We start from the raw sequence: 222771 nt of genomic DNA, 5'->3' as shown, positions 1-222771 counted from the left end.
AGCGCTTCGAGCTTGGCGCGGGTCAGCTTGATGTTGAGGTGCTTCGGACCCGAGGCATCGGCCGTGACGTACGGCAGATTCACTTCGGTCTGGTGGCTGGAGGACAGCTCGATCTTGGCGCGCTCGGCGGCGTCCTTCAGGCGCTGCAGGGCCAGCGGATCCTTGCGCAGGTCCATGCCCTGGTCCTTCTTGAACTCTTCCACCAGGTAGTCGATGACGCGCAGGTCGAAGTCTTCGCCGCCCAGGAAGGTGTCGCCGTTGGTGGCCAGCACCTCGAACTGCTTCTCGCCGTCGACGTCGGCGATCTCGATGATCGACACGTCGAAGGTGCCGCCGCCCAGGTCGTACACCGCGATCTTGCGGTCGCCGCCCTTCTTGTCCAGGCCGTAGGCCAGGGCCGCCGCGGTCGGCTCGTTGATGATGCGCTTCACTTCCAGGCCGGCGATCTTGCCGGCGTCCTTGGTGGCCTGGCGCTGGCTGTCGTTGAAGTAGGCCGGCACGGTGATCACCGCTTCGGTGACCGGCTCGCCGAGATAGTCCTCGGCGGTCTTCTTCATCTTCATCAGCACCTTCGCCGAGATCTCCTGCGGCGCCATCTTCTTGCCATCGGCGGTGCTGACCCAGGCGTCGCCGTTGTCGTGCGCGACGATGCCGTACGGCACGATGTGCAGGTCTTTCTGCACTTCGGCGTCGGTGAACTTGCGGCCGATCAGGCGCTTCACCGCGTAGAAGGTGTTCTTCGGGTTGGTCACGCTCTGGCGCTTGGCGGGCGCGCCCACCAGCACTTCGCCGTCCTTGGTGAAAGCGACGATCGAAGGCGTGGTGCGATCGCCTTCCGAGTTCTCGATGACCTTGGCCGTGCTGCCGTCCATGATGGCGACGCAGGAGTTGGTCGTACCCAGGTCGATGCCGATGATCTTGCCCATGTCTGTATGCTCCGAATCTCGATGCGGCCCCGCGGCCGCGATGTCTGGTCAAATGGGGCCCGGCTCAGGCGATTCAACGCGCCGGCGGACCCTTCTCTGGTGTTTTGAAGCTGTCGGCGTGGCCGCGTTCAGGCGGCCAAACCCAGGTCAGTCCTTGGCGACCGCGACCAGCGCGGGACGCAGCAGGCGGTCGTTCAGCACGTAGCCCTTCTGCAGCACGCTGACCACCGTGTTCGGCGCCTTGCCCGGCGCTTCCACCATGCTCACCGCGTGATGGCGCTCCGGATCCAGCGGCTGGCCGACCGGGTCGACCTGCACGAGGCCGTTGTTCTCGGCGATCTTCAGCAGCGACTTGAGCGTGAGCGCGATGCCCTCGCGCACGCTGGCCACGTCGCCGCCTTCCACCGTCAGGCCCATTTCCAGGCCGTCGTACACCGGCAGCAGCTCGTTGAGCAGCTTTTCGTTGGCGAAGCGGCGGGCCTGCTCCACGTCGCGGTGCAGGCGGCGGCGCTGGTTCTCGATCTCGGCCTTCTCGCGCAGCACGGTGTCGCGCAGCTCCGTGTTGGCGGCTTCGAGTTCGGCGACCCGGGCCTTCAAGGCCTCGAGTTCGGCGTGGGCCTGCGCGTCCGGCGCGTTGGCCTCGGGCGCCCCGCTGGGCACCTGCTGGTCGTTGTTCTGCATGAAAGACTCCAAAACCCAAACATGGCCGGCACGGCGTGCCGACCTCCCTACATTGCGCGGGTAACCCCGCCTCCCGTGGCGGTTATAAGGCCGTGGCGGCGCGATTCAAGGCGTCGCTCAGCACGCCGGCCGTGGCCTGCACGACCGGGATCACCCGCTCGTAGGCCATGCGGGTGGGGCCGATCACCCCGACCGCCCCCAGCACGCGCCCCTGGGTGCCGTAGGTGGCGGTGACCACGCTGCAGCCGTCCAGTGCCGCGAAGCCCGATTCCTCGCCGATGAACAGCCGCACGCCCGGCGCCCGGGCGCACACTTCCATCAGCTGCAGCAGCTCGTTTTTCTTCTGGAACGCCTCGAACAGCTCGCGCAGGCGCTCCAGGTTGGCCAGTTCGGCGTAGCCCATGAGGTTGGTCTGGCCGCTGACCAGCACGTCGTCGCTCTCGCTCTGCGGCGCGAACGAGGCGGCGGCGAGCTCCACCGTGCTGGACATCATCCGGTTCAGTTCGCTGCTGGCCTCGCGCAGCTCGCGCAGCAGGTGGGCGCGGATGTCGTCCAGGCGCAGCCCGGCGAAATGCGCATTGAGGTAATTGGCGGCCTGTTCCAGCTCGCCCGGGTCCAGCGGCTTGGCCAGCTGGATCACGCGGTTCTGCACCTGGTTGTCCGAGAACACCAGGATCACCAGCACGCGCGCCTCCGGCAGGGCCACGAAGTCGATATGGCGCAGCGGGAAATCCACCTGCCGCGGCACCGTGACCACGCCGGCGAAATGGGTCATGGCCGAGAGCAGGCTGGACACGTTGCCCAGCAGGTCGCGCGTGGTGGTGGGGCCGGCCGGCAGCTCGCGCTGCAGGCGGGCCATTTCCTCGTGCGGCAGCGGCTGCAGCTCGATCAGGCTGTCCACGAACAGGCGCAGGCCGCGCGGCGTCGGCACGCGGCCGGCCGAAGTGTGCGGCGAGGCGACCAGGCCGGCGTCTTCCAGGTCGGCCATGATGTTGCGGATGGTGGCGGGGCTGACGTCCAGCCCGGAGGAGCGCGACAGGGTGCGCGATCCCACCGGCTCGCCGTCGGCCAGGTACTGCGCGATCAGCGTGCGCAGCAGCCGCCGGGCGCGGATATCCAGGTCGTGGGCGAGAGGTCGTGACATGCGCGCTGTGGCAATCCGTGAGACGGCTAAGAAATAAGGTTTGGTCCGCTAGTTTGCAAGAAAACCGGACAGGCGGGGGCTGGTACCGGGGGCGTTCAGGCCCGCTCCTCCCCGCCGGGGTCTGCCTTTACAATCCTCCGACTCACCGACGCGATACCCCATGCTTACCTCGCTCTACGTCCGCCATTTCGCAGTAGTAGAAGAAGCCGAGATCGCCTTCGGCCCAGGCCTTACCGTGGTCAGCGGCGAGACCGGCGCCGGCAAGTCCCTGCAGGTCGACGCCCTGCTGCTGCTGGCCGGCGGCCGCGCCGACAGCGGCATGGTCCGCGCCGGCAGCGACCGCGCGGAACTGGCCGCCGAATTCGACCTGGCCGCCCTGCCCGAGGCGCGCGAATGGCTGCGCAGCGAGGAACTGGACGAAGAGGACGGCAGCTGCCGCCTGCGCCGGGTGATCCGCGCCGAGGGCAGCTCGCGCGCCTGGATCAACGGCCGTCCGGCCAGCGCCAGCCAGCTCGGCGAGCTGGCCACCCTGCTGGTGGAAATCCACGGCCAGCACGAGCACCAGGCCCTGCTCTCCCGCGCCCACCAGATGGCACTGCTGGACGCCTACGCCGGCCACGACGAACTGCTGGCCCAGGCCCGCGACAGCGCCGTGCAGTGGCGCGAGGCCGGCGCGCGCATCCGCAAGCTCAGCGGCGGCGAAGACCGCGAGCAGCGCCTGGAACTGCTGCGCCACGAGGCGGCGGAACTGGAGCAATGGGTGCTGGCCCCGGCCGAACTGGCGGAGCTGGAAGCCAGCCACAAGCGCCTGGCCAATGCCGGCCGGCTGGCCGAAGGCGCCTCCGGCGTGGCCGAGCTGATCGACGGCGACAGCGAGCTGGCGCTCAGCCGCGCCCTGGCCCGCGCCCACGCCGACCTGGACAAGCTGGCCGCCCTGGACGACCGCCTCGCCCCGCTGCTGCAGCTACTGGACGACGCCGCCATCCAGCTGGGCGAAGCCGCCGACGGCCTCAATCGCTACGCCCAGGACGTGGACCTGGACCCGGAGCGCTACACCGAGGTCGACACCCACCTCACCCGCCTGCACGAGCTCTCGCGCAAGCACCGCACGCCGGTGTCCGACCTGCACGAGAAAACCGCCGCCCTGCGCGCGGAACTCACCGAACTGGAAGGCGCCGGCGAAGCGCTGGAACAACTCGCCGCCCAGCGCGACCAGCTGCGCCGCGACTACGACGCCGCCGCCACCAGGCTGAGCAAGGCCCGCGCCGCGGCCGCCGCCAAACTGGGCAAGGAAGTCGGCGCGCTGATGTCGGAACTGGGCATGGCCGGCGGCCAGCTGGTGATCGAGCTGGAACCAGCCGGCAGCGACGAACCGGACCCGCAGGGCCGCGAACGCTGCGAGCTGCTGGTCAGCGCCAACCCCGGCCAGCCGCCGCGCCCGCTGCGCAAGGTGGCATCCGGCGGCGAACTGGCGCGCATCAGCCTGGCCATCGAAGTGGCCACGCTGGGCAAGGACACGGTCGGCACCATGGTGTTCGACGAAGTGGACACCGGCATCGGCGGCGCCGTCGCCGAAGTGGTCGGCCAGAAGCTGCGCGCCCTGGGCGGCCAGCGGCAGGTGCTGTGCGTCACCCATCTGCCGCAGGTGGCGGCGCAGGGCCATGCGCACCTGCGCGTGAGCAAGCACAGCGACGGCAGTTCGACGCAGACGCGGATCGAGAAGCTGGATGCGAACGGACGTCGCGACGAGCTGGCGCGGATGCTGGGCGGGGTGGAGATCACCAAGGAGACGCGGGCGCACGCGAAGCAGATGCTGGATAGGGCGCAGACGGCCTGAGCTTTTGCTCGTCATTCCTGCGCAGGCAGGAATCCAGTGACGTCAGCGTCGGATTATCGCGAAAAGCACAAAGGCCATGCCTTTGAACGCCCACGCATTTATCAGGCGCCCCGCTACTGGATTCCGGCCTACGCCGGAATGACGGGAAAGGTTGCGGCCAGCTTTGAACGCTGAAGCCTCAGCCCTTCCCCTCGCGCCGCGGCAACAACCCCCGCTCGCTCGCCATACGGTAAAGATCCAGTTCCGACCCCGCCCCCAGCTTCCCCATCAGGCTGGCGCGGTGGATGTAGACGGTCTTCTGCCCGATCCCCAGCTCACCCGCCACCTGCTTCGGCGCGCGCCCTTCCGCCAGCAGCAGAAACACCTCGCGCTCGCGGCTGGTGAGGCGGTTGATCGGATCCAGCGCCTCGCTCGGCCGTTCGGCGCGGCGCTGGCGCAAATCGGAGCTCAGGAAACACTCGCCCTGCATCACCGCGCGCAGGCCGGCCACCAGCTCCTCCGGCGCCACGCCCTTGGTGACGTAGCCGCTGGCGCCGCGGCGCAGCGCTTCGGAAACATAGGGCTCGCCGTCGTGCATGCTCAGCACCACGATGCGGGTCTGGTCGGCCACGCTGCGCAGGTGCTCGATCAGCGGCAGGCCGCTGCCATCGGGCAGGGAGAGGTCCAGGGCGACCAGGTCGGGGCGGCGCTGGCTCACGGCTTCCACCGCGTCGTCGGCGCTGCGGCACTCGGCCACCACCTCGAGGTCCGGCTCCAATTCGATCAGCCGCTTGAAGCCTTCGCGGACTATGGCGTGGTCATCGACCAGGACAATGCTGTACATGGGTCCGCACTGTATAGCAGCCCCCCGCCCTTTGCCCACGGGCCCACCTCAGCCCCCACGCTGGAATCCTTCTCCCTCCGGCGACCCGAAGGTAGTCCCCGTGGGAGAGAAGGTGGCGGCAGCCGGATGAGGGTCCGGCCGGAGCGACGCACCTCACTCTTGCTCCCCCGCCCCTCGCTCCCCCGTTGGCCGCATGTACCATCGCCGCCATGCTTTCGAGACCCCTGTTCCTGCCCTGGGCCGGCATCTTCGCCTGCGTCGGCTATTTCCTGCTGTGGCTGCTGCTGTGGCCGACCGAGCAGCCATACTGGATGCTGCCCTACGGCCTGCGCTTCGGCGCCCTGCTGCTGTCGCCCACGCGGATGTGGCCGTGGCTGCTGTTCGCCGAATTCGGCGCCACCACCCTGCTGGCGCTGACCCAGGGCATGCCGCTGGGCTGGCAGGGGCTGATCCTGGGCGAGCTGCCGGAACCGGTCGTGGTGACGCTGTGCCTGTGGCTGATGCGCCGCGCGCAGCTGCACGTGAGCATGCGCGACCCGGAAGACGTCTCGCGCCTGCTGCTGTCGGCGGCGTTCACCGTGGCGGCGACCACGGTGGTGGATGCGGCGATCCTCACCGCCGTGCACGCCGTGCCTTCCTCGCAGCTGCTGATGCGCGCGCTGGGCCAGGACCTGCTGGGCAATTACGTCGGCACCTTGCTGGTGGTGCCGCTGCTGATCATGCTGTTCCGCGCGCATCTGGAGCATCGCGCGCTGGCCAACCTCACCATGGACGGCCTGCTGGTGATGCTGCCGGCGCTGGCGATTCTGCTGCTGCTTTCTTCGCACCCCGCGCCGCAACCGCAGTTCGCGCGCATTCTGTCGCTGGCGCCGGTGCTGTTCTTCGCGTTCCGCCACGGCTGGCGCGGCGCCAGCCTGGCCATGCTCATTTCCAGCCTGGGCATGACGGTGGTCGACCATTTCGCCGGCCGCCCCGCGCCGGAAGCCCCCGCGCAGCTGTTCCTCGCCGTCGCCGGCACCGGCGCGCTGATGCTGGGCGCGGCCACCGACGCGCTACGCCGCAGCAGCGAGCGCGTGGCCGAGCAGAACGTGTACCTGGCCGCGGTGAATCGCCGCCTGGACCAGCTCGCCCGCCAGCTGCGCGACGCCGCGCGCGGCAACCTGCAGGCCGAGGAAAACCAGCGCCGCCACATGGCCGCCGAACTGCACGACGAACTCGGCCAGAACCTCACCGCGATCTCCACCCACCTGAAGCTGGCGCAGGCGCGCCTGGCGCAAGCGGGCATGGACGATATCGGCCTGTCGATCAACGGCATCCTGGGCCATATGCGCCGCGCGCTGCATCGCCTGCTGGACGACCTGCGCCCCGCCGTGCTCGACGAATTCGGCCTGTTGCGCGCGCTGGACGAAGGCCCCATCCGCGATCTGCTCGCCACCGCCGGCGTCATCTACCGCACCGACCTGCACGGCGACCCGCGCCTGCTGGACGAAGACACCCGCACCGCCATCTACCGCCTGGTGCAGGAGAGCGCGACGAATGCGGTGAAGCATGCGCAGGCCTCCACTTTCCAGCTGCGTTTGCGCATCGGCGAGCGCCAGGGCGGCGCGCTGGCGCTGTTGGATATCCGCGACGACGGCGTGGGCCTGCCCACCCGCATGCCGCGCGGCGGCCGCGGCCTGCAGGGCATGCGCGACCGCGTGACCTCGCTGGGCGGCGTATTCCGCCTGCGCCCGGAATCGCAGGGCGTGCACCTGCGCATACTGCTGCGCAGCAGCAATGCGAACGGCTTCACACAGCGTTTGTAAACCGTTCCAGAAAGTTCCCACTTCTAGGAAATTTTCCAATACCGGGCTCGTGAACAGCTCGTTAGCATCCTTCCCATCGATGTGGGGGAGCCACCATCGCAAGATGGTGAGCCATGCCAACCGTGGGGACGGTGGGCATGAAGAACGGCAGGAAGCCGTTCCTCCGCTACCGGAGGGCATAGCCTGACAAACTGGCGAGCAATTCGCCCCGTCAGGAAGCCGATCGGTAGCGGATCAGCCGCCGGGTGGACAGGAGTCCTCCCGCGGCTTTTTTTATGGGCGAAGGTTTTTCCGCCGCCCCCCTCCAGGAATGAGTCCCTTCTCCCCTCCGGGGAGAAGGTGGCGGCAGCCGGATGAGGGGCCGCTCTAGCCACGGGCTTTCTACGAAGCGAGGAAAAGCTCTTCAGGGCTTTTCTCGACCCTCAGCGCCCCGCTCCGCCCGCCCCCTCACCCCAGCCCTCTCCCCGGAGGGGAGAGGGGGCAAAAGAAAAGCCGGTGGCTATGCCACCGGCCTTTTCCAATCCCACCGAACCTCAACGCGCCCGCGGCTTCGGCCTCACATACAGCACCAAGCTGTGATCCTCGATCACATACCCATGCCGCGCCGCGATTTCATGCTGGAGGCGTTCGATCTCCTCGCTGACGAACTCGATCACTTTTCCGCTGTCCACGTCGATCATGTGATCGTGATGCTTGCCGCGATCCAGTTCGTAGACGGCCTGGCCGCCTTCGAAATTGTGCTTCACCACGATGCCGGCGGCCTCGAACTGGGTCAGCACCCGGTACACGGTGGCCAGGCCGATGTCTTCCTGGTGGGCGAGCAGCTTCTTGTAGATGTCCTCGGCGGTGAGGTGGTGAGCCTCCTCCTCCTCAAGAATCTGCAGGATGCGCATGCGGGGGTGGGTCACTTTCAGCCCGGCTTTGCGCAGTTCCTTGGTTTCCTGTTCCATCGCTCGACCTCCAGGCACACGGTGCCATCAACTCGATAGTGTATCATCCGCCACCTTCACGATCCGGACGCAACACGCATGCACAAGCTGATCCGCACGCTGGGTTTCGCCTTGCTGGGCCTGTCCCTGGCCAGCTGCCGACTCGTCTATACCCCCGACGTGCAGCAGGGCAACCTGCTCGACAAGAAGAACGTGGATCAGCTCAAGCCCGGCATGACCAAGCGCCAGGTGCTGGTGCTGATGGGCTCGCCCTCGGTGGCCACCCCGTTCGACCAGAACCGTTGGGACTACGTGTCCACCCAGCAGCACCGCGGCGGCCCGATCAAGGTGCGCACGCTGAGCCTGAGCTTCAATAACGACAGCCTGGTGCGCACCGAAGGCGATTTCTTCGCCGAGGACGCCAAGAAGCTGGTCGAGGAGCAGAAGAAGTTCCGCGCCGGCTACCCGGTGGACGAGACCTCGGGCGACAAGACCAAGACGCCGGAAGAGCAGAAGAAGGACGGCAACACCTTCCCGACCGGCAACAACGGCGGCAACTAAGCCTTACGGGTTCTGGGCGCGCCGCCGGCGCGCCTCTTTCGGATCGAGGCTGAGCGGCCGGTAGATTTCCACCCGGTCGCCGTCTTCCAGCAGCTGGTCCGGCGCTGCCTTGCGGGAAAACACACCCAGCCGCGCCGGGTCGACCTGCAGCCCCGGCACTTGCGCCATCAAGCCGGACGCCTCGATCGCCTGCATTACCGTGGCGCCGGCCGGCAGCTCCACCGGCAACACCCACTGGCGGCCCGCTTCGGCATAGGCCACTTCCACCGCGATGCGCTCAGCCATAGGCGCGCTCTGCCTCGCGGACGAAATCCTCCACCATGCGGCTGGCCAGCGCCTGGAAACCCATCTTCAGCGCGGCGCCGGCCAATCCGCCGGCATAGTCGAAATCGAGGGCGAAGTTGATCTTGCAGCCGGCATCGCCCAGGGCCAGAAAGTCCCACACGCCGTCCAGGCTGCGGAACGGCCCTTCCACCAGGCTCATGTGCAGCCGGTGCGGACGCTCGGTGGTATTGCGGGTGGTGAAACTCTGGCGCAGGCCGGCGAACTTGAGATCCAGCCGCGCCACCAGCATGTTCTCCCCGCGCTCCAGCACGTCGGCGCCGGCACACCAGGGGAAACGCTTTGGGTATGCTTCGACATCGTTGACCAGGTCGAACATCTGCGCCGGGGAATACTTCACCAGCGCGCTGCGGCGGATCTCGATCACATCAGCCTCTTCTTCGAATCACTCGGTGCGGCCCCCGGCCGCATCGCCAGCGGGGTCGTCGGCCCCGAAGTTTAGCGGACATGGCCAAGGCTAAGGACAAAGACAACAAAGGCAGCGGCACCATCGCGCTCAACAAGCGCGCGCGCCACGAGTACTACATCGACCAGCGCTACGAGGCGGGCATCGCCCTGCAGGGCTGGGAGCTGAAGGCGCTGCGCGCCGGCCGCATCAATTTCGGCGACAGCTACGCCATCGTGCTGAGGGGCGAGATCTTCCTGGTGGGCACCTCGATCCCGCCGCTGATCAGCGCCTCCACCCACGTGGTGGCCGAGGACCGCCGCACGCGCAAGCTGCTGCTGCACCGCGAGGAGATCGACCAGCTCGTCGGCGCGGTGGAACGCAAGGGCTACACCCTGGTGCCCATGGCCATGTACTGGAAGGGCAACAAGGTGAAGGTCGAAGTGGGCGTGGCCCGCGGCAAGCAGGCGCACGACAAGCGCGAGACCGAGAAGGAACGCGACTGGCAGCGCGAGAAGCAGCGCACCATGCGCGCCCACAACCGCGCCTGAGGCCTGGCCTTAAAGCTGCGGCCTCAGGCGAGGCCCAGCTTCATCGCATCGTTCGACGATTTGAACCCGTGGCGCTCGTACAGCGCCCTGGCCCGCGCATTGGCATGCAGGGTCAGCGCATCTACGCCCTGCTCCCGCGCCGCCGAGCCCACCGCCGCCAGCAGCGCCGTACCGATGCCGCCCTGCCGCTGCGCCGGCTTCACGTAGACATTGAGCAGGTACCAGCCCTGCCCCGTCGGATAATTCGCCGAAGGCATGTGCGGATAAGGATTGACCGCCGCACTGCCCACCACCCGCCCCTCGTGCTCCGCCAGCCAGGCATGCAGCCGGCCGGCCTGCAGCGCGGTTTCGATCCAGTCGCGCAGATGATCGGAGAAGCCATCCGGCAGCCGCTGCCCCATTTCCTCAAGAAAGGCGCAGCGCAATTCCGTCAGCGCGCCCGCATCGCTCTGTACCGCCAGCCGAACCCTGGTCATGCGCTTTCCCCTGTCGTCTGCGTGGGCCAACGATAGCGGCAGAGTGCGGTGCATCCGCAAGCTTGAAGTGAGCCCGTGCGGCTCCATATACTGTCGCGTTCCAGCAATCTTTTCCCCGGGGGTGTCCTGGCTTCGACGGGGGTAGTGAGATAGCTTGGTGCATGCCGAGGGGGCGACTTTCCTCGTAAATCCAGTTGCAAACTTATAGTTGCCAACGACGACAACTACGCTCTGGCCGCTTAAGGCCTAGCCCCGAACCCACTTGTGCTCGTGCTCGTGGATGTAGGGTCACTATCACGAGATCGCCCAAAGCTGCCGCCTGTCGGTAAGGGTTAAATCAAGCAGGCTGGTCCTTCGATGCGCTTCGCACACTGTGCTGTCGCGGGATGAGATCTAACGGTGAGCTAAGCATGTAGTACCGGGCGTCAAACGCCTTCGGACGCGGGTTCGACTCCCGCCACCTCCACCAAAACCTGTCGGCCGATCAGCTTAAACCACTGATCGGCCGATGCTTTTTTGGAACTCAACGATCCTCGAAACGACCTTCTCTAGGTATCGTTTGAGGTATCGCGTCATGCCAAAGCCGCTCCTCTTCCGCCGACCCTCGGGCTGGTATGTCCGCTTCTTGGTGCCCGTGCATGCACGCACCGCACTGGGGTCGCGCTTCATTGTTCGGGCCCTGGGCAACGTGAGTGGAGACCATGCCCGATTGGCCGCCGCGCATCTCGGTTAAGAGGCGGCCCTCCTGTGAAGAGCTATTGCAGTGCCCACTTCGCTGATTGGCCGTGATTGGCTAGGCGGCCTTGTTCGCTTCACGCATCGAGATGGCATCTTCCGTGCCACGTGCTGCACGCTCGCGACGTCCACCAAGCCCTTCGACCTTGGGCAGCAGCATGATGGCCGGCAAAGCCGCAAACACCGCCAGGGTGAAGAACACCGCATACGCTGAAGTACCTCCCTGCCCGTGCGCCGCGCCTTGGACGAGCCAGCCTGACAAGCCACTGAGCACGCGGCCGAACAATGAGTAGGCGCATGTCAGCGCTGCGTACTGGGCGCCGGCATGACCCGATGAGACAAAACGCGACATATAGGCGACCAGCGCCACGCCAGTGAAACTCGCAGCGAAGTTTTCAGCCACACCCGTCCAGGCCGCCAGGCTTCCTCCCCCCGAAAAGCAGGAGGCTGACCGCCACGTTGAAATCATGACCCTGCGTTCTCTGCAAGGCTTGGGTGACCGGGAAGTCAGACGTTCGCCGATGCACCGTGCACCCGGAGGCCACCTCTTCGTGGGTGTAGGCGCGCGCCCGTATTGCGTATGCAATAAATCCGATAAGGATTAATCCTTCCGATTATTCTGCCTTTAAGGCATCACGCAGCCGGCAACGATGCTTGCGCGCGTGCGTAACGCGCCGGCGGCACACCGACATGCCGCGTAAACGCCACGCTGAACGTACTCGCCGAGCTATACCCCACCCGCTCGGCCACATCCGCGATGCCGAGCTCTTTATCGCCCAACCACTTCTTGGCGAGCGCCATGCGCCAGGCCAGCAGGTATTCCATCGGCGCCACGCCCACCGTGCGGCTGAAACGCTCGAAGAACGCCGAGCGCGACAGCGCCGCCTCCTTCGCCAGTTGCGCCACTGTCCAAGCCTGCGCCGGCAGCTCGTGCATGCGCCGCAACGCCACCGCAACGCGCGTATCGGCCAGGCCGCGCAGCAGGCCCGGCGAAGTGGCGGCGCCCGCCGTGGAGCGCAAGGCTTCGATCAACAGCACTTCCAGCAGGCGCGTCAGCACGGCATCGCGCCCCGCCCGCTCCGCACGCGATTCCTCATTGACCAGCCGCACCAGGGTGCCGAGGCGCTTTTCGTCGCGCACGTGGACCAGTTGCGGCAGCAGCGACACCAGCATGGCCGCATCCGGCGAAGCGAAGGTGCAATAGCCGACCATCATGCGCACTTGCGCCGGGTGCTCCGGCGCGCCGAGCCGGAATTCGCCGCTGGGCAGCAGCGTGGGCAGCAGGTCCACCAGATCGTCCGGCGGATCGAGGCTGGAGGTGCTGAAGTTCTGCGCGGCGGGGATCAGCACGAAATCGTTAGCCTGCAGTACCTGCGGCTCGCGCCCCTCCACCGCGAGCCGAAGCGAGCCCTCCAGTACCGCGCAGTAGAACGGCCGCCCGACCTCGGTGCGGCGCACTCGCCAGCGGCCAGCGGCGCTGACGAGCTTGGAAAACCCGGCCGAGGGCTGCAGCAAGGTGACGACTTCCGAGAGTGGGTCGGCCACGTCTGGACTGTTGCCAATGAAATATGGACTTCCGATGGTAGCCCGTCCGGCTCGCGCTGCCTATCGTGGGTGCATCGCCTCCGCCCCACAGGAACCCGCATGAAAACCGTCCTGATCACCGGCTGCTCGTCCGGCTTCGGCCTCGAAACCGCCCGCCATTTCCTCCACCGCGGCTGGAACGTCATCGCCACCATGCGCACGCCGCGCGAGGACTTGCTGCCACCCTCGCCGCAACTGCGCGTACTGCCGCTCGACGTGACCGACCCGCACAGCATTCGCCAGCTCATCGATGCCGCCGGCCCCATCGATGCCCTCGTCAACAACGCCGGCATCGGCTTGCTCAACGCGCTGGAAGGGATTCCGATGGACGCCGCGCGCGAACTGTTCGAGACCAACACCCTCGGCACCATCGCCGTGACCCAGGCCGTGCTGCCGCAGTTCCGCCAGCGCCAGGGTGGCGTTATCGTCAACGTCACCTCCAGCGTCACGCTCAAGCCGCTGCATCTGCTGTCCGTCTACACCGCCAGCAAGGCGGCCGTGAATGCGTTCACCGAATCGCTGGCGCTGGAGCTGGAACCGTTCCATATCCGCGTGCGGCTGGTGTTGCCGGGGCGCGCGCCGGAAACGCGTTTCGGCGAGAACGCACGGTCGCGCATGCAGGACGGCGTCCACGAGGCCTACGCCGAGCTGGCCAGGAAGATCTTCGATGACTGGGCGCAGTCCACCGCTCCGGTAACGCACTCGTCCGACGTCGCCGAGGCGGTATGGCGCGCCGTCAACGAACCGGACAGCCCGATGCGCCTGCCGGCCGGAGCGGATGCGGTGGCCTTGGCTGGCGCGTAAGGACAACCATGCATCAACCCGGCCATGCATCGCTCATGCGCCATCAGCCAAGCCCACCAGCCCATGTCAGCGTTCCCCTACGACGCACGCACGAAGGCCGCATAGCACCACTGATGGATGCGGCCCCGCTTTCGCCAGGCGCACAGTAGCCGCCGCTCCGCCCTCGCGGAGCCACTACCGATGAATCTGGAGAACGTCATGTCCAATAAACGCGCTGCCGAGTTCCGGCTCGAACATACCAATGGCCAGCCGGTGCTCAAGCTGTACCTGCCGAAGGGCGCCTCGTTTGCCGAAGCGTCCAAGTACGAAAAGCTGCGCCAGGAAATCATCCGCGGCCTGACCGGGTGCCCGGCCTGCACCTCGGGTGTCCCGTACCACATCTCGGATGACCCGGTGATCCTGGTCGCGTCCGAAGCCGCCCACGTCGTCGAACGCGCCAACGCGCAGATCGGCGCGCGGACCGCAGCCGCCTGATCCGACGGTTACCGCCACATGTTCAAGCGTCACTCGATCGGCGTCGGGGTGTTGTTCAACCCGTCTCTCGCGCATTTCGTCGAGCACTGCTCCGACGCCGTCGATTTCTATTCGGTGATTCCCGAGCGCTTCTGGAACGACCACGGCCGCGGCGCCAGCCAGCGCTTCGTGCCGCTGCCCAACGAGATCGATCTGCTCGATCGCATCGCGGCGAAGAAACCCGTGGTGGCGCACGGCGTGGGGCTGTCCATCGCCAGCGCATCGTTGTTCGATCTGGACTACGTTCACCAGCTCAAGGACTGGCAAGCGCGCTACGGTTTCGCCTGGATCAGCGAGCATCTCGCCGCTGTGCGCATCGCGCAGGCGGCGGGCAGCGATCACCATGCGGGTCTCGCCCTGCCCTTGCCGTGGGACGAGGAATTGCTCGACCTGCTCGGCACGCGCATCCAGCAAGCACAGGACGTGCTCGGCCAGCCTATGCTGTTCGAGAACGGCGTGGAATATACGCCCGTGCCGTTTTCGGAGATGAGCGAGCCGGCCTTCCTCAATGCGCTGGTCGCGCGCACCGGCTGCGGCGTGCTGCTGGACCTGCACAATCTGCATGTGAACGCGAAGAACCTGGGCCGCTCGCCGCTCGACTTTATCGACGCGCTGAATCTCGATGCGGTGCAGGAGATCCATATCGCCGGCGGCTCGACCATGCACGGCATCTACCTGGATTCCCACTCGGGGCCATGCCCGCCGGAAGTATTCGAGCTGCTGGCCCTGGTGGCGCCGCGCTGTCCGAATCTGCGCGGCGTGACGTTCGAATTCCTCGAATCGTATTTTCCCCTGATGGGCGACCACGGCGTACTCGCGCAGATCGCACTCGCGCGCCAGGCGCTGCAACCCTCCGCGAGCACCGTGCCATGTCCCTTGCCGAGTTCCAGCGCGCGCTTGGCGATCTGATCGCCTCGCCGCTGCACAGCGCCGAGGTCGCCGCGCAACCGCAGCGGGCGTTGCACGATTACGCCTTGACGCAACGCGAGCGGCGGCGCCTGTGGGTCATGGCGCGCAGCTCCGGCATGCGCATGAACTGCACGCTCTATCGCATCAATCGCATCATCCCCATCCATTCCGTCTTGCCGCGCACTTGCCACCGACTCGGCGAGGTTCTTGGCGGCGTGCTCGACGCCTATTTCGCCGACGAGCCGGAAAGCACCCTGCAATACCTGCTCGAAGCCCATCGCTTCGCGCACTGGCTGCTCGCCCATCCGCCGGCCATTCATTGGCCGGTGGATGCCTTGCGCGATCTGCTCACCTTCGAACTGGCCTGCCATCACGTGATGAGCGCGCCGCGCCAGCCGCCCGAAGAGAGCGAGGACGATCCGCGCCTGTGCCTGGTCACGCTGCGCCACGACATCGGCAGCCTGCTCGGCGAGCAGGCATCCGCACCCACGCCGCTGCCCGACCCCGTGACGCTGCTGCTGGATGCGCGTGGGGATACGCTCGGCGTGATGCCGGTGGATGCAGCGCCCGCGTCTCAGTAGGATCGCCGTGGGCGAGCCCAACCTGGCTTGCAGCGAGACAAGCCATGCACCCTTCTGCCGCCACTGCCCACGCCAGAATCTCGCGCTACAGCTCCGCCCCGATGGCCGTCCACAGCCACGCCACACCCAGCCTCACCCTGGTATTGAACGGCCGCTACGAAGAAACCATCCGCGGCCGCTCCGCCTGGCACGGCGCGGGCGCGCTGCTGTTCTATCCGCCGGGCGAACCGCATGCGCAGCTGTTCGCTCCGGGCGGCGCGGTGAAGCTCAGCCTTGCGCCCGCGGCGGCCATGCTGGAATACCTGGAGGAGCGCCTGCCGCTGGCCGAAGCGCCCGTCGCCACCGCGCCGGAACTGATACGCCTGGGCCAGCGCATGGCCCAGGAACTGCGTGTGGCCGACACGCATTCGCCCGCCGCATTGGAAGGCCTCTCGTGGGAACTCGTCGCCCTGTTCGGCCGCCATGCCGGGCACCGCAGCACGCAGGACACCGCCAGTGTCGCCAGGGCGCGCGAATGCATCGCCGCCCATCTGGACCAGCCGTTATCGATCGCTCGCCTGGCGTCGCTCTGCGGCATCCACCCCGCGCGCCTGGCCCGCGCCTTCCGCCGCGAGCTGGGCCTGGGGCCGGGCGAGTACCAGCGCAGGCTGCGGCTGGAGCAGGCGCTGCGCCTGGTCAGCGAAACGCAGGTGCCGCTCGGCGAGGTGGCGCTGGCCTGCGGGTTCTGCGACCAGTCGCATCTGTCCCGCGCGTTCAAGGCGGCCTATGGCTGCGCGCCGACCGCGTTGCGGCGCTGTTCGTAGCATCCCAATCGTCGCGGCGATCCAAGACGGCGGCGGCGCCCGCGGCCTAAGCTCCGCGGCGGAACCGGATGCAGGATGGCAACGATGACCCCCTTACTGAGCGCAGCCTTGATGGCCACCGCCCTGGCGAGCGCGCCCGCGCCTTACGACGCCCACGCGTGGCGCGCGGACTTCGCGCAGCTGAAGACGGCGCTGCAGGTGCGCTACGTCAACCTGGCCTGGATGGGCTCCTACGAGAGCGGCATCGACGTACCCGCCCTCGCCCACCGCGCCGAACTCGCCCTCGACGCCGCCCATAGCGACGCCGAGGCGCGCGATGTCTTGCGCGCCTTCGTCGCGGGCTTCCACGACGGTCATCTCTCCGAGCTGGCCACCCAGCTGCCGGCGCAAGGCGATGCGCCGGAACCTGAGAAAGCGACGCTGGATCCCGCCGATCCGGCCTCCGGCTGCGCGGCCATGGGCTACGCCTCGACCGCCAGCGTCGCCTTCAGCCAGCCATTCGAAAGCCTGCCCGGTGTGCATCTGCTGGGCGACGGGCAGAGCAGCGTGTTGCGCATCGGCATGGCCGACGTCGACGGCCGGCGCATCGGCCTGGTGCGCCTGCAGGTGTTCCGCGCGCGCGGCTTCCCGCAGGCCTGTCTGCGCGCATGGGCGCAGGCGCGCCGGGCGGCGACGCCGATCACCCGCGCCGCCATCGGCGAAGCGGCGCGCTATCTATGGCTGAAGGAACTGGCCGAGCAACTGAAAGCGCTGCGCAGCGCGGGCGCGCAGGCGGTGATCGTCGACGTCGGCAACAACGGCGGCGGCGACGACAGCGGCGACTGGATTCCGCGGCTGTTCGGCACGCGGCCGGTCGCTTCGTCGCGCCTGCTGGTGGTGGATGCGCCCGAGGGCAAAGGTTATCTCGACGAAGAGATCGACGGCCTGACCGAAGCGCTGGCAGCCAGGCCCGGCGGCAAGGCCAAGGCGGATCTGGAAAAAGCGCTGGCCGCGTTCAAGGCGCGCAAGGCCAGCCTCGGCGCGGCGCCGTGCGATCTCTCCTGGGTGTGGCAGGAACGGCGTGCTTGGCGCGAGGTCGCCTGCCGCCGCGTCATCGACGCGGGTTATGCCGACGGCCCGCTGCCCGGCCTTCCCGCGCATGCCTATGGCGACGAGACTACCGAGCAGGCCTTGGCGTGGTCGACCATCGTGCAGGATCTCTATGGCGCCTGGCCCGGCCCCGCTTATGTGCTCACCGACGGCAAGACCTTTTCCTCGGCCGAAATGTTCGCGGCCACGATGAAGGACAACGGCGCGGCGAAAACCATCGGCGTGCGTACCGGCGGCGATGGCTGCGGTTTTATGGGCGACGTTCCGCCCTTGGTGCTTGCGCATTCGCGCCTGCGCTTCCGCGTGCCGAACTGCATGCGATTGCGCGCAGATGGCAGCGACGAAGTAGCGGGCATCGCGCCGGACCTGCCCATCGCCCCCACCGAAGGCGAAAGCGACCGCGCCCGTGCGGCGCGCCTGTTGCGGACGGTGGCGGCGGAACTGGAGCCGGGCCGCTAGCAGGCTGTAGCCTTCGGTTTTCCCCAAGGCAGTACCGGCATGCGCTCCGTTCAAAACGTCCCGTTGTTTTACCCCGTGGTTTTCCTGGGCCTGGCGGCGTCTTCGATCGCCAGCTCGTTCGCCGCGACGCCTGCCGAGAAGCCGGCCGCGTCGCTCGACCTCACGCTGTCCACCACGCAGGCCAGCGGCGGCGGCGCCGACGGGATCGCCGTCAGCTATGCCTACACGCCGGCAACGCCGGCCGCCGCGCCGGTGACGCTGCAACTGGACACGCTGGAACCCGGGCTCGAACGCAGCACGGACCAGGTCGCGGACCTTGTCCTTAGCGACGATCGCGGCGCGCTCCCCACCGGCCCCGCGCTTGTGCGCAAGGACGGGCCGCGAAGCCTCCAGACCTGGACGACGACGCGCGCCGCGACGGGCGTGGTGCACGTGTCCTACCGCATGCACGTCGCCCCCAGCCGGCCGAAGAAGCGTGGCCCGCAGGTCGACCTGCAGGCGGCGGGCGGCGGCATTTCCGGCGGCTACGTCGGCGTGCTGGCCTTGCCCGATATCGGCGAGGCCAGTTTCAAGACCCGGGTGCACTGGAAGCTCGCGCCGGGCGCCATGGGCGTGAGCTCGTACGGCGAAGGCGATTACGCGGGCAGCTTCACCGCCGACAAGCTACTGGGCACGCTGTTCCTGGCGGGGCCGGTCAAGACCTTCCGGCCGCAGGGCCAGGCCAAGGATGCGGGGCTTCAGATCTACGGCCTGGGCGTGACGCAGGAGCAGGTGCAGGCGGCGGGCGGTTGGGCTGCCAAGGCTTACGCCGCGGAACTCAAGGGGTTCAAGCTCGAAGGCAACCGCGCGTATCGCTACATGATCCGCTCCTTCGACGGCGTGGCGAACCCCAGCGGCCGCGCCGCCGAGCATTCCTTCATGCTCTACGTGCCGCCGGGCCAGAGCCCCGACACTACGGAACTGCACTACACGGTGGCGCACGAAATGGTGCACAGCCTTGCGCGCAATCTGGCGAAAGAAGACATCGAAGGCGACTGGTACACCGAAGGCCTGGCCAATTACATCGCGCTGACCGTGCCCGATGCGGCGGGGCTGTACACGCCGGCCGAATATCTTGAGCTGGTCAGCGGCCAGAGCGCCGGCTATTACACCAATGCGAAACGCTCGCTGCCCAATAGCGCGCTTCCCGCCGTCGTGTGGTCGGGCCGCAATGCGTGGATGCTTCCGTACAACCGCGGCACCCTGTATCTGGCCGACCTGGATGCCAAGCTCAAGGCGCACGGTGCCGGCGTCAGCGTGCTCGATCTGGCCAACGAGATGAGTGCGCGGATGAATGCCGGCGCGCCGGAAGACCACAGCACCTGGCTGGCGGTGCTTTCCAAGCGGGTTGGCTCCTGGGCGGTGCAGGACTGGAACGACATGATGGAAGGGAAGCTTATCGTGCCGGCGGCTGGCGCTTTCGGGCCGTGCATGCATGCCGCGAAGGAAGACGTGCGTATTTTCGATCTCGGCTTTGCGTCGCCGGTGCGGCTGACGGCGGGGGCGAGTATCGGTGGGTTGGTTAAAGGGTCTCCGGCGGAACGTGCGGGGCTGCGCGATGGCGACGTGCTGGAGGCCAGCGTCGACATCAATCCCATGGCGGAAAGCCTCGACAAACCGGTGGTGCTGAAGGTCACTCGTGGGGGCAAGGCGGAGACGATCAGCTTTGATCCGCGCGGTGGTTCGCAGCCGGGGGTGAGGTGGAGTTCGTCGTGTGTGCGGTGAGGGCTTGGGATTTGCGGTGTTGAGCGGGTGCTTGGTGCGCTCGAAGAAGACGCGCCGGTGATGTGAATAGCGGCGTCCCAACCGTCATTCCGGCGTAGGCCGGAATCCAGTAACGATAACGTTCGATTGTCGCGAGGACATTCAAAAGCGACATCTTGGAGCGACACGCTCCATACAGCGCCCCGCTACTGGATTCCGGCCTGCGCCGGAATGACGGTGTCGTGGCGCTCATGCATCACTGACGCATTCAGCCGCTTCAATCGCCGAAAGCCACAAGCGCCAAGCCTTCGCCAAGGTAACGGGATCGCAACATCAAGGTCCGGCGAGTATCGCATCATGGCAACACGCCCCTTCGCCACTGCCCCAATCGCCGTGACGCTAAGATGCTGACTGCATAGCCAGGCCGTCCCGACTGCGCCCATCGCCCATCACTCTCCGAAGGACCGGACCGATCATGACCGCACTCTCAGCGATCCTTTATTTCCTCACCCAGCATCCGTTCCTGGCCTGGCCCGTGCTCATATTTATCGGCGTGGTGCTGTCCCGGTGGCTGGCCAAGCGGACGGGCAAGGATCGCTGGTATGGGCTGATCCTGGCGTTCTTCATCTATGGCGTGATGAATCTCTTTGTCGCGCATATCTTCAATGCGCTGTTCCTGCAGGCGTTCGGTGTCGAAGGAACGGCGATCATCACCCATGCCGAGGAAACCAACTCCACCCTCAACGACCAGAACATCTGGGAGTTCGACGGCGTGCTGAAAACGGCGGACGGCCAGGACGTGGTGGTGAAGTTCGACACCATGTCCGCCAGCATCTATCCCATTACCAACGCCATCATGATCCCGCCGCAGGGCGAGATGTTCGTGGTGAGGTATATCCCGGGGTTTCCGCGCAACTTTGTCGTCATGCGCGAGCAGTCGAGCTATGGAAAAAGATATCAGCTCGCCGAAGATCGCGGGCCCGTCGAAAAGGCCGCCGCGCAATTTGCCGTGAGCCCTGGGAACAAGGCGTTTATCGCCGAATATCGCAGCGCCCTGGCCGCCTTCATCGACAAGCATCGCCACGACGCGGACCCTGGCCTGATCATGGAATATCAGGCGAGGCTCGATGCACTGCCGCACGCGGATTAACAGCGGCCTCTCAGGTCGATGCCGCCACCAGGGCGATCTGGCTGGCCGGGTTGCAATAATCGCCCGGCGCATCGCGGGGGCCGAGCATTCTGACTTCCAGCGGCAGATGCAGCCGCGGCACCAGTTTCAGCAGCAGGCGTTCGCAGGCGGAGCGCTGCCTGTCCTTTTCGCCGGTGAGCGCACCCACGGCGCGCAGCAGCGGCGCATCGAAAGCCTGCACGAACAATATCCACGGGGTTTGCTCGTCGTTGTCCGCCGACGCCTGGCGGCATAGCCACAGCGCGCGGGCATGGACGAAGACCGGCGCCAGCTGGCGGCACAGCAAGCCGATTTCGGCGGCATCCAGGCCATGCGGCTGCGGGGCGTCCGATGGGCCGACGTCCGCGTCCTGCCATAAGGCGTCGGCCGTGATGCGTTCCTGTTGCGCACGAGCATGGTCGCCGACACGCAGATGGAGCTCGGAAAGCCGGCGATGCACCTGATGACGCGAACGCCACGGACCCTCGGCTATCGACGTCCATAGCGCTATCGCCCCAACAAGATCGCCCCGCTCCGCCAGCCGATCGCCCTGCATCGCCAGCAGGCGCGGATGCTCGGGATCGATCTCCCATCCACGGCGCAGGAAATCGTCCTGGATGGATGGGTCTTCCTCGAACTCGCGGGCGAGCGAAGCCAGGCGGCACCAGTCGGAGGCGTCGAATACCTGGCTTTGCTCGCGCTGAAGCAGATCGCGGTAGAACGCGGCCTTTTCGAGATGGCGCGCCGCCGCCGCCGCCCAATCGGACTGCGCGTTCGGTTGCCAACGGTGATCCAGCCACTCGGCTATCCCGGCCGCCGCATCGCCAAGCCATGTTTCCGCAGCCGAGCGGTCCGGGTGGCGCCAAGGCAATGCCGGCAGGTCGCGCAAGGGATCCACACCCGTGGCGGCAACGCGTTCGGCAAACGCCGGATGCGTATCGTCCGGCGACGTCTTGTGGCAGAGCAGCTCGTGCACCCATACCGTCGCTTCGGCGCTATCGCGCGGCCTGGCGTCTGCATCGCCCGACAGAAGGCGCTCGAACGGCCGCACCGCCTCGATATCGTCTTGCCCGGCCCGACCGAAGAGCTCCGGCCAGAACCTGCCGTCCAAGGCTTTCTCGCGCAACGCCAAGGCGACCTCGGCTTCGCAGGCCATACGCGAACCACAGACCGCCACCGCAAGCGCATCCGCCACCTGTTCGCAGCGCCGCGAAAACGCCAGCGTCTCGCGCAGCATCCGCGGCACATACCACGCCAGGAACAGCCGCAGTGGCGCGGTCACCAGCCGGTGATTGCGCTCATGCAGGCTTTCCAGCGCCTGCCAGCGCAACCGCGCCCGATACACCCAGCGCGCCAGCCGCCCATGGCTGCGCGAGATATGCGCGTACTCATGGACCAGGACCGCCGCGCACTGCGCGGGCGACAGCAGCGCCAGCAAAGGCAGACCGACGATCAGCACATGCCTGGAGCGGCCGGTCTGGTAGATCGCGGCATTCAAGCGCCCGTCGATATAGACCTCGTCGAACGCCGGCGCATCGCACGCAGCCTGCAGCCGTTTCAGCTCGGCGAATAATGCTGGCGCTTCGCCTTCGGAAAGCAGAACACCCTGCGCGGCCGGCGCCGGCAAGGCAACCGCGCAGGCCCGCAACACCGCCACGCCATAAACCACCCACGACAGCACCGGCAGCGCGAGCAGCAGCAACACCAGCGGCGAACGGACAATATGCGCCAGCCACCACGGCGAAAGCACCAGCGCGCCGCCCGCCGCGAACAGCAGCAGCTCGCCCAGCAGCAGCCAGCTGCACGCTCGCCATCGCCCGTCGCGCCGCGGTATCCGATCCATGGTCCGCTCCTTGAGGCTTAGCGCGGCGGCAAGTGCTCGGCCGAGGGCTTGGCGCCGAAGAACGCACGCAGCGCCCTGCCCGCCATCTGCCAGCCGCTGTCACCGTAGACCTGCGATTCCAGCCATTCGAGGCTGGAATGCTCCGGATGCAGTTCCTTGAAACGGTCGAACCACTGCATGGCGATGTATTCGCTGCGGGGCACGCCGTCGCCGTACTTATAGGCCAGCACGATCTCGCCGTAGGCCTCGCCGGCAATAAGGTCGTCGTAGTCCTCGTCCGCGATGACCGCTTTCATATCGGCCACGGCCTGCTGTTTTTCCTGCTCCGTGCCGAAGCGCCGCAGCAGGCTGGTGCGGCGGATCAAGGCCATGGCCAGGCCCTGCTCCAGCGCCTGCTGATAGAGCTCGCGCACCCGTTCGAAATTCGCGCGCTGGCTCAGGTCCATGCCGTCCATTTTCTCGAGCCGATAAGCCTGGTTGTACAGCGCGGTGGAAATGCCTTCTTCCGCCGCGCGCTCCAGCCAATGCAGCGACTGGGCCTCGTCGACATGATGCGGCTCGGTATCCGGCAGCCAGCCGCGGCGCACGTCGTACATGAAGGCGCTGGCCTCGTAGACGCGGCGCTCCGCCAGCTCGCTGGCGAGATAGACCGAGGCCTCGTGGCGGTCGCCGTCCCACAGCATGCGGCAGACGGCCAGCGGGGTGAAGGAACTGGGCTGCTGGATCGGCGCGAGTTCGGCCGTGCGTTCGATCAGCGACGCCGCCAGCGCATGATCCGGCGCGATATCCCACAGGCCGAAACGATAGGCGACGGCCGCAATCGCCAGCATGGTCGGCTCGTCGAACCAGCGCACGGCGCGCTCCAGCACCTGCTTGAATGCGCCATCCTGGTCGGCGAAGCCGAACATCAGCATCAGGCGCGCGTAATCGCGGAAGGTTCCTTCCGCATCCGTATACACATAAGGAGCGTGGCAATACCGCAGGGAGGCGACATGCCGCTGCAGCGCCTTATCGCGGTCGCCCAGCGAATAGGTGGTGAAGTTGGCGAGGCTGCCCATCGCGATAAAGCGCACGTAATCCGGCATCTGGCCGGCCAGCCAGCGCTCCATCGCCTTTTCGTGAGCGGCGATGGCCCGGGTATTGCCCTGCTCGGGAAATTCGCTCAGCGCGTCGTTGACGCCCGGCCACCGCACCACGCTGAGCTGCGCCTCCGTCAAGGACGCGCACAGCGGCCCCTTGGCGAATTTCTCCACTTCGCCGGGCTCGCCGCCCCAGCGCGGGGTGAGGTAATTGGCGTAGCTGGCCAGCAAGCCGGGCCATGCGGGCTTGACCTGCGCGGCAAAACGAAGCCAGTAATCCGCGGGCCGCGCCGCTTCGCCCGCAACGCGGGCCGGCAAGCCGGCGGGCAAGCTCGCGGGGAAATGCTCCGGCGGCACGATGGCGTAGTGCTTGAGCAAGGCCAGCGCGGCGTCGTAGAGCTGCGGCCCTATGTCCTCGCGGCTGGGCGGCGCTTCCGGTGTTTCGCCGCGGAACAGCGCATCCACGAATGCCGGTTCGTCGAAATGCCGCGACATTTCCATCAGGTCTTTAGCGGCAATAGCCGGCCGTGCGGAAAGCGCGATGGCTTCGAGCAGATATTCGGCGGCACGCGCACAGGCCATGGCCGCGGCGAGCCACTGCGCCTGGCTGACCTGGGACGCCCACGCGGCGGTGCGAATATCCCCGGCGCGGCCGTAGTAATAACGGCCCAGCACCAGCCGTGCGTGATACGACTTGGGAAACGCGGCATTCCATGCCTGCAGGCATTCGACGCGCACGTCCGCGGGCACGGTGGCGAAATCGAACAGGGCCGGCGCGCGCACCAGATATTCGTACGCCACCGCGGCTTCGTCGGGCGCCTGCCACCATTCGTGTTCCAGCGCGCCGAGTATCTCCTCGACTTCTTCGAAGCGCCGTTCGAGCATGGCCAGGCGCAGTGCATGCTGTTGGCGAAGCAGATTCCATTCGGGGCCGTCGAGGGAAAGCGGCGACGTCGGCAGACGCGGTGCGGCAGGGCTCATGGCATATCCAGTGGATGGAGGGCGATCGGATCCGTGATCGAATCGAGCCGGGCCATGATACGGGGATCGCAAGAAGATTCGAGGCTTTTCAGCCACGCCGCTTCACCGCTCTGCGGAAAGCCTGCGAATTGCTGACCGTCCCGATGCCGGCGCAGCCGGCTACTGCCCCGCCGGCGTAACGAAGGACAGCAGGCCAAGCCCGATGCATAGCAGGCTGAGCAACTTCGCCGCGAACGACATGCGCACGCCGCTGCGCAAGCGGTCCCGGTAGATCTCCGGCAAGGTCTTGGTCAACTCACCCTGCCCCCGGTTCAACATCCGCGCACCGAGGGCGCCGATCAGGCAGGCCAGCGTCAACAGATTCCTGTGCCAGGACGGCGTGCCCCATTCGGCCGTCAGCAGGCATGCGGCAATGCCCAGCATCGCCAATGAAAATACCCATCGGCTGCGCGTGTCGGTCAGCCCAAGCCATTGAGCGATGCTTTCCATGATGCGCCAGCCTCAGATCGCGCCGGTCTTGCCGCCATCCATCGGGATGACCGCGCCGGTGACGTAGCTGGCCAGCGGCGACGCGAGAAACAACGCCACGTTCGCGATCTCCTCCGGCTCGGCGATGCGGCCCAGCGGAATCTCCTCCACCTGCGCGGCGAGCAGTTCGTCCTTCGACTTGCCGGTCGCGCGCGACGACGCTTCCAAGCCTTCCTGCACGCGTCCCGTGCGCGTCATGCCGGGGTTGATCACATTCACCCGCACGCCCTTGCCCGCATACGCCGTCGCATACCCCACCGAGGCCAGCATCAAGGCTGCATTCGCCGCGCCGCCGCCGATATGCACGGGATTGGCTTGCCGCCCGCCCTGCCCGACCACGTTCACGATCGCCCCGCGCCCGCGCGCCGCCATGCGGCGGATCACCGGATCGATGGCATGCATATAGGTGAAGTACTTCGCCTGCATCGAGGCATGCAGGGCCTGGGCGTCCAGCTCCGCGGGCGGCGTGCGCCTGGCGGCGCCGGCGCAGTTGACCAGGACGTCGATCGGGCCGTGGTCGTCCTCGATGCGCTCCATCACCACCTGGGCGGCCACGCTGTCGGCGAGGTCGGCCGGTTCCACGTGCAGCGCCAGGCCCTGTTCCTGCATCTGCCGGCGCGCGGCCTGTAGATGCTCCACCGAGCGCGACACGCCCACCACCGTGGCCCCTTCGCGCAGGAAGGCGGCGGCACAGGCCAGCCCGATGCCCTTGCTTGCGCCCGTAATGACGACGACGCGCCCGGTAAGGCCCAGATCCATGCGCAAACTCCTGTGCTGGTGTCCGCTCATTGAAGCAGATGGCGCCGCCTGCGCCTTGTGACGGGCCTGATGTCTGTCATGTGCGATGGCTGATGGCCGCCGCTGCCGCCGGCTAAACCCCGGCGAGACCATAGGCATCGAAGGCAGGACCGCCCGCGGCGCGCACTCCGCGGCGGTCCAGCCAGCCCGGCCCGCCTTATAGGCCATCAGTCATGTTGCGATTTCAGCGATCGCCTATTGACGGGTCCAAATGTGGTGTTATAGTTCACTACAACACCGGTCCACGAGGTCACTAAAGGAGACCTGCCATGAAAGCGCCGAACCTGCTCGCCCTGACCGCCGCCGTCCTGCTGACCACCGCCGGCCTGGCCGCCGTGAACAACAACGTCAAGGTCCTGCCCGTCACCGAAATCAACGGGGTCAAGGTCATCAACCTGGCTCCGGTCGAAGTCCGCCCCACCGCCGAAGACATGCGCGCCGCCGCCCTGCTGGCCGACGCCGGCCTGGCCACCGCGACGGCCACCGTGGCGCCGGTCGCGGCCCATGCCGCCGAAAGCGGCGTCGCCCTGCTCGGGGCCCAGCTGGCCATGCCCTACTATTCGTTTGGCACCACGTTCGGCCGCATCACGAAGGATTAATCCATGACCATCACCTGGAACGACAGCGTCCCGATCTACCGCCAGCTGCGCGAACGCGTCGTGGCGATGATCCTGGACGGCGCCTTGAACGAGGGCGACCCGCTGCCGTCAGTGCGCCAGGTGGCCGCGGATTTTCAGATCAATCCGCTTACGGTCTCCAAGGCGTACCAGGAACTGGTCGACGATCAACTAGTGGAAAAAAGGAGGGGACTGGGAATGTTCGTGATCGATGGAGCCCGCGAGGCACTGCTTAAGTCCGAGCGCGAGCGGTTCCTGCGCGAAGAATGGCCCGCGCTGTTCGAACGCCTGCAGCGGCTGGGGCTGGATCTCAAGACCCTGATGACCGCGGCGGAGGCCAAGCAGTCATGAACGCCATCGTCTCCGCCAGCGGACTGCGCAAGCGCTACAAGAACACCACCGCCCTGGACGGCGTGGACTTCCGCATCGAGTCCGGCCGCATCGTCGGCCTGATCGGCCCCAACGGCGCCGGCAAGACCACCGCGCTGAAGGCCATCCTCGGGCTGACCGATTTCGAAGGAAAGCTCGATGTGCTCGGCTTCGACCCGCGCACCCAGCGCGACCGCCTGATGGAACAGGTGTGCTTCATCGCCGACGTGGCGGTGCTGCCGCGCTGGATCCGGGTGAGCGAGGCGGTGGATTTCGTCGCCAACGTGCACCCGCGCTTCGACCGCGCCAAGTGCGAAGCCTTCCTGGCGCGCACCAAGCTCACCCCGAATCAGCGCGTCAAGCAGATGTCCAAGGGCATGATCGTGCAGCTGCACCTGGCCCTGGTGATGGCGATCGACGCCCGCCTGCTGGTGCTGGACGAACCCACCCTCGGCCTGGACATCCTCTACCGCAAGCAGTTCTACCAGAGCCTGCTGGAGGATTACTTCGACGAGAACAAGACGATCATCGTCACCACCCACCAGGTGGAAGAGATCGAGCACATCCTCACCGACCTGATGTTCATCCGCGACGGCAAGATCGTGCTCGATGCCGACATGGATTCGGTCGGCGAGCGCTTCGCCGAAGTGATGGTCGGCGCGGACAAAGCCGACGCCGCCCGCCGCATGAAGCCGCTGGACGAGCGCCAGGTGTTCGGCAAAAGCATCTTCCTGTTCGACGGCGCGGACCGCGCCACGCTGGAAGCCATGGGCGAGGTACGCCGCCCGTCGGTCAGCGACCTGTTCGTCGCCACGATGAAAGGGACCTACGCATGAAAACCTTCTACTGGCAGGTGAAGCGCGAATTCTGGGAGAACCGCGGCGGCTTCCTGTGGGCCCCGATCGTGACGGGCGTGGTCTTCCTGGTGCTCAACGTGATGGCCATCGTCGCCGCCGAGGTGATGAGCGCCCGCCACGGTATCCAGATCGGCGGCAACAACTTCCGCGAGCTGATCGAAAAGGCCAGCGACGGCGACCTGGCCCAGGTGGGCGCGGCGCTGGACATGACCATGCTGTCCTCGATGGGGCTGATCACCATCGTGCTGGGCTTCGTGGTGTTCTTCTACTGCCTGGGTTCGCTGTACGACGACCGCCGCGACCGCAGCGTGCTGTTCTGGAAGTCGCTGCCGCTGTCCAACACCGGCACGGTGCTCTCGAAAGTGGCCAGCGCCGTGGTGCTCGCACCGGCCATCGCGGTCGTCGTCGGCATCGCGGTCGGGCTGCTGCAGCTGGTGATCTTCTCGCTGGTGCTGTCCTTCCACGGCATCAACATGTGGGAGCTGCTGACCCTGGCCCACCCGCTGCGCGCCGTCGCCTCGCTGCTCAGCTCCATCCCGGTGTATGCCCTGTGGGCGGCTCCCGCGGTGGGCTGGCTGATGCTCTGCTCGGCCTGGGCACGCAGCAAGCCCTTCCTGTGGGCGGTGGCCGCGCCGGTGGTGGCCGGCCTGATGGTGACCTGGTTCGGCATCATGGGCGTGTTCAACGAGACGGCCGTGTGGTTCTGGTCCAACATCGTGGCCCGCTCGCTGCTGAGCGTGTTCCCGGGTTCCCACTTCGCCCTGGATCGGCACTCCTTCCGCAGCATGTCCGGGGACCTGGGCGACGCCCACAACCCGCTGGCCCTGCTCTCGCCGGCGCAGACCTACGCCGTGCTGGGCTCGCCCAACCTGTGGATCGGTGTCGCGGCTGCGGTCGCCATGATCGCCGCGGCCATCTGGTTCCGCCGGGTCCGCGACGACAGCTGACCCAAGCTCCGCGGCGGCGGCGCCCAAGCCGCCGCCGCTCTCTTCCGCGCCATTCCATCCAGCTTCGACAGGAGTCACGCCATGAAGTACCGCTCGATCACCGCCGGCCTGCTCGCCGCCTCGCTCAGCCTCTCGCTGGCGGCCTGCGGCCAGGACGACCAGGCCGGCCAGGCCGACACCGGCGCGTCCAAGGGCGTGGCCGACGCGGCGAAGGAAGTGCAGCAGGCCACCTCGCCCTCGTTCATTGCCGCGCAGGTGCAGAAAGGCATCGACCAGGCCAAGCGCGAGCTGGCCACCAAGGACATCAACGTCAGCAGCGTGCATGTCGGCAAGGACAACGACCGCCACCAAGACGACACCAGCGGCCTGCCCCGCGCGGTGATCACCCCGCAGGGCGACTTCGTCATCGCCGGCAAGACGGTGACCACCACGCCCGAGCAGCACACCCTGGTGGCCGATTACCGCCAGCACATCATCAGCATCGCCGAAGCCGGCATGGATATCGGCGCCAGCGGCGCGAGCCTGGGCACCAGCGCGGCCAAGGAAGCGATTTTCGGCGCGCTCACCGGCAAGAGCGACAAGGAAATCGAGGACCGCATCAAGCCGCAGACCGAACAGATCAAGGCCGCCGCGGCCAAGCTGTGCCTGCGCATGCCCGACCTGCTCGCTTCGCAGCAGAAGCTGGCCGCGGCGCTGCCGGAGTTTCGGCCGTACGCCACGATGACGCAGAAGGATGTGGAGGATTGCGGGAAGGACGACGACAAGAATTGAGCGAGGTGAGCCCCTCTCCCCGTTTACCAATTTGTGCACGGGGAGAGGGGTTGGGGTGAGGGTACGGGCGGAGCGCAAGGGTGATGTGCACAGCTCCGCCCGAACCCTCATCCGGCTGCCGCCACCTTCTCCCGAAGGGAGAAGGGTTCGCTCTTGGGGACTGAGTCAGTAAGGGGGATTGCATGGATCGGTCAAGGAAGTCGTCGTTTGCTTCGGCGCTGCTGGCCGCCTGCCTGCTCGCCACTACCGCCCACGCCGACCCCACCCGCCTCCGCGGCCCCGCCCTGGACCAGGAAGTCGCCCGCCTCATGCAGGCCGCCCACGTGCCGGGCCTGGCGCTGGCGGTGATCGAGAACGGCAAGGTGGTGCATCTGAAGGCCTACGGCCAGCGCGACCTCGAACAGCAGCTGCCGCTCACCGTCGATACCGTGATGTACGCCGCCTCCATCACCAAGGCCGCGTTTACCTACGCCACGCTGAGCCTGGTCGACCAGGGCAAGCTCGATCTGGACACGCCGATCGACAAGCTGCTGCCCAAGCCCCTGCCCGACTACGACAAATACGCGGATCTGGCCGACGATCCGCGCTGGCGCAAGATCACCCCGCGCATGCTGCTCACCCATCGCGCCGGCTTTCCCAACTTCCGCAACTTCCCGCCGGGCGCCACCAGCTACGACCCGAACGGCAAGCTCAAGATCTACGCCGAACCCGGCAGCCGCTACGCCTATTCCGGCGAAGGCATCAACCTGATGCAGTTCGTGCTGGAACACGGCCAGGACGTCGACGTCGCCACGCTGATGCAGAAGCAATTGTTCGACCGTTTCGGCATGCGCCATACCTCCATGACCTGGCGCGCCGACTTCGCCGGCAACCTCGCCATCGGCTACGACGAGAACGGCAAGCCGCTGGGCCACAGGCAGCGCGGCAGCGTGCGCGCCGCCGGCTCCATGGACACCACCCCGCGCGACTACGCCCAGCTGCTGGCCGGCATGGTGCGCGCCGACGGCCTGGGTGCCAAGGCGCGCGCCGAGTGGCTGAAGCCGGTGCAGCGCATCCGGTCCGTCACCCAGTTCCCCACGCTGGACACCGCCACCACGCACGACAACGACGGCATCCGCCTGTCCACCGCGCTGGGCGTCACCGTGTACCAGTCGCCGCGCGGCACCGCCTGGTTCAAGACCGGCCACGACGACGGCACCAACAACCTTGCCTTCTGCCTGCAAAACTCGCGCGACTGCGTGCTGATCATGAGCAACAGCTCGAATGCCGAAGGCCTGTATCTGTATCTGCTCGATGCCGCGCTGGGCCCCACCTGCTATCCGTGGTTCTGGGAAAGCGACGTGCCCTACGACCATCCGCAATGGCGCACGCCCGAGGCGCGCACGCAGCCGCATCCGCCGTGCGCGCCGGTAGGACGGGCGTCCTGAACACCCTCACTCAAGGAGCCAGGAAATCCACATGCTCAAGCGTCAACTGATCCCCGTGCTCGCCCTGTGCGTCCTCGCCGCCGGCTGCGAAAGCGGCAGCTATACCTCGACCGACCATGGCCGCATCACCCAGCGCCATGGCCTGATCCTGCTCAACGCGCAGGGGGCGCCGGAAGCCACCATCGACCAGGCCGGCGCGCTGAGCATCGACGGCAAGGACATCGGCATCGACGACCGCCAGCGCGAGCTGCTGCGCCGCTATTACATCAGCGCCACGGCTATCCGCCAGCACGGCATCGAGACCGGCAAGGCCGGCGCTGCCATGGCCGGCGAAGCGCTCAAGGGCGTGGCCGAATCCGTCGCCGGCGACAAGGACAGCGTGGACAAGCGCGTGGAAGCGCAGACGCAGAAGATCACCGCCCAGGTGATGAAGATCTGCGACGACCTGGCGGACATCAAGGTCGCCCAGGACCAGCTGGCCACCAGCCTGCCGGCGTTCAAGCCGTATGCGGGGATCGTGGACGAGAAGTCCGTGACCGATTGCAGGAATGACGAAAAAACCGAGCGCAAGGACTGACACCCCGCCGCAACGACGTAGGTTGGGGTGAGCCAAAGGCGAACCCCAACATCGCCACGTTCGAACGTATCGAGATGTTGGGGTTCGCCTATGGCTCACCCCAACCTACGCCGCATGTATTGGCAGCGGCGCTCAGCCGCCGCCGCCTCCACCGCCGTGGATGCCGCCCTTGGTCAGCGCCATCGGATCGAGCAGCTTCTTCAGCTCTTCCTTCGGCAGCCCCGTGGTCTCCAGCGCCACGTCCAGAATCGGCCGCTTCTGCTTGTAAGCCTGCTTTGCCGTCGCCGCGCCCTTCTCATACCCGATCACCGGATTGAGCGCGGTCACCAGGATGGGGTTCTTGTCGAGCGCTTCCTTCACCCGCGGCGCATTCACCTTGAAGCCCGCAATGGCTTTATCCGCCAGCAGCACGCTCACGTTCGCCAGCAGGCCGATCGACTGCAGCAGGTTGTGCGCGATCAGCGGCAGCATCACGTTGAGCTGGAAATTGCCGGACTGGCCGCCGATGGTGATGGCCGCGTCGTTGCCGATCACCTGCGCCGCCACCATCGCGGTGGCTTCGGGAATCACCGGATTGACCTTGCCCGGCATGATCGACGACCCCGGCTGCAGCGCCGGCAGCTCGATCTCGCCCAGGCCGGCCAGCGGGCCGGAATTCATCCAGCGCAGGTCGTTGGCGATCTTCATCAGCGCCACCGCCAAGGCCTTCAACTGGCCGGACAGCTCCACCGCCGCGTCCTGCCCCGCCATGCCTTCGAAGTAATTGTCCGCCGCATCGAAGCGCACGCCGGTGAGCTTCTTCAGCTCGCGCGCGACTGCGGGGCCGAACTTCGGGTCCGCATTGATGCCGGTGCCTACCGCGGTGCCGCCCTGCGGCAGGCGGCGCATGCGCTTGATGCTGTCTTCGATGCGCTCGATGGCGCTGGCGATCTGCGCGGCCCAGCCGGAGAGTTCCTGGCCGAAGGTGACCGGCATGGCGTCCATCAGATGGGTGCGGCCGGTCTTGGGCACGTTGCGCAGTTCGCGCGCGCGGCGCTCGATCGCCTTCTTCAGGTGCTTGAGCGCCGGCAGCAACTGCTCGCTGGCGGTGAGCGTGGCGCTGACGTGGATGGCGGTGGGGATCACGTCGTTGGAGCTCTGCCCGTAGTTGACGTGGTCGTTCGGGTGCACCTTGGCGCCGGCCTTGCCGGCGACGTGGGCGATCACCTCGTTGGCATTCATATTGGTGCTGGTGCCCGAGCCGGTCTGGAACACGTCGATCGGGAACTGGTCGTCGTACTGCCCGTCCGCCACCGCCAGCGCGGCCTTGCGGATGGCCGCGGCCTGGTTCTTGCGCAGATGGCCCAGCCCCAGGTTCGCCTCGGCCGCGGCGGCCTTGATCAGGCCCAGCGCGCGGATGAAGGCGCGCGGCAGGCGCAGGCCGGAGATGGGGAAATTGTCCACGGCGCGCTGGGTCTGCGCGCCGTACAGCGCATCGGCGGGGACTTTGAGCTCCCCCATGCTGTCGTGTTCGATGCGGTACTGGCTCATGCCCTGGTTTCCTTCACGCTGGAGTGATCGAGCCACTATAGGCCCGCCCCCGTTAGGGCGGTGCCAAGCGGCGCCGGGGGCGGGACAGGCCCGGCCCGTTGTAAAATGCCGTTTTTCCTCTGCCGGATCGCCTCGATGTCTGCCCATGCCCTGACCGCCCTGTCCCCGCTGGACGGCCGCTACGCCAGCAAGGCGCAAGCCCTGCGCCCGATCTTCAGCGAGTACGGCCTGATGCACCGGCGCGTCCACGTCGAGATCGAATGGCTGCTGGCGCTGGCCGCCGATCCCGGCATCGCCGAGCTGCCGGCCTTCTCCGCCGCGCAGGTCGCCCAGCTGAAGGAGATTGCCGCGAAGTTCGGCGTCGAGGACGGCGAGCGCGTCAAGGCCATCGAAGCCACCACCAACCATGACGTGAAGGCGATCGAGTACTTCATCAAGGAGCGCATCGGCAACGACGCCGCCCTGGCCCAGGCCAAGGAGTTCGTGCACTTCGCCTGCACCAGCGAAGACATCAACAATCTTTCCTACGCCCTGATGCTGCGCGACGCCCGGCAGCAGGTGCTGCTGCCGGCCTTCGACGCGGTCAGCGCCAAGCTGCGCGAACTGGCCCATGCCAACGCCGCGCTGCCGATGCTCTCGCGCACCCACGGCCAGACCGCCTCGCCCAGCACGCTCGGCAAGGAACTGGCCAACGTGGTGGCGCGCCTGGAGCGCCAGCGCGCGCAGCTGGCCGCGGTGGCCATCCCCGGCAAGATCAACGGCGCGGTGGGCAACTACAACGCGCACGCCATCGCCTATCCGGAACTGGACTGGCGCGCCTTCTCGCAGCGTTTCGTGCAGGGCCTGGGGCTGGACTACAACGCCTACACCACCCAGATCGAGCCGCACGACGGCGTGGCCGAATACTGCGACGCCGTGCGCCGCGCCAACATCATCCTGATCGACCTGGCGCGCGACGTGTGGGGCTATATCTCGCTGGGCTATTTCAAGCAGGCGCTGAAGGCCGGCGAGGTGGGCTCGTCCACCATGCCGCACAAGGTCAACCCGATCGACTTCGAAAACGCCGAAGGCAATTTCGGCCTGGCCAATGCCTTGCTCGGCCACTTCGCCGAGAAACTGCCGATCAGCCGCTGGCAGCGCGACCTCACCGACTCCACCGTGCTGCGCGCCCTGGGCACCGCCTTCGGCCACACCCTGGTGGCGCTGGAATCGCTGCAGAAGGGCCTGGGCAAGCTCAACGTCAACGCCGACCGCATCGCCTCGGACCTGGACGCCGCCTGGGAAGTGCTGGCCGAAGCCGTGCAGACCGTGATGCGCCGCTACGGCCTGCCGGAGCCGTACGAGCAGCTGAAGGCGCTGACCCGCGGCCAGGGCATCACCAAGGAGTCGATGCGCGCATTCATCGCCGGGCTGGACCTGCCGGCGGAGGCGAAGCAGCGTTTGATGGAGCTGACGCCGGGCGGCTATATCGGCCTGGCGGAGCCGCTCGCTCGCGAGATCTGAGCGGGTTCGTTTTCCGCATGAAGAAAAAGGGGCGCGTGATCCGCGCCCCTTTTTCATGGCCTCAGGCCGCTTTCTTCAGGCCTTCGGCTTCCAGCGCCGTCTGCACCGCGGGGCGCTCCGCCACGCGCTTCTGGAAATCCAGCAGCGCCGGGAATTCCGACAGGTCCAGCGCCACGTGCCTGGCCCAGTTGGTGACCGTGAACAGGTAGGCATCCGCCACGGTGAAGCGGTCGCCCACCAGCCACGGGTGCTGGGCCAGGCGCTCTTCCAGCAGGCGGTAGCGCTTGCGCAGGTATTCCTTGCGCTCTTCGCGCACCACGTCCGGCGTTTCCGGCTTGAACAGCGGCGAGTAGGTCTTGTGCAGCTCGGAGTTGATGTAGCCGAGCATTTCCTGCAGGCGGTAGCGCGCGGTGGTGCCGTTGGCCGGGGCCAGGCCGCTTTCCGGCTTGAGGTCCGCCAGGTACTGCACGATGGCCGGGCCTTCGGTGAGCAGCTCGCCGTCGTCCAGCGTCAGCGCCGGCACATAGCCCTTGGGGTTGATCAGCCAGTAGTCCTGGTCGCTGGCCGTGCGCTTGGCCTTGGTGTCGACCTTCACCAGCTCGACCGGAATCCCGGCTTCCAGCGCGACGATATGCGGCGACAGCGAACAGGCACCGGCGGCGTAGTAGAGCTTCATGGCGATCCTCCTTGGATGGAACGGGTGGGGTAAGACGGCCATCGTAGCCAGCCATGGTTACTGTTGGATACCACCTGGCCGGGGGCAGCCCCTAAAATCCGGTATCTCGCCAGTTACCGGTACCGCGCCATGGGCCTGCCCGTCCGCAAGAACAAAGTGATGCCGCCGCCGGCGTGTCCGCTCAGCGAAGTGCTGGGACTGCTGCGCGGGGCGTGGGCGCCGAATGTGGTGTGGTTGCTGAGCGGGGAGCCGCGGAGGTTCGGGGAACTGCGGCATGACATGCCGAAGATTTCGGCGCGGGTGTTGAGTGCGCGGTTGCGGGAGCTGGAGTCGCGCGGCCTGGTGATGCGCACCGTGCTGGAGACGTCGCCACCGTCGGCTGAGTATGCGTTGACGCCGTTGGGCAGGGAGTTGCTGCCGGCGATCGATGCGTTGGCGGATGTGGGAAAAAAGCTGATCGCTGAGTGGGGCGGGCCTCATCGTAGGTTGGGGTGAGCCAGAGGCGAACCCCAACGTTGCGGCACCGTGCGGGTTTGTTGGGGTTCGCCTTCGGCTCACCCCAACCTACGTCGCTCGACCCTCCGCTCACCGCTCCGACCGGCCCCTCAACCCCAGCCCTCTCCCCGGAGGGGAGAGGGGGTAGGTTGTCGGGGCGTGGAGTTATTCGACCTCGTCCGAACCCTCATTGACGCCCTCGAACAGGAACGTCGACAGATACCGCTCGCCCGTATCCGGCAGCATTGCCAGCAGCACCGAGCCTTCCGGCGCATCCTTCGCCACCTGCAGCGCCGCGGCCAGCGTGGCGCCGGAGGAAATGCCCACGAAGATGCCTTCCTGCTGCGCCAGCGCGCGCGCGGTGTCGCGCGCCACCACGTCGTCCACCGGCAGGATCTGCTGCGCCACCTCGCGGTTGAGCACCTTCGGCACGAAGTCCGGCGTCCAGCCCTGGATCTTGTGCGGCTGCCATTCCTTGCCGCTCAGCAGCGAGGCGCCGGCCGGTTCGCTGGCGATCACCTTCACTTCCGGACGCGCCACCTTCAGCACCTCGCCCACGCCGGTGAGCGTGCCGCCAGTGCCCCAGCCGGTGACGAAGTAATCCAGCCGGCGGCCGGCGAAATCGCGCAGGATTTCCGCGGCCGTGGTGCTGCGGTGATAGGCCGGATTGGCGGGATTCTCGAACTGGCTGGCCAGGAACCAGCCGTGCTTGTCCGCCAGCTCCCTGGCCTTGCGCACCATGCCGCTGCCGCGCTCGGCCGCGGGGGTCAGCAGCACCTTGCCGCCGTAGGCGCGGATCAGCTTGCGCCGCTCGATCGAGAAGGTCTCGGTCATCACCGCCACGAACGGATAGCCGCGCGCCGCGCACACCGCCGCCAGCGCCACGCCGGTATTGCCGGAGGTGGCCTCGATCACCGTCTGCCCGGGCTTGATGGTGCCGCGCGCCTCGGCGTCCAGGATGATGGCCAGGGCCAGGCGGTCCTTCACCGAACCTGCCGGATTGAACGCTTCCACCTTTACGTAAAGCTCGACGTGCTTCGGCGCCAGCCGGTGCAGTTTCACGACCGGGGTCTTGCCGATGGTGTCGAGGATGCTGTCGTAGATCATGAAAGGCTCCAGGCGAGGATGGAAAGGACATGGGCGGGTCGGCGCATAGTGCGCCCTTCGCGGTGAAATTTTGCGTCAGGCGCGCCGGGCCAGGGGCGTTTCGGCCACCGACGATGCATCAATTTCGGAACAGTCGCCGACAGGAGGCGCGCCGAACCAGGCCAGCTCCCGGGCCAGCGCCGCTACCTCGCCCAGGATCAGCAAGGCCGGCGAGCGCACCTCATGCGCTGTCGCCAGCTGCTGCAACCGGGCCAGCGTGCCGGTGACCACGCGCTGCTTCATGCGCGAGCCGTTCTCCACCAAGGCGAACGGCGTGCTTGCCGCGCGTCCATGGGCGAGCAGCTGTTCCTGCACGGTACCGAGTTCGCTGACACCCATGTACACCGCCAGCGTCTGCCGTTCGCGCGCCAGCGCGGGCCAGTCCAGCGTGTCGTGGGAACCGCGGCAATGCGCGGTGAGGAAACGCACCGACTGCGCATGCTCGCGATGGGTCAGCGGCACGCCCGCATAGGCGGCGCAGGCCAGCGCGGCGGTGATGCCGGGTACCACTTCGTAAGGCACGCCGTGGGCGCGCAGATGTTCCAGTTCCTCGCCGCCGCGGCCGAACACGAAGGGATCGCCGCCTTTCAGGCGCACCACGCGGCGGCCTTGCTGCGCGTGTTCGAGCAGCAAGGCGTGGATGCGTTCCTGGGTGACGTGGTGGTTGCCGGCTTCCTTGCCCACTTCGATGCGCTCGGCATCGCGGCGTGCCAAGGCCAGCACTTCGGCGGCGACGAGGCGGTCGTAGAGGATCACGTCCGCTTCCTGCAATGCGCGCAGGCCACGCAGCGTCAGCAGGCCCGGATCGCCCGGGCCGGCACCGACCAGCACGACGCTGCCGACGCTTTGCGTCACGGCGCCGGCGAGCGCGCGCTCCGCTTCGGCCTCCGCCTGCTCCGGCTGCGCGCGGCGCAGCAGCTGCAGCACGGGGCCGGCGAACAGCTGCTCGTAGAAGCGGCGGCGCGCGCCGAGATCCGGCAGGCGTGCGCGGATTTTCCCGCGCAGGCGTGCGGCCAGCGCGGCGAGCGGACCCAGCGCGGGATCCAGCAGGCTTTCCAGCCCTTCGCGCAGCAGCCGCGCCAGCACCGGCGCGGTGCCGCCGCTGGAAATCGCGATGGTCACCGGATCGCGGTCGATCACCGCGGGCACGTGGAAGCTGCATAGCTCCGCATCGTCCACCACGTTGACGAACAGCCGGCGCTTTTCCGCCAGTGTGGCGATGCGGCGGTTGAGCAAGGGTTCGCCGGTGGCCGCGATCACCAGCCAGCACCCGTCGAGCCAGGCCTGTTCGAAGCCATCCAGGCGCAGCTCGATCCGGCCCGCCGCCGCCCAGGCCTGCAGGTTTTCCGTCGCCGCCAGCGCACCCACGGTCACCGCCGCGCCGGCTTCGAGCAGCGCCGCCGCCTTGCGCTCGGCCACTGCGCCCCCGCCGACCACCAGCACGCGGCGGCCGGCGAGATCGGCAAACAGCGGGTACAGCTTCATGGGCATCGCACCATCGACAAGGGAATAACGACGCTAGGCGGGGCCACGCAGCCGGGCAAATGATTTGTCCTTGGCCGCTCATGCCGCGCGGTTATGTGGCAGCTCCCGTTTTCGGCATAAGACCCCGACCGCGCATTGACGCCATCATTAAACGGATGTATAGACGTCTAAATGACGACCGCGAGCCACGCCACCGACGCCCTGCCCTCCGGCCTCCCGGCCGGCGCCGGTCCGTGCCGCCCCGCCATCACGCGATGTACCCCTGCAGCGCCCGCAAGCCAGTCCACCCGACCTGCCCGCTCCAGGATGCCCTCGCATGACCCTCACGCAACTGCGCTATCTCGTCGCCATCGCCGACGCCGGCCTCAACATCACGCTCGCCGCCGAGCGCGTGCACGCCACCCAGCCCGGACTCAGCAAGCTGCTCAAGCAGCTTGAGGACGAACTCGGCTTCCAGCTGTTCCACCGCAAGGGCCGCAGCCTCGATTCCATCACCCACGCCGGCAGCCACGTGCTGGAACGCGCGCGCACGATCCTGGCCGAAGCCACCAATATCCGCTCCATCGCCGCCAACCTGCGCAATGAATCGCGCGGCACGCTGCGCGTAGCCACCACCCATACCCAGGCGCGCTTCGCCCTGCCCGGCGCGGTGGCCGCGCTCACCCGCCAATACCCGCAGGTCAGCGTGCATCTGCTGCCGTCCACCGATGCCGACGTGATCGGCCTGCTCGAAGGCGGCCACGTGGACCTGGCCATCGTCAGCAGCTCGGGCGGCGCGCCCTCCGGCAGCGGCATCGCCCTGCCCGCCTATCGCTGGAACCGCGTGGCGATGGTGCCGCACCGGCATGCGCTGGCGAGGCTGGAACGGCCGCCGACGCTGGACGAACTGGCGGCGTATCCGCTGGTGAGCTACGACTCCTCCTTGAAGCCCGGCTCCTCGCTGGCGCGCGCCTTCCACGCGGCCAACCTGCATCCGCAGATCGCCATGACGGCGAGCGATGCGGACCTGATCAAGACCTATGTGCGCGCCGGCGTCGGCATCGGCGTGCTGGCGGAGATGGCGGTGCAGCCGGACGACCAGGATCTGCGCGCCCTGCCGGCGGACCATCTGTTCGCGCCATGCACGACGTGGATCGTGCTGCGGAAGGAAAGCGTGCTGCGGGAGTTCGCGCTGGAATTTATCGGGTTGTTTGCGCCGCAGCTGGAGCGCCGGGCGGTGAGCCGCGCGCTGGCGAGCGGCGGGGCGACGCATTGGCCGGCGGTGCCGCACTGGCGGGAGCGCGCGGCGGACTGACCCCGGCGTAGGACGTAGGTTGGGGTGAGCCGAAGGCGAACCCCAACATCGTCGCACCGATGCGCATCGCAATGTTGGGGTTCGCCTTCGGCTCACCCCAACCTACGCCGTCGTTGCAGCCGCATCAGGCGGACAACAAGCCCCGATCCCTCAACAACCCCAGGATGTGCCCCGCCAGCACCGCCGGCTCGGCACCGCTTCCATCCACCCGCACCTCCGGCTGCTCCGGCGCCTCGTACGGGTCGCTGATCCCGGTGAACTGCGCGATCTTCCCCGCGCGCGCCTGCGCATACAGCCCCTTGCGGTCGCGCGCCTCGCACACTTCCAGCGGCGTCGACACGTGGATCTCGATGAAGTCGCCATGCGCCTCCACCAGGCCGCGCGCCTCGGCACGCGTATTCGCATACGGCGCGATCGGCGCGCATACCGCCACGCCGCCGTGGCGCACGATCTCGCTCGCCACGTAGGCGATGCGCGTGACGTTGGCATCGCGATCCTCGCGCGAGAAGCCCAGGCCGCGCGACAGATGCTTGCGCACCTCGTCGCCGTCCAGCACGGTCACCGCGCGGCTGGTGTGCTCCAGCAGCTGCGATACCACCGCCTGCGCGATGGTCGACTTGCCCGCACCCGACAGCCCGGTAAAGAACAGCGCGAAGCCGCGCGGCGCCTGCGCCGGATGGCGTTCGCGCAGGATCTTCACCACCTCGGGAAAGGTGAACCACGCAGGGATGTCCGTGCCCTCGTGCAGATGCCGCCGCAGCTGCGTGCCGGAGATGTCGCGCACCTCGTCGTCCGCCGCCACTTCGGTCGCCGGCACGTAGGCATCGCGGTTGGCCGCATAGACCATCGCCGGGAACGCCACCACCTGGATGCCCAGTTCGTCCTGGTAGCGCTCCAGCAGATGCTGCGCATCGAACGGCCCATAGAACGGCTGGCCGTTCGAATCCTGGCCCGGGCCGGCATGGTCGCGCCCCACGATGAAATGCGTGGCGCCGTAATTCTTGCGGATGATTGCGTGCCAGATCGCCTCGCGCGGCCCGCCCATGCGCATGGCCAGCGGCAGCAGCGAGAGCTTGGCGCTGTCGGCCGGGTACTGCGGCAACAGGGCGCGGTAGCAGCGCACGCGGGTGTAGTGGTCGACGTCGCCGGGCTTGGTGCGGCCCACCGAGGGCTGGATCAGCAGCTTGGCGCCCACCTTCTGCGCGGCGCGCAGGGTCAGCTCGCGGTGCGCGCGGTGCATCGGGTTGCGCGTCTGGAACGCCACAACGCGGCGCCAGCCGTTCGCTTCGAACCAGGCGCGCAAGGTGCGCGGGCTGTCGCGCAGCTCGGTGAAGTCGTAGTGCACCGGCTGCTGGATGCCGCGCAGGCGGCCGCCGAGATACACCGGCCGGGTGCGTTCGAGCAGTTCGGCCACGCCGGGATGCAAATGATCCTGCGTGCCGAACACCTGCTGCGCTTCGTGCGCGCGGTCCGGGCGATAGATGTCCTGCAGTTCCAGCACGGCCAGCGGCACGCTCTGCGCATCGCGCAGCACGATCTCCGCTCCGGGCGCGAGCGTGGCGGCAAACGCTTCGCTCACGTCCAGCGTGACCGGGATCGGCCACAGCGTGCCGTCGGCCAGCCGCAGCTCGTTCACCACGCGCAGATAATCGCGTTCGGTGAGAAAGCCTTCCAGCGGCGAGAAGGCGCCGTTGAGCAGCAGCTCCAGATCGCACAGCTGCCGCGTGTTGAGGTCCAGTGCCGGCAGCCCCGCGCTGCGCTGTTTCAGCGCCTGCGCCTCGGCATACGGCAGGTAGAGGTCCTTGAGCGTGCCGCCATGCGGCGCGATCAACGGCTCCAGTTCGGTTTCGACGGGAAGTGCAGCGAGTGCGCTCTGGCTCATGATGGCGTTCTTTATTTGGATATCGGGGGCGGAAGGGTCAGGTGAGGTCGTGCAGGCCGCACTCGCGCTTGAGGCCGAAGAAACGCGTCTCTTCGGGGTCCATGCCCGGCTCCCATGGCCGGGTCGTGTGGGTGTCGCCGATCGACACGTAGCCCTGCTCCCACAGCGGGTGGTAAGGCAGGCCATGGCGCTGCAGGTAGCGGCCGACGTCGCGGTCGCTCCAGTCGGCGATCGGATGGAATTTCCAGCGGCCCTGGCTCAGCCGCAGGAAGGGAATGCGTTCGCGGCTGCGCGACTGGCCGCGGCGCAGGCCGGCGAACCAGCTGCCGATGCCCAGCTCCTCCAGCGCGCGCCGCATCGGCTCCACCTTGCGCAGCTCGTTGTAGCGCCCCAGCCCTTCCACACCCTGCTCCCACAGCCGGCCATGGCGCGATTCCATCCAGGCGGTGCCCAGCGGAGAGCGGTACACGTGCAGGTTCAGCGCGAGGCGTTCGCGCAGCTCGTCGACGAAGCGGTAGGTCTCGGGAAACAGATAGCCGGTATCGACCAGGATGATGGGCAAGTCCGGTTGCTGCCGCGTCAGCAGATGCAGCGACACCGCGGCCTGCGCGCCGAAACTGGACGACAGCGCATGCGCGCCCGGCGCGTGCTCCAGCGCCCAGGCCACGCGGTGTCCGGCATCCAGCGTGCCGAGCCAGTGATCGAGTTCCGCCCATGCATCCGCATCCTGCCGCGCCGCTTCCAGCGTCGCGCCGTTCATGCCCTGACCTCCAACGGGATGCGCCGGTCCGGCGGCGCCGCCAGTACCTGCGCACGAAGCAGGAAATCGCCGAAGCCCTCGTTCGGTTGACGTTGCTTTTTGTAAAGCCCGAACAGCGGATCGAGCGCGGCGAGGATGGCCGCCTCGTCCACGTTCTCCCGGTAGGCGCGGTTGAGCCGCTGCCCGCTGAAGTCCGCGCCCAGGCGCAGGTCGTAGCGTCCGGGGCCGCGGCCGACCAGGGCGATCTCGCCCAGGTAAGGACGCGAGCAGCCGTTCGGGCAGCCGGAGACGCGCAGCACGATCGGCGCATCGGCCAGGCCATGGCCGGCCAACAGCGCCTCGACCTTGTCCAGCAGTTCCGGCAGATAGCGCTCCGCCTCGGCCATGGCCAGGCCGCAGGTGGGCAGCGCCACGCAGGACACCGCGTGGCGGCGGATCGGGCTGATGCGCCGGTAATCGTCCAGGCCGTGCGCGGCGACGATGGCGTCGATGCGCGCGCGCTCGTGCGCCGGCACGTTGGCCACGATCACGTTCTGGTTGCAGGTAAGGCGGAAATCGCCCTGGTGCACCCGCGCCAGCTCGCGCAGGCCGCTCAGCCAGCGGCGCTCGCCGCGGTCGGCGAGGCGGCCCGATTCGATATGCAGGGTGAGATGCCAGCGGCCGTCGTGGCCTTCGATCCAGCCGTAGCGGTCGCCGTTATGGTCGAAGCGAAAGGGACGCGCGGGTTCCAGCGCGAAACCGAGGCGGCGTTCCAGCTCGGCCTTGAAAACGTCGACGCCGCGATGATCGAGCGTGTACTTCAGCCGCGCATGCTTGCGCTCCACGCGGTTGCCCCAGTCGCGCTGCAGCGCCACCACGGCCTCGGAGGCGGCATACAACTGCTCCGGCGTGACGAAGCCGAGCACCGTCGCCAGCCGCGGATAGGTCGACGCATCGCCGTGCGTGGCGCCCATGCCGCCGCCCACCGCGAGGTTGAAACCCTTCAGTTCGCCGTCCTCGGCAATCGCGATCAGGCCGAGGTCCTGCGAGAACACGTCCACGTCGTTCAACGGCGGAATGGCCAGCCCGATCTTGAATTTGCGCGGCAGATAGGTGGCGCCGTACAGCGGCTCCACCTCCGGTTCGCCCACCAGCGGCTCGCCGTCCAGCCAGATCTCGTGATACGCACTCGTGCGCGGCGCCAGATCATCCGACAGCTTCGCCGCCCACGCATAGGCCGCGCCGTGCGCCTTCGTCTCCACCGGGTTGGCGGTGCTCACCACGTTGCGCACCACGTCGCCGCAGGCCGCGATGGTGCTGGCCAGGCTGGCGTGGATGGCGGCGATGGTGGGCTTGAGCTTGCGCTTGATGATGCCGTGCCACTGGAAGGTCTGCCGCGTGGTGATGCGCAGCGTGCCGTTGGCGTGCTCGCGCGCCAGGCGGTCGAATTCCAGCCACTGCGCGGGCGTGACCACGCCGCCCGGCAGGCGCGCGCGCAGCATGAAGCTGTAGGCCGGCTCCAGTTTCTGGCGGCGGCGTTCCTCGCGCAGGTCGCGGTCGTCCTGCTGGTAACTGCCGTGGAACTTGAGCAGCTTGCCGTCGTCCTCGCTGATGCCGCCGGTGACGGGATCGGCCAGGCCCGCGGCGATGCCGCCGCGCAGCTGGCGGCTGGCGGCCTTGACGCGTTCGAAATCGGAAAGTGCTGCGCTCATATCAATACACGTCGCGCGCGTAGCGCCCTTGCTGCAGGAGGTCGGCCAGCCAGGCGCCGGCGTCTTCGTGGGAGAGGCCGCCGTGCTCGGCGGCGATGTCGACCAGGGCCGCGTGCACGTCCCTGGCCATCTGCGTCGCGTCGCCGCAGACATACAGATGCGCGCCGCCGCTGAGCCAGGCGTACAGCTCCTTGCCGTGTTCGCGCAGGCGGTGCTGCACGTAGACCTTGCCGGCGCCGTCGCGCGAGAAGGCCAGGTCCAGCCGGTGCAGCGCGCCCTGCTTCAGCGCTTCCTGCCATTCCAGCTGGTAGAGGAAGTCGTCGGCGAAATGGCGGTTGCCGAAGAACAGCCAGTTGCGGCCGCTGGCGCCGGTCTCGTGGCGCTCCTGCACGAAGCCGCGGAACGGCGCCACGCCGGTGCCGGGACCGACCATGATCACGTCGCGCGCGCTGTCGGCCGGCAGGCGGAAGCGCTCGTTCGCTTCGATGAACACCGGCACGCGCGCGTCTTCGCCGCTGGCGGCGAGAAAGGCCGAGGCGGCGCCCCAGTGGCGTTCGCCGAAGGCTTCGTAGTCGACCGTGGACACGGTGAGGTGCACTTCGTCGCCGACCACGGCGGAGCTGGAGGCGATCGAATACAGCCGCGGCGTGAGCGGGCGCAGCGCGGCGACCAGCGCGGCGGCTTCCCACGGGGCCGGATAGCGGCGCAGCAGGTCGATCGGCTGGTGCGTGTCGAGCAGCGCGGTCAGCGCCACCGGATCTTCCAGCGCCCGCGCCAGGCCGGCATCGCCGCTGGTCCTGGCATGGGCCAGCGCGAAGCCGCGAGCGAGGCGGGTCAGCTCGCGCTCCTCGGTGAGCCAGCGCAGCAGCGGCAGCGTGCGGCCGTTGTGGGTCACGTCCGCGTCGCCGTCCAACTGCAGCAGTGCCAGCCACTGCCGGACCAGCGCCGGCGGATTGCGCGGCCACACGCCCAGCGCATCGCCGGGCCGGTAGCTCAGGCCGGAGCCTTCCAGCGACAGCTCCACATGCAGCACTTCGCGCTCGCTGTCGCGCGACACGATGCGCTGGTTCGCCAGCACGGTGGCGGCGAACGGGTGGTCGCGGTCGTGCACGGCATGCGTGGGCACCGCCTGCAGCAGCGGCGCGCGCACCGCGGCCGCCGGCGCCTTCAGCAGTTCGCGGGCGCGCTCCAGCGCGGCGGCGGTCCAGGGCGCGGCCACTTCGTCCAGGTCGACGTCGGCCTCGGCCAGCGGATCCAGCCGCGCGGCGCCGAGTTCCTCCAGCCGCGCGTCGAGCTGGCGGCCGATCGCGCAGAACTGCGGATAGCTGGAATCGCCCAGGCCCAGCACCGCATAGCGCAGCGCCGGCAGCCGCGGCGCGCGGCGGCTGGCGATGAAGTCGATCAGGCCGCGCGCATCGTCCGGCGGCTCGCCCTCGCCCTGGGTGCTGATCACCAGGAACAGCTGGCGCTCCTGCGCCAGTTCGCGCTGCACGTAGGCGTCGGCGCGCACCAGCCGCGCCGGCAGGCCGGCCGCTTCCAGCTTCTTGAGCAGCTGCTCGGCCACGCGCTTGGCATTGCCGGTCTGGCTGCCGTAGAGCACGGTGACCCGTTCCGTCGCCGCGGCCGCAGCCTGCACCTGCGCCGGCTGCGGCCCGCGCGCCGCCAGCGCCGCGCTGCGTGCGGCCACCCAGTACAGCTCGTGGGGCGCCAGGCCCTCCAGCAGGCGCTGGAGTTGCGCGGCCTTGTCGGCGGCGAGCGGCGAAGCGAGGGATTCCTGCGAAACGACGGCGTTCAAGGCTGGACCTTCTTTGGACGTCTATACGTCTATTCGTCGAAGGTAGACCTCGGAGTGCTTATGCCGGAAAGGATGTATCGACATATGCACATGCCGTTTCCATTATTTCCTCGTTAAGCCCGACCACCCACGTAGGTTGGGGTGAGCCGCAGGCGAACCCCAACGCGGCGGTGCGCCTCGCATTGTTGGGGTTCGCCTGCGGCTCACCCCAACCTACGCCGGCCGCGCCGCGCCCCGTACAATCTCCCGATGACCAAGCCCACCCTCCCCCTCGAAGTCCGCGGCAGCGCCCGCCAGCCCCTCGGCATGACCCCGGCGCAGTTCCTGCGCGACTACTGGCAGAAGCGCCCCCTGCTGATCCGCAACGCCTTCCCGGACTTCACGCCCCCGCTGCAGCCGGACGACCTGGCCGGCCTGGCGCTGGAAGAGGAAGCCCTGTCGCGCCTGATCGTCCACGACGCGCGCCGCGACCGCTGGTCGGTCAAGACCGGCCCGCTCAGCGAGGACGACTTCGCCACGACCCCGCCCGCCAACTGGACCCTGCTGGTGCAGGACGTGGACAAGTGGGACGCCGACGTGGCGGCCTTGCTGGAGTCGTTCCGCTTCCTGCCGAACTGGCGCGTGGACGACATCATGATTTCCTATGCCGAGCCCGGCGGCGGCGTCGGCGCCCACGTCGACCAGTACGACGTGTTCCTGCTGCAGGGCCTGGGCCAGCGGCACTGGGCGATCAGCGACGATCCGCAGGCCTCCACCGAGTTCCGCGACGACGTGGAACTGAAGCAGCTCAAGCACTTCGAGCCCACCCACGAATGGCTGCTGGAACCGGGCGACATGCTCTACCTGCCGCCGGGCGTGCCGCACGACGGCGTGGCCTTCGGCGGCCCCTGCATGACCCTCTCGGTGGGCATGCGCGCGCCCTCGCGCGCGGAACTGGCCAGCGACCTGGCCGACTACCTGGTCGAGCGCCTGCCCGACGAGCAGCGCTACCGCGACCCGGACCTGGCCCCGGCCAGACATGCCGGCGAGATCGACCGCGCCGCCCTGGCCCGCGTGCGCGAGGCCCTGCCGTTCGCCGCGCTGGACGACGCCACCCTGGTCGACTGGTTCGGCCGCTACATCACCCGCTACCGCGTGGCGCGCGCGCCGGCCGCGCCGGACAAGGCCAGCACCGAGGCCGCCCTGGCCAAGCTGCTGGGCGACGGCGCGCAGCTGCTGCGCCATCCGTGGTCGCGCATGGCCTGGGCCCGGGTCAAGGGCGGCGCCACCCTGTTCGCCAACGGCCAGGCCTACCCCGCGCCGGCCGAGCTGGCCGAGCGCCTGTGCGCCGAACGCACGCTGGCGTTCGGCCGCGCGCCGGCCGGCGCCGAGCGGGCGCTGCTGCTGGCGCTGGTCAACGACGGCCACCTGGTGCCGCGCAAGGCGCGCCGCCGGTGAAGCCATCGGATCGCCCCGCCCCGGAAACGCTCGTCGTCGACGGCGGCGAGGCGCTGGCAGCCATGCGCCTGCAGCTGCTGCGCGGCGCGCGCCGCCGCGTGGCGATCTACCAGCCCGCGCTGCCCACCGACGCTTATAACCATGCCGCCGAGCTGGACGAGCTGCGCCGCATCGCCACCGCCGGCCGCGGCGCCGAGATCCGCCTGATCCTGCACGACCCCGCCGCGGCCCTGCGCGACAGCCACCGGCTGATCGCCCTGGCCCAGCGCCTGCCCAGCACGGTGCTGGTGCGCGAGCCGGTGGAGGAGTCCGACCGCACGTATGGCTCGGCCTACCTGCTCACCGACGCCGGCGGCTATCTGTTCCTGCCGGAAGCGGCGCGCCCGCGCGGCCGCGGCGCGATGGAAGACCGCGCCAGCCAGGCGCCGCTGCAGCAGCACTTCCAGGAAGCGTGGGAGCGTGCGGCCCGCGCCACCGCGCTGCAGCCGCTCGATCTCTAGCGCCCGGCTGAACGGCAACCCGCTTGCGCCTGCGGGCGGCCGCCGCGCGCGAAACCGGCGAAAACCCGTGCCTACGACGATGGTCGGTAGCCTCCGGCCTCGAAATAACGCCTTCCGACCCCACCTGGAACCCGTTTCCCGGGTTGCCGCTGTGCAGCAGCCGGGGCCATAATTAACAGGATTTTTCCCCGCCATCCGCCAGGTCGACGGATGGCCTGAGGCCTCCCTTCCCTCACCGGTGGTGACGTGAGCACAAATCTGATTCGCGAGTTCTTCGATTCGTCCCAGCTCGCCGGCGGCAACGCCGATTACGTAGAGCAGTTGTATGAGTCCTGGCTGGCCGACCCCGCGTCGGTCCCCGCCGAATGGAACCAGTATTTCGGGACCTTCAAAGGCCGCGAATCCGGTGACGTTCCGCACTCCGCGGCGATCGCCCGCATCGAAGCCGCGCAGAAGCAGCGCGCCGTGGGCGTCGCCGCCCCCGTCGACGACGAGCACGCGCGCAAGCAGGCCGCGGTGCTGCGCATCCTTACCGCCTACCGCTCGCGCGGCCACCTGGCCGCCGACCTCGATCCGCTGGGCCTGGCCGAGAAGCTGCCGGCGCCGGACCTGGGCCTGGCCTTCCACGGCCTGAGCGACGCCGACCTCGACACCGAATTCGACTGCGGCAACTTCGCCGGCGGCGGCCAGCGCATGAAGCTGCGCGAGCTGCTGGCGCGCCTGAAGAAGGTGTATGCCGGCACCATCGGCGCCGAGTTCATGCACATCAGCAACCATGAGCAGCGCAACTGGATCTACACCCGCCTGGAAAAGGCCGGCGGCAGCGCCGGGCTGGACCCGGCCGGCAAGCGGCGCGTGCTGGCGGGCCTCACTGCCGCCGAGGGCCTGGAGCGCTACCTGCACACCAAGTACGTGGGCCAGAAGCGCTTCTCGCTGGAAGGCGGCGACAGCCTGATCCCGATGGTGGACGAGGTGGTGCGCACGGCCGGCGACAACGGCATCAAGGAAGTCGTGGTCGGCATGGCCCACCGCGGCCGCCTGAACATGCTGGTCAATATCCTGGGCAAGCCGCCGAAGACGCTGTTCAACGAGTTCGAAGGCAAGTTCGAGCACCCGGACGACCCGGCCCACTCCGGCGACGTGAAGTACCACATGGGCTTCTCCGCCGACGTCAAGACGCCCAACGGCGGCGTGCACGTGGCGCTGGCGTTCAATCCGTCGCACCTGGAGATCGTCAACCCGGTGGTGGCCGGCTCGGTGCATTCGCGCCAGATCCGCCGCCGCGACAGCGAGCGCCAGCAGTCCATGGCCGTGCTGATCCACGGCGACGCCGCCCTGGCCGGCCAGGGCGTGAACATGGAACTGTTCAACATGTCGCAGGCGCGCGGCTTCCGCATCGGCGGCACGCTGCACATCGTGGTGAACAACCAGGTGGGCTTCACCACCTCCAATCCGCAGGACGCGCGCTCCACGCTGTACTGCACCGACCTGGCCAAGATGGTCAACGCGCCGGTGCTGCACGTGAACGGCGACGACCCGGAAGCGGTGATCCAGGCCACCCGCCTGGTCTACGACTTCCGCAAGCAGTTCCGCAAGGACGTGGTGATCGACCTGGTCTGCTACCGCCGCCACGGCCATAACGAGGCCGACGAGCCGGCCGCGACCCAGCCGGTGATGTACCAGATCATCCGCGCCCGCCCGACCACGCGCGACCTGTACGCGCAGGCCCTGGTCAAGGAAGGCGTGATCGCCGACGGCGACGCCCAGAAGATGGTCGACGAGTACCGCTCGCGCCTGGAAGCCGGCGACCCGATGACCGAGCTGACCAGCGCCCTGGTCAAGGACATCGAGGTGGACTGGAACCAGTTCATCGGCGGCAAGCTGTCCACCCAGGCCGACACCGGCGTGCCGAAGGCAAAGCTGGTCGAGCTGGCCAACAAGATTCTCGAAGTGCCCTCGGACACCACGCTGCAGTCGCGCGTGGCCAAGATCTACGACGACCGCCGCAAGATGGCCGCGGGCGAGCTGCCGGGCGACTGGGGCTTCGCCGAGAACCTGGCCTACGCCACCCTGGTGGACCAGAACTACAACCTGCGCCTGGTCGGCCAGGACGTGGGCCGCGGCACGTTCTTCCACCGCCACGCGGTGTTGCACGACCAGAAGGACGGCCACACCTACATGCCGCTGGCCACGCTGCGCGACAACGCCAGCGTCGAGGTGATCGACTCGCTGCTCAGCGAAGAGGCGGTGATGGCCTTCGAATACGGCCACGCCACCACCGACCCGTACACCCTGCACATCTGGGAAGGCCAGTTCGGCGACTTCGCCAACGGCGCCCAGGTGGTGATCGACCAGTTCATCAGCTCGGGCGAATCGAAGTGGAACCGCCTGTGCGGCCTGGCGCTGTTCCTGCCGCACGGTTACGAAGGCCAGGGTCCGGAGCATTCCTCCGCGCGCCTGGAGCGCTTCCTGCAGCTGTGCGCGCTGGACAACATGCAGGTCTGCGTGCCGACCACGCCGGCCCAGGCTTTCCACATGATCCGCCGCCAGATGGTGCGCCCGACGCGCAAGCCGCTGATCGTGATGACGCCGAAGTCGCTGCTGCGCCACAAGCTGGCGATCTCCAGCCTGGACGAACTGGCCAACGGCGAATTCCAGCTGGTGATCGGCGAGCACCGCGAGCTGCCGGCCAAGAAGGTCAGGCGCGTGGTGCTGTGCTCGGGCAAGGTCTACTACGACCTGCTGGAAGACGCCGAGAAGCGCGGCCTCGCCGACGTCGCCATCGTGCGCGTCGAGCAGCTGTATCCGTTCCCGCGTCCGCAGGTCGTGGCCGAACTGGAAAAGTACGCTTCCGCCAAGGAAGTGATCTGGTGCCAGGAAGAACCCATGAACCAGGGCGCCTGGTTCCAGATCCGCCACCACCTGCAGGCCTGCGTCAACGCCAAGCAGAGCCTCTCCTACGCCGGCCGCGCCCGCTCGCCGGCGCCGGCTGCCGGCCACCTCAATACCCACGTCGCCGAACAGGCGGCACTCGTCGAGCAGGCGCTGGTCGCGCCGATCGGCACCGACCACGCTGCGGAGTAAGACCCGATGTCCATTGAAGTCAAAGTGCCCGTTCTGCCCGAGTCTGTCTCCGACGCCACCATCGCCACCTGGCACAAGAAAGTCGGCGACGCGATCAAGCGCGACGAGAACCTGGTCGACCTCGAGACCGACAAGGTGGTGCTCGAAGTGCCAGCTCCGGTCGACGGCGTGATCAAGGAACTGAAGTTCCAGTCCGGCGACACCGTGACCAGCCAGCAGGTCATCGCGGTGATCGAGGAAGGTGCCGTGGCCGCCGCGCCGGCGCCCGCCGCCGCTGCGCCGGCTGCCGCCCCCCGCCCCGGCCGCCGCGGCTCCCGCCGCCGCCAAGGGCAGCGCGGACCTGTCCCCGGCCGGCCTGCGCGTGGCCACCGAGCAGAACATCGACGCGTCGAAGGTCGCCGGCACCGGCCGCGACGGCCGCGTGACCAAGGAAGACCTGGTCAACTACGGCAAGGGCGGCGCCGCTGCCGCGCCGGCCGCCGCAGCCCCGGCCGCGAAGCCGACCCCGGGCGCGCGTCCGGAAGAGCGCGTGCCGATGACGCGCATCCGCGCGCGCATCGCCGAGCGCCTGATGCAGTCGAAGAACTCGATCGCCATGCTCACCTCGTTCAACGAAGTGAACCTGGCCGAGGTGGTGAAGATGCGCAAGACGCTGGGCGAGCAGTTCGAGAAGTCGAACGGCGTGAAGCTCGGCTTCATGAGCTTCTTCGTCAAGGCCGCCGCCGAGGCGCTGAAGCGCCACCCGGTGATCAATGCCTCGGTCGACGGCAACGACATCGTCTACCACGGCTACCAGGACATCTCGATCGCCGTGTCCACCGACAAGGGCCTGGTCACCCCGGTGCTGCGCGACGTGCAGGACAAGAGCTTCGCCGACATCGAGAAGGGCATCCTGGAGTACGCCAAGAAGGCGCGCGACGGCAAGCTGGGCCTGGACGACCTGCAGGGCGGCACCTTCACCATCACCAACGGCGGCACCTTCGGCTCGCTGCTGTCGACCCCGATCGTGAACCCGCCGCAGAGCGCGATCCTGGGCATGCACACCATCAAGGACCGCGCCATCGTCGAGAACGGGCAGGTGATCGCCGCGCCGATGATGTACCTGGCGCTGAGCTACGACCACCGCATCATCGACGGCAAGGACGCGGTGCTGTTCCTGGTCGACATCAAGAACCAGCTCGAGAATCCGCAGCGGATGCTGCTCGGTCTTTGATCGCCTTTGCGATCAAAGACCGGGGAATCGGGAATCGTGGATAGGGAATAGTAAAAACCCCTCCCACGATTCCCGCTCTTCGCTGCCTTGATTGGTTGATGGAATAGCGGGTCGCCCTCATAGCATCCTGGCTTTTCCGATTCCCTATTCCCCCTTCCCTATTCCCGCGAGCGAATAACATGAGCGAGCAACAATTCGACGTCATCGTCATCGGCGCCGGCCCGGCCGGCTACGTGGCCGCGATCCGCGCCGCGCAGCTGGGCCTGAAGACCGCCTGCATCGACGCCTTCACCGGCAAGGACGGCAAGCAGGCGCTCGGCGGCACCTGCCTCAACGTGGGCTGCATTCCGTCCAAGGCGCTGCTGGATTCGTCCAAGCAGTTCCACAACCTGACGCACAACTTCGCCGTGCACGGCATCACCGCCGACAACGCGAAGATCGACGTGGCCACCTTCGTCGGCCGCAAGGACAAGATCGTCAAGCAGTTCACCGGCGGCATCGGCCAGCTGTTCAAGGCCAACAAGGTCACCGCCTTCTACGGCACCGGCAAGCTGCTCAAAGGCAACAACGTCGAGATCACCGCGAACGACGGCAGCAAGCAGACCATCAGCGCGACCAATGTGATCCTGGCTTCGGGCTCGGTGCCGATCGAGCTGCCGTTCGCCAGGTTCGACAACAAGTTCATCGTCGACAACGCCGGCGCGCTGGATTTTCCGGAAGTTCCGAAGCGCCTGGGCGTGATCGGCGCCGGCGTGATCGGCCTGGAACTGGGCAGCGTGTGGGGCCGCCTCGGCGCCGACGTGACCATCCTCGAAGCGCTGCCGGACTTCCTCTCGGTGGCCGACGCCGACGTGGCCAAGATCGCCGCCAAGGAATTCGCCAAGCAGGGCCTGAAGATCAAGCTCGGCGCCAAGCTGACCAAGGCCGAGGTCAAGGGCAACGAGGTTGCGCTCACCTATGAAGACAAGGACGGCGCGCACGAGCTGGTGGTGGACAAGCTGCTGGTGGCGGTGGGCCGCCGCGCCTACACCGCCGGCCTGCTGGCCGACGACACCGGCGTGAAGCTGGACGAGCGCGGCCGCATCGTGGTCGACAACCACAACCACACCGGCGTGGACGGCGTGTGGGCCATCGGCGACGCCGTGCGCGGCCCGATGCTGGCGCACAAGGGTTCCGAGGAAGGCGTGGCGGTGGCCGAGTGGATCGCCGGCAAGGCCGGCCACGTCAACTTCGACACCATTCCGTGGGTGATCTACACCGAACCGGAAATCGCCTGGGCCGGCAAGACCGAGAAGGAACTGAAGGACGCCGGCATCCCCTACAAGGTGGGCACTTTCCCGTTCGCCGCCATCGGCCGCGCCGTGGCGATGAACGAGGCCGTCGGCCAGGTGAAGATGCTGGCCCATGCCGAGACCGACCGCCTGCTCGGCGTGCACATGGTCGGCCCGGGCGTGTCCGAGCTGATCGCCGAAGCCGTGGTGACGATGGAGTTCAAGGGCTCCGCCGAAGACCTGGCCCGCATCGTCCACGCCCACCCGACGCTGTCGGAAGCCGTGCACGAAGCCGCGCTGTCGGTGGACAAGCGCGCGATCCACAAGGGCAACTGAGGTCAGGACGACCTCATCCCGGACAGCGCGGGCTGCGCGTCGAGCCGGGATCCAGGCATCACCGGCGCGGCCCGTCCATGGCGACATGGGCGGGCCGTCCGTTTTCGGGGACAGCTCCGAAAAGCCGGCTTCCTTCACATCCCCGCGACCTGCCGTCGCCCCCTAATTCCTTTTCCCCGGAGACCCCCATGCCCCAGCCCACCGCCATCTGCGTCTATTGCGGCTCGAGCCCGGGCGGCTCGCCGGAATACACCGAGCAGGCGCGCGCCTTCGGCGCCGAGATGGCGCGGCGCGGTATCGCCCTGGTCTACGGCGGCGGCAAGGTCGGCCTGATGGGCACGGTGGCCGACGCGGTGCTGGCCGGCGGCGGCAAGGTGATCGGGGTGATCCCGCGCCAGCTGGTGGAGCGCGAAGTGGCGCACGCGGGCCTGAGCGAACTGGAAGTGGTCGAGACCATGCACCAGCGCAAGACCCGCATGTTCGAGCGCTCCGACGCCTTCGTCGCCCTGCCCGGCGGCTTCGGCACCATGGACGAGATGTTCGAGATGCTGACCTGGGCGCAGCTGGGCCTGCACAGCTTCCCTTGCGCCTTTCTCGACGTGCGCGGCTACTATCGCCAGCTGCGCGGCATGCTCGACCACATGGTGGACGAGCGCTTCGTGCGCGCCGAGCAGCGCGACAGCGTGTGGTTCGGCGACAGCATGGAAAAACTGTTCCACTGGATGGAGCACTACCAGGGCCACTACAGCCCCAAGTGGATCGACCGCAGCAGCGTCGAAGCCTGACCCATCCTTCCGGACGCCACGCCATGAGCGACATCGAGTTCCGCGCCTTCCGCATCCACAACGACGGCTCCGGCTATCGCGGCGGCATCGAAACCATGAGCACCGCCGTGCTCAGCGCCGGCCAGGTGCTGGTGAAGACGGCCTGGTCCTCGGTCAACTTCAAGGATGCATTGGCCGGCGCCGGCAAGGGCAAGATCCTGCGCCAGTACCCGCTCAACGGCGGCATCGATGCGGCCGGCATCGTGGTGGCTTCCACCGACCCCAAGTTCAAGGAAGGCGATGCGGTGCTGTGCACCGGCAGCGGCCTTTCCGAAGTGCGCGACGGCGGCTACGGCGAATACGCGCGCTTCGACGCGCACTGGACCATCCCCCTGCCCGCCGGCCTCAGCTTGCGCGAAAGCATGGTGCTGGGCACCGCCGGCTTCACCGCCGCGCTGGCCCTGCTGCAGATGGAAGACAACCGCCAGACGCCGGCGCTGGGTCCGATCGCCGTCACCGGCGCCTCCGGCGGCGTGGGCATGCTGGCGATCGACATGTTCAGCCGCGCCGGCTACGACGTGCATGCGATCAGCGGCAAGGCCGACCATTTCGACTTCCTGCGCAGCCTCGGCGCCAGCGCCTGCATCGATCGCCACGAGCTGGTGTTCAGCGGCAAGCCGATGGATTCGGCGCGCTTCGGCGGCGCCCTGGACAACGTCGGCGGCGCCATGCTGGCCGGCCTGCTGCCGCTGGTGGCGCCCTACGGCAACGTGGCGATCTGCGGCAATGCGGGCGGCATCGCGTTCGACAGCACGGTGATGCCTTTCATCATCCGCGGCGTCAACCTGCTGGGCGTGGCCTCGGCCGGCACCGCGCGGGAGCAGCGCGAGCGCGTATGGGAAAAGCTGGCGGGCGAGTGGAAACCGCGGCACCTCGACCGGATCGCCACTCGCGAAGTGAGCCTGGATGAGCTGCCGGGCGTTTTCGAGCGCATGCTGGCAGGCGACTCGTTCGGGCGCACAGTTGTGAGACTTGAAGTGTAAAGCCCAAGCTGAACCGACTTGGAAGAGCCGCTAGCGCGGCTTAGAATCCTTCGAAACACGAAACAACAAGGGGACTCCCACCTTATGGCACGTATTCTGATCGTCGACGATTCGCCGTCGCAGTTGCTGGGCATCAAGCGCATCGTCGAGAAGCTGGGGCACGAGACCCTGACTGCGGAAGACGGCGCCGCCGGCGTGGAGGTGGCCAAGCGCGAGAAGCCCGACCTCATCCTGATGGACGTGGTCATGCCCAATCTCAACGGCTTCCAGGCCACGCGCACCATCAGCAAGGATCCGGAAACGCAGCACATCCCGGTGATCCTGGTGACCACCAAGGACCAGGAAACCGACAAGGTGTGGGGCCTGCGCCAGGGTGCGAAGGCCTATGTGACCAAGCCGATCAAGGAAGAAGAGCTGGTGGAGACGCTGAAGGGTCTGCTGCCGGCCTGAACTGGCGAGGCGAAGCAGTACAGAAAAACGGCGCCCTGGGGCGCCGTTTTTTTATTGATGATTGCCTCGGTACTTAAATCCTGATTCCTTCTCCCACCGGGAGAAGGTGCCGGCAGGCGGATGAGGGTTCGGCCGGAGCCGTGCGCATCACTCTTGCGCTCCGCCCGTACCCTCACCCCAACCCCTCTCCCGGTGGGAGAGGGGCTTTAATCAACGCCGCGGATCGAATCCTTCGAACTCATCGCGCAACGCCTCATAGGCTTTTTTCTGCGCCTCCGACTCCGCCACCGGCGCACGGATCGACAACTCCACCAGCTGGTCGCCCGGATGCGCTCCCGGCAGCCCGCGCCCCTTCAGGCGCAGCTTGCGGCCCGACTGCGAGCCGGCGGGGATGCGCAGGTCCACGGTGCCGGCCAGGGTCGGCACCGGCACGGTGGCGCCCAGGGCGGCTTCCCAGGGGGCGATGGGCAGCACGTGGAGCACATTGCGGCCGTCCAGGCGGAAGCGCGCGTCGTCGCGGAACTGCACTTCCAGCAGCAGGTCGCCGCTGGGGCCGCCGCCGCGGCCGGGGTGGCCCTGGCCGGACAGGCGGATCACCTGGCCGGGCTGGATGCCGGCGGGGATCTTCACTTCCAGCACGCGCTCGTTGCCGCTGCCGTCGTGCAGGGCCACGCGCGTGCGGCCGCCGTCGAAAGCGGTCTGCAGCTCGATCTGCACCTGCGCCTGGATGTCGCTGCCGCGGCTGGCGCGGGCCTGGCCGTGCGCGCCGCCGGCCGCGCGGCCGAACAGGCTTTCGAAGAAGTCGCTGAAATCGCCCCCGCCACCGCCGCCGAAATCGAAGTTCTGGCCCTGGCCCCAGCCCGGCGGCGGACGGAACTGTTCGCCGCCGCGGTAGCCGCCGGCGCGCAGGTTGTCGTAGGCGCGGCGCTTTTCCGGATCGCGCAGCACTTCGTTGGCCTCGTTGATGGCCTTGAACTTCTCCTCGGCGCCCGCTTCCTTGTTCTTGTCCGGATGGTATTTGCGGGCGAGCTTGCGATAGGCCGCCTTGATCTCGGCCTCGCTGGCGTCCGCTTTCACGCCCAGGGTGTCGTAATAGTCTTTGAATTCCACTGCCACTCCCGCCAATGGCTGCTGCAAGTCCAAACAACGCGGACGGCCCGCCACGGATCATGGTCCGTGGCGGGCCGTAGCCGCAACACGCAAGCGTCTGATGTGCGCGCTTAGTGCGTGGTTTCGATGGTGATGCGGCGCGGCGCGCTCTCGGCCCGCTTGGGGATCGACACTTCCAGCACGCCGTGGCGGCCGTGCGCGGTGATGCCTTCCGCATCGGCGCTGTCCGGCAGCGCGAAGCGGCGCAGGAAGGCGCCGTGCGCGCGCTCCACGCGGGTGTGGCGCTCGCCCTCGGCCGGGGCCTCCTGCTTGCGCTCGCCCTTGATGGTGAGCACGCCCTTGTCCATGCTCACTTCGATGCCGGCCGGGTCGATGCCCGGGATGTCGGCCAGAATCACGAAGCGCTTGTCGTCTTCCTTGATGTCCACGCGCGGCGCCCACTGCGCCTCGCCGGTGTTGGCGTTGACGGGCTGCTCCACTTGGAACAGATGGTCGCCCAGGCGCTGCCGGGGCCAGGAAAGCGTACGTCCCAGATACATGGTGAATCCTCGAACAGGTTTGCGGTGCCATCACCGCCTGCCCGGATAGATAGGTGCGCGCCGCGACGATTCAAGATGACCAGCCAAGACGACAGCCGCGGCCCCGAGGCGCTAGCATCCCCGCGTTTACCCATTCTGCAGAGTGCGTTCCCATGACCACGATCCAGCCCGGCCAGGCCCTGCCCGACCTCGAGATCAAAGCCATCGTCGACGGCCAGATCGAAACCCGCCAGACCGCCGCGCTGTTCGGCCAGCACAAAGTGGTGCTGTTCGCCGTGCCCGGCGCGTTCACGCCGACCTGCTCCAACAAGCATCTGCCCGGCTACGTGCAGCGCTTCGCGGAGTTCCAGCAGCGCGGCGTCGACGTGATCTGCATGGCGGTCAACGATGCCTATGTGATGCAGGCCTGGGCGCGCGACCAGAAGGTGCCGCCCGGCATGCTGATGCTGGCCGACGGCAATGGCAGTTTCACGCGCGCGCTGGGGCTGGAACTCGACGGCGCTTCGTATGGCATGGGCCTGCGTTCGCGCCGCTTCGCGCTGTATGCGGAGAACGGCGTGGTGCGGCAGCTGCAGGTGGAAGCGCCGGGCGAATTTCGCGTGTCCAGTGCCGAGGCGATGCTGGCCGCAGTCGACGCTTAGCACCCTCTCGGTACCGACCGGCGTAGGTTGGGGTGAGCCGCAGGCGAACCCCAACACCGTGGGGCGCCCGCCATTGGTCATGGTGTGTGGGCACTAGCGCGCCGCTTCGTGGTCTCCCACATTGGCCGGCATCGCCATCGGGGGACTCATGAAATCCGCTTCGACGTTCGGCCAGCTCCTTCCCTTCGCCATCGCGCTTCTCGGCATGTCGCTATCCCCCGCCTTCGCGCAGCGCGCCCCCGTCGTGCAGACCTTCGACCTGCGCGTGCCGTGGCAGCCTCAGCCGGTCAAGGTCAACGGCCAATGGCAGCTGCTGTACGAGCTGCACCTGGACAACTACGCCGCCGACCCGCTGCAGCCGAAGCAGCTGCGCGTGCTCGATGCCGACAACGGCCACGTGCTGCGCGACTACGACGAAACCGCACTGCGCGCGCTGCTCGGCGGGCCGGGCATGTCCGGCAAGAAAGGCGATACGACGATCGCGCCGGGCGCGCATGCCGTGGTGTATCTCAACCTGAGCTTCGACGAAGCGCCGGCGGACCTGCATCTCACCCACGAACTCAGCGCAGCACGCGACGACGGTACGGCGGTGCAGGCGCAAGGCGGCCAGCTCACGCTGCGGCATGGGCCCGCACCCGTGGTGTTCTCGCCGCCGCTGCGCGGCGGCTACTGGGTCGCCATCTACGACAGCGCCTGGCCGCGCGGCCATCGCCGCACGCTGTACGCGGTGAACGGCGCGGTGCACGTGCCCGGACGCTTCGCCGTCGACTGGATCAAGGTCGACGCGCAGGGCCGCTACACCCAGGGCGATCCCACCGACAAGAACCACTGGCTCGGCTACGGCGAAGAAGTGCTGGCTGTAGCGGACGGCAGGATCGCCGCCGCGCTGGACGGCATGCCGGAGCCGGCCAAAGTCGACCCCGGCAAACCCACCCGCGTGCCGCTGCAGGACGCCACCGGCAACTACGTGAGCCTGGACCTGGGCGGTGGGCACTATGTGTTCTACGAGCACCTGAAGACCGGCAGCATCACGGTGAAAGCGGGCCAGGCAGTGCATCGCGGCGACGTGATCGGACGGCTCGGCTACACCGGCGAAACCACCGGCCCGCATCTGCATATGCATGTCGCCGACGCGAACGTGCCGCTGGATGCGGAGGGCCTGCCTTATGCGTTCGACCAGTTCGGCTGGGTCGGCAGCTATGCCTCGATCGGCGATTTCGGCGAGCAGAAACACTGGCTGCCGTCGGCCAGCGTCGTGGTGCGCCGAGGAGAACTGCCGGCGCCGCTGTCGGTGCTGAGCTTTACGCCGCCGTATGTCTTCAAAGCAGTATCCCCGACGACGAAATCGCCTTGATCGGGAAATACCTCAAGGAATAGTCCTAGGTGACCGGATACATCTACGGTCACCTTCACTATTCGAATGCTTATCCATGGATCTTCGTCACACCGGCCGCACGCGGCCCTCCTTCGGTTTCGCCATCGCCACCCTGCTGCTGTCGCCCGCTGCCGCGCAAGCCGAGCAAGGGCGGATTCAATTCACCGGAAGACTGGTGGCGCTTGCGGCGCCGTTGAGCGTTGCTGGTGTGCATGTGTTGCCGGATGGGAATTCCGCGAGCGCGCGGAAGCAGCTATTGAGTACCGCGCTGGCCGGCGGCGATACACCCGAGCTGTTGCGGTATTTCGTCGGCTATGCCGGGAGTGATGCGCGGTTGACTGTCACCACTTACGAATAAGTGTGGCGTGGTGGGTGTGCCCGTTATTCCGGCGCAGGCCGGGATCCTTTTGCGGTATCGCCTGGTTTTTGCGCTGACGCGATTGGGCCGCTTATGCAGCGGGCATTTCGGACGCCTGCCGGCGCCCGAGTCACTTTCTCTTTGCTGGCCCAAAGAGAAAGTAACCAAAGAGAGAATGGCCTGAGAGCCAAGGCTCGCGACGCGACTAGAAGGAGCAGTGGGCGGCTGCGGTAGCCTGATTAACCTGGGTCTACACGAAACCACAGTGCGTTTACGTAACGCGTGCTTCAACGTGCCGTCGCCGAGAGGATGTTCAATGACCGAGGCCAGCTTTTAGGCTTAGCCCTGTTCGTCGCGTAAGCGCACGGCGTAGGTTGGGGTGAGCCATAGGCGAACCCCAACATGGCGAGGCGCGTGAAGGTGCGGGTGTTGGGGTTCGCCTGCGGCTCACCCCAACCTGCGCCGGCAAGATTTGACGTTGCGCTCCGCCCGGCCCCTCACCCTGCCCTCTCCCCGGAGGGGAGAGGGGTGGCATCGTGAGGTAGGCAGGAACGAAGAGCCAAAGCTGGCCCCGGTTCTTGAACGTCCTCTCGGCCACGGCACGTTGAAGAAGCCGCTACGTAAACGCAAAGTCGTTTCGTGTAGACCCAGGTTAATCAGGTTACCGCAGCCGCCCACCGCTCCTTCTAGTCGCGTCGCGAGCCGTTGCTCTTAGGCCATTCTCTCTTTGGTTACTTTCTCTTTGGGCCAGCAAAGAGAAAGTGACCCGGGCGCCGGCAGGCGCACGGAATGCCCGCTGCATAAGCGGCCAAGTCGCGACAACCCCACCTAGTCGCTACTGGATCCCGGCCTACGCCGAAATGACGAGCAAAAAAATCCCCCGCCGCGGTGCGGCGAGGGATCTCATCAATCAGCGCTGAGCAATCAGCCGCCGATCACTCCTCCGGCGTCGGCTCGCCGGCATCGCCCGCATCGCCGGCATCCGGCGCCGCAACGTCACCACCCTGCTCCACGCCGCCGCTCCCGCCATCGGGTGCATCCGCACCCTCAACCTCCTCCTCCGCATCCAGCCGCACCACGCTGACCAGCGCCTCATCGGCCGGCAGCTTGATCAGGGTGACGCCCTGGGTGTTGCGGCTGAGCTGCGAGACTTCCGCCACGCGGGTGCGCACCAGGGTGCCCTGGTTGGAGATCAGCATCAGCTCGTGCGCCTCGGTGACCTGCACCGCGGAGACCAGGCCGCCGTTGCGCTCGGAGCACTGGATGCCGATCACGCCCTGGGTGCCGCGGCCCTTCTTGGGGAATTCCTCCAGCTGGGTGCGCTTGCCGTAGCCGCGTTCGGTGGCGGTGAGAATGTCGCCTTCCGGTTCGGCCACGATCAGCGACACCACTTCGGCGCCGTCGGCCAGCTTCATGCCGCGCACGCCGGTGGCGGTGCGGCCCATCGAGCGCACCTCGCCCTCGTCGAAGCGCACCGTCTTGCCGTTGGAAGCGAACAGCAGCACGTCGCTGTTGCCGTTGGTGAGCGCCACGTTGACCAGGGCGTCGCCCTCGTCGAGGTTGATGGCGATCTTGCCCTTCTGCAGCTGGAAGGCGAACTCGTTGAGCGGCGTCTTCTTCACCGTGCCCTGGCGGGTGGCGAAGAACACGTAGCAGTCGTCGCTGTATTCGCGCACCGGCAGCACCGCCTGCACCTTCTCGCCGGCGGCGAGCGGCAGCAGGTTGACCATCGGCTTGCCGCGGGCGTTGGGGCCCGATTCCGGCATCTGGTACACGTTGAGCCAGTACACGCGGCCGGTGCTGGTGAAGGTGAGCAGGGTGTCGTGGGTATTGACCACCCACAGCTGCTCGACGAAATCCTCGTCCTTCAGCGCCGAGGCCGAGCGGCCCTTGCCGCCGCGCCGTTGGGCACGATAAGTGCTGGCCGGCTGGCGCTTGACGTAGCCGGTGTGCGACAGCGTGACCACGACGTCTTCCGGCGCGATCAGGTCGAGGACGTTGAGGTCTTCCTGCGAATGCTGGATCTCGGTGCGGCGCTTGTCGCCGAATTCTTCCTTGACCACTTCGAGCTCGGCGCGGATCACCGCCAGCAGGCGGGCCGGGTCTTCCAGGATCTCGATCAGGCCGCGGATGGTGGCCAGGATCTCGCGGTACTCGTCGGAGAGTTTTTCCTGCTCCAGGCCGGTCAGGCGGTGCAGGCGCATGGCCAGGATTTCCTGGGCCTGCACGTCCGAAAGCTGGTAGCCGTCGGCCTTGAGGCCGTCGCGCGGGTCGAGGTCTTCCGGACGCGAGGCATCGGCGCCGGACGCGCCCAGCAGGGCCGAGACCATGCCCGGCTCCCACTTGCGCGCCAGCATGCGCTCGCGCGCTTCCTGCGGCGAGGCGGAGCTGCGGATCAGCTCGATCATCGCGTCGATATTGGCCAGCGCGACGGTGAGGCCTTCGAGGATGTGGGCGCGGGCGCGGGCCTTGCGCAGTTCGAAGATGGTGCGGCGGGTGACCACCTCGCGGCGGTGGCGGATGAAGGCCTCGAGGATATCCTTGAGGTTCAGCAGGCGCGGCTGGCCGTCCAGCAGGGCCACCATGTTGATGCCGAAGGTGACCTGCAACTGGGTCTGCTGGAACAGGTTGTTGAGCACCACGTCGGCCATCGAGTCGCGGCGGATCTCGATCACCACGCGCATGCCGTCCTTGTCGGACTCGTCGCGCAGCTCGCTGATGCCTTCGAGCTTCTTTTCCTTGACCAGCTCGGCGATCTTCTCGATCAGGCGCGCCTTGTTCACCTGGTACGGCAGCTCGCTGACGATGATCGTCTCGCGGCCGTTGGATTCGGTCTCGATCTCGGTCCGGGCGCGCACCAGGATGCGGCCGCGGCCGGTGCGGTAGGCCTCGACGATGCCGGAGGAGCCGTTGATGATGCCGGCGGTGGGGAAATCCGGGCCGGGGATGTACTGCATCAGGTCGTCGACCGACAGCGACGGGTCGTCGATCAGGCCGATGGTGGCGGCCACCACCTCGTTGAGGTTGTGCGGCGGCACGTTGGTGGCCATGCCCACCGCGATGCCGGCGGAGCCGTTGACGAGCAGGTTCGGCACGCGGGTGGGCAGCACCAGCGGCTCGCTTTCGCTCTCGTCGTAGTTGGGGCCGAAGTCGACGGTTTCCTTGTCGATGTCGGCCAGCAGCTCGTGGGTGAGGCGCGACATGCGCACCTCGGTGTAGCGCATGGCCGCGGCGTTGTCGCCGTCGACCGAACCGAAGTTGCCCTGGCCGTCGACCAGCATGTAGCGCAGCGAGAACGGCTGGGCCATGCGCACGATGGCGTCGTAGACCGAGGCATCGCCGTGCGGATGGTATTTACCGATCACGTCGCCGACCACGCGGGCCGACTTCTTGTAGGGCTTGTTCCAGGCGTTGCTCAGTTCGTTCATCGCGTACAGCACGCGGCGATGCACGGGCTTGAGGCCATCGCGCACGTCCGGCAGGGCGCGGCCCACGATCACGCTCATGGCGTAGTCGAGGTAGCTCTGGCGCATCTCGTCTTCGATGTTGACGCGGATGATTTCTTTGGCGAGTTCTGCCATCAATCGGCTTCCCTGGATGAAGAAAAAGGGCCGTGGCGCGCGAGCTTCAGCCGCGCGTGCAGCGGTCCCGGATATAGCCTTTGAAGTATAGCAGAAATACTATCGAAACGACAGTATTTTGATGAATGGAATCAATGGCTTACGCAGAGCTTTTGGAGCCTTTGAAAAGCACCCCGCGCGCTGTCGAGAAATTGACCAGCGCAGCCACCGCCGAACCGGCCAGCACGGCTACCGCCGGCCAGCGGTGCAGGGCCGGAAAACCGACCAGCATCAGCGCGTAGGTGGCGTAGTTGATCAGCGCGCCGGCGGTCATCAGGCCCATCCAGCGCAGCCATTCCAGGTGCAGCGGCTGCCCGCTGGCGCGGTGGGCGAAGGTGTAGCGGCGGTTCCACCACCAGGTCGCCGTGGCCGCGAGCAGGAAGGACGGCACGCGCGCCACATAGGCGTTGGCGCCGGCCAGCGAGACCAGGGCCTGCACGCCGCCGGCATCGACGATGAAGCCGATCACGCCGCCGACGAAGAACAGGCCCGCTTCGCGGCGCAGCCTCATGGGCCGGCCCCGTATGAGCCGTGCCTCATGAACCGAACATCGCCTGCATGGCCAGCGCGTTCGGGTGCTCGATCACCCCGCGCTCGGTGACGATGGCGTCGATCAGCCCGGCCGGCGTCACGTCGAACACCGGGTTCCACGCCTGCGCGCCCTCGACCACGGTGCGCTGCCCGGCCACGGCCAGCAGTTCCGCCGGATCGCGCAGCTCGATCTCGATCGCCTCGCCCGAGGGCGTGGCCATGTCGACGGTGGACGACGGCGCCACCACCATGAACTTCACGCCGTGATGGCGCGCGGCGATGGCCAGCTGGTAGGTGCCGATCTTGTTGGCGGTGTCGCCGTTGGCGGCGATGCGGTCGGCGCCTACGATCACCCACTGCACCGCGCCGGAGCGCATCAGATGCGCGGCGGCGGAGTCGGCGATCAGGCGCGCGGGCACGCCGTCGCGCACCAGCTCCCACATGGTCAGGCGCGCGCCCTGCTGCCACGGCCGCGTCTCGCCGGCATAGACCTCGTCGATACGGCCGGCGCTGACGCCGGCGCGGATCACGCCCAGCGCGGTGCCGAAACCCGCGGTGGCGAGCGAGCCGGTATTGCAATGGGTGAGCACACCGGAACCCGGTGCAATGAGCGCGGCGCCGAGCTCGCCCATATGGCGGTTGGCGGCCAGATCCTCGTCCTGGATCGCCTGCGCTTCGCGCTCCAGCGCGGCGGCGTCGGCACCGGCCGTGATGCGCGCCTTCATGCGGTCCAGCGCCCACATCAGGTTCACCGCGGTCGGGCGGGCGGCGCGCAGCATGGCCAGGGCCGGCTCGAGCGGCGCGCCCTGCTGCGCCGCCAGCACCACGCCCCAGGCGGCGGCGATACCGATGGCCGGCGCGCCGCGTACGGCCAGGTCGCGGATGGCCTGGGTCACCTGCGCGGCGTCGCGGCAGTCGATCCACTCCTCCGCGCGCGGCAGCAGGCGCTGGTCGAGCAGGCGCAGATGGTCGCCCTGCCATTGCACGGCACGGATGCGGTCGTAACGGTCGTAGTCGATGCTCATGGATTCGCTCAAACGATGCGGCATGCGCGGCTTGCGCATGCCGGCGGCTTCGGGGTTCGGCCGCTTAGACGTCCTGCGGCATCACCAGCCACAGGATCAGATAGATAAGGATACCGGAGCCGCCGGCCAGGGTCAGGACGATCCATAGCAGGCGCACGATGGTGACGTCCCAGCCCAGGTATTGGGCGACGCCGCCGCACACGCCGGCGATCATCTTCTGGCTGCTGGAACGGACGAGGCGCTTGTCGGTATTCATGGTGTTCTCCTTGTGCTGGAACTCAATCCCTGGAACGCAGCCACTGGTGGATGGCCGGCGGCACTTCGCGCTGCGCGCGTCCGGAAACGTAGATGCCGATATGCCCACCCTTGAAGGCGAGCTGGGTGTAGTCGGTGGTGCCCACGTGCTTGCCCAGCGCGCGCGAGGCGTCCGGCGGCACGAGGTGGTCCTGCTCGGCGAAGATGTTCAGCACCGGCTGGGTGACCATGCCCAGATCCACCGGCTTGTCGCCGATGGTGAGCGTGCCCTTGACCAGCTTGTTGCCCTGGTAGAAATCCTTGATGAACTGCCGGAACGCTTCGCCGGCCTGGTCGGGCGAGTCGAAGATCCAGCGTTCCATGCGCAGGAAATTTTCCATCTCCTTGCGGTTGTCCAGCAGGTCGACCATCGACACGTATTTCTGCTGGTTGAGCCGCACGGGCTTGAGCGTGAGGTAGACGTAGTTCATCAGCTCGGCGGGGATATTGCCCAGTGTGTCGACGAACAGGTCCACGTCCAGGTTCTGCACCCAGTGCGACAGCATGTTGTCCGGCGTGTGGTAGTCCACCGGCGTGACCATGGTCACGAGGTTCCGCACTTTCTCCGGATGCATCGCCGTGTAGCACAGCGAGAACGCGCCGCCCTGGCAGATGCCGAGCAGATTGACCGCATCCAGGCCGTGGCGCGCGCGCACCGCGTCGACGCAGCGGTCGAGATAGCCGTTGAGGTAGTCGTCCAGGGTGAGCCAGCGATCGGCGCCGTCCGGATAGCCCCAGTCGATCAGGTACACGTCTTCGCCCTGCTCCAGCAGATTGCGCACCAGCGAGCGGTCGGCCTGCAGGTCGGTCATCCACACCGTGTTGACCAGGGCGTAGACGATCAGCAGCGGCGTCTTCGAGGTGGGCTTGCCGTTGCCCTTCATATGCCAGACCGTGAGCTTGTCCTCGCGATAGACGGCTTCGCGCGGCGTGTTGGCGTATTCGGGTTCGTGCATGCCGCGCAGGCTTTCCACGCCCGCGGCGAGCTTGCGCTGGAAGGCGGCGACTTCGCCGAGGAGCTTGGCCGGATCGATGCGTAGAGGGGTGAACATGCGTCAGTCCTTCACTTGCGCGTGCGTTGCGTGCCGCGCGCGGGCGCGGTCTTGGCGGTGCGGCGGGCGGCAGGCGGCTTGCGTTTGCTTTCCGCCTCGGCGCCCAGCGATTCGGACAGCACTTTCTTCGGCGCGTGGCCGGCTTCGGGGCGGCCGGCGAGCTTGCGCTTCAGTGCGGCTACTTCGTTGCGCAGCGCGTCCAGTTCCGCGTCCGGCGCGGCGGCGCGCGGCGCCTTGCCAGCGGAGCTTGCGCGCAGTTCGCGGCGCAGTTCCTGCACGCGCTTGCCCAGCGAATCGACTTCGCCGCGCGTGGGCATGCCCAGTTCGCGGCACCAGGCGTCGGTCTGGCGCTGCTGGCGCTGGCGCACCTGCATCTGCGTGTTGACCATGGCGCCGTAGGCTTCGCGGAATTCGTCCGACAGCGCGATCTGCGCATAGGCTTCTTCGGCGGCGTCGACCCACAGGTCGTACAGCGCCTTGAGCGAATCGACCTGGCGCGCCGGCTCGGTCATCTGCGTGAGCTTTTCGCGCAGGCGTTCGAAGCCGTCGGCGTTGGCGCGCAGGATCAGCGTGTTGTAGCGCGACGAAGCCTCGGCGTATTCGCGCATGGCTTCGAGCAGCGCCTGCTGCTGCATCTGGCGTTCGCGCGTATAGCCAAACGCCGGCGTGTCGCCCAGGCCCGCGCCCCAGGCGCCGGCCTGCGGCTGCGCGGCCTGCAGCCAGCTCTGCCATTGCTGGGCGAAACCGTGCGCGGCGGCATTGTCGATGCCGGCGAAAGCCTGCGCGAACGGCTGGTTGATGCCGGCGAACGGATTGCCCATGAAGCCCTGCCCCATGGCGGCCGCACCCGCCACCGGCTGCCCCATGAACAGCTGGCGCAGCGCCTGCTGCCAGTCGTCCGGCCCCTGCCCCGCGATGCCGCTGGTGGCGGCCGCCTGCATCCAGTCGGCATAGCTTTTCAGGCCACCCATGGCGCGCGACAGCAGGTCGTCGGAAGCCGCGGGCACCGGCGCGAACGGCGACGCGGGCCGCTGCAGCGATTGCATCCATGCGTCCCAGGATTGCTGCGCCCAGGCCTGGTATTGCTTCATCACATCGTTGGCGTGATCGCTCATGCCCGCATCCTCGTTTGCGCTCTGGGCATCGTAGCAAAAGCCACCTCACGCCACTGTTGCGCAAAAAAGTGGAGGGCGCTGGATGAGCGTTTTGGCGGAATGGTGCGCATCACTCTTGCGCTCCGCCCGCCCCCTCACCCCGGCCCTCTCCCCGGAGGGGAGAGGGGGATGCAGGGTGGCGCGAAAATCGAGCGAAGAGCATGCGGCGCAGCCGCAGCGTTCCGCTTGCACGCTTTGGCTCTTGATCTACCGGGTCCCCTTGGCGCCGGCGGTGAGGGCTGGACGAAAAGGCCCCCGCAAGGGGGGCGGGGACAGGACGTCCCCGCCTTTTTGATCAGGGCATGGATGCCCTGTCAAAAAGCCCGGCCAGCCCTCACGGACCCTCAGCAGCGCAGCTGCTGAGGGCGCCAAGCAGGGTGCCCTCTCTTTTTGGTTACTTTTTCTCTGGGCACGCAGAGAAAAAGTAACTCGCCCCGCGGCAGCGGGGCGAAACCCTCGCCAAAGGCGAGACCCATACGCGTCAACGCAACAACCAAGCGATATCGCCACTGGATCCCGGCCTACGCCGGGATGACGAGCAAAAAAAAGCCCGGCGATAAGCCGGGCTTTCTTCAACCTGCCTGCAGAGAGCGCCTCAGGCGCCCTCTTCCTCAGTCACCGCCTTCATGGACAGGCGAATACGCCCCTGCTTGTCCACTTCCAGCACCTTGACCTTGACGATGTCGCCTTCCTTCAGCTTGTCGGAGACCTTCTCCACGCGCTCGTTGGAGATCTGCGAAACGTGGACGAGGCCGTCCTTGCCCGGCAGGATCGTGACGAATGCGCCGAAGTCCATCAGCTTGGCGACCTTGCCCTCGTAGATGCGGCCCGGCTCGACGTCGGAGACGATCTGCTCGATGCGCTTCTTCGCTTCGTCGGCCGCCAGGCGGTTGACCGAGGCGATGATGACGGTGCCGTCGTCGCTGATGTCGATGGTGGTGCCGGTCTCTTCGGTGATCGAGCGGATGGTGGCGCCGCCCTTGCCGATGACTTCGCGGATCTTGTCAGGATGGATCTTGATGGTGAGCAGGCGCGGGGCGTACTCGCTCATCTCCGAACGCGGCTCGCTGATCACCTTGGCCATTTCGCCCAGGATGTGCAGGCGGCCACGCTTGGCCTGCTCCAGCGCCACCTTCATGATCTCTTCGGTGATGCCGTCGATCTTGATGTCCATCTGCAGCGCGGACACGCCGTTGGCGCTGCCGGCCACCTTGAAGTCCATGTCGCCGAGGTGGTCTTCGTCGCCCAGGATGTCGGACAGCACGACGTAGTCGTTGCCTTCCTTCACCAGGCCCATGGCGATGCCCGCCACCGGAGCCTTGAGCGGCACGCCGGCGTCCATCATGGCCAGCGAGGAACCGCACACCGAGGCCATCGAGGAGGAACCGTTCGACTCGGTGATCTCGGAGACCACGCGCAGCACGTACGGGAATTCCTCGATCGAGGGCTTGACCGCCTGCACGCCGCGCTTGGCGAGGCGGCCGTGGCCGATCTCGCGGCGCTTCGGCGCGCCGAAGCGGCCGGCCTCGCCCACCGAGAACGGCGGGAAGTTGTAGTGGAACAGGAACGGATCCTTCGACTCGCCTTCCGGCGCGTCGATGATCTGCGCGTCGCGGGTGGTGCCCAGCGTGGCCACGACCAGGGCCTGCGTCTCGCCGCGGGTGAACAGCGCCGAGCCGTGGGTGCGCGGCAGCACGCCGACGCGGACGGTGATCGGGCGCACGTCGTCCAGCTGGCGGCCGTCGATGCGGACCTTGGTCTTCAGCACGCTGTCGCGCATGGTGCGGTATTCGAGCTCGCCGAATTCCTTCGCCAGCTCGGCGGCCGGCCAGGCGTGCTCTTCGGCCTGGGCCTTGAGCGAGGCGATCACGTCCGCCTTGATGGCGGCGATAGCGTCGCGGCGCTGCAGCTTGTCCTTGACCTGGAAGGCCTCGTCCAGCTTGCTGCCGACGGCGCCGCGCACGGCGGCGGCCAGGGCCTCGTTACGGGCCGGCGGCTGCCAGTCCATCGACGGGCGGGCGGCCTCGGTGGCCAGTTCCGCAATGGCGCGGATCGCGGTCTGCATCTGCTGGTGGCCGAACACCACGGCGCCCAGCATGACTTCTTCGCTGAGCAGCTTGGCTTCGGATTCCACCATCAGCACGGCGTTGGTGGTGCCGGCCACGACCAGGTCCAGGTCCGAGCTCTTCAGCTCGGTGGCGGTCGGGTTCAGCACGTACTGGCCGTTGGTGTAGCCGACGCGGGCGGCGGCGATCGGACCCTTGAAGGGGATGCCGGCGAGGCTCAGCGCGGCGGACGCGCCCAGCATGGCCGGGATGTCGCCGTCGACTTCCGGATTGAGCGAGACCACCTGCGCGATGATCTGCACTTCGTTCTTGAACTCTTCCGGGAACAGCGGGCGCACCGGACGGTCGATGAGGCGCGAGGTCAGCGTCTCCTTCTCGGTCGGGCGGCCTTCGCGCTTGAAGAAGCCACCGGGGATGCGGCCGGCCGAGTAGAACTTCTCGACGTAATCCACGGTGAGCGGGAAGAAGTCCTGACCTTCCTTCGCCTTGGCCGCGGCCACCGCGGTGACCAGCACCACGGTGCCGTCCATGCTGACCATGACGGCGCCGGACGCCTGGCGGGCGATTTCGCCCGTCTCCAGTGTGACCGTGTGATTACCGTACTGGAATGACTTGGTTACTTTCGCCACGTCGTTAGTCCTTGGAGTCGATTAACGGCGGAGGCCGAGGCGTTCGATCAGGCTCTGGTAGCGGGTCACGTCGCTGGCCTGGAGGTAGCTCAGCAGGCGCTTGCGCTGGTTGACCAGCTTGAGCAGGCCGCGACGCGAGTGGTGGTCCTGCTTGTGGGTCTTGAAGTGGTCGGTCAGGTGGGCGATGCGGGCCGACAGCAGGGCCACCTGGACTTCCGGCGAACCGGTGTCGTTCGGCACGCGGCCGTATTCAGCAATGATCTTGCCGGTCTGTTCTGCAGTAAGGGACATGGGTCTCTCTTCCTCAAAAGCGGGTGCGAAGCTTGCGCAACGTCACCGTCGATGACGTTGCGCAAGCTTCGGATGGATGGATAAAGCTCTGGAACAAGCGGGATATTCTAGCCGGCCGATGCTCATTACAACAAGAGCATGACAAGTGCGCCGATGGCGCTCTCATGCCGTTTGCGCCGCCGGCGGCAGATTGAAGCCGCGCTGGATGCGCAACAGGCCGTCCGCGTCCAGCTCGCACAGCGCCACCGGGCGCCCGTCCGGGGCGAACGCGGCATAGGCGCCGGCCGCATGGCCGGCAAGCTGAATGCGCTGGCCGCGGGTCACGGCATGGCTCTGCGCCTCGTCCAGGGCCAGCGCCGGCCAGCCGGCCAGGCCGGCGGCGACCGGCAGCAGCAGGGCGTCCATGGCGGCCTCGCCCTGCTCCGCCGCGGCGTCGAGCTGATCCAGGCCGACCATGGCCGGCGCCCGGAACGGTTCGACCCACAGCCGGCGCAGCGCCGTGAGATGGGCGCCGCAGCCCAGCGCCTCGCCCAGGTCCACGGCGAGGCTGCGGATATAGGTGCCGGAGCCGCATTCCACTTCCAGCTCCAGCGTGTCGGCGGTGCGTGACAGCAGCTCCAGCCTGAAGATGTCCACTTCGCGGGGCGGCGCCTGCACGTCCTCGCCGCGGCGCGCCTTCACATACAGCGGCTCGCCGCCCTGTTTCAGCGCCGAGTACACCGGCGGAATCTGCACGATGCGCCCGCGCAGGCCGGCCAGGGCCGCTTCCAGCATGGCTTCGTCCAGCGGCGGCACGGGGCGTTCCCGCACCACCGCGCCTTCCAGGTCGGCCGTGGCGGTGGTGGCGCCCAGGCGCACCTGGGCGCGATAGGCCTTGCGCGAGCCGAGCAGGCTGCCGGCGATCTTGGTGGCCTCGCCGAAGCACAGCGGCAGCAGGCCGGTGGCCAGCGGGTCCAATGCCCCGGTGTGGCCGCCCTTCTCGGCGCGCAGCCGGTGGCGGACCTTCTGCAGGGCCTGGTTGGAACTCAGGCCCAGCGGCTTGTCCAGCAGCAGCAGGCCGTGCAGGTCGCGGAAGCGGCTGCGGCGCATCAGTCCTCGCCGTCGGCCTTGGCGGCGTCGTCCTTGGCCGGGGCCAGGTCGCGGGCCTGCTCGCGCAGCAGCGCCTCGATGCGCTCGCCCTTGTCCACCGAATCGTCGTACTTGAAGCGCAGCTCCGGCACGCGGCGGATGCGCATGCTGCGCGAGAGCGAACGGCGGAATTCCACCGCCAGCTCGTTCAGCGCCTTCACGGCGTCCTTGGACTGTTCCGGCAGCAGCGCGGTCACCCACACCGAGGCCCAATCCAGGTCGCGGGTCACTTCCACGTCCGAGACGCTCACCGAGGGCAGGCCGTGGTCGCGCACGGCGGCGTGGACCAGCAGGCCCAGTTCACGGCGCAGCTCGGCGCCGACGCGGTCGGTACGCTTGAAATCGCGCGAGGGCATATAGCCTCCTTGAGACGGCCGCCATTCGCGGCCGATGGCGCGCCGCCCGGATGCCGGACAGCGCCGATACGAAAAACGCCGAAGCCCGGACAGGACTGTCCGGGCTCCGATTCCGTCGGAACGGGGAGCGTACGCCCCCTGCCCGGCTTACAGCGTGCGGGCCACTTCGATGCGCTCGAAGCACTCGATCTGGTCGCCGACCTTCACGTCGTTGTACTGCTTCACGGCGATACCGCATTCCATGCCGTTGCGCACTTCGTCGACCAGGTCCTTGAAGCGGCGCAGCGATTCCAGTTCGCCCTGGAACACCACCGTGTTGTCGCGCAGCACGCGGATCGGCTTGCTGCGCTTGACCGTGCCCTCGGTGACCATGCAGCCGGCGACCGCGCCGAACTTGGAGCTGCGGAACACCTCGCGCACCTGGGCGATGCCGATGATCTCCTCGCGCACTTCCTTGCCCAGCAGGCCCGAAGCGGCCTGTTTCACCTGGTCGATCACGTCGTAGATGATCGAGAAGTAGCGCACGTCCAGGCCGGCGGTATCGATCACCTTGCGGGCCGAGGCATCGGCACGCACGTTGAAGCCGATCACCAGCGCCTTGGACGCCGCCGCGAGGGTGGCGTCGGACTCGGTGATGCCGCCGACGCCGGCCGCGATCACGTTGACCTTCACATTCTCGTTGCCGATCGAGCTGAGCGATTCGCGCAGCGCCTGCACCGAACCCTGCACATCGGCCTTGACCAGGATGTTGAGGGTCTGCTGCTCGGCGCCCTGGCCCATCTGGGCCATGATGTCCTCGAGGCGGTTGGCCTTGCTGACCATGCGCGTTTCGCGGCGCTTGAGCTGGCGCTCGGCAGCCACTTCGCGGGCCAGGCGCTCGTCCGCCACCACCACGAAGTCGTCGCCGGATTCCGGCACGCCGGACAGGCCCAGCACCTGCACCGGAATCGACGGGCCGGCTTCCTGCACGGTCTTGCCGTTCTCGTCGATCAGCGCGCGCATGCGGCCGTACTCGATGCCGCAGACCACGAAGTCGCCGCGCTTGAGCGTGCCCTGCTGCACCAGCACCGTCGCCACCGGGCCGCGGCCGCGGTCGAGGCTGGATTCGATCACCACGCCCGACGCCGGGCCGTCTTCCACGGCCGTCAGCTCCATCACTTCGGCCTGCACCAGGATCGCGTCGAGCAGGTCGTCGATGCCCATGCCGGTCTTGGCCGAGATCGGCACGAACGGGGTGTCGCCACCCCACTCTTCCGGAATGACTTCCAGGTTGCCGAGGCCTTGCTTGACGTGGTCGGGGTTGGCGTCCGACTTGTCCATCTTGTTGAGCGCCACGATCAGCGGCACCTTCGCCGCACGCGCGTGCTGAACGGCTTCGGCCGTCTGCGGCATGACGCCGTCGTCGGCCGCCACCACCAGCACCACGATGTCGGTGGACTGGGCGCCGCGGGCGCGCATCGAGGTGAACGCCGCGTGGCCCGGGGTATCCAGGAAGGTGATCACGCCCTTGGGCGTTTCCACGTGGTACGCGCCGATGTGCTGGGTGATGCCGCCGGCTTCGCCCGAGGCGACCTTGGTGCGGCGGATGTAGTCCAGCGTCGAGGTCTTGCCGTGGTCGACGTGGCCCATGATGGTGACCACCGGCGGACGCGGCTTCTTCTCGCCCTCGAGCTCGGCGTTCTGGGTGTGCGCGGCCAGCGCGGCCTCGGCGTTGTTCTCGCTCGCGGCCACGGCCGTGTGGCCGAGCTCCTCGATCACCAGCACGGCGGTGTCGTGGTCGATGGTCTGGTTGATGGTGGCCATCACGCCCATCTTGAAGAGCGCCTTGACCACTTCCGAACCCTTGACCGCCATCTTCTGGGCCAGGTCGGCGACCACGTTGGCGTCGCCCACCACCACTTCGCGCACCACCGGTGCGGTCGGGCGGGAGAAGCCGTGCGGACCGGAGCTGGAGGCCGACGAGCCGCCACGCACGGGCTCGTTGCGGCCCGGCCGGCCCGGCTTGCCGCGCTTGTTGCGGCGGGCGCGGTCGGCTTCGGACAGATGCAATTCGCCGGCGGCGAAACGCTTGCCGCCCGGGCCTTCGTCGCGGTCGCGGCCGCCCGGACGCGCCTTGTTGCGCGCGTCGGTGGCGCCAGCCGGCGCGGGAGCGGCGCCAGCCGCCGGAGGACGGCCCGCGGCCGGAGCCGAGGGGCGGCCGGGAGCGGCAGCGGGCGCCGGTGCCGGCGCAGCCACGGGAGGAGCCACCGGCTTCTCGCGACGGCGCGGTTCGTGAATGCGCGGCAGGATCATGCCCAGCGCCTTCGGATCGATCTTCTGCACGGACGACACAGCCGGCGCGGCGGCCGTCTTTTCCTGCGCCTGCACCTGCGGCTCGGGAACGGCCTGCGGCGGCTCCTGCACCTGCACCTCTTCGCGCTCGACGGCGGCCGCAGCGGCGGCTTCGCGTGCGGCTTCGGCTTCCGCCTCGGCCTGCAGGCGGCGCTGCTCGGCTTCTTCCTGGCGGCGCAGCTCGGCTTCCTCGCGCTCGCGCACTTCGTCCTGGCGGCGGCGCTCGGCGTCGACGCGCTCGGTTTCCTCGTGCTCGCGCTGCTGCGCGGACTCCTGCAGCTTGCGCAGGGCGTCCTCGCGCTCGTGGTCGGCGCTGGCTTCTTCAGCGATGACGCTGCGCTTGACGTAGGTGCGCTTGGCGCGCACTTCCACGTTCACCGTCTTGGCGCCGCCGGCACCGCGGGCACCGGGCGTGGAGACCTTCAGCTCGCTCACCTTGCGGCGCTTGAGCGTGATCTGGCGCGGCGAGCTGTCTTCCGCTTCCGCGGTCTCCTCGCTCTTGCCGTGCGTGCGGCGCAGGAATCCGAGCAGCTTCACCTTCTCGGTGCTGCTGATGACCTGCTCCGGATCGGAGAATTTCATGCCGGCTTCGGCAAGCTGCCCGAGCAGCCTGTCCACCGGTAGGCCAAGTACCTTGGCAAGTTGTTTGATCGTTACGTCCGACATCGTGTTCTTTCTCCGCCGTTCCCGCGCATACCCCGTGCGACCGAAGGCCGCCCGGATACCGCCATCCGTGGTGGAAGCCATTCAAGGCTTCCCTCGGCGCGCCCATCCCGGGCGCGGCCGTCCGCGGTTAGCCGCCCCTCTCCAGCCGCTCGATCATGGGCTTGCGCGCTTCCATGATCAGCTTGGCGGCGAGGTCTTCGTCCACGCCTTCGATATCGATCAGGTCGTCGACCGCGAGGTCGGCCAGATCGTCCAGCGACACCACTTCGCGCTCGGCCAGCGCATAGGCGATCGACTCGCTCATGCCCGGCAGCGCCAGCAGCTCTTCCGAAGGCTCGTTCACGCCCTCTTCCACCGCCAGCGCCTCGGTCAGCAGGGCGTCGCGGGCGCGGGCGCGCAGTTCCTCGACGATGTCCTCGTCGAAGCCTTCCACCGCCAGCAGCTCGGCGCTGGGCACGTAGGCGATTTCCTCGACCGTGGAGAAGCCTTCCTGCACCAGGATGTTGGCGATCTCCTGGTCCACCTCGAGCTTTTCCATGAACAGCTGGCGCGCGGCCTCCTGTTCGGCCTCGCTCTTGGCGGCGACCTGGTCCTGCGTCATCACGTTGAGCTGCCAGCCGGTGAGCTTGCTGGCCAGGCGCACGTTCTGGCCGCCGCGGCCGATGGCCTGGGAGAGCTTCTCCTCGGCCACCGCGATGTCCATGGAGTGCTTTTCCTCGTCCATGATGATGGACTGCACTTCCGCCGGCGCCATCGCGTTGATCACGTACTGGGCCTGGTTGTCGGCCCAGGTGATGATGTCCACGCGCTCGCCGTTGAGCTCGTTGGACACCGCCTGCACGCGCGAACCGCGCATGCCGATGCAGGCGCCGATGGGATCGGTGCGGCTGTCATGGGCCACCACGGCGATCTTGGCGCGGTCGCCCGGATCGCGGGCGCAGCCCTTGATCTCGACCAGGCCCTGGCCGACTTCCGGCACTTCGAGCTTGAACAGCTCGATCATGAATTCCGGCGCCGCGCGCGAGACGAACAGCTGCGGGCCGCGGATTTCCGACTTCACTTCGAACAGATAGCCGCGCACGCGGTCGCCGACGCGGTGCGATTCGCGCGGGATGGTCTTGTCGCGCGGGATGAAGGCCTCGGCGTTGCCGCCCAGGTCCAGATAGACGTTGCCGCGCTCGACGCGCTTGACGATGCCGGTGATCAGCTCGCCCACGCGGTCGGTGTAGGCGTCCACCACCTGCTGGCGCTCGGCTTCGCGCACGCGCTGCACGATCACCTGCTTGGCGGCCTGCGCGGCGATGCGGCCGAATTCGGCGTTCTCGATCTGCGTCTCGATGTACTCGCCGACCTGCGCGTCCTCGCGCTCGTCGACCGCGTCCATCAGGCGCAGCTGGTGATAGGGCGATTCCATCTCGCCGTCGTCGGCGATGATTTCCCAGCGGCGGAAGGTCTCGTACTCGCCGTTCTGGCGGTCGATGCTCACGCGGATGTTCGGATCCTCGTCGGGGTAGCGCTTCTTGGCGGCCGAGGCCAGCGCGGCCTCCATCGCCTGGAAGATCACTTCGCGCGGCACGCCCTTTTCATTGGCAACCGCGTCGACGACCAGCAACAGTTCTTTGCTCATTGCAGCAACTCCGTGGACGCCTTTCCGTCGCCCGCTCGCTCTGATGGATTACTTGGTCTTCTTGACCGGCTTCTTGCCGGGCTTGGGCTGCGGCACGTAGCCGAGCGCTGCCCAATCCGGCACCACGCGCGCGCTTTCCACCGCGTCGTGATCGAACTCGAACACTTTCCCCTCGGCTTCCAGCGAAATGCGCTCGCCTTCCACCGCGGTGACCTTGCCGCGCAGGCGGCGGCGCCCTTCGATCGGCGCCTTCAGCAGTACTTTCACTTCCTGGCCGGCGACCTTGCCGAACTGCGCCGCGGTGAACAGCGGGCGGTCGATGCCCGGCGAGGACACTTCCAGCAGGTAATGCCCCGGGATCGGGTCTTCCACGTCGAGCATGGCCGACAGCTCGCGGCTGGCCGCCTCGCAATCGTCGAGGGAGACTTCGCGCCCTTCCACGTCCAGGTAAACGCGCAGGGTACTCTGCCCCTGCGACGGGGAGAATTCCACGCCAAGGCAGCTCAGGCCCAGATCGGCCAGTACCTCGGTGAAGCGTTGTGCGAGTGCCTGCGTGTCCATAAAAACCGTCTATTTACCGTCGCCAGAAACGAAAAATGGGCTCCAACGGCCCATTCCCTTATCTCGCCGATGTCCCGACTCTTCCGGGGCTCTTTCCGGGCATGTGCGCGCGCAAACCGGTACGAATAGCAAGCCGGGCGTGACGACTATGCGACGCATCCTTGCGCCCAACAAAAAAGCCTCACGAGGAGGCTTTCTTGTTCAAAGAAAGATCCGGTAGCGGGGGAACTTAGGACGCGCTGTGGAAGCGCTTCGTTATTCCGCTTTGTCCGCCTCAGAGTTCACGAATCATAGTCTGATTAACGCGATTCCGCAACATTTACGCGGGCTGGCCTGAGCCCGGCGCGCGAATGCGAAGCGAGGTTTTTCGAGCGCTCAAAGAAATTCGGCGCCCTCTTGCGAGGACGCCGAATCGAATAATTGGTAGCGGGGGTAGGATTCGAACCTACGACCTTCGGGTTATGAGCCCGACGAGCTGCCAGACTGCTCCACCCCGCACCAGAGAAATGAAACTATAGCGGGATGGCCGAATTCTTGCAAGGGCTCTAGGCGAATTCCGTAAAACTTTTTTTGCGGAATTCTTACCCGACCCCATACAACTCTTCTCAATCGCACGCTTGCCGCATCAACACGGCGGCATCGGCCGCCGCATCGATCAACCGGGGAACACGCTCTTGCACCAGCCCAGCAGCGGACCCCAGGCCAGGCCCAGCACCAGCAAGGTGAGCGCATTGAGCGACAGCACCAGGCGCAGCGCCGGATCCTGCTGCAGCTTGATCTCGGTGCCTTCCACCGGCGCGTCGAAGTACATCACCTTCACCACGCGCAGGTAGTAGTACAGGCCGATGATGGCGAACACCGCGCCGACGATCGCCAGCCACAGCATGCCGGCATGGATGGCCGACTGCAGCACCAGGAACTTGGCGAAGAAGCCGAACAGCGGCGGCACGCCGGCAAGCGAGAACATCACCAGCATCATCAGGAAGGCCATCCACGGCGAACGCTGGTTGAGGCCCTTGAGATCGTCGATCTCCTCGCACTCGAAGCCCGCGCGGGCCAGCGCCATGATCACGCCGAAGGCCGCGGTGCCCATCAGCGCGTAGCTGATCGCGTAGAACAGCGCCGATGCATAGCCTTCCGGACCGGCGTTGACCAGGCCCAGCAGCAGATAGCCCATGTGCGAGATGGTCGAATAGGCCAGCAGGCGCTTGAGGTTGGTCTGCACGATCGCGACCAGGTTGCCGATCGCCAGCGACAGCACCGCCAGCGCGGCCAGCATCTGCTGCCAGTGCGCCGACAGGTCGCCCAGGCCCGCTTCCAGCAGGCGATAGGCCATGCCGAACGCGGCCAGCTTCGGCGCGGAACCGATGAAGATGGTCACCGCGGTCGGCGCGCCCTGGTACACGTCCGGAATCCACATGTGGAACGGCGCAGCGCCCAGCTTGAAGCCGATGCCGATGATCATGAAGATCATGCCGAACAGCAGCAGGTTGGGCACGCCGGTATGCGCGGCGGCGCCGTGCAGGGTGGCCAGGTCCAGCGTGGCGGTGGCGCCGTAGACCATCGACATGCCGTACAGCAGCATGCCCGAGGCCAGCGCGCCCAGCACGAAGTACTTCACCGCCGCTTCGGACGAGAGCTTCGAATCGCGGTTCAGCGCCACCAGCGCGTACGAGGACAGCGTCAGCAGCTCCAGGCCCAGGTACACCGTGATCAGGTTGCCGGCCGAGACCAGCAGCATCACGCCGATCACCGCGAAGATCATCAGCGTGTAGAACTCGCCGACGTAGAGCTTGCGGTCGGCCAGGTAGGAGCGCGAGTAGACGAAGACCAGCGCCACGCACAGCAGCGCGAAGGTCTTCAAGATCTCCGCCACGCCGTCGCGCACGAACATGCCGCCGAAGGCGCGCACCGGCTGTTCCGGCTGGCCGGAGATCACCAGGTAGATGGCCACCAGCACCACCGCGATCGACAGCCAGTGCAGCAGGCTGCGCTGCTCGGGCTTCATGAAGGCGTCCAGCAGCAACAGCAGGCACGCCGCCGCCACCAGGTACAACTCCGGCAGCATGATCAGAATGTCATTGAGATTCGGCATGGTCATTCTCAGATCTTGTGGTTGCCAAGCTGCTGCACCAGCTGCGACACGGAGCTGTCCATCAGGTGGATCAGCGGCTGCGGCCACACGCCCAGCGCGATCACCGCGGCGGCAAAGGCGATCAGCACGAAGGCTTCGCGCCCGTTGATGTCCTTCATCTCGGCCACGTGCGGGTTGGTCACCTCGCCCCACAGCACGCGCTTGACCATCCACAAGGTGTAGGCGGCGCCGATGATCAGGGTGAAGGCGGCGAACAGCGCGATCCACGGATTGGCCTGGAAGCTGGCCAGGATCACCTGGAACTCGCCGACGAAGCCGCTGGTGCCCGGCAGGCCGCTGTTGGCCATGGCGAACAGCACGTAGAAGAAGCCGAACCACGGCATCACGTTGATGACGCCGCCGTAGTCCTTGATCTGGCGGCTATGCAGGCGGTCGTACAGCACGCCGATGCAGGAGAACATCGCGCCCGACACGAAGCCGTGCGAAATCATCTGCACCATCGCGCCCTGCATGCCGAGCTTGGCCGCGTCCAGGTTGCCGGCGCCGCGCACCAGCATGAAGGCGATGAAGATGCCCAGCGTGACGAAGCCCATGTGCGCCACGGACGAATACGCCACCAGCTTCTTCATATCGTCCTGCACCAGGGCGATGTAGCCGATGTAGACCACCGCGATCAGGCTCAGGCCGATCACCACCCAGGCGTAGGCCTCGGAAGCGTCCGGCACGATGGGTAGCGAGAAGCGCAGGAAACCGTAGCCGCCGATCTTCAGCATCACCGCGGCCAGCACCACCGAACCGCCGGTCGGCGCCTCCACGTGGGCATCCGGCAGCCAGGTGTGCACCGGCACCATCGGCACCTTCACCGCGAAGGCGGCCAGGAAGGCGAAGAACAGCCAGGTCTGCTCACGCATGCTCAGCGGCAGCGCCGCCAGCGTGGCCAGATCGAACGAACCCGCCTTCAGGTACAGGTAGATCAGGCCCACCAGCATGAAGATGGAGCCGAGGAAGGTGTAGATGAAGAACTTCAGCGTCGCGTACACGCGGCGCGGACCGCCCCAGATGCCGATGAGGATGAACATCGGGATCAGCATGGCTTCGAAGAACACGTAGAACAGCAGCGCATCGGTGGCGCAGAACACGCCGATCATCAGGCCTTCGAGCACCAGCATGGCGGCCATGTACTGGTGCGGGCGGTTCTGGATGACTTCCCAGGCGCCGACGATGACCAGGATGCCGACGAAGCTGGTCAAGAGGATCAGCGCCACCGCGATGCCGTCGACCGCCAGGCCGTAATGCACGCCGAGCGAGGCGATCCACAGATAGCTTTCGCCGAGCTGCTTGCTGCTGTCGGCCGCGTTGTACTGCGTCAACAGGAACAGGCTGAGCACGAAGGTGAGCACGGCCACCAGCAGCGAGATCCAGCGTGCGGTGTCGGGACGGCCGGAGCCGGCCAGCAGCACGGGGATGGCGCCGACGATCGGGAGCCAGATCAGCAGGCTGAGCAAGTGATTGAACATGGAGCTGGGTTCCCTTATTGCCCGACCAGCCAATACCCGCCAAGCAGCAGGATCAGGCCGAGGATCATCGCGAAGGCATAGTGATAGAGGTAGCCGGACTGCAGCGCGCGCACGCCGCCGGCGATGCGCTGGACCAGCGAGGCCGAGCCGTTCACCAGCGCGCCGTCGATCACCGCGGCGTCGCCGCCCTTCCACAGCGCGCGGCCGAGCTTCACGCCGCCCTTGGCGAACAGCGCGAAGTAGACGTCGTCGACCCAGTACTTGCGGTCCAGGACGGTCCACAGCGGCTTGAGCGCGCTCTTGATCTTGTCGGCGACGGAGGGGTTGAACAAGTAGATGTAGGTCTGGATGACGAAGGCGGCCAGCACCAGGAAGAACGGCCACTGCAGGAAGCCATGCAGCGCCATCGCGGCCCAGCCATGGAACTCGTGGCCCACTTCCGCCAACACGTCATTGGCTTCGTTGACGTGGATGGCTTCGCCGAACCAGCCGCCGAACAGCATCGACTTCACGCCGATCGCGCCGATCACGATGGACGGGATCGCCAGCAGCACCAGCGGCAGGGTCACCACCCACGGCGACTCCTTCGGCGCATGGTGCAGCACGCCGGGCTCATGGTGGCCATGGTCATCGTGGTGTGCGTCATCGTGATGCGCATCGCCATGGTGCGCGTCGTGATGGGCGGCGTGCGCATCGTGGCCATGGCCATGCTCGGCCACCACGGTGAAGCGCTCCTTGCCGTGGAAGGTCAGGTACATCTGGCGGAAGGTGTACAGCGCGGTGACGAACGCGCCGATCAGCACGCAGGCATAGGCATAGCCCGCGCCCCAGCGGTGCGACTCGCCCACCGCCTCGATGATCGCGTCCTTCGAATAGAAGCCCGCGAAGAACGGCACGCCGCACAGCGCCAGCGAACCGATCCACATGGTGATCCAGGTGACCGGCATGTACTTGCGCAGGCCGCCCATGTAGCGCATGTCCTGCTCATGGTGCATGGCGATGATCACCGAGCCCGCGCCCAGGAACAGCAGCGCCTTGAAGAAGGCATGGGTCATCAGGTGGAAGACCGCGCCGGAGTACGCCGAGACGCCCAGCGCCACGGTCATGTAGCCCAGCTGCGACAGCGTGGAGTACGCCACCACGCGCTTGATGTCGTTCTGCACGATGCCGATCAGGCCGGTGAACAGCGCGCCGGTGGCGCCGATCACCATGATGAAGCTGAGCGCGCCTTCGGACAGCTCGAAGATCGGCGACATGCGCGCGACCATGAAGATGCCCGCGGTCACCATGGTGGCCGCGTGGATCAGCGCCGAGATCGGGGTCGGGCCTTCCATCGAATCGGGGAGCCACACGTGCAGCGGCACCTGGGCCGACTTGCCCATGGCGCCGATGAACAGCAGCACGCCGATCACGGTGGCGGCGTCCCAGGCATGGTTCTGGGTGATCTGCAGGGTCTTGCCGACCAGGCTCGGCGCGTTGGCGAACGCGGCGGAGTAGTCCAGCGTGCCCAGGAAGTACAGGATCGCGGCGATGCCCAGCAGGAAGCCGAAATCGCCAACGCGGTTGACCAAGAAGGCCTTGAGGTTGGCGAAGATCGCGGTCGGGCGCTTGAACCAGAAGCCGATCAGCAGGTACGACACCAGGCCCACCGCTTCCCAGCCGAAGAACAGCTGCATGAAGTTGTTGCTCATCACGAGCATCAACATGGAGAAGGTGAACAGCGAGATGTAGCTGAAGAAGCGCTGGTAGCCGTCGTCTTCCGCCATGTAGCCGATGGTGTAGATGTGCACCAGCAGCGACACGAAGGTGACCACCACCATCATCATGGCGGACAGCTTGTCGATCAGGAAACCGACCGTGGCGGTGTACTTGCCGATCTCGAACCAGGTGTAGATGTTCTGGTTGTAGACCGGCACGGCGCCCGTGCACAGCTGGTACAGCACGTACATCGACAGCGCGCAGGAAACCGCCACGCCGAGGATGGTGACGCTGTGCGAGCCGGCGCGCCCGATGAACTTGCCGAGGAAGCCGGCGAGCAGGCAGCCGAGCAGCGGCGCCAGCGCGATGACCAGCAGGATGGAGGTGGAGATCATCGGCTCAGCCCTTCATGCTGTCGATTTCGGCGATGTTGATCGTGCTGCGATTGCGGAACAGCAGGACCAGGATCGCCAGGCCGATGGCGGTTTCCGCCGCGGCCACGGTGAGGATGAAGAACACGAACACCTGGCCGGCCACGTCGCCGAGGAAGCGCGAGAAGGCCACGAAGTTGATGTTCACGGCCAGCAGCATCAGCTCGATCGACATCAGCAGCACGATGACGTTCTTGCGGTTGATGAACAGGCTGGCCACCGCGATGCAGAACAGCACCGCGCCAAGCACGATGAAGTGCGACAGCGTGATCATGGCTTGGTCTCCGGATTCTGGGTCTGCGCGGGCGCGTCGGTCGCGGGGCGCTCGGCCGCCATCTTCACGATGCGCACGCGGTCGGTGGCCTTCACGGCGACCTGCTGCGCGGCCGTCTGGTGGCGGGTGCCGCCGCGGTGGCGCAGGGTCAGCGCCACGGCCGCGACCACGCCCACGGTCAGGATCAGCGCGGCGATCTCGAACGGCAGCAGGAACTGGGTGTACAGCGCCTGGCCCAGCCACTGCGTGTTGGACAGGCCGGCGGCGGTGGCCGGGTTGGCCCCCATCACCGCCTCGTGCATGGTGCGCACGCCGATCAGGGCGAGCATTTCCACCAGCATCACCACGGCCACCACGATGCCCACCGGCAGGTAGCGGATGAAGCCTTCGCGCAGGTGCTCCTGCTTGATGTCCAGCATCATCACCACGAACAGGAACAGCACCATCACCGCGCCGACGTAGACCACGATGAGCGCGATGGCCAGGAACTCCGCCTCGGCCAGCAGCCAGATGCAGGCGGTGCTGAAGAAGGTCAGCACCAGCGACAGCACGGCATGCACCGAGTTGCGCAGGGTGATGACGCCCAGCGCCGCCACCACGGTAACCGCCGCGAAAGCGTAGAAGCAGACAAGTTGGAACACAGACGGATCGATCACGGTTGTGTCCTTTAGCGGTACGCGGCGTCTTGGGCGCGGGCGGCGGCGACTTCATGCTCGAAGCGGTCGCCGATGGCGAGCAGCTGCGGCTTGGTCACCACGTTTTCGCCACGCTTTTCGAAGTGGTATTCGTGCACGTGCGTCTCGACGATGGAGTCGACCGGGCAGCTCTCCTCGCAGAAGCCGCAGAAGATGCACTTGAACAGGTCGATGTCGTAGCGCGTGGTGCGGCGCTGGCCGTCGCTCTCGCGCGGGGCGGAGTCGATGGTGATGGCCAGCGCGGGGCACACCGCCTCGCACAGCTTGCACGCGATGCAGCGTTCCTCGCCGTTGGCGTAGCGGCGCAGCGCATGCAGGCCGCGGAAGCGGTTCGACTTGGGGATGTGCTCCATCGGGTAGCGCATCGTGTACTTGGGGCTGAACATGTAGCGCATGGTCAGGCCCATGCCCTTGAACAGCTCGATGAGCAGCAGGCTCTTGAAATAGTTGCTAATGCCGGACATGGTTTTCTTCAGCCTCCCGTGCCGATGCTGACCCAGCCGAAATACTTCATGCAGCCGGCCACGAGAACCCAGACGATGGTGATGGGAATGAACACCTTCCAGCCCAGCCGCATGATCTGGTCATAGCGGTAGCGCGGGAAGCTGGCGCGGAACCAGAGAAAGAAGAAGGCGAACATGAAGGCCTTCACGAACAGCCAGAAGAAGCTGCCCTGCCCGATCCAGCCCCAGCCGGGCGGGAACGGCGACAGCCAGCCGCCCATGAACAGGATCGCGGCCAGGAAGCTGACCAGGATCATGTTGGCGTATTCGGCCAGGAAGAAGATGGCGAACGCAGAACCCGAATACTCCACGTGGAAGCCGGCGACGATTTCCGACTCGCCTTCGGCCACGTCGAACGGCGCGCGGTTGGTCTCGGCCACGCCGGAGATGAAGTAGATGACGAACACCGGCAGCAGCGGCCACATGAACCACTCGAAGATGCCCTTGCTGCCCGACTGCGCATGCACGATGTCGGTGAGGTTCAGGCTGCCGGCCAGCACCAGCACGCAGACCAGGCACAGGCCCATGGCCAGCTCGTACGAGATGACCTGTGCGGCGGAACGCATCGCGCCCAGCAGCGCGTAGCGCGAGTTGGAGGCCCAGCCGGCCAGGATGATGCCGTACACGCCCAGCGAGGTCATCGCCAGCAGGTACAGCACGCCGGCGTTGACGTTGGCCAGCACCATCTTGTCGTTGAACGGGATCACCGCCCACGCGGCCATCGCCGGCACCAGGGCCAGCAGCGGCGCCAGGTAGTACAGGAACTTGTTCGCGCTGGTCGGAAGGATCACTTCCTTGATCAGCAGCTTCACCACGTCGGCGAAGGCCTGCAGCAGGCCAAGGGGACCGATCTTGTTCGGCCCCATGCGCACGTGCATCCAGCCGATGACCTTGCGCTCCCAGTACACGAACATCGCCACCGCCAGGATCACCGGAACGGCGATGCACAGGATGTAGATGATCGGCCAGACGAGCTGGTTGAGGATCTGTTCGCCCATGGCTTACGCCTTGCTCAAGGTGATGGCCGCGCCGTAAGGCGGCAGCGTGGCGGTGAGTTCGTGCGCGGCTTCGATCCAGGCGGTGCCGTCCGGCACCGACTCGTCGACGGCCACCGGCAGCGCGACCTTGCCGATGCGCACCGAAGCGCCGTCGGCCAGGCCCAGGCGCTGCGCTTCGGCCGCGCTCAGGCGCACGGCCGGCTCGCGGTTCAGCGGATGCGCGCTGAGCGCGCCCGCGCGGCGCAGCACGGCGTCGGAGCGGTACATCGGCCAGGTGGCCAGACGGGTGAGGCCGTCGGCCGCGGCGCGCGGCGCCAGGCCTTCGCGGGCAGCCGGCACGCGGTCGGCGATGCCGTCGCGCAGGCCGGCCAGGTCGTCGAACTCGAAGCCGGCCAGCTTCAGGCCGCCGCCGAGCGCGCGCAGCACCTTCCAGCCCTGGCGGGCGTCGCCGGGCGCGCGGGCGCCCTGGACCACGCTCTGCGCGAGGCCATCGACGTTGACCAGGGTGCCGTCGATTTCCGGCAGCAGCGCGATCGGCAGGATCACGTCGGCCAGGTCGCGCAGCGCCGGGGTGGCGTAGGCGGAGAACGCGACCACGCTTTCGGCGGCGGTCAGCGCCTGCAGCGCGGCGGCGCCGTCGGCGACGTCGTGCGGCAGCTCCACGCCGTACAGCACGTAGGCCTTGCGCGGCTGCGCCAGCATCGCCTGCGCGTCGAGGCCGCCGTTGCCCGGCAGCACGCCGACGCGGCTCAGGCCCAGCGCGTTGGCGCCGACCGGGATTTCGTTGTAGCCGGCGCCGGTGGCCTGGGCGATGAAGCGCGCGATCGCGCGCAGCCAGGAGGCCTGCGGATGCGTCGCGGCGGCTTCGCCGAGGATCACCACGGCCTTGCCGGCCTTCAGCGCGTCGATCGCGCCGCGGTCGCCGTCGTCGGCCTGCACGGCGTCGATGGCGGCAGCCAGCGCGGCCGGTGCGGTGGCACCGCCCTGCACTGCCGCCTTGGCCAGCGCAAGCAGCGCGTCGGCCATGGCCTGCGGCGCGACGATCTCTTCGCCGGCCAGCGCGTAGTTGAAGTTGAAGCGCGCCGGATTGACGGCGTAGACCTTGGCGCCCTTCTTCACCGCCTGGTGCACGCGATGGTTCAGCAGCGGCATTTCGTAGCGCAGGTCGGCGCCGACCAGCAGCGCGGCCTTGACCTTGTCCACTTCCGCCACCGGCAGGCCGAAGGCCTGGGCGTGGGCCTGGTCGGCGAAGTCGGTCTGGCGCAGGCGGTGGTCGATATGCGCCGAACCCAGACCATGGGCCAGGCGCACCAGCAGGTCGCCTTCCTCGTTGGTGGTGGCCGGGGAAACCAGGAAGCCGAGTTCGCCGCGCGCCTTGGCCAGCGCTTCGCCGGCCACGATCAGCGCGTCTTCCCAGGTGGTCGACTGCCACTGGCCGTTGCGCTTGACCTGCGGCGCGGTGATGCGGTCGGCCGCGTACATGCCTTGGTGGCTGTAGCGGTCGCGGTCCGACAGCCAGCACTCGTTGATGCTTTCGTTGTCGCGCGGCACCGTGCGCAGCACCTCGCCGCGGCGCGTATGCAGCCACAGGTTGGAACCCAGCGCGTCGTGGTAGCCGACGGACGGCTTGGCCACCAGCTCCCAGGCGCGCGCCTTGAACTGGAACGGCTTGTTGGTGAGCGCGCCGACCGGGCACACGTCGATGACGTTGCCGGACAGCTCGGTCTCCAGCGCCTTGCCGATATAGGTGCCGATCTGCAGGTTGTCGCCGCGGCTCATGCCGCCCAGCTCGTAGGTGCCGGCGATCTCGCTGGTGAAGCGCACGCAGCGCGTGCACTGGATGCAGCGGGTCATCTCGGTGGCCACCAGCGGCCCGAGGTTTTCATCGGCGATGGTGCGCTTGCGCTCGGTGTAGCGCGACACGCTGCGGCCGTAGCCCAGGGCCACGTCCTGCAGTTCGCACTCGCCGCCCTGGTCGCAGATCGGGCAGTCCAGCGGATGGTTGATCAGCAGGAATTCCATCACGTCGCGCTGGAACTTCAGCGCGCCGGCGGAACGCGTGGTGACCTTCATGCCCTCGGCCACCGGGGTGGCGCAGGCCGGCTGCGGCTTGGGCATGGGCTTGCCGCCCATTTCCACTTCCACCAGGCACATGCGGCAGTTGGCGGCGATGGGCAGCTTGCGGTGATAGCAGAAGCGCGGGATCGACACGCCGATGGCGTCCGCCGCTTCGATGATCATGGCGCCCTTGCGGATCTGCGTGGGCTTGCCGTCGACCTCGATGTTGAGGAGATCGGGCGGCGTGTTGTTCACGGGCTGCGCGCTCATGCGGCGACTCCGATCTGGTCGTCGACGATGGAACGCCCGTTGACGATGTAGTACTCGAATTCATGCCAGAACTGGCGCAGGAAACCCTGCACCGGCCAAGCCGCCGCCTCGCCGAACGCGCAGATGGTGTGGCCTTCGATCTGGCCCGCGATCGCCTTCAGGCGATGCAGGTCGTCCATGGTGCCCTTGCCTTCCACGATGCGGTCCAGCACGCGGTGCATCCAGCCGGTGCCTTCGCGGCACGGCGTGCACTGGCCGCAGGATTCCTTATGGAAGAACTGCGAGATGCGGCGGGTGAAGCGCACCGTGCAGACGGTGTCGTCCAGCACCACGATGGCGCCGGAACCCAGGCCGGTCTTGAGGTCGCGCAGGGTGTCGTAGTCGAACGGCAGGCCCTTCAGCTGCGCCGCCGTCAGCACCGGCATCGACACGCCGCCCGGGATCGCGCCCTTGAGCGTGCGGCCCGGACGCAGGCCGCCGGCCATTTCCAGCAGCTCGTCGAAGGTGGTGCCCAGCGGCACTTCGAAATTGCCGCCCTTCTGCACGCAGCCGGAGACCGAGAAGATCTTCGGGCCGCCGTTCTTGGTCTTGCTCTGCGCCAGGAACCAGTCCGCGCCCTTGCGCAGGATCGCCGGCACCGAGGCGTAGGTTTCGGTGTTGTTGATGGTCGACGGCTTGCCGTACAGGCCGAAGTTGGCCGGGAACGGCGGCTTGAAGCGCGGCTGGCCCTTCTTGCCTTCCAGCGATTCCATCAGCGCGGTTTCCTCGCCGCAGATGTAGGCGCCGGCGCCGAGCGCGCCGTAGATGTCCACGTCCAGGCCGGTGCCCTGGATGTTCTTGCCCAGCAGGCCCGCGGCATACGCTTCCTTGAGCGCTTCCTCGAAGTGCTCGAAGGGTTCGTGGTGGAACTCGCCGCGCAGGTAGTTGTACGCCGCGGTGGAGCCGGTGCAGTAGCAGGCGATGGCCATGCCCTCGATCACCGCATGCGGGTTGAAGCGCAGGATGTCGCGGTCCTTGCAGGTGCCCGGCTCCGACTCGTCGGAGTTGCAGAGGATGTACTTCTGCATGTTGCCCTTGGGCATGAAGGACCACTTCAGGCCGGTCGGGAAGCCCGCGCCGCCGCGGCCGCGCAGATTGCTCTTCTTGATCTCTTCGATCAGCGCGTTCGGGTCGGGCTTCTCGGCGAGGATCTTCTTCCACGCTTCATAGCCGCCGACCTGGGTGTAGCTGTCCATCGCCCACGGCTTGTCGAAATGCAGCGTGGTGTAGACGACCTGGTGTTCCTGGGGTGCGGGACCGTATGCCATGACGCCGTGACCCTTACTTGAGACCGTCGAGGATCTCGTCGACCTTGTCGGCCGTGAGACGCTCGTGGTAATGCCCGTTGACGGTCATCGCCGGCGCGCAGGCGCAGGCGGCGATGCATTCTTCTTCGCGCTTGAGGTAGACGCGGCCATCCGGGGTGCTCTCGCCCAGCTTGATGCCCAGCTTCTTCTCGCAATGCGCGACCAGCGCCTCGGCGCCGTTGAGCCAGCACGAGATGTTGGTGCAGATGGCGACGTTGTTGCGGCCGACCGGCCTGGTCTCCAGCATCGAATAGAAGCTGGCCACCTCGTACGCCCACACCGCGGGCAGCTCCAGGTACTTGGCGACGGCGGTGATCAGCTCGTCGGTGAGGAAGCCCTGGTTCTGCTCCTGCGCGGCGAACAGCGCCTGGATCAGCGCCGAGCGCTTGCGGTCTGGCGGGAACTTGGCAACCCACTCGTCGATGTGATGGCGGGTGTGCTCGTTGAGTGCGACGAGCGGGTCGACGTGCTTGACCTGCTCGTAATTTCCGGTGGCTTTCATGCGTATGCTCCCGTCGGCTCAGCGATCGACTTCGCCGAACACGAGGTCATAGGTGCCGATCATCGCCACCACGTCGGCCAGCATGTGGCCGCGCACGATGGGATCGATCGACGACAGATGGGCAAAGCCCGGCGCGCGCAGGTGCACGCGGAACGGCTTGTTGGCGCCGTCGGAGACCAGGTAGCAGCCGAACTCGCCCTTCGGCGCCTCGACCGCGCAGTAGGTCTCGCCGGCCGGCACGCCGTAGCCTTCGGTGAACAGTTTGAAATGGTGGATGAGGGCTTCCATGTCCTCCTTCATGGCCTCGCGCCTGGGCGGCGCGACCTTGAAGTTCTCCACCATCACCGGGCCCGGGTTGGCGCGCAGCCAGGCCACGCACTGCTGGATGATGCGGTTGGACTGGCGCATTTCTTCCACGCGCACCAGGTACCGGTCGTAGCAGTCGCCGTTGACGCCGACCGGGATGTCGAAATCCATCTCGGCGTACTTGGCGTAGGGCTGCTTCTTGCGCAGGTCCCAGGCCACGCCCGAGCCGCGGATCATCGCGCCGGTCATGCCCCACTGCTGGGCCAGCTCCGGCGAGATCACGCCGATGCCGACGGTGCGCTGCTTCCAGATACGGTTGTTGGTGAGCAGTTCCTCGTACTCGTCCACCTTCGACGGGAAGTCGGCGGTGAAGGCCTCGAGGAAGTCGAGCATGGAACCCTCGCGCCAGGCGTTCAGGCGCTTGAGGTCGCTGCCCTTGTGCCAGGGCGACTCGCGGTACTGCGACATCTTGCCCGGCAGGTCGCGGTAGACGCCGCCCGGACGGTAGTACGTGGCGTGCATGCGGGCGCCGGAGACGGCCTCGTACACGTCCATCAGTTCTTCGCGTTCGCGGAAGGCGTACAGGAACACCGCCATCGCGCCGAGATCGAGCGCGTTCGAGCCGATCCACATCAGGTGATTCAGGATGCGGGTGATCTCGTCGAACATGGTGCGGATGTACTGCGCGCGTTCCGGCGCCTCGATGCCCAGCAGGGTCTCGATCGCGCGCACGTAGGCGTGCTCGTTGCACATCATCGACACGTAGTCGAGGCGGTCCATGTAGCCGATCGACTGGTTGAACGGCTTGGCCTCGGCCAGCTTCTCGGTGCCGCGATGGAGCAGGCCCACGTGCGGGTCGGCGCGGACGATGGTCTCGCCGTCCATCTCCAGCACCAGGCGCAGCACGCCGTGCGCGGCCGGATGCTGCGGGCCGAAGTTCATCGTGTAGTTGCGGATTTCCTGCATGCTCAGTTCTCCCGCCAGTTATCGGCGGCTTCGGCCTTGGCCTGCAACAGGTCGGCGTCATCGCGGATCACGCGCGGCACCAGCACGCGCGGCTCGATCGACACGGGTTCGTAGACCACGCGCTTCTGCTCGGGGTCGTAGCGCACTTCGACGTTGCCGATCAGCGGGAAGTCCTTGCGGAACGGATGCCCCACGAAACCGTAGTCGGTGAGGATGCGGCGCAGGTCCGGATGGCCTTCGAAGATGATGCCGTAGAGGTCGAACGCCTCGCGCTCGAACCAGTTGGAACCGGCCCACACGCCGGTGACCGAGGGCACCACCGGCAGGCTGTCGTCCTCGCCGAACACGCGCAGGCGCAGGCGCTGGTTGTTCTCGACCGACAGCAGGTGGATGACCGCGGCGAAGCGGCGCGGCTGGCTGACGTCGCGCGGACGGTCGGCCCACTTGAAGCGGCCCATCGCCTCGCCTTCGACGCCGCGCGAGAAACCGGTGCCGGACACCGTCTCGGTATCCCATTCGGTCTGGCCGTAGCCGAGGTAGTCCACGCCGCACAGGTCGATCAGCTCGCCGAAGCGGAAGGCCGGCTCGTCGCGCAGCGCGGTGGCCACCGCGATCAGGTCGGCGGCGGCCACTTCGGCGGTGACTTCGGTGCGGGCGACGCTGATCTTCAGCGTGTCGCCGAATCGCGCGGACAGGCGCTCGGCCAGCGAGTTCGTTTGCGTTTCGCTCATGGCTTAAGGCCTCAGGACCGCGCGATGGTGCTGGTGCGGCGGATTTTCTTCTGCAACTGCAGGATGCCGTGGATCAGCGCTTCGGCCGTCGGCGGGCAGCCCGGCACGTAGATGTCCACCGGCACGATGCGGTCGCAGCCGCGCACCACGGAATACGAATAGTGGTAGTAGCCGCCGCCGTTGGCGCAGCTGCCCATCGAGATCACCCACTTGGGGTCGGGCATCTGGTCGTAGACCTTGCGCAGCGCCGGGGCCATCTTGTTGACCAGGGTGCCGGCCACGATCATCACGTCGGACTGGCGCGGGCTGGGACGGAAGATCACGCCGTAGCGGTCCAGGTCCAGGCGCGCGGCGCCAGCGTGCATCATCTCGACCGCGCAGCAGGCCAGGCCGAAGGTCATCGGCCACATCGAGCCGGTGCGCGCCCAGTTCATCAGCGCGTCGACCGTGGTGGTCACCGCGCCGCGCTGGATCACCGGGTTGTCGCCGGCCGGACGCAGGATGTCGTCCACCACGTTCAGCGGCTGCGGGTTGTGCATCACCCGGTCAAGCGAGGAGATCACTCCCATTCCAGTGCTCCCTTCTTCCACACGTAAGCAAAACCGATCACCAGGAGCAGCAGGAACAAGGCCATTTCGATCAGGGCCGTCAAGCCGATCTTGTCGAACACCACCGCCCACGGAAACAGGAAGGCGATTTCCAGGTCGAAGATGATGAAGAGGATCGCCAGCAGGTAATAGCGCACGTCGAAGCGCATGCGGGCGTCCTCGAAGGCCTCGAAGCCGCACTCGTAGGGCGAGAGCTTTTCCGATTCGGGACGGCGGGGGCCGGCCAGCAGGCCGATGGCCAGCAGGACGAGCCCTAAGCCCGTCGCGACGCCGATGAAGAGCAGGATGGGCCAGTATTCGGCAAGCACGATGTCGCGTACCTCCGCGCCGCCGGGGCGCATCAGTGACCGTCCGGGGGAAACGGCCAGGGGTAAAACAGGTCCGGTCTACTGCGGATCGGCATGGCCAGGAGGCCGCGGGCTTTCGAGCCACGATCGCGCGCGTTGCAAGCACGAGCGTCCGACTTTCCACGATCGAATTCGGGAATCGGGACATTGTATCAGTGCGTTTAACAACAACAAGCCTTGACGGCTATTTCATCGGCCTGCTGGCAAGCGCTGCCGGCAGGCGGCAGCCGGCCCCGCGACGCCATGCCGCGCCTGCTGCCGTGACGGCGGCGTTACATCGTGTGAGTGGGGCGTTCGGAGCCGCTCATGCCGGCCAGGATGGCCTCGATGCGGGAACGCGCGACTTCGCCGTCGGAGGAATCGTTGAACTGCACGCCGATGCCGGCCGTGCGGTTGCCCTGGGCGCCGACCGGCGTGACCCAGACCACCTTGCCGGCCACCGACAGGCGCTCGCCTTCGTCGGCGAGGTTGACCAGCAGCACCACTTCGTCACCCAGCGAATAGCCCTGGGCGGTGGGGGCGAACAGGCCGCCGTGCTTGAGGAACGGCATGTACGCGTTGTAGAGCGCGGCCGTGTCCTTGATCTTCAATGAAATGATGCCCTGGCGGGCCGCGATGGCCGGATTCATGCTGCGTCCCCGCGGGCCGTGGACGGTGTCGGCCCGATGGCGGGCATCGTAGCGAGCGGCCCGCCTGGGCGTAAAGCGTGCATGACCTGCCGTGGGAGCCGGTTCACAGCCGCCCGCTACAGCTCGCACCAGCCCCAGCGGTCGAAGATCCACAGCGACGGCAGCTCGCAATGGAGCTTGACGAAGCGCGGGCCGGGCGCCGCTTCCGGCAACAGGCGCCAGCGGCCCGAGGCATCGCGCTCCAGCGGCGCCTTCGACCAGGGCCAGGTGCATGCGCCGTCGCGGCCGGCCAGGGTCAGCTTGAGCCAGGGCCGCTGCGTGGCGGAAGGCTGCCACGGCAGCCAGCCTTCGCCGCCGGCAGGCTCCACCGTGCGGAACACTTCCGGCCGCCCGGCCAGTCCGCGCATGCGTCCGCCGCTGAGCGCGACCTGGCTCTGGTGCTCGTCCAGCGCGGCCAGCTTGGCCGCATGGATGGCCGCGAAGGAAGGCAGCGCGACCGCTTCGCCGCGCTCCGCCGCGCGGCCATGCACCAGGTAGCTCAGCAGCAACGGCGCCTCGCCCTGCCCCGCTTCCCGCCAGCGCGCCACCGCCAGGCGCAGCAGCACATGGGCGGCGCTGTGGTCGGGGTGGCCGTCGCCGAGCGCCGGCACGGCGATGAGGTTCGGCCGGCAGCGATCCAGCCAGCCGGTCCAGGCGCGCAGCTGGCCATCGAGGTCGTCGCGGATGCACGCGGTCAGGCCCATGTCCGGCAGGCCCAGCGGATGCAGCGCTTCCTGCGGCAGGCCCAGCCGCGCCAGCGCACCGGCCACTTCCTGGCGCCGGCGCGCGCCCCAGCGGCGGCGGTCCTCGGCGCGGATGCGCAGCCGGCGTTCCAGCCAGCGCTGCGGCCAGGGATTGTTGTCGCCCAAGGTGAGCAGCAGGATCTCCACCGCGCCGCCCGCGGCGCGCACGTGCTGGATCAATTCGCCGGTGGCGATGCTTTCGTCGTCCGGATGCGGCGCCACCACCAGCAGGCGGGTCCGCGCGTCGATCGTCACTGGCATGCGTCCGCGCCCTCCTCGTCTTCCACCGGCGGCGGCAATGCCGCCGGTCGCCAGCCGCGCTCCCAGGCGCGTTTCCAGACCAGCACCAGGGCACGGCCATTGGCGGCGTCGATGCGATGGCGTCCCGCGGCCAAGGTCCATGCCGTACCGGCGGGCGCACCGTCGACCGAGGCCTGCACCAGGCCCTTGCCGTCGCTCAGTACATAACTGCCCGCCAAGGCGAGGTCGACGGAACGTGTTCCCGATGCAGGCGGCAGGTACTGGCCGGCCAGCCATACCTCGTCGCGCAGCGGCAGGTAATTGCGCCGCACGAAGGCATCGCTGGCCGGCGGCAGGCGCCGGCGCAGCACCAGCATGGTGCGGTCGCGCGCCATTTCCTCGGCGATGGTGTCGGCCATATGGCCGCGGCGCAGGCGGATCATCGCCATGCTTTCGATCACCGGAAAATACGGCCGCGGGCGGAAGATGGCGTCGCCCTTGGGGTCCATCACCGTCTCGCCCGCATCGGTGTAGTGCAGCACCGCGGCCAGCTCCGCGCGCTGCGGCGCGAGGCGGTCCAGCCACGGCGGCGCGCCGAGCAGCAGCGCGGCCAGTTCGACACCGATCACCACCTTGCCCACCGCGCGCCGGCGTGCCGCGCTTTCGCGCAGCCACGGCAGCCGCGCGATCGCACCGGCCAGCACCAGCACCAGCGGCGGGATCGCCGGCAGGAAATCCTGCGCGGTGATCAGCGGCCACACGAACCACACCAGGAACAGGAACAGGCCCGCCTGCAGCGCCAGGAATACGGGCCAATCGAACACCTCGCGCGCCACGCGCCGCACATGCCCATAAGCCAGCCGCACGCACACGCCCGACAGCAGCACGAAGACCAGCAGCTTGGGCAGCGCATACGCCTTGCGCGCGCCGCCGACGTTGTAGCCGACCAGCCCGTACCACGCCGGCCCCAGGTCGCCGCGCCAGGCCAGCCACAGCGCGAACAGCGCCGGCACCAGCAGCAGGCCCGCGATGCCGCAGGCGAGCGAACGCAGCCGCGGCACGCGCCGCCCCGGCGGCCGCGCCAGCGACACCACCAGGCCCGCGAAGCCGGCCACGCCCAGCAGCACCAACGTCTTCTGCGACACCGACAAGGCCGCGCCCACCAGCACGCCCGCGACGAACCAGCGCCACGCCCGCGGCGGCGCGCCCACCACCACGGCCAGCGCCGCCAGCCACAGCGCCATCCACATGTCGTCGGTGCGGAACTGGCCACTGACCAGGAAGAAGCGCGGCACCAGGGCCACGATCAGCATCGCGTAGAACGCGATGTTCGGCGTGTACAGCCGGCGCCCCATGCGCCACACCGCGAACAGCGCCAGCGCATACCAGGCCTGCATCGACAGGCGCAGCCAGGTCAGCGCGTCGGCGCGCGCGCCGATCAGGTCCAGCACCAGCGAGTGCAGGCCGCTGAACAGCGGGCCGTGGTTGTCGAACACATCGCGGTAGACGTGCAGCCCCTGCGTCCATGCCCAGGCCACGTGCGCGTGCTGCGCTTCGTCGGAATTGAGCGGATAGGCGTTCAACCACGCCAGGCGCAGCACGGCGAGCAGCGCCAATGCCAGCCATGGCCACCGAACCGTGAAGGGTTTTTCCTTGGCAAAACTCATCCAGCCAGTTTAGAAAAACGGGCTGTCTGCGAGCTTTCCAGTCCAGGACATCGGAGGTTGGGGTGAGCCGCAGGCGACCCCCAACATCGCAGTGCAAAGGTGTCGACGTTGGGGTTCGCCTGCGGCTCACCCCAACCTACGCCGCGGTGCGAGTCAGCGCCAGCGCGAGAGCAATTCCAGCAGCAGCAGGTCGCCGCGCAGCGGACCGCGCAAGGCATCGCGCGCATGGTTGGCGGCGCGATACCAGTCGTCGAGCGCTTCGGCATCCAGATGGCTGGACAGCGGACCGTTGCCCGCACCCGCACGGCCGCGCGCTTCGTCGGCCGCGGCCTGCGCGGCGAACCACAGGCGCTGCTCCGGTTCGTTGTCCAGCCAGCGGCGCACCACTTCCATGGTTTCGCCGCGGCCGGCCGCGAGCGCGGCGAGGTCCTTGCGCACTTCCTGGCGGCGCGCGAGCGCGCCCTGCTCCGCCCAGGCCTTGGCCAGGCCGGGATTGCCGCCGGCCGCATCGAGCGCGGCGGCCGCATCCTTCACGCCCTCGCCCTGCAGCCAGGCCAGTGCCTCCTCGCGCGCAGGCACCTGGAATTCGATGCGCTGGCAGCGGCTGCGGATGGTCTGCGGCATGCGCCAGGGCGCGTCGGCCACCAGCAGCAGCAAGGTGTTCCGCGAAGGTTCTTCCAGCGTCTTCAGCAGCGCGTTCGCCGCCGCGGTATTCATGAAATCGGCCGGATCGATGGTGGCGATCTGCCAGCCGCCGAACTGGCTGGCCATGGCCAGGCGCGAGGAAAGATCGCGGATCTGGTCGACCACGATGTCGCTGCGCTGCACGCCGTCCTTGCGCAGGCCGAAGCTCAAGGCGATCAAGTCCGGATGCGTGCCCGCGTCCAGCAACAGGCAGCTGCGGCAGCGGCCGCAGGCATCGCCGTCGACGGACTGCTCGCACAGCAAGCCGCGCACGAAGCGGCGCAGAAAGTCGCGCTTGCCCAGGCCCGCCGGCCCGCACAGCAGCAGCGCGTGCGGCATGGCATCGCGGCGGCGGCGCGCCTGCAGGCGTTCCCACAGTTCCGCATGCCAGGGCATCGCGCTCATGGCGCAGCCTCGAACAAGGGCGCAATCGCCTGCTCGGCTGCGCGCAGCACTTCCGCCGGCGAATGGCTGGCGTCGATCACGCGGAAGCGCTGCGGCTGCGCCGCGGCGCGCGTGCGATAGGCGGCGCGCACGCGCTCGAAGAACGCATCCGCTTCCACCTCGATGCGATCCGCTTCGCCGCGCCCCGCGGCGCGCGCGCGGCCGGTAGCGACGGGCAAGTCCAGCAGCAAGGTGAGGTCGGGCGCGAGACCGCCGGTGGCCCACTGCTCCAGCGCCTCGATGCGTTCGACCGGCTGGCCGCGCCCGCCGCCCTGGTAGGCGTAGCTGGCGTCGGTGAAGCGGTCGCACAGCACCCAGCGGCCGGCGGCCAGCGCCGGCTCGATCAGCTCGCGCACCAGCTGCGCGCGCGAAGCGAACATCAGCAGCAATTCGGTTTCCGCGGCCATGCCGCGCAAGGCGGGATCGAGCACGATGCCGCGCACCGCCTCGCCCAGGGTGGTGCCGCCCGGCTCGCGGGTCAGCAGCAGGTCGACGCCGCGCGCTTCGATGCAGGCGCGCAGCCCGGCCAGCAAGGTGCTCTTGCCCGCGCCTTCGCCGCCTTCGAGGCTGATGAATTTTCCGCGTGTCTGGCTCATTGGCACCGCTTCAACTGATAACAGGCGACATTGCGATTGTGTTCGTCCAGCGTACTGGAGAACACATGGCTGCCGTCGCCGCGCGCGACGAAATACAGCTCGCTGCCAGCCGCCGGATGCAGCGCCGCTTCCAGCGCCGGCTTGCCCGGCAGGGCGATCGGCGTCGGCGGCAGGCCGGCGCGGGTGTAGGTGTTGTACGGCGTGTCGGTGGTGAGGTCGCTGCGGTGGATATTGCCGGCATAGCTCTCGCCCATGCCGTAGATCACGGTGGGATCGGTCTGCAGCAGCATGTGCGTGCGCAGGCGGCGCACGAACACGCCGGCGATGCGCCGACGCTCGTCGGCGCGGCCGGTTTCCTTCTCCACGATGGAGGCGAGGATCAGCGCCTCGTACGGCGTGGCCAGCGGCACGTCCTTGTCGCGCTGCGCCCACAGCGCGTCGAGTGTCTTGCTCATGGCGGTATGCGCGCGCTTGAGCACGTCCAGGTCGCTGTCGCCTTTGACGTAGGCGTAGGTCTCCGGCAGGAAGCGGCCTTCCGGCATCTCGCCGGCGGCGCCGATCTTGTCCATCAGCTGGCTGTCGTCCAGCGCGACGCCGTCCTGGCGCAGCTTGTCGGCCTTGGCCAGGGCCTGGCGCAGTTCGCGGAAGGTCCAGCCGTCGACGATGGTGAAGTTGCGCTGCATCACCCGGCCCGCGGCCATGTTGGCGAGCAGGTCGCGCGGCGTCATGCCGGGGGTGAGCGCGTATTCGCCGGCATGCAGGCGGCCGGCCACGCGCAGCTGTTCGGCCAGCGCGCGCCAGTACAGCGGATGCTCGGCGCTGACGCCTTGCGCGCGCAGCTGCGCCACGATCTCTTTCAGGCTGCTGCCGCGGCCGACGTCGATACTTTGCCCCTGCACCTGCACGTTCAGCGGCGCCGCGCTGAAGCGCGCGAACTCGCGCCAGCCGTAGGCCAGCGCGCCGGCGACCGCCAGCAGCAGCAGGAGAACCAGGCCGCGGCCCAGCGCGCGCCCTTTCGTCTTGCGTCGACTCATGAGTGCTCCGTCGGAAAACCAAGCTCGCGCCAGTGCGACTGCAGGGCGCGGGTGACCGGTCCGGGAACATACACGGTCTCGGCCATGCTCCGCACCGGCACGATGCCGCGCACGCTGGAACTGAGGAACAGCTCCTGCGCATGCAGCAGCTCACCCAGGGCCAGTTCCCGCACCCGCACCTCGCGCACGGCCAGCACTTCCGCACGCGCCACGCCGGCCACGCCGCAGCGCTCCAGCGAGGGCGTCACCAGCGCGCCGCCGATCACCGCGAACAGGTTGGCCATGGTGGTGCAGATCACGCGGCCGGCGCCGTCGAGCAGCAGGCCGTCGGCGATGGAGGGATCGTCCCATTCCGCCCGCGCCAGCACCTGTTCCAGGCGGTTCAGATGCTTGATGCCGGCCAGCAGCGGCTGCTCGGCCAGGCGCAGCTGGCACAGGCGCAGGCGCAGGCCGTCGCGGTACGTCTCCGGCGCCGTCACGGGCGCGGCGAACGCGGCGACGATGCGGGTGGGCTGCGGCGATGCGGGCATGGCATAGCCGCGCTCGGCCACGCCGCGGGTGATGGTGATGCGCACGACGGCGTCGGCCATACCGTCCGCGACGGCAGCCGCTTCGCGTGCAAGCAAGGCTTCATCCGGCGCCAGCAGGCGCAGGCGTGCGCAGCTCTCGCGCAGGCGCTGCATATGCCGCGGCCACAACGGCGCACGGCCGGCGACGAAGCGGATCGTCTCGAACAGCCCGTCGCCGTAGGCCAGCCCGCGATCCAGCGGCGACAGCGCAGCGTCCGCCGCGCCGTCGACCAGCAGGCGCAGCGGCGCCGCCATCAGTCCGCCGCTCCCAGCGCGCGCAGCAGGCCGCGCGCCTTGGCGCGGGTTTCGTCCAGCTCCTTGTCCGCCACCGAGTCGGCGACGATGCCCGCGCCCGCGCGCAGGCTGACCTGGCGGCCGCAAAGAGTGAGCGTGCGGATCAGGATGTTGAGGTCCAGATCGCCGTTGCGGTCGAGATAGCCCAGCGCGCCGGTATAGGCGCCGCGCGGCGCGTGCTCCAGCGCCGCGATGATTTCCATGCAGCGCACCTTGGGGCAGCCGGTGATGGTGCCGCCCGGGAAGGTGGCGGCGATCACCTGCCCCGGCGTCACCCCGGCGCGCAGCTTGCCGCGCACGTTGGACACGATGTGGTGCACGTGGGCATAGCTCTCCACCACCATCAGCTCGTCGACCTGCACCGTGCCCGGCACGCAGACGCGGCCAAGATCGTTGCGTTCCAGGTCGATCAGCATCACGTGCTCGGCGCGCTCCTTCGGATGCGTGCGCAGCTCGCGGATGCGCGCCAGCTCGTCGTCCGCCGGCGTGCGCGGGCGCGTGCCGGCGATCGGCCGCGTCTGCGCGATACCGCCGCGCGCTTCCACCAGCCGCTCGGGCGAGGAACTCACCACCGCCCAGGCCGGCTGCTGCAGCAGGCCGGCGAACGGCGCCGGATTGGCCTGGCGCAGCGAGGCATAGAGCGAAGCCGGCGCGGGCGCTTCGGCGAACTGCGCGCGCCATGCGCGCGACAGGTTCACCTGGAAGATGTCGCCGGCATGCAGGTGTTCGTGGATGCGCGCCACGCCGTCGAGGAACAGCTGCGGATCGTCTTCGTCGCGCGCCACCGGCAGCGGCAGCGGCGCGATGTCCGCGTGCGCCTCGAGGTCGGCGGCCATGCGCTCGAGCAGTGCCTCGCAGCCGGCTTCGGCGACCAGCACGGTGCGCTCGCGTTCGTGGTCGACGATGACTGCCGCGGGGCAACGCAGCGCCAGCGCCACCGGCAGGACCTCGTCCTGCGCCAGGCGCAGGCGCGGCTCGATTTCGCCGGCCAGTTCATACGCCAGCAGCAGCACCCAGCCACCGTGGAACGGCAGGCCGTCGTCCGCGTCGCGCGGCAGGCGTTCGGCCTGCCAGGCGGCGTCGAGCGCATGGAGAAAACCGCCCGCGTGTTCCGCGCCCTGCCCGTCCAGCACGCGGCCGTCGCCGTGCAGGGTCAGGCTGTCGCGCGGAAAGGCGAACAGCAGGTCGAAGCGCGCCTGCGGGGTGCCGCGCACCACGCTTTGCAGCAGGCAGGGATAGCGCTCCGGAAATGCAGCGGCCGGCGCGAGCAGGTCGCGCCGGCCGTGCAGGGTGCGGCTGATGGAGGTCACGCGCCGGTCAGAGGCGGCGGAACGCCAGCGTGCCGTTGGTGCCGCCGAAGCCGAAGGAGTTGGAGAGAGCAACGTCGACCTTGGCTTCGCGCGCGGTGTGCGGCACGAAGTCCAGATCGCAGCCTTCGCCCGGCTCGTCCAGGTTCACCGTCGGCGGCAGCACCTGGTCGCGCAGCGCCAGGATGGTGAAGATCGCTTCGACGCCGCCGGCCGCGCCGAGCAGATGGCCGGTGACCGACTTGGTCGAGCTCATCGCCAGCTTGTAGGCGTGGTCGCCGAACACGCGCTTGGCGGCCAGCACTTCGCCCAGGTCGCCCAGCGGCGTGGAGGTGCCGTGCGCGTTGACGTACTGCACGTCGGCCGGGTTGATGCCGGCATCCTTCAGCGTGTTCTCCATGCAGCGCGCCGCACCTTCGCCGCCCTCGCTGGGCGCGGTGATGTGGTAGGCGTCGCCGCTCATGCCGAAGCCGATCAGCTCGGCGTAGATCTTCGCGCCGCGAGCCTTGGCGTGTTCGTACTCTTCCAGCATCAGCACGCCGGCGCCGTCGGACAGCACGAAGCCATCGCGGTCCTTGTCCCACGGACGGCTGGCCCTGGTCGGCTCGTCGTTGCGGGTGGACATGGCCTTGGCCGAGCAGAAGCCGGCCATGGCGGTGCCGGTGGTGGCGAACTCGGCGCCGCCGGCGATCATCGCGTCGGCATCGCCGTACTGGATCATGCGCGCGGCCAGGCCGATGTTGTGGGTGGCCGTGGTGCAGGCGGTGACGCAGGCGATGTTCGGGCCCTTCAGGCCGTACATGATCGACAGGTGGCCGGACACCATGTTGATGATCGAGCTGGGCACGAAGAACGGCGACACGCGGCGCGGGCCCTTCTCGTGCAGTTCGATCGAGGTGTGCTCGATGGTGTGCAGGCCGCCGATGCCGGCCGCCACCGCCACGCCGATGCGCGGCGCATTGGCTTCGGTCACCTCCAGCCCGGAGTCGCGCAGGGCTTGCGTGCCCGCGGCGATGCCGTAGTGGATGAAGGGATCCATCTTCTTGATGTCCTTCGGCGCGATCCACTGCGCCGGATCGAAATCACGCACCTGGCCGGCGATGCGGGTGGCGTAGTTCGTGGCGTCGAAATGGGTCACCGCACCGATGCCGCTCACGCCCTTGAGAACGTTGTCCCAGGCCGTGGCGATATCGTTGCCGACCGGCGAGATGATGCCGAGGCCGGTAACCACCACACGTCGTTTGCTCATGCTGATCTTCCTTCATGGTTCCGTGTGCCTGCCGCGAGGGCAGCCATCCCGCGGAGACCGCGTGGATGCCGTCTTCGCCGTATGTTGCGCGAGACGCGAACCATACGGGTTAGGACGTTGCAAATTGCAGAAACGAAAACTGCGCCAATGTGGCGCAGCTTTCTGGTGTCGCGTCGTGAGGCAGGCCGGGCCCGCCAGGCACGATCACTCCTTGGTGTGGGCCTTGATGTAGTCGACGGCCTGCTGCACCGTGGTGATCTTCTCGGCCTCTTCGTCCGGGATCTCGGTCTCGAACTCTTCCTCGAGCGCCATCACCAGTTCGACGGTGTCCAGCGAATCCGCGCCCAGATCGTCAACGAACGACGAGCTCGGCTGAACCTCATCTTCCTTCACGCCCAGCTGCTCAACAACGATCTTTTTGACGCGCTCTTCGATGGTGCTCATGTTGCCAATACCTCCCAAGGACAAAAATGCCGGCGGATTGTAGTGGCTAAGCCTCAGCTCCCGCCACGGTCCACCAACGTTGGTAAGGCGCTGGCCCTGACGACCGGCGCGAAAGCGTAATTGTCTCCTAAAAACGGTCCGATGGCGACAACCCCGGCCGCCCCGCCCTGGCGGGCTCTGCCGGGCCGGGCGGACGGTCTGGCCGTTGGCGCCCGGGGTGGTCATGCATACCCGGGCGGATGTCCGGAAACACGACCGCGGAAACGATGGAGCCGCCCCTCGGGACGGCTCTGTCCGGACCGTTGGAAACCGGCCTTACGGCATGTACATGCCGCCGTTGACGTGCAGCGTCTCGCCGGTGATGTAGGCAGCCGCCGGCGAGGCCAGGAAGGCCACCGCCTTGGCAATATCCTGCGCTTCGCCCAGGCGGCCCAGCGCGATCTGGCCCAGCAGCGCCTGCTTGGATTCTTCCGGCAGCGCGCGCGTCATGTCGGTGTCGATGAAGCCCGGCGCCACCACGTTGACGGTGATGCCGCGGCTGCCGATCTCGCGCGCCAGCGACTTGGAGAACGCGATGATGCCGGCCTTCGCCGCCGCGTAGTTCGACTGGCCCGGATTGCCGGTGAGGCCGATGACCGAGGCGATCGACACGATGCGGCCCTTGCGCGCCTTCATCATGCCGCGCATCACCGCCTTGGAGGCGCGGTAGACCGAGGTGAGGTTGGTGTCGAGGATGGCCTGCCAGTCCTCGTCGCGCATGCGCATCAGCAGCTGGTCGCGGGTGATGCCGGCGTTGTTGACCAGGATGGAAAGCGCGCCGACCTCCTTGCCGATGGCGTCCACCAGCGCTTCGATCGCGCCGGTTTCGGTCACATTGAGCACGCGGCCCTGGCCGCCGTGCGGCGCCAGGCGCTCGCCGATCGCGGCGGCGCCGCTTGCGCTGGTGGCGGTGCCGATCACGGTGGCGCCCTGGGCGGCCAGTTCGTCGGCGATCGCCGCGCCGATGCCGCGGCTGGCGCCGGTGACGAGGGCGATTTCACCTTGCAGAGGCTTGCTCATCGTTGCTTGTTCCTGAGGTCTGGTGTGATGAGTGGCGTGGGCGCTCAGGCCCACTCGGCGCGCGCGGCGTCGAGTTCGGCCGGGGTGCCGATGGCGCGCGCTTCCACGCTCTTGTCGATGCGCTTGATCAGGCCGGCCAGCACCTTGCCCGGGCCGCATTCGGCCGCCCGGACGGCACCGCCGGCGGCCAGCGCCTGCACGCATTCGGTCCAGCGCACCGGCAGGTAGAGCTGGCGCTGCAGCGCGGCGCGGATGTCCTCGAGCTGGCCATAGGCGCGCGCCTCGGCGTTCTGGATCACCGGAATGGATGGCAGCTGCCAGTCCAGCTTCGCCATGCGCTCGCCGAGCTGGTCGGCGGCGTCGCTCATCAGCGCGCAGTGCGACGGCACCGACACGGCGAGCTTGATGGTCTTCTTCACGCCCAGTTCGGCGAGGCGCGCCAGCGCGCGGTCCACCGCTTCGGCGTGGCCGGCGATCACCAGCTGGCCCGGCGAATTGAAGTTGGCCGGCGACACCACCTGCCCCTGCGCCACTTCCTCGCAGACGGCCGCGATCTGCGCGTCGTCGCCGCCCAGGACGGCGGCCATCGCGCCCACGCCCGGCGGCACCGCGGCCTGCATCAGGCGGCCGCGCTCGGCGACCAGGGCGGCCGCGTCGTGCAGCGACAGCGCGCCGGCGCAGACCAGGGCGCTGTATTCGCCCAGGCTATGCCCGGACAGCTGCGCCGGCAGCGCGCCGCCGAGCTTGCGCCACACGCGCCACACGGCAACGCTGGCAGCCAGCAGCGCGGGCTGGGTGTTCTCGGTGCGGTTCAAGGCTTCTTCCGGCCCCTGCTGGCTCAGCGCCCACAGGTCGACGCCGGCGCCCTGCGAGGCCTCGTCGAAAGCGGCCTGCACTTCCGCATGGGCGGCGGCCAGTTCCGCCAGCATGCCCACGGATTGCGAGCCCTGGCCGGGGAAGACGAATGCGAGCGAGGCAGCGTGCTGAGTCATGCAGGAACGGATTCCGTCGGGGAAAAGCGGAATGGTGCCAGCAACGCCGGCCGTACGCAGCCGTATTCCGGTGGCGGCACCCCTGAAATGCGCATGCCGCCCGGAGGCGGCATGCGTTTGAAACGTTTCGCGGGAAGCCTCAGTAGCGCAGCAGCGCCGAGGCCCAGGTGAAGCCGCCGCCGAACGCTTCCAGCAGCAGGTTCTGGCCGCGCTGCACCTTGCCCGAGCGCACCGCGTAGTCCAGCGCCAGCGGCACCGAGCCGGCCGAGGTGTTGGCGTGCTTGTCCACCGTGACGATGACCTTGTCCATCGGCATGGCCAGGCGCTTGGCGGTGGCTTCGATGATGCGCAGGTTGGCCTGGTGCGGGATCAGCCAGTCCAGCTCGGACGCGTCCATGCCGGCGGCGCCGAGGGTTTCCTCGACCAGCGCGTCCAGCGTCTTTACCGCGACCTTGAACACTTCGCGGCCGGCCATGCGCACCAGCACGCCGTGGTTCTTCTCGTCGGCCTTGAAGCCGACCGACACGCCGACCGGGTTGTACAGCAGCTCCTTGTGGCCGCCGTCGGCATGCAGGCAGGTGGCGTAGATGCCGGGCTCCGAGGAGGCCTCCAGCACCACGGCGCCGGCGCCGTCGCCGAACAGCACGCAGGTGGTGCGGTCGTCCCAGTCCAGCATGCGGGTGAGCGTTTCGGCGCCGATCACCAGCACCTTCTTGGAATGGCCGCTGCGGATGAACTTGTCGGCCACGCCCAGCGCATAGACGAAGCCCGAGCAGGCCGCATTGACGTCGAACGCCGCGCAGCCGTTCGCGCCCAGCCGGTGCTGCACCAGGCAGGCGGTGGACGGGAAGATGATGTCGGGCGTGGTGGTGCCCATCACGATCAGGTCGAGCTCGGAGGCCTTCACGCCCGCCGCCTCCAGCGCGCGCTGCGCGGCCTGGGTGGCCAGGTCGCCGGTGGTCTCGCCGTCGGCGGCGATGTGGCGCTGGCGGATGCCGGTGCGTTCGCGGATCCATTCGTCGCTGGTATCGACGAACTTCTCCAGGTCGGCATTGGTGACGACACGCTCCGGCAGCGCGCTGCCGGTGGCGATGATGCGGGAATAGATCTGGGCCATGGACTGTCCGTGGGAAACGGCACGGAGCGCCGCCCACGCTGGGAGACTGCCCGCACCAAGACCGCAAAGTTACGTTCGTGAGCGCCTAAACGCAAAGCGGCGCGTCACCGCGCCGCCTTGCAGAACCGGATCCTTTAGGAGCGTAAAGCCCCCGCGGGAGCGCTCAGTCCTCTTCGACCACCGAAGTATTGGTGTCGATGACCTTCTTGCCGCGGTAGTAGCCATCCTTGGTGACGTGGTGGCGACGATGCACTTCGCCGCTGGTCGGATCGGTGGCGAGCTGCACGGTCTTCAGCGCATCGTGCGAACGACGCATGCCGCGGGTGGACGGGGTCTTGCGGCTCTTGGCAACGGCCATGGCGAGTCTCCAGCTAAGCGTTATTTCTTGAGTTCGCGCAGGATCGCGAACGGGTTATCGGAACGTCCCTCGACCGAATCCTCTTCGGGCGATGGGGGCACTACATCGTCGGGCAGCGTGCTGTCCGGATTGACCGGGATCAGCGGCAGCGCCAACAGCAATTCGTCTTCGATCACGTCCGCGAGGGCCAGCTTGCCGTCCTCGGCGATCAGGAGCGGCTCGCTGCCCGGAGGCAAGGCTGCTTCTTCGCGCTCGAAACGGATCAGGCCGAGCCGGGTATCCACATTCACCGGGAGCACGAAGGGCTCCAGGGAACGCTGACAGATCACGGCGAGCGGCGCTTCGACGCGTACGTCGAGGTACGCGTTGTCGAACTCGTCACGACCGAAATCCAGCTCGAACCGGGCCTCGCCTTCGGTACCGGCGAGGGCTTCGCTCAGGCGCCGCATGGCGGCGATGGGCAAGGCTCCCTTGAACGAACGCCGCGCCGAGACCATGCGCCAAGCGTCCACGGACTCTGGCAGTGTCACGGACATAATCGCGAAATCATAGGTTTGCGGCCGGTCCAAGTCAACATCTTGTTTACCTGGCCGGGCGCGGCGGCCACATAGGCTGCCCGGCTTCATTATTGTGCTTCAAGTCCGTCCGGGCGTTTTGCCTGAACGGGCCCCATGCGGCAGACTGCGCCCTCCCACGCCGCCGAGCCGCTCCGTCTCACGTGAATGACCTCCTGACGTACGGCCTGGCCACCTTCTTCGTATTCGCCGTGATCGTCACGGGCGGCAGCCTCTGGCTGCGGCGCCGCGGCAACCGCCGCTCGGACAGCCTGCACGAGCTGCTCGACGTGGCCGACCGGCTGGAAGCGGACCTGAAGACCTGCCGCGCCGGCCTGCAGCAGGCCCATGCGGTGATGTCGCTCAATCCGGACAAGCCCGCCGCCAGCGAACAGGAAGCCCGCCAGGCGATCGAGGCCGGCCTGCGCTCCCTGCTGCAGCAGCGCATCTGGATCCGCGACCAGGCGCCCCACGCCACCCAGGACCAGCTCAACCAGGCCGTCGCGGCGATGGCCGAGACGCGCAGCCGCCTGGCGCCCCTGCTGGAAGCGCTGAACGACGCGCAGCACGCGCTGGACGACGCCATGCGCGAGCACATCCAGCGCGATCCTCAAGCATGAGCCCGCCCCGCCTGGTGCTGGGTTCCACCTCGCGCTACCGCGCCGACCTGCTGCGCCGGCTCTGCCCGGAGTTCGAACAGCGCGCCCCCGGCACCGACGAAACCGCCCTGCCCGGCGAAGCCCCGGACGCCCGCGCCCTGCGCCTGGCCGTGGCCAAGGCCGAAGCCTGCGCGCAGGGGCTGCACAACGCGCTGGTGATCGGTTCGGACCAGGTCGCCGAACTGGACGGACGGATGCTGGACAAACCCGGCACGCCAGAGCTCGCCCGCGAACAGCTGGCCGCCAGTTCCGGCCGCAGCGTGCAGTTCCACACCGCGCTGTGCCTGTTCGATACGCGCAGCGGCGAGCGGCACGTGCATGTCGACCGCACCCGCGTGCAGTTCCGCGTGCTGGGCGCGGATGAAATCGCCCGCTACGTCGAACGCGAACAGCCGCTGGACTGCGCCGGCAGTTTCAAATGCGAAGGGCTGGGCATCAGCCTGTTCGAGCGCATCGACAACGAAGACCCGTCCGCCCTGATCGGCCTGCCGCTGATCGCGCTCGCGCGGCTGCTGCGCACGGCCGGCGTCGCGCTGCCCTAACGGAACGACGCGGCACCTTCGCGCCAGATCACGCAGTTGCCCGGCGCCACTGGCGCCGATCCCGCCACCGGCACGCGCCCGGCATAGAAAGCGATGCGCTTGCGTCCGTCGAACAGATCCAGCCGTTGCAGCGGTTGCGGATTATCGATGCGCTTGCACAGCGAACCGAGCCAGTCGGAACGCTCGCGGATACGCAGCGAGGTTTCGTCGACCGCCAGCAGCATCGGTGCACCGGCCTGCGCCTGGCGCAGCGCGGCTTCGTCGCGATGCCATACCGCGAGCTGCGGCGCGCGCCCGTGCTTGGTATTGAGCGGACTGTCCAGCGCATACACCGGCACCGCGCCGTCGAGCTGGAATTCGAGCTCCGAAGCCAGCATGAAATTGTCGGCCACCAGCACACCCGGATGCGCAGCGAGCAAAGCGCGCGCTGCATCGCCGCTCTCGCGCCAGCCCACGAAGCGCGCAGGAAATGCCTTGACGCCGGCCAGCGCCGTCGCGCCGCGCTCGCTCGCCGCCATGCCCAGATAGGCCAGTCCGCTCAAATGCCCGAACAGCGCCATGCCCACCGCCGCGATGGTGACCCACCGGATCCAGCGCCTTCCCCACAATGGCCGCAGCAACACCGGCAAGGCGCCCAGCAGCGGCAGATAACCCGGCAGCGGCCAGTGCGCGCGGAAACGCTCGTCGTCGGCAAACAGGCCGAGTACGAAATACAGCAGCACGAAGCACAGCGAAGCGATCGCGATCAGATCCCACGGCGCCCCTTCGCCGCGCCGCCGCCAGCTGCGCCACGCCGCCCACAACAGCAGGCCGTACAGCAGCGGCGTACATGCGGCGGCCTGTTCCAGCGGCTGCACCAGCGCATCGGCATGGAAGCTCCACGGATTGCGCTCCACCACCTGGAACGCCAGGCCCGCGCCGCGCTGCTGCCAGTTGGAAACCGCCAGCGGAATCAGCCCCAGCAGCGACAGCACCAACGCGATCCAGAATCCCGGCCGGCGCCATTGCAGGCGTCCGCGCGGCGTCAGCAGCAGCAGGCCCAGCCCGGCCAGCATCGGCATCACCGCGCGGTAGTGCGTCAGCCAGCACACGGCCAGCGCCGCGCCGAGCAGCAGCCAGTCGCGCAGGCGGTCGTCCTGCATGGCGCGCAGCAGCGCGAACAGGGCGAGCATGCTGGCCACCGTCAGCGGCACGTCCGGCACCGCCATCACGCCCAGCGTGCCGGCCAGCGGCAGCGCCAGGCACAGCAGGCCGGCCTGCCAGCCGGCGCGCGCATCGAAAGCGCGGCGGGCGAACGCGACCACCAGCCACGGCAGCGCGCTGCCCACCAGCAGGAACGGCCAGCGCATGCCGAGCACGCCATGGCCGGCAAGCGCTTCGCCGAGGCGGATCATCCACGCGGTGAACGGCGGCAGGTCGCTGTAGCCCCAGGCCGGATGCCGGCTCTCCTGCCAATAGAACGCCTCGTCGCCGAACGGCGCCAGTTGCGCGGCGACCGCAATACGTGCCCCAAGCAGCACAAGAAAGGCAATGAGAAACGCGCCTCGCCAGCGCGCGAGGCCCGGGGCTACACTGCCGCGATCATGCATGGCTCATGCCCTGCCCCATCTCATCCCTCTGCGCGTTGCCATGTCCGCGATCACTCCACTCCACGATGACGCCCTGCACTCCCGCCTCGACGCCGCCATGGCGCAGGTCAACCAGGTGCTGCTCGGCAAGCCGCGCCAGGTCAAGCTGGCTTTCACCTGCCTGATCGCCGGCGGCCACCTGCTGCTGGAAGACGTGCCGGGCGTGGGCAAGACCACCCTCGCGCATGCGCTCGCCGCAAGTTTTGCGCTGGACTTCCAGCGCGTGCAGTTCACCAGCGACCTGTTGCCGTCGGACATTATCGGGGTGAGCGTCTACGAGCGCGAGACCGGCCAGTTCCGTTTCCACCCCGGCCCGATCTTCACCGGCCTGCTGCTGGCCGACGAGATCAACCGCGCCACGCCGAAGACGCAGAGCGCGCTGCTCGAGGCGATGGCCGAGGGCCAGGTCACCGTGGACGGCCAGACGCACACCTTGCCGCAGCCGTTCTTCGTGGTGGCCACGCAGAATCCGCTGGACCTGGCCGGCACCTTCCCGCTGCCGGATTCGCAGCTGGACCGCTTCATGCTGCGCGTCTCGCTGGACTATCCCGACGCCGCCGCCGAACGCGCCCTGCTCACCGGCAGCGACCGCCGCGACCTGCTGGCCCAGCTCAGCCCCAAGCTGGACGGCCCCGCGCTGTCCACCCTGCATCGCCAGGCGCAGGCGATCACCGCCAGCCCGGCCCTGCTCGACTATCTGCAGGCGCTACTGGCCGCCAGCCGCCGCCATGCGGAAATCCGCGTGGGCCTGTCGCCACGCGCCGGCCTGGCCCTGCTCAATGCCTCGCGCACCTGGGCCATGCTGTCCGGCCGCGGGCACGTGCTGCCGGAAGACATCCAGGCACTGTTCGTGCCGCTGGCCGGCCACCGCCTGGTACCCGCCCGCGGCGCCAACGGCGACGCGCTCGCGCGCCAGCTGCTTGCCGAGGTGGCGGTGGATTGATGGCCATGGGCGTGGCCGACACCTACCGCCGCTTTCAGCAATGGGCCGAGCGCCGGCTGCCGGCGCTCACCCGCTACCGCCGTCCGGAAAGCCTGCCAGTCGAACTGCACCGGCGCCGCATCTATATCGTGCCCAGCGGGCTGGGCGCGGCGTTCGGCGTGCTGCTGATGATCATGCTGGCCGGCGCGCTCAACTACGCCAACAACGCCGCCCTGCTGCTCACCTGCATGCTGGCCGCGGCGTGCACGGCGAGCATGCTGGTCGCGTTCCGCGCGCTCGACGGCCTGCGCCTCACCGCGATCCAGGCCGGCCACGCCACCGCCGGCGAAGCGCTGACCCTGCAATTGCACGTGGATGCCGGCGTGCGCGCGCGCCAGGCGATCCGGGTGGAAATGGACGGCCGGATGCAGGCCTTCGCGGTCCGTGCGCATCAGCAGCTACCGGTGGAGATCGCGCTGCAGACCGACCGCCGCGGCTGGCAGCAGCTGCCGCGCATCCAGCTGTGGACGAGCTGGCCGCTCGGCCTGTTCCGCGCGTGGAGCTGGCTGTATCCGGACATGTCGGTGCTGGTATGGCCGCGCCCGGAAGCGGAAGGACCGCCGCCGCGCTCGCCCACCGACGACCCCACCCATCAGCGGCTGCATCACGGCGACGACCTCGCCGCGCTGCGCGACTACCGCGCGGGCGATTCGCAGCGGCGCATCGCGTGGAAAGCCAGTGCGCGGCACGAAGGCCTGCTGGTGAAGGATTTCGAGCAGCCGCGCCCGCGCCTGGAATGGCGGCTGGACTGGCGCGACCTGAAGCACCTGGACAGCGAATCGCGCATCTCCCGCCTGGCCCGCTGGCTGGGCGAGGCCGAGGCCCGCGGCGTGCCGTCCAGCCTGTGGCTGCCCGGCGAGGAGATCGGCCATGGCGCCGGCCCCGCGCATTACGCGCGCTGCATGAATGCGCTGGCGAAGCTGCCATGAACCCGGCATCGAACAACGCGGAAGCGAAAACGTTCGGCCTGTTCCGCCGCAAGCGCGACGAAGCGCCGCTCGATACGCGCGTCTTCGACCTGCTCTGCCTCACCGCCGCGGTGGTGCTGGTGCTGCACGCCATCCATCTGCCGCCCTGGCTGGATGCCGCCCTGATGGCGGTGCTGGCGCTGCGCTGGTGGCAGCGCCGCCGCAAGCCGGGGCGCGCGCCGGTCTATCTGAAGCTGCCGCTGGTGGTGCTGCTCGCGGCCACGGTGATCTTCCACTACGGCAACATCTTCGGACGCGAGCCCGGCTCCGCCCTGGCCGTAGGCCTGCTGGTGCTGAAGCTGCTGGAGACCGAGACGGCGCGCGACGCCAAGGTCGCCGTGGCCTTCGCCTGCTTCACCTTGATGGCCGCGCTGCTGTCGGACCAGGGCATGGTCGCCACCTTCGTGGTGGCGCTGGGCCTGCTGCCGGCGGTCGCCAGCCTGCGCGCGCTGCAGCCGGCGCGCCTGCCCACCAGCCTGCCGCGCGAACTGCTGCCGGCGCTGGGCCTGCTCGCCGCGGCACTGCCGCTGTCGCTGCTGGCCTTCGTGCTGGTGCCGCGGCTGGAATCGCCGCTGTGGGGCGCGCCGCCGTCGGGGCAGGCGCGCACGGGCTTGAGCGATGGGATGTCCCCGGGCGATTTCGTCGACTTGCTTACCGACGACCGCCCCGCCCTGCGCGCCAGCTTCGACCAGGGCGTGCCCGCACCGGAGCAGCGCTATTTCCGCGCCTATGTGATGTCGCATTACGACGGCCGCCGCTGGAACAGCGTGCCGAGCGGCCGTGCGCCGGTGCCGGTGGAAGCCATCGACAGCATCGGCTACCGCATCGCGCTGGAACCGACCAGCCAGCGCGTGCTGCCGGCGCTGGACGTGCCGTTGGAAGCACCGCCGAATGCCACCCTGGGCAGCGACCACGACATCACCAGCAGCAAGCCGGTGCAGGATCCGCTTACCTACGAACTGCGCTCGGCCGTGCGCTACCGCCTGCAGCCGGAGCTGGACGACTTTGCGCGGCGTCGCGCGCTGCAGCTGCCCGAGGGTTTCAATCCGCGCGCGCTGGCCCTGGCGGCGCAGTGGAAGCAGGCCTACGGCACCCGCGATGCGGCCATCGTGGCCGCGGCGCTGTCGCTGTTCCACGACGGCGGCTTCAGCTACACCCTGGCGCCCGCGCCGCTGGGCCGCGACGCGGTGGACGATTTCCTGTTCGGCACCCACGAAGGATTCTGCGAACACTACGCCTCGGCCTTCACCGTGCTGATGCGCGCCGCCGGCGTGCCGGCGCGCGTCGTCACCGGCTACCAGGGCGGCTACTGGAACAAGCTCGGCCAGTACCTGCTGGTGCGCCAGTCCGACGCGCATGCCTGGAGCGAGGTATGGCTGGACGGCCGCGGCTGGGTGCGCATCGACCCCACCGCCGCGGTGCGGCCGGAGCGGGTCAGCCTGGGCGCCGCGGCGGCAGCCGCCGCCGCGGGCCAGTCCGAATGGCAGGGCGCGGCCTGGCTGCGCGACCTGCGCAACCGCTGGGACGTCGTCAACCATTGGTGGAGCGAAGGCGTTATCGGCTTCGACGCACTCAGGCAACGCGGGCTCCTCACGCCATTCGGCGTCCGCAACACGGATACGATGACCCTGAGCGTGCTGCTGGCGGCCAGCAGCGTGGCGTTCGCCCTGCTCGGCCTGGCCTGGGCCCTGTGGCGGCGGCGCGACGAAGACCCCCTGCGGGCCGCGCTGCGCACGCTGGAGCGCAAGCTGGCCTCGGCCGGCGTGGCGCGCAGGAGCAGCGAGGGCCCGCAGCATTACCTGCAGCGCGCGGCCCGGGCTCTGCCCGGCCAGCGCGCGCAGCTGGATCAACTGATGAGGAGCTACCTCGACCTGCGCTATGCCCATCAAACCCCGCCGCCCGATCCCCTGCGACGGTTCCGCCGGGCGGTGCGGGAATTCAGACCCCGACACGTGGTCAAATGAACCGAACGACTGAATGTTTCGGATCACGGAAGATCCGCCCGATCATGGAGAAAGCGGTCATGTCCACCTACAAGTTCCTCGCTACCGCAGCCGTGACGGCTACGCTGGCGGCCTGCGCAACCATCCCCCAGCCGTTGCAGGGCACCTATACCGAAATCACCACGGCCCAGGCGCAGCAAGGTGGCGCCGGCGGCAGCAAGGTCCGCTGGGGCGGCGAGATCATCAAGACCGAACCCGGCCCGCAGGAAACCTGCTTCTTCCTGCTCTCGCGTCCGCTGGACAGCGAAGCCCGGCCGAAGATGGCCACCGACAACGACAGCCAGGGCCGCTTCGTGGCCTGCCGTTCGGGCTTCTACGATCCGGAAGTGTTCTCGCGCGGCCGCGAGCTCACCGTCACCGGCACCCTGCACGGCACCGTGTCGCAGAAGGTGGGCGAGTACGACTACGCCTATCCGCGCGTCGAGGCCGACGTTGTCTACCTGTGGCCCAAGCGCGTCGCCGTGCGCTACCCGCCGGGCTACTACGACCCGTTCTGGGGTCCGGGCTTCGGTCCGTACTGGGGCCCGGGCTGGGGTCCGTGGGGCGACCCGTTCTGGTACCAGCCGCGGGTGATCGTGGTGCCGCGCGCGGTGCCGCGGGGCAAGTAAGCCAGACGTCCAAAACAAAAAAAGCCGGCCCCAGGGCCGGCTTTTTTTATGCCTCGTAGCGCGCGGCTCAGCCCGGCGGCCAATGCATGCGCCGTCCCGCCAGCAGATGCACGTGCAGATGAAACACCGTCTGCCCGCCGTGCTCGTTGCAATTGATCACCGTGCGGTAGCCGTCCTTGGCCAGGCCCTGCTCGCGCGCATACGCGGCCGCGGCCAGCAGCAGCTTGCCCAGCAGTTCGGCGTCGCCGGGCTGGGCTTCGTCCAGCGAGGCGATCGCGCGCTTGGGTACGAACAGCACGTGCACCGGCGCCTGCGGGTTGAGGTCGCGGAAGGCCAGCACGTCCTCGTCTTCGTAGACGATGTCGGCGGGGATCTCGCGCCGGATGATCTTTCCGAAAATCGTATCGGCCATGCTCAGGCTTCCTTCTGTGATGGTTTCAGCCCAGCGTCTGGCGGCTGCCGAAGGCATGCGCCAGGGTGCTGCGGTCGACGTATTCCAGCTCGCCGCCCAGCGGCACGCCGTGCGCCAGCCGCGTCGGCTTGACCTTGGCCGCGCGCGCCAGCTGCGCCAGGTAATGCGCGGTGGCTTCGCCTTCCACGGTGGGATTGGTGGCGATCACCATTTCCTCGATCTCGCCTTCGGCCAGCCGCTCGGTGAGCAGGTCCAGGCCCAGTTCTTCCGGACCCAGCCCGTCCAGCGGCGACAGCCGGCCCAGCAGCACGAAATACTGGCCGCGGTAGCCGGTGGCCTGCTCGATCGCCGCCAGCTCGGTGGGCGACTCCACCACGCACAGCACCTGCCGGTCGCGGCTGCTGCTGGCGCAGAGGGAGCACACCGGCTCCTCGCTGAAATTGCGGCAGCGCGTGCAGTTGCCGATGCGCTGCATGGCCTGCTCCAGCACCTGGGCCAGGCGCAGGCCGCGCTCGCGTTCGCGCTCCAGCAGATGGAAGGCCATGCGCTGGGCGCTCTTGCCGCCCACGCCGGGCAGGCAGCGCAGGGCTTCGATCAAATCGGTGAGGAGTTTGCTCACGTGGCTTAGAACGGCAGCTTGAAACCGGGCGGCAGGTTCATGCCGGAAGTGACGCCGCCGAGCTTGTTCTTGCTGGCCTCTCCCACTTTGTTGACGGCGTCGTTGATCGCCGCGGCGACCAGGTCCTCGGCCATCTCGGGGTCGTCCGCGAACAGCTTGCGGTCGATCTGCACGCGGCGCACTTCATGCGCGCCGCTCATCACCACGGTGACCAGGCCGCCGCCGGAACTGCCGGTGACTTCCAGCTTGGCGATCTCTTCCTGCGCGCGCTTCATTTCTTCCTGCATGCGCTGCGCCTGCTGCATCAGCTGGCCGATCTGTCCTCTCATGACGCGTACTCCGAAGGCTTAGGTGTATCAGGGTTCAAACGGCTTGACCGACTGCGGCAGCACGCGCGCGCCGAATTCCTTGCGCAGCGACTGCACCAGCGGGTCTTCCTCGATCGATTGTTCGGCGGCCGACTGCGCGGCCGAGCGCGCATGAGCCGCGCGCGCGGCGGGCGTTTCGGCGCCGCTGGAGCGGTCGTCGACGAAGCGCAGGCGGATGCGTTCGCCCAGCGCCTGGCTGATGCGCTCTTCCATCTGGCCGACCATCGGCTCCACCGCCAGGTGCATGTACATCGGCTGCAGCGCCAGCACCAGGGTCGAGCCTTCGCGGTCGCGCAAGGTGGCGTTCTGCGCGAGCTGGCCCATCGGGCCGCGCAGGCTGGCCTGTTCGATCAGGCTGTCCCAGTGCGGCAGGCCGCGCGCGTCGAGCGCGGGTGCGGCGCGCGGCGCGGGCGCCGGCACGGCTGCGGGTTCGACGCGCGGCGCGGGTGCTTCGGCGGCGCGCGGCGCCGGGCGTTCCAGCGCAGGCGCGGACATCGGCGGCGCGGAGCGCGCCGGTGCGGGCGCGGCGGCGGGACGCGGCGCGGCAGCGGCCGGACGTTCGGCGCGCACGGGCTCGCCCTCACCCGCCGGGCGGAACGCCAGCATGCGCAGCAGCGCCATCTCGAAACCGGTGCGCGCATCCGGTGCCAGCGCGAGGTCGCGGCGGCCGCCGATGGCGATCTGGTAGTACAGCTGCACGTCTTCCGGACCCAGCCGCTCCGCCAGCGCGGCGAGCGCGGCTTCGTCGTCGCCGTCGCCTTCGGAGCGGTAGCCCGGCACCAGCTGCAACAGCTGCAGGCGGTGCAGCACGGCGGCGAGATCGTCGAGCACGCCGCCGAAATCCGGCGAGAACGAGGCGATGCGCGCGCATTCGGCCATCAGCTGGTCGCCGTCGCCCGCAGCGAGCGCCTCGAGCACGCCCAGCACCTGGCCGCGCGCGACGCTGCCCAGCATGGCGCGCACGTCGTCCAGCTTGAGCGCGCCGCCGCCGTAGGCGATGGCCTGGTCCAGCAGCGACAGGCCGTCGCGCAGCGACCCGTCGGCGGCGCGGGCCAGCTCGACGATGGCGCCGTCTTCGTAAGCGATGGCTTCGGCGCCGAGGATGTGGCGCATCTGCCCGGAGATCTGTTCCGGCAGCAGGCGCTTGAGATTGAACTTGAGGCAGCGCGACAGCACCGTCACCGGCAGCTTCTGCGGGTCGGTGGTGGCGAGCAGGAACTTCACGTGCGGCGGCGGCTCTTCCAGCGTCTTGAGCAGCGCGTTGAAGGCCGGCTTGGACAGCATGTGCACCTCGTCCACCAGGTACACCTTGAAGCGTCCGCGCGCCGGCGCGTACTGCGCGTTCTCGATCACCTCGCGCACGTCGTCCACGCCGGTGTTGCTGGCCGCGTCGATCTCCAGCAGGTCGACGAAGCGGCCGGCATCCACCGCGGTGCACACCGCGCACTCGCCGCAGGGATCGGCCGACTCGCCGCGCTCGCAGTTGAGCGACTTGGCGAAGATGCGCGCGATGGTGGTCTTGCCCACGCCGCGCGTGCCGGTGAACAGGTAGGCGTGGTGCATGCGGCCGGTATCGAGCGCATTGGTGAGCGCGCGCACGACATGCTCCTGCCCGACCAGTTCGGCGAACTTGCGGGGGCGCCATTTGCGCGCGAGTACCTGATAGGACATGCGTTGGAAACCTGCTGGACGCCGGGCTGGCGCGGCCCTTTGGAGCTGCGCAGCGAGGACGGGAATGAAGTGGCGGGATACTAACTTGGGGCGACGGCCGATTGTGCCAAGTCGCCTACGGCAAGTCAGCACGGTCGCTTGCGGCAAGTCGGTACGGGAGGCGGCGCGAATGCGCGTGGCGGAGCCCGAAAAGGCGGCGACCCCGCCAGCCACACCCCGGCACCCGAATCATTCGCTACCGTTGCTCCCTTCCGGGCCTGGCGGGATTTACGAACTATCGTCGCGGGGGGACCGACGGGGTCACCATAGACGGTGGGCTGGTCGCCCTGGTCGACGGTTGCGCCAGGCGCGGACCGTCATGCGATTTCACTGGCGGAGAGGGCGGGATTCGAACCCGCGATACGGGGATAAGCCGTATACACACTTTCCAGGCGTGCTCCTTCAACCACTCGGACACCTCTCCGCGATGGTGAAATCGCCTTGCCGGGCATTCCAGCCCGGCAAAGAGGGGAAATCATAGCGGCAGGCCCCGATCCAGACAAGCCGCCCCAAGCGCTGCCTCAACCGGCATCCGGCCGTGGCGCAGCCGGCGGCGGCAGCGCGATCCGCTCGCCGGCGGCGGCGATGGCATAGCCGCGGGCGGCCAGCGCCGCACCGTCGGCGACGCTGCCGTAGTGGTACAGGCGCAGGCGGCCGCGCAGGGCCTGCGGGTATTCGCGCTCGATATCATCGATGCCGGTATGCGAGGGATTGCCGACCAGGCCGCAGTCGTGCGCCACCAGCTCGGTGCCGGCCGCGTAGCGCGCCAGCATCTCCGGCACCGGCCGCGTGTCGCCGGTATAGGCGAAGCTGCCGCCCAGGGCGAGGCCGAACGAGGTCTGCGGCAGGTGGTGGCGGGTGGGAAATACGTCGAACCACTGCCCGTCCAGCCAGAAACCGCGATGGCAGGGAATCAGCTGGAACGCCTCCCAGAAATTCACCCCGCCCTCGGCCAGCACGCCGGGATAGTCCGCCACCCGCGCCTGCAGCCAGCTCATCAGCGCCGCATGCACGAACAGCCTGGTGCGCCCGCGCCGCGCTTCGTCGAACCACAGGCGGAAGAACAGCCGCTCCATGCCGCCGACGTGATCCATATGCGTGTGCGTGATGAACAGCGCCGGCGGCACGTCCCCGTAGGCGGCCACGTAGCGGTCCAGCGTGTCCGGCCCGCAGTCGATCAGCAGCAGCGGCGCGCCGTCGCGCTCCAGTACCGCGGACGAAGAGCCCAGCTCCACCGCATGCGCGGCGCCGACGCCCAGGAAATGCAGGTTCCAGTTCATGCGGCCGCTTCCTCGCGCAGGCAAACCAGGCTCATGGCGCGTCGCCGCCGACGCCGAATGCCGCGGCGTAGCTTTGCGCCAGCGGCTGCCACACGGTCTTCTCGAACACCGCCTCGCTTTCGGCGCCCGCGCCCAGCTTGAGCAGCGAACGGCGCAGGCGCTGCAGGTTGGCCGTGCGCCAGGCTTCGGCCGGCGCACGCCGCTCGCCGCGGTCGAAATCGATCAGGTACAGGCCCGGCTCCGCCACCAGGATGTTGTGCGCGTTGAGATCGGCATGCCACACGCCCGCGCGGTGGAAGCGCGCGATCATGTCGCCGGTGCGCTCGGCCAGGGCGGCGTCGAGGCTGCCCCAGGCCAGGCATTCGGCCAGCGTGCGCGCGGAAGGGACGTGGCGGGTGATCAGATCGGCGGTATAGAACGGGCCGTGGCGCCGGTAGCGCGCGGCGATCGGCTCGGGCACCGGCAGGCCTTCGCGCGCCATCGCGGCGAGCAGGCGGAACTCGGCGAAGCTGCGCGTGCGGTCGGCGCCGGTCCACACATAGCGGTCGCCCATGAACCGGGCCACCATGCCGCCGCGGCGATAGTGGCGCAGCACGCCCTCGCCCGCCGGCGTGCCGACCAGGGCGACGCCGCCGCGCCCGCCGGTCTGCATGCGCAAGGCGCCCAGTTCGCGCCAGTGGCTAGGCATGAACCAGTCATCGTCGACTTGTGACGAAACCGTGGGGTCGAACAGAATCGCCCCGCCCGCCTTCGTCCGGACCTGCTCTTGCGCCATCATGTGCGACCCGGCACCCCATCCGATAATCATTGATTCTAGCCCACGCCATGCCTGCTCCCACCTCCATCTGCCTGCTGCGCACTTCGGCCATCGGCGACGTCACCCATGTCGTGCCGCTGGTGCACACCTTGCGCAGGGCCTGGCCGCAGGTGGAGCTGACCTGGATCGTCGGCAAGCTGGAGCGCCGCCTGGTCGGCGACCTGCCCGGCGTGGACTTCGTCACCTTCGACAAGGGCGCCGGCTGGGCCGGCATGCGCGCCGTGCATGAGGCCCTGCGCGGCCGCCGCTTCGACGCGCTGCTGCAGATGCAGGTGGCGATGCGCTCCAACCTGCTCAGCCTGGGCATCAAGGCGAAACGCCGCGTGGGCTACGACAAGGCGCGCGCCAAGGACCTGCATGGGCTGGTCATCAACGAGCGCATTCCGGCGCGCACCGGCGAACACGTGCTGGAGGCGATCGGCAGCTTCTGCGAGCCGCTGGGGCTGCAGCAGACCGAGGTTCGCTGGGATATTCCCCTGCCGGAAGAAGCGCTCGCCTGGGCGGCCGAACAGCTGCCGCCGGGCGCGCCGGTGCTGCTGGTCAGCCCCACCTCCAGCCACGCGCTGCGCAACTGGCGCCCGGAGCGCTATGCCGCGGTGATGGACCATGCCGCGCAGCGCGGCTGGCGCGTCATGCTGATCGGCGGCCCCTCGCCGGGCGAGCGCAGCATGGCCGACGCCGTGCTGGCCGCCTGCCGCCTGCCGCATACCGACCTGACCGGCAAGGACACGCTCAAGCGCCTGCTGGCGATGCTGGCGCGCGCCTCGCTGCTGCTCACCCCGGATTCCGGCCCGATGCACATGGCCAATACGGTGGGCTGCAAGGTGCTGGGCCTGCATGCGGCAAGCAACCCGGACCGCTCGGGCCCCTATTCCGACCGCCGCTGGTGCGTGAACAAGTACGACGCGGCCGCGCGCAAATACCTGGGCAAGCCGGCCAGCGAGATTCCCTGGGGCAGCAAGATCGAATACGCGGGCGTGATGGACCTGATCGAGGTCGACGACGTGATCGAGCGGTTCGAGGCGTACGCGGCGGAGATGCCTGGCCAGATACCGGCGTAGGTCGGGGTGAGCCGCAGGCGAACCCCAACCATGCGATGCGCATCGACACGCCGATGTTGGGGTTCGCCTGCGGCTCACCCCAAGCTACGAAGGCTTCAGCTGGCCTTGTAGTCCTTGTACGACTTCTCTTCCACCAGCTGCGAGCCCAGCTTCAGGTTGATCTCGCGCTTCACCGCCGCGCGCTCGTCGTTGCGGAAGTACACCGCGCGCGCCAGCTCGATGAACTCCTGGTCGAAAGCCTGGGCCTTTTCCTTCAGGCGGATGCGGTCTTCGATATCCCACAGCGTTTCGTTGACCGCCAGCAGGCGGGCGCGCTCGTCGGCGATGTCGGTGGCCGCAGCCGGATGGGCGGCCCAGGTGGTATTGAGCTGATCCAGCTCGTTGCGCACGTTGGCCAGCTTGGCCGGGTCGGTCATCTGCTTGGACTTGATCTCCAGGATGGTGATCTTGTCGATCAGCTCACCGTAGGACACCGGGACTAGGATCAGGCTCATGGGAACTCCCTTCGAAAAACAGGCCTGGCACGCGGACGGCGCCGGCAAGCTGCACATGATAGAGACAATACCTGGCCGATGGTTCAGCTGATCCGAATAGACTGTGCGGGCCTCACTACACCGGGAGAATCCAATGAACACCAAGCAGCTCCTCATCCTGCCCCTGGCAGCCGCCCTCGCCTTCGCTTCCATGGGCGCCGCCGCGCAGTCCTCCAGCACCAGCCGCCGTCCGGCGGTCGATGCCGCAGGCCAGCTCAACGGCAACGTGCTGATCCGCCGCGACGGCATCTTCCTGCGCTGCACGCAGTGCGGCACGGTCGAGTCGATCGAGCGCACCGTCACCCAGGGCGCCGACCACGGCACCGCCGGCGCGATCATCGGCGCGGTCGCCGGCGGCGTGCTGGGCAACCAGGTCGGCAAGGGCAACGGCCGCAAGGCGGCGACCGTGCTCGGCGCGGTGGGCGGCGGCTTCGCCGGCAACCGCATCGGCCGCGGCGGCAGCAGCGAAAGCTTCACGCTGCGCCTGCGCATGGGCGACGGCGGCTACACCAACGTCACCGTGCCGGACGCCAGCGCGATCCGCGAGGGCGACATCGTGCAGGTGGACCAGGACGGCAACGTGGTGCGCGTGCAGTAAGCGCGGCGCATGCGGTTCGAAGAGCGCGGCCGGTGGCGACACCGGCCGCGTTTTTTTGCACGACGGTGAAATCGCGGCCGCCGTGCTGTCATTCCGGCACAGGCCGGAATGACGGCTGAGAGGTATCGCGACCGGTGGATTGCCGTTGCGGATCAGCTGCGACGGGCCGCCACCAGCTTCTCAGCCACCGCATCGAAGAACGCCTGGGGCAGCACGGCCCGCACCGGCACAACCCACGCCTGCTCAGGCGCCAACGCCGCGCATTTCACCGCGTCCTTCTCGGTCATCAGCACCGCAGCGCCGTCGCCGAAATCCAGTTCGCCGGAAACATAGGCGTGGTGGTCGGGGAATGGATGCTGCACCACTTCGATGCCGCGCGCCCGCAGGTCGTCGAAGAAGCGCTCGGGATTGCCGATGCCGGCCACCGCATGCACGCGCTGGCCGCGGAACGCATCCAACGATTGGGTGACGCCATCGCGCAAGGCGCGCGCCGTGCCGCCTTTGAGGCGCATCGGCACTTCGCCCGCTTCGGCGCTGCCGCCGTTGCAGACGCGGAAATCCACTTCGTCCAGGCGCGCCAGCGGTTCGCGCAGCGGGCCGGCCGGCAGCAAGCGCCGGTTGCCGAAGCGGCGGGCGCCGTCGATCACGCAGATTTCCACGTCGCGGCGCAGGCGATAGTGCTGCAGGCCGTCGTCGGCGAGGATCGCGTCGCAGCCGGCGTCGATCAGCAGGCGCGCTGCCGCGGGGCGGTCGCGGCCTACCGCCACGGGCGTGCCGGCGGCGTGGATCAGGCAGGGTTCGTCGCCGAAGCGCGCGGGGTCCGGCTTGTCGCCGAGCAGAAGCGGTCCTTGTTCGGTGCCGCCATAACCGCGGCTCACCACACCCGGACGGAAACCGCGCGCGCCCAGCGCTTCGGCCAGCGCGATGGTCAGCGGCGTCTTGCCGGTGCCGCCGACGCTGACGTTGCCGACCACGAGCACCGGTACCGGCAAGCGCACGCTGGACCACAGGCCGCTTCGATAGAGGCGTCGGCGCAGCCGCGTGACGCCGCCGTACAGCCCCGCCAGCGGCGCGGTCCACCACGGCGCCGCGCCTTTGCCGTACCAGGCCGCGGCTAGCGTGTCGGCCAGCGCCACGGCGGCCTCAGTCGCTCGCCTTGTCGTGGAACTGCATGCGGTGCAGCGCGGCGTAGTGGCCGCTCAGGGCGAGCAGCTCCGCGTGCGTGCCGCGCTCGACGATGCGGCCCTGGTCCATCACCGCGATCTGGTCGGCGTGCTCGATGGTGGACAGGCGGTGCGCGATCACCAGGGTGGTGCGGTCGCGCATCAGGCGCTGCAGCGCCTGCTGGATCAGCCGCTCGGATTCGGTATCCAGCGCGCTGGTCGCCTCATCCAGCACCAGGATCGGCGCATTCTTCAGGATCGCGCGGGCGATGGCGATGCGCTGGCGCTGGCCGCCGGAAAGCATGTTGCCGGCCTGGCCGATCTGGCTGTGGATACCCTTGGGCAGGCGCTGAATGAATTCCATCGCATTGGCCGCCTCGGCCGCGGCGACGATGTCCTTCTCGCTGGCGCCCTCCAGCTCGCCGTAGGCGATGTTCTCCGCCACGCTGCCGTCGAACAGCACCATGCTCTGCCCCACCCAGGCGATCTGCCGGCGCAGCGAGGCCAGGGTGTAGCTGGCGTAGTCGTGGCCGTCCAGGTCGATGGTGCCGGCACTGGGTTCGTAGAAGCGCGGCAGCAGGCTGACCAGGCTGCTCTTGCCGCTGCCGGAGCGGCCGACCAGGGCGGTGACCGTGCCGGGGCGGCAGTGCAGGTCGACGCCGCGCAGCGCTTCGAAATCGTTGCGCGCATAGGTGAGGCGCACGTCGTTGAACACGATGTCGCCGCGGGTGCGCTCCAGCACGCGGGTGCCGGTGTCCACTTCCGGCGGCAGGTCGATGATGCCGAACAGGTCTTCGCAGGCGGCCACGCCGCGCTGCACGCTGGCCTGCACGCCGGTGAGGCGCTTGAGCGAAGGCAGCATGCCGCCCATCGAGGTGAGCACGGTGATGAACACGCCGGGCGAGATGCTGTCGATCACGTTCGGCCGCGTGCCCAGGTATACCAGCAGGGCCAGCGCGAACGCCGCCGCGGTCTGGATGGTGGCGCTGGAGAACGCGCTGGTCACCGCGACTTTCAGGTTCAGCCGCTTGGAATGCTCGGTGACCTGCTCGAAACGCTCGGCTTCGCGCTTCTGGCCGCCGTAGATGCGCACCTCGCGATGGGCGCCGACGGATTCCTCCACCGTGCCGGTGACCGAACCCATGGTGCCCTGGATGCGCTTGCTGATGGTGCGGTAGCGCCGGCTGACCACGGTGACGATCAGCACCACCGCCGGCACCATGATCAGCAGCGCCATGGTGAGGTAGGCGCTGGTCGAGAGCATCACGTACATCATGCCGACGATCATCAGCCCTTCGGTGACCGCCACCTTCACCGCGTCGGTGGAGGCCTGCGCCACCTGTTCGCTGGTGTAGGTGATGCGCGACACCTGCTGGCCGGAATGCTCGCTGCCGAAGAAGGCCGCCGGCAGGCGCAGATAGGCGTCGAACACGTCGCGGCGGATGTTCTGCACCACGTTGCGGCCGATATAGGCGATGCCGTAGTCGTTCAGCACGATGGCCACGCCGCGCAGCACGAACAGCCCGATGATCCAGATCGGCATCCAGAAGATCAGGTAGGCGTCCTTGTGCGCGAACAGCTCGTCGATCATCGGCCGCAGCAGCTTGGTGAATGCGGCGAGGCAGCCGCTCTCCAGCGCCATGCCGACCAGCGAGACCAGGCCTACCACCCAGTAGCGGCGGGTATAGCCGAGCAGGCGCTTGTAGGTCCGCCAGGTCTCGGCATCCCACACGGAGGCTTTCTTGTTGCTCACCGGTTCGCGCCCATGACGTCGGCGCCCGCTGTTTCGGCGCCCATTTAGCGCGAGCCCGCCTGGGTCGGCGTGGTGGCGATGGACAGCTTGGTGAAGCCGAGCTGGCCGAGCGCGTCCATCGCGGTGACCACGTTCTGGTGCGGCGTCATGGCGTCGGCGCGGATGGTCACCTGGCGTTCGCGGTCGTCGCCGGCGATGTTGGCGATGGCCTGCTTGAGCGGTTCGATGCCCTGCCCCAGCACTTCGTCGGTGCCGACGTAGTAATGCCCGTCGCGGTCCACCACGATGGTGAGCGCGGGCGCCTGCATGTCGCGCTCGTCCGCGCTGGCCTTGGGCAGGGTCACCTGCATTCGCGTGTGCTGGACGAAGGTGGTGGTGAGTACGAAGAACATCAGCAGGGTGAGCAATACGTCGATCAGCGAGATCACATTGATCTCGAAGTCGTCCTGCCGGCGGTCGTTGCCGATGCGCATGCCGGGTCAGCCCGCGGTCGACTCGGCGGCCGGACGGCGCGGACGCGCCGCGGCCGGAGCGGCGACGGTGAGCTCGTCCAGCAGCACGGTGGTCTGCTTCTCCATCTCCACGCAGTAGCCGGCCACCCTGGAACGGAAATAGCGGTGCAGCACGTAGGCGGGAATCGCCACCACCAGGCCGCTGGCGGTGCAGATCAGCGCCTCGCCGATGCCGCCGGCCATCTTCAGCGGATCGCCGACACCGCCCTTCATCACGTCCATGAACATGCGGATCAGGCCGACCACGGTGCCCAGCAGGCCCAGCAGCGGGCCGATCAGGGCGATGGTGCCGAGCGTGTTGAGGTAGCGCTCCATGTTGTGCACCACATGGCGGCCGGTGTCCTCGATGCGCTCCTTGATCAGCTCGCGCGGACGGTTGCGCACGGCCAGCGCGGCGGCCAGCAGTTCGCCCAGCGGCGAGCCGGTGGCGAGGGTGGCCAGGTGGGCCGGATCGAGCTGGCCCGAGCGCGCCCATTCGCGCACTTCGTCGCCCAGGCCCGGCGGCAGGACCGACTTGCGGCGCAGGGTCCAGCAGCGCTCCAGCACGATCGCCAGCGCGATCGCCGAACAGATCAGGATGGGCAGCATTGCCCAACCGCCAGCCATCAGGATATCCAGCACGACTACACCCACCCATGCGATCGAATTGCAGGGGCGCATCATAGCAGTCCCGTCCGGCGGTTCCGCGGCGCCCGTGGCAAATGCGCGATGCATCGCACACGGCCTGGAAACCGGCGCATGCAGGGGCTTGCTCGCGCCAGTAGCGGGCGCGGTGGCGGCGCCATGCGCGGACCACGCGAGGTGCCCCGCCAGCCGGAAAATCCACCTCGATCGCCCCCTGCTCCGCGGTGTTCAGCAGGGGCACCCCGGACGCGGCATAGCGCTGCGCCACCAGCGGATGCGGATGGCCGAAGCGGTTGCGCCAGCCGGCCGAGACCAGGGCCAGCACCGGCGCCAGTCCGCGGACCAGGGCCGGCCCGGACGAGGTGCGGCTGCCGTGGTGCGGCACCTGCAGCACCAGCGGCGGGCCGGATCCGACGGTTACGGGCAGGCCGCGTTCCGCCGGCAGGCCGATATCGCCGGTGAGCAGCAGGCGGCCGCCCGTGCCTTCCGCCAGCAGCACGCAGGAGCGGTCGTTGCCGCGTGCCCCGGCGGCGCCGATGGCCGGACCGAGCATGCGGAAGCGCACGCCGTCCCAGTCCCAGGCTTGTCCTTCCGCACAGGCGGCCGCGGGCACCGGCGTGCGCTGCGGTTCGCCGGCCAGCCGCGCGGCTTCCGGATACGCCTTCGCCACCGCGGGTGCGCCGCCGGCGTGGTCGTTGTCGGCATGGCTGACCACCAGCAGGTCCAGCCGCGCGATGCCCAGCGCGCGCAGCGAAGGCAGCACCGCGGCTTCGCCAAGGTCGAACTCGGAAGGAAAGCGCGCGCCGGCATCGAATACCAGGGCGTGCTGCCGTGTGCGCAGCACCACCGCCAACCCCTGCCCCACGTCCAGCATCCACACGCGGAATGCGCCCTGCGGCGGACGCTCCACCGCCGGCCACAGCAGCGGCAGGAACAGCAGCGCACCCAGCCAGCGCATCGGCGTGCCGCGCGGCAACAGCATCCAGCCGGCGCCGAGCAGCGCCAGGCCCAGCGCCCATGGCTGCACCGCGGGCACGTAGAGATGCGCGCCGGGCCAGCCGGCGACGCGCTCGAACATCCACCACTGCGCCGCGCACAGCCATCCGGCCGGCACCAGCACCGGCCCCGCCAGCGGCGGCGCCAGCACCAGCAACACGGTGCCGAGCAAGGTCAGCGGCACGATCAGGAAACTCACCAGCGGCACCGCGACCAGGTTGGACAGCGCGCCGACCAGCGACGTCTCGCCGAAGAACCACAAGGTAAGCGGCAGCAGCGCCACCGCCATCACCGCCTGCGCCAGCGTCACTTCGCGCACCAGGCCGCGCCAGCCTTCCTCGCGCGCGACCAGGCTGTACATCAGGAACGCGACGCCCGCAAACGACAGCCAGAAGCCGGCGCTCAACACCGACAGCGGATCGACCGCGAGCATCGCGAACAAGGCCAGCGCCAGCGACTGCGCAGGCGACACATGGCGGCGCGAACAGCGCGCCAGCGCCACCACCGCAATCATCAGCAAAGTACGCACCGTGGGCAGGCCGAAACCGGCCAGCGCGCTGTAGAGCGCGGCGAACCCCAGCGCGGCCATCGCCTGCATCTGCCGCCGCGGCAGGCGCAGTCCGAAGCCGGGCAACAGGATATAGATCACCCGCACCAGCCCGACGCCGGCCACCGCCGCCACGCCGACATGAAAGCCCGAAATCGCGATCAGATGCGAAGCGCCATTGGCGCGCGCCACTTCCCAGTCGTGCTGGCTCAGGCCGCGCGTATCGCCCACGGCGAAGGCACGCAGCAAGGCGGCGGCGCGGACATCCGCGACACGCTGCGCGATACCGTCGGCGATCGCCGCACGCCAGCCATCGATGCACCACGGCGTGCCCAGGCTTTCATTGGACGGACCATCGCGCACATAACCCGTGGCGACGATGCCACGCTCCAGCGCACCGCGTTCGCCATCGGCGCCGCCTGGGTTGACCAGCCCGCGCGGCCGCTTGAGCCGCAACGCCAGCCGCCAGCGCGTGCAAGGAACGATGGCGGGAATCGCCGTACGAGCGGTGGCGTACCACGCGATCCGCACCATGCCATTCAGTGCGACAGGCTCGTCGCTCACCGACGCCTGCTCCACTTTCAACAGGAACCGCGTCGCCTCCTCCCGTACCTGCGGCAAGCCGGCCACCGTGCCGACCACGACCAGATCGCGCCCTTCCAGCTCAAGTGGCAGCCGCGACTCCATCGCGCGCGCACCGCACCACGCGGCCCAGGCGGCGCCCATCATCACAAAGGAAACGACACGCGCCCGCGGCGAATACCACGCGAGCCAGACCATCAGGACCAGCAGCGCCGCCGCCCAGCCTTTGGGCGGCAGCACCGGCATCCACTGCACCGCCAGCACGCCGGCGAGAAACGCCGGCGCCAGCAGGATCGCTCCGTACTCGCGCACCGCCATCGTCCATCCGTGGGAGATGGCTCAAGCTAACGCGATGGCGTCCGCAATAAGTACGAAAACGCTGTAGGCATCGGCCGACACGTCATGTCGGCCAAGTACGGCTTCAGTGCGCGGGGCGTTCCCGCAATACGCCGTTATGCAACTCCAGCGTGCGATCCATCCGCGCCGCCAGACGTGTGTCGTGCGTGACCAGCACGAAGCTGGTGCCGATCTCGCGATTGAGCTCCAGCATCAGCTCGTAGACGTGCTCGGCGTTGCCCTCGTCCAGATTGCCGGTGGGCTCGTCGCCCAGCACGCAGGCCGGACGCGTCACCAGCGCGCGCGCCACCGCGCAGCGCTGGCGTTCGCCGCCGGAAAGCTCGGCCGGCTTGTGCGCCACGCGCTGGCCCAGGCCCACCCGTTCGAGCAGATCCGAGGCACGCTTCTGCGCTTCCGGAATCGACACGCCGCGGATCAGCAGCGGCATGCACACGTTTTCCAGCGCGGTGAATTCCGGCAGCAGATGGTGGAACTGGTAGATGAAACCCAGCGAGCGGTTGCGCACGCGGCCGCGTTCGGCGTCGGACAGCGAGGACAGCAGCTGCCCTTCCACCTCGACCTCGCCCTTGGTCAGCGTGTCCAGGCCGCCGAGAATATGCAGCAAGGTGCTCTTGCCGGAGCCGGACGCGCCGACGATGGACAGCGTCTCGCCGCGCTTCAGCGCGAAGCTCACGTCGCTGAGCACGTCGGTGTGCAGGCCGCCTTCCTCGTAGGTCTTGGCGATGTGGCTGGCGCGCAGCACGATGGCATTTTCGGTCATGGGCTTATTCATAGCGCAGCGCCTGCGCCGGCTGCGTGCGGGAAGCGCGCCACGCGGGGTACAGCGTGGCGAGCAGCGAGAACAGGAAGGTCACCAGCGCCACCTTGGCCACGTCGTCCATCTGCAGCTTGCTGGGCAGCTCGCTGATGTAATAGACGTCCGGCGACAGGAAAGTGGTGTGGAAGGTGCGCTCGATCCACTTGACGATCTGCGGCAGCCGCCACGACAGCAGCGAGCCCAGCGTGACGCCGAAGCCGATGCCGACGAAACCCACCAGCACGCCCTGCACCATGAACATGCCCATGATGCTGCGCGGGGTGGAGCCGAGCGTGCGCAGGATGGCGATGTCGGCCTGCTTGTCGGTGACCAGCATCATCAGCATCGAGATCAGGTTGATCACCGCCACCAGGATGATCAGCGAGAGGATGATGAACATCACCTTCTTCTCCATCGAGATGGCCGAGAAGAAGTTGGCATGGCTGTCCATCCAGGTATCCATGCGGTAGACCTGGCCCAGGTTGTTGGCCAGCTCCTTCGCCACCGGGCGCGCATTGAACATGTCGTCCAGGCGCAGGCGGATGCCGGTGGGGCCGTCTATGCTGTTGAGGCGCTCGGCGTCCTGCATGCTGACCAGGGCCAGGTTGGAGTCGAACTCCTGCATGCCCAGCTCGAAGATGCCAGCGACGGTGAAGCTGCGCAGGCGCGGCACGCTGCCCATCGGCGTGGCGCGGAATTCCGGCACGGCCATGGTGACGTGGTCGCCCATCGCCACGCCCAGGGTCATGGCCAGCTCGCGGCCCAGCACGATGTTCCACTTGCCCGGCTGCAGTGCGTCCAGCTTGCCGTCGATCATGTGCTTGTCGATGTCGGAGACCTTCGGCTCCTGCGCCGGGTCGATGCCGCGCACCAGCGCGCCGCTGGAGCGGCGCGCCTGCAGGAAGGCCTGCGCCTCCACATAGGGCGCGGCGCCGCGCACGTGCGGGTTGGCCTCGGCGATCTGGATCGCGCGCTCCCAGTTCTGCACGCTCTCGCCGGCCAGGCCCGACACGGTGGCGTGCGAGATGGCGCCGAGGATGCGCGTGCGCAGCTCGTTGTCGAAGCCGTTCATCACCGACATCACCGTGATCAGCGCGGTGACGCTGATGGCGATGCAGACGATGGAGACAGTCGAGATGAACGAGATGAACTGATTGCGTCGCTTGGCACGCGTGTAGCGCAGGCCGATGAAAAGCTCTAGCGGTCGGAACATGGACGGGTCGCTCGTGGGATTCGGTGGGCTGGCCGCCCGGCATCGCGGAGGACGCCCCAGGATGCTGCCTTCGGTCAGCGGAATCAGACCGCGACGCCGCGGCAGAGTGCCCCAAGCCTTGCGGTTCGGCAAGCCGCCGCTCAGCGGCCCGGCAGGGCGGCGGCCAGGCGCATGCGCAAGCGGCGGCGCAGGTCCTCGTCGCTGTTGTCGGGCGCCAGCAGCAGGTTCACCGCCCGGCCCGACGAAGGCTGCAGGCACAGCCACACGCAGCCGCCCAGCAGGCGGGACGAGCGCAGCGTGGCCACGGTGTCGGCGGAGTGCGCATCGCGCAGCGTCCAGCTGCCGTCCGCGGCCCAGCCCGCCGCCGTCACGGCCGGATGCCGCCGATGGCGCCGTTCGACGACCAACAAGGCTGCCAGCGCGCAACTCACCATCAACCTGCCCCACCACGGCATGCCGCACAGCCACACCGCGGCGGCGGCCAGCAGCGCCATGCCAACGCAGCTTCGCGCAGCCAGGCGCGATGGCGCGTACTCAAAGCCGATGGCGGGCGCGGATGTCATCGATGATCGCCTGCCAGTCCGCGCGCGGCGGCTGCGCATGGCCCATGACCCAGTCCCACAGGTCCGGGTCCTGCACGTCGAGCAGTTCGTCGAAAGCCGCGCGCGTAGCTTCGTCGGCCTGGGCGAAGCGCTCGTCCAGCCAGCCGCCGAACAAGGCGTCGAGCTCGCGGGTGCCGCGGCGGGTGCGCCAGCGCAGGCGCTTGATGCGGGCTTCGTCCATGGCGGTGCTCATGAGCTGGTGGCTGAAACGACATGGCCCGCGGCAAGCCGCGGGCCATGGGAGGGGACGGAAGCCGCCGTCAGGGTGCGCGGCGCTCCACGATCAGCTTCTTGATCTCCGCGATCGCCTTGGCCGGGTTCAGGCCCTTCGGGCAGGTGCGCGCGCAGTTCATGATCGTGTGGCAGCGGTACAGCTTGAACGGGTCTTCCAGGTCGTCCAGGCGGGCGCCGGTGTCCTCGTCGCGCGAGTCGACGATCCAGCGGTAGGCCTGCAGCAGGATGGCCGGGCCCAGGTACTTGTCGCCGTTCCACCAGTAGCTCGGGCAGCTGGTCGAGCAGCAGGCGCACAGGATGCACTCGTACAGGCCGTCGAGCTTCTTGCGGTCTTCCGGCGACTGCAGGCGCTCCTTGTCGGCCGGCGCCGGGCTCTGCGTGCGCAGCCAGGGCTTGATCGAGGCGAACTGGGCGTAGAAGTGCGTGAGGTCCGGCACCAGGTCCTTCACCACCGGCATGTGCGGCAGCGGGTAGATCTTGACGTCGCCGGAGGCGCAGTCGCTGATCGCCTTGGTGCAGGCCAGGGTGTTGGTGCCGTCGATGTTCATCGCGCACGAGCCGCAGATGCCTTCGCGGCAGGAACGGCGCAGGGTGAGCGTCGGATCGATCTCGTTCTTGATCTTCAGCAGCGCGTCCAGAACCATCGGGCCGCACGCGGCCAGATCCACCTCGTAGGTGTCGATGCGCGGGTTCTGGCCGTCTTCCGGCGTCCAGCGATAGATGCGGAAGGTGCGGGGCTTCTTCGCGTCCTTGGCCGGGTAGTGCTTGCCCGGCTGGACCTTGGAATTCTTGGGTAGAGAGAACTCTGCCATGTTTGCCTCTCGGTATCGTGTTGTCCTCAGGCGCCCGTCTGGCGAGCGCCGGTACAACGTCAGCAGAACCTCAGTGGTTCCGGGCTCAAATTCAGTAAACGCGCTTCTTCGGCGGGACCACTTCGACGTCCGAGGTCATGGTGTACATGTGCACCGGACGGAAATCGAAGTTCGCCTTGCCCTTGTCGTCCACCGACACCAGGGTGTGCTTCTGCCAGTTGACGTCGTCGCGGTCCGGGAAGTCCTCGCGGGCATGCGCGCCGCGGCTTTCCGGACGCTGCTCGGCCGAGTACATGGTGGCCACGGCCTGGCCCAGCAGGTTGGACAGCTCCAGCGTCTCGATCAGGTCGGAGTTCCACACCAGCGAGCGGTCGCTGACGCCGACGTCCTTGAAGGAGTCGTACACCTTCGAGATCTTCTCGCAGCCTTCCTTCAGCGACTCGCCGGTGCGGAACACCGCGGCGTCGCTCTGCATGGTGCGCTGCATTTCGGCGCGGATCTTCGCCGTGGGCAGGCTGCCCTTGGCGTAGCGCAGGCCGTCGAAGCGGCCCAGCGCCTGGTCCAGCGCGCTGGCGGGAAGATCCTTGTGCGGCGCGCCCGGCTTGACGATCTCGGCGCAGCGGTGCGCCACCGCGCGGCCGAACACCACCAGGTCGAGCAGCGAGTTGGAGCCCAGGCGGTTGGCGCCGTGCACCGACACGCAGGCGGCCTCGCCGATGGCGAACAGGCCCGGCACCACCGCGTCGACGTTGTCGCCGCGCTTCTGCACCACTTCGCCGTGGTAGTTGGTGGGGATGCCGCCCATGTTGTAGTGCACGGTCGGGATGACCGGGATCGGCTCCTTGGTCACGTCCACGCCGGCGAAGATGCGCGCCGACTCGGCGATGCCCGGCAGGCGCTCGTGGATGACGCCGGCGCCCAGGTGCATCAGGTTGATGTGGATGTGGTCCTTGTGCTCGCCGACGCCGCGGCCTTCGCGGATTTCCATGGTCATGGCGCGGCTGACCACGTCGCGCGAGGCCAGGTCCTTCGCGTTCGGCGCGTAGCGCTCCATGAAGCGCTCGCCGTTGGAGTTGGTGAGATAGCCACCCTCGCCGCGCACGCCCTCGGTGATCAGGCAGCCGGAGCCGTAGATGCCGGTGGGGTGGAACTGCACGAACTCCATGTCCTGCAGCGCCAGGCCGGCGCGCAGCACCATGCCGCCGCCGTCGCCGGTGCAGGTATGCGCCGAGGTGGCGCTGAAGTAGGCGCGGCCGTAGCCGCCGGTGGCCAGCACCACGGCGTGGCCGCGGAACACGTGCAGGGTGCCTTCGTTCATGTCCAGCGCGAGCACGCCGCGGCACACGCCTTCTTCGTCGAAGATCAGGTCGGTGGCGAAGTACTCGATGAAGAAGGTGGCGTCATGCGCCAGCGCCTGCTGGTACAGCGTGTGCAGGATGGCGTGGCCGGTGCGGTCGGCCGCGGCGCAGGTGCGCTGCGCGGTGCCCTTGCCGTAGTGGGTGGTCATGCCGCCGAACGGGCGCTGGTAGATCTTGCCCTCTTCCGTGCGGGAGAACGGCACGCCGTAGTGTTCCAGCTCGATGATCGAGGGAATGGCCTCGCGGCACATGTACTCGATGGCGTCCTGGTCGCCCAGCCAGTCCGAACCCTTGATGGTGTCGTAGAAGTGGAAGCGCCAGTCGTCCTCGCCCATGTTGCCGAGCGCGGCGGAGATGCCGCCCTGCGCGGCCACGGTGTGCGAGCGGGTCGGGAACACCTTGGTGATGCAGGCGGCCTTGAGCCCCTTCTCGGCCAGGCCGAACGTGGCACGCAGGCCCGCGCCGCCGGCGCCGACAACGATCACGTCGTACTTATGCTGTTGAACCTTGTAGGCTTCCATCGAACTCACACTCCCAGAGCCACGCGCACCACGGCCAGCACGCAGGCCAGCGCGCCCAGCACGGCGACGAACTTGATCAACACCAGCGACACCACTTCGAGCCAGCGGGTGTGCACGTAGTCCTCCAGCACCACCTGCAGGCCGAGCACGGCGTGCCAGAACGCGGTGACGGTGAAGGCGATCAGCAGCAGCGCATTCCACGGCTTGGCCACGGCGGCCCTGGCGGTGGCGTAGTCGGCGTGCAGCGAGCACAGCACGAAGGCCACGAACCAGATGCCGAGGAAGATCAGGCCGGCGGCGGTGAGGCGCTGGGTCCACCAGTGGCCCACGCCCGACTGGGCCGAACCCAGGCCGCGCGCGCGCTTGAGCGGATTGCGCAGGTCCTTGCTGTTGGCGTTGGCGCTCATGCGGCACCTCCGGCCAGCACATAGGCCCAGACCAGGACGGTGAGCACCAGGCTGCCGATCACCGACAGCCAGCTCGAACGCACGAACTGGGCGATGGCGTAGCCGGCGCCGGCGTCCTGCACCAGGTGGCGGATGCCGTTGCACAGGTGGAAGAACAGCGCCCAGCTCCAGCCGAACAGCAGCACCAGCCCGATCGGGCTGCCGATGCAGGTCTTGAACTGGTTGTAGCTGGCTTCGCCGCCGGCCAGGGCGAGCAGGCCCCACATGATCAGCAAGGTGCCGACCGCCAGGGCGATGCCGGTGGCGCGGTGCACGATGGAGGTCACCATCTGCACTTGCCACTTATAGATCTGAAGGTGCGGAGAGAGCGGTCGTCGCGTGTCTGCCATGGCGGCTATCCTGTGTGGAATCGCTTATGTCCGTACGCCGTCCCATGGCCACCATGCCGACGCGTCACGCGCCGGCGCGGCGGTCAGAAGTCGATGCAGCGCCCGTTCTTTTCCCAGTCGCCGTAGCGGGTGGGATCGGGTGCCGGCCGCTCCGCCGGAACCTTGCCCTGCTCCTTGCCGTCAGGCACGGAGTGGTTCTCCGCCGGAGCGGAAGCGGGCTTGGATTCGGCCGAATCAGATTCGGGATGGGAGGATGTGTCGGACATGGGTTCAGTAAGCCGGCAAAGGTTAATACTTGCGTTAAAACGGCACAACCTTGACGACTGCGCCCCGGCTTGACCAACGAGTTGGCCCGCACGCCTTGCGGATGCTCCCGCCCGCCCCCATCCGTCCCGCCATGCCCGTGACATTCCAAGCCGAAACCCTGCTCCTCGAAGGCGACGACGCCATCGCATTCGCCCAAGCCCAGTTCAGCGGCAACGCCGCCGCGCTCGCCGTCGGACGCTGGCAGTTCAGCGCCTGGCTGGATGCCCAGGGGCGCGTGCGCGCGCTGTTCCAGCTGGCGCGCGTGAGCGAGAAAAGCCTGCTGCTGCTGTTGCGCGGCGGACGCACCGAACCGTTCGCCGATGCGCTGCGGCGATTCGTGTTTCGTTCCAAGGTGAAGCTGCAGGCGCTGCCTGTGCGTGCACTTGGCACAAGTGCCGCGATGGAGTCGCACACGGTCGAACAGCGCGGCGATGCCGTCGTACTCGGCTGCGGCATGCACAGCATGACGATCGGCGCGCAGCAGGACGATGCATGGCGCGCCGAACAGATTCATCTCGGTTGGCCGTGGCTGCCCGATGCGGCGCTCGATGCACTGCTGCCGCCAGCGTTGTCGCTGGAACGATTGCAGGCCGTCGCCTTCGACAAAGGCTGCTATCCGGGCCAGGAAATCGCTGCGCGCCTGCATTTTCGCGGTGGCCACAAGCGGCATATGCATTGCGTCGTATTGTCGCAAGCGCTGCCGCCGGGCACGGTGCTGCGCGACGAACAGAGCGATGTCGCGCAGTTGCTCGATGTCGTTGCGGCGGACAACGCAAACGTGGCGCTCGCCGTCATCAACGATGCACTCGCCGAGCAAGGAAAATCTCACGCGCTGAGATGGAACGAAGACATCATCGACATCGAATTGCGCGAACGCTGGCCCGCATGATGCGAACAGGTTCGCTGATGTATCAGCGATGTTCTTGCGATTGTGAGCACAACGTGAACCCGTCGAGCCCGGCACTTGCCATGAACAAAACCTGCCACTAGGCTCCGCCGGTCACATTCGACGGACATCCCTTTGACGGATGTCCCATACGCGACGAACCGGAGGGGTCCGGATCGCGGCGCGACCCGGCCGATAAGGCCGGAGGAACAACCGCCAGACGGCGGCACAAGTTGCAGGCCACCGGATATCGAAAGAGTCCCCGAGCGCCAAGGCAGCAGTAGCGAGCGGCATCGGATTCAGCCGCTCACCGCCACATTCCGTGGCAAACCGCAGCGGCCACAAGTTTCGGCCGGCGCGTGTTCAATCCAGATGGAACGGCCTGCCCGCCCGTCCATCGCAACGGCGTTCCTGTCCAGCAGCACCGGACCGGCGCGTACAGCACGTTGGAGGCAGAATGAAACTTTCCATGCTGTTGTGGCTTGCGTCCGTGCTGCCCCAACCCCTCGCCGACCAGACCTGCCTGGCGACGACGGTGTATCTCGAAGCCCGCAGCGAGTCGACCATCGGCCAGTTCGCCGTGGCCGAAGTAGCGCTCCGCCGCCGCGACCGCGGCACCTGGGGCAAGAACGTGTGCGAAGTGGTCAATGCGCCACGGCAGTTCGCCACCACCACCACGGCCAGCACGTTCGAAGTGACCGATCTCAATGCCTGGGGCAAGGCGTGGAAGATCGCCGGCGATTCCATCGTCAACTGGAATCTGCCGATGGGCGAGCGGATGGTCTACGTTCCGCATGCCGACCATTTCGCCACCACCGCGGTGGCGCCGGCATGGAGCACCAGCCGGGTGGTACGCAAGATCGGCGACCACGCGTTCTACGCCGTCAACTGAAACCGCAACCCAAGCAATAAAAAAAGGCCCTCGAATTCGAGGGCCTTTTTCGTTTGGACGTCCAGACGTCTATACGTCAGCGGCGGTACACGCGGTTGTTGCGGATTTCCACGTAGTCGCCCTGGCGGATCTGCGGGTCGTCGGCCTGGGTCACCGTGGCATAGCGGCCGTCGTCGAGGCGGATCGAAACCTGGAAGGCCTGGTCCGGACCGCCGTTGCGCTTGCCCACTTCGTTGCCGACGGCGCCGCCGGCCACCGCGCCGACCACGGTCGCGGCGGTGCGGCCATTGCCCTTGCCCACGGTGTTGCCGAGCAGGCCACCGGCGACCGCGCCGATGACCATGCCCAGCGGCGAGGCCTGCTTGTCCACGTTCACCACGCGCACGTCCTCGACCGTGCCGCACTGGTCGCAACGGCTGGAGCGATAGCCCCCGTCGTTGTAGCCGCCGCCGTTGCCGCCGTAATAGCCGCCGGAACGCGGTGGCGGCGTGGCGCAGGCCGCCAGCAGGGCGAAGCAGCCGGCAAGAGCCGCCGTGGCGAGGCGTTTGCTGAGCGTCGTGTTCATGGCGAGGTCCTCCTCAAGAAAGCAAGATCAATGAGCGGCGTCGGAGACGGCGACCACACCTTCCTGCACCTGCACGCGGTCGCCCGGATCGTGGTCCATGCGGATCGTGCGGGTCACGCCGTTGTACTCGTAGGCCACGTCGTAGCCGATGATCTTGTCGCCGCCCTTGCCGGCCACGGTGGTGCAGCGGCGCTGCGTGCTGGAGACGGTGTTGTTCTCCTGGCGGTTCTTCTGGATCTCGTGACCGGCATAGCCGCCGCCGATCGCGCCGGCCACCGTCGCCAGCGTGCGGCCCTTGCCGCCGCCGACCTGGTTGCCGAGCAGGCCGCCGGCCACGGCGCCGATGGCGGTGCCGGCGATCTGGTGCTGATCCTTGACCGGCGCGCGCTGGGTGACCACTTCATCGTGGCAGACCTGCTGCGGCGCGCTGGCCTGGTCGCGCACCGGCGTGACGCTGACCACACGGGCGTACTTGGGACCCGCGGCCGCCGACTGCGACGCCGCCGTGCCACCCACGCCGCCATCGGCGTTCGCGTCGCGGTTACAGGCCGTGAGGCCCACCGCGAGCACGGCACCGAGCCCCAGATTAAGCGCGGAAATGACGAACCTGCTCATAATGCTCTCCTGGATGGATCACTGGCGCACCCCGCGCCATTCAAGGCGATCCGTAGTGAAATCATTGAACCCTCGGTCAACTGAATGTTGGCTAGACCGAGCCGCCCTATCCTAGCCCCGTTGGCCATCCATTCCTGTGATCGATCTAACCGATAGCCACGCACACCTGGACGACGGCAGTTTCGACCCGGATCGCGCCGAGGTGATGCAGCGCGCCGCCGAGGCGGGCGTGCGCCGCGTCGTCGTGCCCGCCATCCATCGCGATTCCTGGGCCGGCATCGAGCGGCTGTGCCGCGACTACCCGCAGGCCCTGCCCGCCTATGGGCTGCACCCGATCTATCTGGAACAGCACCGGCCCGAACATGTCGCCGAGCTGACGCGCTGGCTGAAGGATCACCCCGCCGTGGCCGTCGGCGAGATCGGCCTGGACTATTTCCTGGAAGAACTCGACCGCGAACGGCAGCGCGATTACTTCGAACAGCAGCTGCACGTGGCGCGCGAATTCGACCTGCCGGTGATCATGCATGCCCGCCGCGCGATGGACGAAGTCACTTCCACGCTGCGCCGTATCGGCGGCCTGCGCGGCGTGGTGCACGGCTTTGCCGGCAGCGAGCAACAAGCCGAACAGCTGTGGCGGCTGGGCTTTTGCCTGGGCATCGGCGGCCCGGTGACCTACGAGCGCGCGCAGCGCCTGCGCCGCATCGTCGCGAGCATGCCGATCGAATACCTGCTGCTGGAAACCGACGCGCCCGACCAGCCCGGCGCCGGCCACCGGGGGCAGCGCAACGAGCCCGCGCATCTGGTGGAAGTGCTGCGCGTGGTCGCCGAACTGCGCGGCGACAGCGCGGAAAACATCGCGGCCGCCACCAGCGCCAACGCCGCGACTTTGCTCCGCCGCGGCTGAGCCCACTTGCGGCCCGTCGCGGACCGCTGCTAGCCTAATAGTTCATTGAAGTAATATTTCCTGGTGAAATGTTCGGACTACTGGACCGCATCGACCGCATGAACGCCGGCATCCACCATGCCAGCGAAAGCGTGCCCGGCCTGCCCGTGCACGAGGCCGTGCTGCTGCGCATGCTGCTGATGACCGGCAATGCGGTGGTCGAGGAAATCGAACGCATCCTCAAGCCGCACGGCCTGAGCGACAGCGATTTCCGCACGCTGATGATGGTCTACACCGCGCCGGGCGGCAGCACCTCGCCCAGCGAGCTGTGCGGCTTCGCGCAGCAGAGCCCGACCAATATGACGCGCATCACCAACGTGCTGGTGAAGCAGGGTTTCGTCACCCGCGCCGCCAGCGACGAAGACCGCCGCCGCGTCGAACTGAGCATCACGCCGGAAGGCCGGCGCTTCGTGCGCAAGCTGCTGCCCACGCTTTTCCCGCGCATTCACGGCGCTTTCGCCAGCCTCAGCGCCACCGAGCAGAAGACCCTCGAACAGCTTCTGCGCAAGGTGGCCGCCAATATCGATCAACTCATCGGATCGGATTCCCATCCATGATCGCCATTCCTCCCAAGCGCCCGTTCTTCCGCCCGCGCACGGCCCTGGTCGCCGCCATCGTGGTCGCCTTAGCCGGCTGCGCGATTCCCTCCAAGGTGCAGCACCCGGCGTTGCGCGACGAAGTGCCGCTGGCCGGCCTGGAAGCGCCCGCCCGCGCCGGCTGGCCGGAAACCGACTGGTGGCGCCAGTACCAGGACCCGCAGCTGGACGACCTGATCGAGCGCGCCATGCGCGGCTCGCCCGACCTGGCCCAGGCGCAGTCGCGCCTGGAGTCAGCGCAGCAGTCGATCCGCATCGCCGCCGCGCAGGCCGGGCTCAGCGTCAACGGCAGCGCGCAGGTCATGCGCCAGCGCATGAGCGAGAACGGACTGATTCCGTCCAAGTTCCTCGGCTTCACCTGGTACAACCAGGGCGACCTGGGCGTGCAGGCGCAGTACGACTTCGACTGGTGGGGCAAGCGCCGCGCGCAGATCGATTCCGCCGTCGACCAGGCCCGCGCCGCCGCAGCGCAGCGCAGCGCCGCGGCGCTGTCGATCCAGAACGCGGTGGCCGACACCTACTTCGGCTGGCTCGCCGACGAAGCGCGCATCGAGGTCGCGCGCAAGCAGGTCGACACGCAGAACCAGTACGTGCGCGTCGAGGATCTTCGCGTGCGCCAGGGCGTGGACCTGCCCGACGACGCGCAGAAGGCGCGCATCCAGCAGGCTTCCGCGCGCGAGCTGCTGGTGGCGCTGGAAAGCTCGGCGAAGATCCGCCAGACCGCGCTGGCCAGCCTGCTCGGCGTCGCCCCGGCGGAGCTGCCGGCACTGACGCCGCGCGCCCTGCCGGCAATCGACGGCGGCCTGCCCGCCAACGTCGGCATGGACCTGATCGCGCGCCGCCCCGACATCGCCGCCAGCCGCTGGCAGGTCGAGGCCGCGCTGAAGCAGACCGATGCGGCGCGCGCCGAGTTCTTCCCCGACATCAGCCTGTCGGCGATGGCGGGACTCTCGAGCATCGACCTCGACAAGATGTTCAACGCCTCCAGCCGCGTGTTCTCGCTGACGCCCGCGCTGCACCTGCCGATCTTCAACAGCGGCCTGCTGCAGGCGAATTTCCGCGCCAGCAAGGCCCAGCTCGATGCCGCGGTGGCGCAGTACAACAGCACCGTGCTGGCGGCCGCGCGCGACGTCTCGCTGCAGAGCCTGACCGCCCAGCAGCTGGTCGCGCGGCGCAAGGAACAGGCGGCGCAGATCGCCGCCAACGAAACCCTGCTGGCCAGCGCGCAGGCGCGTGCACGCCAGGGCGTGCGCGACGTGCGCGAGTCGCTGGGCGCGCAGGGCCAGCTGCTGCAGACGCGCGACGACGCGCTGAGCCTGCAGGCGCAGGCGCTGTCCACCGACCTGTCGCTGATCAAGGCCCTGGGCGGCGGCTACCGCGTCGCCGCCGAGCCCGCCTCCGCTTCTTCCACTTCATCCCCATCGACCGCTATCGCCGGAGACGCCGATCATGAGCGCCACTGATTCCGCCGCCACGCAGAAAGACGCCAACGACAGCGGGCTGGCCGCGAAGGACCCGCCGAAGCGGCGCCGCGCACTGCTGATCGTGCTGCTGGTGTTCGTGGTGCTGGGGCTGGGCTGGTTCCTGCTGTGGCTGCTGGTGCTGTCCAAGCGCGAGACCACCGACAACGCCTATGTGGGCGGCAACCAGGTGGCGATCTCCGCCCAGGTGCCCGGCACCGTGGTGGCGATCCTCGCCGACGACACCCAGCGCGTCGAAGCCGGCCAGGTGCTGGTGCGCCTGGACAGCACCGACGCCGACGTGCGCCTGCGCCAGGCCAGCAGCGCGCTGGCCCAGGCGGTGCGCCAGGTGCGCCAGCAGACCGACTCGGCCACCAGCGCCGACGCCGCCGTGGCCGCGCGCCGGGTGGATCTGAAAAAGGCCCAGGCCGACCTGCAGCGCCATCTGCCGCTGCTGGCCGAGCACGCCGAAGCGCCCGAAGTGGTGCAGCACCTGCGCGACGGCGTGGAGCAGGCGCAGACCGCGCTCGACGCCGCCGTGGCCCAGGCCAGCGCCTCGCACGCGGCTATCGAAGGCACCGAGATCGCGCAGAACCCGGCGGTCGAACAGGCGCGCGCCAACTTCCGCGCCGCCTGGGTGGCCTCGCAGCGCAATGCGATCTTCGCGCCGGTGTCCGGCTACGTCGCCCAGCGCAGCGTGCAGGTGGGCAACAGCGTGCAGCCGGGCCAGCAGCTGATGACCGTGGTGCCGCTGCACGACCTGTGGATCGACGCCAACTTCAAGGAAAGCCAGCTGCGCCACATCCATATCGGCCAGAACGCGCACTTCTCCGCCGACGTCTACGGCGGCAGCGTGGAATTCCACGGCAAGGTGGTCGGCCTGGGCGCGGGCACCGGCAGCGTGTTCTCGCTGCTGCCCGCGCAGAACGCCACCGGCAACTGGATCAAGGTGGTGCAGCGCGTGCCGGTGCGCATCGCCATCGACAACCAGGACCTGGACAAGCATCCGCTGCGCATCGGCCTGTCCACCGAAGTGACGGTGGACATCACCGACGACCGCGGCCCCGTGCTGGCGGCCTCGCCGGTGCAGACGCCGACCGCCGAAACCAAGGTCTACGACCAGATGGCCACGCAGGCCGATGCGGAAGCCGAGAAGATCATCAACGCCAACCTCAGCCGCGGCGCCGGCCGCTGAGTCCTGACCAGCCATGGCCGCCACGCCTGACGAAGCCGCACCCTTGAAACCCCTGCAGGGCGGCGCGCTCGTCCTGCTGACCATCGCCGTCGCGTTCAGCACCTTCATGGAGGTGCTGGACATGACCATCGTCAACGTCGCGGTGCCGCACATCGCCGGCAGCCTCGGCGTGAGCTCCAGCGAAGGCACCTGGACGATCAGCTCCTACGCGCTGGCCAGCGCGATCATGCAGCCGCTCACCGGCTGGCTGGCGCGGCGCTTCGGCGAAGTGAAGACCTTTATCGCCTCGGTCGGCCTGTTCGTGGTGTTCTCGATGCTGTGCGGCCTGGCCACCAGCATGCCGATGCTGGTGATCGCGCGCCTGCTGCAGGGCGCCGGCTCCGGCCCGATGGTGGCGCTGTCGCTGACCCTGCTGCTGTCCAGCTACCCGAAGGCCAAGCAAGGCATCGCGCTGGCGATGTGGGCGATGACCGTGGTGGTGGCGCCGATCTTCGGCCCCATCCTGGGCGGCTGGCTGACCGACAATTTCTCCTGGCCGTGGATCTTCTACATCAACGTGCCGGTGGGCGCGCTGGCGGCGGTGATCACCTGGGCCCTGCTGCGCAAGCGCGAGACCAAGACCTTCAAGACCCCGATCGACCTGGTCGGCCTGGTGCTGCTGGTGGTGGGCGTGGGCTGCCTGCAGTTCATGCTGGACAACGGCAACGACAACGACTGGTTCTCCTCCACCCTGATCACCGTGCTGGGCATCACCGCCCTGGTCTGCATCGTGTTCCTGATCGTGTGGGAGATGCACGCCAGGCATCCGGTGGTGGACCTGTCGCTGTTCAAGCGGCGCAACTTCACCGTGGGCGTGGTCGCGCTGTCGCTGGGCATGATGGCGTTCTTCGGCATCAACGTGGTGTTCCCGCTGTGGCTGCAGACCACGCTGGGCTACACGGCGACGTGGGCGGGCCTGGCCACCGCGCCGGTGGGCATCCTGGCGTTCCTGATGTCGCCGGTGATCGGCGCCAACATCAACCGCATGGATTTGCGCATGGTGGTAACGGCGGCGTTCCTGATCTTCGCCGGCACCTCGTGGTGGTTTTCCACCTTCGACAGCTCCGCCTCGTTCGCCACCCTGGTGCTGCCGCGCTTCGTGATGGGCGCGGGCATCGCCTGCTTCTTCATTCCGCTCAACCAGATCTACCTGGCCGGCCTGCCGGGCGACCAGATCGCCAGCGCCTCGGGCCTGGCCAATTTCTGCCGCACCATGGGTTCGAGCGTGTCGACCGCGGTGACGGTGACGATCTGGCAGCACCGCGGCGAATTCCACCACGCCATCCTCACCGAGAACGTATCGCCGGCCCATCCGGCCGCCACGCAGTATCTGCAGGGACTGGCCCAGGGCGGTCTCTCGGGCACGCGCGGGCTGGGCGTGGTCGACCAGGTGCTGACGCGCGAAGCGCTGACCCTGGCGGTGAACGACGTGTTCTGGCTGTGCGCGCTGCTGTTCCTGGCGCTGATCCCGATGATCTGGTTCGCCAGGCCGCCGTTCGGCAGCGCGGGCGGTGCGGCAGGCCACTAGCAGACCATTGATTGAGCACTAGCAGACCACTGCCCGGGCAAGATCGATCCAAATTTGCTGCACCGGAAAAGTGCAGCAAAACCGTGCCGGGCGCGACTGGTGCGGCGCAATACGTTCTGGTAGTTTCCGCCGCATGGCACAAACGATCCGCATCATCAAGAAGTATCCGAACCGTCGCTTGTACGACACGGAGATCTCCAGCTACATCACGCTGGAAGAAGTCCGTCAGCTCGTCCTCGACGGCGAAACCTTCGAAGTCCGCGACGCCAAATCCGGCGAGGACCTGACCCGCTCCGTGCTGCTGCAGATCATTTCCGAGCACGAGGAAAAGGGCCAGCCGATGCTCTCGCCGCAGCTGCTGAGCCAGATCATCCGGTTCTACGGCGATTCGCTGCAGGGCTTCATGGGTCCTTATCTGGAGCGCAGCCTGCAGGTCTTCCTCGACCAGCAGCAGCAGTTCCGCAACCAGCTCAACAGCCTGCTGGGCCAGACGCCCTGGTCGATGCTCAACGACCTCACCCAGCGCAACATGGATGCATGGAAGTCCATGCAGAGCGGCCTGCTCGACGCCGCCAGCCAGGCTTCCAACCCGGCCAAGCCCGGCCCCGGCAAGAAGTAAGTCACGCCCTTCTCCCGCGCCGGCGCCCCGCTGGCGCCGGCGCTTCTCTTTGCAACAGCCGCTGCGGCACAGCACGTGCTGCCGTGCGGCATGATCGAGTGAGCGCCACATGACTCGTATCGCCATCGTTACAGGCGGCATCGGCGGCCTGGGCACCGAAATCTGCCGCCAGCTGGCCCTGGCCGGCCGCCAGGTGATCGCCGCCGACCTGCCCGCCCGCGCCGAACGCGTGGAGGCCTTCCAGGCCGAACTGGCCGACCTCGACGGCGCCATCCGCTTCGAACCGGTGGACGTCAGCGACTTCGCCAGCTGCAACGAGCTGATCCAGCGCGTCGAAGCCGCCCACGGCAGCGTGGACGTGCTGGTCAACGCCGCCGGCATCACCCGCGACACCACGCTGCGCAAGATGGATCCGCAGCAATGGCACGAGCTGATGCGGGTGAACCTCGACGGCGTCTTCAACATGTGCCGCAACGTGGTCGAAGGCATGAGCGCGCGCGGCTTCGGCCGCATCGTCAACCTCAGTTCGGTGAACGGCCAGACCGGCCAGTTCGGCCAGACCAACTACGCCGCGGCCAAGGCCGGCGTGCATGGCTTCGGCATGGCGCTGGCGCGCGAGACGGCGCGCAAGGGCGTCACCGTCAATACGGTGTCGCCGGGCTATTGCGATACGCCGCTGGTGGCCAAGGTGCCGGCCGAGATCCGCGCGCAGATCATCGAAGACATCCCGGTGGGCCGGCTCGGCTCGCCCGGCGACATCGCCCGCGCGGTGTGCTTCCTCGCCGCGGACGACGCCGGCTACATCACCGGCGCCAACCTGCCGGTCAACGGCGGCTATTTCATGAGCTTCTGAAGCACGCCTGATAAAGTCCCGCGATCCGACCGACGGAACAGCCCATGGCGTCGACGCAGCAGCCTTCCATCACCCTTATCGGCGGCGGCCTGGTGGGCGCCCTGCTCGCCCAGCAGCTGGCCCGCCGCGGTTTTCCGGTCGACGTCTACGAAAAGCGCCCCGATCCGCGCCGCGCGGGTTTCGTCGGCGGGCGCTCGATCAACCTGGCCCTGGCCGAACGCGGCCTGCAGGCGCTGCGCACCGCCGGCCTGGCCGACGACGTGCTGGCGCGCGCGGTGATGATGCGCGGCCGCATGGTGCACACCCGCGACGGCCGCTCCGGCCTGCAGCGCTACGGCGTGGACGACAGCGAGGTGATCTGGTCGGTCTCGCGCGGCGCGCTGAACATGCTGCTGCTGGATGCGGCCGAAGCCGCCGGCGTGCGCTTCCATTTCGGGCAGTCGCTGGTGGCGGCGGATTTCGATGCGCGGCGCGTGCGCCTGGCCGACGAACAGGGTAACGAGCGCAGCATCGACGCCGGCGTGCTGATCGGCGCCGACGGCGCCGGCTCCGCGCTGCGCGCCGCGATGCATGCGTACCGCCCGCTGGGCGAGCGCGTCGAACCGCTGGGCCACGCCTACAAGGAACTGGAGATTCCACCCGCCGGCCAGCTGCCGGCCAGCCTGCTCGGCGACAGTGGCGGCCACGACCAGTTCGCGCTGGAGCCGCATGCGCTGCATATCTGGCCGCGCGGCGGCTATATGTGCATCGCCCTGCCCAATACCGAGGGCAGCTTCACCGTGACCTTGTTCCTGCCGGCGCAGGGCGCGCATCCGAGCTTCGCCACGGTGGCTGATGCCGGCGCCGCGGAGGCGTTCTTCCGCGACGACTTCCCCGACCTGCTGCCCTTGATCCCCGACTTCGCCGAGGACTACGGCAGCCATCCGGTCGGCACGCTGTCCACGCTGTACCTGGACCGCTGGCATCTCGACGGCCGCGCCCTGCTGATCGGCGACGCCGCGCACGCCATCGTGCCGTTCCACGGCCAGGGCATGAACTGCGGCTTCGAAGACACCGTGGCACTCGCCGCCCTGCTCGCCGAAGCGCCGCACGACGTGGCCGACGCCTTCGCCGAGTTCCAGCGCGTGCGCCAGCCCAATGCCAACGCGATCGCCGCGATGGCGCTGGAGAACTACATCGAGATGCGCGACTCGGTGGCCGACCCGCATTACCTGGCCAAGCGCGAACTCGGCCTGCTGCTGGCCGAGCGCGCGCCGCAGCATTTCATGGCGCGCTACCGCATGGTCACCTTCACCCACCTGCCGTACGCCTACGCCTACGACCGCGGCCGCGCGCAGGACCAATTGCTGCAGCAATTGCTGCGCGGTTCGACCGACCCGCGCAGCGTCGACCTGGACGCCGCCGTCACCGCCCTGCAAGCCACCCTGCCGCCCCTGCCCAGCCTGCGGCATGGATGAGCGGCTGCTCGCCGCCTACCTCGCCACCGATTACCGGGTACGGCTCGCGCGCGGCGGCTGGGCCTCGATCCGGATCGGCAGGCCGCTGCCGGCGGCGCTGGCCGCGCTGACGGGTGCGTGGCCGTGGGGGTTCATCACGGCATGGAATCCCGCCTCGTCGCCGCTGCCGCGCCAGCAGAATCGCCAGGCGCAGCGGGCGTTGCTGGCCGCGCTGCGCGAACTGCCGGACATTGCAGCAATCCTTGCCGGTATCGGTACGGGCACGGGCTGGCGCGAAGCCAGCCTGTTCGTCAGCGGCCCCGGCGTCGCCGCGCTGGACGCGCTGGCCCATCGCTTCGGCCAGCACGCCTACGTGCACGCCCCGGACGCACGCGCGCCAGCGCGGTTGCGCCGCATGGACAACCTTATCGACGTTTTTGGACAATCACCCGGATGACCGCCCCGCCCGCCCGGCCCGCGCTCCTGCAAGCGCGGGCGCTTGCCTTCTATCGCCAGGACGAACCCGTGTTCGGCCCGCTGGACTTCAGCGTCGGCGCCGGCGAGATCGCCCTGGTCGAAGGCGACAACGGCAGCGGCAAGACCACCTTGCTGCGCATCCTGGCCGGCCTGCTGCACGTGGACGAAGGCCAGCTGCTCTGGCGCGGCGAGCCCTGGCAGGGCGACGCGCACCTGGGCGACATCCTGTTCCTCGGCCACCACCTGGGCCTGAAGGGCGACCTCAGCCCGCGCGAGAACCTGGCCGTGGCCGCCGGCCTGTACGGCCGCCGCGACGGGCTGGCTCCCGCCGACGCGCTGCGCCAGATCGGCCTGGCCGGCTACGAGGACGAACCCGTGCGCCGCCTCTCCGCCGGCCAGAAGAAGCGCGCCGCGCTGGTGCGCCTGCTGCTGCTGCCGGCCACGCTGTGGCTGCTCGACGAGCCCTACGCCAACCTCGACCGCAGCGGCATCGAGCTGGTCAACGGCCTGCTCGCGCAGCACGCCGCGCGCGGCGGCGCGGCCCTGGTCACCAGCCATGGCGCGGTGAGCTTCCTGGACGGCGCGCCGCGCCGCATCCGGATGCACGCATGAGCCGCCCGCCGCTCGCCGCCGCCTGCGCCGCCGTGCTGCGCCGCGACCTGGTACTGGCCTGGCGCCGGCGCGGCGATATCGCCATGCCGGTGCTGTACGCGCTGATCGTCGCCACCCTGTTCCCGTTCGCGCTGGGCCCGGAAGAAGCGCTGCTGCAGCGGATCGCCGGCGGCGTGGTGCTGGTCACCGTGCTGCTGGCCATGCTGCTGGCGCTGGATGCGATGTTCCGCGGCGATATCGAAGACGGCTCGCTGGAACAGCTGGTGCTCGCGCCGCAGCCGCTGGCGCTGATGCTGGGCATGAAGATCCTGGCGCACTGGATCACCACCGCCCTGCCGCTCATCGTGATCGCCCCGCTGCTGGCCGGCATGCTGCACCTGCCGGGCGCGGCGATGTCCGTGCTGCTGCTGGCGCTGCTGCTGGCCACGCCGCTGCTCAGCCTGCTCGGCGCCATCCTGGTGGCGCTGACGGCCGGCACACGACGCTCTGGTATGCTCCTGGCGCTGATGCTGCTGCCGCTTTGCGTGCCGGTGGTCATCTTCGCCGCCGGCGCGGTTTCCGCGGCTCAACAGGGGTTGCCCTGGCTCGCTCCCGTCGCCTGGCTGGGCGCCGCGCTGGCCATGGCCCTGGTGCTCGCGCCGCTGGCCTGCGCCGCCGCCCTACGTATCGCCCTGGATGCCTGACACATGGCCAACTGGATTCCGCTGTGGCTGCACAAGCTCGGCTCGCCGCCGATCTTCTACCGCTTCGCCGGCACCCTGCGGCCGTGGGCGCTGGCGCTGGCGCTGCTGCTGGGCATCGCCGCGCTGTACGGCGGCCTGGTGCTGGCGCCGGCCGATTACCAGCAGGGCGACGCCTACCGCATCATCTTCATCCACGTGCCCAGTGCCTGGATGAGCCTCTTCATCTACGGCGTAATGGCGCTGGCCTCGTTCATCGCCCTGGTGTGGCGGATCAAGCTGGCCGAAGTAGTGGCGATGGAATCGGCGCCGATCGGCGCGGCCTTCACCTTCGTCACCCTGATCACCGGCTCCTTGTGGGGCAAGCCGATGTGGGGCACCTGGTGGACCTGGGACGCGCGCCTGACTTCCGAGCTGGTGCTGCTGTTCCTGTACCTGGGCGTGATCGGCCTGTACCACGCCTTCGAGGATCGTCGGCAAGGCGCGCGCGCCGCGGCCTTCCTGGCCCTGATCGGCATCGTCAACGTGCCGATCGTGCATTTCTCGGTGAACTGGTGGAACACCCTGCACCAGGGTTCCACCGTGCGCATCCTCGGCCCCTCGAAGATGAGCGGCGACATGCTGTGGCCGCTGCTCACCATGATGGCCGCCACCAAGTTCTATTACATCGCCAGCCTGTTCGGCCGCGTGCGCGCCGACCTGCTGGCGCTGGAAAGCGGCAAGGACTGGGTCAGGCAGATCGCCGAAGCGGAGGCGGGCCGATGAGCCAGTTCTTCGCCATGGGCGGCTATGCCGCCTACGTGTGGCCGGCGTATGCGGTGTTCTTCATCGTGCTGATCGCCGACTTCCTGGCCCCGGGCATCCGCCGGCGCCGCCAGCTGCGCGAACTGCGCGCCCGCCTGGCGCGCCAGGGCGCGCGCCAGCAACGCAACCCGACGCCGTCGTCCTGACACCTACGCTGATTGGGCGACGCAGAGTTATTCCATGAATCCCACCCCCATGAATCCCGCTCGCAAACGCCGGCTCACCATCGTGCTCCTGGTTCTGGCCGCCGCCACCGTGGCCATCGGCCTCACGGTGTTCGCCCTGCAGCAGAACATGAACTACCTGTTCACCCCCAGCCAGGTGCAGTCCGGCGAGGCCGGCCAGTACAAGAACTTCCGCCTGGGCGGCATGGTGAAGGCCGGCTCGATCCAGCGCGCCGCCGATTCGCTCAAGGTGACCTTCACGGTGATCGACGCCACCGGCGCGATGCCGGTGGAATACAACGGCATCCTGCCCGACCTGTTCCGCGACAATCAGTCGGTGATCGCCAGCGGCCATATGGACAACGCGCGCTTCATCGCCACCGAAGTGCTGGCCAAGCACGACGAGACCTACATGCCGAAGGAACTGAAGGACGCCATGGCCAAGGCGCACCAGGGCAAGCCCATCAACGAAGCCGCCGCGCAGGACAAGCCGCGATGACGCCGGAACTGGGACAACTGGCGCTGATTCTCGCCTTGCTGCTGGCGCTGGCGCAGGGCGTGCTGCCGCTGCTCGGCGCCTGGCGCGGCAACGGCGCGCTGATGGCGGTGGCGCGTCCCGCCGCGGCCGGCCAGGCGGTGTTCGTGGCAATGGCCTTCGGCGTGCTGAGCTGGGCCTTCCTGCATTTCGATTTCTCGGTGCGCTACGTCGCCGACAACTCCAACCTCGCCCTGCCCTGGTATTACCGGCTGGCCGCGGTGTGGGGCGCGCACGAAGGCTCGCTGCTGCTGTGGATCTTCATCCTCAACCTGTGGACGGTGGCGCTGGCCGCCTTCAGCCGCAAGCTGCCGGACGTCTTCGTGGCGCGCGTGCTCGGCGTGCTCGGCCTGGTCGCGGTGGGCTTTCTCGCCTTCATCGTCTTCACCTCCAACCCGTTCGAGCGCCTGCTGCCGATGCCGCCGGATGGCGGCGACCTGAATCCGGTGCTGCAGGATCCGGGCATGACCTTCCATCCGCCCGTGCTGTACATGGGCTACGTCGGCTTCTCGGTGGCGTTCGCGTTCTCCATCGCGGCCCTGCTCGGCGGCGAACTGGAACAGGCCTGGGTGCGCTGGGCGCGGCCGTGGACGAACGTGGCCTGGGGTTTTCTTTCCGCGGGCATCGTGGCGGGCAGCTGGTGGGCGTATGCGGAGCTGGGCTGGGGCGGCTGGTGGTTCTGGGATCCGGTGGAGAACGCCAGCTTCATGCCGTGGCTGGTCGGCGCGGCGCTGATCCATGCGCAGGCGGTGACCGAGAAGCGCGGCGCCTTGCGCGCGTGGACCATCCTGCTGTCGATCTTCGCCTTCTCGCTGTCGCTGCTGGGCACCTTCCTGGTGCGCTCGGGCGTGCTTACGTCGGTGCATGCGTTTGCTTCGGACCCGAAGCGCGGCCTGTTCATCCTGTGCTTCCTGGCCGTGGTGGTCGGCGGCTCGCTGCTGCTGTACGCGCTGCGTGCGCCGAAGGTGGCCGGCGGAAAACCTTTTGGCGTGGTGTCGCGCGAAACGGCGATCCTGATCGGCAACCTGATGCTGACCGTGGCCGCCGCGATGGTGCTGCTGGGCACGCTGTTCCCGCTGCTGGGCGATGCGCTGAACCTGGGCAAGATTTCGGTGGGCCCGCCCTACTTCGGTTTCCTGTTCACCCTGCTGATGATCCCGATCGTGCTGCTGCTGCCGTTCGGCCCGTACCTGCGCTGGGGCGACAAGGGCGGCCTGCCGCCGCTGAAGAACGTAGCCGTGCGCGCAGGCCTGGCCGCCGTGGCCTGCGCCATCGCCGCGGCCTTCGCCATTGGCTGGGAGCTCAAGGCGATCGCCGGTACCGCGGCGGCCGTGTGGTGCTGCGTCGGCACCCTGCTGTACGTGATCAAGCGCTGGCGCGAGATGCCGGCCGGCCGCCGCTATCCGGCCGAGATGGCCGGCATGCTGCTGGCGCATTTCGGCGTCGGCGTGTTCCTGGCCGGCGTGCTGCTGACCGAAGCGCTGAGCGTGGAGCGCGACGTGCGCATGGCGCCGGGCCAGACGCAGAGCATCGGCGGCTACGACTTCCGCTTCGACGGCGTGCACGTGGCCGACGGCCCGAACTGGCAGGGCGACCAGGGCACGGTCACCGTCATGCGCAACGGCCGCGAGATCGCGGTGATGCACCCGCAGAAGCGCACCTATACGCGCGGCCAGGTGCAGACCGAATCGGCGATCGATGCGGGCGTCACGCGCGACCTGTACGTGGCGCTGGGCGAGCCGATGGACCGCAATGATCCGGAAGGCGCCTGGGCGTTGCGCCTGTATCACAAGCCGTTCGTGCGCTGGATCTGGGCCGGCGGCCTGCTGATGATGCTGGGCGGATTCTTCAGCGCGGCGGACAAGCGCTTCCGCCTGCGCCGCGAAGCCGAGTCGGCACTCGCCGCGCCGGTGCGGGAGTCGCACGCATGAGCCGGCTGGTTCCGTTCTTCGGCTTCCTGCTGCTGGTGGCGCTGTTCGGTTTCGGCATCTGGTGGAACACTCGCCACGACCAGCGCGAAGTGCCCTCCCCGCTGATCAACAAGCCCGCGCCGGCGTATGCGCTGCCGAAGCTGGACGACCCGGCGCAGACGGTGACGCGCGAGGCCATGCTCGGCAAGCCTTACCTCATCAACGTGTTCGCCAGCTGGTGCGTCGCCTGCGGCGAGGAGCACCCGGTGCTGATGAGCGAAGGCCAGCGCATCGGCGTGCCGCTGGTGGGCTACAACTACAAGGACGAGCCGGACGAGGCCAAGGCCTGGCTGGCGCGCCACGGCAATCCCTACGGGCTGGTCATCGCCGACCGCGAAGGCCGCACCGCCATCGACTTCGGCGTGTACGGCGCGCCGGAAACCTTCCTGGTCGATGCCAGGGGCGTGATCCGCTACAAGCGCATCGGGCCGCTGACGCCCGAGGTGATCGAGCGCGAACTGAAGCCCGCGATCGCCGCGCTGAGCAAGGAAGCGCCATGAGCGCCGCGCTCCGCCGTGTGCCGTTCGCTCTGGCCCTCGCGCTGGTCTTGGCGCTGTGCTGCGGCGTGCTGAGCGCGCAGGCGATCGACCCGCTGCCGTTCAAGGACCACGCCGAGGAAACGCGCTTCCAGCACCTCACGCGCGAACTGCGCTGCCTGGTCTGCCAGAACGAAAACCTCGCCGACTCCAACGCCGACCTGGCGCGCGACCTGCGCCACCAGGTGTTCGACCTGATGCGCCAGGGCAAGAGCGACGCCGAGATCAAGCAGTACCTGGTCGACCGCTATTCCGACTTCGTGCTGTACGACCCGCCGGTGCAGGGCAGCACGCTGCTGCTGTGGTTCGGCCCCCTGGCCATCCTGCTGGCCGGCGCCGCCGTGGTGGTGGTGACCATCCGCCGGCGCAGCCGCGCGCAGGCGCCCGCCACCGCCGGCACCGGCGCGAACGAGCGCAGCCCGACCGACGAAGGGGACGATTGGTGAAGCCCGTTTTCTACCTGGCCGCCGCGGCGATGATCGCCGTGGCGCTCGCTCTGCTGCTGGTGCCGCTGATCCGCCAGGGGCGCCGCCAGGGCCGCCCGCGCGGCGTCTTCGTGCTGGCCCTGCTGGTGGCCTTCGCGCTGCCGCTGGGCGCCGTGGGCCTGTATCTGCTGATCGGCACGCCGGTGGCGCTGAACGGCGTGCAGAAGCAGCCCGAGGCGATGTCGATCGAGCAGGCCGTGGCCGAACTGCAGGCGCATCTGCAAGCCGAGCCGAAAGATGCCCAAGGCTGGCTGCTGCTGGCGCAGACCTACGCCAGCCTGCGCAAATCCGCCGAAGCGCGCGATGCGTACGAGCAGGTGCTGAACCTGCAGCCGGACAACACCGCCGCGATGGTGGGCTGGGCCGAGTCGGATTCGATCGTGCGCGAGGATCACCGCATCGAAGGCCGCTCGCTCGAACTGCTCGAACGCGCCGTGCAGCTGGAACCGGACAACCAGCGCGGCCTGTGGCTGCTCGGCATCAGCCAGTTCCAGCACGACCGCTATGCGGAAGCCGCGACTACGTGGCGCAAATTGCAGCCGATGCTGGAACCCGGCTCCGCCGTGGCGAAAGCCGTGGCCGAACAGATCGCCGTGGCCGATACGCGCACGGGCCATCCGCCGGCGCCGCAGGGAACGCCGGTGGCGGCGGATGGCCCCGCGCTGCAAGTGCAGGTCACGCTGGCGCCCGCGCTGAAGGATCAGGTGAAAGTGGGCGAGACACTGTTCGTCTACGCCCGCGCCGAACAAGGCCCGCCGATGCCGCTGGCGGTGGCCCGGCTGGACGCCGCCGCCCTGCCCGCCACGGTGACGCTCACCGACGCGATGGGCATGGCGCCGCAGCTGAAGCTCTCTTCCGCCGCGCGCGTGTTCGTCGGCGCGCGCATCAGCCGCAGCGGCCAGGCCATCGCGCAGACCGGCGACCTGGAAGGCGATGCCGGCGTGGTCGAGGTGGCGAGCAAGGCGCCGATCAAGATCGAAATCGACAAGGTTCGCCGATGAGCCAGGACGCGCGGCAGTATTTCAGTCTTCCCTCCCCCTTCCGCATGAAGCGCGGCGGCGAGCTGCACGGCGCACGCGTGGCCTTCGAAACCTGGGGCAGGCTGAGCGCGGCGCGCGACAATGCGCTGCTGATCCTCACCGGCCTGTCGCCGAGCGCGCATGCGGCGTCGAACGAAATCGATCCCTCGCCGGGCTGGTGGGAGGCGATGATCGGGCCGGGCAAGGCGATCGATACGGACCGCTGGTTCGTGATCTGCGTGAATTCGCTGGGCAGCGACAAGGGTTCGACCTGCCCGGCGTCGATCGATCCGGCCACGGGCGAGCCGTATCGCCTGAGTTTCCCCGAGCTGGCGCTGGAAGACGTGGCGAACGCCGCGCACGGCGCGGTGGCTTCGCTGGGCATCGAGCAGCTCGCCTGCCTGGTCGGCTGCTCGATGGGCGGCATGAGCGCGCTGGCCTACATGCTGCTGCATCCCGGCAGCGTGCGCACGCATATCAGCGTGGACACCGCGCCGCAGGCGCAGCCGTTCGCCATCGCCATCCGCTCGCTGCAGCGCGAAGCGATCCGGCTCGATCCGCAGTGGAACAACGGCCATTACGACGACGCGCATTTCCCGGAAACGGGCATGAGCATCGCGCGCAAGCTCGGCGTGATCACCTACCGCTCGGCGATGGAATGGAACGGCCGCTTCGCGCGCATCCGCCTGGACGCGGAGCAGCGCGACGACGATCCCTTCGGCTTCGAGTTCCAGGTGGAGTCGTATCTGCAAGGCCATGCGCAGCGCTTCGTGCGCACCTTCGATCCCAACAGTTACCTGTACCTGTCGCGCGCCAGCGACTGGTTCGATATCTCCGAATACGGCGAAGGCAGCATCCAGGCGGGGCTGAAGCGCATCCGCGTGAAGCAGGCCCTGGTGATCGGCGTCAGCACCGACATTTTGTTCCCGCTGGAGCAGCAGGAGCAGATCGCCGAGGGGCTCGAGGCGGCCGGCGCCGAGGTGGAATTCGTGGCGCTGGACTCGCCCCAGGGCCACGACGCCTTCCTGGTCGACATCGAAAATTACAGCCGGGCCATCGGGGGCTTCCTGGGCCGTCTCTGAACGCCCTGGACGCCGCCCCGCCCCCGGGCTGGTAAGATCGGCCCTGTCGCAACGCCTTTCCCGAGAATCACATGCTTACCGTGGAATTCCCCGGCTGTCGCAAGCTTATCGACGCCATCGACACTGCCGTCAGCAAGCCCAGCACGCACGAGATCACCGACAGCCTGCGGAACAGCCTGTGCCAGCTGATCCGCGGCCAGGAAGTGAAGCTGCCCGACTGCGTCTTCGAAACCATCGAAGGCCGCTACGCCCGCCGCGAGCTCTACCGCAGCGAAGACCACGACTACTGCGTGGTCGCCATGACCTGGGGCCCGGGCCAGGGCACCCCCATCCACGACCATTGCGGCATGTGGTGCGTGGAAGGCGTCTGGAGCGGCGCCCTGGAAGTGGTGCAGTACGAGCGGCTGGCCGGCGAGAACGACCAGTGGCGCTTCCAGCCCGTCGGCTCGATCCAGGCCGGCCCCGGCTCCGCCGGCAGCCTGATCCCGCCGCACGAGTACCACACCATCCGCAACCCCAGCGATGACGCCGTCGCCGTAAGCCTGCACATCTATTCCGGCCCCATGACCCACTGCGCCATCTTCAAGCCCGTGGTCGGCGCCACCCAGTGCTACGAGCGCACCGACCGCCAGCTGGGTCTCGACCCGGTCCACTGAAGCCGGCATAATCACCCGCTTGCAATGCCGGTGTGGCGGAATGGTAGACGCGGCGGACTCAAAATCCGCTTCTGGCGACAGAGTGGAGGTTCGAGTCCTCTCACCGGTACCAAGAGGATGTCCAAGGGACGTCCGACAGAGTCCAGGAAACTCAAGAAAAGCCCGCAAATATGCGGGTTTTTTTATGCCCGTCGTCCAGCCACGTCCAAGGGCGTCTCCTGGAATCTCGCCATCTTTGGGGGGTGTTTTTGGGGGTATCCGGGCTGCTCAGCCCTAGGCGCTGAAATGGGATTGCGTGCGGGTTTTCATGCCAGGGTCCACTTCGTACCCTTCGGGTCGGGGATGAATACCGTTGGTGTCCAGCAGTCAGTACGCAACGTGCCCACGCCAGCGCCGCACCGGCATACCTGATTGAGGCCATCGCAGCCGTCCAGGCCACAGCAGCCATTGAGGCGACTCACGTCGCTGGTGTTATGGACGGATCCATTGAGATCATCTGGGTTCAACCAGAATTGCGGCACAAACTCCAGTGCGCTTGGCGTGTCGCCGCAGGATCGTTCTATCGGCTCCCAGCTCTCGAATGCTACGCCGCAGGGGGTAAGCGGCTCGCCTTCCTTATGTTTGGGCTGGGGCGCGCCAGGCGTTCTTTCGGACACGATGGAGAGTGTGCCGGTGAGTGTTGTCTCGCAGAGCGCGCATTGCAGGGCCATTTTCATCGATAGCGGTCCAAATTGGGGTCGTCAGCTGGCAACGGAGTTTGCCGTGAAGGTACTCACAGATAGCCACCCTTGCCGGGACTACTTGATCCGCCTGACATAAGCATCCACCAGCCCCAGATGCTGGTGGCGAAAGGCTTTCGGCAAGGTGCCGACGATAGCGAAGCCCAGTTTCCTGTACAGCTCCACCGCCGGCGCATTGGTACGTGCGACCCGAGTCCGGGGTAGTTGGCGCCAAACTTGTACATGCCCAGGATGTTCGTTTCCGTCGCAGCGACAAAGGGCGAGTGCGCGCCGACTATCCCCGACTCGCCCGAACACTCAGCCACCAATCATCGGGCCTGCCCATGCAACGACGTATCTCGCCGACTATCCAACCGGCGTCTGCGATCGCGGATCGCAAGTCGGACTCGCGCCAGTACGTCTCGACATAACGCCGCGATGATGCCGTGCTGCCGTGTGCGGACACACTCTCGCCATCGCCATCTCTGACTGAGACGTGCAGTGGACCACCGGTTCGGGTTGCGCCTGCAAGCCGTCGAAGCACCGTGCCGAAATCCTCGCGCGCCACATGAATCAGGCAGGCGCAGGCCCAGATGCCGTCGTATGGCGAATCGGGACGCTGGAGATCGGCCAGATCGTCGGTCAATGGATCCAACAGGTCGGCCTCAAAGCCATTGCGGCGAAGCAGTTCGACGAAACCGTTCGAAACATCGGTGCGGCGGACGTTGATTCCCCTCAGCTCAAGCGCAAGCGCATCGCGTCCGCCGCCGCTTCCGATCTCCAGCACTCTTCCGGAGCCACCCAGCGCGGTCACGAACGCATCGATTTCGATAGCGACCCATGGGGACATGGCCGCGGCCTCGGCAGCGTATTCCGCCGCGGCCATGTCATAAGACCTCACGGTATCCCGGTCGGTACTCATCCTCAGCTCCCATGATTAAGAGACCACGGCAGAGGAGAGACTTATCAGCTTCTCTCACGAATTTTAAGTGTCGGACTTGCGGGCGCTGAAGTGTTCACAGGCGCCGCAAACAGAAAGCCCCCTCTTTCGAAGGGGCTTTTTTATTCAGAACCTGATCGACCATCAGCCGCCGGGACCCGGCACGCAAATCCAGGTCCATACCCCATTCTCTTTCACCCGCACCGCCGTCCACCCTTCCGGACAGACCGGCGCATTCGCATAAGGCTGGTGTATCCCACCACCTGCCGGGACGGCGTCGCCCGCCTGCACGGCAAACACGATGGCGGCCAGCGCCAAGGCACCCAAGATCCTTTTCATTGGTGTCCCCTCTTGATGAGCAGCGCTGCGTGAGGCTCCTCAAACCCAGGGAGCGCTGCGGTCCCGTGGGCCAAGTGACGACGCTAGATCAAAGAGAATGATCATGCAATGCGGACGCAGCGGTAGCGGCAGCGGCAGCGGTTGGGCGATACGCGTTGCGGATTCGCCAGAACTCAGGGATTCCTCAACTCCGCCACTTTCTTCACATCGATGTACTTCGTCATACCCGTCAGGCTCTTCTCGACGTCCTGATTGAGAAACAGCTCGCGCCCCGCCACCTGCCCCAGCGCCTGGAAGCCCTGCTGCATGGCCAGGTCGCCTTCGTTCTTCAGGGCCGCTTTCGCCTCGTCCTTGCAGGTCTCGGTCAGCAGGCGGCTGAACAGCTGCGCCATGCGGGCGTTGGCCTTGTCGACCTGGTCTTCGGATACCGAGCCCATGGGCGCCACCGACGGGTGCCGCGACATCGCCGCGAACATCCACTGCACGATCACCACGTGGTCGTCCATCGTGCTTTTCCCGACCAGGCATTGCGACAGCTTGTCGGTATACGGGCCGGCCTGCGCCACGCCGGACAGCAGCAAGCCTGCTGCCAGCAGCATCATTCGTAGTTTCATAAATCCCCCTGTAAGTGCTTTCCTGCAATAAGGGCGGCGCCCTTTCCCTTCGAGTAGCGAAGCGAAACCGCCCTCTGTCTCCCACGCTATCGAGCCGGTAACCCGGCCAGACTTCGCGAATCTTGCAGAACTACCCAAAGCGCGGCAAGGGGCGCTCATCCACTGGTTTCAGACGCGGCGCCCGCCGGCCTTTTTACCTCGGCCGCCATGACGGCACTTATCACCGCCATCCGCCGGTCAAGCTGCGCTTATCGCGGGCTGAAAAACCTTTTGAGCTACCAGACTTTTCCTAAGGACTTGCTCAGTCCCCGCCTCCAGAATTCGCCGCCCCCGGAGGAAAAGGCCATGCACCCGACAGTCAATGAGCACCCCACCCAGAGCGAGCTGAGAAACCTGGCCCTGGCCATCGGCGTGGCCATGCACCTGGACGCCGCCTTGCCCCTGCTGCCGGAGCAGCACGAAGCCGCCAAATCCCTGCGCCAGGCGCAGAAGTCGGCGATGAAGCTGGTGCGTTATCTGCGGGCCGCTTTGCCCGACAACGGCGAAAACGGCGCCTGAGCGCCAGCGCTCGCTGGCGTCATTCCGCGATACGCGTGGTCTGCACGTTGACCACGCGCCAGACCGTTCCTTCTTTCACATAAGTGTCGGTGTAGCGGTAGTGGGTGCGGAACGGCTTGCCCTGATAGGTGCCGTGCATATCGGTGCTGCCGTTGAGCAGGGCGGTATTGCCGTAGATGCGGATGGTGAAGTCCTCGACGGTGTACGGCTCGATCACCAGGTCGGGCGAGGTGAGGTTCTGCAGGAACTGCGCCTTGTCGGCGGTGGCGCCGTCGCTGCCGATCTGGAAGAACGTGTCGGACATGTTCCTGGCGATGGCCTGCCGGTCTTTCTTGACGATCGCCGTATCCCAGGCGTCGGCCTGCGCTTTCAGCCGGGCGCGAAGATCGGTGGAGTCCTTGGCGATGGCGGGCATGGAGGCCAGCAGCAGGGCAAGGCAGGCGGTTCTTAGGATCGCCATCGGATAGCTCCCGAGCGGAGGTTCTGAGTGAGAGGACGCCATGGCGCCGCCTTCCCCTGCCGCGCCCGCCGCTGAGCTTAGTCGATCGCGGCAGGCCCCCGCTGTTGCCGCCAAGGAAAAAGCCCGGCGCGAAGCCGGGCTTTTCGATCGACCGGGGCGGAATGCGATGACCTATTTGCCGAAGTGCTTGCGCACCGCCGCCGCCGATACGCCGACCGCCTTCACTGCCGCCTTCAACTCCTGCTCGGTGCAGCTGAACGCCTTGCACCAGTAGCGCACTTCCCAATCCTCATGCACGTTCACCCTGGCCGCGTCCTGCGGGCCGCGCTTGCTCAGATCGTCAGACATGGGTTCTCTCCGATCGTTGGAAGCCCTGTCGACGGCACGACGCGGATATCGCGCGTCCAGGGCCGGCCCAGTGTTCGGCGCTGGCCCTGCCCTGTCTTTAGATGAAATACGAAAATGCGCTCAGGTGGGTTGCGTAATACCGGCACCGTACGGGTTCACTGACATCGCATCGAGCTGATGGATCGAGTCGAGCGACAACGTGGGGGTGGGATTCGCCGGCGCCTGCGAGATGCAACCGGCGGTACCGCGCTTGGCGTTGCCGTCCCTGACCGCGGCCGCCGCATCGGCGGCATAGCCGGCCGCCTCCTGGGCCGCCCCGACGGCGGCGCGGACCGCGGCATCGGTGTCGCGGCTGGGCTGCTTCGCCGCGGCTGCCACGGCCCTGGCCGCGGCGGCCTGCGCCGCGTCGGCGGCCTGCTGTGCCTGGTGGGCCAGTGCTTCGGCAGCACAGCTATTGGGTTCGGCCTTGGCCTTCATAGCCGCATTCGCGGCGTCGGCGGCTGCGGAGACCGCCGCATCCGCCGCGTCCCCCGACGCGACCTCGGCCGCCGTGCAAGGGCGGCCCTCCGAACTGGTGCACGAATTCTGCGCGGCATTCGCTGCGTGGTCGGCGGCGTTGGAAGCCGAATTCGCACCACTAGAACCGGAAACGGAACCTGCCATGGCGATAACTCCTATGGGGAGCCTCACCCTAGTCAGTCTTCCTTCGACGGGCACACTAGGACGTTCCCTAGGAACAGGCTGGGTTCGACACAAAAGAAAAGCGCCCAGGTTTCCCTGAGCGCCTTCTTTGATTGGTGGGCCGTGTAAGATTCGAACTTACGACCAATTGATTAAGAGTCAACTGCTCTACCAACTGAGCTAACGGCCCTGAAACTTCAAATTTTGGGGTGGACGATGGGACTCGAACCCACGACATCCGGAATCACAATCCGGTACTCTAACCAGCTGAGCTACGCCCACCATAACCTTGATATGTACTGGCGCGCCCGACAGGAATCGAACCTGCAACCGTCGGCTTAGAAGGCCGATGCTCTATCCGGTTGAGCTACAGGCGCAATGCACTCGGGTGCAGAGCAACTGCTGGTCGGGGCAGAGGGATTCGAACCCACGACTTCCAGCTCCCAAAGCTGGCGCTCTACCAGGCTGAGCTATACCCCGATTTCGAACCCTCGACCGCTTTCGCAATGCCGAAGCTTTGAAATGCTACGGGTGACGCTTCGCCCAGTCAATCCGTATCGAAGCACACCGAACACATCTTTCGTCCGGTTCCTAGGAGCGGTGTTCTGCCCTTCGGATGCAAACCGTGATGCGAACATCACTGCCTGCCTTGTATGGCGCGCCCGGAGAGATTCGAACTCCCGACCACCAAGTTCGTAGCCTGGTACTCTATCCAACTGAGCTACGGGCGCGTTGTAAAACCTTTGCCATCTTCGCTTAACCACCGGAGTGGAAAGCGCCGAAGCGAGAAGCGGAATTATTCAGATTCGGACAGTGGTCGTCAATACTTTTTTCAGTTTTTTTTCACCGGATGCCGAAGCATTCATATCCCGGTGCCGACGACCTGCATCGAAGCCGCGCATTCTAACGGCCGAAAACAGGATCGCCTAGAGGGAAAGCAGAATGTGTTGCTTCGTTCTGCTTCGCGTGTCGCGCGGCATCCATCGATGATGGAAACGACGAGGGCGGCCATCGCCGCCCTCGTTGCCATCGCCATGCCCTGCCCGCTCAGCCGTGCGGATGACGGCTCTGCGTGGCCGGGTCGCCCACCTTGGCGCCGGCATCGCCGCGCGGCGGCGGAGGCGGCGGCGTGGAACCGGTGGCGGACTTGGTCCAATCCGCCGGCGGGCCCGGCACGCGGCCGGCCATGATCTCGTCAATCTGGTGCGCGTCGATGGTTTCGTACTGCAGCAGCGCTTCGGCCATCACGTGCAGCTTGTCGATGTTGTCGGTGAGCAGCTGCTTGGTGCGCGCGTAGTTGCGGTCCAGGATGGCGCGCACTTCTTCGTCGATCTTGCGCGCGGTCTCGTTGGAGACGTTCTTGTGCTGCGTGACGGCGCGGCCGAGGAACACTTCGTCCTCTTCCTCGCCGTAGGTGACCGGGCCGAGCGTGTCGGACAGGCCCCACTTCGTCGCCATGTTGCGCGCCATCTTGGTCGCGCGCTCGATGTCGTTGGACGCACCGGTGGTGACCTTGTCCTCGCCGAAGATCAGCGCCTCGGCCACGCGGCCGCCGTACAGCGAGCACAGCTGCGATTCGATCGCCACGCGGTTCATGCTGTACTTGTCGCCTTCCGGCAGGTACATGGTCACACCCAGCGCGCGGCCGCGCGGAATGATGGTGACCTTGTAGACCGGGTCGTGCTCCGGCACCAGGCGGCCGACGATGGCGTGGCCGGCCTCGTGATACGCGGTGAGCTTCTTCTCGTCCTCGCTCATGGCCATGGAGCGGCGCTCCGTGCCCATCAGGATCTTGTCGCGCGCCTTGTCCAGATGATTCATGCGCACGTCGCGCGCGTTCTCGCGCGCGGCGAACAGCGCCGCTTCGTTGACCAGGTTGGCCAGGTCCGCGCCGGAGAAGCCCGGCGTGCCGCGCGCGATGGTCATGGCGTCGACGTCGACGGAGGTCGGCACCTTGCGCAGGTGCACCTTCAGAATCTGCTCGCGGCCCTTCACGTCCGGCAGGCCGACCACCACCTGGCGGTCGAAGCGGCCCGGACGCAGCAGCGCGGGGTCGAGCACGTCGGGGCGGTTGGTCGCCGCGATCACGATCACGCCTTCGGTGCCCTCGAAGCCGTCCATCTCCACCAGCAACTGGTTGAGGGTCTGCTCGCGCTCGTCGTGGCCGCCGCCCAGGCCGGCGCCGCGGTGGCGGCCGACCGCATCGATTTCGTCGATGAAGATGATGCAGGGCGCATGCTTCTTGGCCTGGTCGAACATGTCGCGCACGCGGCTGGCGCCGACGCCGACGAACATCTCGACGAAGTCGGAACCGGAGATCGAGAAGAACGGAACCTTGGCCTCGCCCGCGATGGCTTTCGCGAGCAGGGTCTTGCCGGTGCCCGGCGGACCGACCATCAGCACGCCGCGCGGAATCTTGCCGCCCAGCTTCTGGAACTTGCCCGGGTCGCGCAGGAACTCGACCAGTTCGCCGACTTCCTCCTTCGCTTCGTCGCAACCGGCGACGTCGCTGAAATTGACCTTGATCTGGTCCTCGCCCTGCAGCTTGGCGCGCGAACGGCCGAAGCTCATGGCACCGCGCCCGCCGGCGCCGGCCTGCATCTGGCGCATGAACCAGATGAAGACACCCACGATCAGGATGATCGGCAGCCAGTTGAGCAGCAGGCCCAGCAGGGAGAAGCCGTTGTTGGCCGGCTCCTGCCGCACCTCGACGCCCTTGTCCTGCATCTGCTTGACCACCGAGCTGGTGGAGAAGCCGAGCACGGGGGCCACGGTGCGGAAGGCGCTGCCGTCCTTGAGCTTGCCGCTGATCGTGGCCGGCTGGTCGGCGCTGATCACGGCGGTGGACACGTTGCCGTTGTCCACGCTCTGTACAAAGCTGCTGTACGGCAGGTCGGAGGACGACGCGCCATGCGGATTGAAGCTCTGGAACACCGTGAGCAATACCACGGCGATGATCAGCCAGAGCAACAGATTTTTAGCCATCTCATTCATGCACGGTTCTCGCCCGGTTGAGCGCCACTGACCTTTCTTCCTGTGGCCAGCGCATAGACCTCACGCGAACGGGCGCGGGAGGCTTTGGGTTTACGCATAGTTACGCGCGAAAACTCCGTGCGCAAGCTACGCAAGTAATCGTCGAAGCCAGCTCCCTGGAATAACTTGATCAGGAACGAACCGCCCGGTTTCAGCCAATGGCGGCTGAAATCCAGCGCCAGCTCGGCCAGATCCATAGCCCGGATCTGGTCGGCCAGCGCGACACCACTCATATTGGGGGCCATGTCGGATAGGACAAGATCGAGCTGCTGGCCCTCCAGGCGGCTCTCCAGCTCGCGCAGGACGGACTCCTCGCGGAAGTCGCCCTGCAGGAAATCCACCCCGGCGATGCCCTGCATGGGCAGGATGTCCAGGGCCACCACCTTGCCGGTGTCTCCCAGGCGCTGGCGCACCAGCTGGGACCATCCGCCCGGGGCGGCGCCCAGGTCGACCACGCGCATGCCCGGCTTGAGCAGGCGGTCGCGCTCGATCAGTTCTTCCAGCTTATAGACGGCACGGGAGCGCACGCCCTCGGCCTGGGCTTTCTTCACATAGACGTCATCGAAGTGTTCCCGCAGCCAGCGGGAACTGCTTTTGCTGCGGGACATGGGTCGGCAACGGCCACAGATAGGGGGTAACGGGGCGGCATGATACCCTTGTCGGTCCATTCGCCGCGAATCCGAGACTGAACGCATGTCGCTCTCCCCCTCCCAGCGCCGCTATCTGCGCAGTCTGGCCCACGACCTCAAGCCGGTGATCCTGCTCGGGGCCAAGGGCGCGACCGAGGCCGTGGTCAAGGAACTGGACCTGGCCCTGACCCACCACGAACTGGTGAAGGTGAAGCTGTCCGGCGGCGACAAGGACGAGCGCCAGGAGCAGATCGACTTCCTCGCCGGCGGCACCCGCGCCGAGAACGTGCAGCAGATCGGCCATATCGTGGTGCTGTTCCGCCGCAACGAGGACGAGCCCAAGCTCGCCCTGCCGCGCTGAGCCGGCCCGCATGGATCTTTCGCTCGACCGCCCCGGCGAATACCTGTACGTGCGTCGGGTCGGCGCGCGCAGCGTCACCGTCGTCGATCGCGAGTTCACCCGCAGCCTGGTGCTTTCCCCGGAAAAAGCCATCGAGAACTGGCCGGTCACCCACGCCGGCCAGCTGGATGCCGGCCACGTCGACAGCATCCTGGCGCTGGACCCCGAAGTGGTGGTGCTGGGCACCGGGGAGCGCCAGGTGTTCCCCGCCGCCGCCTTCCTGGCCGGCTTCCTGCGCAAGGGCGTGGGCGTGGAAGTGATGGACAACGCCGCCGCGGCGCGTACCTACGACCTGCTGGCCGGCGAGCGCCGCCGCGTGGTCGCGGCTTTTATCCTGCCGGAAGCCTGAGCGCCGCCGCTCAGCGCGACGGCAGATAGCCCAGCGGGTCGACCGGATTGCCGTCGCGGCGGATCTGGAACTGCAGTTCGTCCCGCGTCGCGCCGGTGGAACCCATCTCGGCGATCTGCTGGCCCGCGCTGACGCGCTGGCCTTCCTTCACCAGGCGCTTGCTGTTGTGCCCGTAGGCCGACAGGAAGCTGTCGTTGTGCTTGATGATCACCAGCTCGCCATAGCCGACCAGGCCATTGCCGCTGTACACCACCACGCCATCGGCGGCGGCGCGGATCGGATCGCCGGACTTGCCCAGGATCTCGATCCCCGGAATCGCATCGCCCGACTGGTAACGCTTACCCAGTGAACCGTCCGCCGGCCAGCGCCAGTTGATACCGGCGCTGGAGCGTGTGGCGCCTGGGGCCACAGCCTGCGGAGGAACCGGCGGTGGCGTCGCGGCAGCCGCCGCGGTGTGCGCGGTCGCCGGGGAGCCGGCCACCGGCACGACGGTGACCGCCGTCGAAGCCGGAGCAGGCACCGCCACGGGCGCCGTGGACGGTGCGGACTTGGCCGGGACCGACGCCACCGGAGCCTCGGCCGGCGTCGCCGCCGGATTGTTCTGCACGTTCTGGAAGCCGCCGCCGCTCGGGGGATTGGCCGGCACGAGCACCACCGGGTGGCTCGGCGGCTTCGGCAGCGTGGCCGCAACCGCCGCATGGCTGGCCGCCGGTGCAGCCGCTCCATTGGGCGACAGCTTCAGCGTCTGCCCCGGCCAGATCGTGTACGGCGCGGCGATGCCGTTCCACGAAGCCAGGTCGCGGAAGTCCACGCTGTTGCGGAAGGCGATCGAATACAGCGTGTCGCCCTTTACTACCTTATAAGTGCCGCCTGGCGCCGCCGCGCGTACAGCCGCCGGCGCCACCGTGCGCCCCTGCGTGCCCGCAGCCGGTTCGACCACCACCGAGCTGCGTGGCGAGACGCAGGCGGCGAGCAGCAGGGAGAGCGCGGCGGGGACGAGGTAGCGGCTGGGTCCGTTCATGCGGTGAGCATAGCGAGGCAAAGGGTGATTTTCATGCGGATGTCCTGTTTCGGACTTCGCCCTAAGCTCAATGGCGCAGCACCCACCACAAGAGCAAACCGGCCAGGATTACCACCGCGGCCCAGCCGATGCGCTCGATATGCTTGTGCAGGATGCGCTCGGCGCGTTCGCCGAAGATGCGGATCAGCAGCGCCAGCAGCCACACGCGCTTGCCGCGGCCCACCGCCATGCACACCAGGAATGGAACGATCGGCACGCCGACGATGCCGGCTGCCCAGGTGACGAACTTCATCGGCACCACCGGCTGCAGCGCGGCCAGCGCCAGCACCACCAGCAGCCCCAGCCAATGCGTGTTCATCTGCGCGCGCAGGCTTTCCACGCCCTGCTCGATCGGCGCCAGCAGGTGCAGCGCCTCCAGCACCGGATGCAGCGCCTGGAACGCCCAGTGGCCCAGCGCATAGCCGACCAGCGAGCCGAGCAGCGAGAACACGAGGCTCAAGTTGGCGTAGAAGAACGCCTTGTGCCGCTTGCCCAGCATCATCGGCGCCAGCATCACTTCCGGCATGATCGGAAAGATGAAGGCTTCGACGAAGCTCAAGCCGCACAGGTAGTAGACCGCCCTGGGATGGCGCGCCCAGGTCAGGGCGCGTGCGTACAGCGTTCCGAACAAGCGCATCTAGCGTCCTTCAAGCGAGGGCGGCATCAGCCGATGCCGCCGAGCAGCGGCACGAAGCTCACCGGTCCGAGTTCTTCCTGCACGAAGTCGCCCTGCCCGTCGCCGCGCATGCGGATCAAGGTCTGATGGCTGGGCGAACCCACCGGCGCCACCAGCACGCCGGTCGGGCTGAGCTGGTCGAGCAGCTGGGTGGGAATGGTGTCGCCGGCGGCGGTGAGGATGATGGCGTCGAAGGGCGCCTCGTCCGGCCAGCCGAGCTTGCCGTCGTCGTGGCGCGAGCGCAGGTTGGCCAGGCCCAGCTGGCGGAAGCGCCGGCGCGCCTGGCGCAGCAGTTCCTCGATGCGCTCCACCGTGTACAGCTGCGGCACGAGCGCGGCCAGCACCACCGCCTGGTAGCCGGAGCCGGTGCCGATCTCCAGCACCTTCTGCGGCGTGCCGAATTCCAGCAGCGCCTCGGTCATGCGCGCCACCACCCAGGGCTGGGAGATGGTCTGGCCATGGCCGATCGGCAGCGCGGTGTTCTCGTAGGCGCGCGAGTGCAGCGCCTGGTCGATGAAGTGATGGCGCGGCAGGTTGCGGATCACCTCGATCACGCGCGCATCCTTGATGCCGTCTTCCTTCAGCTTGGACGCCAGCCGGTCGCGGGCGCGCTGCGAAGTCATGCCTTCGCCTTTGAGCGCGGACGGCGGCAGCGGGTGCACGTTCATGGTCACGCCACCTTCGCTCCGCTGCCGGCGCCCATGCGGTCGCTGAGCGCGGTCATCCAGCTGCTCACCTTCTCCAGCGCCTGGAAGCGCGTGAGGTCGACGTGGATCGGCGTGACCGAGACGTAGCCGCGGCGCACCGCGTCGAAATCGGTGCCGGGGCCGGCGTCGTCCACGTCGCCGGCCGGGCCGATCCACCAGATCGGCTTGCCGCGCGGGTCGGTCTGCCGGATGCACGGCGCGGAACGGTGGCGCTTGCCCAGGCGGGTGACTTCGAAGCCTTGGATCTGTTCCCACGGCAGGTCGGGCACGTTGACGTTGAGGATGGTGTCGGCCGGCAGCGGGTCCACCAGCAGGCGTTCCATCAGCATCAGCACGGCGCGCGCGGCGCAGTCGTAGTGCTCGCCGTGGTGGTCCTTGCTCACCAGCGAGACGGCGATCGCCGGCAGGCCGAGGAAACGGCCTTCCATCGCGGCGGAGACCGTGCCGGAATAGATCACGTCGTCGCCGAGATTGGCCGAGTTGTTGATGCCGGACACCACGATGTCGGGCTCGTCGTCGAGCAGGCCGGCCAGCGCCAGGTGCACGCAGTCGGTCGGCGTGCCCGCCACGCGGTAGTAGCCGTTGTCCATCCGCAGCACGCGGATCGGCGCGTCGAGGGTGAGTGAATTGCTGGCGCCGGAGCGGTCCCGGTCGGGAGCCACCACGGTGACCTGGCCGACCGCGCCGAGGCGTTCGGCCAGCACGCGGATGCCGGGAGCATCCACACCGTCGTCGTTGCTTACGAGAACTCGCATTGTCATCCGTTCGAAAAACCCAGGAGCCGGCGCGTTCCCCGGCACGCCAGCGATACGCGGAAGTCTACCCGAGCGGGCCAGGGGTTTCATCGCCGACGATGTCACGTCCCGGTTGCGCCGTGTCCTGGTCTACGATGTCGCGATGAAACGCCGCCCGCCCACCGTGAACGACGACGACGCGCGCCTGTTCCGCGAGGCGATCGGCGAAGTCCGCCGTCTCGACCCCGCCGAGCCGGCACCGGCCGCGCCCCGTCCAGAACCGCGCGCGCACATGCTGGAAGCGGACGAAGCCGCGGTGCCGGGCGAATTGCTCGACATGGCCTTCGATCCCGGTCTCATGGAGGTCGGCGAGGAGCTCAGCTACCTGCGCGACGGCTATCCGCCGAAGCTGCTGCGCCAGCTCAAGCGCGGCCAGTTCAGCGTGCAGGACGACATCGACCTGCACCAGATGAATGCCGCGGCGGCCACCGCGACCATCGCCGACTTCCTCGCCGAGGCGCACGAGCGCGGCTTCCGCTGCGTGCGCATCGTGCATGGCAAAGGCCTGCGCTCGAAAAGCGCCGGGCCGGTGCTGAAGGTGCTGACGGACCGCCTGCTGCGGCGGCGGGACGATGTGATCGCGTTTGCTTCGGCACGGCCGATGCAGGGCGGCACGGGTGCCGTGGTCGTACTGCTGAAGGACTGAACTCTTCTCCCCTCCGGGGAGAAGATGCCGGCAGGCAGATGAGGGGTCGCTCTAGCGACAGTTTGTCTACGAAGTGAAGAAAAGCTCTTAGGCTTTCCCGACCTTCCGCTCACCGCTCCGCCCGGCCCCTCACCCCAGCCCTCTCCCCGGAGGGGAGAGGGGGTTAGGTTGTGGCGAGTTCGCGCACTACTACGGTGGCATACGCACCGGCCGGCAAGCCGAACGCCAGTTCCAGCGCATCCTCGCCCAGCCACTGCCAGCGCAGCTGATCGGGAATGAGCCGCAGCGGGCGGCGCTCCTGGTCCATCCGCGCGGCCACCAGCCCCGCGACGAGATCCGCATTCGCCGCGGCCATCGCACTTTCCAGTTCAGCCACTTCACCGCCCGCCGGCGTCTCGCCCTGCCCCCACAGCGGCCCGGACGGATGGATGTCGCCGCGCGCCAGCCGCTCGGCCAGCACGCCGTCGAACGGCTCCGGCCCGAACCAGGAACGGCTGCCGGCCAGCGACCACAGCTCGCCGTCCAGCGGCTTATCCCAGGCGTCGCGCTCCACGCGCGCGGCCAGCACTTCGTTGAACAGATGCGAGCGCGCGGCGGACAGCAGGAACTGGCGCTTGTCGCGGTCCACCCGGCGCCCGGCGAACATCGCGCGCGCCTGCTCGACATTGCCGCCGCCGCGGCCGAAGCGCTGCTCGCCGAAATAATTCGGCACGCCGCGCGCGGCGATGCGCTCCAGCACTTCCTCCGCACGCGCGCGGTCGCCCTGCACCTGGCGCAGCACCAGCACGAAGCGGTTGCCGCGCAGCGCGCCGCGCTTGAGCTTGCGCTTGTGCCGCGCGGCCGACAGCACCTGCACGTCCGCATGCGGAAACGCCGACCAGTCCGGATCGGGCTTGCCGGCCAGCTGCACCGAGAAGGCCTGGCGCGTCACCGCGTGGCGGTCCTTCAGGCCCGCATAGCCCACCGCCACCTGCGGCACGCCCGCGTAGTTCGCCAGCTCGCGCGCCACCCAGTCGGTAGTGGCGCCGCGCTTTTCCACCAGCAGCAGCGCGTGCTCGCCTTCGCCGTCGGCTTCGTAGCCGAGGATCTCCTCCACGCGGAAATCCTCGGGCGTGCTGCGCAACTGGGCGCTCAGCGGCGGGGTGCCATGGGCGTAGGGAAGATCGCTCATCGAATGGATACCGAAAAAAGAAAAACGCGTCAGACCAGGAACACCGTGGCCAGCCCGAGGAAAATAAAAAAGCCGCCGCTGTCGGTCATCGCCGTGATCAGCACGCTCGAACCCAGCGCCGGATCGCGCCCGCGGCGCGCCATCAGCATAGGGATGCCCACGCCGCAGAATGCCGCCAGCAGCAGGTTGAGCGTCATCGCCGCGGTCATCACCAGGCCCAGCGCCAGATGCCCGTACAGCGCCCACGCCACCAGGCCGATCACGCCGCCCCAGACCAGGCCATTGGCCAGCGCCACGCCCATCTCCTTGCGCCATAGCCGCTTGGCGCTGGCGGGCGTGATCTGGTCCAGCGCCAGCGCGCGCACGATCATGGTGATGGTCTGGTTGCCGGAATTGCCGCCGATGCCGGCCACGATCGGCATCAGGGTGGCCAGCGCTACCAGCTTCTGGATCGAACCCTCGAACAGGCCGATCACGCGCGAGGCGATGAATGCCGTGACCAGGTTGATCGCCAGCCAGGTCCAGCGGTTGCGCACCGATTTCCACACCGAGGCGAAGATGTCTTCTTCCTCGCGCAGGCCGCCGCGGCTCAGCGCCTCGCTCTCGCCTTCCTCGCGGATCACGTCGACCATGGCGTCGATGGTGATGCGGCCGATCAGGTGGCTGTTGTCGTCCACCACCGGCGCGGTGACCAGGTCGTAGCGCTCGAAGGCCTGCGCGGTTTCGTAGGCGTCGTCGGCCGGGTGGAAGGTGTTGACGTCCGGCGCCATCACCTCGCTCACCATTTTTTCCGGCGAATTGACCAGCAGCCAGTGGATCGGCAGCACGCCGGTGAGCAGGTTGTCGTGGTTCACCACGAACAGCTTGTCGGTCTGCGCGGGCAGCTCGTCGAAGCGGCGCAGATAGCGCAGCACCGTTTCCAGGCTGACGTCCTCGCGGATGGTGACCATCTCGAAGTCCATCAGCGCGCCGACCTGGTCGTCGGCCCAGGACAGCGCCGACTGCAGCTGCTCGCGCTGCTGCGCGTCGAGGCTGGCCATCAGCTCGGGCAGCACTTCGGTGGGCAGGTCTTCCACCAGGTCGGCCAGCTCGTCCGCTTCCAGCGGCTCGACCGCGGCGAGGATCTCGCGCTGGTCCATGTCGGCGATCAGCGATTCGCGGACGGCGTCGGAGACTTCGAGCAGGATCTCGCCGTCGCGGTCGGCCTTCACCAGCTGCCAGACGGCGAGGCGGTCTTCCAGCGGCAGGGCTTCGAGGACGTAGGCGATGTCGGCCGGATGCAGGACGTCGAGCTGGCGCTGCAGCTCAGAGAGATGCTGGCGGTGCAGCAGGTTGTCGACCAGGTCCTGGTGCGGGCCGTGCTGCGCATGCGCCACCTGCTCCACCAGCTTGTGCCGGCGCAGCAGTTCGTTGATGCGCTCCAGCTGCTCGTGCAGCCGGCCGGCGGAGCCGCGGGCCTCGGCCTCGCTCACGCCAGCACCAGCAGCGCGCAGGCCTGCGCGGCGATGCCCTCGCCGCGGCCCGTGAAGCCGAGCTTCTCGGTGGTGGTGGCCTTGATGCTGACGCGGTCGACCTCGCAATGCAGGTCTTCGGCCAGCAGCTCGCGCATGGCCTGCGCGTGCGGGCCGACCTTGGGCGCTTCGCAGATCACCGTCACGTCGACGTTGCCGATCGCGTAGCCGCGCTCGCGCATGAGCGTGTAGGCGTGGCGCAGGAACAGCCGGCTTTCGGCGCCGCGCCAGCGCTCCTGCGAAGGCGGGAAATGCCGGCCGATATCGCCCAGCGCCAGCGCGCCGAAGATGGCGTCGCACAGCGCGTGGATCACCACGTCGCCGTCGGAATGCGCCACCACGCCGCGGCTGTGCGGCACGCGCACGCCGCCGAGCATCACATGGTCGCCGTCGCCGAAGGCGTGCACGTCGAAGCCCTGGCCGATCCGCATCATGCGCGCGCCCTCACGCCGTCCTGTCCAGAAGAAACTCGGCCAGCGCGAAATCGGCGGCCGTGGTCACCTTGATATTGTCCTCGGCGCCTTCGACGAGCAACGGGGCATGGCCCGCGCGCTCCATCGCCATCGCCTCGTCGCTGGGCTTGAAGCCGCCCGCCGCCGCCACGCGCAGGGCCGTGGCCAGTTCGGCGCGGCGGAACAGCTGCGGAGTGAAGGCGCGCCAGCGTTCCTCGCGCGGCTCGGTCGCCACGCTGCGGTGCGCGGCGTCGGCACGCTTGAGCGTGTCGCGCAGCGGCGCGCCGAGCAGGCCGCCGCCGGCCGGCACGGCCAGCTCGATCAGCCGGGCGATGTCGGCCGCGCGCACGCAGGGGCGCGCGGCGTCGTGCACCAGCACGAAATCGTCGGGTTTCACCTCGGCCGGCAAGGCATCCAGGCCGGCCAGCACCGAATCGCAGCGCTCGGCGCCGCCGAGCGTGGTCAGCACCGGCTTGCCGCCGATGCGCTCCAGGCCGGGCCAGCGGTCGTCGCCCGCGCCCAGCACCACCATCACGCCGGCAATGCGCGGATGCGTGGCCAGCCGCGCCAGTGTGTGCTCGATCAGCGGCCGGCCGGCGAGCGGCAGGTACTGCTTGGGAATGTCGCCACCGACCCGGGCGCCGCGCCCGGCGGCCGGCACCACGCACCACAGCGAAGCCATGTCAGCGTCCGCCGCTGCTGGCGGCGGGCGCCGGTGCCGCGCTGGCGGCGGCGCCCGGCTGCTCGACCACCTGGTAGAAGGTCTCGCCCGGCTTGATCAGGCCCAGCTCGCCGCGCGCGCGCGCCTCGACCGCCTGTTCGCCGTGCTTGAGATCGTCCACGTCCGCGCCCAGCGCCTGGTTGCGCTGGAGCAGGCGCTGGTTGTCCTCGGTCTGCTTCTTCACCGCGGCGCGCAGGGTTTCCACCTCGTGCACGCCGCCGTTGCCGGTCCACAGTTTCACCTGCAGACCGATCAGCACGAGCAGCAGGATGAGGGCGATCCAGCGCAGCATGGCCGTGGACTTCGCTCCCTCAGCCCGGCAGCCTGGCCAGGCTCGGGAACGCGTTGCGGCCGGCGTACTGCGCGGCGGCGCCGAGCTGTTCCTCGATGCGCAGCAGCTGGTTGTACTTGGCCACGCGGTCGGTGCGGCACAGCGAACCGGTCTTGATCTGCGTGGCGGTGGTGGCCACGGCGATGTCGGAGATGGTGGTGTCCTCCGTCTCGCCCGAGCGGTGCGACACGATCGCGGCGTACTTGGCGGTGTCGGCCATGGCGATGGCTTCCAGCGTTTCCGACAGCGTGCCGATCTGGTTGACCTTGATCAGGATGGCGTTGGCGATGTGCTTGTCGATGCCTTCGCGGAAGATCGCCGGATTGGTCACGAACAGGTCGTCGCCGACCAGCTGCACCTGCTTGCCGATGCTGTCGGTGAGCAGCTTCCAGCCGTCCCAGTCGCCTTCGGCCATGCCGTCCTCGATGGTGACGATCGGGTACTGCTTCGCCCAGCTGGCGAGCAGGTCGACGAACTGCGCGGGCGTGTAGACCTTGCCCTCGCCTTCCAGGTCGTACTTGCCGTCCTTGAAGAACTCGGAGCTGGCCACGTCCAGGCCGAGCAGGATGTCGCTGCCGATCTTGTAGCCGGTGTGGTTGACCGCTTCGAGAATGGTGTCCAGCGCCTCGATGTTCGAGCGCAGGTTCGGCGCGAAGCCGCCCTCGTCGCCCACCGCCGTGTTCAGGCCCTTGCCCTTCAGCACGCTCTTGAGCGCGTGGAAGATCTCGGTGCCGGCGCGCAGCGCCTCGGCGAAGCTGGGCAGGCCGACCGGCAGCACCATGAATTCCTGCACGTCGACGTTGTTATCGGCATGCGCGCCGCCGTTGATGATGTTCATCATCGGCACCGGCAGCGCGCCGGGCTTGCCGGTGGTGCCGTTAATGGTGGCCAGGTACTGCCACAGCGGGCGGCCCTGCTGCGCGGCCACCGCGTGCGCGGCGGCCATCGACACGCCGAGGATGGCGTTGGCGCCGAGCTTGCCCTTGTTCGGCGTGCCGTCGAGCGCGATCAGCCTGGCGTCCAGGCCCTTCTGGTCGGCCGCGTCGAAACCCTTGAGCGCACCGGCGATGGCGCCGTTGACGTTGCCCACCGCGTTCTTCACACCCTTGCCCAGATAGCGCGACTTGTCGCCGTCACGCAGCTCCACCGCTTCGCGGGTACCCGTGGAGGCGCCGCTCGGCACCGCCGCGCGGCCGAAGCCGCCGCCGGCCAGGGTCACTTCCGCTTCGAGCGTGGGATTGCCGCGGGAGTCGAGGATTTCGCGGGCGTGGATGCGGGTGATGTCGGTGCTCATGCAGTTCCTGTCCAGAAAGGGCGAAGGGGACGAACTAAAGCGGGGAATGAAACTTGAAGGATCAAAGCGTCTGTTCGAGGAAGCCATGCCGCTTGGTCACGGCATCCAGCTCCATCAGGGTTTCCAGCAGCGCTTCCATCTTGCCGAGCGGCCAGGCGTTGGGGCCGTCGCTCAATGCCTTGGAGGGATCCGGATGGGTCTCGGCGAACAGGCCGGCCACGCCCACGGCGATCGCCGCGCGCGCCAGCACCGGCACGAATTCGCGCTGGCCGCCGGAGCTGGTGCCCTGGCCGCCGGGCAGCTGCACCGAGTGGGTGGCGTCGAACACCACCGGGCAGCCGGTGTCGCGCATCACCGCGAGCGAGCGCATGTCCGACACCAGGTTGTTGTAGCCGAAGCTGGCGCCGCGCTCGCACACCAGGATGTCGTCGTTGCCCACGGCCTTGGCCTTGTCCACGACGTTCTTCATGTCCCACGGCGCCAGGAACTGGCCCTTCTTGATGTTCACCGGCTTGCCGGCGCGCGCCACCGCCTGGATGAAATCGGTCTGGCGGCACAGGAAGGCCGGCGTCTGCAGCACGTCGACCACCGCGGCCACTTCGGCGAACGGGGTGTATTCGTGCACGTCGGTGAGCACCGGCACGCCGACCTGGCGCTTCACTTCGCCCAGGATGCGCAGGCCCTCTTCCATGCCCAGCCCGCGGAAGCTGCTGCCGGAGGAACGGTTGGCCTTGTCGAAGCTGGACTTGAAGATGAAGTTGATGCCGAGCCGGCCGGTGATTTCCTTGAGCTTGCCGGCGGTGTCCACCTGCAGCTGCTCCGACTCGACCACGCAGGGGCCGGCGATCAGGAACAGCGGCTGGTCCTGGCCGACCTCGAAACCGCACAACTTCATGCGACGTTCTCCCTGGTGTTCGGGGTGGTTGCCGAGGCCAGGCGCTCGCCTTCGCGCACCGCCTTGTGCTCGCGCGCGGCGCTCACGAAGCCGATGAACAGCGGGTGGCCGTCGCGCGGCGTGGAGGTGAATTCCGGATGCGCCTGGCAGCCGAGGAACCACGGGTGCTGCTGCTGCGGCAGCTCGACGATCTCCACCAGCAGGTCGTCCATCGACTTGCCGGAGATCACCAGCCCCAGGTCTTCGAACGACTGGCGGTAGCGGTTGTTGAACTCGTAGCGGTGGCGATGGCGCTCGCGCACCACTTCCTGGCCGTACAGCTCGCGCGCCAGGGTGCCGGCCTTGAGCCGGCATTCCTGCGCGCCCAGGCGCATGGTGCCGCCGAGGTCCGAGCGCTCGGTGCGGGTTTCCACTTCGCCGGCGGCGGTGGTCCACTCGGTGATCAGCGCGATTACCGGGTTGGGCGTGTTGCGGTCGTTCTCGCTGGAATCGGCGTCGGCGTGGCCGGCCACGTGGCGGGCGAAATCCACCACCGCGGCGTGCATGCCGTAGCAGATGCCGAAGTACGGCACGCCGTGCTCGCGGGCGTATTTGGCGGCCAGCACCTTGCCTTCGAAGCCGCGCTTGCCGAAGCCGCCCGGCACCAGGATGGCGTCGACGCCGCCCAGCACCTTGGCCGCGCCCTCGGCTTCCACCTGCTCGGAATCGACCCACTGCAGGTTCACCCGCGTCTGCTGCTTGATGCCGCCGTGGCGCAGGGCTTCGCCCAGCGACTTGTAGGCGTCCTTGTGCTCGACGTACTTGCCGACGATGGCCACGTTGACCTCGTCCTTGGGATGCTCCACCGCTTCCACGGTGCGCTGCCAGGCGGAGAGATCGGCCGGGCCGGCGTCGAGGCCCAGGCGCTTGACCACGATCTCGTCCAGGCCCTGCTTGTGCAGCCACAGCGGCTGCTTGTAGATGATGTCCACGTCGGTGGCGCTGATCACCGCGTGCTCCGGCACGTTGGTGAACAGGGCGATCTTGCGGCGCTCGCCGTCGGGCAGCGGCTGCTCGCAACGGCACAGCAGCACGTCCGGCTGGATGCCGATCGAGCGCAGTTCCTTCACCGAGTGCTGGGTGGGCTTGGTCTTGATCTCGCCGGCGGCCTTGATGTACGGCACCAGGGTGAGGTGCATGAACAGGCACTTCTCCGGACCGTGCTCGATGCGCAGCTGGCGGATCGCCTCCAGGAACGGCAGCGACTCGATGTCGCCCACCGTGCCGCCGATCTCCACCAGGGCCACGTCGAAGCCGCGGGTGGCCTCGTGGATGCAGTGCTTGATCTCGTCGGTGATGTGCGGAATCACCTGCACGGTGGCGCCGAGGTAGTCGCCGCGGCGCTCCTTGCGGATCACCGACTCGTAGATCTTGCCGGTGGTGATGGAGTTCTTGCCGGTGAGGCGGGTGTGGACGAAGCGCTCGTAGTGGCCCAGGTCCAGGTCGGTCTCGGCGCCGTCGTCGGTGACGTAGACCTCGCCGTGCTGGAAGGGGCTCATCGTGCCGGGATCGACGTTGATGTACGGGTCGAGCTTCATCATGGTGACCGAGAGGCCACGCGCTTCCAGAATGGAAGCCAGCGACGCCGCGGCGATGCCCTTGCCAAGCGAGGACACCACACCGCCGGTGACGAAAATCAGGGGGGTCATGGGATGCAGCCGTGCTGGAAATCGGCATTTTAGCGGAGGTCGCTCCGGGCCGCGAGCGCTACGTTGAAAATTCCTCCGGCGGTTCATCGAGCCGCGCTCCACGGAATCGGGCGCGGATCGGCTCGATCCGACTGCTAGCATGAACGGATGAGCGAACCCATTCCCTCCCGCCTCGCCCTGTTGCGCCAGGCCATGCGCCGCCACGGCGTCGATGCCTGCCTCGTCCCCAGCGCCGATCCGCACCTGTCCGAATACCTGCCGGCCCACTGGCAGGCGCGGACCTGGCTGTCCGGCTTCACCGGTTCGGCCGGCACCCTGGTGGTGACCGCGGACTGGGCCGGGCTGTGGACCGATTCGCGCTACTTCGCCCAGGCCGAGCGCGAACTGGCCGGCGCCGGCGTGGAACTGATGCGCCAGCGCACGGCCAACGTGCCCGAGCCGCAGGAATGGCTGCACCAGCAATTGCACGAGTCCCAGGTGCTGGCCGTGGCCGGCGACAGCCTGCCGCTGTCCAGCCGCACGCGCATCGAACGCCGGTTCGAAAGCACCGGCGCGCGCCTGCGCACCGACCTGGACCTGCCCGGCGAAGCCTGGAACGACCGCCCGCCCCTGCCCGCCGCGCCGGTCACCGAACACCCGATCCGCTACGCCTGCATCGCCCGCGCCGACAAGCTGGCGCGCCTGCGCACCGCCATGCGCAAGCTTGGCGCCAGCCATCACCTGGTCTCCAGCCTGGACGACGTGGCCTGGCTGACCAACCTGCGCGGCAGCGACGTGGAGTGCAATCCGGTTTTCCTCGCCCACCTGCTGGTGGCGGCGGAAGGCCCGGCCGTGCTGTTCGTCGACCGCGGCAAGCTCACCGACGCGCTGGTCGGCGCGCTCGCCGCCGACGGCGTGCGCATCGCCGACTACGCCACGGTCACCGACGCGCTCGGCGAACTGCGCGAAGGCGACCGGCTGCTGCTGGATGCCGGCCGCGTGGCCTGCGCCGTGGCCGATGCGATCGCGCCGGCCGCGCAGCTGATCGACGCGGCCAATCCGTCCACCGCGATGAAGGCGCGCAAGAGCGCGGCGGAGCTCGATCACGTGCGCGAGGTGATGCGCCGCGACGGCGCCGCCCTGTCACGCGCCTTCCGCCGCCTGGAGGAACGCCTCGCCGCCGGCATGCGCCAGACCGAGCTGGACGTGCACACCCTGCTGCGCGAGGAGCGCTCGGCCCAGCCCGACTTCGTCGGCGAAAGCTTCGCCACCATCGCCGGCTACCAGGCCAACGGCGCCCTGCCGCATTACCGCGCCACGCCCGAACACCACAGCACGCTCAGGCCGCAGGGCCTGCTGCTGGTGGATTCCGGTGGCCAGTACCTGGGCGGCACCACCGACGTCACCCGCGTGCTGGCCCTGGGCGAGACCACCGCCGAGCAGCGCCGCGACGCCACCCTGGTGCTGAAGGGCCTGATCGCGCTGTCGCGCGCCCGCTTCCCCAAGGGCGCCAGCGGCCCGCAGCTGGACGCGCTGGCGCGTGCGCCGCTGTGGGCTTCGGGTATGGACTACGGCCATGGCACCGGCCATGGCGTGGGCTATTTCCTCAATGTGCACGAGGGGCCGCAGAGCATCCGGCCGCCGACCGGCGGCCCGCTGGTGGCGCTGGAGCCGGGCATGATCAGCTCGATCGAGCCGGGCCTGTACAAGCCGGGCCGGCATGGCATCCGCCACGAGAACCTGGCGGTGGTGGCCGAGGCCGACCAGACCGAGTTCGGCGAATTCCACGCCTTCGAGACCCTGACCCTGTGCCCGTTCGACCGCCGCGCGCTGGAGCCGGGCCTGCTCAACCCCGAGGAGCGCGCCTGGCTGGACGACTACCACGCCCGCGTGCGCGCCGCGCTCAGCCCGCTGCTGGAAGGCGCCGACCTGGTCTGGCTGGAGCGCCATTGCGCGCCGCTGTGACGCGCAAGCTGGCTTGACCTCCTTGGCCGGCCACCCCATTCTCCCGCGGCTTTCCCCGCTTAACTTCCGGCAGAACCCCCGAGCATGAGCAGTCGCTACAACGCCGCCGACATTGAAGTCCTCTCCGGCCTTGACCCGGTCAAGCGCCGGCCGGGCATGTACACCGACACCAGCCGCCCGAACCACCTGGCGCAGGAAGTCATCGACAACTCGGTGGACGAGGCCCTGGCCGGCCACGCCAGCGCGATCGAAGTGATCGTGCACGCCGACGGCTCGGTGCAGGTCAGCGACGACGGCCGCGGCATGCCGGTGGACATCCATCCGGAGGAAGGCATTCCCGGCGTGGAGCTGATCCTCACGCGCCTGCATGCGGGCGGCAAGTTCTCCGGCAAGAACTACAACTTCTCCGGCGGTCTGCACGGCGTGGGCGTATCGGTGGTGAATGCGCTGTCCAGCCGGGTGGAAGTGACCATCCGCCGCGACGGCAACGAATACCGCATGGCCTTCGAGCACGGCGACCGCGCCAGCGCGCTGGAAGTGATCGGCAGCGTGCCGAAGAAGAAGACCGGCACCACCGTGCACTTCTGGCCCGACCCGAAGTACTTCGATTCGCCGAAGATCCTGCTGTCCAAGCTCAAGCACCTGCTGCGCGCCAAGGCCGTGCTGTGCGCGGGCCTCAACGTCAAGCTCACCGACGAGGCCAGCGGCGAAGTGGTGTCCTGGCACTACGAGGACGGCCTGCGCGACTACCTGCGCGGCGAGCTGGAAGGCGCCGAGACGCTGCCGGCCGAGCTGTTCGTGCATCACGTGCAGCGCGACACCGAAGGCCTGGACGTGGCCCTGGCCTGGCTGCCGGAAGGCGAGCTGGTACAGGAGAGCTACGTCAACCTGATTCCCACCGCGCAGGGCGGCACCCATGTGAACGGCCTGCGCAGCGGCCTGACCAATGCGGTGCGCGAGTTCTGCGACATCCGCAACCTGCTGCCGCGCGGCGTGAAGCTGGCGCCGGAAGACGTGTGGGAGCGCTTGTCTTTCGTGCTGTCGGCCAAGCTGCAGGATCCTCAGTTCGCCGGCCAGACCAAGGAGCGCCTCTCTTCGCGCAACGCCGCCGCCCTGGTGGAAGGCGTGGTGCACGACGCCTTCAGCCTGTGGCTGAACCAGAACGTGGAGCTGGGCGAGCGCATCGCGCAACTGGCGATCGAGCGCGCCAGCGCGCGCCTGAAAGCCTCCAAGCAAGTCATCCGCAAGAAGATCACGCAGGGCCCCGCCCTGCCCGGCAAGCTGGCCGACTGCAGCGCCACGGACCTGAGCCGCACGGAGCTGTTCCTGGTCGAAGGCGACTCCGCCGGCGGCAGCGCCAAGCAGGCGCGCGACAAGGATTTCCAGGCGATCCTGCCGCTGCGCGGCAAGATCCTCAACACCTGGGAAGTGGAATCCGGCTCGGTGCTGGGCTCGGAGGAAGTGCACAACCTGGCCGTGGCAATCGGCTGCGATCCGGGCAAGGACGACCTGAGCGGCCTGCGCTACGGCAAGGTGATCATCCTGGCCGACGCCGACTCCGACGGCCTGCACATCGCCACCCTGCTCAGCGCGCTGTTCCTGCGCCACTTCCCTGCCCTGGTGCGCGAGGGCCACGTGTTCGTGGCGATGCCGCCGCTGTTCCGCGTGGACGTGGGCAAGCAGGTGTTCTACTGCCTGGACGAGAACGAGAAGGCCGCGATGCTCCAGCGCATCGAGCGCGAGAAGATGAAGGGCCAGGTCAGCACCACCCGCTTCAAGGGCCTGGGCGAGATGAACCCTGGACAGTTGCGCGAGTCGACCATCCACCCGGATACGCGCCGGCTGGTGCAGCTCACCGTGGAGGATGGCGAGGGCACGGCGAAGCTGATGGACATGCTGCTGGCCAAGAAGCGGGCGAGCGATCGCAAGGCTTGGCTGGAAGAGAAAGGCGACCTCGCCACGCTCGAGGTCTGAGGCTCGCCCTCAACGCACGACACTTGCAACACCGTCATCCCGGCGCAGGCCGGGATCCAGTGGCGTTGCCGTCTGGTTGTCGCGGGCTGCTGCTTGTGATGCTCACGCTCGCAGGCGGCGCCCGGTCACTGGATCCCGGCCTGCGCCGGGATGACGGTCCAGCAAAGGGTGCTAATTTAATCGGACCTCATCCGAGCACCCTCCGCCATGGCCCTGACGCCACCGCTGGACCTGCAACGCTGGATCGACGAACACCGCCACCTGCTCAAGCCGCCGGTGGGCAACAAGTGCATCGTCGACGGCGACTTCATCGTGATGATCGTCGGCGGCCCGAACGCGCGCACCGACTACCACTACGACGAAGGCCCGGAATTCTTCTACCAGCTCGAAGGCGAGATGGTGCTGAAGGTGCAGGACGACGGCGCCGCGCGCGACATCCCGATCCGCGCCGGCCAGATGTTCTACCTGCCGCCGCGCGTGCCGCATTCGCCGCAGCGCATGCCCGACTCGATCGGCCTGGTGATCGAGCGCCGCCGGCTGGCGGACGAGAAGGACGGCCTGCTGTGGTTCTGCCCGCAGTGCAACCACAAGCTGTTCGAGGAATATTTCGCGCTGGAAAGCATCGAGCGCGATTTCCCGCCGGTGTTCGAGCGCTTCTACCGTTCGCTCGAAGCGCGCACCTGCACGCAGTGCGGCACCGTGCATCCCGCGCCGGCCCAATATGCGTAGGTTGGGGTGACAACCCCAACACAAGGGCGCGGCCGGCGTAACGATGTTGGGGTTGTCACCCCAACCTGCCGAGCCATTTCTTAGCCATGCGCCGCAGCGATTCGTCCGCGGCAGCATCGCCCGCGATCTCCGCCACCGGCTTCCACGCCAGCGCCAGCGATTCCTCGCTCACCGCGAACGCCTCGCTGCCGCCGGCGCGCACCACGTAGCGCACGTCGTAATGCCAGTGGCCCGACTCGCCGGCGCGCTCGGGAATCCAGTGGCAGTCCAGGTCGAACGGCAGCGGCTCCACCGCCAGCTGGGTCAGGCCGGATTCTTCCTCCGCCTCGCGCAGCGCCACGCCGGCCAGATCGGGGTCGCCGTCGGCGTGCCCGCCCAGCTGCAGCCAGCGGCCGAGCTTGCGGTGATGGGTGAGCAGTACCCGCGCGCCGTCCGCGCTGACCAGCCAGGCCGAGCCGGTGAAATGCCCCACCGCATGGGTGCGCTCGAATACCGTCGGCGCCGAGCGCAGGAATTCGCCGAAGCGGGCGGCGACTTCGCCCTCGTCCGGATGGGCCTGCGCGTAGCCGTTCAAATGCGCGGAAAAAGCCTGGCGGTGATCGTGCATGACTTGTGACACATAGGAATAGGATGAACCTGCGATTGTAGCTGCGGCGCGACTTGTACCCCTCCCATGGCTCGGCTAAGGTTCGGTGCTTCCGCGCCGAGCGCAACCAGCTCGTGGCGTCGAAATCCTTTGCCGGACAAGCCCGTAGGGCCAGTCATTCGGTAGTCGTCCGAAAAATTACAAGCAGCCATTCCCGGAGGGGGGAACCCATGCTGAAAAACCTGTTTGCGACGACGCAGATCTCGCCTGCGTCCGCCGATCTGCCGGAGGGCGGCGCGCACGGCGAGGCCACCCTCAAGCGCGCGCTCACCGCGCGGCACCTGGTCCTGCTGGGCATCGGCGCGATCATCGGCGCGGGCATCTTCGTCATCACCGGACAGGCCGCGGCCCAGCATGCCGGCCCCGCGATCGTGCTCAGCTTCGTGTTCGCCGGCATCGCCTGCGCCCTCGCCGCGCTCTGCTACGCCGAGTTCGCGGCGATGCTGCCGGTGTCCGGCAGTGCTTACTCCTATTCCTACGCCACGCTGGGCGAATACGTCGCCTGGTTCGTCGGCTGGAGCCTGGTGCTGGAATACCTGTTCACCGTGGCCACGGTGGCGGCGGGCTGGTCGGGCTATTTCAACAAGCTGCTGGCCCTGATCAGCGGCTGGATCGGCCAGGACGTGAGCCTGCCGCAGACCCTGGCCGCGGCGCCGTTCACGGTGGTCGACGGGCATATCCAGGCCACCGGCATGTTCATCAACCTGCCGGCGGTGGCGATCATCGCCGCCATCACCGGCCTGTGCTACGTGGGCATCACCCAGTCGGCCTTCGTCAACTCGATCATCGTGGCGATCAAGGTCACCGTGATCCTGCTGTTCATCGCCTTCGCCACCAAGTACATCAACCCGGACAACTGGCATCCCTTCATCCCGGCCTCCGAAGGCGCGTCCAAGTACGGCTGGGCCGGCGTGGGCCGCGCGGCCGCCATCGTGTTCTTCTCCTATATCGGCTTCGACGCGGTCTCCACCGCGGCCGGCGAGGCGAAGAACCCGCAGCGCGACATGCCGATCGGCATCATCGGCTCACTCATCCTGTGCACCATCCTGTACATCATCGTCGCCGGCATCCTCACCGGCATCGCCGACTTCCGCCTGCTCGGCACGCCCGAGCCGGTGTCCACCGCGCTGGACAACTACCCGAGCCTGCACTGGCTGCAGATCATCGTGGTGATCGGCGCGGTCACGGGCCTGAGCTCGGTGATGCTGGTGATGCTGATGGGCCAGCCGCGCATCTTCTATTCGATGGCGCGCGACGGCCTGATCCCGGCGGTGTTCGGCCGCATCCACCAGAAGTTCCGCACGCCGCACGTCGGCACCGTGGTGGTCGGCGTGCTCGCTGCCGCGCTGGGCGGCCTGTTCAACATCGGCGTGCTGGGCGAGATGGTGGCGATGGGCACCCTGCTGGCCTTCGCCACCGTGTGCGTGGGCGTGCTGGTGCTGCGCTATACCCGCCCGGAACTGCCGCGCGCCTTCCGCGTACCGGTGCCGTGGATCGTCTGCCCGCTCGGCGCGCTGGCCTGCATGGCGCTGTTCCTGCAGTCCTTCCTGGAGCACTGGCGCTGGATGCTGGCCTGGATCGCGATCGGCCAGGCGATCTACTTCCTCTACGGCTATTCGCACAGCAAGCTGCGCAAGCCGGCCGCCTGATCCATCCCGCCTCCGAGGGCCGGCTCCGCGCCGGCCTTCTCTTTTATAGTCGGCCCGATCCGACACCCGCATCACCCAGGTCCACGCATGCTCAAGCAGCTTCTCGCCCGCAAGACCGATTTCTCCGACGCCGACGACTGCCACGGCGGGCCGGCCCTGCGCCGCACCCTGGGCAAATGGGGCATTACCGCCCTGGGCATCGGCGCGGTGATCGGCACCGGCATCTTCGTGGTGACCGGACAGGCGGCGGCGGAGCATGCGGGCCCGGCGGTGCTGATCTCGTTCATGCTGGCGGCGATCTGCAGCGGCTTCACCGCGCTGTGCTATGCGGAATTCGCCACGCTGATCCCGATCTCCGGCAGTTCGTATTCCTACGCCTACGCCACCCTAGGCGAACTGGTGGCCTGGTTCATCGGCTGGAACATGGTGCTGGAGTACGGCATCTCCGCCTCCGCGGTGGCGGCGAGCTGGACCGGCTATTTCACCAGCCTGCTCGACCACGTCGGCATCCACCTGCCGGTGGCGCTGACCGAGGCGCCGCTGGCGTTCAAGGACGGGCACCTGGTGTCCACCGGGCATCTGCTCAACCTGCCGGCGGTGGCGATCGTGCTGGCGCTGACCTGGCTGTGCTACGTCGGCATCCGCGAATCCTCGGGCCTGAACGTGCTGATGGTGGCGCTGAAGGTCGGCCTGATCATCGTGGTGGTGGTGGCCGGCTACCGCTATATCGATCCGGCCAACTGGCATCCCTTCATTCCCGCCGAGCAGGAGCCGGGCAAGTACGGCTGGTCCGGCATCATGCGCGGCGCGGCGATGGTGTTCTTCGCCTACATCGGCTTCGAGGCCACCTCCACCGCCGCACAGGAATGCAAGAACCCGCAGAAGGACCTGCCGTTCGGCACCCTGGTCTCGCTGGTGATCTGCACCGTGCTGTACCTGGCCATGGCGGCGGTGCTCACCGGCCTCATTCCGTATACCGAACTGGGCACCAGCGAGCCGGTGGTCACCGCGATCCGCAACCATCCGGAACTGGGCTGGCTGCGCCTGGTGGTAGAGATCGGCGCGATGATCGGCCTGTCCTCGGTGATCCTGGTGATGATCATCGCGCAGCCGCGCATCTTCATGATCATGTCGCGCGACGGCCTGCTGCCGCCGGTGTTCAACCGCATCCATCCCAAGCACCGCACGCCGCATCTCAATACGGTGATCACCGGAGTGGGCATCGCCATCCTGGCCGCGGTGTTCCCGCTGGACCTGCTGGCCGACCTCACCTCGATGGGCACCCTGATCGCCTTCGTGGCGGTCTGCGCCGGCGTGCTGATCCTGCGCTACACCTCGCCGGAACTGCCGCGCCTGTTCCGCGTGCCGGCGGCCTGGTTCGTCTGCACCGCCGGCGTGCTCAGCTGCCTGGCCCTGCTGTACTTCATGGCCTGGTTCAACTGGCTGCTGATGATCGCGTGGACGGTGATCGGCCTGTGCATCTACTTCGGCTACGGCCGGCGCCACAGCCGCCTGCGCCGCGCCTCCTGAGGCGATCTCCGCCGAACGCCCGCCAATGGCGGGCTACGGCGCCAAAGATCAGCGTATGGTGCTCAACTGAACAGAACTGCCGCGAAATGCGCAATCGACGCGGATTTTTGATGCTCAGTCACGAATAACGCCATAAGCTATTGTTTTTTCTCGTTTTAACGAGACTTTTTCGGGAAAAATTTTTCGCCCAGATGCCCCAAACGGCGGTTTGGGGAGTAACATCTGCCGTCCGTGGGTAGATCACTTGGCAGTGGGCCCCGGATTGCCGCCCGGCGCGTCAGGCGGGTCAGCTCCTCGGCCTGACGCGTCCGGGTTGCATCTTCTCTCCGGCTCGATCCTCCGATCGCCGATGGATGCCTCCAGACACTCTCTTCAAACGCGCTACGGCGCGTTTTTTCATGTCCGCCGCGCAAAGAAAAAGGCCGGCACCAGGGCCGGCCTCTTTATGCATGCCGCGATCGCTCAGGCTTTCTTGGAATGCGACACGCACCAGCCCTTCGCATTCACCGACTTGCCCGGGAACAGCTGGCAGGGGCCGTAGCCCGAAGCGCCGCCGGAATAGAACTGGCAATTGGCGCACACGTCGCCGGCCTTGTGCTTGGCGTCCTTGGTGGTGCCCGCGTCCTCGACATAACCCAGCGCCTTGGCGGTCGGATCGTCCGGGCTCACATGCGGCAGGTCGGCGGCGCGCGCCACGCGCGGCAGCGTGCCGATCACCGCGGCGGCGGCGACGGTGCCGCCGGCGATCTTCAGGAACTGGCGGCGGGACTCGAGTGTTTTGTCGTTCGACATTGGGGACAACCTCCGTCTTGGGGACATGGCGCCGCGCCGGGCGGCGAATCGGCGGCCATGGTACGCCCGGCCTGCACAACACCATGAGAATGGCTCGCATTCGGCGCCGCGGCTGTCAAAAGGGCGTGCGGACCGGCGTGCTATAGTCCCCTGCCATTTGGACGTCCATATCGCAATGAGCCAGGTCCTTCCCTCCTCCATCGCGCCGGAACTGTTCGCCGAACGCGCCGACGCCATCGCCGACGCCGCGCGCGAACTCGCGCTCGCCGGCTGGACGCCGGCCACCAGCAGCAACTTCTCCATGCGCATCGACGCGGAGCACGCGGCCATCACCATCTCCGGCCGCGACAAGGGCAAGCTCGGCCGCGCCGACATCATGCTGATCGACATGCACGGCAAGGCCGTCGGCACCGCCGCGCGCCCCAGTGCGGAAACCGAACTGCATACGCAGATCTACCGCCGCCTGCCGCCGATGAACGTGGTGCTGCACACCCACTCGCGCACGCAAAGCGTGGCCTCGCGCCTGTTCGCGAACGAGGGCGTGGTGCGGCTGCAAGGCTGGGAGCTGCAGAAGGCCATCGCCGGCGAGACCACCCACGACGCCGTACTGGACATCCCGGTGTTCCCCAACACCCAGCACATGCCCGAGCTGGTGGCCCAGGTCGATGCCTGGCTCGACAGCGGCAAGCCGCTGCACGCCTACTTGATCAACGGCCACGGCATCTACACCTGGGGCAGGGACATGGCGGAAACCCGCCGCCACCTGGAAGCCCTGGAATTCCTGCTGGGCTGCGAACTCGATCTGAGGAGATTGTCCGCATGAGCCGCCTGCGCATTTTCGACGACCAGCGCCCCGACGCGCCGCTTGCCGTCCACACCGAGCACGCCGACATCGCGCGCGAGCTGGGCCGGGTGGGCGTGCGCTTCGAGCAGTGGGAAGCCGGCCAGCCGATCGCCCCCGGCGCCAGCCAGGACGAAGTGATCGCCGCCTACCGCGCCGACATCGACCGCCTGATGCACACCGAGGGCTACCAGGCCGTCGACGTCATCAGCCTGAAGCCCGACCACCCGGACCGCGCCGCGCTGCGCCAGAAGTTCCTGAGCGAGCACACCCACAGCGAGGACGAAGTGCGCTTCTTCGTCGCCGGCGCCGGCCAGTTCACCCTGCACATCGACGGCAAGGTCTACGACGTGCTGTGCGAACAGGGCGACCTGATCGGCGTGCCCGACGGCACCCGCCACTGGTTCGACATGAGCGAGGCGCCCTACTTCGTGGCAATCCGCCTGTTCACCAACAAGGAAGGCTGGGTCGCCAACTTCACCGGCGAGGACATCGCCCAGCGCTTCCCGCGCATGCTGCCGCACGCCTCGGGGAAGGCGGCCGCCTGAACCGCTCCGCGCCCCGGCGGCGCGGCTAAGCTTGCCACTCCGGGCCCGGCTGCACGGGCCCGCGTTTCCGTCATCGCTTCCACGGCTATCCGCATGACCGTCATCCGCGCCATCGTCACCGACATCGAAGGCACCACCAGCTCGATCAGCTTCGTCAAGGACGTGCTGTTCCCCTATGCGCGCAAGCGCCTGCCGGCCTACGTGGAAACCCACGTCGACACGCCCGAGGTGCAGCACTGGCTGCACGAGGCGGCCAAGGAAGCCGGCCTGGTCGAGGCCAGCCGCCAGGAGATCATCGAGCTGCTGCTGCGCTGGATCGACGAGGACCGCAAGTCCACCGCGCTGAAGGCGCTGCAGGGCATGATCTGGAAGGACGGCTACGCCAGCGGCGAATACCGCTCGCACATGTATCCGGAAGTGGCCGCCCGCCTGCGCGAATGGCGCGGCGAAGGCCTGCGCCTGTACGTGTATTCCTCCGGCTCGGTGGCCGCGCAGAAGCTGCTGTTCGGCTACAGCGAAGCCGGCGACCTCACCCCGCTGTTCGCCGGCTATTTCGATACCGAGACCGGCCCCAAGCGCGAGCAGGCTTCCTACGCGAAGATCGCCGAGGCGATCGGCGAGCTGCCTGAGCACCTGCTGTTCCTGTCGGACATCGTGGAGGAACTGGACGCCGCCAAGGCCGCCGGCTTCCACACCGCCTGGCTGCTGCGCCCGCCGCTCGCGGTGCCGGCCGCACCGCGCCACCCCGCCTATACCGATTTCGACGCCATCCAGCCCTGAGTTCGCGTCCGCCGCCATGCGCATTGCCCTGACCGCCCTGCTCGCCTTCGCCGCCGGCGTGCTGCTCACCTTGCTGGTGCACCGCGCCGCGCCCGCGCTGGCGGCGCATCACAATGCCCTGCCGGCTGCCGCGGCAACGGTCGCCAAGGCCGCACCTGCCGTGGCCAGCTCCGCCGAGCTGCCCGCCCCCGCCGCGGAAGACGAAGCCGACCGCTGGCCGGAAAAAGGCTCGACGCCGGAGCAGGTCGCCTACGCCCAGCCGCGCATGCTGCGCGAGGCCATCGCCAAGCTGGGGCCGCGCGTGGCCGGCACGCCGAATCTTTATCTGGTGGCCTTTGCCGGCGACGGCGGCGAGGACGTGTTCCACAACGAAGTGGAATACGCCGGCAAGCTGTTCGCCGACCGCTTCGGCGCCACCGTGCATCCGCTGCTGCTGGCCAACAGCCCCGACACGCTGGAAACCCGCCCGCTGGCCACCTGGAGCAACCTCGAAAGCGCGCTCGATGCGCTGTCGGGCGTGATGAACAAGAACGAGGACATCCTCGTGCTCTATCTCACCTCGCACGGCGATCCGGACCACAACCTGCTGGTCGACATGGACCCGCTGCCGCTGGACCAGATCGGCGCGCCGGATCTGGCCGGCATCCTGGCCAAGCATCCGTTCAAGTGGAAAGTGGTGGTGGTGAACGCCTGCTACTCGGGCGGCTTCGTGCCGCCGCTGAAGGGGCCTGGCACTTTGGTGCTGACCGCTGCGCGTGCCGACCGCAGTTCGTTCGGTTGCGGCAGCGATTCGGACATCACGTATTTCGGTCGTGCGTGGCTGGTGGATGCGATGAATCGCACGGCGGATTTTATTGCCGGGTTCCAGCAGGCGAAGGGGGAGATCGCGCAGTGGGAGACGCGCGATCACCTGACGCCGTCGGAGCCGCAGATCGACGTGGGCGCCGGTATTGCGGACCAGCTTGCGCGCTGGCGCGGGCATGTGAAGCCTGGGGCGGCGGTGGCGTTTGAGCCCTCACATGTGGATGTGGCGCCTGCGGCGCGGTAGCTCGCCCTTCTTGCTCGTCATCCCGGCGTAGGCCGGGATCCAGTAACGGTATCGTTTGATTTTCGCGGTGACGCGATTTGGCCGCTTATGCAGCGGGCATTTCGGACGCCTGCCGGCGCCCGAGTCACTTTCTCTTTGCTGGCTCAAAGAGAAAGTAACCAAAGAGAAATAGCCTCAGAGCAACTGCTCGCGACGCGACTAGAAGGAGCAGTGGACGGCTGCGGTAGCTTGATTAACCTGGGTCTACACGAAACCACAGTGCGTTTGCGTAGCGGGTGCTTCAACGTGCCGTTGCCGAGAGGATGTTCAAGGACTGAGGCCAGCTTGAGCGGTGCGTTCTACCTCAGCTTCTCAGGTCGAATCCTTCTCCCTCCGGGAGAAGGTGGCGGCAGCCGGATGAGGGTTCGGGCGGAGCGCAGCGTTACACCCCGCGACGCCGGCGTAGGTTGGGGTGAGCGTAGCGAACCCCAACGTGGCAAGGCGCGTGAAGGTGCGGGTGTTGGGGTTCGCCTGCGGCTCACCCCAACCTACGCCACGGCAAGATTTGACGTTGCGCTCCGCCCGGCCCCTCACCCTGCCCTCTCCCCGGAGGGGAGAGGGATGAAAGCGTGAGGTAGGCAGGAACGAAGAACCAAAACCAGCCTCAGTTCTTGAACATCCTCTCGGCAACGGCACGTTGAAGCACCCGCTACGCAAACGCACTGTCGTTTCGTGTAGACCCAGGTTAATCAGACTACCGCAGCCGCCCACTGCTCCTTCTAGTCGCGTCGCGAGCAGTGGCTCTTAGGCCATTTCTCTTTGGTTACTTTCTCTTTGGGCCAGCAAAGAGAAAGTGACCCGGGCGCCGGCAGGCGCACGGAATGCCCGCTGCATAAGCGGCCAAATCGCGACAACCACACCTAGTCGCTACTGGATCCCGGCCTACGCCGGGATGACGAGCAAGGACTCCACCAGCCCCTTAGTGGCGCTGGCTATGCCGCGCCTCCAGCACACGGCACACCTCACGCATGCCGAGGCCACGCGCGCGCAGCACCACCATCAAGTGGAACACCAGATCAGCGGCCTCGCCGAGCAACGCCTCATCATCCTGCGCCACCGCAGCGAGAGCGGTCTCCACCCCCTCCTCACCCACCTTCTGCGCCATACGGCGAACGCCCCCCTCGAACAAACGCGTGGTGTAGCTGCCCTCCGGGCGCTCAGCGTGGCGCCGCTCCACCAACCGGTCGAGCACGGCCAGAAAGCCCAACGGCGGCGCCACCCCCACCTGCTCGCCGAAGCAGCTCGACGTGCCGAGATGGCAAGTCGGTCCCTGCGGTTCCGCCTGCACCAGCAGCGTGTCTGCGTCGCAATCCACGCGCAGCGACTTCAACGCCAGCACGTGTCCCGAGCTCTCGCCCTTGGTCCACAAGCGCTGCTTGCTGCGGCTGAAGAACGTGACCTGGCCGGAATCCCGCGTCTTCGCCAAAGCCTCGGCATTCATATAGCCGAGCATCAGCACCTCGCCGGTCAGCCAGTGCTGCACCACCGCGGGCAGCAGGCCGTCGCCCTTGCTCCAGTCCAGTCGCGCGAAGTCGGTGTTGAAGTCGGTCATGGTCGATTCCGGTCAGAGACGTGTCGCAATGCCCGCGCCACGCAGGTAGTGCTTGAGCGCGGGAATGGCGATCGTGCCGCTGTGGAACACGCTGGCCGCCAATGCGCCGTCCACGTCGGCCACCGCGAACGCATCGCGGAAATGCTCCGGCGCACCCGCGCCGCCGGAGGCCACCAGCGGCACGCGGCACAACCTGCGTGCGGCGTGCAGCTGCTCCAGGTCGTAGCCTTCGCGCACGCCGTCGCTGCCCATGCAGTTGAGCACGATCTCGCCGGCACCCAGGTGCTGGGCTTCCTCGATCCAGTCCAGCGTGCGCCGCGCCAGGGCCTGGGTCTTGCCCGGGTCGCCGGTGTACTGGCGCACGCGCCATTCGCCGTCGGCGTCGCGCAGGCTGTCCACGCCGACCACCACGCATTGCACACCGAATGCATCGGCCAGTTCGCCGATCAGCGCGGGGCGTTCCAGCGCGGGCGAGTTGACCGAGATCTTGTCGGCGCCGGCGTGCAGCACGGCGCGCGCTTCTTCCACGCTGCGGATGCCGCCGGCCACGCAGAACGGGATGTCGATCTCGCGCGCCACGCGCTCGACCCAGCCGCGGTCCACGCTGCGCCCTTCCGGGCTGGCGGTGATGTCGTAGAACACCAGTTCGTCGGCGCCTTCGTCGCGGTAGCGCATGGCCAGCTCGACGATCTCGCCCATCACCACGTGGTCGCGGAAGCGCACGCCCTTGACCACCTTGCCGTCGCGCACGTCCAGGCAGGGAATGATGCGGCGGCTCAGCATGCCAATGCCTCCTCGATGGTGAAGCGGCCTTCCAGCAGGGCGCGGCCCAGGATCACGCCCTGCGCGCCCGCGTCACGCGCCGCCACGATGTCTTCTATGGAGCGCACGCCGCCGGAAGCCTGCACGGCCAGCGCCGGCACGCTGCGCGCGAGCTCGCGGTAAAGCTCCAGGTTGAACCCGGCCAGCATGCCGTCGCGGTCGATGTCGGTGCACAGCAGCTGCTGCGCGCCGCGCTCGGCGTACCAGGGCGCCAGCTCGTCCAGCGAGCGGGCTTCCAGTTCGGTCCAGCCGGCGCTGGGCAGGGCCCAGCGTCCGTCGATGCGGCGCGTGTCCAGCGCGATGGTGAACCGCTCCGCGCCGTACTCGTGCAGCCAGCCGCCGACCCGTTCGGGCTCGCGGATGGCCACGCTGCCGAGCACCACGCGCGCCACGCCGGCATCGAACAGGCGGCGCAGATCGTCCTCGCCGCGCACGCCGCCGCCGGCCTGCACGTGCATGCCGTCGCGGGCGATCGCCTCGATCACCCGCAGGTTGTCCAGGCTGCCGGAACGGGCCCCGTCCAGGTCCACCACATGCAGCCACATGGCGCCCGCGCCGGCGTAGCGCAGGGCCAGCGCGCGCGGCTCGAACTCGTAGGTGGTCTGCTGGGCGTAGTCGCCCTGGCGCAGGCGCACCACGCGGCCGGCGCGCAGATCGATGGCGGGGATGACGGTAAAGCTCATAGTTCGAGGAAGTTCTGCAGGAGCCTGGCGCCGACGGCGGCGGAACGCTCGGGGTGGAATTGCATGCCGTGGAAATTGCCGCGCGCGACGACGGCCGAGAACGCACCGCCGAAATCGGCGCTGGCCAGCGTGTGCTCGCCCGGCGGCAAGGCGTAGCTGTGCACGAAGTAGGCCCAGCCTTCGTGCCCCGGTCCGTTCCCGAGCCCGGCCACCAGCGGATGCCCGCGCTCGACGCGCAGCTTGTTCCAGCCCATGTGCGGCACGCGCAGCTCCGGCGTGTCGGCGAAACGGCGCGCCGCGCCGGGGATCACGCCCAGGCACTCGGTATCGCCTTCTTCCGAGCGCTCGAACAGCAATTGCATCCCCAGGCAGACGCCCAGCACCGGCTGGGTGAGCGAGCGCATCAGCTCCGCCAGCCCCAGCTCGCGCAGGCGCGCCATGCCGGGGCCGGCGGCGCCGACGCCGGGCAGGATCACCTTGTCGGCGGCGCGGATCGCCTGCGCATCGGCGGTGAGCGCCGCATCCGCGCCCAGCCGCTGCAGCGCGTAGCGCACCGAGCCGATATTGGTGCCGCCCGCATCGACCAGCACCACGGCCATTACAGCGCTCCCTTGGTGCTGGGCAGCTCGCTGCCCTCGCGGCGGATGGCGTCGCGCAGGGCGCGCGCCACCGCCTTGAAGCAGGCCTCGACCATGTGGTGCGCGTTCTCGCCGTAGACGCTCAGGTGCAGGTTCGCCCCCAGGGTCTCGCACAGCGAGCGGAAGAAATGCGGCACCAGCTCGGTCGGCACCTCGCCCACGCGTTCGCGCGGGAAATTGCCGTCGAACACGAAGTACGGGCGGCCCGAAAGATCCAGCGCCGCGCTGGCCTCCGATTCGTCCATCGGCAGCACGAAGCCGTAGCGGCCGATCCCGCGCTTGTCGCCCAGCGCCTGCCGCAACGCCTGCCCCAGGGCCAATGCGCAGTCCTCGATGGTGTGGTGCTCGTCGATATGCGTGTCGCCGTCGCACTCAAGTTCCAGCGCGAAGCCGCCGTGCTTGCCGATCTGCTCCAGCATGTGATCGAAGAAGCCCAAGCCGGTGCGGGCCTTGGGCTCGGCCACGCGGTCCAGGTCCACGCTTACCGTGATGCGGGTTTCCTTGGTGTTGCGCACGACCGTGGCGGTGCGCGGCGCATCCAGCAGCTGGTGCGCGATCTCTTCCCACGACTGGCCCTTGGGCCCGACCAGGAAGCCGCGCACGCCCATGTTGGCGGCGAACTGCAGGTCGGTCTGGCGGTCGCCCACCATGGCCGAGAGGCCGCGGCTCCAGCTGTCGTCGGCCAGGTAATGGCGCAGCATGCCGACACCGGGCTTGCGCGTGTCCAGCCCGTCGCGCGGGAAGCTGCGGTCGATCAGCACCTCGCGGAAGCGGATGCCCTGCGAGGACAGGATGCGCATCAGCAGCTCGTGCGGGCCGGTGAAATGCGCCTCGGGGAAGCTGTCGGTGCCCAGGCCGTCCTGGTTGGTGACCATCACCAGCTCGTAGCCGGCGGCCACGCAGCGCTGCAGCGCGGCGATCACGCCGGGCAGCAGGGCGAGTTTCTCGTAGCTGTCGATCTGTTCGTCGGCCGGTTCCTCGATCAGGCAGCCGTCGCGGTCGACGAAAAGCATCTTGCGGCTCATACGCGTCCTCCATTCAGCACTTCGAGCACACGCGTATTCTCCGCCGGAGTACCCAGGGTAATGCGCAAGGCATCGGCAAGATTCGGATAACGCCGTACGTCGCGGACCACGATCCCGGCCGCGAACAGGCGCTGATAGGCGCCGCCGGCATCGTCGAAGCGCACGGCAAGGAAATTCGCCTGCGAAGGCAGCACCTCGCGCACGCCCGGCACGGCGGCCAGCGCGGCGGCCATCCGGCTGCGCTCTTCGCGCACGATGCGGATATGTCCGGCCGCTTCCGCCTGGCCCGGCACCGACAGGCCGTCCAGCGCCGCCGTCACGCAAGGCAGCGGCAGCGGATACGGCGGAATGATCCGACGCAACAGGGCGATCACCTCGGCATTTGCCAGCAGCGTACCGACGCGCGCGCCGGCCAGCGCCCAGGCCTTGGACAAGGTGCGCAGCACGGCGAGGTTGTCGTAAGTGTCGATCAGCTCCGCCACGCTGCCGCCATCGGCGAATTCGACATAGGCCTCGTCCACCACCAGCAGCGCGCGGCCGGCCAACTCGCGCGCCAGGCGCTCGATGGTGGCGCGCGGCACCGGCTGCCCGGTGGGATTGTTCGGCGTGCAGACGAAGACCAGCTTCACCGCCGGCGTGATGGCGGCCAGCAGAGCGTCGGCATCCACCGTGAAATCGGCGGCGAGCGGCACCTCCACGATGCCCGCGTCCTGGATGCGCGCGCACACCGAGTACATGCCGAAGGTCGGCGGCTGGATCGCGATGGCGTCGCGCCCCGCGCGGCAGAACGCGCGTACCAGCAGGTCGATCGCCTCGTCGCTGCCGCGGCCGACCAGCAGTTGCTCCTCGCGCACGCCGTAGAGCTGGGCCAGCGCCTGCAGCAGCGCGGCCGGCTGCGGATCGGGATAGCGGTTGCAGCCCTGCCCCGCCGCGCCCGCCGGCGCCCAGGCCGATTCGTTCGCATTGAGCAGGATGGCGCCGCCGCTGGCTTCCATGCGCGCCGAGGAATACGGCTGCATGGCGCGGATCTCCGGACGCGCCAGATCGAGCACGCTCATGCCTTCGCCTCCAGCGCGGCCAGGCGCAGCGTCACCGCGCGGCGGTGCGCTTCCAGTTGCTCGGCGGCGGCCAGGGTCGCGGTGCAGGGGCCGATCGCGCGCAGGCCGTCGGCGCTCAGTTCCTGCACGGTGATCTGCTTCTGGAAACTGGCCACCGACACGCCGCTGTAGCTGCGCGCATAGCCGTAGGTGGGCAGCACGTGGTTGCTGCCGCTGCAGTAGTCGCCCACCGATTCCGGCGTCCAGGCGCCGAGGAAGATCGAGCCGGCGCTGTCGATGCCGTCCAGCAGCGCGCGCGGCGCGGCCACCTGCAGGATCAGGTGCTCCGGCGCGTAGCGGTTGCTTACCGCCACCGCCTGTTCCAGCGAATCGACCAGGATCAGGCGGCTCTGCGCCAGCGCCTGCGCCGCGATGTCCGCCCGCGGCAAGGCCGCGCACTGGTTGTCGACTTCCACCGCCACGCGGTCCAGCAGCGCATCGGAGGGACTGAGCAGGATCACCTGCGAGTCGGGGCCATGCTCCGCCTGCGACAGCAGGTCGGCGGCGACGAATTCCGGATCGGCCTGGCCGTCGGCGATCACCAGCACTTCCGAAGGACCGGCCGGCATATCGATCGCGGCGCCGTCCGGGTCGCCGGATACTTGCAGCTTGGCCTCGGTGACCCAGGCATTGCCGGGGCCGAACAGCTTGTCGCAGCGCGGCACGGTTTCCGTGCCATAGGCCATGGCGGCGATCGCCTGCGCGCCGCCCAGCTTGAACACGCGGTGCACGCCGGTGACGCGCGCGGCATACAGCACCGCCTCGTCGCAGCGGCCGTCCGCGCGCGCGGGCGAGCACAGCACGATCTCGCGGCAGCCGGCGATGCCCGCCGGCACGCCGAGCATCAGCGCGGTCGACGGCAGCGGCGCGCTGCCGGCCGGCACGTACAGGCCGACCTTGGCGATCGGACGCAGCACGCGTTCGACGCGCACGCCGGGGGCGGTGTCCACGGCGACGGGTCGCGGCGCGGACTCGCGATGGAAGGCCGCGATGCGCGCGGCGGCTTCTTCGATGGCGGCCTTGAGCTCCGGTGCGAGCGCCGCTTCGGCGGCGGCGAATTCCTCCGCCGTCACCTCGATCGCCTCGATCGCGCAGCGGTCGTACTTCGCGCTCAGCTCGCGCAAGGCGGCATCGCCTTCGGCGCGCACCTTGGCGACGATCGCCTCGACGCCGCGGCGCAGTTCCTCCGCGCGCGACTGCGCGGGACGGGCCAGTGCCTGCACCTGCGCCGCGGGATCGAGCGCATTCCAGTCCAGTCGTTTCATGCCAGCATCTTCTCCACCGGCAGCACGAACATCTCGCGCGCGCCGGCCTTCTTGATCTCTTCCAGCTGCCGCCAGCTCACCTCGCCCGCGCACAGCGCCTGCAGCATCAGCTGGTCCGGCTGCCCCGCCACCGGCAGCAGGGTCGGCTGCGGGCCGCCCGGCAGCAGGCGGGTCACCGCGTCCAGGTGCTGGCGCGAGGTCTGCAGCAGCAGCAGGCGCGACTCGCGCACCTGCATCACGCCGTCGAGGCGCTTGAGCAGCAGCTCGATCATGTCGCCGCGCTCGTCGGTGGGCAGCACCTTGGGGCCGGCCAGCACCGCCTCGCTTTCCAGCAGCACGTCGGCCTCGCGCAGCTGGTTGGCGACCAGGGTGCCGCCGCTCTGCACCAGATCGCAGATCAGGTCGGCCGTGCCCAGCCGCGGCGCGATCTCGACCGAACCGGCCAGGGTCACCACGCCGGCGTCGACGCCGCTGCGGCGCAGCCAGTCGCGCAGCAGTCCCGGATACGAGGTGGCGATGCGCAGCCCGGCCAGTTGCGGCGGCTGCTCGTAGTTCATCTCTTGCGGCACCGCGATCGACAGCCGGCAGCGGCCGAAGCCGAGCGGCCGCCATTCGGCCAGCGGTTCGGTCTCGCGCCCGTCGGTAAGCGAGTATTCGCTGAGCACGTTGCGGCCGACGATGCCGAGGTCGCACACGCCCTGGGCGATCAGCCCCGGGATATCGTCGTCGCGCACCAGCAGCAGGTCGACCGGCTCGCCTTCGCCGAACAGGAACAGCTTGTCGCGGCTCTGGCGGAAACTGAGGCCGCAGCGGTTGAGCAGGTCCAGCGCCGGCTCGGTCAGCCGGCCGGATTTCTGCATGGCGATACGCAGGCGGTCACGCGGTTTCATGCACGCCCCTTCTTCGCCGCCCGGCGGCGCGACGCACGGGCCGCGGCGGCCAGATAGCCGCCGTTGCCCTGGTTGAGGAAGCGCGCCACGCGCCCGATGGTGGTGATGCTCACCGCCGTGCGCTCGTGGATCTCCCGGTACGGCACCTCGTCCAGCAGATACGGCACCACCCGCCAGCGATCCACCAGCACTTCCAGCTCGGCCGGCGTGCACAGGTCGCGCAGGAAGGCGCTCATCTCCTCGGTGTTCTTCAACGACAGCAAGGCCTCGCTCAGACTGAGCTCGGCGGACTCGGCAGGCAGTTCGGGATCCAGCGATCGACGCTTCATAATGTACTAACGCGTTAATACAGTGGAGCAAACTATAACCCGCTTGTGCGCTTGCAGCAAGCCCGCTACCCGGGGCTTATTGCCCACCCGGACCGCCACACCCCGCAACGACCGCTTCACCCGCCCAAGGCCTACAATCCGCGACTTTCCGCCCCAACGCGCCCCATGACCGACACGCGCCCCGTCGCCCCGACCGCCCATCTCCTCCTGCTCACCACCACTGTCTTCGCCCTGGTCTGCGGCGCCGCCCAGTTCTGGCGGCACGACCTGGACCCCATCGCCATCCCCCTCAGCTTCTATCTCACCGGTCCCGGCGGCGCCTACGTGCGCCTGGCGTATTACCTGATCTCGGCCGGCCTGCTGGGCTTTGCCTTGGGCGGATACCGCGCAACATCGCCACCGCTGCGCAGCCGCCTGGCCTCGACGCTGTTCGCAGGCGCCGGCCTGGCCCTGCCCGTCGTCGCACTCACCGAGCTATTCCTCGGCTCACCGTACGAACAACCGGCACGCCTGATTCACGGCCTCGCCGCGCAGGCCACGTTTCTGTGGCTGAGTTTCGGAATGCTGCTGTTGAATGCACGCTGGCGACGCGATGCCCTGCTGCGCACAGGCAACACGGCGGGATGGATCGTGGCGTGGCTCGCGACCGTGGTGCTGTGGTCCCAGGTATTCCTGCGCGACCTGCCGCATGGGCTGATGCAGAAGCTGACGATCGGCTTGATTCTGGTGTGGCTGGCGTGGGCGGCGCGGCATATGCGGCGCGCGGCTGGCGTCAGATAAAGGGCTTTGGCTCGATGCGTGTTGCCGCAAGCCTTGGCCCCTCACCCTGCCCTCTCCCCGGAGGGGAGAGGGGTGATGTCGTGAGGTAGGCAGGAACGAAAAGCAAAAGCTGGCCCCGGTCGCTGAACGTCCTCTCGGCCACGGCACGTTGAAGCAGCCGCTACGTAAACGCACTGCGGTTTCGTGTAGACCCAGGTTAATCAGACTACCGCAGCCGCCCACTGCTCCTTCTAGTCGCGTCGCGAGCCTTGGCTCTTAGGCCATTCTCTCTTTGGTTACTTTCTCTTTGGGCCAGCAAAGAGAAAGTGACTCGGGCGCCGGCAGGCGTCCGAAATGCCCGCTGCATAAGCGGCCAAGTCGCGACAACCTCACCTAGTCGCTACTGGATCCCGGCCGACGCCGGGATGACGAGTAGGGAGGTCTACGCCAGAACGACGAGCATTCAGCCGACAGCGCGCCGCTGCACCAGCTCGCACACCGTGCGCACATCCCCATCCATCGCGCGATCACGCGACATAAACCCAATATGCCCACGCAACACATCGTGCGCCTTGCGCACCGCCTCCCCCGCGTGGAAATCCCCCACCCCGGCCAAGGCCGAGGTCAACTGCTGCACCTCCGCAGCAAACTGCGCGTAATGCGCATGATCCTCCCGCGGCGCGTTAGCCACCTTGGCGGCGAGCGCCTTCCAATCGCCACGCGCCGCAAGCCGCCGCGCGGCATTCAACATCGCCTGGCGCAAATCCAGCGCCTGCGCCGCCGTATACAACTCCAACGCGATCACATGGCTGAGATCATCCAGCATCTCCAGCACATGCCGCGCCTCATTGGCGCCCATCGACACATGATCCTCAGCATTGGCACTCGTCGGCACCGAGTAGACGCTCGCCGGATGCGCCCGCGTCGCCAGATCGTTGACCAGCGCCGCCGCCGTGTACTGCACGATCATGAAGCCGGAATCGGTACCGTCCTCATTGCCGGTGAGAAACGCCGGCAGGCCATCGTTGGTCGCCGGATCCACCAGCTTGTTGAGCCGGCGCTCGGAAATCGAAGCCAGCACCGGAATCGCCGCCTTGACGTAACTCATCGCCAGCGCCAGCGGCATCCCATGGAAATGGCCCGCCGAAATCACCTGCTCCTCGATGAACTGCGCACCCTCCGCATCCGGGAAGATCAGCGGATTGTCGGTGACCGCATTGAGCTCGATATCGATCACGCGGCAAGCCTGCGCCCAGGCATCGCGCACCGCGCCATGCACCTGCGGCATGCAGCGCAGGCAATAGGCATCCTGCGGCTGGTGCTTCTTGCCGCCCTTGAACGGCAGGAAGCGGCTGTAGAAGGCCTCGCGGCCGTGGCGCTGGTTGGCCGGCACCCAGTCCCAGCCGATGTCGAAGCTGAGCGCCTGGTCTTCCGGCGCCGTCCACGCATCGGAAGCCCACTGCTTGAAGCGCGGCACCAGGTGGTAAGGAATGTCCACCAGCGTGCTTTCGGTCAGCAGCTCGCGCACGTGCCCGGCGGTTTCCACCTGGCCGGGATGCGGGCGCAGCGCGTGCACTTCCGGGCGCAGCGCGCCGCTGCGGCCGGCGAAGGCGTCCAGTGTCATGGCGGCGGCCAGGTCCGCGGTGTCCAGCAGGTACTCCAGCGTGTCCAGCGCCAGCGCGGCGGTGGCCAGCATCTGCGCGGTGCCGTTGTTCAGCGCCAGGCCTTCCTTGAAGGACAGGCGGATCGGCGCCAGGCCCGCGCGCTCCAGCGCTTCGGCGCCGGGCAGGCGCTCGCCCTGGTAGAACGCTTCGCCGCCGCCGAGCAGCACGATGGCCAGGTGCGACAGCGGGGCGAGGTCGCCGCTGGCGCCGACCGAGCCCTTCTCCGGCACCACCGGCACCACGCCGCTGTTGAGCAGCGCGGCCAGCGCGCGCAGGGTTTCCACGCGGATGCCCGAATGGCCGCGCATCAAGGTATTGATGCGGATCACCAGCATGGCGCGCACCACGTCCTCGGCGAACGGCTTGCCGACGCACACGGCATGAGTGGTGATGAGGTTGTGCTGCAGTTCTTCCAGCAGCGTGCCTTCCGGCTTTTCAGGGTGGCCGCCGGGCAGCTCATCGCGCAGGCGATGCGCGCCCAGCAGCTTGTCCGCGTTGCTGCCGAAACCGGTGGTGACGCCGTAGGTCGGCTCGCCGCAGCTCACCTTGTCGGCGAGGAAATCCGCGGCGCGCTGCACGCGCGCCAGCTGCGCCTCGTCCAGCACCACCGGCACGCGCTCGCGCGCGGCGGCAACCAGTTGCGCGCGAGTGAGGCTGCTGCCATCGAGTCGGATCTGCTCACGCTCATGGATATGGCTCATAGGTGTGCTCCGCGCCGGTGGGCGCTGGTCTCAGGGGGAATGGGGATGCGGCAAGAGGAACCGCACGGACGCCATCGGCGACGGCGTCCGCGCCGGGATCACGGCGCGATCTCGGCCTGCGCCAGCTCGACGCGCAGCGTCTTGATCAGTTCCGCGCGGGCGACTTCGAACTGGTCCTGGCGGCGCATGTCCTTCACCGTGACCACGCCCTTGGCCAGTTCGTCCTCGCCCAGCACCAGCACGAAGCGGATGCCCGCGCGGTCGGCGTACTTGAACTGCCTGGCCAGCTTGCCGCCTTCCAGCACCACCTCGGTGGCGATGCCGGCGCCGCGCAATTCGCTGGCCACGGCCAGGTAGTCGGCCATGCGCGACTCGTCCATCTGCGTGACCAGCACGTCCACCGTGCTGCGCGCGGTGCTGACCAGGCCGGCTTCGCGCAGCTGCCAGTACAGGCGGGTCAGGCCGATGGAGATGCCCACGCCCGGCAGGCGCGACTTGGTGTACTGGCCGGCGAGGTTCTCGTAGCGGCCGCCGGAGCAGATCGAGCCGATCTGCGGGTAGTCGTTGAGCGTGGTCTCGTAGACGGTGCCGGTGTAGTAGTCCAGGCCGCGCGCGATCGACAGGTTCAGCGCGAAATGCGATTCCGGCACGCCGAAGTCGCGGATCAGGCCCAGCACTTCCTTCAGCTCCGCGCGGCCCTGCTCCATCGACTCCGGACCCGCGCCGAGCGCGTCGAGCTGCTCGAACGCCTCGCGCACCGAGCTGGAACGCACCTGCACGAAGGCGAGGATCTTCTCGGCCACGTCGGCGGCCAGGCCGAAGCTTGCGCCGGTGAGCGTCTCGCGCACGTAGTCGGCGCCGCGCTTGTCCAGCTTGTCCACTTCGCGCAGCACCAGGGTCTGCTGCTCGGCGTCGCTCACGCCAAGGCTCTCGAAGAAGCCGCGCATCAGCTTGCGGTTGTTGAGCTGGATGGTGAACGCGCCGATGTTCAGTTCGCGGAACACGCTGTAGATGACCGCCGGCAGCTCGGCGTCGTAGCGCACCGACAGGCCGTCCTTGCCGATCACGTCGATGTCGCACTGATAGAACTCGCGGAAGCGGCCGCGCTGGGCGCGCTCGCCGCGGTACACGCGCTGCATCTGGTAGCGGCGGAACGGGAAGCTCAGGTCGTGCTCGTGCTCGGCCACGTAGCGGGCCAGCGGCACGGTGAGGTCGAAGCGCAGGGCCAGCTCGGGCTTCTCGCCCTGCTCCAGCGACCCGGTGGACTGCACGAAATACACCTGGCGCTCGGTCTCGCCGCCGGTCTTGGTCAACAGCACCTCGGAGAACTCCATCACCGGCGTTTCCACCGGCAGGAAACCGAAGCGCTCGTAGTTGCGGCGGATCGTGTCGAGCATGCGCTGGAACGCGATCTGGTCGAGCGGCAGCAGCTCGAGTACACCGGGCATGGTGCGGGCCGGGGTAAGCGCCATGAAATCCTCTGCTTCGAAAGGGAAACGCTGCCGGCGCCATGGCGCGCGGCGGTAGCCGCATAGGTTAGCAGAAGGCCTGCGCGCCCCTTCGCCGGGCGCGGCGCGGAATCGGAATGTTCCGGACCTGTTGCGAAGTCCGCCGAGGGTCATTAAGATACGCGGCTCCCACGGGGTGTAGCTCAGCCTGGTAGAGCGCTACGTTCGGGACGTAGAAGTCGCATGTTCGAATCATGTCACCCCGACCAATTCGATGATCAAGCCGGCCCAGCGCCGGCTTTTTCATGTCCGCGCTTCGCCGCGGCAACGCAGGCAGCTCAGTCGAGCAGCGCCAGTTCGGCCAGCCGGTCCATTTCCTCGGCGTCGAAGCCCGCTTCCAGCCGCGCCTGCCGGTTGAACGGTCCGCGCGGCGTGCGGCCCATGTAGCCGCGCAGCAGATCCAGGAAGGCCTGGCGCGGCTCCAGCCCGTCGCGTTCGCAGCAGTGGCTGAACCAGCGCGTGCCGGCGGCGACGTGCGCCACTTCCTCGCGCAGGATCACTTCCAGGATCGCGATGGTGCGCTCGTCGCCCGCGCCGCGCAGGCGCTCGATGATGCCGGGCGTCACGTCCAGCCCGCGCGCTTCCAGCACGCGCGGCACCAGGGCCATGCGCGCGGTGTCGTGATGTGCGGTCTTCTCGGCCATTTCCCACAGTCCGTTGTGCGCGTCGAAATCGCCGTAGGCGTGGCCCAGTTCCGCCAGGCGCTCGCTGAGCATGTCGAAGTGGCGCGCCTCGTCGTGGGCGCAGCTGGCCCAGTCGCGGTAGTAGGCGCCGGGCTTGCCGCGGAAGCGGTAGACCGCGTCCCAGGCCAGGTTGATCGCGTTGAATTCGATATGCGCCACGGCATGCACCAGCGCCGCGCGGCCTTCGGAGCTGCCGAGGCCGCGGCTGGGCACCTTGCTGGCGTGGACCAGCAGCGGGCGTTCGGGGCGGCCGGGCGCGCCGATGGGTTCGGGCGCCGGCGAGGCTGGATCCGGCTGCAGTTCGCCGGCCAGCAAGGCGTTCCAGGCCGCGCGCGTCAGGCGCACTTTCTCCGCCGGATCGGTGGCGTCGAGGCAGCGCTTCGCGGCTTGGTGGAGGTCGGTCATGGCGAGAATTTTAAGCCCCTCTCCCACCGGCGACCCGAAGGTAGTCCCGTGGGAGAGAGGGGTTGGGGTGAGGGTGCGGGCGGAGTAGCGAGAGTGATGTGCACCGCTCCGGCCGTACCCTCATCCGGCTGCCGCCACCTTCTCCCGGAGGGAGAAGGACTCCGGTATGGAGGTTTACGCGCTGCGGCGCGCGGCTTTGGCATCGTCCGAGCGCAGCATCTCGATCTGTTCCAGATACTGCTTGTCCAGCCCGGTGACGTACTCGCCGTTGAAGCAGGAGGCATCGAAGTGGGTCAGCGACTCGTTGCCGTCCTGCACCGCCCAGAACAGGTCCTTCAGGTCCTGGTAGATCAGCCAGTCGGCGCCGAGCACCTGCTCCACTTCCTTCTCGGTATGGCCGGCGGCGACCAGTTCCGACGCTGCCGGCATGTCGATGCCGTACACGTTCGGATAGCGCACCGGCGGCGCGGCGGAGGCGAAGAACACGTTGCGCGCGCCGGCATCGCGCGCCATCTGGATGATCTGGCGCGAGGTGGTGCCGCGCACGATGGAGTCATCCACCAGCAGCACGTTCTTCTTGCGGAATTCCAGCTCCACCGGATTGAGCTTGCGGCGCACCGATTTCACGCGCTCGCCCTGCCCCGGCATGATGAAGGTGCGGCCGATATAGCGGTTCTTGACGAAGCCCTCGCGGAACGGCACGCCCAGCGCCTCGGCCAGCGCGCTGGCGGCGGTGCGGGCGGTGTCGGGGATGGGAATGACCGCCTCGATGCCGTGGTCCGGACGCTCGCGCAGGATCTTCTCGGCCAGCTTCTGGCCCATGCGCAGGCGCGCCTTGTAGACCGAGACGTTCTCGATCATCGAGTCCGGCCGCGCCAGGTACACGTACTCGAAGATGCACGGCGCATGCGTGGCGCCCTCGGCGCACATGCGGCTGAACAGCTGGCCGTCGACGCTGATGAACACCGCCTCGCCCGGCGCCAGGTCGCGCAGGCGCTTGAAGCCGAGGATGTCCAGCGCCACCGACTCCGACGCCACCGCGTATTCGCGGCCTTCCGCGGTGACGCGCTCGCCCAGCACCAGCGGACGGATGCCGTTGGGATCGCGGAAGGCCAGCAGGCCGTAGCCCAGGATCAGCGCCAGGCAGGCGTAGCCGCCGCGCGCGCGCGCGTGCACCCCGGCCACGGCCTTGAAGATGTGGTCGGGCGTGAGCGCCATGCGGTCCTGGATCTGCAGCTCGTGCGCCAGCACGTTGAGCAGCACTTCGGAATCCGAATCGGTGTTGATGTGGCGGCGGTCGTCCTCGAACATCTCGCGCCGCAGCGTTTCGGTGTTGACCAGGTTGCCGTTGTGCGCGAACGCGATGCCGTAGGGCGAGTTCACGTAGAACGGCTGCGCTTCCGAGGAACCGTCGGAACCGGCGGTGGGATAGCGGCAATGGCCCATGCCGATGCGGCCGCGCAGGCCGGTCATCGCGGTCTGGTTGAACACGTCGCGCACCAGGCCGTTGCCCTTGTGCAGGCGCAGCCGCGCGCCCTCGACGGTGGCGATGCCTGCCGCGTCCTGGCCGCGGTGCTGCAGCACGGTCAAGCCGTCGTAGAGGGCCGATGCCACCTCGGTGGTACCGACGATGCCGATGATTCCGCACATGGTTGTGATGCCTGTAAGTGCTTTAAGGATTCGTTGTCTGGCGCGGGGCGGCTTCCACTGCCTTGGGGTCGCGCGCGGCGCTCATGGCGGCCGGGTCGCGCGGTACCGCGGCGTCCGCGCCGGGCGCGCGCGCTGCGCTGCGGGCCGGTGCGGGCGCCAGGCCCTGCAGTGCCGCCGGCAGGCCTTGCAGCTGGCCTTGCCATTGGCTGGGCAGTTGCGGCAGCTGGCTGGGCAACTGGGTCGGCAGCCGCAGCTCCGGCAGCTTGTCCGGCAGCGACGGCAGCCCGTCCATCGCCGTCGACGGCTGCTGCAGGAAGCGCCGGGCGCTGCTCGGCACCTGCTGGTTCAGCCAGCCGGCCACGCCGGTGAACTGCGGCAGCAAGGCCGACTGCTGCCACCACGGATCGCGCGTCAGCGCGGTGAGGCTCACCAGGAACACGCCTACCGTCACCACCAGCACGCCGCGCGCCAGGCCGAACAGCATGCCCAGCAGGCGATCCGTGCCGCTCAGGCCGGTGCCCTGCACCAGCCTGGCCACCAGGAAGCGCACCACGATGCCCAGCACCAGCACGCCGACGAAGGTGGTGGCATAGCCGGCCGCCAGGCGCGCCGAAGGCAGGCTGATCTTGTTCGCGTACAACTCCGCCACGTGCGGGCCGAAGGTCCAGGTGATCCACGCCGCGGTGACCCAGATCAGCAGGCCCAGCACCTCGGAAATGAGGCCGCGCCACAACCCGATCAAGACCGAGATGCCCAGTACCGCCAGGATGATGTAGTCGGCCCAGTTCATGGCGGCGCTGGCCTCGATGCTCAGGGCGCGGAGACGACGTTGCCGGCGAGGCCGAGCTTGGTCTTGATCTGGTCGCGCACGCGCACCGCGTCGTCGCGCTGGGTCTGCGGGCCGGCGCGCACGCGCCACAGCTGCTTGCCGCTGGCGTTCACGGTGTCGACGTAGCCGTCGAAGCCGTTGGAACGCAGCTTGTCGCGCAACGCGGTGGCGTCGGCCTGGCTGCCCATCGCGGCTACCTGCACCGCCCAGCCGCCCGCGCGGGCGGCGGGCGCAGGCGCGGCGGCGGCCGGCTTGGCGGCGGGCGCCGCCGCGGCCGCGGCCGGAGCGTCGTCCTGCGCCGGCGTGCTGGCGCTGCCTTCGAGGCGGGCCGGGGCACCGGGGATGGTCTGGGTGATCTTCAGGCGCGCGGCCTCGGCGGCGGCGCGGGTGTCGAACGGGCCGGCGGTGACCAGGGTCAGCTGCTTGCCCGCCTGGTTGAGCGGGCGGCTGGACACCGGATAGCCGAGCGCGCGCACGCGCTGGGTCAGGCTTTGCGCGCTGGCAGCGGAAGCGTAGGCGCTGAGATTGAGGGTGTAGCGGCCATGCGCCGCAGTCGCGGCCGGCAGGTCGGCGGCGGGGGCCGGGGTGGCGGCGGGCTTGGTCTGCGCGGGAATCGCCGGCTGCGCGGCCGGCTTCGGCGGCGCGGCGGCCTGGTTCGGGATCACCGGCTGGCCGGGCGCGCCCGGGCGGGTGACCGTGGTCGGCGCCGGCTGCTGGCCGGCGGCAGGGTCGGTCTCGACGTCGCGCGGGCGGTTGGAACCGATCTCCACCGTGGCCAGCTTGTCGGAGCCGGCCGGCGTGGCGGCCTGGCCCGCGGCCGAGGAAGCCGCGGCCGGCGCGGCGGCGGCCGTGCCGGCGGTGGCGGCGCCCGGGGTCAGGCTCATGGTGCGCGTCTGCAGGTCGCGGTCCGGCGCCGGCGGGATGGCCAGGCTGACCGTTTCGTCGCCGCCGGTCTTGGGCGGCGTGCTGGAAAAGAACATCGGCACGAACAGAACCGCCAGCGCGATCAGGACGGCGGCACCCAGCAGACGTGTTTTCAAGACAGGCTCCAAGGCGGCAAAAGCGCAAACACGAAACGGCGGGATTATACCTGACGTGGACGATCACCCATGCGGACGCTTCGATGACCGTTTCGAGCGTTCAGTTCTGCAGCACCGCGGCGGCGACGAAGAACGAACCGAACGCCAGGATGCGCTCGCCCGGAAGTGCCGCCGCACGCGCCGCGGCGAGCGCGCTGCCCACGTCGGCGTGAAGATCGAACGCGGCCGGCGGCAGCGCCATCTGCAATTCCTTGCGCAAGGCCTCCGCCGGCAGGCCGCGCGGCGTATCGCGCTCCAGCCCCGCCAGGTGCCAATGCCCGATGCGCGCGCCCAGCGCGGCGATCACGCCGCCCACGTCCTTGTCCGCCAGCGCGCCGTACACCGCATGCACGCGTCCGCCAGGATGCGCGTCCAGCCATTCGGCCAGCGCGCGCGCCGCCTGCGGGTTGTGGCCGACGTCGACGATCAGCGCCGGATCGCCGCCCAGCGCCTGCAGCCGCGCGGCGACAGCGGCGGTCTTCACGCCTGCGGCCGCGGCTGCCGCGAGTGCGGCGGACGGTATCGGCGCATGCGCACCTTGCGCATGCAGCGCGGCGATCGCTGCCGCCGCATTGGCGTACTGCACCGGAGCGGCCAGCGATGGATCCGGCAGCCCGAACGCCGTGCCGTCGGCATGCCGCCAGGTCCAGCCCTGTGCATGGCGTTCCACCCGGAAATCCACGCCCGCCCGCTCCACCCGCGCGCCGATGGCGGCCAGCGCCTGCAGCAGGCCGGCCGGCGGCGCCGCCTCGCCCACGATCGCCGGGCGGCCGTGGCGGGCGATGCCGGCTTTCTCGCGGCCGATGCTGTCGCGGTCGTTGCCGAGCCAGTCCATATGGTCCAGATCGACGGTGGTGATCACCGCGACGTCGGCGTCGACGATATTGATCGCATCCAGCCGCCCGCCCAGCCCTACCTCCAGCACCGCCGCGTCCAGGTCGGCGCGCGCGAACAGGTCCAGCGCCGCCAGCGTGCCGAATTCGAAATAGGTCAGCGGAATATCGCCGCGCGCCGCTTCGATGCGTTCGAAGCTGTCGACCAGGGCCTGGTCGCCGGCATCCTGGCCGTCGATGCGGATGCGCTCGTTGTAGCGCAGCAGATGCGGCGAGGTGTAGCAGCCCACGCGGCAGCCGGCCGCGCGCAGCATCGCTTCGAGCATGGCCACGGTGGAACCCTTGCCGTTGGTGCCGCCGACGGTGACGATCCAGCGCGCCGGCGCCGGCGCGCCCATGCGCCGCCACACTTCGCGCACGCGCTCCAGGCCCAGCTCGATGCTGCGCGGGTTGACGCTTTCCTGATAGCTCAGCCACTCGGCCAGCGTGCGCGACATACCGGTGTTTCCAGATAGAGAGTCAGGCGTCCAGCGGACGCAGCCAGAAGCGCAACCGGTGGCTGCTCGGCGCGGCGGCGCCGGCTTCCTTCCAGTCCAGTGCGCAGAACATGTCGTCCTGGCGCGCATAGCCGCGCTTGAGCCAGAACGCGTCGTTGGGGCGGTAATCGGCGGGGCGGCGCGGATCGTCGTGCGCGCGTTCCACCGCGCAGAAGGCGGTCAGGCGGAAACCGCCCAGGCGCCGCGCATGCGCTTCGCGTTCGTCGAAGAAGCGGTGGCCCAGGCCCCGGCCGCGATAGGCGGACAGCAAGACCGACTCGCCGAAATAGAACACCTCGTGCAGCGGCCATCCACGTTCGAGAAACGGCCGGTGGAAGGCCTCGCCGTCATCCGCCAGCGGCAGCCCGGTGGAAGCACCCACCACGCGGCCGCCGTCCAGCGCCAGCACGAACACGCTGCGCGGCGAGCGCGCATAGGCGGTGAGGTAGCGCTGCTCGTAATCGGCATCGCCTTCGTACAGATACGGATACTCGCGGAACACCGCGATGCGCAGCCGCGCCAGGTCGCCCAGATAAGGGGCCACCGCCTCGCCGCTGCAGGTGATCACCTCGAGCGCCATGCTCAGCCGCCGACCTGGGCGATCCAGTCGTTGAGGTTGTAGTAGTTGCTGACGCGGGCCAGCTTGCCGTCGCGGACGTCGAAGAACGCCCCGCCCGGCAGCACGTAGCGCTGGCCCCGCGCGGGCGGCAGGCCTTCGTCGTCGGCGAGGTATTCGCCGTGCACCACGTATTCGGCCGCGGCATGCGCGCCGTCGGCGCTGACCATCACCACGATGTCCTTCAGCTGCTCGCGGTAGCTGCGCTCCATGCGGCCGAGAAAGGCCTTGAACGCATCGATGCCGGTCTCGCGGCCGCCCTGGTTGATGTCGTGGGCGACGTCGCCGGCGAGGCAGCCGAGCATGGCGGGCCAGTCGGCGGCATTGAACGCGGCGTAGTAGCGGCGGATCAGGGATTCGGTGGGGGACATGGAGGCTTTGGATTGCGGTTCGTGCGGCAAAGATTAATGCATCGCGCGCCCTACCCCCTCTCCCCTCCGGGGAGAGGGCTGGGGTGAGGGGCCGGGCGGAGCGGTGAGCGAAGGGTCGAAAAGACCTAGGGCTTTTCATTTCTTCGTAGAACCGCCATCGCGAGCACCCGCCCCTCATCTGCCTGCCGGCATCTTCTCCCCGGCGGGGAGAAGAGTTCTATCGATGGGTTTTGCGTAACCCTGCCGATACCAGCCTGCGCAGCACACGCTCCTGCAAACTGCCCTGCCCGATCAATTCCATCCGCACCAGCGCCTCGCCCTCGCCCTCCACCGGCTCCCCCGGCTGGAACAAGGCACGCAGCAACTCCCAGCGCCCGCGCCACGACCCGCTCTTCGACTTCAACCACCCCAGCGCCGGCAACAGCCGCTGTTCCACCTCGGTGAAGTCGCTGCCGAACGGGAAGGCCGGAAACAGGCCGCGGCGCTCCATCGCGCCCAGCGCCTCGCGCAGATGCTCCGGCGTGTTGAGCCGCCACTTCTCCGGAATCTGGAAATCCGGCGACAGCTTGCCCGCCGACTTCGCCTCCGCGCACAGCGCGTCGAGGAAGCGCGCATCGCTGATCGCCAGCATCGCTTCCACGCATTCGTTATCGGACTTGCCGCGCAGGTCCGCCACGCCGTACTCGGTGACGAACAGATCGCGCAGATGCCGCGGAATGGTGCAGTGGCCGTAGTTGAAACGGATATTGGTCTCCACCGTGCCGCGCACCTTGCGGGTGGCGCGCAGCAGCAGGGCGGAACGTCCGTCCGGCAGCTCGTGCGCCATCGCCACGAAGTTGTACTGCCCGCCCACGCCGCTGACCACGCGGCCGTCTTCCAGGCCGTCCGACACCGCCGAGCCCAGCAGGGTCGCCATCATGCAGGTGTTGAAGAAGCGCGCGCCGCGGCGCTGCAGCGAGGCCAGCGCCTGGTGGTTGCCGTACAGCTGGTTGACGTTGGAGACGCGGCACATGTCGATCGCATCGGGATCGGCCGCCTCGGTTTCGTCCAGCCAGCGGTACAGCTCCCGCGTGCCGAGGAAGAACGCGCCGCGCAGGTAATGCCCGCCGGGCGTTTCCGGCGCCAGCCGCCCCGCGGCCGAAGCGCGTTCCAGGCCTAAGTTGTCCCAGCTGCGCCGCCGCAGGATGCCGGCGCGCTGCAGATGCATGAAGCCGTCCATCACCATTTCGCTGGCGCCGTACAGGCCGGTGTCGAACGGCGCCAGCCCGCCGAAGCGTGCGGCCAGCGCGTGGGTGGCTCCGCGCGGATCCAGCGCCACCAGGGCGCGGCGCCAGTGCACGTTGTCGCGCTGGCGCAGCAGCAGCGCATGCACCAGTGCGTCGGACAGCGCGCCGATGCCGATCTGCAGGCAGCCGCCGTCCTTCACCAGCGCGCTGGCGTGCAGGCCCAGCGCGTATTCGGCCAGGTCCACCGGCTGGCGCGGCAGGGCGAACAGCGGGGCGGCGGTTTCCGGCCGCAGTTCCAGGTCGAAGAAGTTTGCTTCCACTTCGGCATGGCCGCTGAGGTACGGCAGATCCGGATGCACCACCGCCACGCACAGCGGCCGCGCGCGGCCGGCGGCCCGGGCCTGGTCGAGGAAATCCAGGGTAAGGTCCGGATTGCACGAAAGGCTGTAGCGCACGCCTTCGGGCGTCTCGCGGCGCGCCACCAGCTGCACCAGCAGATTGATGTCCTGCACCACCAGGTCACGCGCGACGTGCGTGTAGTTCTGGCTGATGTAGTTGCGCTGCGCGCTGCCGGACTGCAGCAGCGCGCCGGACTGCATGTAGAACTCGTGCACCGCCACGTTCGTGGGCAAGGCATTGCGCGCCTGGTCCACGGCGTATTGCGGGTCTTCCGTGTCGAGGCCGAAGTGGCGGTCGAGAAAGGGTTTGGCGAAGCGCTCTTCCAGCCCAGGCTGCGGACGCGGACGGGTCAGCGACAAGGCGGTGTACAGCGTCATGGAGCGCGAGCCGTCGGCCTGGGTCAGCCGGTACAGCGCGTTGAGCAGCCCGTGCGGCTTGCCTAATCCGAGCGGCGCGGCGATGCGCAGATCGGGACCGAGCCGTTCGGCGATGTGCCGTGCGCAGGCTTCCGTGTCGGTACGACATTGCTCTGGCGTCATGGGCGCGGAGCATGCCAAAACGCAGTACATGCTGCATAGCCGGCGCTTTCATGCCCCCTTCACCCGCCGCGGCAGTCACAAGCCATGCCCTACACTGCCGGCATGAACTTCGCCGCGTCCCCGACCTCCCCCACCCGGCGCCTGGCCGAACAGGCGCTCAGCCGCGCCGCCGGCGCGCCGCTGCTGCCGGGCAACCGCATCGACCTGCTGATCGACGCGGCCGTGCATTTCGAAACCTGGCTGGCGGCGATCCGCGGCGCGCGCAAGCGCGTGCTGCTGGAGAACTACATCATCCGCGACGACGAGGTCGGCCGAGCCTTCCGCGACGCGCTGGTGGAGCGCGCCAGCAGCGGGGTGACGGTGGCGGTGGTGTACGACTGGATGGGCTGCCTGGGCCAGTCGCGCGCCAGCTTCTGGGCGCCGCTGCGCGCCGCCGGCGGCCAGGTGCGCAGCTTCAATCCGCCGCAGCTGGGCCAGCCGTTCGGCTGGATCAGCCGCGATCACCGCAAGCTGCTGGTGGTGGACGGCGAAAAAGGTTTCCTGTCCGGCGTGTGCATCAGCCAGAAATGGCTGGGCGACCCGGCGCGCGGCATCGCGCCGTGGCGCGACACCGGCGTGGCGCTGCACGGCCCGGCGGTGGCGGAGCTGGAACTGGCCTTTGCGCAGAGCTGGTCCTGCATCGGCGAGCCGCTGCCGGACTTCCCGCTGGAACCGGTGCAGCCGGCCGGCGAGGTGGCGCTGCGGGTGATCGCCACCCAGCCCTCCACCGCCGGCATGTACCGCATGGACCAGCTGATCGCCGCGATGGCGCGCAAGACGCTGTGGCTGACCGACGCCTACTTCGTCGGCGTGGCGCCCTACGTGCAGGCGCTGGCTTCGGCGGCGAAAGACGGCGTCGACGTGCGCCTGCTGGTGCCGGGCAGCAGCGATATCCCGGTGGTCGCCGGCATGTCGCGTTCCGGCTACCGGCCCCTGCTCAAGGCCGGCATCCGCGTGTTCGAGTGGAACGGCTCGATGCTGCACGCCAAGACCGCGGTGGCCGACGGCCAGTGGGCGCGGGTGGGTTCGTCCAATCTCAATATCGCCAGCTGGCTGAGCAACCGCGAGATCGACGTGGCGGTGGAAGACGCCGCCTTCGCCCAGCAGCTGGCCGCGCAGTACGAGCAGGACCTGGCCAATGCCACCGAGATCGTGCTGACCCCGCGTCCGAACCGCCCGTACAAGGACCGCGTCAGCGCCTCCGCCCGCCGCACCCGCACCGGCCGCATGGGCGGCAGTTCCAGCCGCGCCGCCGCCGGCGCCCTGCGCATCGCCAACACCATGGGCGCCGCGCTCAGCGACCGCCGCGTACTGGGCGACACCGAGACCGGCCCGCTGCTGGCCGGCACCGCCGCGCTGGCGGCGCTGGCGGCGGTGGCGATCCTGTGGCCGGCCGTGGTCGGCTGGCCGATCGCGCTGCTGGCGGCGTGGTTCGCGCTGAACTTCGGCATCCGCGCCTGGCGGGCGCGGCGCAAGCACCAGCGGCGGATCGAGGCGGCGGACGAGCCGGACGCCTGAGCGGGCGAACCCCATGTTGCCGCACCGTTGGGGTTCGCCGGCGGCTCACCCCAACCTACACTTCAACACTTTGCGGCAAGCTCATGACAGCGCGGCAGTTCCTGCGCTAGTCTCCCGCTTTCCATGCCCGCCCCCGACGCTCCCACGCCGCCCTCGCGGCACATCCTTACGCCGAGCACGCTCAACCGGCTGGTGCGCGACCTGCTGGAGGATGCGCTGCCGCTGGTGTGGATCGAGGGCGAGCTGTCGAACGTGGCGCGGCCCGCCTCCGGGCACCTGTACTTCACCCTGAAAGATGCCAACGCCCAGGTGCGTTGCGCCATGTTCCGCCCCAAGGCCATCGGCCTGCGCTTCCGCCCCGCCGACGGCGCCCACGTGCTGGTGCGCGCCCGCGTCGGCCTGTACGAACCGCGTGGCGAATTCCAGTTGGTGGCCGAGCATATGGAGCCGGCCGGCGAAGGCGCCCTGCAGCGCGAGTTCGAACAGCTCAAGGCCAGGCTCGACGCCGAAGGCCTGTTCGACCGCTCGCGCAAGCGCCCCCTGCCCGCCTTCGCCCGCCGCATCGGCGTGATCACCTCCGCCACCGGCGCCGCCGTGCGCGACGTGTTGAGCGTGCTGTCGCGCCGCTGGCCACTGGCCGAAGTGGACGTACTGCCGGTGCCGGTGCAGGGCCGCGAAGCGCCGCCGGCGATCGTCTCGATGCTCCGCCGCGCCTCCGCCAGCGGCCGCTACGACGTGCTCCTGCTGACCCGCGGCGGCGGTTCGCTGGAAGACCTGTGGGCCTTCAACGACGAACAGGTCGCGCGCGCCGTGCACGCCAGCGCCGTGCCGGTGGTGTCGGCCGTCGGCCACGAGGTGGATTTCAGCATCGCCGACTTCGTCGCCGACCTGCGCGCGCCCACGCCTTCCGCCGCCGCCGAACTGCTGGTCCCCGACGCGCAAGCGCTGGAACGCCACCTGCGCCAGCTGCGCCAGCGCCTGGCCACCCTGCAGCAACGCCGCCTGCACGCCCTGATCCAACGCACCGACCACCTGCTGGCCCGCCTGCAAGCCCAGCGCCCGCAAGCCCGCCTGCAACGCGACCACGAACGCCTGTCCCACCTGCGCCACCGCCTGGTCGTGGCGATGCGCGAAACCCTGCGCGAAGACAGCCGCCGCCTGGAACGCAACCACGCCCGCCTGCTCACCCGCCATCCCCGCCACCGCCTGCCGCTCTACACCCAACAACTCGCACAACAGCAACGCCGCCTGCACCAGGCCATCGCCCGCATCCTCGAACGCCACCGCGCCACCCTGACCCAGACCGGCCGCGCACTGCACGCCATCAGCCCCCTGGCCACCCTCGACCGCGGCTACGCCATCCTGTTCGACGAACAAGGCCACGTCATCCGCTCCGCCGCATCCGTCACGCCGGATGAGCGCGTCCGGGCGAAGCTGGCCGATGGGGAGCTGATGTTGAAGAACGAGGGGCAGCGCTCCTAAGCGCTCACCGCAGGCTTCAACTCCTCGCTCCGCCCGGCCCCTCACCCCGCCCCTCTCCCCGGAGGGGAGAGGGAGAAGTGATGTGGCGCCGCATACAGGAACGAAGAGCAAAAGCTGGCCTCGTTCCTTGAACGTCCTCTCGGCCACGGCACGTTGAAGGACGCGTTACGAAACCGCACTGGTGTTTCGTGTAGACCCAGGTTAATCAGGTTACCGCAGCCGACCACCGCTCCTTCTAGTCGCGTCGCGAGCCTTTGCTCTGAGGCTATTTCTCTTTGGTTACTTTCTCTTTGAGCCAGCAAAGAGAAAGTGACTCGGGCGCCGGCAGGCGTCCGAAATGCCCGCTGCATAAGCGGCCCATTCGCGTCACCGCGAAAATCAAACGATACCGTTACTGGATCCCGGCCTACGCCGGGATGACGAGCAGGTCAGGATGACGCGCAGCAAATAACAGACCCCCAAATTCCATATAACCAAACCCACCCCATCTCACACCTTTTAAACGAGAACGAGCGCATCCTGCCCGGCCATCCCCCCGATGGAACGCGAATGCATGAAAGCAGCAGCGTTATTCGTAAAAGCCCTCGAAGCCGAAGGCGTAAGACGCATCTTCGGCGTCCCCGGCGAAGAAAACCTCGACCTCGTCGAAGCCCTCCGCGACTCCAAGATCGAACTGATCGTCACCCGCCACGAACAAGCCGCCGGCTTCATGGCCGCCACCTGGGGCCGCCTCACCGGCGAAGCCGGCGTAGCGCTGTCCACCCTCGGCCCCGGCGCCACCAACCTGGTCACCGCCGCGGCCTATGCGCAGCTCGGCGCCATGCCGATGATGATGATCACCGGCCAGAAACCCATCCGCACGCACAAGCAGGGCCTGTTCCAGCTGGTCGACGTGGTCGACATGATGCAGCCGTTGACCAAGTACACGCGGCAGATCGTCTCCGCGCCCACCATCCCCGCACGCGTGCGCGAAGCCTTTCGCCGCGCCGAAGAGGAACGCCCCGGCGCCGTGCACCTGGAACTGCCGGAAGACATCGCCCGCGACGAAGTGGACGAAGCCATCCTGCTGCCCACCGAATACGCGCGCCGCCCCTCGCCCGACGACGCCGCGCTGGTGCAGGCCGGCGAGGCCATCACGTCCGCGAAGCACCCGATCCTGATGATCGGCGCCGCCGCCAACCGCCAGCGCACCGCGGTGGCGCTGCGCACCTTCATCGACAAGCTCGGCATCCCGTTCTTCACCACCCAGATGGGCAAGGGCGTGGTCGACGAGGACCACCCGCTGTGGCTGGGCAATGCCGCGCTCTCCGATGGCGACTTCGTGCATCGCGCGATCGACGCCGCCGACGTGATCGTCAACGTCGGCCACGACGTGGTGGAGAAGCCGCCGTTCTTCATGCACAAGGGCCGGCGCACCGTCATCCACATCAACTTCTCCTCGGCGGAAGTGGACACGGTCTATTTCCCGCAGATCGAAGTGGTGGGCGACATCGCGCATACGGTGGAACGCCTGACCGACGCGCTGACCCCGCAGGCGCACTGGAACTTCAAGTACTTCGACAAGGTGCGCGAGGCTTTCCACCGCCAGCTGGCCGAGCACGAGAACGATCCGCGCTTCCCCATCCACCCGGTGCGGCTGGTCGCCGACACGCGCCGCTACATGCCCGACGACGGCGTGCTGTGCCTGGACAACGGCATGTACAAGATCTGGTATGCGCGCTACTACCGCGCCCGCCAGCCCAACACCGTGCTGCTGGACAACGCGCTCGCCACCATGGGCGCCGGCCTGCCCTCGGCCATGGCGGCCAAGCTGGTGTACCCGGAGCGCAAGGTGCTGGCGATCTGCGGCGACGGCGGCTTCATGATGAATGCGCAGGAGCTGGAAACGGCGGTGCGCCTGAAGATGGACCTGGTGATCCTGCTGCTGCGCGACGACGCCTACGGCATGATCCGCTGGAAGCAGGCGGAGATGGGCTACCAGGATTTCGGCATGCAGTTCAGCAACCCGGACTTCGTCAAGTTCGCCGAAGCGCACGGCGCGCATGGCCACCGTCCGCAGAATGCGGACGAGTTCCTGCCCACGCTCAAGCGCGCCTTCGACCAGGGCGGCGTGCACCTGATCGACCTGGCCATCGACTACAGCGACAACCACCGCATCCTCAACGAAGAGATCCGCCGCCTCAGCGCGGCGGTGTGACCGGAGCGCCTGCATGCTTGAGAAAAAATATCCCTACTACCTGGCCAACAAGGCGCAGACCTCCAAGGAATGGATGGACGTGCTGGACAAGTACAGCGGCAAGGTCGCCACGCGCGTGGCGGTGCCGGATGCCAAGGCCACCGAGCAGGCGATCGCCGCCGCGGTGAAGGCCGCCGAGCCGATGCGGCAGTTCAAGCCCTGGGCGCGCCAGGCCGTGCTGCAGCATTGCGTGCAGCGCTTTACCGAGCGGCGCGACGAGCTGGCCTATGCGCTGTGCGTGGAAGCGGGCAAGCCGATCAAGGATTCGGCCGGCGAAGTCACCCGCCTGATCGAAACCTTCGGCATCGCCGCCGAGGAAGCGGTGCGCACCAACGGCGAAACCATCAACCTGGAAATCGCCAGGCGGCTCGATGGCTACCATGGCTATACGAAGCGCGTGCCGCTGGGGCCGGTGTCCTTCATCACGCCGTTCAACTTTCCGCTCAACCTGGTGGCGCACAAGGTGGCGCCGGCCATCGCGGCCGGTTGTCCGTTCGTGCTGAAGCCGGCCGAGCGCACGCCGATCGGCGCGCTGATCATCGGCGAGGTGCTGGCGGAAACCGATCTTCCCAAAGGTGCGTTCTCCATTCTGAACCTCGACGGCAAGCACGCCTCGCCGCTGGTGGAAGACCCCCGCTTCAAGCTGCTGTCCTTCACCGGCAGCCAGATCGGCTGGGACCTGAAGACCCGTGCCGGCCACAAGAAGGTGACGCTGGAACTGGGCGGCAATGCGGCCTGCATCGTCGATGCGGACCAGCAGCCGCGGCTGGACCACGTGATCGAGCGGCTGGTGTTCGGCGCGTTCTATCAGTCGGGCCAGAGCTGCATCAGCGTGCAGCGCATCTACGTGCACGAGAGCCTTTACGACGAGCTGAAGAAACGCCTGGTCGCGGCGGTGAAAAACCTGAAGGCCGGCGATCCGAAAAAGAAGGAAACCTTCCTCGGCCCGATGATCGACGAAGCCGCGGCCGAGCGGCTGCATGGCTGGATCGAGGAAGCGCGCAAGGCCGGCGCCAAGGTCCTGTGCGGCGGCAAGCGCAAGGGACCGATGCTTGAGGCCACCTTGATGGAGGGCGTGCCGCGCGACGCGAAGGTCAACCGGCAGGAAGTGTTCGGGCCGTTCGCGCTGCTGGCGCCGTTCAAGACGCTCGACGAAGCGATCGCGATGACCAACGACTCCGACTACGGCCTGCAGGCGGGCATCTTCACCGACAGCCTGGCTCATGCGATGCGTGCGTGGAACGAGCTGGAACAAGGCGGCGTGATCGTCAACGACGTGCCGAGCTTCCGCGTGGACAATATGCCGTATGGCGGCGTGAAGCTGTCCGGCGCGGGGCGCGAAGGCGTGCGCTATGCGATCGAGGATATGACTGAGATTCGGTTGATGGTGATGAGAGAGAGCTGAAAGACAGAACTCTTCTCCCCTCCGGGGAGAAGATGCCGGCAGGCAGATGAGGGGCGGGGCTTGCCATGTAGGATCGACAGGGCGCTGCTCGCGCTCTCTTCCCGCATCTACGCTCCGCCCGGCCCCTCACCCCAACCCTCTCCCCGGAGGGGAGAGGGAGCAGAAGCGGGTCACGCCACGCTTGCTTCCACCCTCAATCGCACCACATCCCGCAGCGGCGGCGCGCCGAAATGCCGGCTGTATTCGCGGCTGAACTGCGACGGGCTTTCATAGCCCACGCGATGCGCCGCAGTCGCCACGTCGCAGCGCTCCGACAGCAACAGCCGCCGCGCTTCCTGCAGGCGCAGCTGCTTCTGGTACTGCAAGGGACTGACCGCCGTCACCGCGCGAAAGTGGTGATGCAGCGACGAGGTCGACATGTTCACCTGCGCCGCCAGATCGTCGATGCGCAACGGCCGCTGATAGTGCTCGCGCAACCACTGGATGGCGCGGGTGATCTGATGCCCCTGGCTGCCCGCCGTAGCGATCTGCGCCAGGCGCGCGCCCTGCTCTCCCGTCAGCAGGCGATACAGCAGCTCGCGTTCCAGCAGCGGCCCCAGCACCGGCAGATCCTGCGGCGTCTCCAGCAGGCGCACCAGGCGCAGCACCGGATCGAGCAGGTCGCCGGTGACCGGGCTCAGCGCAATGCCGCGCGAGGGAGCCGACGCGCGCGCCGCGCGCACTTCGGGCAGCAGCTCGCGCACGCGCGGCAGGTCGAAACGGATCTTGAGGCAGAGGCAAGGCTCGTCCGGCGCCGCGCGCGACACCTGCGCCAGCACCGGCACGTCCACCGAGGTGAGCAGATAGCGGCCCGGCTCGAACACCAGCGCTTCCTGGCCCAGCACGATCTGCTTGGCGCCGCGCAGGGCGATGCCGAAGCTGGGCTCGTACAGGGTGCAGGTGGGCGTACTGGTGGAGTCGGCGCGGAACACCGTGAGCGAGCCCCACGGCGTGTCGTGGGTGCCCTCGCCGGGGGCGTATCGTTCAATCCGCGCTGTCAATTCCTCGCAACATTCCTGCAGGTGCGGCGGGATCGATTCGTATAAAGGCTTGTGCTGCATGGGCTTGCACCGTATAGCGACAGGCGGATTTTGCCTATTTCTACGGCCGCCGGCGACCTTCCCAAACGACTTTGCAGGATCGGGCAACGATCTCGCAGTATCCGGCTAACCGGGCGCGGGAGCGGCGACTCATACTTTTCAGGTCACCAGCCACCCTAATGACCTAGGAGCACGCCCCCATGGCCCTGACCATCCAAGGCTACGCCGCGCAGTCCGCCACCACCCCGCTGGCACCGCACCGCTTCGAGCGGCGCGATCCGCGCCCGGACGACGTGGTGATCGACATCCTGTATTGCGGCGTCTGCCATTCCGACATCCACCAGGCCCGCAACGAGTGGCACAACAGCATCTATCCGATGGTGCCGGGCCACGAAATCATCGGCCGCGTCAGCGCGGTCGGCGCCGAGGTCAGCAAGTTCAAGGTCGGCGACATGGTCGGCATCGGCTGCATGGTCGACTCCTGCCAGCACTGCGGCGCCTGCCACGCCGGCCTGGAGCAGTACTGCGCCGAAGGCGCCACCTGGACCTACAACGGCATCGACCGCCGCGACGGCATGCCGACCTTCGGCGGCTATTCCGAGCGCATCGTGTCGTCCGACAAGTTCGTGGTGAGCATCTCCGACAAGCTCGACCCCAAGGCCGCCGCACCGCTGCTGTGCGCCGGCATCACCACCTGGTCGCCGCTGCGCCACTGGAAGATCGGCAAGGGCAGCAAGGTCGCCATCGTCGGCCTGGGCGGCCTGGGCCACATGGGGCTGAAGTTCGCCAAGGCGATGGGCGCGGACGTCACCCTGTTCACCCGCACGCCGGACAAGGAAGCCGAAGCGCGCCGCCTGGGCGCCGACCACGTGGTGCTGTCCACCGATCCGGCGCAGATGAAAGCGGTGTCGCGTGCGTTCGACTTCATCCTCGACACCGTGCCCAGCCCGCACGACCTCAACCCCTACCTGGAAACGCTCAACATCGACGGCACGCTGTGCCTGGTCGGCCTGCTCGAACCGATCGAACCGGCGGTGGCCGCGCACAACGTGGTGATCGGCCGCCGCGCGATCGCCGGCTCCGCCATCGGCGGCATCGCCGAGACGCAGGAGATGCTCGATTACTGCGCCGAGCACGGCATCGTGTCGGATATCGAGATGATCGATATCCAGAACATCAACCAGGCGTACGAGCGCATGTTGAAGAGCGATGTGCGGTATCGCTTCGTGATCGACCTTGCTTCGCTGAAAAAAGCGGCCTGAATCCCGCCTCAGCCAGCCCCCTCTCCCCGCCGGGGAGAGGGTTGGGGTGAGGGGGACCTACAGAGCGCTGAAGCGGCAACATCAAAGCAAGCGACGCTTCGTCGATCTTCCTCCGCGAGCACCCGCCCCTCATCCGGCTGCCGCCACCTTCTCCCCGGCGGGGAGAAGGGTTTCATTCTTCAGCGCCCCATCTCTTCGAGCTCCATCCCCTTCGTCTCCCGCACCGCCTTCACCACGAACACCAGCGACACCAGCGCGAACAAGGCATACAAGCCATAGGCGAAGCTGAGCCCCAGCTCCGACAGCGCCGGAAAACTGCTGGTGATGATGAAGTTCGCCACCCACTGCGCAGCCGCGGCCACCGCCAGTGCGATCGCGCGGATGCGGTTGGGGAACATCTCGCCCAGCAGCACCCACACCATCGGGCCCCAGCTCAGACCGAAGAACACCACGTAGGCATTGGCCGCCACCAGCGCCACCATGCCCCACGGCGCCGGCAGGCTCAGCACCGCGCCACTGCCGGTGGCCTGCGAGAAGCACCACGCCATCAGGCCCAGCGTCACCGCCATGCCGGCCGAGCCGATCGCCAACAAAGGTTTACGCCCGATGCGGTCGACCAGGGCGATCGCCACCAGGGTCACCAGCACGTTGACCACCGAGGTCACCACGCTGATCGAAAACGCATCGGACTCGCTGAAACCCACCGAATGCCACAGCGTCGACGAGTAATAAAAGATCACGTTGATGCCGACGAACTGCTGGAACACCGACAGCAGGATGCCCACCCACACCACCGGCAGCAGTCCGGCCATGGAGCCGCGCAGGTCGCGCAGGCCGGGGCGGTATTCGGAACGCAGGCTCTGCGCGATGTCATCGAGCTTGTGGCCGAGCGCCTGCTCGTCGTGCAGGTCGAGCACCTGGCGCAGCACCTGCTTCGCTTCGTCCATGCGCCCCTTGGCCACCAGGTGCCGCGGCGATTCCGGCACGCCCAGCACCAGCGAGCCGTAGATCAGCGCCGGCAGCACCGCCACCAGGAACATCCAGCGCCAGGCCTCCAGGCCCAGCCACAGCTTGTGCGCGGCGCCGCCAGCCGTACCGGCCAGCCACGCATCGCTGAGCAAGGCGGCAAAGATGCCCAGCACGATCGCCAGCTGCTGCAGCGAGCCGAGCCGACCGCGCACATAGGCAGGCGAGACTTCGGCGATATAGGTCGGCGCGATCACCGACGCCACGCCCACGCCGACACCACCGACCAGGCGCCACAGCACCAGGTCCCACACGCCGGTCACCAGTCCCGAACCCACCGCGCTCAAGGCAAGCAACACCGCCGCCACTTGCATGGTGCGCACGCGGCCCCAGCGGTCCGCCAGCGGTCCGGCATACCACGCGCCCAGCGCCGAACCGAGCAGCGCGCACGACACCGCGAAACCGATGCTGCCGGCGCCCAGCCCGAAGCTGCCGCGCACCGCATCCACCGCGCCGTTGATCACCGCGGTATCGAAACCGAACAGAAATCCGCCCAGTGCCGCCGCCGCGGCGATCAGCACCACCCGCGCGGTCGCGCGGCCCTCCCCTTCGACCCTCTCTGCCTTCATGCCGCGGCGCTCCCCTTGCCGTATGTCGGAATCAAAATGCCGGAAACAAACCGGGCCGATTCTGCGTTGCGTGCGTGCGCCGCGTCGATGAATACGTATGCAGCTTTTGCTGCCGCGCAACACGTTTTGCATGCGAATCGAGCCGCCATGCGCGCCACGGCGATGTGCGCCGGTTAAGCTGCGCAGCTTCCCCGTGCATTGGAACGAACCGATGTCGCTGATCGTACTGCTGCTGCTCTGCCTGCTCGCATACCTGGCCCGCCGCAAACGCCCGCGGCTGGCCCGCACCCTGGGTGTGATCGCGTTGCTGCTGGTGTTCGCCGTGGGTTGCGGACCGGTGCCGGGCTGGCTGATGCGCGGATTGCAGGGCGACTACGCCAGCGCGCCCTCGTTCCCGTGGGGCGCGCGCAACGCGATCGTGCTGCTGGGCGCCGGCACCTTCAAGGATCCGGCGCACGGCACGCTGGAGCCGAGCTTCTTCGCCGACGGCCGCATTCTCGCGGCGGTGGCGCAGTACCAGTCATGCCACGCCGCAGGCGGAGATTGCAAAGTGCTGGCGAGCGGCGGCGACGCGCAGGGCAACGGCGCGCCCGAGGCCGCGGTCTATCGCGATGCGCTGGTGCATGCCGGCGTACCCGCCGCCGACGTGCTGGTGGAAGACCGCAGCCTCAGCACCTGGCACAACGCGCAGTACAGCAAGCCAATGCTCGCCGCCTACGCGCCCCAGCGCACCGTGCTGGTCACCTCCGGCCTGCACATGCGCCGCAGCCTGCTGTACTTCGCCCATTTCGGCATCGAGCCGGTACCGGTGCGCGGGGACTTGCTCGAGCCGCTGTGGTCGATCTATCCGCTGTCGTGGAATTTCACGGTGGCGGATGCAGCGCTGCATGAGTATGTGGGGATCGCGCGGTATCACGTGTACAACGCGCTGGGGATGAACGCGCCGAAGGTGAAGTAAATGCTCGCCGGGTGGCGCCAGTCGCAGGAAGCGCGACCGCCGGCTGGCATCATCCCTCCTCCAACCTGCAGGACTCGAAGCCCATGACCACCCTCGTCTTCGTCCACGGCTGGAGCGTCACCAACACCTCCACCTACGGCGCCCTGCCGCAGCGACTGCAGCAGCAGGCTTCCGCGCAAGGCATGGGCGTGCGCATCGCGGACCTGTGGCTGTCCAAGTACGTGAGCTTCGACGACTCGG

General features: G+C 68.1%; 215 protein-coding genes, 9 tRNA genes, 2 other RNA genes and 2 pseudogenes (2 of these 228 only partly in view). 87 read left to right on the top strand and 141 right to left on the bottom strand.

Annotated features, from left to right (window positions below; translation table 11 throughout):
* The 3 genes from dnaK to hrcA form a co-directional block, all read right to left on the bottom strand.
* A protein-coding gene (dnaK, locus tag ISN75_RS09320; RefSeq protein ID WP_343821412.1) for a molecular chaperone DnaK crosses the window boundary here: on the bottom strand, positions 1-968 show its start. The gene continues 997 nt to the left of window position 1, outside the view; 968 of the gene's 1965 nt are visible here — the first part of the coding sequence; it begins with the start codon at positions 966-968; its stop codon lies off the left edge, out of view.
* 105 nt (positions 969-1073) lie between these two features.
* Positions 1074-1607, bottom strand: a complete 534-nt coding sequence (gene grpE / locus ISN75_RS09315; RefSeq protein WP_167257698.1) for a nucleotide exchange factor GrpE — start codon at positions 1605-1607, stop codon at positions 1074-1076.
* 82 nt (positions 1608-1689) lie between these two features.
* Entirely contained in the window at positions 1690-2751 is a 1062-nt protein-coding gene (gene hrcA / locus ISN75_RS09310; RefSeq protein WP_167257699.1) for a heat-inducible transcriptional repressor HrcA, read from the bottom strand.
* A gap of 160 nt (positions 2752-2911) precedes the next feature.
* Between hrcA and recN the strand changes: the two genes are divergently transcribed.
* Complete coding sequence (recN, locus tag ISN75_RS09305) at positions 2912-4588, top strand: DNA repair protein RecN (RefSeq protein WP_343821356.1); 1677 nt, start codon at positions 2912-2914, stop codon at positions 4586-4588.
* Between the two features lie 178 nt (positions 4589-4766).
* Here recN and ISN75_RS09300 read toward each other — a convergent pair whose 3' ends face one another.
* Positions 4767-5411: a response regulator transcription factor gene (locus tag ISN75_RS09300; protein ID WP_026634366.1), complete on the bottom strand. Its 645-nt coding sequence runs from the start codon at positions 5409-5411 to the stop codon at positions 4767-4769.
* Between the two features lie 209 nt (positions 5412-5620).
* Between ISN75_RS09300 and ISN75_RS09295 the strand changes: the two genes are divergently transcribed.
* Positions 5621-7216, top strand: a complete 1596-nt coding sequence (locus ISN75_RS09295; RefSeq protein WP_167257701.1) for an MASE1 domain-containing sensor histidine kinase — start codon at positions 5621-5623, stop codon at positions 7214-7216.
* 533 nt (positions 7217-7749) lie between these two features.
* Here the strand turns inward: ISN75_RS09295 and fur are convergent.
* Complete coding sequence (gene fur, locus ISN75_RS09290; protein WP_343821357.1) at positions 7750-8166, bottom strand: ferric iron uptake transcriptional regulator; 417 nt, start codon at positions 8164-8166, stop codon at positions 7750-7752.
* A 78-nt stretch (positions 8167-8244) separates the two neighbouring features.
* Between fur and ISN75_RS09285 the strand changes: the two genes are divergently transcribed.
* A complete protein-coding gene (locus ISN75_RS09285; protein ID WP_167257703.1) occupies positions 8245-8706 on the top strand; it encodes an outer membrane protein assembly factor BamE in 462 nt (153 codons plus the stop codon).
* 3 nt (positions 8707-8709) lie between these two features.
* Here the strand turns inward: ISN75_RS09285 and ISN75_RS09280 are convergent, their stop codons facing one another.
* The gene (locus tag ISN75_RS09280) at positions 8710-8991 is read right to left on the bottom strand and encodes an RnfH family protein (RefSeq protein ID WP_343821359.1); all 282 of its coding nucleotides are present in this window, start codon (positions 8989-8991) and stop codon (positions 8710-8712) included.
* Positions 8984-9415, bottom strand: a complete 432-nt coding sequence (locus ISN75_RS09275) for an SRPBCC family protein (protein WP_167257705.1) — start codon at positions 9413-9415, stop codon at positions 8984-8986. The genes ISN75_RS09280 and ISN75_RS09275 overlap by 8 nt, the downstream gene beginning before the upstream one ends.
* Before the next feature lie 80 nt (positions 9416-9495).
* Between ISN75_RS09275 and smpB the strand changes: the two genes are divergently transcribed.
* Positions 9496-9984, top strand: coding sequence for an SsrA-binding protein SmpB (gene smpB, locus ISN75_RS09270; protein WP_343821361.1), 489 nt, complete (start codon positions 9496-9498; stop codon positions 9982-9984).
* Between the two features lie 23 nt (positions 9985-10007).
* On the opposite strand, the gene ISN75_RS09265 is transcribed toward smpB, so the two are convergent.
* On the bottom strand, positions 10008-10460 hold the full coding sequence (locus ISN75_RS09265; RefSeq protein WP_168649531.1) for a GNAT family N-acetyltransferase: 453 nt from the start codon (positions 10458-10460) through the stop codon (positions 10008-10010).
* Positions 10461-10577: 117 nt separating this feature from the next.
* Here ISN75_RS09265 and ssrA point away from each other — a divergent pair.
* Positions 10578-10929, top strand: a transfer-messenger RNA (tmRNA) gene (gene ssrA / locus ISN75_RS09260).
* A gap of 324 nt (positions 10930-11253) precedes the next feature.
* On the opposite strand, the gene ISN75_RS09255 is transcribed toward ssrA, so the two are convergent.
* Together ISN75_RS09255 and ISN75_RS09250 are read right to left on the bottom strand one after the other, a co-directional pair.
* Positions 11254-11598: a hypothetical protein gene (locus ISN75_RS09255; protein WP_343821363.1), complete on the bottom strand. Its 345-nt coding sequence runs from the start codon at positions 11596-11598 to the stop codon at positions 11254-11256.
* A 230-nt stretch (positions 11599-11828) separates the two neighbouring features.
* Positions 11829-12740 (bottom strand): AraC family transcriptional regulator, encoded by a 912-nt coding sequence (locus tag ISN75_RS09250; protein WP_343821364.1) that lies wholly within the window; start codon positions 12738-12740, stop codon positions 11829-11831.
* 99 nt (positions 12741-12839) lie between these two features.
* On the opposite strand from ISN75_RS09250, the gene ISN75_RS09245 reads away from it, so the two are divergent.
* The 8 genes from ISN75_RS09245 to ISN75_RS09210 all read left to right on the top strand — a co-directional run bounded on the left by ISN75_RS09245 (position 12840) and on the right by ISN75_RS09210 (position 20830).
* Positions 12840-13583 (top strand): SDR family oxidoreductase, encoded by a 744-nt coding sequence (locus ISN75_RS09245; RefSeq protein ID WP_343821366.1) that lies wholly within the window; start codon positions 12840-12842, stop codon positions 13581-13583.
* Positions 13584-13763: 180 nt separating this feature from the next.
* Complete coding sequence (locus tag ISN75_RS09240; RefSeq protein WP_343821368.1) at positions 13764-14057, top strand: hypothetical protein; 294 nt, start codon at positions 13764-13766, stop codon at positions 14055-14057.
* Between the two features lie 18 nt (positions 14058-14075).
* Complete coding sequence (locus ISN75_RS09235) at positions 14076-15005, top strand: DUF692 domain-containing protein (RefSeq protein ID WP_343821370.1); 930 nt, start codon at positions 14076-14078, stop codon at positions 15003-15005.
* Complete coding sequence (locus tag ISN75_RS09230; protein WP_343821372.1) at positions 14966-15586, top strand: hypothetical protein; 621 nt, start codon at positions 14966-14968, stop codon at positions 15584-15586. Before ISN75_RS09235 ends, ISN75_RS09230 begins: the two co-directional genes overlap by 40 nt.
* A gap of 44 nt (positions 15587-15630) precedes the next feature.
* The gene (locus tag ISN75_RS09225) at positions 15631-16389 is read left to right on the top strand and encodes an AraC family transcriptional regulator (protein WP_343821373.1); all 759 of its coding nucleotides are present in this window, start codon (positions 15631-15633) and stop codon (positions 16387-16389) included.
* An 84-nt stretch (positions 16390-16473) separates the two neighbouring features.
* Positions 16474-17937 carry a S41 family peptidase gene (locus ISN75_RS09220; RefSeq protein WP_343821374.1) on the top strand — a complete coding sequence of 488 codons (1464 nt, stop codon included), beginning with the start codon at positions 16474-16476 and terminating at the stop codon, positions 17935-17937.
* Between the two features lie 39 nt (positions 17938-17976).
* Complete coding sequence (locus tag ISN75_RS09215; RefSeq protein ID WP_343821375.1) at positions 17977-19701, top strand: hypothetical protein; 1725 nt, start codon at positions 17977-17979, stop codon at positions 19699-19701.
* A gap of 454 nt (positions 19702-20155) precedes the next feature.
* A complete protein-coding gene (locus ISN75_RS09210; RefSeq protein WP_167257721.1) occupies positions 20156-20830 on the top strand; it encodes a hypothetical protein in 675 nt (224 codons plus the stop codon).
* Between the two features lie 10 nt (positions 20831-20840).
* Here ISN75_RS09210 and ISN75_RS09205 read toward each other — a convergent pair whose 3' ends face one another.
* The 4 genes from ISN75_RS09205 to ISN75_RS09190 form a co-directional block, all read right to left on the bottom strand.
* Positions 20841-22550 (bottom strand): M48 family metallopeptidase, encoded by a 1710-nt coding sequence (locus ISN75_RS09205; RefSeq protein ID WP_343821377.1) that lies wholly within the window; start codon positions 22548-22550, stop codon positions 20841-20843.
* 158 nt (positions 22551-22708) lie between these two features.
* Positions 22709-24751, bottom strand: coding sequence for a DUF4034 domain-containing protein (locus ISN75_RS09200; RefSeq protein ID WP_343821379.1), 2043 nt, complete (start codon positions 24749-24751; stop codon positions 22709-22711).
* A gap of 159 nt (positions 24752-24910) precedes the next feature.
* Entirely contained in the window at positions 24911-25240 is a 330-nt protein-coding gene (locus ISN75_RS09195) for a hypothetical protein (RefSeq protein WP_343821380.1), read from the bottom strand.
* A 12-nt stretch (positions 25241-25252) separates the two neighbouring features.
* On the bottom strand, positions 25253-26038 hold the full coding sequence (locus ISN75_RS09190) for an SDR family NAD(P)-dependent oxidoreductase (RefSeq protein ID WP_343821382.1): 786 nt from the start codon (positions 26036-26038) through the stop codon (positions 25253-25255).
* A 308-nt stretch (positions 26039-26346) separates the two neighbouring features.
* Between ISN75_RS09190 and ISN75_RS09185 the strand changes: the two genes are divergently transcribed.
* From ISN75_RS09185 to ISN75_RS09155, 7 genes are all read left to right on the top strand, one after another.
* A complete protein-coding gene (locus ISN75_RS09185) occupies positions 26347-26676 on the top strand; it encodes a hypothetical protein (protein WP_167257726.1) in 330 nt (109 codons plus the stop codon).
* 3 nt (positions 26677-26679) lie between these two features.
* Entirely contained in the window at positions 26680-27045 is a 366-nt protein-coding gene (locus ISN75_RS09180; RefSeq protein WP_167257727.1) for a GntR family transcriptional regulator, read from the top strand.
* Positions 27042-27899: an ABC transporter ATP-binding protein gene (locus ISN75_RS09175; RefSeq protein ID WP_167257728.1), complete on the top strand. Its 858-nt coding sequence runs from the start codon at positions 27042-27044 to the stop codon at positions 27897-27899. Before ISN75_RS09180 ends, ISN75_RS09175 begins: the two co-directional genes overlap by 4 nt.
* Positions 27896-28867: a hypothetical protein gene (locus ISN75_RS09170; protein WP_167257729.1), complete on the top strand. Its 972-nt coding sequence runs from the start codon at positions 27896-27898 to the stop codon at positions 28865-28867. The genes ISN75_RS09175 and ISN75_RS09170 overlap by 4 nt, the downstream gene beginning before the upstream one ends.
* Positions 28868-28948: 81 nt before the next feature.
* The gene (locus ISN75_RS09165) at positions 28949-29638 is read left to right on the top strand and encodes a hypothetical protein (RefSeq protein ID WP_343821384.1); all 690 of its coding nucleotides are present in this window, start codon (positions 28949-28951) and stop codon (positions 29636-29638) included.
* A 182-nt stretch (positions 29639-29820) separates the two neighbouring features.
* Positions 29821-31065 (top strand): serine hydrolase domain-containing protein, encoded by a 1245-nt coding sequence (locus tag ISN75_RS09160; protein WP_343821386.1) that lies wholly within the window; start codon positions 29821-29823, stop codon positions 31063-31065.
* Between the two features lie 31 nt (positions 31066-31096).
* Positions 31097-31642, top strand: a complete 546-nt coding sequence (locus ISN75_RS09155) for a DUF2884 family protein (RefSeq protein ID WP_167257732.1) — start codon at positions 31097-31099, stop codon at positions 31640-31642.
* 132 nt (positions 31643-31774) lie between these two features.
* Here the strand turns inward: ISN75_RS09155 and ISN75_RS09150 are convergent, their stop codons facing one another.
* Complete coding sequence (locus ISN75_RS09150; RefSeq protein ID WP_168649602.1) at positions 31775-33172, bottom strand: class II fumarate hydratase; 1398 nt, start codon at positions 33170-33172, stop codon at positions 31775-31777.
* A gap of 135 nt (positions 33173-33307) precedes the next feature.
* Here ISN75_RS09150 and purB point away from each other — a divergent pair, with 135 nt between their 5' ends.
* Entirely contained in the window at positions 33308-34675 is a 1368-nt protein-coding gene (gene purB / locus ISN75_RS09145; protein WP_343821388.1) for an adenylosuccinate lyase, read from the top strand.
* Between the two features lie 61 nt (positions 34676-34736).
* Here purB and gstA read toward each other — a convergent pair whose 3' ends face one another.
* Entirely contained in the window at positions 34737-35351 is a 615-nt protein-coding gene (gstA, locus tag ISN75_RS09140; protein WP_167257735.1) for a glutathione transferase GstA, read from the bottom strand.
* Positions 35352-35480: 129 nt separating this feature from the next.
* Between gstA and ISN75_RS09135 the strand changes: the two genes are divergently transcribed.
* The gene (locus tag ISN75_RS09135; RefSeq protein ID WP_343821390.1) at positions 35481-35846 is read left to right on the top strand and encodes a helix-turn-helix domain-containing protein; all 366 of its coding nucleotides are present in this window, start codon (positions 35481-35483) and stop codon (positions 35844-35846) included.
* Positions 35847-36011: 165 nt separating this feature from the next.
* Here ISN75_RS09135 and cysK read toward each other — a convergent pair whose 3' ends face one another.
* Together cysK and cysG are read right to left on the bottom strand one after the other, a co-directional pair.
* A complete protein-coding gene (cysK, locus tag ISN75_RS09130) occupies positions 36012-36953 on the bottom strand; it encodes a cysteine synthase A (RefSeq protein ID WP_343821391.1) in 942 nt (313 codons plus the stop codon).
* A 75-nt stretch (positions 36954-37028) separates the two neighbouring features.
* Positions 37029-38477: a siroheme synthase CysG gene (cysG, locus tag ISN75_RS09125; RefSeq protein ID WP_343821392.1), complete on the bottom strand. Its 1449-nt coding sequence runs from the start codon at positions 38475-38477 to the stop codon at positions 37029-37031.
* A 316-nt stretch (positions 38478-38793) separates the two neighbouring features.
* Between cysG and ISN75_RS09120 the strand changes: the two genes are divergently transcribed.
* Positions 38794-39771, top strand: a complete 978-nt coding sequence (locus tag ISN75_RS09120) for a LysR substrate-binding domain-containing protein (protein WP_343821394.1) — start codon at positions 38794-38796, stop codon at positions 39769-39771.
* 124 nt (positions 39772-39895) lie between these two features.
* On the opposite strand, the gene ISN75_RS09115 is transcribed toward ISN75_RS09120, so the two are convergent.
* Genes ISN75_RS09115 through ISN75_RS09100 form a run of 4 tightly spaced genes read right to left on the bottom strand, consistent with a single transcriptional unit; the run spans position 39896 to position 45899 of the window.
* A complete protein-coding gene (locus ISN75_RS09115; protein ID WP_343821396.1) occupies positions 39896-41653 on the bottom strand; it encodes a bifunctional sulfate adenylyltransferase/adenylylsulfate kinase in 1758 nt (585 codons plus the stop codon).
* Positions 41654-41690: 37 nt separating this feature from the next.
* On the bottom strand, positions 41691-42413 hold the full coding sequence (locus ISN75_RS09110; protein WP_343821398.1) for a phosphoadenylyl-sulfate reductase: 723 nt from the start codon (positions 42411-42413) through the stop codon (positions 41691-41693).
* Positions 42410-44104: an assimilatory sulfite reductase (NADPH) hemoprotein subunit gene (cysI, locus tag ISN75_RS09105; protein WP_343821400.1), complete on the bottom strand. Its 1695-nt coding sequence runs from the start codon at positions 44102-44104 to the stop codon at positions 42410-42412. The genes ISN75_RS09110 and cysI overlap by 4 nt, the downstream gene beginning before the upstream one ends.
* Position 44105: 1 nt before the next feature.
* A complete protein-coding gene (locus ISN75_RS09100) occupies positions 44106-45899 on the bottom strand; it encodes an assimilatory sulfite reductase (NADPH) flavoprotein subunit (RefSeq protein ID WP_343821402.1) in 1794 nt (597 codons plus the stop codon).
* 249 nt (positions 45900-46148) lie between these two features.
* Between ISN75_RS09100 and ISN75_RS09095 the strand changes: the two genes are divergently transcribed.
* From ISN75_RS09095 to pilH, 8 genes and pseudogenes are all read left to right on the top strand, one after another.
* The gene (locus ISN75_RS09095) at positions 46149-47336 is read left to right on the top strand and encodes a cupin domain-containing protein (protein WP_343821404.1); all 1188 of its coding nucleotides are present in this window, start codon (positions 46149-46151) and stop codon (positions 47334-47336) included.
* Positions 47333-47836 carry a hypothetical protein gene (locus ISN75_RS09090; RefSeq protein ID WP_343821405.1) on the top strand — a complete coding sequence of 168 codons (504 nt, stop codon included), beginning with the start codon at positions 47333-47335 and terminating at the stop codon, positions 47834-47836. The genes ISN75_RS09095 and ISN75_RS09090 overlap by 4 nt, the downstream gene beginning before the upstream one ends.
* A gap of 246 nt (positions 47837-48082) precedes the next feature.
* Positions 48083-50920: a 2-oxoglutarate dehydrogenase E1 component gene (locus ISN75_RS09085; protein WP_167257746.1), complete on the top strand. Its 2838-nt coding sequence runs from the start codon at positions 48083-48085 to the stop codon at positions 50918-50920.
* A 6-nt stretch (positions 50921-50926) separates the two neighbouring features.
* Positions 50927-52133 (top strand): annotated as a pseudogene (gene odhB / locus ISN75_RS09080) (2-oxoglutarate dehydrogenase complex dihydrolipoyllysine-residue succinyltransferase).
* A 179-nt stretch (positions 52134-52312) separates the two neighbouring features.
* Positions 52313-53740 carry a dihydrolipoyl dehydrogenase gene (gene lpdA, locus ISN75_RS09075; RefSeq protein ID WP_167257748.1) on the top strand — a complete coding sequence of 476 codons (1428 nt, stop codon included), beginning with the start codon at positions 52313-52315 and terminating at the stop codon, positions 53738-53740.
* 188 nt (positions 53741-53928) lie between these two features.
* Entirely contained in the window at positions 53929-54525 is a 597-nt protein-coding gene (locus tag ISN75_RS09070) for a TIGR00730 family Rossman fold protein (RefSeq protein ID WP_167257749.1), read from the top strand.
* Positions 54526-54548: 23 nt separating this feature from the next.
* Complete coding sequence (locus ISN75_RS09065) at positions 54549-55547, top strand: YhdH/YhfP family quinone oxidoreductase (protein ID WP_343819642.1); 999 nt, start codon at positions 54549-54551, stop codon at positions 55545-55547.
* 84 nt (positions 55548-55631) lie between these two features.
* Positions 55632-55997, top strand: coding sequence for a twitching motility response regulator PilH (gene pilH / locus ISN75_RS09060; protein WP_026634409.1), 366 nt, complete (start codon positions 55632-55634; stop codon positions 55995-55997).
* Positions 55998-56207: 210 nt separating this feature from the next.
* Here the strand turns inward: pilH and ISN75_RS09055 are convergent, their stop codons facing one another.
* Positions 56208-57107, bottom strand: coding sequence for a DnaJ C-terminal domain-containing protein (locus ISN75_RS09055; protein WP_167257751.1), 900 nt, complete (start codon positions 57105-57107; stop codon positions 56208-56210).
* Between the two features lie 110 nt (positions 57108-57217).
* Complete coding sequence (locus ISN75_RS09050) at positions 57218-57646, bottom strand: Hsp20/alpha crystallin family protein (RefSeq protein WP_167257752.1); 429 nt, start codon at positions 57644-57646, stop codon at positions 57218-57220.
* 152 nt (positions 57647-57798) lie between these two features.
* On the opposite strand from ISN75_RS09050, the gene ISN75_RS09045 reads away from it, so the two are divergent.
* The 3 genes from ISN75_RS09045 to ISN75_RS09035 all read left to right on the top strand — a co-directional run bounded on the left by ISN75_RS09045 (position 57799) and on the right by ISN75_RS09035 (position 60020).
* Positions 57799-58287 carry a peroxiredoxin gene (locus ISN75_RS09045; protein WP_343819644.1) on the top strand — a complete coding sequence of 163 codons (489 nt, stop codon included), beginning with the start codon at positions 57799-57801 and terminating at the stop codon, positions 58285-58287.
* 148 nt (positions 58288-58435) lie between these two features.
* Positions 58436-59641 carry a M23 family metallopeptidase gene (locus tag ISN75_RS09040; protein WP_343819646.1) on the top strand — a complete coding sequence of 402 codons (1206 nt, stop codon included), beginning with the start codon at positions 58436-58438 and terminating at the stop codon, positions 59639-59641.
* 76 nt (positions 59642-59717) lie between these two features.
* A complete protein-coding gene (locus ISN75_RS09035; protein WP_343819648.1) occupies positions 59718-60020 on the top strand; it encodes a hypothetical protein in 303 nt (100 codons plus the stop codon).
* Between the two features lie 935 nt (positions 60021-60955).
* On the opposite strand, the gene gyrA is transcribed toward ISN75_RS09035, so the two are convergent.
* The 43 genes from gyrA to ISN75_RS08820 all read right to left on the bottom strand — a co-directional run bounded on the left by gyrA (position 60956) and on the right by ISN75_RS08820 (position 106658).
* Positions 60956-63601: a DNA gyrase subunit A gene (gene gyrA / locus ISN75_RS09030; RefSeq protein WP_167257620.1), complete on the bottom strand. Its 2646-nt coding sequence runs from the start codon at positions 63599-63601 to the stop codon at positions 60956-60958.
* A 139-nt stretch (positions 63602-63740) separates the two neighbouring features.
* Positions 63741-64151: a GtrA family protein gene (locus ISN75_RS09025; RefSeq protein ID WP_167257619.1), complete on the bottom strand. Its 411-nt coding sequence runs from the start codon at positions 64149-64151 to the stop codon at positions 63741-63743.
* A 25-nt stretch (positions 64152-64176) separates the two neighbouring features.
* A complete protein-coding gene (gene mtnA, locus ISN75_RS09020) occupies positions 64177-65196 on the bottom strand; it encodes an S-methyl-5-thioribose-1-phosphate isomerase (protein ID WP_423385166.1) in 1020 nt (339 codons plus the stop codon).
* Between the two features lie 64 nt (positions 65197-65260).
* On the bottom strand, positions 65261-65452 hold the full coding sequence (locus tag ISN75_RS09015) for a PspC domain-containing protein (RefSeq protein ID WP_026634417.1): 192 nt from the start codon (positions 65450-65452) through the stop codon (positions 65261-65263).
* Positions 65453-65474: 22 nt separating this feature from the next.
* Complete coding sequence (phaC, locus tag ISN75_RS09010) at positions 65475-66542, bottom strand: class III poly(R)-hydroxyalkanoic acid synthase subunit PhaC (RefSeq protein ID WP_167257617.1); 1068 nt, start codon at positions 66540-66542, stop codon at positions 65475-65477.
* A gap of 11 nt (positions 66543-66553) precedes the next feature.
* Positions 66554-67657, bottom strand: coding sequence for a poly(R)-hydroxyalkanoic acid synthase subunit PhaE (locus ISN75_RS09005; protein ID WP_343819653.1), 1104 nt, complete (start codon positions 67655-67657; stop codon positions 66554-66556).
* 634 nt (positions 67658-68291) lie between these two features.
* Positions 68292-70391, bottom strand: coding sequence for a polyribonucleotide nucleotidyltransferase (gene pnp / locus ISN75_RS09000; protein WP_167257615.1), 2100 nt, complete (start codon positions 70389-70391; stop codon positions 68292-68294).
* A gap of 21 nt (positions 70392-70412) precedes the next feature.
* Positions 70413-70682 carry a 30S ribosomal protein S15 gene (rpsO, locus tag ISN75_RS08995; RefSeq protein ID WP_167257614.1) on the bottom strand — a complete coding sequence of 90 codons (270 nt, stop codon included), beginning with the start codon at positions 70680-70682 and terminating at the stop codon, positions 70413-70415.
* Between the two features lie 162 nt (positions 70683-70844).
* Complete coding sequence (truB, locus tag ISN75_RS08990; protein WP_167257613.1) at positions 70845-71771, bottom strand: tRNA pseudouridine(55) synthase TruB; 927 nt, start codon at positions 71769-71771, stop codon at positions 70845-70847.
* A complete protein-coding gene (gene rbfA, locus ISN75_RS08985; RefSeq protein WP_168647557.1) occupies positions 71771-72166 on the bottom strand; it encodes a 30S ribosome-binding factor RbfA in 396 nt (131 codons plus the stop codon). The genes truB and rbfA overlap by 1 nt, the downstream gene beginning before the upstream one ends.
* Positions 72167-72313: 147 nt before the next feature.
* Positions 72314-75163, bottom strand: a complete 2850-nt coding sequence (gene infB, locus ISN75_RS08980; protein WP_343820183.1) for a translation initiation factor IF-2 — start codon at positions 75161-75163, stop codon at positions 72314-72316.
* A 127-nt stretch (positions 75164-75290) separates the two neighbouring features.
* A complete protein-coding gene (gene nusA / locus ISN75_RS08975) occupies positions 75291-76790 on the bottom strand; it encodes a transcription termination factor NusA (protein ID WP_167257610.1) in 1500 nt (499 codons plus the stop codon).
* A gap of 48 nt (positions 76791-76838) precedes the next feature.
* The gene (gene rimP / locus ISN75_RS08970) at positions 76839-77351 is read right to left on the bottom strand and encodes a ribosome maturation factor RimP (RefSeq protein ID WP_167257609.1); all 513 of its coding nucleotides are present in this window, start codon (positions 77349-77351) and stop codon (positions 76839-76841) included.
* Between the two features lie 421 nt (positions 77352-77772).
* A tRNA-Met gene (locus ISN75_RS08965) sits at positions 77773-77849 on the bottom strand.
* Between the two features lie 157 nt (positions 77850-78006).
* The gene (gene nuoN / locus ISN75_RS08960) at positions 78007-79452 is read right to left on the bottom strand and encodes an NADH-quinone oxidoreductase subunit NuoN (protein WP_423385147.1); all 1446 of its coding nucleotides are present in this window, start codon (positions 79450-79452) and stop codon (positions 78007-78009) included.
* Between the two features lie 2 nt (positions 79453-79454).
* Positions 79455-80963 (bottom strand): NADH-quinone oxidoreductase subunit M, encoded by a 1509-nt coding sequence (locus tag ISN75_RS08955; protein WP_343820182.1) that lies wholly within the window; start codon positions 80961-80963, stop codon positions 79455-79457.
* A gap of 14 nt (positions 80964-80977) precedes the next feature.
* Positions 80978-83056 (bottom strand): NADH-quinone oxidoreductase subunit L, encoded by a 2079-nt coding sequence (gene nuoL / locus ISN75_RS08950; RefSeq protein ID WP_343820181.1) that lies wholly within the window; start codon positions 83054-83056, stop codon positions 80978-80980.
* 4 nt (positions 83057-83060) lie between these two features.
* Positions 83061-83366 carry an NADH-quinone oxidoreductase subunit NuoK gene (gene nuoK / locus ISN75_RS08945; protein ID WP_026634431.1) on the bottom strand — a complete coding sequence of 102 codons (306 nt, stop codon included), beginning with the start codon at positions 83364-83366 and terminating at the stop codon, positions 83061-83063.
* On the bottom strand, positions 83363-84019 hold the full coding sequence (locus ISN75_RS08940) for an NADH-quinone oxidoreductase subunit J (protein WP_167257635.1): 657 nt from the start codon (positions 84017-84019) through the stop codon (positions 83363-83365). Before ISN75_RS08940 ends, nuoK begins: the two co-directional genes overlap by 4 nt.
* Before the next feature lie 14 nt (positions 84020-84033).
* A complete protein-coding gene (gene nuoI, locus ISN75_RS08935; protein ID WP_167257606.1) occupies positions 84034-84525 on the bottom strand; it encodes an NADH-quinone oxidoreductase subunit NuoI in 492 nt (163 codons plus the stop codon).
* A gap of 8 nt (positions 84526-84533) precedes the next feature.
* Positions 84534-85562 carry an NADH-quinone oxidoreductase subunit NuoH gene (gene nuoH, locus ISN75_RS08930; RefSeq protein ID WP_343820178.1) on the bottom strand — a complete coding sequence of 343 codons (1029 nt, stop codon included), beginning with the start codon at positions 85560-85562 and terminating at the stop codon, positions 84534-84536.
* Between the two features lie 3 nt (positions 85563-85565).
* The gene (gene nuoG, locus ISN75_RS08925) at positions 85566-87890 is read right to left on the bottom strand and encodes an NADH-quinone oxidoreductase subunit NuoG (protein WP_168647561.1); all 2325 of its coding nucleotides are present in this window, start codon (positions 87888-87890) and stop codon (positions 85566-85568) included.
* Positions 87887-89197, bottom strand: a complete 1311-nt coding sequence (nuoF, locus tag ISN75_RS08920) for an NADH-quinone oxidoreductase subunit NuoF (protein ID WP_167257603.1) — start codon at positions 89195-89197, stop codon at positions 87887-87889. Before nuoF ends, nuoG begins: the two co-directional genes overlap by 4 nt.
* A gap of 13 nt (positions 89198-89210) precedes the next feature.
* The gene (gene nuoE / locus ISN75_RS08915) at positions 89211-89738 is read right to left on the bottom strand and encodes an NADH-quinone oxidoreductase subunit NuoE (RefSeq protein ID WP_167257602.1); all 528 of its coding nucleotides are present in this window, start codon (positions 89736-89738) and stop codon (positions 89211-89213) included.
* 18 nt (positions 89739-89756) lie between these two features.
* The gene (locus ISN75_RS08910; RefSeq protein WP_167257601.1) at positions 89757-91010 is read right to left on the bottom strand and encodes an NADH-quinone oxidoreductase subunit D; all 1254 of its coding nucleotides are present in this window, start codon (positions 91008-91010) and stop codon (positions 89757-89759) included.
* A 2-nt stretch (positions 91011-91012) separates the two neighbouring features.
* Entirely contained in the window at positions 91013-91741 is a 729-nt protein-coding gene (locus ISN75_RS08905) for an NADH-quinone oxidoreductase subunit C (protein ID WP_167257600.1), read from the bottom strand.
* 11 nt (positions 91742-91752) lie between these two features.
* Complete coding sequence (locus tag ISN75_RS08900) at positions 91753-92310, bottom strand: NuoB/complex I 20 kDa subunit family protein (RefSeq protein WP_026634440.1); 558 nt, start codon at positions 92308-92310, stop codon at positions 91753-91755.
* The gene (locus tag ISN75_RS08895; protein WP_167257634.1) at positions 92301-92657 is read right to left on the bottom strand and encodes an NADH-quinone oxidoreductase subunit A; all 357 of its coding nucleotides are present in this window, start codon (positions 92655-92657) and stop codon (positions 92301-92303) included. The genes ISN75_RS08900 and ISN75_RS08895 overlap by 10 nt, the downstream gene beginning before the upstream one ends.
* A 311-nt stretch (positions 92658-92968) precedes the next feature.
* Complete coding sequence (locus ISN75_RS08890; RefSeq protein WP_035322846.1) at positions 92969-93325, bottom strand: PilZ domain-containing protein; 357 nt, start codon at positions 93323-93325, stop codon at positions 92969-92971.
* Positions 93326-93441: 116 nt separating this feature from the next.
* Positions 93442-94368 (bottom strand): PIG-L deacetylase family protein, encoded by a 927-nt coding sequence (locus tag ISN75_RS08885; RefSeq protein ID WP_168647562.1) that lies wholly within the window; start codon positions 94366-94368, stop codon positions 93442-93444.
* Positions 94359-96014, bottom strand: coding sequence for an ArnT family glycosyltransferase (locus tag ISN75_RS08880; RefSeq protein ID WP_167257598.1), 1656 nt, complete (start codon positions 96012-96014; stop codon positions 94359-94361). The genes ISN75_RS08885 and ISN75_RS08880 overlap by 10 nt, the downstream gene beginning before the upstream one ends.
* 153 nt (positions 96015-96167) lie before the next feature.
* The gene (holB, locus tag ISN75_RS08875; RefSeq protein ID WP_168647563.1) at positions 96168-97103 is read right to left on the bottom strand and encodes a DNA polymerase III subunit delta'; all 936 of its coding nucleotides are present in this window, start codon (positions 97101-97103) and stop codon (positions 96168-96170) included.
* Positions 97100-97738 (bottom strand): dTMP kinase, encoded by a 639-nt coding sequence (gene tmk, locus ISN75_RS08870; RefSeq protein ID WP_168647564.1) that lies wholly within the window; start codon positions 97736-97738, stop codon positions 97100-97102. The genes holB and tmk overlap by 4 nt, the downstream gene beginning before the upstream one ends.
* On the bottom strand, positions 97735-98772 hold the full coding sequence (mltG, locus tag ISN75_RS08865; RefSeq protein ID WP_168647565.1) for an endolytic transglycosylase MltG: 1038 nt from the start codon (positions 98770-98772) through the stop codon (positions 97735-97737). Before mltG ends, tmk begins: the two co-directional genes overlap by 4 nt.
* Positions 98769-99596 carry an aminodeoxychorismate lyase gene (pabC, locus tag ISN75_RS08860; protein WP_168647566.1) on the bottom strand — a complete coding sequence of 276 codons (828 nt, stop codon included), beginning with the start codon at positions 99594-99596 and terminating at the stop codon, positions 98769-98771. The genes mltG and pabC overlap by 4 nt, the downstream gene beginning before the upstream one ends.
* Complete coding sequence (locus tag ISN75_RS08855; RefSeq protein ID WP_168647567.1) at positions 99596-100945, bottom strand: aminodeoxychorismate synthase component I; 1350 nt, start codon at positions 100943-100945, stop codon at positions 99596-99598. Before ISN75_RS08855 ends, pabC begins: the two co-directional genes overlap by 1 nt.
* Before the next feature lie 7 nt (positions 100946-100952).
* Entirely contained in the window at positions 100953-102191 is a 1239-nt protein-coding gene (gene fabF / locus ISN75_RS08850; RefSeq protein WP_167257592.1) for a beta-ketoacyl-ACP synthase II, read from the bottom strand.
* 204 nt (positions 102192-102395) lie between these two features.
* Positions 102396-102635, bottom strand: coding sequence for an acyl carrier protein (acpP, locus tag ISN75_RS08845; RefSeq protein WP_026634450.1), 240 nt, complete (start codon positions 102633-102635; stop codon positions 102396-102398).
* 315 nt (positions 102636-102950) lie between these two features.
* A complete protein-coding gene (fabG, locus tag ISN75_RS08840) occupies positions 102951-103694 on the bottom strand; it encodes a 3-oxoacyl-ACP reductase FabG (RefSeq protein WP_167257591.1) in 744 nt (247 codons plus the stop codon).
* A 44-nt stretch (positions 103695-103738) separates the two neighbouring features.
* Positions 103739-104686 (bottom strand): ACP S-malonyltransferase, encoded by a 948-nt coding sequence (gene fabD / locus ISN75_RS08835; RefSeq protein ID WP_167257590.1) that lies wholly within the window; start codon positions 104684-104686, stop codon positions 103739-103741.
* 139 nt (positions 104687-104825) lie between these two features.
* Positions 104826-105803: a beta-ketoacyl-ACP synthase III gene (locus ISN75_RS08830; RefSeq protein ID WP_167257589.1), complete on the bottom strand. Its 978-nt coding sequence runs from the start codon at positions 105801-105803 to the stop codon at positions 104826-104828.
* 163 nt (positions 105804-105966) lie between these two features.
* On the bottom strand, positions 105967-106161 hold the full coding sequence (gene rpmF, locus ISN75_RS08825) for a 50S ribosomal protein L32 (RefSeq protein ID WP_026634454.1): 195 nt from the start codon (positions 106159-106161) through the stop codon (positions 105967-105969).
* A 20-nt stretch (positions 106162-106181) separates the two neighbouring features.
* Positions 106182-106658 (bottom strand): YceD family protein, encoded by a 477-nt coding sequence (locus ISN75_RS08820; protein WP_167257633.1) that lies wholly within the window; start codon positions 106656-106658, stop codon positions 106182-106184.
* 221 nt (positions 106659-106879) lie between these two features.
* Here ISN75_RS08820 and ISN75_RS08815 point away from each other — a divergent pair, with 221 nt between their 5' ends.
* Entirely contained in the window at positions 106880-107335 is a 456-nt protein-coding gene (locus ISN75_RS08815) for a hypothetical protein (RefSeq protein WP_208399870.1), read from the top strand.
* Positions 107332-107916: a Maf family protein gene (locus ISN75_RS08810; RefSeq protein ID WP_168647568.1), complete on the top strand. Its 585-nt coding sequence runs from the start codon at positions 107332-107334 to the stop codon at positions 107914-107916. Before ISN75_RS08815 ends, ISN75_RS08810 begins: the two co-directional genes overlap by 4 nt.
* On the opposite strand, the gene ISN75_RS08805 is transcribed toward ISN75_RS08810, so the two are convergent.
* Positions 107913-109505: a glycosyltransferase family 39 protein gene (locus ISN75_RS08805; protein ID WP_168647569.1), complete on the bottom strand. Its 1593-nt coding sequence runs from the start codon at positions 109503-109505 to the stop codon at positions 107913-107915. The genes ISN75_RS08810 and ISN75_RS08805 overlap by 4 nt on opposite strands.
* A 40-nt stretch (positions 109506-109545) precedes the next feature.
* Between ISN75_RS08805 and ISN75_RS08800 the strand changes: the two genes are divergently transcribed.
* Genes ISN75_RS08800 through ISN75_RS08785 form a run of 4 tightly spaced genes read left to right on the top strand, consistent with a single transcriptional unit; the run spans position 109546 to position 114105 of the window.
* Positions 109546-110487, top strand: coding sequence for an AAA family ATPase (locus tag ISN75_RS08800; protein WP_167257586.1), 942 nt, complete (start codon positions 109546-109548; stop codon positions 110485-110487).
* Between the two features lie 11 nt (positions 110488-110498).
* The gene (locus ISN75_RS08795) at positions 110499-111455 is read left to right on the top strand and encodes a DUF58 domain-containing protein (RefSeq protein ID WP_167257632.1); all 957 of its coding nucleotides are present in this window, start codon (positions 110499-110501) and stop codon (positions 111453-111455) included.
* Positions 111452-113458: a DUF3488 and transglutaminase-like domain-containing protein gene (locus ISN75_RS08790; RefSeq protein ID WP_343820169.1), complete on the top strand. Its 2007-nt coding sequence runs from the start codon at positions 111452-111454 to the stop codon at positions 113456-113458. Before ISN75_RS08795 ends, ISN75_RS08790 begins: the two co-directional genes overlap by 4 nt.
* Before the next feature lie 59 nt (positions 113459-113517).
* A complete protein-coding gene (locus tag ISN75_RS08785) occupies positions 113518-114105 on the top strand; it encodes a Slp family lipoprotein (RefSeq protein WP_167257584.1) in 588 nt (195 codons plus the stop codon).
* Positions 114106-114172: 67 nt separating this feature from the next.
* On the opposite strand, the gene ISN75_RS08780 is transcribed toward ISN75_RS08785, so the two are convergent.
* The 8 genes from ISN75_RS08780 to ISN75_RS08745 all read right to left on the bottom strand — a co-directional run bounded on the left by ISN75_RS08780 (position 114173) and on the right by ISN75_RS08745 (position 119272).
* Positions 114173-114517, bottom strand: a complete 345-nt coding sequence (locus tag ISN75_RS08780; protein ID WP_167257583.1) for a histidine triad nucleotide-binding protein — start codon at positions 114515-114517, stop codon at positions 114173-114175.
* A gap of 25 nt (positions 114518-114542) precedes the next feature.
* A complete protein-coding gene (gene recR, locus ISN75_RS08775; RefSeq protein ID WP_167257582.1) occupies positions 114543-115136 on the bottom strand; it encodes a recombination mediator RecR in 594 nt (197 codons plus the stop codon).
* A 5-nt stretch (positions 115137-115141) separates the two neighbouring features.
* Positions 115142-115465, bottom strand: coding sequence for a YbaB/EbfC family nucleoid-associated protein (locus ISN75_RS08770; RefSeq protein WP_167257581.1), 324 nt, complete (start codon positions 115463-115465; stop codon positions 115142-115144).
* Positions 115466-115492: 27 nt separating this feature from the next.
* Complete coding sequence (gene dnaX / locus ISN75_RS08765; protein WP_423385146.1) at positions 115493-117175, bottom strand: DNA polymerase III subunit gamma/tau; 1683 nt, start codon at positions 117173-117175, stop codon at positions 115493-115495.
* A gap of 200 nt (positions 117176-117375) precedes the next feature.
* An RNA gene (gene ffs / locus ISN75_RS08760) (signal recognition particle sRNA small type) lies at positions 117376-117472 on the bottom strand.
* Positions 117473-117545: 73 nt separating this feature from the next.
* A tRNA-Ser gene (locus ISN75_RS08755) sits at positions 117546-117638 on the bottom strand.
* A gap of 97 nt (positions 117639-117735) precedes the next feature.
* A complete protein-coding gene (locus ISN75_RS08750) occupies positions 117736-118494 on the bottom strand; it encodes an MBL fold metallo-hydrolase (RefSeq protein ID WP_343820693.1) in 759 nt (252 codons plus the stop codon).
* Between the two features lie 31 nt (positions 118495-118525).
* On the bottom strand, positions 118526-119272 hold the full coding sequence (locus tag ISN75_RS08745) for a 3-deoxy-D-manno-octulosonic acid kinase (protein ID WP_343820692.1): 747 nt from the start codon (positions 119270-119272) through the stop codon (positions 118526-118528).
* 47 nt (positions 119273-119319) lie between these two features.
* On the opposite strand from ISN75_RS08745, the gene ISN75_RS08740 reads away from it, so the two are divergent.
* On the top strand, positions 119320-120372 hold the full coding sequence (locus ISN75_RS08740) for a glycosyltransferase family 9 protein (protein ID WP_343820690.1): 1053 nt from the start codon (positions 119320-119322) through the stop codon (positions 120370-120372).
* 95 nt (positions 120373-120467) lie between these two features.
* Here the strand turns inward: ISN75_RS08740 and ISN75_RS08735 are convergent, their stop codons facing one another.
* Positions 120468-120866 carry a DUF6165 family protein gene (locus ISN75_RS08735; protein ID WP_343820688.1) on the bottom strand — a complete coding sequence of 133 codons (399 nt, stop codon included), beginning with the start codon at positions 120864-120866 and terminating at the stop codon, positions 120468-120470.
* A 133-nt stretch (positions 120867-120999) separates the two neighbouring features.
* On the opposite strand from ISN75_RS08735, the gene ISN75_RS08730 reads away from it, so the two are divergent.
* Positions 121000-121503 (top strand): glycine zipper 2TM domain-containing protein, encoded by a 504-nt coding sequence (locus ISN75_RS08730; RefSeq protein ID WP_279589784.1) that lies wholly within the window; start codon positions 121000-121002, stop codon positions 121501-121503.
* Between the two features lie 152 nt (positions 121504-121655).
* On the opposite strand, the gene lpxK is transcribed toward ISN75_RS08730, so the two are convergent.
* The 14 genes and pseudogenes from lpxK to ISN75_RS08660 all read right to left on the bottom strand — a co-directional run bounded on the left by lpxK (position 121656) and on the right by ISN75_RS08660 (position 134557).
* On the bottom strand, positions 121656-122639 hold the full coding sequence (lpxK, locus tag ISN75_RS08725; protein ID WP_343820686.1) for a tetraacyldisaccharide 4'-kinase: 984 nt from the start codon (positions 122637-122639) through the stop codon (positions 121656-121658).
* A 7-nt stretch (positions 122640-122646) separates the two neighbouring features.
* Positions 122647-124419, bottom strand: coding sequence for a lipid A export permease/ATP-binding protein MsbA (gene msbA, locus ISN75_RS08720; protein WP_343820699.1), 1773 nt, complete (start codon positions 124417-124419; stop codon positions 122647-122649).
* Positions 124420-124463: 44 nt separating this feature from the next.
* The gene (locus tag ISN75_RS08715) at positions 124464-124892 is read right to left on the bottom strand and encodes an ExbD/TolR family protein (RefSeq protein WP_167257629.1); all 429 of its coding nucleotides are present in this window, start codon (positions 124890-124892) and stop codon (positions 124464-124466) included.
* Positions 124893-124898: 6 nt separating this feature from the next.
* The gene (locus ISN75_RS08710) at positions 124899-125537 is read right to left on the bottom strand and encodes a MotA/TolQ/ExbB proton channel family protein (RefSeq protein ID WP_167257628.1); all 639 of its coding nucleotides are present in this window, start codon (positions 125535-125537) and stop codon (positions 124899-124901) included.
* Positions 125538-125826: 289 nt separating this feature from the next.
* Positions 125827-127878, bottom strand: a pseudogene (locus tag ISN75_RS08705) (DNA internalization-related competence protein ComEC/Rec2); the annotation flags it as partial.
* A 223-nt stretch (positions 127879-128101) separates the two neighbouring features.
* Entirely contained in the window at positions 128102-128797 is a 696-nt protein-coding gene (gene lolD / locus ISN75_RS08700) for a lipoprotein-releasing ABC transporter ATP-binding protein LolD (RefSeq protein ID WP_423385145.1), read from the bottom strand.
* 4 nt (positions 128798-128801) lie between these two features.
* Positions 128802-130046, bottom strand: a complete 1245-nt coding sequence (locus tag ISN75_RS08695) for a lipoprotein-releasing ABC transporter permease subunit (protein WP_168647575.1) — start codon at positions 130044-130046, stop codon at positions 128802-128804.
* Between the two features lie 140 nt (positions 130047-130186).
* Complete coding sequence (locus tag ISN75_RS08690; protein WP_343820684.1) at positions 130187-130609, bottom strand: protein YgfX; 423 nt, start codon at positions 130607-130609, stop codon at positions 130187-130189.
* Positions 130581-130829 (bottom strand): succinate dehydrogenase assembly factor 2, encoded by a 249-nt coding sequence (locus ISN75_RS08685; RefSeq protein ID WP_168647710.1) that lies wholly within the window; start codon positions 130827-130829, stop codon positions 130581-130583. The genes ISN75_RS08690 and ISN75_RS08685 overlap by 29 nt, the downstream gene beginning before the upstream one ends.
* A gap of 79 nt (positions 130830-130908) precedes the next feature.
* On the bottom strand, positions 130909-131694 hold the full coding sequence (locus ISN75_RS08680) for a succinate dehydrogenase iron-sulfur subunit (protein WP_167257571.1): 786 nt from the start codon (positions 131692-131694) through the stop codon (positions 130909-130911).
* 91 nt (positions 131695-131785) lie between these two features.
* Complete coding sequence (gene sdhA / locus ISN75_RS08675; RefSeq protein ID WP_167257570.1) at positions 131786-133573, bottom strand: succinate dehydrogenase flavoprotein subunit; 1788 nt, start codon at positions 133571-133573, stop codon at positions 131786-131788.
* 5 nt (positions 133574-133578) lie between these two features.
* A complete protein-coding gene (sdhD, locus tag ISN75_RS08670) occupies positions 133579-133980 on the bottom strand; it encodes a succinate dehydrogenase, hydrophobic membrane anchor protein (protein WP_343820682.1) in 402 nt (133 codons plus the stop codon).
* The gene (gene sdhC, locus ISN75_RS08665) at positions 133977-134369 is read right to left on the bottom strand and encodes a succinate dehydrogenase, cytochrome b556 subunit (RefSeq protein ID WP_167257568.1); all 393 of its coding nucleotides are present in this window, start codon (positions 134367-134369) and stop codon (positions 133977-133979) included. Before sdhC ends, sdhD begins: the two co-directional genes overlap by 4 nt.
* Before the next feature lie 83 nt (positions 134370-134452).
* Complete coding sequence (locus ISN75_RS08660; protein WP_343203625.1) at positions 134453-134557, bottom strand: DUF1674 domain-containing protein; 105 nt, start codon at positions 134555-134557, stop codon at positions 134453-134455.
* Between the two features lie 179 nt (positions 134558-134736).
* Between ISN75_RS08660 and ISN75_RS08655 the strand changes: the two genes are divergently transcribed.
* The gene (locus ISN75_RS08655; RefSeq protein WP_343820680.1) at positions 134737-135564 is read left to right on the top strand and encodes a folate-binding protein; all 828 of its coding nucleotides are present in this window, start codon (positions 134737-134739) and stop codon (positions 135562-135564) included.
* 454 nt (positions 135565-136018) lie between these two features.
* On the top strand, positions 136019-136453 hold the full coding sequence (locus ISN75_RS08650; RefSeq protein ID WP_243868201.1) for a cell wall hydrolase: 435 nt from the start codon (positions 136019-136021) through the stop codon (positions 136451-136453).
* A 76-nt stretch (positions 136454-136529) separates the two neighbouring features.
* Here ISN75_RS08650 and ISN75_RS08645 read toward each other — a convergent pair whose 3' ends face one another.
* Positions 136530-137018 (bottom strand): glycine zipper 2TM domain-containing protein, encoded by a 489-nt coding sequence (locus tag ISN75_RS08645; RefSeq protein WP_167257565.1) that lies wholly within the window; start codon positions 137016-137018, stop codon positions 136530-136532.
* Between the two features lie 27 nt (positions 137019-137045).
* Positions 137046-137633, bottom strand: coding sequence for a glycine zipper 2TM domain-containing protein (locus ISN75_RS08640; RefSeq protein ID WP_167257564.1), 588 nt, complete (start codon positions 137631-137633; stop codon positions 137046-137048).
* 139 nt (positions 137634-137772) lie between these two features.
* Between ISN75_RS08640 and ISN75_RS08635 the strand changes: the two genes are divergently transcribed.
* From ISN75_RS08635 to ISN75_RS08535, 21 genes are all read left to right on the top strand, one after another.
* Positions 137773-138537: a TatD family hydrolase gene (locus tag ISN75_RS08635; RefSeq protein ID WP_343820697.1), complete on the top strand. Its 765-nt coding sequence runs from the start codon at positions 137773-137775 to the stop codon at positions 138535-138537.
* A gap of 68 nt (positions 138538-138605) precedes the next feature.
* Positions 138606-139133 (top strand): MarR family winged helix-turn-helix transcriptional regulator, encoded by a 528-nt coding sequence (locus ISN75_RS08630; RefSeq protein ID WP_243868200.1) that lies wholly within the window; start codon positions 138606-138608, stop codon positions 139131-139133.
* The gene (locus ISN75_RS08625; protein ID WP_167257563.1) at positions 139130-140635 is read left to right on the top strand and encodes an efflux transporter outer membrane subunit; all 1506 of its coding nucleotides are present in this window, start codon (positions 139130-139132) and stop codon (positions 140633-140635) included. The genes ISN75_RS08630 and ISN75_RS08625 overlap by 4 nt, the downstream gene beginning before the upstream one ends.
* The gene (locus ISN75_RS08620; protein ID WP_343820677.1) at positions 140622-141827 is read left to right on the top strand and encodes an efflux RND transporter periplasmic adaptor subunit; all 1206 of its coding nucleotides are present in this window, start codon (positions 140622-140624) and stop codon (positions 141825-141827) included. The genes ISN75_RS08625 and ISN75_RS08620 overlap by 14 nt, the downstream gene beginning before the upstream one ends.
* Positions 141828-141840: 13 nt before the next feature.
* The gene (locus ISN75_RS08615; RefSeq protein WP_343820675.1) at positions 141841-143394 is read left to right on the top strand and encodes a DHA2 family efflux MFS transporter permease subunit; all 1554 of its coding nucleotides are present in this window, start codon (positions 141841-141843) and stop codon (positions 143392-143394) included.
* A gap of 133 nt (positions 143395-143527) precedes the next feature.
* A complete protein-coding gene (gene phaR, locus ISN75_RS08610; RefSeq protein ID WP_167257560.1) occupies positions 143528-144013 on the top strand; it encodes a polyhydroxyalkanoate synthesis repressor PhaR in 486 nt (161 codons plus the stop codon).
* 109 nt (positions 144014-144122) lie between these two features.
* Positions 144123-144866 carry an acetoacetyl-CoA reductase gene (phbB, locus tag ISN75_RS08605; RefSeq protein WP_167257559.1) on the top strand — a complete coding sequence of 248 codons (744 nt, stop codon included), beginning with the start codon at positions 144123-144125 and terminating at the stop codon, positions 144864-144866.
* 44 nt (positions 144867-144910) lie between these two features.
* Entirely contained in the window at positions 144911-146323 is a 1413-nt protein-coding gene (locus ISN75_RS08600; protein WP_167257558.1) for an FAD-dependent oxidoreductase, read from the top strand.
* Positions 146316-146759: a DUF3293 domain-containing protein gene (locus tag ISN75_RS08595; RefSeq protein ID WP_343820673.1), complete on the top strand. Its 444-nt coding sequence runs from the start codon at positions 146316-146318 to the stop codon at positions 146757-146759. The genes ISN75_RS08600 and ISN75_RS08595 overlap by 8 nt, the downstream gene beginning before the upstream one ends.
* Positions 146756-147391 carry a cytochrome c biogenesis heme-transporting ATPase CcmA gene (gene ccmA, locus ISN75_RS08590; protein ID WP_343820671.1) on the top strand — a complete coding sequence of 212 codons (636 nt, stop codon included), beginning with the start codon at positions 146756-146758 and terminating at the stop codon, positions 147389-147391. Before ISN75_RS08595 ends, ccmA begins: the two co-directional genes overlap by 4 nt.
* The gene (ccmB, locus tag ISN75_RS08585; RefSeq protein WP_167257555.1) at positions 147388-148074 is read left to right on the top strand and encodes a heme exporter protein CcmB; all 687 of its coding nucleotides are present in this window, start codon (positions 147388-147390) and stop codon (positions 148072-148074) included. Before ccmA ends, ccmB begins: the two co-directional genes overlap by 4 nt.
* Before the next feature lie 3 nt (positions 148075-148077).
* Positions 148078-148836, top strand: a complete 759-nt coding sequence (locus ISN75_RS08580) for a heme ABC transporter permease (protein ID WP_343820669.1) — start codon at positions 148078-148080, stop codon at positions 148834-148836.
* A complete protein-coding gene (gene ccmD / locus ISN75_RS08575) occupies positions 148833-149021 on the top strand; it encodes a heme exporter protein CcmD (RefSeq protein WP_167257553.1) in 189 nt (62 codons plus the stop codon). The genes ISN75_RS08580 and ccmD overlap by 4 nt, the downstream gene beginning before the upstream one ends.
* A 49-nt stretch (positions 149022-149070) precedes the next feature.
* Complete coding sequence (gene ccmE / locus ISN75_RS08570; RefSeq protein ID WP_167257552.1) at positions 149071-149538, top strand: cytochrome c maturation protein CcmE; 468 nt, start codon at positions 149071-149073, stop codon at positions 149536-149538.
* The gene (locus ISN75_RS08565) at positions 149535-151505 is read left to right on the top strand and encodes a heme lyase CcmF/NrfE family subunit (RefSeq protein ID WP_343820665.1); all 1971 of its coding nucleotides are present in this window, start codon (positions 149535-149537) and stop codon (positions 151503-151505) included. Before ccmE ends, ISN75_RS08565 begins: the two co-directional genes overlap by 4 nt.
* On the top strand, positions 151502-152044 hold the full coding sequence (locus ISN75_RS08560; protein WP_343820663.1) for a DsbE family thiol:disulfide interchange protein: 543 nt from the start codon (positions 151502-151504) through the stop codon (positions 152042-152044). Before ISN75_RS08565 ends, ISN75_RS08560 begins: the two co-directional genes overlap by 4 nt.
* Complete coding sequence (locus tag ISN75_RS08555; RefSeq protein ID WP_167257549.1) at positions 152041-152526, top strand: cytochrome c-type biogenesis protein; 486 nt, start codon at positions 152041-152043, stop codon at positions 152524-152526. The genes ISN75_RS08560 and ISN75_RS08555 overlap by 4 nt, the downstream gene beginning before the upstream one ends.
* Positions 152523-153566 carry a tetratricopeptide repeat protein gene (locus ISN75_RS08550; protein WP_343820662.1) on the top strand — a complete coding sequence of 348 codons (1044 nt, stop codon included), beginning with the start codon at positions 152523-152525 and terminating at the stop codon, positions 153564-153566. Before ISN75_RS08555 ends, ISN75_RS08550 begins: the two co-directional genes overlap by 4 nt.
* Positions 153563-154666: a homoserine O-acetyltransferase MetX gene (gene metX / locus ISN75_RS08545; RefSeq protein WP_168647589.1), complete on the top strand. Its 1104-nt coding sequence runs from the start codon at positions 153563-153565 to the stop codon at positions 154664-154666. The genes ISN75_RS08550 and metX overlap by 4 nt, the downstream gene beginning before the upstream one ends.
* 71 nt (positions 154667-154737) lie before the next feature.
* Positions 154738-155322, top strand: a complete 585-nt coding sequence (locus ISN75_RS08540) for a cysteine dioxygenase family protein (protein ID WP_167257546.1) — start codon at positions 154738-154740, stop codon at positions 155320-155322.
* 26 nt (positions 155323-155348) lie between these two features.
* A tRNA-Leu gene (locus ISN75_RS08535) sits at positions 155349-155434 on the top strand.
* 193 nt (positions 155435-155627) lie between these two features.
* On the opposite strand, the gene ISN75_RS08530 is transcribed toward ISN75_RS08535, so the two are convergent.
* From ISN75_RS08530 to ISN75_RS08520, 3 genes are all read right to left on the bottom strand, one after another.
* A complete protein-coding gene (locus ISN75_RS08530; RefSeq protein ID WP_343820659.1) occupies positions 155628-156038 on the bottom strand; it encodes a hypothetical protein in 411 nt (136 codons plus the stop codon).
* 298 nt (positions 156039-156336) lie between these two features.
* The gene (locus ISN75_RS08525; protein ID WP_343820657.1) at positions 156337-156963 is read right to left on the bottom strand and encodes a class I SAM-dependent methyltransferase; all 627 of its coding nucleotides are present in this window, start codon (positions 156961-156963) and stop codon (positions 156337-156339) included.
* A 530-nt stretch (positions 156964-157493) separates the two neighbouring features.
* Positions 157494-157934 carry a hypothetical protein gene (locus ISN75_RS08520; protein ID WP_167257518.1) on the bottom strand — a complete coding sequence of 147 codons (441 nt, stop codon included), beginning with the start codon at positions 157932-157934 and terminating at the stop codon, positions 157494-157496.
* A 345-nt stretch (positions 157935-158279) separates the two neighbouring features.
* Here ISN75_RS08520 and ISN75_RS08515 point away from each other — a divergent pair, with 345 nt between their 5' ends.
* Entirely contained in the window at positions 158280-158492 is a 213-nt protein-coding gene (locus tag ISN75_RS08515) for a hypothetical protein (RefSeq protein WP_343820655.1), read from the top strand.
* Positions 158493-158511: 19 nt separating this feature from the next.
* Here the strand turns inward: ISN75_RS08515 and ISN75_RS08510 are convergent, their stop codons facing one another.
* From ISN75_RS08510 to rlmE, 10 genes are all read right to left on the bottom strand, one after another.
* Entirely contained in the window at positions 158512-158952 is a 441-nt protein-coding gene (locus ISN75_RS08510; protein WP_343820653.1) for a nuclear transport factor 2 family protein, read from the bottom strand.
* Between the two features lie 171 nt (positions 158953-159123).
* On the bottom strand, positions 159124-159300 hold the full coding sequence (locus tag ISN75_RS08505; RefSeq protein WP_167257515.1) for a DUF3606 domain-containing protein: 177 nt from the start codon (positions 159298-159300) through the stop codon (positions 159124-159126).
* A gap of 120 nt (positions 159301-159420) precedes the next feature.
* Positions 159421-159963 (bottom strand): hypothetical protein, encoded by a 543-nt coding sequence (locus ISN75_RS08500; protein ID WP_343820651.1) that lies wholly within the window; start codon positions 159961-159963, stop codon positions 159421-159423.
* 132 nt (positions 159964-160095) lie between these two features.
* Positions 160096-160171 (bottom strand) — tRNA-Lys (locus ISN75_RS08495).
* A gap of 15 nt (positions 160172-160186) precedes the next feature.
* A tRNA-His gene (locus tag ISN75_RS08490) sits at positions 160187-160263 on the bottom strand.
* A gap of 18 nt (positions 160264-160281) precedes the next feature.
* Positions 160282-160358: transfer RNA gene (locus ISN75_RS08485), tRNA-Arg, on the bottom strand.
* A gap of 26 nt (positions 160359-160384) precedes the next feature.
* Positions 160385-160461 (bottom strand) — tRNA-Pro (locus tag ISN75_RS08480).
* A gap of 174 nt (positions 160462-160635) precedes the next feature.
* Positions 160636-160712 (bottom strand) — tRNA-Arg (locus ISN75_RS08475).
* Between the two features lie 316 nt (positions 160713-161028).
* A complete protein-coding gene (gene ftsH / locus ISN75_RS08470; RefSeq protein ID WP_343820649.1) occupies positions 161029-162975 on the bottom strand; it encodes an ATP-dependent zinc metalloprotease FtsH in 1947 nt (648 codons plus the stop codon).
* Positions 162972-163622 (bottom strand): 23S rRNA (uridine(2552)-2'-O)-methyltransferase RlmE, encoded by a 651-nt coding sequence (rlmE, locus tag ISN75_RS08465; protein ID WP_167257513.1) that lies wholly within the window; start codon positions 163620-163622, stop codon positions 162972-162974. Before rlmE ends, ftsH begins: the two co-directional genes overlap by 4 nt.
* Positions 163623-163707: 85 nt before the next feature.
* On the opposite strand from rlmE, the gene yhbY reads away from it, so the two are divergent.
* Both yhbY and ISN75_RS08455 read left to right on the top strand, forming a co-directional pair.
* The gene (gene yhbY, locus ISN75_RS08460) at positions 163708-164004 is read left to right on the top strand and encodes a ribosome assembly RNA-binding protein YhbY (protein ID WP_167257512.1); all 297 of its coding nucleotides are present in this window, start codon (positions 163708-163710) and stop codon (positions 164002-164004) included.
* 10 nt (positions 164005-164014) lie between these two features.
* A complete protein-coding gene (locus ISN75_RS08455; RefSeq protein WP_167257511.1) occupies positions 164015-164392 on the top strand; it encodes an Mth938-like domain-containing protein in 378 nt (125 codons plus the stop codon).
* A gap of 10 nt (positions 164393-164402) precedes the next feature.
* On the opposite strand, the gene ISN75_RS08450 is transcribed toward ISN75_RS08455, so the two are convergent.
* From ISN75_RS08450 to surE, 4 genes are all read right to left on the bottom strand, one after another.
* On the bottom strand, positions 164403-165413 hold the full coding sequence (locus tag ISN75_RS08450) for a peptidoglycan DD-metalloendopeptidase family protein (RefSeq protein WP_168647596.1): 1011 nt from the start codon (positions 165411-165413) through the stop codon (positions 164403-164405).
* Between the two features lie 67 nt (positions 165414-165480).
* Positions 165481-166089: a YqaA family protein gene (locus ISN75_RS08445; protein WP_168647597.1), complete on the bottom strand. Its 609-nt coding sequence runs from the start codon at positions 166087-166089 to the stop codon at positions 165481-165483.
* A 26-nt stretch (positions 166090-166115) separates the two neighbouring features.
* Positions 166116-166796, bottom strand: coding sequence for a protein-L-isoaspartate(D-aspartate) O-methyltransferase (locus tag ISN75_RS08440; RefSeq protein WP_167257508.1), 681 nt, complete (start codon positions 166794-166796; stop codon positions 166116-166118).
* Positions 166797-166798: 2 nt separating this feature from the next.
* Positions 166799-167590 carry a 5'/3'-nucleotidase SurE gene (gene surE / locus ISN75_RS08435; protein ID WP_343820644.1) on the bottom strand — a complete coding sequence of 264 codons (792 nt, stop codon included), beginning with the start codon at positions 167588-167590 and terminating at the stop codon, positions 166799-166801.
* Between the two features lie 142 nt (positions 167591-167732).
* Here surE and ISN75_RS08430 point away from each other — a divergent pair, with 142 nt between their 5' ends.
* Positions 167733-168275 carry a Smr/MutS family protein gene (locus ISN75_RS08430; protein ID WP_167257506.1) on the top strand — a complete coding sequence of 181 codons (543 nt, stop codon included), beginning with the start codon at positions 167733-167735 and terminating at the stop codon, positions 168273-168275.
* A 163-nt stretch (positions 168276-168438) separates the two neighbouring features.
* Here ISN75_RS08430 and truD read toward each other — a convergent pair whose 3' ends face one another.
* The 8 genes from truD to ISN75_RS08390 form a co-directional block, all read right to left on the bottom strand.
* A complete protein-coding gene (gene truD / locus ISN75_RS08425; protein ID WP_343820642.1) occupies positions 168439-169446 on the bottom strand; it encodes a tRNA pseudouridine(13) synthase TruD in 1008 nt (335 codons plus the stop codon).
* A 29-nt stretch (positions 169447-169475) separates the two neighbouring features.
* On the bottom strand, positions 169476-170918 hold the full coding sequence (gene mgtE, locus ISN75_RS08420) for a magnesium transporter (RefSeq protein WP_343820640.1): 1443 nt from the start codon (positions 170916-170918) through the stop codon (positions 169476-169478).
* Positions 170915-171388, bottom strand: a complete 474-nt coding sequence (gene ispF, locus ISN75_RS08415) for a 2-C-methyl-D-erythritol 2,4-cyclodiphosphate synthase (RefSeq protein WP_167257621.1) — start codon at positions 171386-171388, stop codon at positions 170915-170917. The genes mgtE and ispF overlap by 4 nt, the downstream gene beginning before the upstream one ends.
* Positions 171389-171401: 13 nt before the next feature.
* Entirely contained in the window at positions 171402-172091 is a 690-nt protein-coding gene (gene ispD / locus ISN75_RS08410; RefSeq protein ID WP_343820638.1) for a 2-C-methyl-D-erythritol 4-phosphate cytidylyltransferase, read from the bottom strand.
* 1 nt (position 172092) lies between these two features.
* Entirely contained in the window at positions 172093-172422 is a 330-nt protein-coding gene (gene ftsB, locus ISN75_RS08405; RefSeq protein ID WP_343820635.1) for a cell division protein FtsB, read from the bottom strand.
* Between the two features lie 19 nt (positions 172423-172441).
* On the bottom strand, positions 172442-173755 hold the full coding sequence (gene eno, locus ISN75_RS08400; RefSeq protein ID WP_343820633.1) for a phosphopyruvate hydratase: 1314 nt from the start codon (positions 173753-173755) through the stop codon (positions 172442-172444).
* Positions 173756-173816: 61 nt separating this feature from the next.
* A complete protein-coding gene (kdsA, locus tag ISN75_RS08395) occupies positions 173817-174650 on the bottom strand; it encodes a 3-deoxy-8-phosphooctulonate synthase (protein ID WP_167257500.1) in 834 nt (277 codons plus the stop codon).
* Positions 174647-176338, bottom strand: coding sequence for a CTP synthase (locus ISN75_RS08390; RefSeq protein WP_167257499.1), 1692 nt, complete (start codon positions 176336-176338; stop codon positions 174647-174649). The genes kdsA and ISN75_RS08390 overlap by 4 nt, the downstream gene beginning before the upstream one ends.
* A 147-nt stretch (positions 176339-176485) precedes the next feature.
* On the opposite strand from ISN75_RS08390, the gene ISN75_RS08385 reads away from it, so the two are divergent.
* The 3 genes from ISN75_RS08385 to ISN75_RS08375 all read left to right on the top strand — a co-directional run bounded on the left by ISN75_RS08385 (position 176486) and on the right by ISN75_RS08375 (position 180985).
* Entirely contained in the window at positions 176486-178282 is a 1797-nt protein-coding gene (locus tag ISN75_RS08385; protein ID WP_343820630.1) for an aminopeptidase P family protein, read from the top strand.
* An 84-nt stretch (positions 178283-178366) separates the two neighbouring features.
* Positions 178367-180256 (top strand): DNA topoisomerase IV subunit B, encoded by a 1890-nt coding sequence (parE, locus tag ISN75_RS08380; protein WP_343820628.1) that lies wholly within the window; start codon positions 178367-178369, stop codon positions 180254-180256.
* Between the two features lie 207 nt (positions 180257-180463).
* Positions 180464-180985 carry a 3-hydroxyanthranilate 3,4-dioxygenase gene (locus ISN75_RS08375; RefSeq protein ID WP_168647602.1) on the top strand — a complete coding sequence of 174 codons (522 nt, stop codon included), beginning with the start codon at positions 180464-180466 and terminating at the stop codon, positions 180983-180985.
* Positions 180986-181040: 55 nt separating this feature from the next.
* On the opposite strand, the gene ISN75_RS08370 is transcribed toward ISN75_RS08375, so the two are convergent.
* Entirely contained in the window at positions 181041-181592 is a 552-nt protein-coding gene (locus tag ISN75_RS08370) for an NUDIX hydrolase (RefSeq protein WP_343820625.1), read from the bottom strand.
* Positions 181593-181801: 209 nt separating this feature from the next.
* Between ISN75_RS08370 and ISN75_RS08365 the strand changes: the two genes are divergently transcribed.
* Together ISN75_RS08365 and ISN75_RS08360 are read left to right on the top strand one after the other, a co-directional pair.
* Positions 181802-183280: an amino acid permease gene (locus ISN75_RS08365; protein ID WP_167257494.1), complete on the top strand. Its 1479-nt coding sequence runs from the start codon at positions 181802-181804 to the stop codon at positions 183278-183280.
* A gap of 87 nt (positions 183281-183367) precedes the next feature.
* Entirely contained in the window at positions 183368-184810 is a 1443-nt protein-coding gene (locus ISN75_RS08360) for an amino acid permease (protein ID WP_167257493.1), read from the top strand.
* A 462-nt stretch (positions 184811-185272) separates the two neighbouring features.
* On the opposite strand, the gene ISN75_RS08355 is transcribed toward ISN75_RS08360, so the two are convergent.
* Positions 185273-185602 (bottom strand): high-potential iron-sulfur protein, encoded by a 330-nt coding sequence (locus ISN75_RS08355; protein ID WP_167257492.1) that lies wholly within the window; start codon positions 185600-185602, stop codon positions 185273-185275.
* A 175-nt stretch (positions 185603-185777) separates the two neighbouring features.
* Between ISN75_RS08355 and ISN75_RS08350 the strand changes: the two genes are divergently transcribed.
* The 4 genes from ISN75_RS08350 to ISN75_RS08335 all read left to right on the top strand — a co-directional run bounded on the left by ISN75_RS08350 (position 185778) and on the right by ISN75_RS08335 (position 188819).
* On the top strand, positions 185778-186425 hold the full coding sequence (locus tag ISN75_RS08350) for a methylthioribulose 1-phosphate dehydratase (protein WP_168647605.1): 648 nt from the start codon (positions 185778-185780) through the stop codon (positions 186423-186425).
* Positions 186422-186991: a 1,2-dihydroxy-3-keto-5-methylthiopentene dioxygenase gene (locus tag ISN75_RS08345; protein WP_167257490.1), complete on the top strand. Its 570-nt coding sequence runs from the start codon at positions 186422-186424 to the stop codon at positions 186989-186991. Before ISN75_RS08350 ends, ISN75_RS08345 begins: the two co-directional genes overlap by 4 nt.
* Positions 186992-187084: 93 nt before the next feature.
* Positions 187085-187771: an acireductone synthase gene (gene mtnC, locus ISN75_RS08340; protein WP_167257489.1), complete on the top strand. Its 687-nt coding sequence runs from the start codon at positions 187085-187087 to the stop codon at positions 187769-187771.
* A gap of 16 nt (positions 187772-187787) precedes the next feature.
* Positions 187788-188819, top strand: coding sequence for a C13 family peptidase (locus ISN75_RS08335; protein WP_343820619.1), 1032 nt, complete (start codon positions 187788-187790; stop codon positions 188817-188819).
* A 958-nt stretch (positions 188820-189777) separates the two neighbouring features.
* Here ISN75_RS08335 and hisIE read toward each other — a convergent pair.
* The 9 genes from hisIE to ISN75_RS08290 are packed head-to-tail and all read right to left on the bottom strand — an operon-like array spanning position 189778 to position 197159.
* Complete coding sequence (gene hisIE, locus ISN75_RS08330) at positions 189778-190410, bottom strand: bifunctional phosphoribosyl-AMP cyclohydrolase/phosphoribosyl-ATP diphosphatase HisIE (RefSeq protein WP_343820617.1); 633 nt, start codon at positions 190408-190410, stop codon at positions 189778-189780.
* A gap of 12 nt (positions 190411-190422) precedes the next feature.
* Entirely contained in the window at positions 190423-191193 is a 771-nt protein-coding gene (gene hisF / locus ISN75_RS08325; protein WP_167258694.1) for an imidazole glycerol phosphate synthase subunit HisF, read from the bottom strand.
* Entirely contained in the window at positions 191187-191915 is a 729-nt protein-coding gene (gene hisA / locus ISN75_RS08320) for a 1-(5-phosphoribosyl)-5-[(5-phosphoribosylamino)methylideneamino]imidazole-4-carboxamide isomerase (protein ID WP_168647609.1), read from the bottom strand. The genes hisF and hisA overlap by 7 nt, the downstream gene beginning before the upstream one ends.
* Positions 191912-192514 (bottom strand): imidazole glycerol phosphate synthase subunit HisH, encoded by a 603-nt coding sequence (gene hisH / locus ISN75_RS08315; protein WP_343820614.1) that lies wholly within the window; start codon positions 192512-192514, stop codon positions 191912-191914. The genes hisA and hisH overlap by 4 nt, the downstream gene beginning before the upstream one ends.
* Complete coding sequence (gene hisB / locus ISN75_RS08310; RefSeq protein WP_167258700.1) at positions 192514-193578, bottom strand: bifunctional histidinol-phosphatase/imidazoleglycerol-phosphate dehydratase HisB; 1065 nt, start codon at positions 193576-193578, stop codon at positions 192514-192516. The genes hisH and hisB overlap by 1 nt, the downstream gene beginning before the upstream one ends.
* Positions 193575-194636: a histidinol-phosphate transaminase gene (hisC, locus tag ISN75_RS08305; protein WP_168647610.1), complete on the bottom strand. Its 1062-nt coding sequence runs from the start codon at positions 194634-194636 to the stop codon at positions 193575-193577. The genes hisB and hisC overlap by 4 nt, the downstream gene beginning before the upstream one ends.
* Positions 194633-195940, bottom strand: a complete 1308-nt coding sequence (gene hisD / locus ISN75_RS08300) for a histidinol dehydrogenase (protein WP_343820611.1) — start codon at positions 195938-195940, stop codon at positions 194633-194635. Before hisD ends, hisC begins: the two co-directional genes overlap by 4 nt.
* Entirely contained in the window at positions 195937-196830 is an 894-nt protein-coding gene (gene hisG / locus ISN75_RS08295; protein ID WP_167258706.1) for an ATP phosphoribosyltransferase, read from the bottom strand. The genes hisD and hisG overlap by 4 nt, the downstream gene beginning before the upstream one ends.
* Positions 196827-197159, bottom strand: a complete 333-nt coding sequence (locus ISN75_RS08290; protein WP_167258708.1) for a YerC/YecD family TrpR-related protein — start codon at positions 197157-197159, stop codon at positions 196827-196829. The genes hisG and ISN75_RS08290 overlap by 4 nt, the downstream gene beginning before the upstream one ends.
* Before the next feature lie 165 nt (positions 197160-197324).
* Here ISN75_RS08290 and ISN75_RS08285 point away from each other — a divergent pair, with 165 nt between their 5' ends.
* The gene (locus tag ISN75_RS08285) at positions 197325-197939 is read left to right on the top strand and encodes a DUF998 domain-containing protein (RefSeq protein WP_343820610.1); all 615 of its coding nucleotides are present in this window, start codon (positions 197325-197327) and stop codon (positions 197937-197939) included.
* Between the two features lie 442 nt (positions 197940-198381).
* Here ISN75_RS08285 and ISN75_RS08280 read toward each other — a convergent pair whose 3' ends face one another.
* Positions 198382-200283 carry an HAL/PAL/TAL family ammonia-lyase gene (locus ISN75_RS08280; RefSeq protein ID WP_208399931.1) on the bottom strand — a complete coding sequence of 634 codons (1902 nt, stop codon included), beginning with the start codon at positions 200281-200283 and terminating at the stop codon, positions 198382-198384.
* 98 nt (positions 200284-200381) lie between these two features.
* The gene (gene hisS, locus ISN75_RS08275; protein ID WP_167258712.1) at positions 200382-201755 is read right to left on the bottom strand and encodes a histidine--tRNA ligase; all 1374 of its coding nucleotides are present in this window, start codon (positions 201753-201755) and stop codon (positions 200382-200384) included.
* Positions 201756-201923: 168 nt separating this feature from the next.
* Between hisS and ISN75_RS08270 the strand changes: the two genes are divergently transcribed.
* Positions 201924-202000, top strand: a tRNA-Pro gene (locus tag ISN75_RS08270).
* A 69-nt stretch (positions 202001-202069) separates the two neighbouring features.
* On the opposite strand, the gene ISN75_RS08265 is transcribed toward ISN75_RS08270, so the two are convergent.
* From ISN75_RS08265 to ISN75_RS08230, 8 genes are all read right to left on the bottom strand, one after another.
* Positions 202070-202879, bottom strand: coding sequence for a ferritin-like domain-containing protein (locus ISN75_RS08265; protein WP_343820607.1), 810 nt, complete (start codon positions 202877-202879; stop codon positions 202070-202072).
* Between the two features lie 174 nt (positions 202880-203053).
* Positions 203054-204529, bottom strand: coding sequence for an amidophosphoribosyltransferase (gene purF, locus ISN75_RS08260; RefSeq protein WP_343820605.1), 1476 nt, complete (start codon positions 204527-204529; stop codon positions 203054-203056).
* A gap of 22 nt (positions 204530-204551) precedes the next feature.
* Positions 204552-205319 (bottom strand): CvpA family protein, encoded by a 768-nt coding sequence (locus tag ISN75_RS08255; protein ID WP_167258718.1) that lies wholly within the window; start codon positions 205317-205319, stop codon positions 204552-204554.
* Positions 205320-205339: 20 nt separating this feature from the next.
* On the bottom strand, positions 205340-206398 hold the full coding sequence (locus ISN75_RS08250; protein ID WP_167258720.1) for an SPOR domain-containing protein: 1059 nt from the start codon (positions 206396-206398) through the stop codon (positions 205340-205342).
* A gap of 100 nt (positions 206399-206498) precedes the next feature.
* Positions 206499-207767, bottom strand: a complete 1269-nt coding sequence (folC, locus tag ISN75_RS08245; RefSeq protein WP_167258722.1) for a bifunctional tetrahydrofolate synthase/dihydrofolate synthase — start codon at positions 207765-207767, stop codon at positions 206499-206501.
* Positions 207768-207789: 22 nt separating this feature from the next.
* Entirely contained in the window at positions 207790-208386 is a 597-nt protein-coding gene (locus ISN75_RS08240; RefSeq protein WP_167258724.1) for a GNAT family N-acetyltransferase, read from the bottom strand.
* Positions 208387-208388: 2 nt separating this feature from the next.
* A complete protein-coding gene (locus ISN75_RS08235; protein ID WP_167258726.1) occupies positions 208389-208793 on the bottom strand; it encodes a ketosteroid isomerase-related protein in 405 nt (134 codons plus the stop codon).
* 217 nt (positions 208794-209010) lie between these two features.
* The gene (locus ISN75_RS08230; protein ID WP_168647617.1) at positions 209011-210957 is read right to left on the bottom strand and encodes an acetyl-CoA hydrolase/transferase C-terminal domain-containing protein; all 1947 of its coding nucleotides are present in this window, start codon (positions 210955-210957) and stop codon (positions 209011-209013) included.
* Between the two features lie 84 nt (positions 210958-211041).
* On the opposite strand from ISN75_RS08230, the gene ISN75_RS08225 reads away from it, so the two are divergent.
* The 4 genes from ISN75_RS08225 (at position 211042) to ISN75_RS08210 (ending at position 217637) form a co-directional block, all read left to right on the top strand.
* On the top strand, positions 211042-212514 hold the full coding sequence (locus tag ISN75_RS08225) for a phospholipase D-like domain-containing protein (RefSeq protein WP_343819052.1): 1473 nt from the start codon (positions 211042-211044) through the stop codon (positions 212512-212514).
* A 123-nt stretch (positions 212515-212637) separates the two neighbouring features.
* Positions 212638-213996, top strand: coding sequence for an exodeoxyribonuclease VII large subunit (xseA, locus tag ISN75_RS08220; protein WP_343819050.1), 1359 nt, complete (start codon positions 212638-212640; stop codon positions 213994-213996).
* Positions 213997-214549: 553 nt separating this feature from the next.
* Entirely contained in the window at positions 214550-216193 is a 1644-nt protein-coding gene (locus ISN75_RS08215; protein WP_167255428.1) for an acetolactate synthase large subunit, read from the top strand.
* Positions 216194-216206: 13 nt separating this feature from the next.
* Positions 216207-217637, top strand: a complete 1431-nt coding sequence (locus ISN75_RS08210; protein WP_343819048.1) for an aldehyde dehydrogenase family protein — start codon at positions 216207-216209, stop codon at positions 217635-217637.
* A gap of 170 nt (positions 217638-217807) precedes the next feature.
* On the opposite strand, the gene ISN75_RS08205 is transcribed toward ISN75_RS08210, so the two are convergent.
* A complete protein-coding gene (locus tag ISN75_RS08205; RefSeq protein ID WP_423385144.1) occupies positions 217808-218677 on the bottom strand; it encodes an AraC family transcriptional regulator N-terminal domain-containing protein in 870 nt (289 codons plus the stop codon).
* Positions 218678-218916: 239 nt separating this feature from the next.
* Between ISN75_RS08205 and ISN75_RS08200 the strand changes: the two genes are divergently transcribed.
* Complete coding sequence (locus tag ISN75_RS08200; RefSeq protein WP_167255433.1) at positions 218917-219978, top strand: NAD(P)-dependent alcohol dehydrogenase; 1062 nt, start codon at positions 218917-218919, stop codon at positions 219976-219978.
* Between the two features lie 179 nt (positions 219979-220157).
* On the opposite strand, the gene ISN75_RS08195 is transcribed toward ISN75_RS08200, so the two are convergent.
* On the bottom strand, positions 220158-221573 hold the full coding sequence (locus tag ISN75_RS08195) for a sugar porter family MFS transporter (RefSeq protein WP_343819046.1): 1416 nt from the start codon (positions 221571-221573) through the stop codon (positions 220158-220160).
* Between the two features lie 220 nt (positions 221574-221793).
* On the opposite strand from ISN75_RS08195, the gene ISN75_RS08190 reads away from it, so the two are divergent.
* Both ISN75_RS08190 and ISN75_RS08185 read left to right on the top strand, forming a co-directional pair.
* Entirely contained in the window at positions 221794-222531 is a 738-nt protein-coding gene (locus tag ISN75_RS08190; protein ID WP_343819067.1) for a YdcF family protein, read from the top strand.
* Positions 222532-222614: 83 nt separating this feature from the next.
* A protein-coding gene (locus tag ISN75_RS08185; RefSeq protein WP_167255441.1) for a phospholipase crosses the window boundary here: on the top strand, positions 222615-222771 show its beginning. The gene runs 1274 nt beyond the window's last position; only the first 157 of its 1431 coding nucleotides appear in the window; the start codon lies at positions 222615-222617; its stop codon lies off the right edge, out of view.

Origin of the sequence: Dyella marensis (genome assembly GCF_049532885.1) — a bacterium.
Classification (GTDB): domain Bacteria; phylum Pseudomonadota; class Gammaproteobacteria; order Xanthomonadales; family Rhodanobacteraceae; genus Dyella_D; species Dyella_D marensis.
This window is presented reverse-complemented; position numbering and strand designations above follow the sequence as displayed.

What these genes read in the sequence shown, in the direction of transcription:
- grpE (WP_167257698.1), bottom strand. Translation starts at nt 1,607, where the DNA reads ATGCAGAACAACGACCAGCAGGTGCCCAGCGGGGCGCCCGAGGCCAAC.
- hrcA (WP_167257699.1), bottom strand. Translation starts at nt 2,751, where the DNA reads ATGTCACGACCTCTCGCCCACGACCTGGATATCCGCGCCCGGCGGCTG.
- recN (WP_343821356.1), top strand. Translation starts at nt 2,912, where the DNA reads ATGCTTACCTCGCTCTACGTCCGCCATTTCGCAGTAGTAGAAGAAGCC.
- ISN75_RS09300 (WP_026634366.1), bottom strand. Translation starts at nt 5,411, where the DNA reads ATGTACAGCATTGTCCTGGTCGATGACCACGCCATAGTCCGCGAAGGC.
- ISN75_RS09295 (WP_167257701.1), top strand. Translation starts at nt 5,621, where the DNA reads ATGCTTTCGAGACCCCTGTTCCTGCCCTGGGCCGGCATCTTCGCCTGC.
- fur (WP_343821357.1), bottom strand. Translation starts at nt 8,166, where the DNA reads ATGGAACAGGAAACCAAGGAACTGCGCAAAGCCGGGCTGAAAGTGACC.
- ISN75_RS09285 (WP_167257703.1), top strand. Translation starts at nt 8,245, where the DNA reads ATGCACAAGCTGATCCGCACGCTGGGTTTCGCCTTGCTGGGCCTGTCC.
- ISN75_RS09280 (WP_343821359.1), bottom strand. Translation starts at nt 8,991, where the DNA reads ATGGCTGAGCGCATCGCGGTGGAAGTGGCCTATGCCGAAGCGGGCCGC.
- smpB (WP_343821361.1), top strand. Translation starts at nt 9,496, where the DNA reads ATGGCCAAGGCTAAGGACAAAGACAACAAAGGCAGCGGCACCATCGCG.
- ISN75_RS09265 (WP_168649531.1), bottom strand. Translation starts at nt 10,460, where the DNA reads ATGACCAGGGTTCGGCTGGCGGTACAGAGCGATGCGGGCGCGCTGACG.
- ISN75_RS09245 (WP_343821366.1), top strand. Translation starts at nt 12,840, where the DNA reads ATGAAAACCGTCCTGATCACCGGCTGCTCGTCCGGCTTCGGCCTCGAA.
- ISN75_RS09240 (WP_343821368.1), top strand. Translation starts at nt 13,764, where the DNA reads ATGAATCTGGAGAACGTCATGTCCAATAAACGCGCTGCCGAGTTCCGG.
- ISN75_RS09235 (WP_343821370.1), top strand. Translation starts at nt 14,076, where the DNA reads ATGTTCAAGCGTCACTCGATCGGCGTCGGGGTGTTGTTCAACCCGTCT.
- ISN75_RS09230 (WP_343821372.1), top strand. Translation starts at nt 14,966, where the DNA reads ATGTCCCTTGCCGAGTTCCAGCGCGCGCTTGGCGATCTGATCGCCTCG.
- ISN75_RS09225 (WP_343821373.1), top strand. Translation starts at nt 15,631, where the DNA reads ATGCACCCTTCTGCCGCCACTGCCCACGCCAGAATCTCGCGCTACAGC.
- ISN75_RS09220 (WP_343821374.1), top strand. Translation starts at nt 16,474, where the DNA reads ATGACCCCCTTACTGAGCGCAGCCTTGATGGCCACCGCCCTGGCGAGC.
- ISN75_RS09215 (WP_343821375.1), top strand. Translation starts at nt 17,977, where the DNA reads ATGCGCTCCGTTCAAAACGTCCCGTTGTTTTACCCCGTGGTTTTCCTG.
- ISN75_RS09210 (WP_167257721.1), top strand. Translation starts at nt 20,156, where the DNA reads ATGACCGCACTCTCAGCGATCCTTTATTTCCTCACCCAGCATCCGTTC.
- ISN75_RS09200 (WP_343821379.1), bottom strand. Translation starts at nt 24,751, where the DNA reads ATGAGCCCTGCCGCACCGCGTCTGCCGACGTCGCCGCTTTCCCTCGAC.
- ISN75_RS09195 (WP_343821380.1), bottom strand. Translation starts at nt 25,240, where the DNA reads ATGGAAAGCATCGCTCAATGGCTTGGGCTGACCGACACGCGCAGCCGA.
- ISN75_RS09190 (WP_343821382.1), bottom strand. Translation starts at nt 26,038, where the DNA reads ATGGATCTGGGCCTTACCGGGCGCGTCGTCGTCATTACGGGCGCAAGC.
- ISN75_RS09185 (WP_167257726.1), top strand. Translation starts at nt 26,347, where the DNA reads ATGAAAGCGCCGAACCTGCTCGCCCTGACCGCCGCCGTCCTGCTGACC.
- ISN75_RS09180 (WP_167257727.1), top strand. Translation starts at nt 26,680, where the DNA reads ATGACCATCACCTGGAACGACAGCGTCCCGATCTACCGCCAGCTGCGC.
- ISN75_RS09175 (WP_167257728.1), top strand. Translation starts at nt 27,042, where the DNA reads ATGAACGCCATCGTCTCCGCCAGCGGACTGCGCAAGCGCTACAAGAAC.
- ISN75_RS09170 (WP_167257729.1), top strand. Translation starts at nt 27,896, where the DNA reads ATGAAAACCTTCTACTGGCAGGTGAAGCGCGAATTCTGGGAGAACCGC.
- ISN75_RS09165 (WP_343821384.1), top strand. Translation starts at nt 28,949, where the DNA reads ATGAAGTACCGCTCGATCACCGCCGGCCTGCTCGCCGCCTCGCTCAGC.
- ISN75_RS09160 (WP_343821386.1), top strand. Translation starts at nt 29,821, where the DNA reads ATGGATCGGTCAAGGAAGTCGTCGTTTGCTTCGGCGCTGCTGGCCGCC.
- ISN75_RS09155 (WP_167257732.1), top strand. Translation starts at nt 31,097, where the DNA reads ATGCTCAAGCGTCAACTGATCCCCGTGCTCGCCCTGTGCGTCCTCGCC.
- ISN75_RS09150 (WP_168649602.1), bottom strand. Translation starts at nt 33,172, where the DNA reads ATGAGCCAGTACCGCATCGAACACGACAGCATGGGGGAGCTCAAAGTC.
- purB (WP_343821388.1), top strand. Translation starts at nt 33,308, where the DNA reads ATGTCTGCCCATGCCCTGACCGCCCTGTCCCCGCTGGACGGCCGCTAC.
- gstA (WP_167257735.1), bottom strand. Translation starts at nt 35,351, where the DNA reads ATGAAGCTCTACTACGCCGCCGGTGCCTGTTCGCTGTCGCCGCATATC.
- ISN75_RS09135 (WP_343821390.1), top strand. Translation starts at nt 35,481, where the DNA reads ATGGGCCTGCCCGTCCGCAAGAACAAAGTGATGCCGCCGCCGGCGTGT.
- cysK (WP_343821391.1), bottom strand. Translation starts at nt 36,953, where the DNA reads ATGATCTACGACAGCATCCTCGACACCATCGGCAAGACCCCGGTCGTG.
- cysG (WP_343821392.1), bottom strand. Translation starts at nt 38,477, where the DNA reads ATGAAGCTGTACCCGCTGTTTGCCGATCTCGCCGGCCGCCGCGTGCTG.
- ISN75_RS09120 (WP_343821394.1), top strand. Translation starts at nt 38,794, where the DNA reads ATGACCCTCACGCAACTGCGCTATCTCGTCGCCATCGCCGACGCCGGC.
- ISN75_RS09115 (WP_343821396.1), bottom strand. Translation starts at nt 41,653, where the DNA reads ATGAGCCAGAGCGCACTCGCTGCACTTCCCGTCGAAACCGAACTGGAG.
- ISN75_RS09110 (WP_343821398.1), bottom strand. Translation starts at nt 42,413, where the DNA reads ATGAACGGCGCGACGCTGGAAGCGGCGCGGCAGGATGCGGATGCATGG.
- cysI (WP_343821400.1), bottom strand. Translation starts at nt 44,104, where the DNA reads ATGAGCGCAGCACTTTCCGATTTCGAACGCGTCAAGGCCGCCAGCCGC.
- ISN75_RS09095 (WP_343821404.1), top strand. Translation starts at nt 46,149, where the DNA reads ATGACCAAGCCCACCCTCCCCCTCGAAGTCCGCGGCAGCGCCCGCCAG.
- lpdA (WP_167257748.1), top strand. Translation starts at nt 52,313, where the DNA reads ATGAGCGAGCAACAATTCGACGTCATCGTCATCGGCGCCGGCCCGGCC.
- ISN75_RS09070 (WP_167257749.1), top strand. Translation starts at nt 53,929, where the DNA reads ATGCCCCAGCCCACCGCCATCTGCGTCTATTGCGGCTCGAGCCCGGGC.
- ISN75_RS09065 (WP_343819642.1), top strand. Translation starts at nt 54,549, where the DNA reads ATGAGCGACATCGAGTTCCGCGCCTTCCGCATCCACAACGACGGCTCC.
- pilH (WP_026634409.1), top strand. Translation starts at nt 55,632, where the DNA reads ATGGCACGTATTCTGATCGTCGACGATTCGCCGTCGCAGTTGCTGGGC.
- ISN75_RS09050 (WP_167257752.1), bottom strand. Translation starts at nt 57,646, where the DNA reads ATGTATCTGGGACGTACGCTTTCCTGGCCCCGGCAGCGCCTGGGCGAC.
- ISN75_RS09045 (WP_343819644.1), top strand. Translation starts at nt 57,799, where the DNA reads ATGACCACGATCCAGCCCGGCCAGGCCCTGCCCGACCTCGAGATCAAA.
- ISN75_RS09040 (WP_343819646.1), top strand. Translation starts at nt 58,436, where the DNA reads ATGAAATCCGCTTCGACGTTCGGCCAGCTCCTTCCCTTCGCCATCGCG.
- ISN75_RS09035 (WP_343819648.1), top strand. Translation starts at nt 59,718, where the DNA reads ATGGATCTTCGTCACACCGGCCGCACGCGGCCCTCCTTCGGTTTCGCC.
- gyrA (WP_167257620.1), bottom strand. Translation starts at nt 63,601, where the DNA reads ATGGCAGAACTCGCCAAAGAAATCATCCGCGTCAACATCGAAGACGAG.
- ISN75_RS09025 (WP_167257619.1), bottom strand. Translation starts at nt 64,151, where the DNA reads ATGAGGCTGCGCCGCGAAGCGGGCCTGTTCTTCGTCGGCGGCGTGATC.
- mtnA (WP_423385166.1), bottom strand. Translation starts at nt 65,196, where the DNA reads ATGAGCATCGACTACGACCGTTACGACCGCATCCGTGCCGTGCAATGG.
- ISN75_RS09015 (WP_026634417.1), bottom strand. Translation starts at nt 65,452, where the DNA reads ATGAATACCGACAAGCGCCTCGTCCGTTCCAGCAGCCAGAAGATGATC.
- phaC (WP_167257617.1), bottom strand. Translation starts at nt 66,542, where the DNA reads ATGTTCACCCCTCTACGCATCGATCCGGCCAAGCTCCTCGGCGAAGTC.
- ISN75_RS09005 (WP_343819653.1), bottom strand. Translation starts at nt 67,657, where the DNA reads ATGAGCGATCACGCCAACGATGTGATGAAGCAATACCAGGCCTGGGCG.
- rpsO (WP_167257614.1), bottom strand. Translation starts at nt 70,682, where the DNA reads ATGTCCCTTACTGCAGAACAGACCGGCAAGATCATTGCTGAATACGGC.
- truB (WP_167257613.1), bottom strand. Translation starts at nt 71,771, where the DNA reads ATGCGCCGCAGCCGCTTCCGCGACCTGCACGGCCTGCTGCTGCTGGAC.
- rbfA (WP_168647557.1), bottom strand. Translation starts at nt 72,166, where the DNA reads ATGCCCTCGCGCGATTTCAAGCGTACCGACCGCGTCGGCGCCGAGCTG.
- infB (WP_343820183.1), bottom strand. Translation starts at nt 75,163, where the DNA reads ATGTCGGACGTAACGATCAAACAACTTGCCAAGGTACTTGGCCTACCG.
- nusA (WP_167257610.1), bottom strand. Translation starts at nt 76,790, where the DNA reads ATGAGCAAAGAACTGTTGCTGGTCGTCGACGCGGTTGCCAATGAAAAG.
- rimP (WP_167257609.1), bottom strand. Translation starts at nt 77,351, where the DNA reads ATGGACACGCAGGCACTCGCACAACGCTTCACCGAGGTACTGGCCGAT.
- nuoN (WP_423385147.1), bottom strand. Translation starts at nt 79,452, where the DNA reads ATGACCATGCCGAATCTCAATGACATTCTGATCATGCTGCCGGAGTTG.
- ISN75_RS08955 (WP_343820182.1), bottom strand. Translation starts at nt 80,963, where the DNA reads ATGTTCAATCACTTGCTCAGCCTGCTGATCTGGCTCCCGATCGTCGGC.
- nuoL (WP_343820181.1), bottom strand. Translation starts at nt 83,056, where the DNA reads ATGATCTCCACCTCCATCCTGCTGGTCATCGCGCTGGCGCCGCTGCTC.
- nuoK (WP_026634431.1), bottom strand. Translation starts at nt 83,366, where the DNA reads ATGATCACGCTGTCGCACTTCATCGTGCTTGGCGCGGTGCTGTTCTGC.
- nuoI (WP_167257606.1), bottom strand. Translation starts at nt 84,525, where the DNA reads ATGTCCGGCATTAGCAACTATTTCAAGAGCCTGCTGCTCATCGAGCTG.
- nuoH (WP_343820178.1), bottom strand. Translation starts at nt 85,562, where the DNA reads ATGGGCGAACAGATCCTCAACCAGCTCGTCTGGCCGATCATCTACATC.
- nuoG (WP_168647561.1), bottom strand. Translation starts at nt 87,890, where the DNA reads ATGAGCGCGCAGCCCGTGAACAACACGCCGCCCGATCTCCTCAACATC.
- nuoF (WP_167257603.1), bottom strand. Translation starts at nt 89,197, where the DNA reads ATGGCATACGGTCCCGCACCCCAGGAACACCAGGTCGTCTACACCACG.
- nuoE (WP_167257602.1), bottom strand. Translation starts at nt 89,738, where the DNA reads ATGAAAGCCACCGGAAATTACGAGCAGGTCAAGCACGTCGACCCGCTC.
- ISN75_RS08910 (WP_167257601.1), bottom strand. Translation starts at nt 91,010, where the DNA reads ATGCAGGAAATCCGCAACTACACGATGAACTTCGGCCCGCAGCATCCG.
- ISN75_RS08905 (WP_167257600.1), bottom strand. Translation starts at nt 91,741, where the DNA reads ATGAGCGAAACGCAAACGAACTCGCTGGCCGAGCGCCTGTCCGCGCGA.
- ISN75_RS08900 (WP_026634440.1), bottom strand. Translation starts at nt 92,310, where the DNA reads ATGGGAGTGATCTCCTCGCTTGACCGGGTGATGCACAACCCGCAGCCG.
- ISN75_RS08890 (WP_035322846.1), bottom strand. Translation starts at nt 93,325, where the DNA reads ATGAATCCGGCCATCGCGGCCCGCCAGGGCATCATTTCATTGAAGATC.
- ISN75_RS08885 (WP_168647562.1), bottom strand. Translation starts at nt 94,368, where the DNA reads ATGCCAGTGACGATCGACGCGCGGACCCGCCTGCTGGTGGTGGCGCCG.
- ISN75_RS08880 (WP_167257598.1), bottom strand. Translation starts at nt 96,014, where the DNA reads ATGAGTTTTGCCAAGGAAAAACCCTTCACGGTTCGGTGGCCATGGCTG.
- holB (WP_168647563.1), bottom strand. Translation starts at nt 97,103, where the DNA reads ATGAGCGCGATGCCCTGGCATGCGGAACTGTGGGAACGCCTGCAGGCG.
- tmk (WP_168647564.1), bottom strand. Translation starts at nt 97,738, where the DNA reads ATGAGCCAGACACGCGGAAAATTCATCAGCCTCGAAGGCGGCGAAGGC.
- mltG (WP_168647565.1), bottom strand. Translation starts at nt 98,772, where the DNA reads ATGAGTCGACGCAAGACGAAAGGGCGCGCGCTGGGCCGCGGCCTGGTT.
- pabC (WP_168647566.1), bottom strand. Translation starts at nt 99,596, where the DNA reads ATGGCGGCGCCGCTGCGCCTGCTGGTCGACGGCGCGGCGGACGCTGCG.
- fabF (WP_167257592.1), bottom strand. Translation starts at nt 102,191, where the DNA reads ATGAGCAAACGACGTGTGGTGGTTACCGGCCTCGGCATCATCTCGCCG.
- acpP (WP_026634450.1), bottom strand. Translation starts at nt 102,635, where the DNA reads ATGAGCACCATCGAAGAGCGCGTCAAAAAGATCGTTGTTGAGCAGCTG.
- fabG (WP_167257591.1), bottom strand. Translation starts at nt 103,694, where the DNA reads ATGAGCAAGCCTCTGCAAGGTGAAATCGCCCTCGTCACCGGCGCCAGC.
- fabD (WP_167257590.1), bottom strand. Translation starts at nt 104,686, where the DNA reads ATGACTCAGCACGCTGCCTCGCTCGCATTCGTCTTCCCCGGCCAGGGC.
- ISN75_RS08830 (WP_167257589.1), bottom strand. Translation starts at nt 105,803, where the DNA reads ATGGCCCAGATCTATTCCCGCATCATCGCCACCGGCAGCGCGCTGCCG.
- rpmF (WP_026634454.1), bottom strand. Translation starts at nt 106,161, where the DNA reads ATGGCCGTTGCCAAGAGCCGCAAGACCCCGTCCACCCGCGGCATGCGT.
- ISN75_RS08820 (WP_167257633.1), bottom strand. Translation starts at nt 106,658, where the DNA reads ATGGTCTCGGCGCGGCGTTCGTTCAAGGGAGCCTTGCCCATCGCCGCC.
- ISN75_RS08810 (WP_168647568.1), top strand. Translation starts at nt 107,332, where the DNA reads ATGAGCCCGCCCCGCCTGGTGCTGGGTTCCACCTCGCGCTACCGCGCC.
- ISN75_RS08805 (WP_168647569.1), bottom strand. Translation starts at nt 109,505, where the DNA reads ATGCATGATCGCGGCAGTGTAGCCCCGGGCCTCGCGCGCTGGCGAGGC.
- ISN75_RS08800 (WP_167257586.1), top strand. Translation starts at nt 109,546, where the DNA reads ATGTCCGCGATCACTCCACTCCACGATGACGCCCTGCACTCCCGCCTC.
- ISN75_RS08790 (WP_343820169.1), top strand. Translation starts at nt 111,452, where the DNA reads ATGAACCCGGCATCGAACAACGCGGAAGCGAAAACGTTCGGCCTGTTC.
- ISN75_RS08785 (WP_167257584.1), top strand. Translation starts at nt 113,518, where the DNA reads ATGTCCACCTACAAGTTCCTCGCTACCGCAGCCGTGACGGCTACGCTG.
- ISN75_RS08780 (WP_167257583.1), bottom strand. Translation starts at nt 114,517, where the DNA reads ATGGCCGATACGATTTTCGGAAAGATCATCCGGCGCGAGATCCCCGCC.
- ISN75_RS08770 (WP_167257581.1), bottom strand. Translation starts at nt 115,465, where the DNA reads ATGAGAGGACAGATCGGCCAGCTGATGCAGCAGGCGCAGCGCATGCAG.
- dnaX (WP_423385146.1), bottom strand. Translation starts at nt 117,175, where the DNA reads ATGTCCTATCAGGTACTCGCGCGCAAATGGCGCCCCCGCAAGTTCGCC.
- ISN75_RS08750 (WP_343820693.1), bottom strand. Translation starts at nt 118,494, where the DNA reads ATGAACTGGAACCTGCATTTCCTGGGCGTCGGCGCCGCGCATGCGGTG.
- ISN75_RS08745 (WP_343820692.1), bottom strand. Translation starts at nt 119,272, where the DNA reads ATGATGGCGCAAGAGCAGGTCCGGACGAAGGCGGGCGGGGCGATTCTG.
- ISN75_RS08740 (WP_343820690.1), top strand. Translation starts at nt 119,320, where the DNA reads ATGCCTGCTCCCACCTCCATCTGCCTGCTGCGCACTTCGGCCATCGGC.
- ISN75_RS08735 (WP_343820688.1), bottom strand. Translation starts at nt 120,866, where the DNA reads ATGAGCCTGATCCTAGTCCCGGTGTCCTACGGTGAGCTGATCGACAAG.
- ISN75_RS08730 (WP_279589784.1), top strand. Translation starts at nt 121,000, where the DNA reads ATGAACACCAAGCAGCTCCTCATCCTGCCCCTGGCAGCCGCCCTCGCC.
- ISN75_RS08715 (WP_167257629.1), bottom strand. Translation starts at nt 124,892, where the DNA reads ATGCGCATCGGCAACGACCGCCGGCAGGACGACTTCGAGATCAATGTG.
- ISN75_RS08710 (WP_167257628.1), bottom strand. Translation starts at nt 125,537, where the DNA reads ATGGCTGGCGGTTGGGCAATGCTGCCCATCCTGATCTGTTCGGCGATC.
- lolD (WP_423385145.1), bottom strand. Translation starts at nt 128,797, where the DNA reads ATGACCGAAAATGCCATCGTGCTGCGCGCCAGCCACATCGCCAAGACC.
- ISN75_RS08695 (WP_168647575.1), bottom strand. Translation starts at nt 130,046, where the DNA reads ATGTTCCGACCGCTAGAGCTTTTCATCGGCCTGCGCTACACGCGTGCC.
- ISN75_RS08690 (WP_343820684.1), bottom strand. Translation starts at nt 130,609, where the DNA reads ATGACATCCGCGCCCGCCATCGGCTTTGAGTACGCGCCATCGCGCCTG.
- ISN75_RS08685 (WP_168647710.1), bottom strand. Translation starts at nt 130,829, where the DNA reads ATGGACGAAGCCCGCATCAAGCGCCTGCGCTGGCGCACCCGCCGCGGC.
- ISN75_RS08680 (WP_167257571.1), bottom strand. Translation starts at nt 131,694, where the DNA reads ATGGCAGAGTTCTCTCTACCCAAGAATTCCAAGGTCCAGCCGGGCAAG.
- sdhA (WP_167257570.1), bottom strand. Translation starts at nt 133,573, where the DNA reads ATGGAAGCCTACAAGGTTCAACAGCATAAGTACGACGTGATCGTTGTC.
- sdhD (WP_343820682.1), bottom strand. Translation starts at nt 133,980, where the DNA reads ATGAGCGCCAACGCCAACAGCAAGGACCTGCGCAATCCGCTCAAGCGC.
- sdhC (WP_167257568.1), bottom strand. Translation starts at nt 134,369, where the DNA reads ATGGCAGACACGCGACGACCGCTCTCTCCGCACCTTCAGATCTATAAG.
- ISN75_RS08655 (WP_343820680.1), top strand. Translation starts at nt 134,737, where the DNA reads ATGCTCCCGCCCGCCCCCATCCGTCCCGCCATGCCCGTGACATTCCAA.
- ISN75_RS08650 (WP_243868201.1), top strand. Translation starts at nt 136,019, where the DNA reads ATGAAACTTTCCATGCTGTTGTGGCTTGCGTCCGTGCTGCCCCAACCC.
- ISN75_RS08645 (WP_167257565.1), bottom strand. Translation starts at nt 137,018, where the DNA reads ATGAACACGACGCTCAGCAAACGCCTCGCCACGGCGGCTCTTGCCGGC.
- ISN75_RS08640 (WP_167257564.1), bottom strand. Translation starts at nt 137,633, where the DNA reads ATGAGCAGGTTCGTCATTTCCGCGCTTAATCTGGGGCTCGGTGCCGTG.
- ISN75_RS08630 (WP_243868200.1), top strand. Translation starts at nt 138,606, where the DNA reads ATGTTCGGACTACTGGACCGCATCGACCGCATGAACGCCGGCATCCAC.
- ISN75_RS08625 (WP_167257563.1), top strand. Translation starts at nt 139,130, where the DNA reads ATGATCGCCATTCCTCCCAAGCGCCCGTTCTTCCGCCCGCGCACGGCC.
- ISN75_RS08620 (WP_343820677.1), top strand. Translation starts at nt 140,622, where the DNA reads ATGAGCGCCACTGATTCCGCCGCCACGCAGAAAGACGCCAACGACAGC.
- ISN75_RS08615 (WP_343820675.1), top strand. Translation starts at nt 141,841, where the DNA reads ATGGCCGCCACGCCTGACGAAGCCGCACCCTTGAAACCCCTGCAGGGC.
- phaR (WP_167257560.1), top strand. Translation starts at nt 143,528, where the DNA reads ATGGCACAAACGATCCGCATCATCAAGAAGTATCCGAACCGTCGCTTG.
- phbB (WP_167257559.1), top strand. Translation starts at nt 144,123, where the DNA reads ATGACTCGTATCGCCATCGTTACAGGCGGCATCGGCGGCCTGGGCACC.
- ISN75_RS08600 (WP_167257558.1), top strand. Translation starts at nt 144,911, where the DNA reads ATGGCGTCGACGCAGCAGCCTTCCATCACCCTTATCGGCGGCGGCCTG.
- ISN75_RS08595 (WP_343820673.1), top strand. Translation starts at nt 146,316, where the DNA reads ATGGATGAGCGGCTGCTCGCCGCCTACCTCGCCACCGATTACCGGGTA.
- ccmA (WP_343820671.1), top strand. Translation starts at nt 146,756, where the DNA reads ATGACCGCCCCGCCCGCCCGGCCCGCGCTCCTGCAAGCGCGGGCGCTT.
- ccmB (WP_167257555.1), top strand. Translation starts at nt 147,388, where the DNA reads ATGAGCCGCCCGCCGCTCGCCGCCGCCTGCGCCGCCGTGCTGCGCCGC.
- ISN75_RS08580 (WP_343820669.1), top strand. Translation starts at nt 148,078, where the DNA reads ATGGCCAACTGGATTCCGCTGTGGCTGCACAAGCTCGGCTCGCCGCCG.
- ccmD (WP_167257553.1), top strand. Translation starts at nt 148,833, where the DNA reads ATGAGCCAGTTCTTCGCCATGGGCGGCTATGCCGCCTACGTGTGGCCG.
- ccmE (WP_167257552.1), top strand. Translation starts at nt 149,071, where the DNA reads ATGAATCCCGCTCGCAAACGCCGGCTCACCATCGTGCTCCTGGTTCTG.
- ISN75_RS08565 (WP_343820665.1), top strand. Translation starts at nt 149,535, where the DNA reads ATGACGCCGGAACTGGGACAACTGGCGCTGATTCTCGCCTTGCTGCTG.
- ISN75_RS08560 (WP_343820663.1), top strand. Translation starts at nt 151,502, where the DNA reads ATGAGCCGGCTGGTTCCGTTCTTCGGCTTCCTGCTGCTGGTGGCGCTG.
- ISN75_RS08555 (WP_167257549.1), top strand. Translation starts at nt 152,041, where the DNA reads ATGAGCGCCGCGCTCCGCCGTGTGCCGTTCGCTCTGGCCCTCGCGCTG.
- metX (WP_168647589.1), top strand. Translation starts at nt 153,563, where the DNA reads ATGAGCCAGGACGCGCGGCAGTATTTCAGTCTTCCCTCCCCCTTCCGC.
- ISN75_RS08540 (WP_167257546.1), top strand. Translation starts at nt 154,738, where the DNA reads ATGCTTACCGTGGAATTCCCCGGCTGTCGCAAGCTTATCGACGCCATC.
- ISN75_RS08530 (WP_343820659.1), bottom strand. Translation starts at nt 156,038, where the DNA reads ATGAAAATGGCCCTGCAATGCGCGCTCTGCGAGACAACACTCACCGGC.
- ISN75_RS08525 (WP_343820657.1), bottom strand. Translation starts at nt 156,963, where the DNA reads ATGAGTACCGACCGGGATACCGTGAGGTCTTATGACATGGCCGCGGCG.
- ISN75_RS08520 (WP_167257518.1), bottom strand. Translation starts at nt 157,934, where the DNA reads ATGAAACTACGAATGATGCTGCTGGCAGCAGGCTTGCTGCTGTCCGGC.
- ISN75_RS08515 (WP_343820655.1), top strand. Translation starts at nt 158,280, where the DNA reads ATGCACCCGACAGTCAATGAGCACCCCACCCAGAGCGAGCTGAGAAAC.
- ISN75_RS08510 (WP_343820653.1), bottom strand. Translation starts at nt 158,952, where the DNA reads ATGGCGATCCTAAGAACCGCCTGCCTTGCCCTGCTGCTGGCCTCCATG.
- ISN75_RS08505 (WP_167257515.1), bottom strand. Translation starts at nt 159,300, where the DNA reads ATGTCTGACGATCTGAGCAAGCGCGGCCCGCAGGACGCGGCCAGGGTG.
- ISN75_RS08500 (WP_343820651.1), bottom strand. Translation starts at nt 159,963, where the DNA reads ATGGCAGGTTCCGTTTCCGGTTCTAGTGGTGCGAATTCGGCTTCCAAC.
- ftsH (WP_343820649.1), bottom strand. Translation starts at nt 162,975, where the DNA reads ATGAATGAGATGGCTAAAAATCTGTTGCTCTGGCTGATCATCGCCGTG.
- rlmE (WP_167257513.1), bottom strand. Translation starts at nt 163,622, where the DNA reads ATGTCCCGCAGCAAAAGCAGTTCCCGCTGGCTGCGGGAACACTTCGAT.
- yhbY (WP_167257512.1), top strand. Translation starts at nt 163,708, where the DNA reads ATGTCGCTCTCCCCCTCCCAGCGCCGCTATCTGCGCAGTCTGGCCCAC.
- ISN75_RS08455 (WP_167257511.1), top strand. Translation starts at nt 164,015, where the DNA reads ATGGATCTTTCGCTCGACCGCCCCGGCGAATACCTGTACGTGCGTCGG.
- ISN75_RS08450 (WP_168647596.1), bottom strand. Translation starts at nt 165,413, where the DNA reads ATGAACGGACCCAGCCGCTACCTCGTCCCCGCCGCGCTCTCCCTGCTG.
- ISN75_RS08445 (WP_168647597.1), bottom strand. Translation starts at nt 166,089, where the DNA reads ATGCGCTTGTTCGGAACGCTGTACGCACGCGCCCTGACCTGGGCGCGC.
- ISN75_RS08440 (WP_167257508.1), bottom strand. Translation starts at nt 166,796, where the DNA reads ATGAACGTGCACCCGCTGCCGCCGTCCGCGCTCAAAGGCGAAGGCATG.
- surE (WP_343820644.1), bottom strand. Translation starts at nt 167,590, where the DNA reads ATGCGAGTTCTCGTAAGCAACGACGACGGTGTGGATGCTCCCGGCATC.
- ISN75_RS08430 (WP_167257506.1), top strand. Translation starts at nt 167,733, where the DNA reads ATGAAACGCCGCCCGCCCACCGTGAACGACGACGACGCGCGCCTGTTC.
- truD (WP_343820642.1), bottom strand. Translation starts at nt 169,446, where the DNA reads ATGAGCGATCTTCCCTACGCCCATGGCACCCCGCCGCTGAGCGCCCAG.
- ispF (WP_167257621.1), bottom strand. Translation starts at nt 171,388, where the DNA reads ATGCGGATCGGCCAGGGCTTCGACGTGCACGCCTTCGGCGACGGCGAC.
- ispD (WP_343820638.1), bottom strand. Translation starts at nt 172,091, where the DNA reads ATGGCTTCGCTGTGGTGCGTGGTGCCGGCCGCCGGGCGCGGCGCCCGG.
- ftsB (WP_343820635.1), bottom strand. Translation starts at nt 172,422, where the DNA reads ATGCTGCGCTGGATCGCCCTCATCCTGCTGCTCGTGCTGATCGGTCTG.
- eno (WP_343820633.1), bottom strand. Translation starts at nt 173,755, where the DNA reads ATGAGCACCGACATCACCCGCATCCACGCCCGCGAAATCCTCGACTCC.
- kdsA (WP_167257500.1), bottom strand. Translation starts at nt 174,650, where the DNA reads ATGAAGTTGTGCGGTTTCGAGGTCGGCCAGGACCAGCCGCTGTTCCTG.
- ISN75_RS08390 (WP_167257499.1), bottom strand. Translation starts at nt 176,338, where the DNA reads ATGACCCCCCTGATTTTCGTCACCGGCGGTGTGGTGTCCTCGCTTGGC.
- ISN75_RS08385 (WP_343820630.1), top strand. Translation starts at nt 176,486, where the DNA reads ATGAGCGAACCCATTCCCTCCCGCCTCGCCCTGTTGCGCCAGGCCATG.
- parE (WP_343820628.1), top strand. Translation starts at nt 178,367, where the DNA reads ATGAGCAGTCGCTACAACGCCGCCGACATTGAAGTCCTCTCCGGCCTT.
- ISN75_RS08375 (WP_168647602.1), top strand. Translation starts at nt 180,464, where the DNA reads ATGGCCCTGACGCCACCGCTGGACCTGCAACGCTGGATCGACGAACAC.
- ISN75_RS08370 (WP_343820625.1), bottom strand. Translation starts at nt 181,592, where the DNA reads ATGCACGATCACCGCCAGGCTTTTTCCGCGCATTTGAACGGCTACGCG.
- ISN75_RS08365 (WP_167257494.1), top strand. Translation starts at nt 181,802, where the DNA reads ATGCTGAAAAACCTGTTTGCGACGACGCAGATCTCGCCTGCGTCCGCC.
- ISN75_RS08360 (WP_167257493.1), top strand. Translation starts at nt 183,368, where the DNA reads ATGCTCAAGCAGCTTCTCGCCCGCAAGACCGATTTCTCCGACGCCGAC.
- ISN75_RS08355 (WP_167257492.1), bottom strand. Translation starts at nt 185,602, where the DNA reads ATGTCGAACGACAAAACACTCGAGTCCCGCCGCCAGTTCCTGAAGATC.
- ISN75_RS08350 (WP_168647605.1), top strand. Translation starts at nt 185,778, where the DNA reads ATGAGCCAGGTCCTTCCCTCCTCCATCGCGCCGGAACTGTTCGCCGAA.
- ISN75_RS08345 (WP_167257490.1), top strand. Translation starts at nt 186,422, where the DNA reads ATGAGCCGCCTGCGCATTTTCGACGACCAGCGCCCCGACGCGCCGCTT.
- mtnC (WP_167257489.1), top strand. Translation starts at nt 187,085, where the DNA reads ATGACCGTCATCCGCGCCATCGTCACCGACATCGAAGGCACCACCAGC.
- ISN75_RS08335 (WP_343820619.1), top strand. Translation starts at nt 187,788, where the DNA reads ATGCGCATTGCCCTGACCGCCCTGCTCGCCTTCGCCGCCGGCGTGCTG.
- hisIE (WP_343820617.1), bottom strand. Translation starts at nt 190,410, where the DNA reads ATGACCGACTTCAACACCGACTTCGCGCGACTGGACTGGAGCAAGGGC.
- hisF (WP_167258694.1), bottom strand. Translation starts at nt 191,193, where the DNA reads ATGCTGAGCCGCCGCATCATTCCCTGCCTGGACGTGCGCGACGGCAAG.
- hisA (WP_168647609.1), bottom strand. Translation starts at nt 191,915, where the DNA reads ATGAGCTTTACCGTCATCCCCGCCATCGATCTGCGCGCCGGCCGCGTG.
- hisH (WP_343820614.1), bottom strand. Translation starts at nt 192,514, where the DNA reads ATGGCCGTGGTGCTGGTCGATGCGGGCGGCACCAATATCGGCTCGGTG.
- hisB (WP_167258700.1), bottom strand. Translation starts at nt 193,578, where the DNA reads ATGAGCCGCAAGATGCTTTTCGTCGACCGCGACGGCTGCCTGATCGAG.
- hisC (WP_168647610.1), bottom strand. Translation starts at nt 194,636, where the DNA reads ATGAGCGTGCTCGATCTGGCGCGTCCGGAGATCCGCGCCATGCAGCCG.
- hisD (WP_343820611.1), bottom strand. Translation starts at nt 195,940, where the DNA reads ATGAAACGACTGGACTGGAATGCGCTCGATCCCGCGGCGCAGGTGCAG.
- hisG (WP_167258706.1), bottom strand. Translation starts at nt 196,830, where the DNA reads ATGAAACCGCGTGACCGCCTGCGTATCGCCATGCAGAAATCCGGCCGG.
- ISN75_RS08290 (WP_167258708.1), bottom strand. Translation starts at nt 197,159, where the DNA reads ATGAAGCGTCGATCGCTGGATCCCGAACTGCCTGCCGAGTCCGCCGAG.
- ISN75_RS08285 (WP_343820610.1), top strand. Translation starts at nt 197,325, where the DNA reads ATGACCGACACGCGCCCCGTCGCCCCGACCGCCCATCTCCTCCTGCTC.
- ISN75_RS08280 (WP_208399931.1), bottom strand. Translation starts at nt 200,283, where the DNA reads ATGAGCCATATCCATGAGCGTGAGCAGATCCGACTCGATGGCAGCAGC.
- hisS (WP_167258712.1), bottom strand. Translation starts at nt 201,755, where the DNA reads ATGGCGCTTACCCCGGCCCGCACCATGCCCGGTGTACTCGAGCTGCTG.
- ISN75_RS08265 (WP_343820607.1), bottom strand. Translation starts at nt 202,879, where the DNA reads ATGACCGACCTCCACCAAGCCGCGAAGCGCTGCCTCGACGCCACCGAT.
- purF (WP_343820605.1), bottom strand. Translation starts at nt 204,529, where the DNA reads ATGTGCGGAATCATCGGCATCGTCGGTACCACCGAGGTGGCATCGGCC.
- ISN75_RS08255 (WP_167258718.1), bottom strand. Translation starts at nt 205,319, where the DNA reads ATGAACTGGGCCGACTACATCATCCTGGCGGTACTGGGCATCTCGGTC.
- folC (WP_167258722.1), bottom strand. Translation starts at nt 207,767, where the DNA reads ATGTCGCGCACGCTGGCCGAGTGGCTGAGCTATCAGGAAAGCGTCAAC.
- ISN75_RS08240 (WP_167258724.1), bottom strand. Translation starts at nt 208,386, where the DNA reads ATGGCGCTCGAGGTGATCACCTGCAGCGGCGAGGCGGTGGCCCCTTAT.
- ISN75_RS08235 (WP_167258726.1), bottom strand. Translation starts at nt 208,793, where the DNA reads ATGTCCCCCACCGAATCCCTGATCCGCCGCTACTACGCCGCGTTCAAT.
- ISN75_RS08230 (WP_168647617.1), bottom strand. Translation starts at nt 210,957, where the DNA reads ATGACGCCAGAGCAATGTCGTACCGACACGGAAGCCTGCGCACGGCAC.
- ISN75_RS08225 (WP_343819052.1), top strand. Translation starts at nt 211,042, where the DNA reads ATGCCCTACACTGCCGGCATGAACTTCGCCGCGTCCCCGACCTCCCCC.
- xseA (WP_343819050.1), top strand. Translation starts at nt 212,638, where the DNA reads ATGCCCGCCCCCGACGCTCCCACGCCGCCCTCGCGGCACATCCTTACG.
- ISN75_RS08215 (WP_167255428.1), top strand. Translation starts at nt 214,550, where the DNA reads ATGAAAGCAGCAGCGTTATTCGTAAAAGCCCTCGAAGCCGAAGGCGTA.
- ISN75_RS08210 (WP_343819048.1), top strand. Translation starts at nt 216,207, where the DNA reads ATGCTTGAGAAAAAATATCCCTACTACCTGGCCAACAAGGCGCAGACC.
- ISN75_RS08200 (WP_167255433.1), top strand. Translation starts at nt 218,917, where the DNA reads ATGGCCCTGACCATCCAAGGCTACGCCGCGCAGTCCGCCACCACCCCG.
- ISN75_RS08195 (WP_343819046.1), bottom strand. Translation starts at nt 221,573, where the DNA reads ATGAAGGCAGAGAGGGTCGAAGGGGAGGGCCGCGCGACCGCGCGGGTG.